At 70.4% G+C, this 229265-nt stretch carries 204 protein-coding genes, 1 other RNA gene and 8 pseudogenes (1 of these 213 running past the window's edge); 102 read left to right on the top strand and 111 right to left on the bottom strand.

Annotated elements, in window-relative coordinates; genetic code table 11:
- Both IEY89_RS08590 and IEY89_RS08585 read right to left on the bottom strand, forming a co-directional pair.
- Positions 1-163: the 5' portion of a hypothetical protein gene (locus IEY89_RS08590; RefSeq protein ID WP_189146689.1), read on the bottom strand. 233 nt of this gene lie to the left of the window's left edge; the window shows 163 of its 396 coding nt (coding positions 1-163); the start codon lies at positions 161-163; its stop codon lies off the left edge, out of view.
- 389 nt (positions 164-552) lie between these two features.
- Positions 553-1092, bottom strand: a complete 540-nt coding sequence (locus tag IEY89_RS08585) for a hypothetical protein (RefSeq protein ID WP_189146688.1) — start codon at positions 1090-1092, stop codon at positions 553-555.
- A gap of 296 nt (positions 1093-1388) precedes the next feature.
- On the opposite strand from IEY89_RS08585, the gene IEY89_RS08580 reads away from it, so the two are divergent.
- Positions 1389-3002, top strand: a complete 1614-nt coding sequence (locus tag IEY89_RS08580) for a serine/threonine-protein kinase (protein WP_373287208.1) — start codon at positions 1389-1391, stop codon at positions 3000-3002.
- A 74-nt stretch (positions 3003-3076) separates the two neighbouring features.
- Here the strand turns inward: IEY89_RS08580 and IEY89_RS08575 are convergent, their stop codons facing one another.
- Positions 3077-3415, bottom strand: coding sequence for a DUF8825 domain-containing protein (locus tag IEY89_RS08575; RefSeq protein ID WP_189146686.1), 339 nt, complete (start codon positions 3413-3415; stop codon positions 3077-3079).
- 107 nt (positions 3416-3522) lie between these two features.
- Complete coding sequence (locus IEY89_RS08570) at positions 3523-4467, bottom strand: ketopantoate reductase family protein (RefSeq protein WP_189146685.1); 945 nt, start codon at positions 4465-4467, stop codon at positions 3523-3525.
- 139 nt (positions 4468-4606) lie between these two features.
- On the opposite strand from IEY89_RS08570, the gene IEY89_RS08565 reads away from it, so the two are divergent.
- Entirely contained in the window at positions 4607-4852 is a 246-nt protein-coding gene (locus IEY89_RS08565) for a DUF2277 domain-containing protein (protein WP_189146684.1), read from the top strand.
- 82 nt (positions 4853-4934) lie between these two features.
- On the opposite strand, the gene IEY89_RS08560 is transcribed toward IEY89_RS08565, so the two are convergent.
- The 6 genes from IEY89_RS08560 to IEY89_RS08535 all read right to left on the bottom strand — a co-directional run bounded on the left by IEY89_RS08560 (position 4935) and on the right by IEY89_RS08535 (position 13232).
- Positions 4935-6920, bottom strand: coding sequence for a ricin-type beta-trefoil lectin domain protein (locus IEY89_RS08560; protein WP_189146683.1), 1986 nt, complete (start codon positions 6918-6920; stop codon positions 4935-4937).
- A gap of 316 nt (positions 6921-7236) precedes the next feature.
- Complete coding sequence (locus tag IEY89_RS08555) at positions 7237-7863, bottom strand: DedA family protein (protein ID WP_189146682.1); 627 nt, start codon at positions 7861-7863, stop codon at positions 7237-7239.
- Between the two features lie 226 nt (positions 7864-8089).
- On the bottom strand, positions 8090-8530 hold the full coding sequence (locus tag IEY89_RS08550; protein WP_189146681.1) for a DoxX family protein: 441 nt from the start codon (positions 8528-8530) through the stop codon (positions 8090-8092).
- Between the two features lie 107 nt (positions 8531-8637).
- Positions 8638-10653 carry an FAD/NAD(P)-binding protein gene (locus tag IEY89_RS08545; protein WP_189146680.1) on the bottom strand — a complete coding sequence of 672 codons (2016 nt, stop codon included), beginning with the start codon at positions 10651-10653 and terminating at the stop codon, positions 8638-8640.
- Between the two features lie 134 nt (positions 10654-10787).
- Complete coding sequence (locus tag IEY89_RS08540) at positions 10788-12443, bottom strand: alkaline phosphatase D family protein (protein ID WP_189146679.1); 1656 nt, start codon at positions 12441-12443, stop codon at positions 10788-10790.
- Between the two features lie 144 nt (positions 12444-12587).
- Positions 12588-13232 (bottom strand): HNH endonuclease family protein, encoded by a 645-nt coding sequence (locus IEY89_RS08535; protein ID WP_189146678.1) that lies wholly within the window; start codon positions 13230-13232, stop codon positions 12588-12590.
- A gap of 366 nt (positions 13233-13598) precedes the next feature.
- Between IEY89_RS08535 and IEY89_RS08530 the strand changes: the two genes are divergently transcribed.
- Both IEY89_RS08530 and IEY89_RS08525 read left to right on the top strand, forming a co-directional pair.
- A complete protein-coding gene (locus tag IEY89_RS08530; protein ID WP_189146677.1) occupies positions 13599-14180 on the top strand; it encodes a TMEM165/GDT1 family protein in 582 nt (193 codons plus the stop codon).
- Between the two features lie 180 nt (positions 14181-14360).
- The gene (locus IEY89_RS08525; protein WP_189146676.1) at positions 14361-15032 is read left to right on the top strand and encodes an HAD family hydrolase; all 672 of its coding nucleotides are present in this window, start codon (positions 14361-14363) and stop codon (positions 15030-15032) included.
- Positions 15033-15310: 278 nt separating this feature from the next.
- Here the strand turns inward: IEY89_RS08525 and IEY89_RS08520 are convergent, their stop codons facing one another.
- On the bottom strand, positions 15311-16315 hold the full coding sequence (locus IEY89_RS08520) for a peptidoglycan-binding protein (RefSeq protein ID WP_189146675.1): 1005 nt from the start codon (positions 16313-16315) through the stop codon (positions 15311-15313).
- A 187-nt stretch (positions 16316-16502) separates the two neighbouring features.
- On the opposite strand from IEY89_RS08520, the gene IEY89_RS08515 reads away from it, so the two are divergent.
- The gene (locus IEY89_RS08515; protein ID WP_229695105.1) at positions 16503-18560 is read left to right on the top strand and encodes an MDR family MFS transporter; all 2058 of its coding nucleotides are present in this window, start codon (positions 16503-16505) and stop codon (positions 18558-18560) included.
- Here IEY89_RS08515 and IEY89_RS08510 read toward each other — a convergent pair.
- The gene (locus IEY89_RS08510) at positions 18553-19104 is read right to left on the bottom strand and encodes a GNAT family N-acetyltransferase (protein WP_189146674.1); all 552 of its coding nucleotides are present in this window, start codon (positions 19102-19104) and stop codon (positions 18553-18555) included. The two genes, IEY89_RS08515 and IEY89_RS08510, sit on opposite strands and share 8 nt — an antisense overlap.
- Before the next feature lie 175 nt (positions 19105-19279).
- On the opposite strand from IEY89_RS08510, the gene IEY89_RS08505 reads away from it, so the two are divergent.
- Positions 19280-19879 (top strand): hypothetical protein, encoded by a 600-nt coding sequence (locus tag IEY89_RS08505; protein WP_189146673.1) that lies wholly within the window; start codon positions 19280-19282, stop codon positions 19877-19879.
- Positions 19880-19884: 5 nt separating this feature from the next.
- Positions 19885-20652 carry a hypothetical protein gene (locus tag IEY89_RS40480; RefSeq protein WP_229695104.1) on the top strand — a complete coding sequence of 256 codons (768 nt, stop codon included), beginning with the start codon at positions 19885-19887 and terminating at the stop codon, positions 20650-20652.
- A 41-nt stretch (positions 20653-20693) separates the two neighbouring features.
- Here IEY89_RS40480 and IEY89_RS08495 read toward each other — a convergent pair whose 3' ends face one another.
- On the bottom strand, positions 20694-21104 hold the full coding sequence (locus IEY89_RS08495) for a DnaJ family domain-containing protein (protein ID WP_189146672.1): 411 nt from the start codon (positions 21102-21104) through the stop codon (positions 20694-20696).
- A gap of 156 nt (positions 21105-21260) precedes the next feature.
- On the opposite strand from IEY89_RS08495, the gene IEY89_RS08490 reads away from it, so the two are divergent.
- Positions 21261-21653, top strand: coding sequence for an FHA domain-containing protein (locus IEY89_RS08490; protein ID WP_189146671.1), 393 nt, complete (start codon positions 21261-21263; stop codon positions 21651-21653).
- A 33-nt stretch (positions 21654-21686) separates the two neighbouring features.
- On the opposite strand, the gene IEY89_RS08485 is transcribed toward IEY89_RS08490, so the two are convergent.
- Together IEY89_RS08485 and IEY89_RS08480 are read right to left on the bottom strand one after the other, a co-directional pair.
- A complete protein-coding gene (locus IEY89_RS08485; protein ID WP_189146670.1) occupies positions 21687-22358 on the bottom strand; it encodes an O-methyltransferase in 672 nt (223 codons plus the stop codon).
- A gap of 75 nt (positions 22359-22433) precedes the next feature.
- The gene (locus IEY89_RS08480; RefSeq protein WP_189146669.1) at positions 22434-23315 is read right to left on the bottom strand and encodes a metallophosphoesterase; all 882 of its coding nucleotides are present in this window, start codon (positions 23313-23315) and stop codon (positions 22434-22436) included.
- A gap of 319 nt (positions 23316-23634) precedes the next feature.
- On the opposite strand from IEY89_RS08480, the gene IEY89_RS08475 reads away from it, so the two are divergent.
- Positions 23635-25686, top strand: coding sequence for a bifunctional glycosyltransferase 87/phosphatase PAP2 family protein (locus tag IEY89_RS08475; RefSeq protein ID WP_189146668.1), 2052 nt, complete (start codon positions 23635-23637; stop codon positions 25684-25686).
- Between the two features lie 189 nt (positions 25687-25875).
- Here the strand turns inward: IEY89_RS08475 and IEY89_RS08470 are convergent, their stop codons facing one another.
- The 3 genes from IEY89_RS08470 to IEY89_RS08460 all read right to left on the bottom strand — a co-directional run bounded on the left by IEY89_RS08470 (position 25876) and on the right by IEY89_RS08460 (position 29455).
- Entirely contained in the window at positions 25876-26937 is a 1062-nt protein-coding gene (locus IEY89_RS08470; RefSeq protein WP_189146925.1) for an AraC-like ligand-binding domain-containing protein, read from the bottom strand.
- A gap of 122 nt (positions 26938-27059) precedes the next feature.
- Positions 27060-27986 (bottom strand): phytoene/squalene synthase family protein, encoded by a 927-nt coding sequence (locus tag IEY89_RS08465; protein WP_189146667.1) that lies wholly within the window; start codon positions 27984-27986, stop codon positions 27060-27062.
- 248 nt (positions 27987-28234) lie between these two features.
- The gene (locus IEY89_RS08460; protein ID WP_308437423.1) at positions 28235-29455 is read right to left on the bottom strand and encodes a cytochrome P450; all 1221 of its coding nucleotides are present in this window, start codon (positions 29453-29455) and stop codon (positions 28235-28237) included.
- Positions 29456-29741: 286 nt separating this feature from the next.
- Between IEY89_RS08460 and IEY89_RS08455 the strand changes: the two genes are divergently transcribed.
- From IEY89_RS08455 to IEY89_RS08410, 10 genes are all read left to right on the top strand, one after another.
- On the top strand, positions 29742-30911 hold the full coding sequence (locus tag IEY89_RS08455; protein ID WP_189146665.1) for a steroid 3-ketoacyl-CoA thiolase: 1170 nt from the start codon (positions 29742-29744) through the stop codon (positions 30909-30911).
- A 130-nt stretch (positions 30912-31041) separates the two neighbouring features.
- Positions 31042-31893 carry a helix-turn-helix domain-containing protein gene (locus tag IEY89_RS08450; RefSeq protein ID WP_189146664.1) on the top strand — a complete coding sequence of 284 codons (852 nt, stop codon included), beginning with the start codon at positions 31042-31044 and terminating at the stop codon, positions 31891-31893.
- The gene (locus tag IEY89_RS08445; protein ID WP_189146663.1) at positions 31875-32144 is read left to right on the top strand and encodes a DUF397 domain-containing protein; all 270 of its coding nucleotides are present in this window, start codon (positions 31875-31877) and stop codon (positions 32142-32144) included. Before IEY89_RS08450 ends, IEY89_RS08445 begins: the two co-directional genes overlap by 19 nt.
- 90 nt (positions 32145-32234) lie before the next feature.
- Positions 32235-34064, top strand: a complete 1830-nt coding sequence (locus tag IEY89_RS08440) for a serine/threonine-protein kinase (RefSeq protein ID WP_189146662.1) — start codon at positions 32235-32237, stop codon at positions 34062-34064.
- Between the two features lie 190 nt (positions 34065-34254).
- Positions 34255-35601, top strand: a complete 1347-nt coding sequence (locus tag IEY89_RS08435; protein WP_229695103.1) for a glycoside hydrolase family 125 protein — start codon at positions 34255-34257, stop codon at positions 35599-35601.
- A 46-nt stretch (positions 35602-35647) separates the two neighbouring features.
- Complete coding sequence (locus tag IEY89_RS08430; RefSeq protein WP_189146661.1) at positions 35648-36418, top strand: response regulator transcription factor; 771 nt, start codon at positions 35648-35650, stop codon at positions 36416-36418.
- On the top strand, positions 36405-38477 hold the full coding sequence (locus tag IEY89_RS08425) for a sensor histidine kinase (RefSeq protein ID WP_189146660.1): 2073 nt from the start codon (positions 36405-36407) through the stop codon (positions 38475-38477). Before IEY89_RS08430 ends, IEY89_RS08425 begins: the two co-directional genes overlap by 14 nt.
- Positions 38478-38600: 123 nt before the next feature.
- Positions 38601-38987, top strand: coding sequence for a hypothetical protein (locus IEY89_RS08420; protein WP_189146659.1), 387 nt, complete (start codon positions 38601-38603; stop codon positions 38985-38987).
- A gap of 101 nt (positions 38988-39088) precedes the next feature.
- Positions 39089-39730 (top strand): class F sortase, encoded by a 642-nt coding sequence (locus IEY89_RS08415; protein WP_189146658.1) that lies wholly within the window; start codon positions 39089-39091, stop codon positions 39728-39730.
- A gap of 184 nt (positions 39731-39914) precedes the next feature.
- The gene (locus IEY89_RS08410) at positions 39915-42308 is read left to right on the top strand and encodes a protein kinase domain-containing protein (RefSeq protein WP_229695102.1); all 2394 of its coding nucleotides are present in this window, start codon (positions 39915-39917) and stop codon (positions 42306-42308) included.
- A gap of 275 nt (positions 42309-42583) precedes the next feature.
- On the opposite strand, the gene IEY89_RS08405 is transcribed toward IEY89_RS08410, so the two are convergent.
- The 9 genes from IEY89_RS08405 to IEY89_RS08365 all read right to left on the bottom strand — a co-directional run bounded on the left by IEY89_RS08405 (position 42584) and on the right by IEY89_RS08365 (position 51755).
- Positions 42584-42805: a hypothetical protein gene (locus IEY89_RS08405; RefSeq protein ID WP_044473203.1), complete on the bottom strand. Its 222-nt coding sequence runs from the start codon at positions 42803-42805 to the stop codon at positions 42584-42586.
- 274 nt (positions 42806-43079) lie between these two features.
- A complete protein-coding gene (locus IEY89_RS08400; protein WP_189146656.1) occupies positions 43080-43766 on the bottom strand; it encodes a YoaK family protein in 687 nt (228 codons plus the stop codon).
- Between the two features lie 111 nt (positions 43767-43877).
- On the bottom strand, positions 43878-44297 hold the full coding sequence (locus IEY89_RS08395) for an aggregation-promoting factor C-terminal-like domain-containing protein (protein WP_189146655.1): 420 nt from the start codon (positions 44295-44297) through the stop codon (positions 43878-43880).
- A 316-nt stretch (positions 44298-44613) separates the two neighbouring features.
- A complete protein-coding gene (locus IEY89_RS08390) occupies positions 44614-45438 on the bottom strand; it encodes an ECF transporter S component (RefSeq protein WP_189146654.1) in 825 nt (274 codons plus the stop codon).
- 176 nt (positions 45439-45614) lie between these two features.
- Positions 45615-47297 (bottom strand): ABC transporter ATP-binding protein, encoded by a 1683-nt coding sequence (locus IEY89_RS08385; RefSeq protein ID WP_189146653.1) that lies wholly within the window; start codon positions 47295-47297, stop codon positions 45615-45617.
- On the bottom strand, positions 47294-48382 hold the full coding sequence (locus tag IEY89_RS08380; RefSeq protein ID WP_229695101.1) for an energy-coupling factor transporter transmembrane component T: 1089 nt from the start codon (positions 48380-48382) through the stop codon (positions 47294-47296). The genes IEY89_RS08385 and IEY89_RS08380 overlap by 4 nt, the downstream gene beginning before the upstream one ends.
- Positions 48383-48516: 134 nt before the next feature.
- Positions 48517-49176 carry an SCO2322 family protein gene (locus IEY89_RS08375; RefSeq protein WP_189146651.1) on the bottom strand — a complete coding sequence of 220 codons (660 nt, stop codon included), beginning with the start codon at positions 49174-49176 and terminating at the stop codon, positions 48517-48519.
- Entirely contained in the window at positions 49173-50426 is a 1254-nt protein-coding gene (locus IEY89_RS08370) for an SCO2321 family membrane protein (protein ID WP_189146650.1), read from the bottom strand. The genes IEY89_RS08375 and IEY89_RS08370 overlap by 4 nt, the downstream gene beginning before the upstream one ends.
- Positions 50427-50717: 291 nt before the next feature.
- Positions 50718-51755: a Strvi_7410 family MBL fold metallo-hydrolase gene (locus IEY89_RS08365; RefSeq protein WP_189146649.1), complete on the bottom strand. Its 1038-nt coding sequence runs from the start codon at positions 51753-51755 to the stop codon at positions 50718-50720.
- Between the two features lie 188 nt (positions 51756-51943).
- Here IEY89_RS08365 and IEY89_RS08360 point away from each other — a divergent pair, with 188 nt between their 5' ends.
- Positions 51944-53401: an aldehyde dehydrogenase gene (locus IEY89_RS08360; protein ID WP_189146648.1), complete on the top strand. Its 1458-nt coding sequence runs from the start codon at positions 51944-51946 to the stop codon at positions 53399-53401.
- Between the two features lie 5 nt (positions 53402-53406).
- Complete coding sequence (locus IEY89_RS08355) at positions 53407-53640, top strand: ferredoxin (RefSeq protein ID WP_189146647.1); 234 nt, start codon at positions 53407-53409, stop codon at positions 53638-53640.
- A gap of 359 nt (positions 53641-53999) precedes the next feature.
- Here the strand turns inward: IEY89_RS08355 and IEY89_RS08350 are convergent, their stop codons facing one another.
- Complete coding sequence (locus tag IEY89_RS08350) at positions 54000-54623, bottom strand: TetR family transcriptional regulator (RefSeq protein ID WP_189146923.1); 624 nt, start codon at positions 54621-54623, stop codon at positions 54000-54002.
- Positions 54624-55075: 452 nt separating this feature from the next.
- On the opposite strand from IEY89_RS08350, the gene IEY89_RS08345 reads away from it, so the two are divergent.
- From IEY89_RS08345 to IEY89_RS08335, 3 genes are read left to right on the top strand one after another with little or no spacing between them, the layout of a single operon-like run.
- Positions 55076-56503 carry a glycosyltransferase family 4 protein gene (locus IEY89_RS08345; RefSeq protein WP_229695100.1) on the top strand — a complete coding sequence of 476 codons (1428 nt, stop codon included), beginning with the start codon at positions 55076-55078 and terminating at the stop codon, positions 56501-56503.
- Positions 56497-57294 (top strand): class I SAM-dependent methyltransferase, encoded by a 798-nt coding sequence (locus IEY89_RS08340; protein ID WP_189146646.1) that lies wholly within the window; start codon positions 56497-56499, stop codon positions 57292-57294. Before IEY89_RS08345 ends, IEY89_RS08340 begins: the two co-directional genes overlap by 7 nt.
- Positions 57291-58361, top strand: coding sequence for a prenyltransferase/squalene oxidase repeat-containing protein (locus IEY89_RS08335; RefSeq protein WP_189146645.1), 1071 nt, complete (start codon positions 57291-57293; stop codon positions 58359-58361). Before IEY89_RS08340 ends, IEY89_RS08335 begins: the two co-directional genes overlap by 4 nt.
- 25 nt (positions 58362-58386) lie before the next feature.
- Here the strand turns inward: IEY89_RS08335 and IEY89_RS08330 are convergent, their stop codons facing one another.
- From IEY89_RS08330 to IEY89_RS08300, 7 genes are all read right to left on the bottom strand, one after another.
- Complete coding sequence (locus IEY89_RS08330) at positions 58387-58680, bottom strand: hypothetical protein (protein WP_189146644.1); 294 nt, start codon at positions 58678-58680, stop codon at positions 58387-58389.
- 55 nt (positions 58681-58735) lie between these two features.
- Positions 58736-59746 carry an LLM class F420-dependent oxidoreductase gene (locus tag IEY89_RS08325; RefSeq protein ID WP_189146643.1) on the bottom strand — a complete coding sequence of 337 codons (1011 nt, stop codon included), beginning with the start codon at positions 59744-59746 and terminating at the stop codon, positions 58736-58738.
- A 110-nt stretch (positions 59747-59856) separates the two neighbouring features.
- Entirely contained in the window at positions 59857-60720 is an 864-nt protein-coding gene (locus IEY89_RS08320; protein ID WP_189146642.1) for a DUF5336 domain-containing protein, read from the bottom strand.
- Positions 60721-60870: 150 nt separating this feature from the next.
- Positions 60871-61797 carry an N-acetylmuramoyl-L-alanine amidase gene (locus IEY89_RS08315; protein ID WP_189146641.1) on the bottom strand — a complete coding sequence of 309 codons (927 nt, stop codon included), beginning with the start codon at positions 61795-61797 and terminating at the stop codon, positions 60871-60873.
- A gap of 22 nt (positions 61798-61819) precedes the next feature.
- Positions 61820-62473 (bottom strand): class I SAM-dependent methyltransferase, encoded by a 654-nt coding sequence (locus IEY89_RS08310; RefSeq protein WP_189146640.1) that lies wholly within the window; start codon positions 62471-62473, stop codon positions 61820-61822.
- A 164-nt stretch (positions 62474-62637) separates the two neighbouring features.
- The gene (locus IEY89_RS08305) at positions 62638-64368 is read right to left on the bottom strand and encodes an MFS transporter (RefSeq protein ID WP_189146639.1); all 1731 of its coding nucleotides are present in this window, start codon (positions 64366-64368) and stop codon (positions 62638-62640) included.
- 378 nt (positions 64369-64746) lie between these two features.
- Positions 64747-65379, bottom strand: coding sequence for a response regulator transcription factor (locus IEY89_RS08300; RefSeq protein ID WP_189146922.1), 633 nt, complete (start codon positions 65377-65379; stop codon positions 64747-64749).
- 653 nt (positions 65380-66032) lie between these two features.
- On the opposite strand from IEY89_RS08300, the gene chsH3 reads away from it, so the two are divergent.
- The 3 genes from chsH3 to IEY89_RS08285 all read left to right on the top strand — a co-directional run bounded on the left by chsH3 (position 66033) and on the right by IEY89_RS08285 (position 69004).
- Entirely contained in the window at positions 66033-66893 is an 861-nt protein-coding gene (gene chsH3, locus IEY89_RS08295) for an enoyl-CoA hydratase ChsH3 (protein WP_189146638.1), read from the top strand.
- A 71-nt stretch (positions 66894-66964) separates the two neighbouring features.
- A complete protein-coding gene (locus IEY89_RS08290) occupies positions 66965-68041 on the top strand; it encodes a Zn-dependent alcohol dehydrogenase (protein ID WP_189146637.1) in 1077 nt (358 codons plus the stop codon).
- Positions 68042-68050: 9 nt separating this feature from the next.
- On the top strand, positions 68051-69004 hold the full coding sequence (locus IEY89_RS08285; RefSeq protein ID WP_189146636.1) for a 3-oxoacyl-ACP reductase: 954 nt from the start codon (positions 68051-68053) through the stop codon (positions 69002-69004).
- A gap of 79 nt (positions 69005-69083) precedes the next feature.
- Here the strand turns inward: IEY89_RS08285 and IEY89_RS08280 are convergent, their stop codons facing one another.
- Complete coding sequence (locus IEY89_RS08280) at positions 69084-69251, bottom strand: hypothetical protein (RefSeq protein WP_189146635.1); 168 nt, start codon at positions 69249-69251, stop codon at positions 69084-69086.
- Positions 69252-69346: 95 nt separating this feature from the next.
- Positions 69347-70612 (bottom strand): hypothetical protein, encoded by a 1266-nt coding sequence (locus IEY89_RS08275; protein ID WP_189146634.1) that lies wholly within the window; start codon positions 70610-70612, stop codon positions 69347-69349.
- Positions 70613-70823: 211 nt separating this feature from the next.
- Between IEY89_RS08275 and IEY89_RS08270 the strand changes: the two genes are divergently transcribed.
- The 3 genes from IEY89_RS08270 to IEY89_RS08260 all read left to right on the top strand — a co-directional run bounded on the left by IEY89_RS08270 (position 70824) and on the right by IEY89_RS08260 (position 73686).
- Positions 70824-71723, top strand: coding sequence for a Nif3-like dinuclear metal center hexameric protein (locus IEY89_RS08270; RefSeq protein WP_189146633.1), 900 nt, complete (start codon positions 70824-70826; stop codon positions 71721-71723).
- Positions 71720-72463, top strand: coding sequence for a zinc ribbon domain-containing protein (locus IEY89_RS08265; RefSeq protein WP_189146921.1), 744 nt, complete (start codon positions 71720-71722; stop codon positions 72461-72463). The genes IEY89_RS08270 and IEY89_RS08265 overlap by 4 nt, the downstream gene beginning before the upstream one ends.
- Before the next feature lie 62 nt (positions 72464-72525).
- Entirely contained in the window at positions 72526-73686 is a 1161-nt protein-coding gene (locus IEY89_RS08260) for a bifunctional RNase H/acid phosphatase (protein ID WP_189146632.1), read from the top strand.
- On the opposite strand, the pseudogene eda reads toward IEY89_RS08260, so the two are convergent.
- Positions 73678-74335: pseudogene (eda, locus tag IEY89_RS08255) on the bottom strand (bifunctional 4-hydroxy-2-oxoglutarate aldolase/2-dehydro-3-deoxy-phosphogluconate aldolase). The gene IEY89_RS08260 and the pseudogene eda sit on opposite strands and share 9 nt — an antisense overlap.
- A gap of 151 nt (positions 74336-74486) precedes the next feature.
- Positions 74487-75269, bottom strand: coding sequence for a peroxide stress protein YaaA (yaaA, locus tag IEY89_RS08250; protein WP_189146631.1), 783 nt, complete (start codon positions 75267-75269; stop codon positions 74487-74489).
- Between the two features lie 108 nt (positions 75270-75377).
- On the opposite strand from yaaA, the gene IEY89_RS08245 reads away from it, so the two are divergent.
- Positions 75378-76880 (top strand): RNB domain-containing ribonuclease, encoded by a 1503-nt coding sequence (locus IEY89_RS08245; RefSeq protein ID WP_189146630.1) that lies wholly within the window; start codon positions 75378-75380, stop codon positions 76878-76880.
- Here the strand turns inward: IEY89_RS08245 and IEY89_RS08240 are convergent.
- Together IEY89_RS08240 and IEY89_RS08235 are read right to left on the bottom strand one after the other, a co-directional pair.
- A complete protein-coding gene (locus IEY89_RS08240) occupies positions 76831-77445 on the bottom strand; it encodes a hypothetical protein (protein WP_189146629.1) in 615 nt (204 codons plus the stop codon). The two genes, IEY89_RS08245 and IEY89_RS08240, sit on opposite strands and share 50 nt — an antisense overlap.
- A complete protein-coding gene (locus IEY89_RS08235; RefSeq protein WP_189146628.1) occupies positions 77442-78206 on the bottom strand; it encodes a MerR family transcriptional regulator in 765 nt (254 codons plus the stop codon). The genes IEY89_RS08240 and IEY89_RS08235 overlap by 4 nt, the downstream gene beginning before the upstream one ends.
- A gap of 174 nt (positions 78207-78380) precedes the next feature.
- Between IEY89_RS08235 and IEY89_RS08230 the strand changes: the two genes are divergently transcribed.
- From IEY89_RS08230 to rnpB, 4 genes and pseudogenes are all read left to right on the top strand, one after another.
- Positions 78381-78959 (top strand): Uma2 family endonuclease, encoded by a 579-nt coding sequence (locus IEY89_RS08230; RefSeq protein WP_189146627.1) that lies wholly within the window; start codon positions 78381-78383, stop codon positions 78957-78959.
- Positions 78960-78982: 23 nt separating this feature from the next.
- Positions 78983-79846 carry an AraC family transcriptional regulator gene (locus IEY89_RS08225; RefSeq protein ID WP_189146626.1) on the top strand — a complete coding sequence of 288 codons (864 nt, stop codon included), beginning with the start codon at positions 78983-78985 and terminating at the stop codon, positions 79844-79846.
- A pseudogene (locus IEY89_RS41880) lies at positions 79843-80625 on the top strand (DMT family transporter); the annotation flags it as partial. The gene IEY89_RS08225 and the pseudogene IEY89_RS41880, both read left to right, overlap by 4 nt.
- Positions 80626-80740: 115 nt before the next feature.
- Positions 80741-81150: RNase P RNA component class A (gene rnpB / locus IEY89_RS08215), an RNA gene on the top strand.
- Positions 81151-81769: 619 nt separating this feature from the next.
- Here the strand turns inward: rnpB and IEY89_RS08210 are convergent.
- The 3 genes and pseudogenes from IEY89_RS08210 to IEY89_RS08200 all read right to left on the bottom strand — a co-directional run.
- Positions 81770-82102 carry a hypothetical protein gene (locus IEY89_RS08210; protein ID WP_229695097.1) on the bottom strand — a complete coding sequence of 111 codons (333 nt, stop codon included), beginning with the start codon at positions 82100-82102 and terminating at the stop codon, positions 81770-81772.
- A gap of 7 nt (positions 82103-82109) precedes the next feature.
- Positions 82110-85856, bottom strand: coding sequence for a hypothetical protein (locus IEY89_RS40470; protein ID WP_229695096.1), 3747 nt, complete (start codon positions 85854-85856; stop codon positions 82110-82112).
- 648 nt (positions 85857-86504) lie between these two features.
- Positions 86505-87095, bottom strand: a pseudogene (locus IEY89_RS08200) (DNA/RNA helicase domain-containing protein); the annotation flags it as partial.
- 120 nt (positions 87096-87215) lie between these two features.
- On the opposite strand from IEY89_RS08200, the gene IEY89_RS08195 reads away from it, so the two are divergent.
- From IEY89_RS08195 to IEY89_RS08185, 3 genes are all read left to right on the top strand, one after another.
- Entirely contained in the window at positions 87216-87458 is a 243-nt protein-coding gene (locus tag IEY89_RS08195; RefSeq protein ID WP_189146625.1) for a hypothetical protein, read from the top strand.
- A 130-nt stretch (positions 87459-87588) separates the two neighbouring features.
- A complete protein-coding gene (locus IEY89_RS08190) occupies positions 87589-87828 on the top strand; it encodes a hypothetical protein (protein ID WP_229695095.1) in 240 nt (79 codons plus the stop codon).
- Positions 87825-88106: a hypothetical protein gene (locus tag IEY89_RS08185; protein WP_189146623.1), complete on the top strand. Its 282-nt coding sequence runs from the start codon at positions 87825-87827 to the stop codon at positions 88104-88106. Before IEY89_RS08190 ends, IEY89_RS08185 begins: the two co-directional genes overlap by 4 nt.
- A gap of 90 nt (positions 88107-88196) precedes the next feature.
- Here the strand turns inward: IEY89_RS08185 and IEY89_RS08180 are convergent, their stop codons facing one another.
- Entirely contained in the window at positions 88197-89720 is a 1524-nt protein-coding gene (locus IEY89_RS08180) for an MFS transporter (RefSeq protein WP_189146622.1), read from the bottom strand.
- A 196-nt stretch (positions 89721-89916) separates the two neighbouring features.
- On the opposite strand from IEY89_RS08180, the gene IEY89_RS08175 reads away from it, so the two are divergent.
- A complete protein-coding gene (locus IEY89_RS08175) occupies positions 89917-90585 on the top strand; it encodes a TetR/AcrR family transcriptional regulator (RefSeq protein WP_308437422.1) in 669 nt (222 codons plus the stop codon).
- Between the two features lie 35 nt (positions 90586-90620).
- Here the strand turns inward: IEY89_RS08175 and IEY89_RS08170 are convergent, their stop codons facing one another.
- The gene (locus IEY89_RS08170; RefSeq protein ID WP_189146621.1) at positions 90621-93611 is read right to left on the bottom strand and encodes a helix-turn-helix transcriptional regulator; all 2991 of its coding nucleotides are present in this window, start codon (positions 93609-93611) and stop codon (positions 90621-90623) included.
- Positions 93541-93696 carry a hypothetical protein gene (locus tag IEY89_RS08165; RefSeq protein ID WP_189146950.1) on the bottom strand — a complete coding sequence of 52 codons (156 nt, stop codon included), beginning with the start codon at positions 93694-93696 and terminating at the stop codon, positions 93541-93543. Before IEY89_RS08165 ends, IEY89_RS08170 begins: the two co-directional genes overlap by 71 nt.
- Positions 93697-93790: 94 nt before the next feature.
- Here IEY89_RS08165 and IEY89_RS08160 point away from each other — a divergent pair, with 94 nt between their 5' ends.
- On the top strand, positions 93791-94495 hold the full coding sequence (locus IEY89_RS08160) for a helix-turn-helix transcriptional regulator (protein ID WP_189146620.1): 705 nt from the start codon (positions 93791-93793) through the stop codon (positions 94493-94495).
- A gap of 89 nt (positions 94496-94584) precedes the next feature.
- On the opposite strand, the gene IEY89_RS08155 is transcribed toward IEY89_RS08160, so the two are convergent.
- Positions 94585-94914 carry a MazG-like family protein gene (locus IEY89_RS08155; RefSeq protein WP_189146619.1) on the bottom strand — a complete coding sequence of 110 codons (330 nt, stop codon included), beginning with the start codon at positions 94912-94914 and terminating at the stop codon, positions 94585-94587.
- 68 nt (positions 94915-94982) lie between these two features.
- Positions 94983-95537, bottom strand: coding sequence for a DoxX family membrane protein (locus IEY89_RS08150; protein ID WP_189146618.1), 555 nt, complete (start codon positions 95535-95537; stop codon positions 94983-94985).
- 101 nt (positions 95538-95638) lie between these two features.
- Here IEY89_RS08150 and IEY89_RS08145 point away from each other — a divergent pair, with 101 nt between their 5' ends.
- A complete protein-coding gene (locus IEY89_RS08145) occupies positions 95639-95962 on the top strand; it encodes a nuclear transport factor 2 family protein (RefSeq protein ID WP_189146617.1) in 324 nt (107 codons plus the stop codon).
- A gap of 76 nt (positions 95963-96038) precedes the next feature.
- Positions 96039-96662, top strand: a pseudogene (locus IEY89_RS08140) (aldo/keto reductase).
- Positions 96663-96713: 51 nt separating this feature from the next.
- Here IEY89_RS08140 and IEY89_RS08135 read toward each other — a convergent pair.
- From IEY89_RS08135 to IEY89_RS08120, 4 genes are all read right to left on the bottom strand, one after another.
- Positions 96714-97403 carry an ABC transporter ATP-binding protein gene (locus IEY89_RS08135; RefSeq protein ID WP_189146616.1) on the bottom strand — a complete coding sequence of 230 codons (690 nt, stop codon included), beginning with the start codon at positions 97401-97403 and terminating at the stop codon, positions 96714-96716.
- Between the two features lie 60 nt (positions 97404-97463).
- Positions 97464-98957: an ABC transporter permease gene (locus IEY89_RS08130; RefSeq protein WP_189146615.1), complete on the bottom strand. Its 1494-nt coding sequence runs from the start codon at positions 98955-98957 to the stop codon at positions 97464-97466.
- Between the two features lie 498 nt (positions 98958-99455).
- Entirely contained in the window at positions 99456-100256 is an 801-nt protein-coding gene (locus IEY89_RS08125) for an SDR family oxidoreductase (protein ID WP_189146614.1), read from the bottom strand.
- Positions 100256-101257 (bottom strand): Gfo/Idh/MocA family protein, encoded by a 1002-nt coding sequence (locus IEY89_RS08120; RefSeq protein WP_189146613.1) that lies wholly within the window; start codon positions 101255-101257, stop codon positions 100256-100258. Before IEY89_RS08120 ends, IEY89_RS08125 begins: the two co-directional genes overlap by 1 nt.
- Positions 101258-101373: 116 nt before the next feature.
- Here IEY89_RS08120 and IEY89_RS08115 point away from each other — a divergent pair, with 116 nt between their 5' ends.
- The 5 genes from IEY89_RS08115 to IEY89_RS08095 all read left to right on the top strand — a co-directional run bounded on the left by IEY89_RS08115 (position 101374) and on the right by IEY89_RS08095 (position 106014).
- Positions 101374-102744 carry a multidrug effflux MFS transporter gene (locus IEY89_RS08115; protein ID WP_189146612.1) on the top strand — a complete coding sequence of 457 codons (1371 nt, stop codon included), beginning with the start codon at positions 101374-101376 and terminating at the stop codon, positions 102742-102744.
- Positions 102696-103880, top strand: a complete 1185-nt coding sequence (locus IEY89_RS08110; protein ID WP_189146611.1) for a serine hydrolase domain-containing protein — start codon at positions 102696-102698, stop codon at positions 103878-103880. Before IEY89_RS08115 ends, IEY89_RS08110 begins: the two co-directional genes overlap by 49 nt.
- A gap of 142 nt (positions 103881-104022) precedes the next feature.
- Positions 104023-105033, top strand: a complete 1011-nt coding sequence (locus IEY89_RS08105) for a small ribosomal subunit Rsm22 family protein (protein WP_189146610.1) — start codon at positions 104023-104025, stop codon at positions 105031-105033.
- Positions 105034-105148: 115 nt separating this feature from the next.
- The gene (locus IEY89_RS08100) at positions 105149-105679 is read left to right on the top strand and encodes a GNAT family N-acetyltransferase (protein ID WP_189146609.1); all 531 of its coding nucleotides are present in this window, start codon (positions 105149-105151) and stop codon (positions 105677-105679) included.
- 68 nt (positions 105680-105747) lie between these two features.
- The gene (locus IEY89_RS08095; RefSeq protein ID WP_189146917.1) at positions 105748-106014 is read left to right on the top strand and encodes a DUF397 domain-containing protein; all 267 of its coding nucleotides are present in this window, start codon (positions 105748-105750) and stop codon (positions 106012-106014) included.
- A 230-nt stretch (positions 106015-106244) separates the two neighbouring features.
- On the opposite strand, the gene IEY89_RS08090 is transcribed toward IEY89_RS08095, so the two are convergent.
- Positions 106245-107204: a collagen-like domain-containing protein gene (locus IEY89_RS08090; protein WP_229695093.1), complete on the bottom strand. Its 960-nt coding sequence runs from the start codon at positions 107202-107204 to the stop codon at positions 106245-106247.
- Positions 107205-107720: 516 nt separating this feature from the next.
- On the opposite strand from IEY89_RS08090, the gene IEY89_RS08085 reads away from it, so the two are divergent.
- On the top strand, positions 107721-108839 hold the full coding sequence (locus IEY89_RS08085; RefSeq protein WP_229695092.1) for a glycosyltransferase: 1119 nt from the start codon (positions 107721-107723) through the stop codon (positions 108837-108839).
- A gap of 127 nt (positions 108840-108966) precedes the next feature.
- Here the strand turns inward: IEY89_RS08085 and IEY89_RS08080 are convergent, their stop codons facing one another.
- The gene (locus IEY89_RS08080; protein ID WP_189146607.1) at positions 108967-109380 is read right to left on the bottom strand and encodes a cytidine/deoxycytidylate deaminase family protein; all 414 of its coding nucleotides are present in this window, start codon (positions 109378-109380) and stop codon (positions 108967-108969) included.
- Positions 109381-109599: 219 nt separating this feature from the next.
- Here IEY89_RS08080 and IEY89_RS08075 point away from each other — a divergent pair.
- Positions 109600-109833: pseudogene (locus tag IEY89_RS08075) on the top strand (ArsR/SmtB family transcription factor); the annotation flags it as partial.
- 10 nt (positions 109834-109843) lie between these two features.
- Here the strand turns inward: IEY89_RS08075 and IEY89_RS08070 are convergent.
- Entirely contained in the window at positions 109844-110077 is a 234-nt protein-coding gene (locus IEY89_RS08070) for a DUF6243 family protein (protein WP_189146605.1), read from the bottom strand.
- 101 nt (positions 110078-110178) lie between these two features.
- On the opposite strand from IEY89_RS08070, the gene IEY89_RS08065 reads away from it, so the two are divergent.
- Both IEY89_RS08065 and IEY89_RS08060 read left to right on the top strand, forming a co-directional pair.
- On the top strand, positions 110179-110835 hold the full coding sequence (locus IEY89_RS08065; protein ID WP_189146604.1) for a TetR/AcrR family transcriptional regulator: 657 nt from the start codon (positions 110179-110181) through the stop codon (positions 110833-110835).
- 165 nt (positions 110836-111000) lie between these two features.
- On the top strand, positions 111001-111750 hold the full coding sequence (locus IEY89_RS08060; protein ID WP_189146603.1) for a bifunctional DNA primase/polymerase: 750 nt from the start codon (positions 111001-111003) through the stop codon (positions 111748-111750).
- A gap of 22 nt (positions 111751-111772) precedes the next feature.
- Here the strand turns inward: IEY89_RS08060 and IEY89_RS08055 are convergent, their stop codons facing one another.
- From IEY89_RS08055 to IEY89_RS08025, 7 genes are all read right to left on the bottom strand, one after another.
- Entirely contained in the window at positions 111773-112813 is a 1041-nt protein-coding gene (locus IEY89_RS08055) for an SCO2278 family lipoprotein (RefSeq protein ID WP_189146602.1), read from the bottom strand.
- Entirely contained in the window at positions 112734-113645 is a 912-nt protein-coding gene (gene efeU, locus IEY89_RS08050) for an iron uptake transporter permease EfeU (RefSeq protein ID WP_189146601.1), read from the bottom strand. The genes IEY89_RS08055 and efeU overlap by 80 nt, the downstream gene beginning before the upstream one ends.
- Positions 113646-113650: 5 nt before the next feature.
- On the bottom strand, positions 113651-114997 hold the full coding sequence (gene efeB, locus IEY89_RS08045) for an iron uptake transporter deferrochelatase/peroxidase subunit (protein ID WP_229695090.1): 1347 nt from the start codon (positions 114995-114997) through the stop codon (positions 113651-113653).
- Positions 114998-115011: 14 nt separating this feature from the next.
- A complete protein-coding gene (gene efeO / locus IEY89_RS08040; RefSeq protein WP_189146600.1) occupies positions 115012-116151 on the bottom strand; it encodes an iron uptake system protein EfeO in 1140 nt (379 codons plus the stop codon).
- A 219-nt stretch (positions 116152-116370) separates the two neighbouring features.
- Positions 116371-117195: a heme ABC transporter ATP-binding protein gene (locus tag IEY89_RS08035; RefSeq protein WP_189146599.1), complete on the bottom strand. Its 825-nt coding sequence runs from the start codon at positions 117193-117195 to the stop codon at positions 116371-116373.
- A 144-nt stretch (positions 117196-117339) separates the two neighbouring features.
- Entirely contained in the window at positions 117340-118422 is a 1083-nt protein-coding gene (locus IEY89_RS08030; protein ID WP_189146598.1) for a FecCD family ABC transporter permease, read from the bottom strand.
- The gene (locus IEY89_RS08025; protein ID WP_373287206.1) at positions 118419-119441 is read right to left on the bottom strand and encodes a heme/hemin ABC transporter substrate-binding protein; all 1023 of its coding nucleotides are present in this window, start codon (positions 119439-119441) and stop codon (positions 118419-118421) included. Before IEY89_RS08025 ends, IEY89_RS08030 begins: the two co-directional genes overlap by 4 nt.
- Positions 119442-119570: 129 nt before the next feature.
- Between IEY89_RS08025 and IEY89_RS08020 the strand changes: the two genes are divergently transcribed.
- The 3 genes from IEY89_RS08020 to IEY89_RS08010 are packed head-to-tail and all read left to right on the top strand — an operon-like array spanning position 119571 to position 123305.
- Positions 119571-121031 carry an HtaA domain-containing protein gene (locus tag IEY89_RS08020; protein WP_189146597.1) on the top strand — a complete coding sequence of 487 codons (1461 nt, stop codon included), beginning with the start codon at positions 119571-119573 and terminating at the stop codon, positions 121029-121031.
- Positions 121032-121087: 56 nt separating this feature from the next.
- A complete protein-coding gene (locus tag IEY89_RS08015; protein WP_189146596.1) occupies positions 121088-122623 on the top strand; it encodes an HtaA domain-containing protein in 1536 nt (511 codons plus the stop codon).
- 37 nt (positions 122624-122660) lie between these two features.
- On the top strand, positions 122661-123305 hold the full coding sequence (locus IEY89_RS08010) for a PhzF family phenazine biosynthesis protein (protein WP_189146595.1): 645 nt from the start codon (positions 122661-122663) through the stop codon (positions 123303-123305).
- 61 nt (positions 123306-123366) lie between these two features.
- Here the strand turns inward: IEY89_RS08010 and IEY89_RS08005 are convergent, their stop codons facing one another.
- Positions 123367-124020, bottom strand: a complete 654-nt coding sequence (locus tag IEY89_RS08005; protein WP_189146594.1) for a biliverdin-producing heme oxygenase — start codon at positions 124018-124020, stop codon at positions 123367-123369.
- 129 nt (positions 124021-124149) lie between these two features.
- Complete coding sequence (map, locus tag IEY89_RS08000) at positions 124150-125007, bottom strand: type I methionyl aminopeptidase (protein ID WP_189146593.1); 858 nt, start codon at positions 125005-125007, stop codon at positions 124150-124152.
- Positions 125008-125067: 60 nt separating this feature from the next.
- Here map and IEY89_RS07995 point away from each other — a divergent pair, with 60 nt between their 5' ends.
- Positions 125068-125298 (top strand): hypothetical protein, encoded by a 231-nt coding sequence (locus IEY89_RS07995; protein ID WP_189146592.1) that lies wholly within the window; start codon positions 125068-125070, stop codon positions 125296-125298.
- Between the two features lie 122 nt (positions 125299-125420).
- On the opposite strand, the pseudogene IEY89_RS40465 reads toward IEY89_RS07995, so the two are convergent.
- Together IEY89_RS40465 and IEY89_RS07990 are read right to left on the bottom strand one after the other, a co-directional pair.
- Positions 125421-125663, bottom strand: a pseudogene (locus tag IEY89_RS40465) (MFS transporter); the annotation flags it as partial.
- Positions 125664-125754: 91 nt separating this feature from the next.
- Positions 125755-126363: a hypothetical protein gene (locus IEY89_RS07990; protein WP_189146591.1), complete on the bottom strand. Its 609-nt coding sequence runs from the start codon at positions 126361-126363 to the stop codon at positions 125755-125757.
- Between the two features lie 147 nt (positions 126364-126510).
- Between IEY89_RS07990 and IEY89_RS07985 the strand changes: the two genes are divergently transcribed.
- The 3 genes from IEY89_RS07985 to IEY89_RS07975 are packed head-to-tail and all read left to right on the top strand — an operon-like array spanning position 126511 to position 128590.
- Positions 126511-127587 carry a sialidase family protein gene (locus IEY89_RS07985; protein ID WP_189146590.1) on the top strand — a complete coding sequence of 359 codons (1077 nt, stop codon included), beginning with the start codon at positions 126511-126513 and terminating at the stop codon, positions 127585-127587.
- Between the two features lie 37 nt (positions 127588-127624).
- Complete coding sequence (gene npdG / locus IEY89_RS07980; RefSeq protein ID WP_189146589.1) at positions 127625-128350, top strand: NADPH-dependent F420 reductase; 726 nt, start codon at positions 127625-127627, stop codon at positions 128348-128350.
- A 57-nt stretch (positions 128351-128407) separates the two neighbouring features.
- Complete coding sequence (locus IEY89_RS07975) at positions 128408-128590, top strand: hypothetical protein (RefSeq protein ID WP_189146588.1); 183 nt, start codon at positions 128408-128410, stop codon at positions 128588-128590.
- Here IEY89_RS07975 and IEY89_RS07970 read toward each other — a convergent pair.
- Positions 128583-129380, bottom strand: coding sequence for a site-2 protease family protein (locus IEY89_RS07970; RefSeq protein WP_189146587.1), 798 nt, complete (start codon positions 129378-129380; stop codon positions 128583-128585). The two genes, IEY89_RS07975 and IEY89_RS07970, sit on opposite strands and share 8 nt — an antisense overlap.
- Before the next feature lie 202 nt (positions 129381-129582).
- Between IEY89_RS07970 and IEY89_RS07965 the strand changes: the two genes are divergently transcribed.
- Positions 129583-132996, top strand: coding sequence for an AfsR/SARP family transcriptional regulator (locus IEY89_RS07965; protein WP_189146586.1), 3414 nt, complete (start codon positions 129583-129585; stop codon positions 132994-132996).
- Positions 132997-133054: 58 nt separating this feature from the next.
- On the opposite strand, the gene IEY89_RS07960 is transcribed toward IEY89_RS07965, so the two are convergent.
- The 3 genes from IEY89_RS07960 to panB form a co-directional block, all read right to left on the bottom strand.
- Positions 133055-133912: an ABC transporter permease gene (locus IEY89_RS07960; protein WP_229695089.1), complete on the bottom strand. Its 858-nt coding sequence runs from the start codon at positions 133910-133912 to the stop codon at positions 133055-133057.
- Entirely contained in the window at positions 133909-134943 is a 1035-nt protein-coding gene (locus IEY89_RS07955) for an ATP-binding cassette domain-containing protein (protein WP_189146585.1), read from the bottom strand. The genes IEY89_RS07960 and IEY89_RS07955 overlap by 4 nt, the downstream gene beginning before the upstream one ends.
- A 366-nt stretch (positions 134944-135309) precedes the next feature.
- Positions 135310-136185, bottom strand: coding sequence for a 3-methyl-2-oxobutanoate hydroxymethyltransferase (panB, locus tag IEY89_RS07950; protein ID WP_189146584.1), 876 nt, complete (start codon positions 136183-136185; stop codon positions 135310-135312).
- A 202-nt stretch (positions 136186-136387) separates the two neighbouring features.
- Between panB and IEY89_RS07945 the strand changes: the two genes are divergently transcribed.
- From IEY89_RS07945 to IEY89_RS07925, 5 genes are all read left to right on the top strand, one after another.
- Positions 136388-137986, top strand: a complete 1599-nt coding sequence (locus IEY89_RS07945; protein ID WP_189146583.1) for an MFS transporter — start codon at positions 136388-136390, stop codon at positions 137984-137986.
- A 168-nt stretch (positions 137987-138154) separates the two neighbouring features.
- Positions 138155-138781, top strand: coding sequence for a TetR/AcrR family transcriptional regulator (locus IEY89_RS07940; protein ID WP_189146582.1), 627 nt, complete (start codon positions 138155-138157; stop codon positions 138779-138781).
- Positions 138782-139079: 298 nt separating this feature from the next.
- Positions 139080-140060 carry an endonuclease/exonuclease/phosphatase family protein gene (locus IEY89_RS07935; RefSeq protein ID WP_373287215.1) on the top strand — a complete coding sequence of 327 codons (981 nt, stop codon included), beginning with the start codon at positions 139080-139082 and terminating at the stop codon, positions 140058-140060.
- A gap of 109 nt (positions 140061-140169) precedes the next feature.
- Positions 140170-141444: an MFS transporter gene (locus tag IEY89_RS07930; RefSeq protein WP_189146580.1), complete on the top strand. Its 1275-nt coding sequence runs from the start codon at positions 140170-140172 to the stop codon at positions 141442-141444.
- A gap of 156 nt (positions 141445-141600) precedes the next feature.
- Entirely contained in the window at positions 141601-142173 is a 573-nt protein-coding gene (locus IEY89_RS07925) for a dihydrofolate reductase family protein (RefSeq protein ID WP_189146579.1), read from the top strand.
- A gap of 49 nt (positions 142174-142222) precedes the next feature.
- On the opposite strand, the gene IEY89_RS07920 is transcribed toward IEY89_RS07925, so the two are convergent.
- The 5 genes from IEY89_RS07920 to IEY89_RS07900 all read right to left on the bottom strand — a co-directional run bounded on the left by IEY89_RS07920 (position 142223) and on the right by IEY89_RS07900 (position 147849).
- Positions 142223-142417, bottom strand: coding sequence for a hypothetical protein (locus tag IEY89_RS07920; protein WP_189146578.1), 195 nt, complete (start codon positions 142415-142417; stop codon positions 142223-142225).
- A gap of 125 nt (positions 142418-142542) precedes the next feature.
- Complete coding sequence (locus tag IEY89_RS07915; protein WP_189146577.1) at positions 142543-144297, bottom strand: NAD+ synthase; 1755 nt, start codon at positions 144295-144297, stop codon at positions 142543-142545.
- A gap of 116 nt (positions 144298-144413) precedes the next feature.
- Positions 144414-146369 carry a S53 family peptidase gene (locus IEY89_RS07910; RefSeq protein ID WP_189146576.1) on the bottom strand — a complete coding sequence of 652 codons (1956 nt, stop codon included), beginning with the start codon at positions 146367-146369 and terminating at the stop codon, positions 144414-144416.
- 182 nt (positions 146370-146551) lie between these two features.
- Positions 146552-147175, bottom strand: a complete 624-nt coding sequence (locus IEY89_RS07905; protein WP_189146575.1) for a DUF305 domain-containing protein — start codon at positions 147173-147175, stop codon at positions 146552-146554.
- A complete protein-coding gene (locus tag IEY89_RS07900; protein WP_189146574.1) occupies positions 147172-147849 on the bottom strand; it encodes a thioredoxin-like domain-containing protein in 678 nt (225 codons plus the stop codon). Before IEY89_RS07900 ends, IEY89_RS07905 begins: the two co-directional genes overlap by 4 nt.
- Positions 147850-148172: 323 nt before the next feature.
- Here IEY89_RS07900 and glnA2 point away from each other — a divergent pair, with 323 nt between their 5' ends.
- Together glnA2 and lepB are read left to right on the top strand one after the other, a co-directional pair.
- On the top strand, positions 148173-149534 hold the full coding sequence (gene glnA2 / locus IEY89_RS07895; protein WP_189146573.1) for a gamma-glutamylpolyamine synthetase GlnA2: 1362 nt from the start codon (positions 148173-148175) through the stop codon (positions 149532-149534).
- Positions 149535-149706: 172 nt separating this feature from the next.
- Positions 149707-150387 carry a signal peptidase I gene (gene lepB / locus IEY89_RS07890; RefSeq protein WP_189146572.1) on the top strand — a complete coding sequence of 227 codons (681 nt, stop codon included), beginning with the start codon at positions 149707-149709 and terminating at the stop codon, positions 150385-150387.
- 102 nt (positions 150388-150489) lie between these two features.
- On the opposite strand, the gene IEY89_RS07885 is transcribed toward lepB, so the two are convergent.
- Together IEY89_RS07885 and IEY89_RS07880 are read right to left on the bottom strand one after the other, a co-directional pair.
- Positions 150490-150936: a VOC family protein gene (locus IEY89_RS07885; protein WP_189146571.1), complete on the bottom strand. Its 447-nt coding sequence runs from the start codon at positions 150934-150936 to the stop codon at positions 150490-150492.
- 44 nt (positions 150937-150980) lie between these two features.
- Entirely contained in the window at positions 150981-151496 is a 516-nt protein-coding gene (locus IEY89_RS07880; RefSeq protein ID WP_189146570.1) for a pyridoxamine 5'-phosphate oxidase family protein, read from the bottom strand.
- Between the two features lie 176 nt (positions 151497-151672).
- Here IEY89_RS07880 and IEY89_RS07875 point away from each other — a divergent pair, with 176 nt between their 5' ends.
- Positions 151673-154684, top strand: coding sequence for a bifunctional [glutamine synthetase] adenylyltransferase/[glutamine synthetase]-adenylyl-L-tyrosine phosphorylase (locus IEY89_RS07875; protein WP_189146569.1), 3012 nt, complete (start codon positions 151673-151675; stop codon positions 154682-154684).
- 28 nt (positions 154685-154712) lie between these two features.
- On the opposite strand, the gene IEY89_RS07870 is transcribed toward IEY89_RS07875, so the two are convergent.
- Together IEY89_RS07870 and IEY89_RS07865 are read right to left on the bottom strand one after the other, a co-directional pair.
- Positions 154713-155594: a phosphatase PAP2 family protein gene (locus tag IEY89_RS07870; protein ID WP_189146568.1), complete on the bottom strand. Its 882-nt coding sequence runs from the start codon at positions 155592-155594 to the stop codon at positions 154713-154715.
- A gap of 152 nt (positions 155595-155746) precedes the next feature.
- Positions 155747-156784, bottom strand: coding sequence for a LacI family DNA-binding transcriptional regulator (locus IEY89_RS07865; protein ID WP_268240724.1), 1038 nt, complete (start codon positions 156782-156784; stop codon positions 155747-155749).
- A 452-nt stretch (positions 156785-157236) separates the two neighbouring features.
- Between IEY89_RS07865 and IEY89_RS07860 the strand changes: the two genes are divergently transcribed.
- The 4 genes from IEY89_RS07860 to IEY89_RS07845 all read left to right on the top strand — a co-directional run bounded on the left by IEY89_RS07860 (position 157237) and on the right by IEY89_RS07845 (position 162453).
- On the top strand, positions 157237-158511 hold the full coding sequence (locus IEY89_RS07860; protein ID WP_189146566.1) for an extracellular solute-binding protein: 1275 nt from the start codon (positions 157237-157239) through the stop codon (positions 158509-158511).
- Positions 158512-158623: 112 nt separating this feature from the next.
- Positions 158624-159628 (top strand): carbohydrate ABC transporter permease, encoded by a 1005-nt coding sequence (locus tag IEY89_RS07855; RefSeq protein ID WP_189146565.1) that lies wholly within the window; start codon positions 158624-158626, stop codon positions 159626-159628.
- 19 nt (positions 159629-159647) lie between these two features.
- Complete coding sequence (locus IEY89_RS07850; RefSeq protein WP_189146564.1) at positions 159648-160547, top strand: sugar ABC transporter permease; 900 nt, start codon at positions 159648-159650, stop codon at positions 160545-160547.
- Between the two features lie 229 nt (positions 160548-160776).
- A complete protein-coding gene (locus IEY89_RS07845) occupies positions 160777-162453 on the top strand; it encodes a glycoside hydrolase family 13 protein (protein WP_189146563.1) in 1677 nt (558 codons plus the stop codon).
- A 75-nt stretch (positions 162454-162528) separates the two neighbouring features.
- Here the strand turns inward: IEY89_RS07845 and IEY89_RS07840 are convergent, their stop codons facing one another.
- Positions 162529-162939 carry a hypothetical protein gene (locus IEY89_RS07840; protein ID WP_189146562.1) on the bottom strand — a complete coding sequence of 137 codons (411 nt, stop codon included), beginning with the start codon at positions 162937-162939 and terminating at the stop codon, positions 162529-162531.
- A gap of 593 nt (positions 162940-163532) precedes the next feature.
- On the opposite strand from IEY89_RS07840, the gene IEY89_RS07835 reads away from it, so the two are divergent.
- From IEY89_RS07835 to IEY89_RS07815, 5 genes are all read left to right on the top strand, one after another.
- Positions 163533-166595 carry an RICIN domain-containing protein gene (locus IEY89_RS07835; RefSeq protein WP_189146561.1) on the top strand — a complete coding sequence of 1021 codons (3063 nt, stop codon included), beginning with the start codon at positions 163533-163535 and terminating at the stop codon, positions 166593-166595.
- 228 nt (positions 166596-166823) lie between these two features.
- Positions 166824-168206 (top strand): alpha-amylase, encoded by a 1383-nt coding sequence (locus IEY89_RS07830; protein ID WP_189146560.1) that lies wholly within the window; start codon positions 166824-166826, stop codon positions 168204-168206.
- 103 nt (positions 168207-168309) lie between these two features.
- A complete protein-coding gene (gene pulA / locus IEY89_RS07825; RefSeq protein ID WP_373287205.1) occupies positions 168310-173805 on the top strand; it encodes a pullulanase-type alpha-1,6-glucosidase in 5496 nt (1831 codons plus the stop codon).
- A 298-nt stretch (positions 173806-174103) separates the two neighbouring features.
- Entirely contained in the window at positions 174104-175726 is a 1623-nt protein-coding gene (locus IEY89_RS07820) for a fused response regulator/phosphatase (protein WP_189146913.1), read from the top strand.
- A gap of 79 nt (positions 175727-175805) precedes the next feature.
- Positions 175806-176162, top strand: coding sequence for a 5-carboxymethyl-2-hydroxymuconate Delta-isomerase (locus IEY89_RS07815; RefSeq protein WP_189146558.1), 357 nt, complete (start codon positions 175806-175808; stop codon positions 176160-176162).
- A gap of 24 nt (positions 176163-176186) precedes the next feature.
- Here IEY89_RS07815 and IEY89_RS07810 read toward each other — a convergent pair whose 3' ends face one another.
- The 5 genes from IEY89_RS07810 to IEY89_RS07790 all read right to left on the bottom strand — a co-directional run bounded on the left by IEY89_RS07810 (position 176187) and on the right by IEY89_RS07790 (position 181622).
- On the bottom strand, positions 176187-176906 hold the full coding sequence (locus IEY89_RS07810) for a TetR/AcrR family transcriptional regulator (protein ID WP_189146557.1): 720 nt from the start codon (positions 176904-176906) through the stop codon (positions 176187-176189).
- 56 nt (positions 176907-176962) lie between these two features.
- Positions 176963-178036 carry a PDR/VanB family oxidoreductase gene (locus IEY89_RS07805; RefSeq protein WP_189146556.1) on the bottom strand — a complete coding sequence of 358 codons (1074 nt, stop codon included), beginning with the start codon at positions 178034-178036 and terminating at the stop codon, positions 176963-176965.
- Positions 178036-178944 (bottom strand): metal-dependent hydrolase, encoded by a 909-nt coding sequence (locus tag IEY89_RS07800; RefSeq protein ID WP_189146555.1) that lies wholly within the window; start codon positions 178942-178944, stop codon positions 178036-178038. Before IEY89_RS07800 ends, IEY89_RS07805 begins: the two co-directional genes overlap by 1 nt.
- A gap of 157 nt (positions 178945-179101) precedes the next feature.
- Positions 179102-181030, bottom strand: coding sequence for an amino acid adenylation domain-containing protein (locus IEY89_RS07795; RefSeq protein ID WP_189146554.1), 1929 nt, complete (start codon positions 181028-181030; stop codon positions 179102-179104).
- Positions 181031-181079: 49 nt separating this feature from the next.
- Complete coding sequence (locus IEY89_RS07790; protein ID WP_189146553.1) at positions 181080-181622, bottom strand: tetratricopeptide repeat protein; 543 nt, start codon at positions 181620-181622, stop codon at positions 181080-181082.
- A gap of 106 nt (positions 181623-181728) precedes the next feature.
- On the opposite strand from IEY89_RS07790, the gene IEY89_RS07785 reads away from it, so the two are divergent.
- On the top strand, positions 181729-182187 hold the full coding sequence (locus IEY89_RS07785) for a hypothetical protein (protein WP_189146552.1): 459 nt from the start codon (positions 181729-181731) through the stop codon (positions 182185-182187).
- 100 nt (positions 182188-182287) lie between these two features.
- On the opposite strand, the gene IEY89_RS07780 is transcribed toward IEY89_RS07785, so the two are convergent.
- From IEY89_RS07780 to IEY89_RS07755, 7 genes and pseudogenes are all read right to left on the bottom strand, one after another.
- On the bottom strand, positions 182288-183877 hold the full coding sequence (locus IEY89_RS07780) for a DUF1996 domain-containing protein (protein ID WP_189146551.1): 1590 nt from the start codon (positions 183875-183877) through the stop codon (positions 182288-182290).
- A gap of 222 nt (positions 183878-184099) precedes the next feature.
- Positions 184100-184793 (bottom strand): annotated as a pseudogene (locus tag IEY89_RS07775) (LuxR C-terminal-related transcriptional regulator).
- Positions 184781-185040, bottom strand: a pseudogene (locus tag IEY89_RS40460) (ATP-binding protein); the annotation flags it as partial. The pseudogenes IEY89_RS07775 and IEY89_RS40460, both read right to left, overlap by 13 nt.
- Before the next feature lie 238 nt (positions 185041-185278).
- Entirely contained in the window at positions 185279-185878 is a 600-nt protein-coding gene (locus IEY89_RS07770) for a winged helix-turn-helix domain-containing protein (RefSeq protein ID WP_189146550.1), read from the bottom strand.
- Between the two features lie 317 nt (positions 185879-186195).
- Positions 186196-187224: a glutamine synthetase gene (gene glnII / locus IEY89_RS07765; protein ID WP_189146549.1), complete on the bottom strand. Its 1029-nt coding sequence runs from the start codon at positions 187222-187224 to the stop codon at positions 186196-186198.
- A gap of 353 nt (positions 187225-187577) precedes the next feature.
- Positions 187578-188231: an SCO2207 family protein gene (locus tag IEY89_RS07760; protein WP_189146548.1), complete on the bottom strand. Its 654-nt coding sequence runs from the start codon at positions 188229-188231 to the stop codon at positions 187578-187580.
- A 97-nt stretch (positions 188232-188328) separates the two neighbouring features.
- On the bottom strand, positions 188329-188700 hold the full coding sequence (locus IEY89_RS07755; RefSeq protein ID WP_189146547.1) for an arsenate reductase family protein: 372 nt from the start codon (positions 188698-188700) through the stop codon (positions 188329-188331).
- Between the two features lie 129 nt (positions 188701-188829).
- Here IEY89_RS07755 and IEY89_RS07750 point away from each other — a divergent pair, with 129 nt between their 5' ends.
- Complete coding sequence (locus tag IEY89_RS07750) at positions 188830-189138, top strand: hypothetical protein (RefSeq protein ID WP_189146546.1); 309 nt, start codon at positions 188830-188832, stop codon at positions 189136-189138.
- Positions 189139-189329: 191 nt separating this feature from the next.
- On the opposite strand, the gene IEY89_RS07745 is transcribed toward IEY89_RS07750, so the two are convergent.
- Complete coding sequence (locus tag IEY89_RS07745; protein WP_189146545.1) at positions 189330-190082, bottom strand: alpha/beta hydrolase; 753 nt, start codon at positions 190080-190082, stop codon at positions 189330-189332.
- 259 nt (positions 190083-190341) lie between these two features.
- On the opposite strand from IEY89_RS07745, the gene IEY89_RS07740 reads away from it, so the two are divergent.
- Positions 190342-190629, top strand: a complete 288-nt coding sequence (locus IEY89_RS07740; RefSeq protein WP_189146544.1) for a hypothetical protein — start codon at positions 190342-190344, stop codon at positions 190627-190629.
- A gap of 334 nt (positions 190630-190963) precedes the next feature.
- On the opposite strand, the gene IEY89_RS07735 is transcribed toward IEY89_RS07740, so the two are convergent.
- Complete coding sequence (locus IEY89_RS07735; protein WP_189146543.1) at positions 190964-191230, bottom strand: SCO2583/SCO2584 N-terminal domain-containing protein; 267 nt, start codon at positions 191228-191230, stop codon at positions 190964-190966.
- Positions 191231-192573: 1343 nt separating this feature from the next.
- Complete coding sequence (locus IEY89_RS07730; protein WP_189146542.1) at positions 192574-193032, bottom strand: hypothetical protein; 459 nt, start codon at positions 193030-193032, stop codon at positions 192574-192576.
- A gap of 24 nt (positions 193033-193056) precedes the next feature.
- On the opposite strand from IEY89_RS07730, the gene IEY89_RS07725 reads away from it, so the two are divergent.
- Positions 193057-194115: a serine/threonine-protein kinase gene (locus IEY89_RS07725; RefSeq protein WP_189146541.1), complete on the top strand. Its 1059-nt coding sequence runs from the start codon at positions 193057-193059 to the stop codon at positions 194113-194115.
- A 3-nt stretch (positions 194116-194118) separates the two neighbouring features.
- Here the strand turns inward: IEY89_RS07725 and IEY89_RS07720 are convergent, their stop codons facing one another.
- Positions 194119-194790 carry an AAA family ATPase gene (locus IEY89_RS07720; protein WP_189146540.1) on the bottom strand — a complete coding sequence of 224 codons (672 nt, stop codon included), beginning with the start codon at positions 194788-194790 and terminating at the stop codon, positions 194119-194121.
- Complete coding sequence (locus tag IEY89_RS07715; protein ID WP_189146539.1) at positions 194787-195545, bottom strand: GntR family transcriptional regulator; 759 nt, start codon at positions 195543-195545, stop codon at positions 194787-194789. The genes IEY89_RS07720 and IEY89_RS07715 overlap by 4 nt, the downstream gene beginning before the upstream one ends.
- 868 nt (positions 195546-196413) lie before the next feature.
- Between IEY89_RS07715 and IEY89_RS07710 the strand changes: the two genes are divergently transcribed.
- The 17 genes from IEY89_RS07710 (at position 196414) to IEY89_RS07630 (ending at position 209336) form a co-directional block, all read left to right on the top strand.
- The gene (locus tag IEY89_RS07710; RefSeq protein ID WP_189146538.1) at positions 196414-197163 is read left to right on the top strand and encodes a transposase family protein; all 750 of its coding nucleotides are present in this window, start codon (positions 196414-196416) and stop codon (positions 197161-197163) included.
- An 11-nt stretch (positions 197164-197174) separates the two neighbouring features.
- On the top strand, positions 197175-197315 hold the full coding sequence (locus IEY89_RS07705; protein ID WP_189146537.1) for a hypothetical protein: 141 nt from the start codon (positions 197175-197177) through the stop codon (positions 197313-197315).
- A gap of 90 nt (positions 197316-197405) precedes the next feature.
- A complete protein-coding gene (locus IEY89_RS07700; RefSeq protein WP_189146536.1) occupies positions 197406-197669 on the top strand; it encodes a DUF6284 family protein in 264 nt (87 codons plus the stop codon).
- Positions 197666-198109: a Pycsar system effector family protein gene (locus IEY89_RS07695; RefSeq protein ID WP_189146535.1), complete on the top strand. Its 444-nt coding sequence runs from the start codon at positions 197666-197668 to the stop codon at positions 198107-198109. Before IEY89_RS07700 ends, IEY89_RS07695 begins: the two co-directional genes overlap by 4 nt.
- Positions 198109-198366, top strand: coding sequence for a hypothetical protein (locus IEY89_RS07690; protein ID WP_189146534.1), 258 nt, complete (start codon positions 198109-198111; stop codon positions 198364-198366). Before IEY89_RS07695 ends, IEY89_RS07690 begins: the two co-directional genes overlap by 1 nt.
- Positions 198363-199271 (top strand): DUF2637 domain-containing protein, encoded by a 909-nt coding sequence (locus tag IEY89_RS07685; protein ID WP_189146533.1) that lies wholly within the window; start codon positions 198363-198365, stop codon positions 199269-199271. The genes IEY89_RS07690 and IEY89_RS07685 overlap by 4 nt, the downstream gene beginning before the upstream one ends.
- Entirely contained in the window at positions 199271-199666 is a 396-nt protein-coding gene (locus tag IEY89_RS07680; RefSeq protein WP_189146532.1) for an RRQRL motif-containing zinc-binding protein, read from the top strand. The genes IEY89_RS07685 and IEY89_RS07680 overlap by 1 nt, the downstream gene beginning before the upstream one ends.
- A 2-nt stretch (positions 199667-199668) precedes the next feature.
- Positions 199669-199986: a hypothetical protein gene (locus IEY89_RS07675; RefSeq protein ID WP_189146531.1), complete on the top strand. Its 318-nt coding sequence runs from the start codon at positions 199669-199671 to the stop codon at positions 199984-199986.
- 75 nt (positions 199987-200061) lie between these two features.
- Positions 200062-202242 carry a cell division protein FtsK gene (locus tag IEY89_RS07670; protein WP_189146530.1) on the top strand — a complete coding sequence of 727 codons (2181 nt, stop codon included), beginning with the start codon at positions 200062-200064 and terminating at the stop codon, positions 202240-202242.
- Positions 202243-202500: 258 nt separating this feature from the next.
- Complete coding sequence (locus IEY89_RS07665; protein WP_189146529.1) at positions 202501-203004, top strand: hypothetical protein; 504 nt, start codon at positions 202501-202503, stop codon at positions 203002-203004.
- Positions 203005-203024: 20 nt separating this feature from the next.
- Positions 203025-203561: a hypothetical protein gene (locus IEY89_RS07660; RefSeq protein ID WP_189146528.1), complete on the top strand. Its 537-nt coding sequence runs from the start codon at positions 203025-203027 to the stop codon at positions 203559-203561.
- A gap of 87 nt (positions 203562-203648) precedes the next feature.
- Positions 203649-204341 (top strand): DNA cytosine methyltransferase, encoded by a 693-nt coding sequence (locus IEY89_RS07655; protein WP_189146527.1) that lies wholly within the window; start codon positions 203649-203651, stop codon positions 204339-204341.
- The gene (locus IEY89_RS07650) at positions 204338-204988 is read left to right on the top strand and encodes a DNA cytosine methyltransferase (protein WP_189146526.1); all 651 of its coding nucleotides are present in this window, start codon (positions 204338-204340) and stop codon (positions 204986-204988) included. Before IEY89_RS07655 ends, IEY89_RS07650 begins: the two co-directional genes overlap by 4 nt.
- Positions 204985-205824 (top strand): bifunctional DNA primase/polymerase, encoded by an 840-nt coding sequence (locus IEY89_RS07645; RefSeq protein WP_189146525.1) that lies wholly within the window; start codon positions 204985-204987, stop codon positions 205822-205824. The genes IEY89_RS07650 and IEY89_RS07645 overlap by 4 nt, the downstream gene beginning before the upstream one ends.
- A 2-nt stretch (positions 205825-205826) precedes the next feature.
- Positions 205827-207302, top strand: a complete 1476-nt coding sequence (locus tag IEY89_RS07640; protein ID WP_189146524.1) for an AICE element replication initiation protein — start codon at positions 205827-205829, stop codon at positions 207300-207302.
- Positions 207303-207772: 470 nt separating this feature from the next.
- Positions 207773-208015: a helix-turn-helix domain-containing protein gene (locus IEY89_RS07635; RefSeq protein ID WP_189146523.1), complete on the top strand. Its 243-nt coding sequence runs from the start codon at positions 207773-207775 to the stop codon at positions 208013-208015.
- A gap of 79 nt (positions 208016-208094) precedes the next feature.
- A complete protein-coding gene (locus IEY89_RS07630; protein ID WP_189146522.1) occupies positions 208095-209336 on the top strand; it encodes a tyrosine-type recombinase/integrase in 1242 nt (413 codons plus the stop codon).
- Positions 209337-209441: 105 nt separating this feature from the next.
- Here IEY89_RS07630 and glnA read toward each other — a convergent pair whose 3' ends face one another.
- Complete coding sequence (gene glnA, locus IEY89_RS07625; protein WP_189146521.1) at positions 209442-210851, bottom strand: type I glutamate--ammonia ligase; 1410 nt, start codon at positions 210849-210851, stop codon at positions 209442-209444.
- 197 nt (positions 210852-211048) lie between these two features.
- On the opposite strand from glnA, the gene IEY89_RS07620 reads away from it, so the two are divergent.
- Positions 211049-211516, top strand: a complete 468-nt coding sequence (locus IEY89_RS07620; protein ID WP_189146520.1) for an RDD family protein — start codon at positions 211049-211051, stop codon at positions 211514-211516.
- Positions 211517-211779: 263 nt separating this feature from the next.
- Here the strand turns inward: IEY89_RS07620 and IEY89_RS07615 are convergent, their stop codons facing one another.
- From IEY89_RS07615 to lipB, 4 genes are all read right to left on the bottom strand, one after another.
- Positions 211780-212478: a DUF4191 domain-containing protein gene (locus IEY89_RS07615; protein ID WP_189146519.1), complete on the bottom strand. Its 699-nt coding sequence runs from the start codon at positions 212476-212478 to the stop codon at positions 211780-211782.
- Between the two features lie 44 nt (positions 212479-212522).
- Positions 212523-212723, bottom strand: a complete 201-nt coding sequence (locus IEY89_RS07610; protein WP_189146518.1) for an SCO2195 family GlnR-regulated protein — start codon at positions 212721-212723, stop codon at positions 212523-212525.
- A 302-nt stretch (positions 212724-213025) separates the two neighbouring features.
- A complete protein-coding gene (gene lipA / locus IEY89_RS07605; protein WP_189146517.1) occupies positions 213026-213991 on the bottom strand; it encodes a lipoyl synthase in 966 nt (321 codons plus the stop codon).
- 225 nt (positions 213992-214216) lie between these two features.
- Positions 214217-215002 carry a lipoyl(octanoyl) transferase LipB gene (gene lipB / locus IEY89_RS07600; RefSeq protein WP_189146912.1) on the bottom strand — a complete coding sequence of 262 codons (786 nt, stop codon included), beginning with the start codon at positions 215000-215002 and terminating at the stop codon, positions 214217-214219.
- A gap of 284 nt (positions 215003-215286) precedes the next feature.
- On the opposite strand from lipB, the gene IEY89_RS07595 reads away from it, so the two are divergent.
- On the top strand, positions 215287-216726 hold the full coding sequence (locus tag IEY89_RS07595) for an NsdA family TPR-like regulatory protein (RefSeq protein WP_189146516.1): 1440 nt from the start codon (positions 215287-215289) through the stop codon (positions 216724-216726).
- Between the two features lies 1 nt (position 216727).
- Here IEY89_RS07595 and IEY89_RS07590 read toward each other — a convergent pair whose 3' ends face one another.
- The gene (locus tag IEY89_RS07590; protein WP_189146515.1) at positions 216728-218155 is read right to left on the bottom strand and encodes an NAD(P)/FAD-dependent oxidoreductase; all 1428 of its coding nucleotides are present in this window, start codon (positions 218153-218155) and stop codon (positions 216728-216730) included.
- Between the two features lie 198 nt (positions 218156-218353).
- Positions 218354-219253 (bottom strand): TIGR01777 family oxidoreductase, encoded by a 900-nt coding sequence (locus IEY89_RS07585; RefSeq protein WP_189146514.1) that lies wholly within the window; start codon positions 219251-219253, stop codon positions 218354-218356.
- A gap of 62 nt (positions 219254-219315) precedes the next feature.
- Between IEY89_RS07585 and IEY89_RS07580 the strand changes: the two genes are divergently transcribed.
- On the top strand, positions 219316-219873 hold the full coding sequence (locus tag IEY89_RS07580) for a GNAT family N-acetyltransferase (RefSeq protein ID WP_189146513.1): 558 nt from the start codon (positions 219316-219318) through the stop codon (positions 219871-219873).
- Between the two features lie 18 nt (positions 219874-219891).
- Here IEY89_RS07580 and IEY89_RS07575 read toward each other — a convergent pair whose 3' ends face one another.
- Positions 219892-221076 carry a MarP family serine protease gene (locus tag IEY89_RS07575; protein WP_189146512.1) on the bottom strand — a complete coding sequence of 395 codons (1185 nt, stop codon included), beginning with the start codon at positions 221074-221076 and terminating at the stop codon, positions 219892-219894.
- Between the two features lie 214 nt (positions 221077-221290).
- Here IEY89_RS07575 and IEY89_RS07570 point away from each other — a divergent pair, with 214 nt between their 5' ends.
- Together IEY89_RS07570 and IEY89_RS07565 are read left to right on the top strand one after the other, a co-directional pair.
- Complete coding sequence (locus tag IEY89_RS07570) at positions 221291-222085, top strand: peptidoglycan recognition protein family protein (RefSeq protein ID WP_229695088.1); 795 nt, start codon at positions 221291-221293, stop codon at positions 222083-222085.
- 117 nt (positions 222086-222202) lie between these two features.
- On the top strand, positions 222203-222460 hold the full coding sequence (locus tag IEY89_RS07565) for a hypothetical protein (RefSeq protein WP_189146511.1): 258 nt from the start codon (positions 222203-222205) through the stop codon (positions 222458-222460).
- A 59-nt stretch (positions 222461-222519) separates the two neighbouring features.
- Here IEY89_RS07565 and IEY89_RS07560 read toward each other — a convergent pair whose 3' ends face one another.
- From IEY89_RS07560 to sucB, 5 genes are all read right to left on the bottom strand, one after another.
- Positions 222520-223044, bottom strand: a complete 525-nt coding sequence (locus tag IEY89_RS07560; RefSeq protein ID WP_189146910.1) for a DUF4240 domain-containing protein — start codon at positions 223042-223044, stop codon at positions 222520-222522.
- A gap of 82 nt (positions 223045-223126) precedes the next feature.
- Positions 223127-224152, bottom strand: a complete 1026-nt coding sequence (locus IEY89_RS07555; protein WP_189146510.1) for a helix-turn-helix transcriptional regulator — start codon at positions 224150-224152, stop codon at positions 223127-223129.
- A gap of 286 nt (positions 224153-224438) precedes the next feature.
- Entirely contained in the window at positions 224439-227141 is a 2703-nt protein-coding gene (aceE, locus tag IEY89_RS07550) for a pyruvate dehydrogenase (acetyl-transferring), homodimeric type (protein WP_189146509.1), read from the bottom strand.
- A 284-nt stretch (positions 227142-227425) separates the two neighbouring features.
- Positions 227426-228049 carry a GntR family transcriptional regulator gene (locus tag IEY89_RS07545; RefSeq protein ID WP_189146508.1) on the bottom strand — a complete coding sequence of 208 codons (624 nt, stop codon included), beginning with the start codon at positions 228047-228049 and terminating at the stop codon, positions 227426-227428.
- 248 nt (positions 228050-228297) lie between these two features.
- On the bottom strand, positions 228298-229265 hold a 968-nt coding region (gene sucB / locus IEY89_RS07540), incomplete at its 5' end, for a 2-oxoglutarate dehydrogenase, E2 component, dihydrolipoamide succinyltransferase (RefSeq protein WP_189146507.1).

Raw genomic sequence — 229265 nt, 5'->3', positions numbered from 1 at the left:
GCCAGACGAGAGCCCTGCGGAAGGGGCGGCGGGCGAGGATCTGCTCCTCGTCCGCCAGGGCCCGTACGGCGGCCGTCTCGCGAGGTGTGACCGCTGCCTTCAGCAGCTGCTCTTCGAACGACGGGGCATCGACGTCCTCGGCCTCGGCGGGTGGCGTTGTCACAGATCGTATTGCTGGTGAAGCCGGCCGAGTTGCTCGCGGGGGTTGGCCCTGGATGTACGAAGGGCCCCCTCCCGCCCGAGGGCGGGAGAGGGCAAAGATTCTTCAGCGACCAGTGGCCTGCCACAGGGGCAAACCGAGCGCCACGAGTGACGAGACGACCGCGACGGCCATCGCCCGCGCTTCAACATCTCCACATCCGCCCGCAGTTCTGAGACATCCGCCTCGACTCCGGGGGCGTCAGTCGGATACCCGGGCCAGTGACGCCGAGTTCGTGACGTCGCCTGCGGCGTAATCCCGAGGCGGCCCATGCGCTGTGCGTGCAGCTCGGTGACGTGCTGACAGTTCTCGTGGTGACCGCACGGGTGCGGGCCGGGCTCGCCGGCGGTAGGTCAGTAGTTGCCGTTGGAGAGGATCTCGCCGTCCTTGTCGTACACGGTCACCAGGCCGTTCTTCGACTCGTAGCAGGAGGCGAAGGCGGACGCGATCAGCTTCCCGTCCGAGCCGTGCTCGCCGAGGAGGCCGCCGCTGTAGTCGGTGAACACCTCGGCCGCGTCCATGATGTCGTTGCTCTTGTCGACGCCGGTCACCTTGGTGACGTGCTTGACGGCAGTCTTCTCGGTGGCCGTGCCGGACTTGGCGACGCAGTCCTTGAACTGCGCGGCCTGGGACTTCTCCGCGACCGTTTCCTTCGTAGGCTTCTTGGCCTCAGCGGCGACGGCCTTGTCCTTGTTGCTGCTGTCGCTGGAGTCGCCGCCGCCGAGTGCCGCTGCGATGACGGTGACGATGACGAAGAGGGCCACGATGCCGAGGCATCCGAAGCCGAGGATCTTGCCGAACGAGGACTTCTTCTTCGGCGCTGGGGGTGCGTCCCAGCCTGGTCCCTGTGGTGGTGCGCCCCATCCGGGTTGTTGTGGATTTTGCTGGCTCATGTGTCCCCCTTGGTGTGATTTGCGTGGGGGGAATCTAGTCGATATGTGGGGTGTGGAAGGCGCTGGGAAGGTTCTGCCCTTCTGTGACCCGATGGGGTGGGGGCGAAATGACGAAGGCCCGCGCGGTGGCGGGCCTTCGCCGGAAGGTACGCGCCGCACTGACGGGCGAGGGAGTAAACGGACTCCCCGCGGTTGAGTGTCCGATCGGGCCGGAGTCCGCAAGGAGCCAACAAGGAATCCACAGGTTGATCGGGGCGATGTCTGGTGAACGCGACCTTCGGAGCAGCCTCGTACTCGTGCCGGATATCGTGAGTGGCAGTGACGGCGTGATCAGAGAGGTTGCCGTGTCGGACGTGTCGGACGAAGGACGGCTCATCGCCGGGCGGTACCGGCTGACCGAGCAGATCGGCCGAGGCGGCATGGGTACGGTCTGGCTGGCCGCCGACGAGATGCTCAACCGCCGGGTCGCGCTCAAGCGTCTGCACGAGGATTCGCGCTTCGCCGAGGACGAACTTGCCCTGATGTACGAGCGCACCCGCCGCGAGGCGCAGAGCGCGGCCCGGATCGCGCACCCGAACGTGGTCGTCGTCCATGACGTCGTCGAGGACGACGGGCTGCCGTGCATCGTCATGGAGTACGTGCCCTCCACGACGCTGGGCGCCCTGCTCAAGAGCGGCGGAACCGTTTCTCCCGAGGAGGCCGCCCGTGTCGGCCGGGGCATGGTCGGCGCGCTGCGGGCCGCCCACGAGGCCGGCGTACTGCACCGTGACGTCAAGCCGGGCAACGTCCTGCTCACCGAGGGCGGCCGGGTCGTCCTCACCGACTTCGGCATCGCCACGGCGACCGGCACCAGCACCCTCACCCGGACCGGCGAGATCGTCGGCTCCATCGACTTCATGGCACCGGAGCGCATCCAGGGCGACACCCCAGGGCCCGCCTCCGACCTCTGGGCGCTCGGCGCGACCCTCTACCAGGCGGTGGAGGGGCAGCCGCCGTTCCGCAGGCTCACGCCGGTCGAGACGGCGTACTCCATCGTCACCGCACCCCTGGAGCCGATGAAGCAGGCAGGCCGGCTGGAGCCGCTGATCACGGCCCTGCTGGCCAAGGACCCGGCCGAGCGCCCCTCGGCGGAGGAGACGGAACTGGCGCTGCGGTCGGTGACCGAGGACACGGAACCCCGCGCGTGGACGGCGTCCGTTCCGCTGTCGGCGCCGGGACGGGCCCCGGATCCCGACCGGACCGGCGGCACGCGGAGGAGGACCGGCACGGGGAAGGCGGCTCCCGTACCGTCCGGCGGCGGGCGTGGGCGCCGTACCGTCCTCTGGAGCGCGGTCGCGGTGATCCTGGTCGCCGGGGGCGCGGCGGGCGGCCTCTACTACCTGAACTCGCCCGACAAGGACACGCAGAGCGCGGGCCCGGGGGCGAGCCCCACCCCGACGACCTACGCGCCCTCGCCCGTCCCCGACGGCTACCACCTGGTCACGGAGGGGGCGCTCGGCATCGCCTTCCCGGTGCCGGACGGCTGGACGGTGAACAAGCGGAAGTCCGACGGGGTCGTCTACGTCGATGAGACCAAGCTGGTCGGTCTCAGCATCGGCATGGTGGACCCCGCGGGCGATCCCTTGGCGCACTTCAAGGAGATCGAGACGAACACGAAGATCAACTATCCCGGGGAGAAGTACCGCAAGCTCTACATGCAGCGCACGACGTACCGGGGCCAGAAGGCCGCCGTCTGGGAGTTCACCTTCCAGGGCCGGGCGCGCGTCTTCCACGCCATCAACCTCGGCTTCGGGCGGGAGGGCGGCCGGGAGTACGACATCTATGTCTCGGCGCCCGAGGAGAAGTGGGACACCTACCGGCCGGTCTTCGACCGGGTGCGGGAAGGTTTCCGCATCACGCCCGCGTCCTGAGGCCGGGCCGCGCAATCCGCAGGCATCAGGCATCAATCCGCAGGTCGCAGGTCGCAGGTCGCAGGTCGCAGGACTCAGGCTTCGTCCGTGCCTTCGTGCGCGTGCTTGAGTCGCGTACGTGCGTCGACCCGGTCCGGTCCCGTGACCTCGGCCCAGAAGCGGTGGCCGCTCACGAACACCGCGAGCTCGTGCTCCCGTCGCCGCAGGTCCTCCACCTCGGCCTGTTCGTCGGCCGTCCAGCCCGGTGACGCGGGGCGCTCCACCTTGCGCCAGCCGCCGGTGTCACTGAAACCGTCCAGCGGCTCGACCGACCAGGGGAGCCGCTTCAGTAGGGCGGACAGCTCGGCCCGGACCTGATGCAGCTCCTCCTGACCGGCCAGGAGGTCACTCGGGAAGTCATAGGTCGTCGCCACGCGGTAATGGTACGCCTGTTCGATTTTGAGATGCGAGTTCCTCCGGGGACTTCCTCCCTGTCTTCACGCGAACGAGTGACCGTGCCGGACTGTGCGGGGGAGAGCGGTCAGCGGCCCCCGGCCGCCAGCTCCCGCACCACCCGCGCGGCCACCGGTACGTCCACGCCGTGCCGTTCGGCCGCGCGCAGCAGGGCTCCGCCGATCGCGTCCAGCTCCAGCGGACGGCCCGCCTCGGCGTCGCGCTGCATCGACGAGCGGGTGGCCGGGGGGAAGGCGTCGTAGCGGGCCAGGGCCTGGGCGGGGTCCGCCGGGCCGCCGGAGGCCCGGCTCACCGCCGCCGTCTCCTCGACCAGGGCGGTCAGCTCGTCGCGGTGGCGGGTGCGGACGTCGCCCAGCGGGAGGCCGTACAGGGTGGTCAGCAGAGCGAAGGGGGCGAGGAACGACATCTTCGCCCACAGCACTGCCGCCTCGTCGGGCAGGACGCGGGTGGCCGGTCCGGCGGCCGTGAAGGCGGCGGACAGTACGTCGAGACGCTCGCGCGGTACCGGATCGCCGGCCAGGTCGATCTCCACGAAGGGGCTCGCGTGTTCGATCACGCCGGGTGCTGTACGGGTCGACTCGACGCGGATCACGGCCGGGGCGACGCGGTCGGTGCCGTAGCGGGCACGCAGTGCGGCCGGGTGTTCGACGCCGTTCAGGAACGGTACGACCAGGGCGTCGCCCAGCGCCTTCACCGGGACGCGTTCCAGGGCCGCGTCGAGGCCCGTGTGTTTGACGGCCACGAGGACGGCGTCGACGGCGCCTGCGGGGCTGGGTGCCTCCGGCAGCCCGGTCGCCGCGTCCACCTTCGCCGTGAAATCGCCGAACCGGCCGCTGCGGACGCGGATTCCGCCCTCGCGGAGCGTCCGCGCGGTGTCGTCCCCGGCCAGGCAGAGCACGCGGTGGCCGGCGCGGGAGAGCAGGGCGGCGAGGAGGCCGCCGACGCCGCCGGGGCCGAGTACGGCGAAGGTGAGCGTGTCCTGGCGTACGTCTGCGGCTGTGTCCGTCTGCATGGCTGATCGAACCTCTCCTCGGTCGGCCCCTGGCAGGTGGCCGCTTCGCCGAGCATGATCGCAGCCGGTACGGACGAAGGGCACTCCCCATTCGGCATGCGGACGGCGCGGATCGCCGGGTACGCGCGAGACTGGAGGCATGTGCCGCAGCATCAAGACCCTTCGTCCGCCCGTACTCCCCGAAGAGGCCACCGAGGAGGAGATCAGGGCCGCCGCCCTGCAGTACGTCCGCAAGGTCTCCGGCTTCCGGGCGCCGGCCGCCCACAACCGCGAGGTTTTCGAACACGCCGTCGACGTCATCGCGGCGGCCACCGCCGAACTGCTCGCCGGCATCGAGGTGCGCGGCGGGGGTGGCAGTACGGCGACAGCCCGGCACGCGTCCTGAGAACGCGCGCCGGGCTGTGAGGCTATTGGCTGAGCCACTGGGTCAGCGAGCCACCGGGTCGAGTCGGTGAGCCCCTGAACCTCTAACCGACCGTCCACTTCTGGTTGTCGCCCGTGCCGCAGGCCCACAGCACCATCTGCGTGCCGTTGGCCGTGGCCGCGCCGTACGCGTCCAGGCAGAGGCCCGCGTTGACGTTCGTGAGCGTGCCGTCGGGGTTGACGTTCCACTTCTGGTTGTTGCCGCCGTGGCAGTCCCAGATGACGACCTTGGTGCCGTTGGTCCTGCCGCTGTCGTAGGCGTCCAGGCACTTGTTGCCGTACACCACGAGTTCCTTGCGGGAGGTGTATGTCCACGCCTGGTTGGAGCCGCCGTTGCAGTCCCACAGGGCGGCCTGGGTGCCGTTGGTGATCGTGTTGTCGAAGATGTCCAGGCAACGGTTGGACTGCTTGCCGACGACCAGGTTGCCGTTCGTGCCGGGGACCGGCGCGACGGTCAGCGTGCCCAGGGTCGGGCCGTTGGTGACGGTGAGCGTGTTGGTGGTGCCCTTGGAGAGGGCGACCTGGACGGAGATCGTGCCCGGGGTCGAGCCGGTCGGCGGGAACGACACGGTGGTCGACGTCTGGCCGTTGACCTTGAGGGTCGCCGTCCGGGCGGTGCTCGTGTTGTTCGTGTACGTGAAGTCGGCGACCGCGACACCCGTGTTCGCCGCGCTCACGCCGGTGTAGACAGCGGCGGAGCTGGGCTCGTACGCGCTGCTCGCCGCCTCCGTGCCGCCGTTGATCGTGAGCATCACCGAGCCGCCGGCCGGGACGCTGGTGGTGTAGCCGGTGGTGTACGAGCCGATGTTCGTGCGGCTCCACAGGTCACGGACTGTCGCGGAGGCGTTCGTCAGGCCGAGGTCGGCCCAGCGGACGGTGATGTTCTGGGCGGAGGAGGTGCGGTTGAGGAGCAGGGCGGCACGCTTGCCGGTGCCGGACAGCACCTTGCCGTACACCTGTGCGCCCGTGGTGTCCTCGGCGACCTTGACGCCCTGGAGGCCGCGCGGGTCCTGGTCCACGGCGATGACCTCGGGGTTCTTGAGGATCGCGGCGGACTCGGCGGTCATCGTCGAGAGGTTGTTGCCAGCGAGCAGCGGGGCACCGGAGATGGCCCACAGGTTCATGTGGGTGCGGTTCTGGGCGGCGGTGAGGCCGTCCATGCCGACCATCAGCATGTCCGGGTCGTTGTAGTAGCCGGTGTGCTGGGCGGTGGGGTGCAGGCCCTGGTCGTAGTTGGACAGCATGTTCGTCATCGAGGGCTTGTTGCCCCAGAAGATGATGTCCGTGCTGGTCCGGTACATGGGGGCGAGGCCCGGGGCCCAGTTCCAGGTGTTCTGGTAGCCCCAGTTGCAGATGGAGAGGGTGAGCGGGCGTCCGGTGGTGGCGGACGCGGTGGCCACCGCGTCGCTGATCGCCTTGTACGTGGTCGCCGCGTCGAGGCCTTCGACGTCACCGCCGCACCAGTCGACCTTGACGAAGTCGAAGCCCCACTGGGAGAACTGGAGCATGTCCTGTTCGTAGTGGCCCTCGCTGCCGCTGCCCGGGGCGGCGGGGCGGCCCGTCGGGAAGTAGTAGCCGCAGCCGTCCTTGCCCGCGTCGGTGTAGATGCCGGCCTTGAGGCCCTTGCTGTGGATGTAGTCGGCGATGGCCTTCATACCGCCGGGCCACTCGGACTCGTCGACCGTGATGTTGCCGGCACTGTCCCGGGTGCCCTGCCACCAGCCCTCGTCGATGTTGATGTACTCGTAGCCGGCCTCGGGCAGGCCGGCCGCGACGAACGCGTCGACCTGGCCCTTGATCACGTTGTGGTCGACGACCGCCGCGAAGCTGTTCCACGAGGCCCAGCCCATGGGGGCGGTGGGGACCGGTATCTGGCGTGTGGAGGCGGCGACGGGGGTGGTGTTGTCCAGGGCGGTGGTGTCTTCGGCCTGCGGCTGGGCGAAGAGGAGGGCGGCGGTCGCCGCGGTGGCCAGAGCGAGGGCGCGGATTGCGGTGCGTCTGAGGAGGGATGGGCGCGGCGGGGGGTACATGCGGCTCCTTTCCGGGGCGCGGCGGTGCGACTCCCGGAGTTTGGTCGATATTTCGAACCGCGATCGGCGAACCGAACGAGGGGGCGCGCTGAAATTAGAGCGAGGGGAGGGTTAAGTCAACGGGTGTGGCAGGAGTGGGTTTCCCAACCGGGGGATTTCGGGCGGGACTTGAGGGGGTGCCTGTGAGCTCGGGGGGTTCTGTCGTGTGGCCGGTGCGACTGCGTCGTTGCTTGTCGCGCCCCGGCGGAGCCGCACAATGACGCAGCCCCGCGCCCCTGTCGGGCGCGTCTTCTCGGCGCCCGCCGAGCAGGCGTCCTTACCCGTGCGCGCCGCTCACCCGTGGGCGGCGCATCAGGAAGGCCGCTCCCGCGCCTGCGGCGAAGAGTGCTGCCACGGACACGCCCGTCGACAGCCAGCTCGCGCCCAGCCACTGGCCGCCGAAGTAGCCGAGGGCGACGCTGTACGCGGCCCAGGCCAGGCCGGCCACGATCGACCAGGGCAGGAACTCGCCGACCCGGCGGTGGGCGGCGCCCGCAGCGAGGGAGACGACCGAGCGGCCGGCCGGGGCGAAGCGGGCGACGACGACCAGGATGCCGCCGCTGTGCGCGAGGGCCTGGCCGAGACGTTCCTGCGCGCCGGTCAGGCGCCGGGAGCGGGCGATCGCGCGGTCCAGGCGGGCCCCGCCGTGCCAGGCCAGCCGGTACGCCACCAGGTCGCCGAGGACCGACGCCGTGGCCGCGCACAGGGTGAGCGCGAGGATGTCGGGGACCTCCTGCGGCACCTGCCCGGTGGCCGCGCCCGAACCGGCGGCGGCTGCCGTGGCGGCCGCGATGACCAGGACACCGCTCGGCAGCACCGGCACCAGGACGTCGAGCAGGACGGACACACCCACCAGGGCGTAGATCCACGGGGTCCCGGTCAGGGACCCCACACTCTCAAGCACCGCAGACTCCCCGAAACTCCCCCGTCAGCCCGGATCCGTGCCGCTACCTCGCGGGGGAGTGGCGGGCGGCCTGTGACAGCCATACAGCGTACGCGGGGGGTCCGGCGGGAGATCCACGGGGGGCGCATATGTTCGGCACACGATGTTCACCCTGACGTACGCCGGTGCCCATCCCCGGGATGCGGGAATGGGCACCGGCGTACGAACGAGCGACGGTTCAGCTGGGTCAGGCCGCTACCGGGGTCTTCTCCCGCGACTCCTTCGTCGCGCCCGACGAGCGCTTCGCCAGGAACCGGTCCAGGCCGAACGCGCCGGAGCCGGTGAAGATGAGCAGGAAGAACGCCCAGCAGAAGGCGGCGGCCAGTTCGCCCTGGTTCTGGATCGGCATGAGGGCGTTGGGCTGGTGGACGTCGAAGTACGCGTACGCCATCGCGCCCGAGGCGATGAACGAGGCGGCGCGGGTGCCGAGGCCCAGCAGGACCAGGGTGCCGCCGACCAGCTCGATCACTGCCGCGTACCAGCCGGGCCAGGTACCTGCCGCGACGGTCTCCTCGCCGCCGAGAACGCCGAAGAGCGAACGGGCGCCGTGGCAGGCGAAGAGCAGGCCGACCACGATCCGGAAAAGGCCGATGGCGTAGGGCTGAGCACTGTTGAGGCGAGCGGACATGTGGGGGGTGTCTCCTTCGGTCGGGATCGTTCCGTCCGAAAACTTTCGGGAACGGGGACGGATCGGTCGGGGGCGGAACCGAGCGGGTTACTCCACCGTAGGGGGGCTCAATCGACGCTTGCAAGTTCAACATTTGGCCACGGCTTTGCCTTCTGATGGGCTTCCGTCTGCCCTGTCGATTCGCTGATTTCCGCACGTGGGGAGGCCCTTGGAGTCATTCGCAGCACCGCCCGCGCCACCGCATCCGCGTCCGAAAGTGTGACCGAATCCACGCCAGGGCGAGCCCCGGCCGCTGTCACCCAGTGCACGCCCTCGGTTGGCACCCCGAACGCCAACCTCCTTGTGTGCGGCCGACCTTGACGATCCATCAGCAAATACGGGCGCGGTGTCACGTCCAGTCCGCCGGTTTCGTAGCCGTCGCTCACATGGGGCCTCGCCTGGCCCGTCCTCAGCAGTCGGGCGAGGAGCGGGTCGGCCGTGCGGCGGAGGTCCGCCTCCGGCAGCCGTGCCTCTATGAGTGAGGTCACGCGTACTGCCGAGCCCGGCACATCGGGGGAGTGCGCCACCCACGCCCCGTCCTCGGCCCGCACCGTGAGGCGGGGCCCGAGTATCTCCACCACGCCCGCCGTCATGAGCGCCGCCAGCTCCTCGACGCGCCGCCGGGGCGGCCCGATGGACAGGAAGGCGTTGAGCGGGGTGTACCAGCGGTCCAGGTGGTCCCGGCGCGAGCCGCCCGGCAGCCCGCCGTGATCGACGACCAGCCGCAACTCGTTGCGCAGGTCGCGCAGCACGTCCTGGGCCGCCTTCACGGGCCCGTCGACGTTGCCCAACGCGGCTTGGGCTACGTCCTCGTGGAGGTGGCCGAGCAGCCAGGCCCGCCAGGCGGCGGCATCGGGGAAGACCTGTCCGGCGTACGGCCGTGACATCCGCTCCCAGGACCAGCGGTCGGCCTCCGGTACGCCGAACTCGTCCAGCACGGCCGCCTCTTGGGGGTCGCGGTGCGGGGCGGCGAGGAAGCGCTCCCGGAAGCCGTGGAGCGGGCGGTCCGTCGACTCCCGTGTGCGCAGCAGGGTTTCGTAGTAGACCGTCTCGACCTCCTTCGCCACCAGCGGCCATACCTCCGTGCGGAAGTCGGGCGCCTCGCCGGAGTCGGCGCGCTTGCGGAAGCGGGCGATCTCCTCGTCGGTGAGGACGAGCGGGGTGTGCCTGCCGTACGGGCCCTTCGCGTTGTCGCCGCGTGCCTGGTACGGGATGCCGCGCCGCGAACCCGCGTAGAGCCGTGGCTCACGTCCGGAGGGCAGATAACGCAGCCCGCCCGCACCGGAGTCGGGCGCGTCGCGCACGAAACGGCCGCCGCGGCCCGTCGTCAGGAGGGTCAGATGGTCGAAGAAGTTGAGGCCGAGGCCACGCAGCAGCACCGGTTCGCCGGGGGCGAGCGGCGAGAGGTCGACGTCCGCCGGGTTGGCGGGCGGAATGTGGCACAGGCCGTGGTGACCGGCGTACGAGGCGAGGCGGCGCTGTTCGTCGTCCGGGACGAGGGGGAGGTGGCCCTGGGCCAGGACGACGGCGGTCAGGGCGGACAGGGTGCGGCCGTCCGCGAGGGTGAGGGTCTGGCTGCCGTCGGGGGCGTCGTCGAGGCGGGTCGCGCGGGCCCGGTGCGTCTCGACGCGTACGGCGGGCGGCGCCTCGCGCACGACCTTCGCGAACACCCACTCCAGGTAACGCCCGTAGTGGGCGCGGGTCGGGTAGTCGTCCGGCCCCAACCGGCCTTCCGCGTCAGGTGAGTCGCGCGCCCACTCGTACAGGCTCGGGCCCGGCCGGACCGGGCCGGAGCAGTCCACGCTGTCGTCGGTGAAGAGGGTCACCTGCGAGGCCACGGTGTTCATCAGCAGCCGGGGCGACTGAGAGGTGCGCCAGACCTGCCCGGCGCCCGGCGGTGCCGGGTCGACGACGTGGACGGTCAACCGGGCCCCGGGCGGGAGGAGTTCGGGAGCGGAGGCGCAGAGGCGTTCCAGCACGCTGGTGCCGCGCGGGCCGGCACCGACCAGGGCGACTGACACGGAGAGGGGTTCGGACGTGATCCCGGAGACGGTCCTGGACGGCTCGACGGGCGCTGGAGACATGGGGGAACTCCCGGGCGTGTGGGGCGCGTTGGCAGCGAACCGTCAACCGGAAGCAGACGGTCCGCCACATCATGCCGTCGGCGGCCACACGAACCGAGCACCGGGGACGAGGCTCGCCGCCGGTGTGGGATGCCTCACCCGCTCAGCTTCGACTCCATGACCGTCTCCAGCTGGGCACTGCCCCGCTGTCCCTGTGCCCGCTCCAGTCGCAGCCGCGCCGAACGGCCGTGCAGGGTCAGGGTCATCAGCATGTTGCCGAACCACGGGCCGTCCGTCTTGCGCCAGGTGACCGGCGGACGCGGGACCCGGCCGTGCCGGGCGAGGCGGCGGCCCAGGGCGCGGCCCAGGCCGCTCCAGCCCAGACGGAAGCCGACCTTGATGTAGAGGGGGATGGCGTTGTGGACGGGTGAGCAGGTCAGTTGGAGGACGCGGGCGTCCGGGCGGGCGGACTCGGGCCAGGTGGCCTCGGCCGCGTACGCGTGGTGGACGTCTCCCGACAGGACCAGCACCGTCGCCGGGGCCCCGGGGCCCGAACCGGCCTTCGCGATCAGGTCGGCCAGGGCGGTGAACGAGGTGGTGAAGGCCGCCCAGTGTTCGAGGTCGGCCCCGCGGCGCAGCGTCTCCCCGAACCGGGCCCAGCGCGTGCCCCGTTCGCCCCCGCACAGTGCCTCGTCCCACGCCTCGGCGTCGTGCACGAGGTGCGGCAGCAGCCAGGGGAGCGAGGTGCCGATGAGGAGGTGGTCGTACGAGCCGGGATCGGCCAGCGCCTGTTCCCGCACCCACGCCTCCTCACCCGGGTCCAGCATCGCGCGCTCGTCCTCGTCGAGGACGCGGGCCGCCCTGCTGTCCACCATGAGCAGACGTACGCGGCCGAAGTCGCGCCGGTAGCTCCAGCGGACCGAGGCGGGGTCGGCGTCCGCCCGGGAGGCGAAGGCGCGCACGGCGTCCGTACCGTCGGCACTCTCGCGTACGGCCGCGTAGAGCGGGTCGGTGGCGAGCTCGTCCGGGGCGAGGTTGCCCAGGTGCTGGTGCACCCAGTACGACATCAGACCGCTCAGCAGCCGCTCGCGCCACCACGGGGTCTCCCGCATGTCGGCCAGCCAGGCGGCGCTGGTGTTCCAGTCGTCGATGACGTCGTGGTCGTCGAAGATCATGCAGCTGGGGACGGTGGAGAGCAGCCAGCGGACCTCGGGGTCGAGCCAGGACTCGTAGTAGAGGTGGGTGTACTCCTCGTAGTCCGCGACCTCCGCGCCCGGCGGTTCGGACAGGTCGCGGCGGGAGGCCAGCCAGTCGCGGGTGGCGTCGGACACCTCGTCGGCGTACACCTGGTCGCCCAACAGGAGGAGGACGTCCGGGCGTTCGGCCTCGGGGTCGGCCGCGATGCGTGCCGCCAGGGTGTCCAGGGCGTCCGCCCCCACCGGGTCCTTCTCGCCGGCGGCCGGCGCCGCCCAGCGGCAGGACCCGAAGGCGACCCGCAGCGCGTCGCCCCTGCCCTCGCCCGCGTCCTCCTCGGGGGTGCGGATGACGGAGGGCGGGAAGGGCGAGTCGGGCAGCGGCCACACGCGGACACCGTCCAGCAGCACCTCGTACGGATTTGTCGTGCCCGGCGTGAGGCCGGTCACCGGGATCAGCGCGTAGTGGTGCCCCGCGACCTGGAAGGTGCGGGTCTCACCGCCGACGCCGTCCGCACAGCGCGCCTCGGCTAGGCAGGGACGGCTCGCCTCGACCCAGACGGTCGCGGACGAACTGTCGGCGTACCTCAATAGCGGTCCCAGACGAAGTGTCGCCACGTGATCACCCTCCTCCGTAGCACCGTACGGTACGGACGACGGAGGAGGGCGGGGAGGTTCCGTGCATGATGCAGGCGATTCTCGGGCGATTTGCCACCGATCGGCGGCCGGCGGGCGACCGGTCGGCGGTTGATCAGTGGTCGCTCAGCAGCCGGCGAGGTCGCTGGTGAGCGCGCTCTTCTCGGCCGAGTCGACGGAGAGGTCGTAGTAGTACTTCACCTGGACCCAGGCGCGGACGTACGTGCAGGTGTACGCGGTGCGCGAGGGCATCCACTCGGCCGGGTCCTGGTCGCTCTTCTGCTGGTTCACGTTGTCCGTGACGGCGATGAGCTGGGGCCGGGTGAGGTCGTTGGCGAACGCCTGACGCTGGGCGGAGGTCCAGCTGTCGGCGCCGGAGTCCCAGGCCTCGGCCAGCGGGACGAGGTGGTCGATGTCGAGGTCGGAGGCGGCCGTCCACGTGGCGCCGTCGTAGACGGAGTACCAGCTGCCGCTGGTGGCCGCGCAGGCGGAGCTGGTGACGACGTTCGTACCGTCGCGCTTCAGGACCGTCTCACGGGTGTTGCAGGTGCCGGAGATGGTGATCCAGTGGTTGAACAGGTCACGGTCGTAGCCGGTGCGGTCCTCGGTCGCCACGGTGAGCGAGGCGAGGTAGGTGCGGGCGGTGGCGGCGCTGACCGGGGTGGGGAGGGCGGCGGAGGCGGTCGGACCGTTGAAAAGTCCGACCGAGGCTATGAGGCCGGTGAGTGTCGCGAGTATGCTGAGCCGTCGACGCGCGTAGAACTTCGGCATGCGAACTCCCTCGGGGGATGGGGATGTTGAGCGCGAGCGAATGAATCGTCGCGTCGCCTGATTGCCGTGAGATGTGCGATCGGTAAGAAGTTAGTGACGTGGGCATGACATAACAACCCTCCGGGTTCGGTTATCGTGGACGGTGCAGAAGGGGAGTAGCTCTTCGCCGGACCGTCGACATACTGCTCAGCTCGTCTGAGCCGGCGCCCGGAGGCAGGTTCCGCACACGCTGTGCGGACCGGCCAGCGAGACCTTCGGCAGAGCAGCACATACGTGTTACGTGTGCTGCCGTGCCGAGGTGTCGCAGCGCGGGAAGCGTGCGGTCATCGCACTCTCGGTGGGGCAGCCCCGACCGATTGAGGAACCTTGATCAGCTTCAGTGTCACGGCGCTCGTCTTCGGCGTCGTCTTCCTTGCCGAACTCCCGGACAAGACCGCCCTCGCCGGGCTCGTCCTCGGCACCCGGTACCGCGCCTCGTACGTCTTCGCGGGCGTGGCCGCCGCCTTCGCCGTCCATGTCGCGCTGGCCGTCGCGGCGGGCAGTGTCCTCACGCTGCTGCCGCAGCAACTCGTCCACGCGCTGACCGGTGTGCTCTTCCTGGGCGGGGCCGCTGTGCTGCTGCTGAAGAAGGGTGAGGAGGAGGGGGAGGTGCGGCGGCCCGGGGACCAGTCCTTCTGGAAGGTGTCGGGGGCCGGCTTCATGCTCATCCTCGTCGCCGAGTTCGGCGATCTCACACAGATCATGACGGCCAACCTCGCCGCCCGTTACGACGATCCGCTCTCCGTCGGTCTCGGCGCGGTGCTCGCGCTGTGGGCGGTGGCCGGGCTCGGGATCGTGGGTGGCCGGGCGCTGATGAGGCGGGTGCCGCTGGAGCTGATCACCAAGGTCGCGGCGGTGCTGATGCTGGCACTCGGGGTGTGGAGTCTTTGGGAGGCGGTGGCCGGGTAGGTGTGACCGGGCGGGGAGTGGGGTGCCTCGGAGGTGACCGATCGGTGAACGATTGCCTCAGACGGTAGCGGGAGGCACGGTTTCTTTTGTACCGTGTAGAAACAAAGTGGCTCCCGCCCGTTTTCCCTGACCGGCGGGCGGGGCCGCCTTGGTCCCGTACCTGTGTCTTGGAGCCCGCCGATGACGGCCACCACCGTGCTCACCGCCCGTGCCCTTCTTCTCGACATGGACGGCACCCTCGTCAACTCGGACGCCGTCGTCGAGCGCATCTGGCGCCGCTGGGCGGACCGCCACGGGCTGAACGGCGACGAGGTCATGAAGGTGGTGCACGGTCGGCAGGGGTACGCCTCCATGGCGGTGCTGCTGCCCGACCGGCCCATGGAGCAGAACCACGCCGACAACGCGCGCATGCTCGCGGAGGAGACCGCCGATCTGGAGGGCGTCGTCGCGATACCGGGCGCCTTCGAGTTCCTGGCCTCCCTGCACGGGCTTCCGCATGCGCTGGTGACCTCCGCCGACGTCGCGCTGTCGACCGCGCGGATGCGTGCGGCGGGGCTGGGGCTGCCGGACGTTCGCGTCACCGCGGAGTCAGTCGGGGCGAGCAAGCCGGATCCCGAGGGGTTTCTGAAGGGCGCGGCCGAGTTGGGGGTCGATCCCGCTGACTGTGTCGTCTTCGAGGACTCCGGGGCCGGGATCGAGGCGGGGCGCTCCGCGGGGATGCGGGTGGTGGGGGTTGGGCCGCGGGCCCACTACCACCGGCCGGATGTGGTGGTGCCGGATCTGGTGGGGGTGCGGGTCACTTCCGTGGGGGGCGGGGAGCTGCGGGTGACCTTCGGGGCGGGCGGGGTGTGAGCTCGGGCCCTGTTTCCCACCCACCCGTCTCGGCGTGATTGCCAGGTGGCGTTGAACTTCTTGGTACCGGGCGGTAGTTGAGACACCAGCCCGCTCGCCTGCCCGTGCTGCTTCCGCGGTCCGGGCAGCACCACGTCAGCGCCGACCCGCATATCCAGCCCGTCCGGCGATTGGGGACGAGGCCCGTTCAGGGCCGATGCGGGGGTCTGGGGGCGGCAGCCCCAGGGACGGTCACGCCGACACCGCCGATGCCGATGCCCCGCCGAGCCTGCGCAGCCCTACGGTTCTGTTGTCTCCGACTCCAGCCGTTCGCGCGTAGGGCGGTCGTACACGCCGGGCTCGTCCGGGGCGATGCCCCGTGTCGTCTGGTACGTGGTCACCGCGTTCTCGACGTTGTCGTCGTAGACGCCGTCGGTGTCGTTGAGGTACATGGCCAACTGGCGTAGCCGCAGCTGGAGTTCGAGCACCTCCTCGCCTTGCTCACCGGGACGCAGGACAGGGGGGACGCCCTTGTCGTCCTCGCCGGGAGCCGGGGTGATCGTGCCGGTGGCCTGGGCGGTCGTCGGTGCCTGGGTCGGGGTGGCCGCCGGCCTGGACGGTGTCGCGGAGGGCGCTGTCGGGGTGGGCGACGGCGTCGGGCTCGCGCTGCGGGACGGGGTGGGGGTGGGTGACGGCGATGCCGACACCGTCGGACTGTCGGACGGTGTCGGGGACGCCGTGCTGGTCGTTGCCGCCGGCACGCTCTCCCGGACGTCCTGGGCGGCCGTGTTGTTCCGGTCCGGCTTGTCGTACGTGAACACCCCGCCCACGAGCCCGCCCGCCGCCAGGACGACGACGACCGCTCCGGCGGCGCCGAGAAGAACGGCCCGAGGGCGGCGGCCCGGAACGCTCGCCTGCTCGTCCTCGGCCGAGTGCGCGGAGTGCATGGGGTGGGCGGGGGTGTCCGGGGACTGCCCCACGGCCGGGATCGCTGTGGTCGCTGCCTCGTCCGCCCCCCAGCCGGTCTCCTGGACCGCCGGCATCGGCATCGTGGCCCCGGCCGCCGGGTCGGGGGGCAGGTGCTCGGACGGCGCGGGCGCCGCGGACGGCGCGGGTGTTTCCGGAGTCAGTTCCACGTACGGGCGTATGCGCAGGGGATCGAAGTCCTCCGCTGCCGCCGCCTCCGCCGTGCGGGCTTCGAGGTGGGCGTCGGCGGCGCGTTCGGTGCAGGTGCAGGAGGGTGTGTTGTCGGCTCCCCGGGGCGCGCCGCACTCCGGACACACGTGCCCCTTCGGATCGTTCACTTGCGCGTCGGTTCCTTCCACGTACGAACCCCCGTACGAATGTCAGAGAATATCCAAAGCGTCTTCACACCTTCTCCCGCGCGCCCCCGGAATCCGGGGTTCCATCGATTCTCGTGCGGATTCGACAGGCCATAACCGGTCACACCGACCACGATGGGGGTGTCACAAGAGTCACAGGAGGACTTTCATGGCCGGGGAAGCGCACGGCAGGACGGGGGATGTCGCGGACGGGCGACCGGTGAATCGTGGGCCCGAACACGTGCCCGGGAACGTGCTCGTCTCCATCGGCGCCCTGCTGCTCGGCATGTTGCTCGCGGCCCTCGACCAGACCATCGTGTCGACCGCGCTGCCGACCATCGTCAGTGATCTCGGCGGAATGGATCACCTGTCATGGGTGGTCACCGCCTATCTGCTGGCGTCGACCGCCGCGACCCCCCTCTGGGGCAAACTCGGCGACCAGTACGGCCGCAAGCGGTTGTTCCAGGCCGCCATCGTGATCTTCCTGATCGGTTCCGCGCTGTGCGGGATGGCGCAGAACATGCCCCAGCTGATCGGTTTCCGGGCCCTGCAGGGGCTCGGCGGCGGCGGGCTGATGGTGCTGTCGATGGCGATCGTGGGGGACCTGGTCCCGCCGCGTGAACGAGGCCGCTATCAGGGTTTGTTCGGTGCCGTGTTCGGGGCGACGAGCGTGCTCGGGCCGCTGCTCGGCGGTCTCTTCACCGAACACCTCAGCTGGCGCTGGGTGTTCTACGTCAACCTCCCCGTCGGTGTCGTCGCCCTCGCCGTGATCGCGACCGTGCTGCGCATCCCGCACCGGTCCGCACCGCACGTCATCGACTATCTGGGCACCCTGCTCATCGCCTCCGTCGCCACCTGTCTGATCCTCGTCACCTCCCTCGGCGCCTCCTGGGGCTGGGGCTCGGCACGGATCGTGAGCCTCGCGGTGCTCGGCGTCGTACTGGCCGTCGCCTTCGTCCACGTCGAGCGACGGGCGGCCGAACCCGTCCTCCCGCTCAAGCTGTTCCGGCTGCGCACCTTCACCCTCACCGCCGTCATCAGCTTCATCGTCGGCTTCGCCATGTTCGGCGCGATGACCTATCTGCCGACGTTCCTCCAGGTCGTCCAGGGAGTCTCGCCGACCATGTCGGGCGTGCACATGCTGCCCATGGTGTTCGGCCTGCTCCTCGCCTCCACCGTCTCCGGCCAGATCGTCAGCCGCACGGGCCGCTGGAAGGTGTTCCCCATCGCGGGCACCGGCGTCACCGCCCTCGGCCTCCTCCTGCTCCACCGTATGGACGAGCACAGCTCCACCGGCGAGATGAGCGCCTACTTCCTCGTCTTCGGCCTGGGCCTCGGCCTGGTCATGCAGGTCCTGGTGCTGATCGTGCAGAACGCGGTCTCGTACGAGGATCTGGGTGTCGCCACCTCCGGCGCCACCTTCTTCCGCTCCATCGGCGCCTCCTTCGGCGTGGCCGTCTTCGGTACGGTCTTCGCCGGCCGCCTGGGCGACAAACTCACGGACGCCTTCCGGGGCGTACAACTGCCCGCCGGGGTCTCGGTGGACGCGCTGGAGTCCGACCCGCGCGGCATCGCCGCCCTCCCCTCGGCCCTGCGCCCGCCCGCGCTGCACGCCTACGCGTCCGCCATCACCGACGTCTTCCTGTACGCCGCCCCGGTCGCCGTTCTCGGCTTCGTCCTTGCCTGGTTCCTGCGCGAGGACCGGCTGCGCGGCTCGGTGACCGCGCCCGACGTCACGGAGACGCTCGCCAGCAACCCGGTCCAGCGGTCGTCGTACGACGAGGTGTGCCGTGCGCTGTCCGTGCTCGGCACCCGGGAGGGGCGCCGCGAGATCTACCGGACGATCACCGCACGGGCAGGCCTCGACCTGTACCCGGCGGCGAGCTGGCTGCTGTTGCGCATCCGGCGGTACGGGTGGGCGGAGCCCGCGGTGCTGGCCGAGCGCAGCCTCGTACCGCCGGTCGTGATCATCAAGGCGGCCCGGCAGGTCGAGGAACGCCGGCTCGTCGTACGAGAGGGCCTCGACATGGTCCTCACCGACGAGGGCCGCGAGGCCGCCGAACGGCTGGCACAGGCCCGCGAGGAGTCCCTGGCCGAGCTGCTGGGCGACTGGTGGGGACCGGACCGGCCCACCGACCTGGTCCAGCTGGTGAAACTGCTGAACGAGGAGCTGTGCGGCTCGGACGCGGAGCAGCCGCACAACGGCTCGGCGGACAGGCTCAGTTGAGGCGTACCGGCTTCTCCTGACCGTCCCTCTCCTGATCGCCCCTCTCCTGATCCTCGTCCAGGCTCTTGCGGAACCAGTGCTCGGCGTAGGTGTCGTCGTTGTGGGGCTCGGTCTCCGTGTAGCCGAGGTGTGCGTACAGGGCGCGTGCCTCGACCAGGTCGGAGCGGGTGTCGAGGACCAGGTGCCGGGCGCCGAGAGTCCGTGCCGCGTCCTGAGCCGCCGCCACGAGGAGCCGGGCGCCGCCCCTGCCCCGCATCCCCTCGTACACGAAGACCCGGGTCAGCTCACCGGTCGTGGCGTCGAGGAGCCGTACGCCCGCGCTGCCGGCCGGCTCACCGTCGTACCGGGCGACGAGCAACTGCCCGTGCGGCGGGGCGAGTTCGGAACCCGAGTCGGTTGCGACCCCGCGCTCCAGCTCACCGGGTTCCGTACGCCGGCCCTGGTGCAGGAGGTACCAGCGGTCGCTGACCTCCGTGTAGTACGCCCGCCAAAGGGCGGCAGCGACAGGGGAGTCGAAGGGCTCCGGGGCGATGGTCCAGGTCATGACGGGCATTCTCGGCAGCCGCCCCCGAGGGTGCGCAACCGGATATGCGTGACCTGCGAGTCCTGCCCCGCGCCGTTTGGGGAGCGACTTCCGGGCAACTCGGGACTGTGACCGCCCTGTTCGGACCGTCGGTCGGGTCGGTCGAGAAGTCGGTCGAGAGATCCGGAAGGCGTTCATGTCCACAGGAGTGCTCATCGTTCTGATCGTGATCATTGTCGCGGCCCTCGTCATAGGCGCGGTCGCCCTGAACCGGCGGGCAGCCGGCCCGCACGGCCCACACCACCTGAAACGGCGCTTCGGACCCGAGTACGACCGGGTCGTCTCCCGCCACGACGGGGACACCAAGGCGGCCGACCGCGAGCTCGCCGAGCGTGTCCAGCGCCACGGTGACCTGCGGGAACGGCCGTTGGACCCCGCTGAGCGCGAACGGTTCACGGCCCGCTGGGCGGCCGCCCAGGAACAGTTCGTCGAGTCGCCGCACCAGGCGGTCGCCGATGCCGACCTGCTCCTCCGTGAGCTCGCCGGTGCCCGTGGCTTCCCCAGCGGCGGCGAGTACGAGGAGCAGTTCGCGGCGCTCTCGGTGCACCACGCCGAGCATGTGCACGGCTATCGGCGCGTGCACAGCGCGGCCCACGAGAAGCAGGCCGACACCGAGGAGATGCGCACGGCGATGATCGAGGCCCGCGCCTTCTTCGACGACCTGGTCGACGAGCGGGAGCGGCCCCGGCCGAAGTCGAAGTCGCGACTCAACAAGCTTCAGCTGAAGGGAAGTTGACGGACATGACGGACAACGGCAACCGGGACACGACGAAGCCGGACACCGCGAGGCCGGCCGCCGAGAGGTCGGCCGCGGAGCGGGCGACAGGTGAGAAGGCGACCGGCGACAGGTCGGGCGCCGACAGGCTGGGCACCGAGAACGCGACCGGCGACAGGCTGACCGGCGAGAGGCAGGCCGGCGACAGGTCGGGCGCCGACAGGTCGGGCACCGAGAGTGCGACCGGGGAAAGGCTGACCGGCGAGAGGTCCGCCACCGAGAAGTCGGGCGGTGGCAGGCTGACCGGCGAGAGGGCAGGCCGGGAGGGGTTGGCCGGCGAACGGCAGGTCGGCGAACGGTCGGCCACCGAGAGGACCGATGCCAGGAAGTCGGCCGGTGAGCGGCCGGCCGCCGAGAGGGCGGACGGCAGGAAGTCGGTCGACGGTGCAACCGTACGGCCGCCCGGCTCCGCGCCCGCGGCCACCCGTTCCCCCGACGGCCAGTCGTCCCACGGGGTCGCGCTGCTCGCGCAGGACGAGCGGGACAAGCTCTCACTGCGGCTCCAGCACGCCGTCACCGGCTTCGTGGACGGCCCCCAGGAGTCCGTCGAGGAGGCCGACCGCGTACTGGAGGAGATCACCGAGCGCTTCACGGAGGCGGTGGAGCGCAACCGCCGTACCGTGCGAGCCACCCTGCAGTCCACCGGTGCCAACGACACCGGTGGCGAAACCGAGCGGCTCCGTCTCGCCCTGCGGGACTACCGTGAACTGGCGGAGCGGCTGCTGCGCAGCTGAGGCCCCCGCACACCGCTGAGGCCGCCCGCACCGCAGTCCTGTCACGCCTGCTCCGCCCGCGCCTCCCGCCACTCCCCTACGACGTCGTCGACGTCGTAGGGCTTGAGACCCAGCGGGGGGCCGGGCGGCGGCCTGAGCATCATGTCGCGGATCTTGACGTTGATCTCCGTCACGATCCGGCGGACCGCCCCCTCGGAGGGGGCCTTGTACGCCGCCGCCAGCGCGTCCTCCGCCTCCTTGCGCAGGGCCAGCGTCGGCGGCAGGACCGACAGCCCCTCGCGGGCCATTTTCTGTTTGACCCACCACAGTTCGTCGTACGGCGTGTCAGCACCGTCGGACAGCGGCTTGCCCGCACCGGGAAGCCCGGCGAACTCCCCACGCGCCTCCGCCTCGCGGATCTGCCGGTCGACCCAGGACTCGAAACTCGCACCGGGTGGTTTGCGTTCGGTCATGTGTCCATTGTGCCGGACCTTGCCCAACCCGACGATCGGGCGATTTATCATGCGGCGTCGTACGGCAACATGGCTGCCGTACAGGGACTGTTCAGCAACGACTGTGCCGCGAGGACCGGTCGGGTCACCCTCGGTGACCGTTCAGAAGGAGCGCACGTGCTCGAACTCACCATGGCCACCGTCTCCGGGACGGACGCCGGCGCCACGGCCGGCATGCTCATGGCCGAGGCGCCCAGCGAACCGGGGGCCATCATGCGGGTGGGCCGGGACAAGGCGGTGTGCCGTCTCGTGACCCCCGACGACTGGCTGTTCGTCTCACGGGTCCACCTGGAGTTCCTGTGCGGCCCCGACAACACCTGGCACCTCTCCTGGCTGCAGGGCTCCCAGCCCGACCCGTCCTCCGAAGTCCGGCTGGTGGTGGGCGAGTACGCCCAGACCGTGCCGTACGGAGGGAGCGTGCCGCTGCCCCGGGGCGGCGCCGGTGAGGTCATCGTCCAGGACCGCACCGGGCCGCGCAGTGTCAACGTGGGCTTCTATCACGAGGGTTGAGACACGGGCCGAGGACGGCGGGAGCCGTTTCGGCTATGCCACGACCCTCGCCAGGGCGAAGCCGTCGTACCCCTTGCTGCCCACCGTCTGTACCGCCGTGCCGCTCAGCCTCGGGTGCTCGGCGATGAGCTGGAGGGCGGCGCGGGTGCCCCGGATGCCCGGGTCGGTGGACTCGGCGTCGGTCACCGCGCCCCCGCGCACCACGTTGTCGACGATGATCAGGCTGCCCGTGGTGGTCAGCCGCAGGGCCCACTCCACGTAGTGCGGGTTGTTGGCCTTGTCGGCGTCGATGAAGACCAGGTCGAACGGCCCGGGATTCTCGTCGGCCAGCTTGGGCAGCGTCTCCAGGGCGGGGCCCGTCCGCACCTCGGTGATGGCGTCGAGGCCGGCCCGGGCGAGGTTGCGGCGGGCGACGTCGGCGTGCTTCGCGTCGTACTCCAGGGTGATCAGCCGGCCGTCGGCCGGGAGCGCGCGGCCCAGCCAGATGGTGCTGTAGCCGCCGAGCGTGCCGATCTCCAGGATGCGGCGGGCGCCCTGGATCTGGGCGAGGAGCTGGAGCAGCTTGCCCTGGTTCGGGGCGACGCTGATGTGCGGCAGCCCCTCCGCGTCGCTGTCGCGCAGCGCCGCCTCCAGGGCCTCGTCGGCCGGGGCCAGGAGGTCGGTGAAGTAGTCGTCGACGTCTTCCCAGCGCTGGGACTCGCTCATGAGAGCCGTACCTTCCGTTCGTGACCGGGGTGTGAGGTGCGGGGGTGTGCCGAGTCGCTTGTAGCCCTCACGGGGTTATTTGTAGCCCTCACGGGCGACGAGGTCGGTGATCCTCGCCTCGTCGAGTTCGTAGACGGTCTCACCGGCGCGCGGGTCGCGGGCGTGCAGCGTGTGGAACAGCGGGCCGTGCGGCGAGCCCAGGTCGACGAGAGTGGCCGAGGCTCCGCGCACCGCTCGTTCCGTGTCCGCCGGGCCGGTCAGATCGATCCGGCTGACCACTCCCGGCGTCACCCACACCGGCACGGACTCCAGGTACCCCATGATCTGGAGGTGGAAGTGGCCGCACAGGATCAGCCGTACGTCGCTGCCACGGACCGCGTCGGCGAGGTCCGCCGGGTTGCCCAGCCCCATCGCCCGCTGGAGCGCGGTGCCCAGGGTGACCGGCGGATGGTGCAGCACGACCGTCGTGCCGTACGGCGCCGGGGTGCGCAACAGCTCGCGCAGCCATTCGAGTTGGGCGGCGCCCAGGTATCCGTACACCTTGCCCGGCACGAGCGAGTCGAGGGTGACGATCCGATGCCCCTCGACCACGCTCGACGCCGCCAACTCGCCTTCGGTGGAGGTGAGTCGTGAGTCGGCGCGGTCTTTGCCCGCCGGGTCCAGGTGTCCGCTGCCCAGTGCCTTCGCGAAGGCGCCGCGCTCGTCGTGGTTGCCGGTGGCGCAGAACACCGGGATGCCCCGCTCCCGGGCGAACGAGCCCACCAGGTCCCGTACGACCGCGTACTCCTCGGGCGCCCCGCTGTCCGCGAGGTCCCCGCTGACGACGACGGCCCCGAGGCCCGTGAGATGGCGGACGTCGGCGAGCATCCCGCGCAGCGACCCGGTCGGGTCGATGCCGTCGCGTTTGGGCGCTCCGGAGTGATCGATGTGGGTGTCGGAGAGATGGAGGATCCGCATCCCGGCGACGCTACTCCGGGCTCGGGCGAGCCATGCCCGTCTTCGGGCGGACCTTGTCCGATCCGGCCGGAAAGCGACCGGTTTCCTGCCTCCGTGCGGTCCGCGGGCGGCCGAGGGGCGGAACGGGAGCCCGGGCGGACTATCGTCGACCGGACAAAAGGCCGGACGAATGGCCGGAGTCCCTCAGGTGAAGCGGGGGTTGCTCGCGTCTCACTTCGAGGGGCGGTGCGATCCTCGGGGGATTCGTACAGGATGATACGTGTGGGGCAAATGGTGCCCTTGTTGCGTATGGGACAGACAGGGCGGAGGCCTGCGAGGCGTGGCGAACGCAGAGCACGGTGGTGGAGCGGGAGGTGCCTTCGGAGCGGGCGCCGCCGGGACGGCGCAGGCACGGCTGAAAGTGACCCGGGTGGCGCTCTGGCTCGTCGTCGCCGTCCTCGCGGTCAGACAGGTGGCCGCCGTCCTCAGTACCCCGAAAGCGGACCGCCTGACCGACCTGGAGACCTGGGTCGGACCCGACGGCGTCCTGCATGTGAACGGCTCGCTCTACGACTCGACCCGGTTCACCGGCACGCCCTTCGGCGGGCTCGTCCTCAAGCCGCTCACCCGGGCCGCCGAGCAGGCCCTCGGCTGGGGCTGGACCTTCGGCACCCTGCTGCTCGTCGTCGCGCTCGGCGTGGTCGCCGCCCGCGCCCTGCCCACGCCCGTGAGCCGTCGCACCTCGCTGCTCGCCGCGCCCGTCGCGATCAGCCTCCTGATGCTGTCGCTGCCCGTGCGCAACACCCTCCACCTCGGCCAGACCAGCATCATCCCCGTCCTGCTGGTCCTGCTCGGCTGCTTCGTCGCACGCGAGGAACGGGCCGCAGGCGCCCTGATCGGCCTCGCCGCGGCACTCCAGCCCACCGTGCTGCTGTTCGCGCCACTGCTCTGGTTCACCGGCCGCCGCCGGGCCGCCGTCTCCGCGGGGATCACCTTCGTCGCCTGCACCGCGCTCGCGTGGGCCGCGATGGCGGACGACTCGTACACCTACTGGGTCCACCACATGGGCGGGGCCGGGCTCGGCGGCGCCGCCGACGACCTCGCCAACCAGTCCCTGCACGGCGCCCTGCTGCGGCTGGGCGTCGAGGGCCCCCTCGAAATCACCCTGTTCCTGGTGCTCGGCGCGGTCGTAGCCGCCCTGGGCCTGCGCCGGGCGGTGCGCTACGCCCAGGACGGCCAGCTGCTGCTGGCCGTGGCGATCATCGGCTGCGCCGCCGTCGCGGTCTCGCCCACGGCCTGGCAGCACCAGCTGCTGTGGGTACTGCTCGCGGTCGTCGGCCGGGTCGGCAAGCGTGCCTCCGACCGCTACATGTGGCCGGTCGCCGTCATCATCGTGATGACGCTGCCCGCCAAGATGGTCATCCCGAACGTGGGCGCCCTCCACCCGGTCCGCGACAACATCGTGCTGCTGGCAGCCGTCGCCGCCGCCACCGTCGTCCCGTTCCTGTCCCGGACCTCGGAGTTCTACCGCTCCCCGGTCCCCACGGGCTACGCGCCGCCGGTCCCCGCCCGCTTCAGGCGCGTCCCGCTCCTGCCCTTCCTGCGCCGGGTGCTCACCCGCCCGAACCTGCTCCTCGAACTGCTGCTGATCCGCGTCACGTACGCCGTCTACCAGAAGGTCCGACTCGCCGCGACCGGCGGCACGATCTCGGGCGGCCGGTCCACCGCCGAGGCCCACGGCCACCAGATCCACGACATCGAGAAGTTCCTGCACATCGACATCGAGTACTGGGCCAACCACGCGGTCGTGAAGATCGGCTGGCTGCGGGACTTCTTCGACTTCTACTACACGTCGTTCCACTTCCTCGTGCCCCTGACCGTCCTCGGCGTCCTCTACTGGCGCCGCCCGGTCGACTACCGCTGGGCCCGCGCCTCCCTCGGCTTCACCACGTTGCTCGGCCTCGCCGGCTTCTGGCTCTATCCGCTGGCGCCGCCGCGGCTGATGCCGGATCTCGGGATCATCGACACCGTGTACGGCGTCCAGGACTTCTCCCAGCCGGACTACGGCACGCTCACGGCCCTGGTCAACCAGTACGCGGCGATGCCCTCGCTGCACTTCGGCTGGTCGCTGTGGTGCGGGCTCGTCATCGCGATCGTCGCCCCCAAGGGGTGGATGAAGGCGCTGGGACTGCTGCATCCGTTCTTCACCGTCTCCGCGATCGTCGCGACCGGCAACCACTGGGTGCTGGACGCGGTGGGCGGGGCGGCGGTGGTCCTGGCCGGGTTCGGACTGTCGTACGTCTTCATGGGCCCGCGCGCTCGTACGGTCGTGGCGGCGGCGGAGAACGACGCCGAGCCCCGGCCGACCCCGGCGGCGACAGGCCGCACCTGACCGGCCACCGGGCCCGTCGCCCGCAGCGGGTCGCGGCGGTGGGCGTCCTCCAGGAAGGCCATCAGGCGTACGGGGGTGCCCCGAGCGGCGCGCCGGTCCAGAAACCGTGCTGCCAGGTGGCGGCGGCCACGACGGGCAGGGCGACCGCGAGGCCGGCCGGCAGGCCGGGCCCACTCCGATGACGGGACCTCAGTTCCCGTTCGGCACCCGGACCACCCGTCCGTCGGCGGACCCCGTCGGGATGTCCTGCGGTGCTGTCGGTGCTGTCGGTGCTGTCGATGCCGTCGCCCGGAGCCGGTATTCGGTGGGCGGTACGCCATAGGCGGTGCGGAAGGCCCGGCTGAACTCGGCGGGACGGTTCAGGCCCCAGCGGGCGGCGATGGTGTGGACGGGCGTGGCGCGCAGGGCGGGGTCCGCCAGGTCGCGGCGGGCACCTTCCAGCCGCTGGGCGCGGATCCAGGCGGCGACCGTCTCGCCGTCGCTCTGCTGCTGGAAGAGGCGGTGCAGGTAGCTGACGGAGATGTGATGCGCGGCGGCGATCACCGGCGGGGCGAGGTCCGGGTCATGGAGGTTGCGCCGGATGAAGGCCCGTATGTGCGCGGTGAGGGTGTGCCGGCGGGTTTCCGGGGACAGGGCCGACTCGGTGTCGAGTTCCTGGGCGAACCAGGCCAGCAGCAGATCGAGCGCCACCGTGCCCAGGCGTGGCACGTCGGACGGCTGGAGGGAGTCGGCCTGCTGGGCCAGGCCGGTGAGGAAGCCGGCCAGCAGGGCGCCCACCCCCTCCTGCGCCGACAGCCGTCTGGCCAGCAGATCCCCGACCCGGTCCGGTGACACGGGTACCAGGGCCTTGGGGAGCTCCACGCCCACCCCCGTGACCCCGCAGTTGTCCTCCGGGGGCCCCACGTCGTACGGCCGTGAGGTGTCGACCACGTACAGGTCCTGCGGGCCGTGGGTGTCGGCCCGCCCGGCATGGTCGACGCCCAGCCCGCCGCCGAGCACCAGGGACACGTGGTAGAACTCCGGGTCCGACTGCCGCACCATGCGCGCGGTCCGCCTGAACCGCATCGGCCGGAACGCCCCCGGCCACACCGTCACCGGGCCCAGCTGCAACAGCCGCTGCTCCGCCCAGAAGTCGGCGGCGTAGTCGCTGCTCATGTCGCTGGGCGCGTGCGTCCGGCCGATCAACTCCCGCCAGTGGTCGAACCGGTGCTCCGCCGCCACGTCCTCACTCCGGAACACCGTCCCGATCATCGCGCCCGCACCTCTGTCCTCGTCCACCTCGGCCGTCCCCGTCACGGACGACCCCGACAGCGCCCCGGCAGGCTTCAACGTGCTCGTTCGGAAGCGTAGTTGAGAGCGTGCGTCGACAGGCGCTAGGAGCCTGCTCGCAGCGCGGGCAGGGTCAGGTCCGGGCGGTGTGAGCGGGCCAGCAGGCGCAGACAGACGGCCGGGTTGTCACGGACCGGACGGCGGGTGACCGCGGCGCCCATCGTCGTCGCCCGGCGCAGGCGCTGGTCGTGCAGGAGGATGACGAAGCGGGTCAACGTGCGCTGCTCCGCCGGGAGTTCGGCGACGATCCGGGTGGCCTCGCGGAGCGTGGCGTGGGCCGTCGCCGCCGTGGCGGAGAGCAGGGAACGGACGCCCGGGAGGTCCCGGCCCTGCTCCAGGTCGGACCGTACGACGCCGTGTTTCTCCAGGTCGTCGGTGGGGAGGTAGAGGCGTCCGTCGCGCAGGTCCTCGGCCAGGTCGGTGAGGAAGTCGGTGCGCTGGCAGGCGTCGGCGAGCAGTCGGCAGCTGTCGGCGTACGCCTGGCTGCCGCCGCCCGGCATCGACAGTCCCGAGGTGATCATGAGGAACGGCCAGGTGAGCTTGTCGATGTACCCCTGATAGTCGTCCTCGGTGGTGAACCCGCCGAAGTCCAGGTCGATTTCGGCCCCGACGAGATATGAGTCCACCCAGGAGCGCGGCAGTTCACGTGCCTCGGCGGTGTGCAGGAAGGCCCGCAGCAGGGGATGCCGGGCGGTTCCGGTGTCCAGTGCCGTGCGCACCTGCTCGGCCCAGCCGGCGTAGCGACGCGTCCGCTCCTCCACCGTGCCCCGGTCGCACAGGTCGTCCGTGAACGACGCGAACGCGTATCCGGCCAGGATGTGGGGCTGGAGACGGGCGGGCATCAGCAGCCGTACCGCGACATGACCGGCGGGTTCCCGGCTCAGCATGAACTGCTTGGCCTTCAGGTAGGCGGCGCGGTCGTCGCCGTCGGCCACTCCCGCCGCGTCCAGACAACGTTGCCAGGATCGCACCGGCACGCCTCACCGTCGTAGTTGCAGTTGCCATCGCAGTCTACGGGGGGTGCTGGACGGAGGCAGGGGCGGGGCGTGGGATGTGCCCCTGCCTCACGTCGGGACGGGCCGGCGACGCCGGGAGGCCGCCGGCCCGAGTCACGCGGCCCTCTCGGGCGGCTGTGCCTAGGGCCTGTCGTCTGGATCACGCTTGGGCCGCAGGACAACGGCGCCGCAACCTGAAGCCAGCGTGATCCAAACGACAGGCCCTAGCCCGTGCTGACCTGGAGTTCCTTGACGCCGTTGACCCAGGCCGAGCGCAGGCGGCGCGGGTCGCCGGCCAGGGTGAGGCCCGGCATGGCGTCGGCGAGGGCGTTGAAGATCAGGTTGATCTCCAGGACGGCCAGGGACTTGCCGAGGCAGAAGTGCGGGCCTCCGCCGCCGAAGCCGAGGTGCGGATTGGGATCGCGGGTGATGTCGAAGACGTCCGGGGAGTCGAAGACCTCGGGGTCGCGGTTGGCGGAGGAGTAGAACAGGCCGACGCGGTCGCCCTGTTTGATCTTCTGGCCGCCCAACTCCGTGTCCTGGGTGGCCGTTCGCTGGAAGGAGATGATGGGGGTCGCCCAGCGCACGATCTCCTCGGCGGTGGTTTCCGGGCGTTCGCGTTTGTACAGCTCCCACTGGTCGGGGTGGGTGAGGAAGGCGTGCATGCCGTGGGTGATGGCGTTGCGGGTCGTCTCGTTGCCCGCGACGGCCAGCACCAGCACGAAGAAGCCGAACTCGTCCGAGGCGAGGTTGCCCTCGTCCTCCGCCGCCACCAGCGTGGTGACGATGTCCTTCGCCGGGCACTGCTTGCGGTCGGCGGACATGTTCATGGCGTACGCGATGAGGTCCATGGCCGACTGCTGGCCGATCTCCTCGGTGATCGCGTACTCCGGATCGTCGTACGAGATCATCCTGTTGGACCACTCGAAGATCCTGAGGCGGTCCTCCTGGGGGATGCCGATCAGCTCGGCGATGGCCTGGAGGGGCAGTTCGCAGGCGACCTCCGTGACGAAGTCGAAGGGGCCGCTGCGGGCGGCGGCGTTCGCCGCGATGGCGAGCGCGCGGCTGCGCAGGTTGTCCTCCAGGGCACGGATCGCGCGCGGGGTGAAGCCGCGCTGCACGATCTGGCGGACCCGGGTGTGCTCGGGCGGGTCCATGTTGAGCAGGATCAGCCGCTGGGCGTCGATCGCGTCGCGCTCGATGTGCTCGTTGAAGCGGATGATCGCCGTGTTGGTGGTGGACGAGAACAGCTCCGGGTGCGTGGACACGTACTTGACGTCCGCGTGCCGGGTGACGGCCCAGTAGCCCTCGTCGGCGAAGCCCGCGATGCCAGGGTGCTGGGGCACCCAGTGGACCGGCTCGGTGGCGCGCAGCTCGGCGAACTCCGGGAGAGGTACGCGGTCTTGGAGCAGGTCGGGGTCGGTGAAGTCGAACCCTTCGGGCATCGCGGGACAGGACGCCATCGGAAACTCCCGTCATCTGACCAGTATCTGACGGTCCATCAGGAATGAGTGGGTGTCGCGAAGGTAGTAACGGGTTCTAGAAGAGGCAAGGGGTGCGACGCCCTCAATTCCGGGCACCACTTGTGGTATCGGGCGCTGCAAGGGGGTTGCGGTGCCGGACGGGCCGTCAGCAGACTGCAAGCAGAACTAGAACGCGTACTAGTTCTGCGTGGCGGGTGGCCGGGACGCCCGCGCCGCGCGGGTGACCTGAGGAGAGGAACTCCCCATCATGGCCGCGGAACCCGTGATCGTCGAAGCCGTACGCACCCCCATCGGCAGGCGCGGCGGCGCGCTCGCCAACCTGCACCCCGCCTACCTGCTGGGCGAGACCTACCGCGAACTTCTGGGCCGCACCGGCATCCCCGCCGACTGCGTCGAACAGATCGTCGGCGGCACGGTCACCCAGGCCGGCGAACAGTCCGCCAACCCCGCCCGCACCGCCTGGCTGACCATGGGCCTGCCGTACGAGACCGCGGCGACCACCGTCAACGCCCAGTGCGGCTCCTCCCAGCAGGCCTCGCACATGGTCGCCAACATGATCGCGGCGGGCGTCATCGACGTCGGCATCAGCTGCGGGGTCGAGGCCATGTCGCGGGTGCCGCTGGGATCGGCGTCCAAGCACGGCCCCGGAAAACCGTTCCCGGAGGAGTGGAACGTGGATCTGCCCAATCAGTTCGAGGCGGCGGAGCGGATCGCCCGTCGGCGCGGACTGACCCGGGAGAACGTGGACGCGCTGGGGCTTCTCTCCCAGGAACGGGCGGGGGTCGCCTGGGCGGAGGAACGGTTCAAGCGGGAGACGTTCGCCGTCCAGGTGCCCACCACGGAGGAGGAGCAGGGCGCGGGGCAGGGCATGTGGCGGCTCGTCGACCGGGACGAAGGCCTGCGGGACACCTCGATCGACGCGCTGGCCTCCCTGAAGCCGATCATGCCGACCGCTGTCCACACGGCGGGCAACTCGTCCCAGATCAGCGACGGTTCGGCGGCGCTGCTCTGGGCGTCGAAGCGGATGGCGCGGGCGCTGAAGCTGCGCCCGAGGGCGCGGATCGTGGCCCAGGCGCTGGTGGGTTCCGACCCGCACTTCCACCTGGACGGTCCGATCGACGCGACCCGGGCGGTGCTCGGCAAGGCGGGCATGACGCTGAAGGACATCGACCTGATCGAGATCAACGAGGCGTTCGCCTCTGTGGTGTTGAGCTGGGCACAGGTCTTCGAGCAGGACCTGGACAAGGTGAACGTGAACGGCGGCGCGATCGCCCTCGGGCACCCGGTGGGCGCGACCGGGGCGCGGCTGATCGCCACGGCGCTGCACGAACTGGAGCGCGTGGACAAGGAGTTCGCGCTGATCACGATGTGCGCGGGCGGTGCGCTGGCGACGGGGACGATCATCCAGCGGTTGTGAGGGCGGGGGTGAGCACGCTGGTGGCTGCGGCTCACTCCTCAAGGGGGTCGTCCGGCTTTTGCCTGTGCCCTGTGCACCCGGTGGATTACGGTGCGTGAGAATCCATGGGCGCTGCAAGGGGGAGGGCGCGATGCCGCTACGACCACAGCGACGTACGGTGACGAGCCGCAGCCAGGAGCCGCGCCAGCGGTTCGCCGAGGAACTGAAGGCGTTGCGCGAGGCGAGCGGGGAGAGCCTGCGGCAGCTGGCCGAGAAGGTGGGCTGGGACTTCTCCCTCTTCGGCAAGATGGAGAACGGCCACACGCTCGGCAGCGCCGACGTGGTCGTGGCGCTCGACCAGTACTACGACACGGGCACGTTGCTGGTGACGTTGTGGGAGATGGCGCTGGGGGAGAAGGCCGAGTTCAAGGAGCAGTACCGCGAGTACATGGAGCTGGAGTCCGAGGCGGTGAGCCTGTGGCACTTCGCGGTGAGCACTGTGCACGGCTTGCTTCAGACGGATGGGTACGTGCGTGAGGTGCTCGCCGTGGGAGGTATCGCGGGCGAGGAGCTGGACCAGCAGGTGGAAGCGCGGGTCGGCCGTCGCGCGTTGCTGTTGCGCGAGGGCGCGCCGATGTTCCGCAGCATCCTGTCCGAGGGTGTGCTGCGTACCCCGCTGCGGGACGCCAAGGCATGGCGAGAGCAACTCGTATACCTCGTGGAGATGGCCGACCGCTCGAACGTCGCCCTCCAGGTGCTGCCCTTGGGCGTCGGTATCCACAGCCTGGTCAGCACGGACGTGATGTTCCTTCGCCTGGGTGATGGCCGAACGAGGGCCTACACCGAGACCGCTTACCACGGTGAACTCATCGAGGAAAACGAGGGGGTTGAGCGCCTGCAACGTGCGTACGATTCGGTGCGTGACCTGGCCCTGTCCCGCACCGAGTCGCGGAAGTTCATCGGGCAAATGCTGGAGGAAGTACCGTGCGATCCATCGGCCTGACGGCTGCGACCTGGCGCAAGAGCAGCTACAGCAATCCGGACGGCGGCGAGTGCGTCGAGGTTTCCGACGACTTCCTGATGGCTGCCTCCTGGCGCAAGAGCAGCTACAGCAACCCTGATGGCGGCGCGTGCCTCGAAGTCGCCGACAACCTCCCCGTCATACCCGTCCGTGACTCCAAGAACCCCCACGGTCACGCCCTCGTCTTCCCCGCAGCCGCCTGGGCGGCCTTCGTGACTACCCTGCGGAACTGATCGAAACCCTGTGCGCACGCGCGAGCTGAGTTAGCCTCGTTCTGCCAGTGAGGCGAACTGGTGTGTGGAGAACATCACTTCGGGGGTTTTGTGAGGGACGAAGCTGCCGCGCTGCGGCAGGCCGGAGCTGCCCCCCTGCGTCCCGCCGACCCTGAACACATCGGCCCCTATGTGCCGTTGGCGTTGCTGGGCAGCGGAGGCATGGGGCGGGTCTTTCTGGCGCGCCCGTCGGACGACAGTCCCGGCCTGTTCGCGGTCAAGGTGATCCGCCCGGAGTACGCCGAGGACCCGACGTTCCGGCGCCGGTTCGAGCAGGAGGCGTTGGTGCACGGCCGGGTCCGTTCGCCGCGCGCGCCGAGGTTGTGCGGTACGGGGTTCCAGGACGAGTTGCTGTGGATGGCCACGGAGTACCTCGCCGCGCTCGACCTCACGGAAGCCGTACGGGAGGACGGTGCCCTGGAGCCGGGCGCCGTCTGGCGGTTGGTGGCGGAGTTGGGGCAGGCGCTCGCCGACCTCGCCGCCACGGGGATCGTGCACCGGGACCTGAAGCCGTCCAACGTGCTGCTGTCGCTCCGGGGCGCCCACGTCATCGACTTCGGCATCTCCAAGGCGGCCGACGCGAGCGCGATCACCGGCACCGGAAACCGGGTCGGAACGCCCGCCTACATGTCCCCGGAGTACCTGCGGACCGGCCACTGCGACGCGACGTCGGACGTGTTCTCGCTCGCCGGGACCCTGATCTACGCGGCGGCCGGCCGGGCGCCCTTCGGCGACGGGACCGGCGTCGACGTGATGCACCGGGTCGCCTTCGAGGAGCCCGACGCCGAGGTGATCGGCGAGATCACGGCCACCGACCCGGCGCTGGGCGAACTCCTGGCCGCCTGCCTCGCCAAGGAACCCGAGCGGCGACCGACGCCGACGGCGCTGATCGAGGCGGCTCGTGATCGTGCCGGCGCGTCCACGGAGGCGTCCGGGTGGCCGCAGCCGCTGCTCGGCAGGGTGCTGGAGCGGCAGCGGGCGTACGACGTCCTGTACCGCGTCCCCGTCGCACAGGCGGCGGAGCTGCGCTTCCCGGGCCACCGCCCGAACCCGGCGCGGGCGCTACCGGTTCCGGTTGCCGCGAAGGACGCGGCCCTGGTCCCGGCGGCGGACCCGGCCCTCCCGGCAGCGGCGTCCGCCGAGACGTCCCTGGGGCAGCGGCGCCCGACGGGAGCTCTCGCCCGGGTCCGCAGACGTCCCGTACCGGCCGCCGCGGTGGCCCTCGCCCTCTGTGCCCTGGCTGCCCTGGTCTTCGTGCTCACGCGCCCGGAAACCGAGGCGATCGCCTCGCCGCCCGGTGTCGGCCCGACGTCCTCCGCCGACACCGCCGCCGAGGCGGGGGGCGAACTGCCGAAGCCGGGCACCTCGGACGGGAAGTCGGTCCCGAGCACGTCAGGCAACGGCACCGAGACCGCCGACGGGCCCGCCGACCCCTCGCAGGTCGCCGACGACACCGACGACGACGGGGACAGCGACGCCGGGAACGACCCCACGAACCCCGACGCCCCTACCGACACGGCCACGAAGCCGGGCGCGAGCACCGACCCCGACCCGGGCACGGACGGCGGCACCGGCACCACTCCCACCGCCACTCCGTCCCCGGACAGCTCCACGACGGAGCCCGCCACGTCCCCCTGGGTCACCGACTGCACGTACTACACGGGCAAGGCCCGCACGGCCGTCGGCGACACCGGGAAGCGCGTCAAACAGGTCCAGTGCATCCTGTCGAAGCGCGGATACGACATCGGTGGCACCGGCGTGGACGGGGTGTTCGGCGAAGGACTGGAGGCCGCGATGATGAAATTCCAGACCGACAAGGGACTGGCCGTGAACGGCATCGTGAAGCGGGCGACCTGGGACAACCTGCGGGCGACGCAGTGACTTCGCCCGGGTGACAGGGCAGCGCCACCCTTGCATGGTGGACGCTCGCGTGTCCGGCTTGCCTCCGAAAGGGCCGCCTTTGCACCCCCTTGCGCGGTGCGGGGGTCGGTACGTACGCTCCGACAACGTTGTCCAAGGGGGTTGTCCCAGTGTCTGAGAAGTGCTGCGGGAAGTGCGCGAGAGGATGATCATGCGGTCGATCGACGAACCGGAAGGTGAGCTGCCGGAAGGCCTCCGGGCTCTGCGTGCCGACGTACACCGCGAGCTTCGCTCCCTGGACCCGCGCGCCGCCGACCGCTTCACCGGGCTGTTGACCGGCACCTGGGGCAGGGCCATGCGCCCGCTTCCCGACGGCGAGGTCTTCGTCCTCACCGGCGACATTCCCGCGATGTGGCTGCGCGACAGCACCGCCCAGGTCCGCCCGTACCTCCTCGCCGCCGACGATCCCGCCGTCGCCGCCGCGCTCACCGGCGTCCTGCGCCGCCAGCTGCGGTACGTCCTCGCCGACCCGTACGCCAACGCCTTCAACGCCGAACCCGACGGCTCCGGCGCCGGCTACCTCGACGAGCCGGCCCCCGCCCCGCTGGTCTGGGAGCAGAAGTACGAGGTCGACTCGCTCTGCGCCCCGCTCCAGCTGGCCTACGGCATCTGGCGGGCGACCGGCGGCCTCGGCCACCTCACCGCCGACGACCGCTTCGTCCGCGCCGCCCGCCGCATCATCGGCCTGTGGCGGGTCGAGCAGGACCACGAGAACCGCTCGCCGTACGAGTTCCGGCGCCTCGGTGACGACGCGTTCGACTCGCTGCCGCGCGGCGGCCGGGGCGCGCCGGTCGCGCCCACCGGCATGACCTGGTCCGGCTTCCGCCCCAGCGACGACCGCTGCCACCACGGCTACCTGGTCCCGTCCAACACCATGGCGGCCGTCGCGCTGAGCGGTCTCGCCGAGCTGGCGACGGCGATCGGTGACCCGGGCCTCGCCGCCGACGCCATGGCCCTCTCGGGCGAGATCGCCACCGGGGTGCGCACGCACGGGGTGACCGCAGGGGCAGACCCGACGGTGTACGCGTACGAAGTCGACGGTCTCGGGGGGCAGTTGATGATGGACGACGCCAACATCCCGAGCCTGCTCTCGCTGCCCTACCTCGGCTGGTGCGACCCGGGCGACCAACTCTACCTCCGCACCCGCGAGTTCGTCCTCAGTGACGCCAACCCCTTCTACTACGCGGGCGGTTCGGCCTCCGGCATCGGCAGCCCGCACACCCCGCCCGGTCACGTCTGGCCGCTCTCCCTCACCATGCAGGCGCTGACCAGCGACGACGAGGCCGAGCGGACCCGCCTCGCCGAGCTGCTGCTGCGCACCGACGGGGGCACCGGCTCCATGCACGAGAGCTTCCACGTCGACGACCCCGGGACCTTCACGCGCCCCTGGTTCGGCTGGGGCGACGCCCTCTTCGCCGAGCTGCTGCTCGACCTCACGGGCCGCTCGACGGCACGCCTGCATCCCCGGCTGTCCACCACCGAACCGCCCTCACGGTAAGGAGACTTCGGACCTCCCGGCACCGGCGGTCGCTACCATCTCCGGCGTGTGCGCAAACATTGTGGTCGCCGAAGACGACGCGAAGCAGGCCGAACTGGTGCGCCGCTATCTGGAGCACGAGGGCCACACCGTCACGGTCGTCGAGGACGGCCGGACCGCTCTCGAAACGGTCCGGCACCAGGAACCCGACCTGGTCGTCCTCGACGTGATGATGCCCAGAGCCGACGGCCTCGACGTCGTACGGATCCTGCGCGCCGAACGCCGGGAGGTGCCGGTGCTGATGCTGACGGCCCGCAGCACCGAGGACGATCTGCTGCTCGGCCTCGACCTCGGCGCCGACGACTACATGACCAAGCCGTTCAGCCCGCGCGAACTCACGGCCCGGGTACGGACGTTGCTGCGCCGCAACCGGCGAGGCACCGACCCGGCTCCCGGGACGGAACCCGCCCCCGCTCCCGCCCCGGAGCCCGGAGCGACCCCGGACGACGAGGTGTTGACGGTCGGCGCGCTCAGGATCGATCCCGCGCGGCACGAGGTGTCGGTCTCCGGGGCGCCCGTCGACTGCACGCCCGGCGAGTTCCGTATCCTCGCGGCGATGGCCGCCGAGCCCGGCCGGGTCTTCACCAGGGCGCGGCTCCTGGACGAGTTGCACGGCTTCGACAAGTACATCAGCGGCCGGACCGTCGACGTGCACGTCATGAACCTGCGCAAGAAGATCGAACGCGCCCCACGACGGCCGGCCCGTCTCATCACCGTCTTCGGCGTCGGCTACAAACTGACGGACCCCGCGAAGAACGTGCGCCATGCGTCGTCCTGACGCGGGGGGTGCGGCGAGGGCCCGGCTGCCGCTCCGCAAGAGCCTGGCGGGGCGGCTGCTGACCGTGTCGGCGCTGGTGGCCTCGTGCTCGGTCGCCGCGACCGCCTGGCTGGCCGTGCAGACGACCTCCGTCGCGATCCGCCAGGAGCAGGGGCAGACCCTCAAGTCCGACGCGAAGATCTACGACACCCTCCTCGGCTACGCGGCCACCCACTCCGACTGGGAGGGCGTCGACGCCACCGTGCGCGAACTGGCCCGGGAGTCCGGGCGCCGGATCGTACTCACCGACGAGGGCCGTCGCCCGTTCGTCGACTCGGCCGACTCCCGCTCCACGGGGGGCAGTTCGTCCGCCAACTCCCTCGCGTCGCAGCCCTCGGCAATCGTCGACCCGCTGTCCGTCGACACCGTGCTGGTGCCCGACGCGGCCAAGGCCGACGCGGACCGCGTCGATCCCCGGGCCGTGGGGCCCTTCCGGCTGCCCGCGAAGGAACGTGCCACGCTGCGGAAGGCGTCCGCCGGGAGGGTGGAGTGCCTCAGCCACATGGGTATCGCCGCCGACGTCGTCGACAGCCCGGGCGGACGGCCCCGCGTCCAGCTCGTGAGCGACGAGACCGCGAGCGGCACCGACAGCGAGATCGACCGCGACATGGAGGCGAAGTGCCTGGCCTCCTTCCCCGTCGACGCCACCCCGACCGAGCGCAAGGCCCTGAGTGCCCTCAACCAACTGGCCGACGCCTGCCTGAAACGACAGGGCCGTACGCCCGTCAAACTGAACCTGGACCTGTCCTGGGACCGGAGTTACCTGGCCGGGCAGGACGACGCGGTCCCCAGTACGGAGGAGGGCCTCAGCAAGCGGGAGGCGGCAGCCCTGGCCGCCAAGAAGCGGGAGGACGCCGAGACGGCCGAACGGAAGGCGGCTGCCGGTGGCGCACTCGACTACACCCCCTCCGAGATCCGCGACAGCGCGTACGACCGGGCCGTGGCCGCATGTGTCGTCAGCGCCCGCCGGGAACAGCTCACGGGCTATGTCGCCGAGCCCGCACTCCTGTTCATCGACGGGCCGGACGCCGCCGGTGTACCCGGCTTCGACCTCTCCCGCGCCAACACCGCACGCATCGCCGGGGTCACCGCCCTGGTCCTCGCCCTCACCGTCGGCGCCTCGGTGCTCGCCGGAGCCAGGCTCGTACGCCCGTTGCACGCGCTCACCGGAGCCGCCCAGCGCATGCGGGACGGCCTGGACGCGACGCCGGTGCCCGTGCGCGTCGTCTCGGACAACGAGATCGGGCGGCTGACGGCGGCCTTCAACGACATGGCGGTGCACCGGGCCCGGCTGGAGGAACAGCGCAAGGTGATGGTCAGCGACGTCGCCCATGAGCTGCGGACGCCGCTGAGCAACATCCGGGGCTGGCTGGAGGCGGCCCACGACGGACTGGCCGAACCGGACCCGGCGTTCGTCTCCTCGCTCCTGGAGGAGGCGGTGCAGCTCCAGCACCTCATCAACGACCTCCAGGACCTCGGCGCGGCCGACGCGGGCGCACTGCGGCTGCACCGGAAACCGGTACGCGTCGACGAACTGCTCGGCCAGGTCGCCTCCGCGCACCAGGGGATGGCCGAGACGGCGGGCGTCACCCTCACGGTCCTGACACCGCCGCCGGGCACCCCGCGCCCGCCGCTCCTCGACGCCGACCCCGTACGGCTGCGCCAGACCGTCAGCAACCTGCTCTCCAACGCGGTACGCCACACCCCGGCCGGCGGCACGGTGTCCCTGCGCTCCTACGTCACCGAAAGCGGGAAGCAGGTCGCCGTCGAGGTGTCCGACACCGGCAGTGGCATCCCGGCGGACGATCTCCCGTACGTGTTCGACCGCTTCTGGCGGGCGGAGAAGTCCCGCAACCGCAGCACCGGCGGCAGCGGCCTCGGTCTGGCGATCGTCCTCAAGCTCGCCGAGGCCCACGGCGGCACGGTGGACGTGACGAGCACGGAGGGGGAGGGCGCCACCTTCACCCTGCGGCTGCCGACTGCCGAGCCGAGGAAGACGGAGAGCCCCGGTCGGCCCTGATGGGATGACCACGACGATCTGACAGGTTCCTCACAAGTGGCCGCCAGAGTGGGGTCATGCCCGGAACCTGGTGCGGATCGGCAACCAGGAACGACCAAGCCGGGCTGGAACTGGAGCCCTCACATGTCCCGCCGTCTCACCCTGCGCCCGCTGCGTATCGCCCTCCTGACCGGCGTCGCGGCCGGCGCGCTGCTCGTCCCGGCCTCCGCTGCCCTCGCCGCCACCCCGACCCCGACGCCGGCCGCGACCGACTCGACCCCGGCCGACAAGGAGGCCCTGGAGAAGAAGAAGGCCGAGGACGCCAGGACGCGCAAGGCGGAGGAAGCCAGGAAGGCCGAGGCCGTGAAGGCCGGCAAGGACTACCCGCGTGGTGGTGTCGCCGCGGGCGAGGCCCCCGCCCAGGACGACAACTCCGCCACGCTCATCGGTTCGGCCACGGGCGCGCTGCTGCTCGCGGGCGCCGGCACCTACGTACTGCGCCGCCGCACCACCGCCCGCAACGACGGCTGACCCGCCGGCACGGCCTCTCGTACGAAACGGTGGCGCCGCCCTTCACCGGGCGGCGCCCTGTGCGTTCCGGCGAACCCCCGCATCCTGTTCTGGAGCCCGAGTTGCCCCCTGTACACCGTCCGGGCCTGTCCCGGGCCCGCCTCGCTGTCGCCCTCCTCGCGACCCTCGTCCAGCTCGTGCTGGTGACCGTGCTCACCGGCTGCTCGTCCAGCCCCGACCCGGTGGTCCGGGTCGCCCCCACCGCCGCGCCCGGCACCCCGGAGTCCGAGCAGTCCACCGCCTCCGGCACTCCGGCGGTTCCGGCCGCTCCGGCCGGGGTCGCCATCTCCTCCCTGGGGATCACCAGTTCGCTGATGGAGCTGGGCCTCAACAAGGACGGGACGGTCGAGGTCCCGCCGGCCGAGCAGGGGATGACCGCGGGCTGGTACACGGGCGGTGCCGTGCCCGGTGAGGTCGGCGCCGCCGTCATCATCGGCCACAACGACACCCACTTCGGCGAGGCCGTCTTCCACGACCTCAAGAAGATCGAGGAGGGTGCGGACATCACCGTCACCGACGCGACGGGAAAAGCCCTCCACTTCACCGTCACGGCCATGGAGAGCGTCAGCAAGAACGCCTTCCCGACGGAGAAGGTCTACGGGCCGACCCAGGAGCGTGCTCTACGGCTCATCACGTGCGACGGCGACTTCGACGCGCAGGGGCACCCGGTCGACAACCTCATCGTGTACGCGACAGCGAGCTGAGGGGCGGCGTGCGCGTGTCCGATTCGCCCTGTCGTCACGAGTAACGTCCGGACCATCCCTGCATGAAGTCTCAAGTAATGGCCATGAGTTGCCCGATTGTGTGCGCCACCTGCCCATCCAGCACCTACGCTCCCTCCCAAACCATTCGACGGGGAACAGACGGGGAACAGGCGAGCTGAGGACCATGGAGCCACTTCGTCCCACGGACCCGGAGCGGCTGGGGCCGTACCGTCCTGTAGCGCGGCTCGGCGCCGGAGGGATGGGCGAGGTCTTCCTCGCCAAGGACGACCGGCAACAGACCGTTGCCGTCAAGGTCATCCGTCCGGAGCTGGCCTCGGGCAAGGCGTTCCGCGACCGGTTCCGCCGCGAGGTGGACGCGGCGCGGGCGGTGAGCGGCACCTACACCGCGTCCGTCGTGGACGCCGACCCGGACGGCCCCGTCCCCTGGCTGGCCACCACGCACATCGTCGGCCCGACGCTGGCCGACGCTGTCGAGGAGTACGGGCCCCTGCCACCGAGATCGGTCCTGGCCCTCGGCGCCGGACTCGCGGAGGCGCTGATCGCCGTGCACTCCGCGGGGCTGGTGCACCGCGACCTCAAACCGTCCAACGTGCTGCTCGCCGCCGAGGGCCCCCGCGTCATCGACTTCGGCATCGTCCGCGCCACCGACGGCTACGAACTCACCCTGTCCGGTGTGCTGCTGGGCTCCCCGCGATACATGTGCCCCGAGCACGCCACCGGGGACCCGATGGGCCCGTCGGGCGACGTGTTCTGCCTCGGCTCGGTCCTGGCGTACGCGGCCACCGGGAAGGCGCCCTTCGACGGCGCGTCGGCGGCCACCCTGCTGTACCAGGTGGTGCACGGCACGCCCGACCTGACAGGCGTCCAGGAACCGCTGGACACGATCATCCGGTTGTGTCTCGAGAAGTCCCCGGCGGCCCGGCCCAGCCCGGACCGGGTGTCGGCGGCGTGCGCGCCCGTGGGCGTCGACGCGCTGGACTGGGACGGCTGGCTGCCGGAAGCCGTCCTCTGCGCGATAGGACGCCAGGGCGCCGGACTCATGGATCTGGACCTCGGCCTCGGCGCGAAGGCGGACGTCCTCCGGCGGAAGTCCGCCCCTGCCGCTGTGGCAGCCGCCCCCGGCTCCGGCACTCTCCGCGTCGACCCGCGCCTCGCAGCCCCTCGCCGACTGGTCACGGGACGCCCGGGCGGCCCGCACCACGTGGTCTTTCCGGAACTCCCCGATCTCCCCGATCGCCCTGGTCCTCCCGAACTCCCTGATCCTCCCGACCGACCGGGGTCCGGCCCGACGCGCGAGCAGTCCCCGCAGCAGCCGCCCGAGCCGTCGCCCGACCGGGGCACCCACCGAGCCCCGCGCTCGTCCCGGCCGGGCCCCTCCCGCCGCGGGGTGCTCACGGCCGCCGCGCTCGCCCTGGGCACCGGCGTCGCCGCACTGCTCCACGGATCGAAGGACGGGGCGAGCGGTGCGGCGACGCCCGCCGGTCCGGCGCCGGAACCCCTGTGGACGTACCGCAGCGACCCGCTCGTCCAGGCACCGGCGGTCTTCTACAAGGGCACGACCCTGCTGAAGACGCAGTCCGGCACCCTGTTCTGTCTCGGTCTCGCCGACGGTGCCAGTCCCCGGTGGACCTACCGGGGGATCAGCCAGTCACCGACCCCGCCCCTGATCGTCTCGGACGTCGTCGTCGCCCTCGGCACCGGCGCTACCGTGCTCGGCGTCGACCCGGTCACGGGCGCGGAGCGGTACTCGCTGGACTTCGGGGCGGACTTCCGGTTCGACACCCTGCTCGGCGGGGCCGCCGGTACGGTCACCATCGTCGGACTGCGGTTCGACCGTCAGGACAACGAGGACGGATCGCGGGGGTCGGCCACCTCGACGAACGTCGTCCTCGGTACGAATCTGCGGGCGCGCCTGGCCCAGGTCATCCCCATCAGCCCGGAGGACATCGGCCTCGACCTGAAACCGTTCATCGATTCCGCCCGCTTCGTCTACCTGGACGGGCTGCACCGGCTCACGGCCCGGGGCGGCGATGCCCGCGGGAGCGTGCTGTGGAGTCAGCGCATGGCGTCCGACTCGGAAGTCCGGTCGGCCCCGGTGGTACTGGACGGGACCGTGTTCGCCGTCGACAGCGAACTCGTCGCCGTGGACCTGGAGACCGGTGCGCTGCGCTGGCGCGTGAAGGAGGGGAGGGGCGGCTTCGCCTCCGTCGCGGTGGCGGACGGCACGGTGTACTGCACGACGAGCGACCCGCACGGCGTCGAGGCGTTCGACGCCACCGACGGCTCCCGGCGCTGGTTCTGCGAAACCCCCAGGCTGGACCTGGAGAATCCCCTCGTCGCGGGCGGCGACGCGGTGTTCGTCACGGCCGCGGCCAACAAGGACGGCTTCTACGCGATCGATGCCCGGCGGGGCGAGCTGCTGTGGAACTTCACCGACGGCCGGGACACGGGCATCAATGACTGGCAGCTCTCCTGCGACGCCGACGGCGGCACCGACCACCCGCTGATCGCCCAGCATTTCGACAGGGTGTACGCGCTTCCGATGCCTCGGTCCTGAAGGCACCCGGGAGCCCGTGACCCGTCACTGGGCGATACGGTCGGCGGTCACACGAACGTGGCGCCGCGGCTCAGAGCTGCTCCCAGCTGCCGGGGTCCTCGGCCAGGGTGGCGGAGGCGCCGGGAGTGCCCTCCCGGAAGGCCGGCGCCTGGAAGGGGTCGATCTCCGGGGTCGGTGTATCGGTCCTCGCGTGGAACGTTGTCGGTTCCGGCGCGGAGAACAGAGAATTCAGCTCGATGGAAGGTCTCCTGATCCTGGGGACGGCGCTGCGGAACTCACAGAACGGTCAGCTTGGCGTAGGGACTGATGATCCGTTCCTGACGCCCGCCGAAGTCGACGAGTACTGCGATGCCGTCCTCAACGGTGGTCACCCGGCCGAGGCCGAAGACGTCGTGAGTGACTCGGTCGCCTACCGCGAACAGCTTGGTAGGGGGTGCCACAGGGGCTTTGAAGGGGCTGGTGGCCAGATGGGCCCGCGTTACCGCTGTCTTTGTCATTGACTCCAGTATGCTCCGCGCGGGCCCGTCGTGGGCCCGATGGGTACCCCCGACTCTCGCGGGCCATGCGCGCGCCCTCCCCGCGTACGGGCGCGCGGGCACGGGTACGGGGTCACTCGCGGACACAGATCGTGCAGGTCACGCGGGGTGTGGAGACCCGGTTCGAGCCTCTGTGGCGGCCCGTCGGACGGTCCGGACCTACGCGCCATGATCGCGAAGAGTTATGAATCGGTAGCCACTTTCGCCCTGCCGAACAGCGTGCCGCGAGCCCGGATCACTCCCGCCCCGACGTACTCAACGCCAGCACGGCCACCACGACGGCCGCGACGAGGAGCGGAATTCCCAGGCCGTGACGGACCACGAGCCACGCCCCGAGCAGCGCGCCCAGCGCCATCGCCGCCACCGACGCCGAGCGGCGCGGAGAGCGTCCGCCCGTGCCGCCGGCCGCCCGGGAGTCGGCCGCGAGACCGGTGAGGGTCATCGTCAGGACGGTGGTCGTCAGGTCGGGGACGCCCAGCCTGCGGACGGTGGCGTTGCGCAGGCCCATGGCGAAGGCCGTGACCGCGATCAGCGTGTAGACGGTGGCCGTCGCGTCCGGTGCCGCGAAGGCGACCGCCGAGGACGCGCCCAGGAACACCGCCTCGGCGGCGAGGGTGACCCGGGCCCACCTCCGGCGTGAGCCATCGCCCAGGCGCCGTGCGACGCGCCCGCCGGCCATCGCGCCGACGACGAACGAACTCAGCGACACCAGGGTGTGCGGTACGGAGAAACCGGGCGCCCCTGCGGCTGCGAAGCCCAGCACGACGACGTTTCCGGTCATGTTCGCGGTGAACACATGGCCGAGCCCGAGATAGCTGACGGCGTCGATCAACCCGCTGACCACCGTCAGCACCAGCAGAACGGCCACCAGACGCAGACCGCGCGTTTCGGGATCGTACGGCTCGGTCGCCTCTGTGTTCATCGGGTCAGTCCACCACGGGGGGACAGGGAGGGACGGGGCGGGACCACGAAGGCGCCGGCCCCCGAAGTGATCGGGGGCCGGCGCCTTCGTGTCGGTTCCTGCCGGGCCGGCTCAGTACCAGTGGTGGGACTGCCAGAAGTTCCAGGCGCCGACCGGGCTGCCGTAGCGCTCGTTCATGTAGTCCAGGCCCCACTTGATCTGGGTGGCCGCGTTGGTCTTCCAGTCGGAGCCGGCCGAGGCCATCTTCGAGCCGGGGAGGGCCTGGACCAGGCCGTAAGCACCGGAGGAGCCGTTGGTGGCGTCGACGTCCCAGCCGCTCTCGTGCTCGACGATCTTGCTGAAGGCGTTGAACTGCGCGTCGTTCGGGATCAGCTTCTGCGCGATCGCCTTGGCGTCGGACGCGGAAGCGGTGGTCGCCGCCTCGGCGGGAGCCGCGGCCAGCACCATACCGGCGGTGGCGGCGGCCACGGCGGCGGTGGTGAGGGCCTTCTTCGGGGAGGCGATGGTGCGGGCGATACGGGAGACGAACACGGAGAACCTTTTCCTCGGGGTCAGGGCTGTCGCGGGCAAGTCGGTGCCACGTACTGCGTTCCTGCGTGGGTGGCGGTGACATGCGGTGGCGCCGCGACCCGTGAGGGTTCGTCGGCGCCGTGCGACTGCTCCAGAGAAACAAACCCGACAGCCGTCCGCAATCACCCCTTTTGCTAGTTGTGGTCGTATGTGGTTGATAAGTGGACTTTGTGACCTGGCTCTCAATGTGCAGGTCGGAGGCGGTTTCTGTGTGGGCATGACATGGATTTCGGTCTACTAATCCGCCTCGTAGGTGATCTGCGTCCTGTGGGCCGCTTCACGCGCCGGGCGCGTCGAAAGTGACCTGGCTCTCGAAAGCGGCCCGGCGGGTGGCCCGGCGCAGTGCCTTGAGGACGGTCGAGCCGAGGGTGATCGTCAGGACGACGGTGAGAACCGCGCGTCCCAGGTCCCAGCCGAGCGAGGTCGCCAGGCAGTACGTGACGAAGCGGGCCAGGTTTGTGGCGAGCGGCGCGTCGGGTACGAAGGCGATGTTCGAGGCCAGCTCGCCCATGAAGGGCCAGCCCGCCAGGTTCATGACCGTGCCGTAGGCGACGGCGGCCAGGAAGCCATAGGCGGACAGAAGGAGCAGTTCCGCCCGGCCGCGCAGGCGCTCCGCGCCCGGCAGCAGGCCCGCGCCCATCGTGAACCAGCCCATCGCGAGCATCTGGAACGGCATCCAGGGCCCCACCCCGCCCGTGAGCAGCGCGGACGCGAACATGGTCACCGAGCCGAGGACGAACCCGAAGCCGGGCCCCAGTACCCGTCCGCTCAGCACCATCAGGAAGAACATCGGCTCCAGGCCGGCCGTACCGGCACCCAGCGGGCGCAGGGCCGCCCCGGCCGCCGCCAGTACGCCGAGCATCGCCACCGCCTTAGGGCCGAGCCCCGACTCGGAGATCGTCGCCGCCACGACCGCGACGAGGAGGACGAGCAGCCCGGCGAAGAGCCAGGGCGCGTCCTGCGCGTGAGCGTTGACGGCGGAGGAGGGCGGCGCGAGGAACGGCCAGCCGAACCCCGCCACCCCCACGGCACCGACCAGGACGAGGACGGCGGTGGAGCGCGGCCCGAGGACGACGGGGCGGGGTTTTCCGGTGTCGTTCATCGGGGGGCCTCCCGTGCGTGGGCGGTCGTGGGGTGCGGCCGGGCGGGATGAGGGCCGGGTTTTCCGGGGCGGGTCGTCGGAGGGCTTTCCGGGGCCGGTCGTCGGAAGGCGTCCCGTGTCCGGGCGCGGGTGGAGTGCGGCCCGAGCTGGGCTGGAGCGGGGCTCCCTGGGTTCGATCACCGGAGGGCCTCCCTCACCTGGGTGACGGTGAGCCAGCGCTGCGGGGCCAGGATCTTGGTGACCTGCGGTGCGAAGGACGGCGACGCCACGACCACCTCCGCCGTCGGACCGTCGGCCACCACCTCCCCGTCGGCCAGGATCACGACCCGGTGGGCCAGCTCGGCGGCCAGTTCCACGTCGTGCGTGGCCAGCACGATCGCGTGCCCCTCGGCGGCCAGGGCACGCAGGACGGTGACCAGCCGGGCCTTCGCCGCGTAGTCGAGGCCCCGGGTCGGCTCGTCGAGGAGCAGCAGAGGCGGCCGGGCGGTCAGTACGACGGCCAGCGCGAGCGCCAGCCGCTGCCCCTCGGACAGGTCGCGCGGGTGCGTGTCGTCCGCGATGCCGGGCAGCAGCTCGGAGACCAGCGCCCGGCAGCTCCCCGGCCCGGCGCCCGCGTCGACGTCGGCCGCCGCGCACTCGGCGGCGACCGTGTCGGCGTACAGCAGGTCACGCGGCTCCTGCGGTACGAGACCCACACGGCGTACGAGGTCCCGGGGGGCCGTACGATGCGGCACCGCACCGCCGACGCGCACCGAACCGGCGGCCGGTTCGACGAGCCCGACCAGCGCCCCGAGCAACGTGGACTTCCCGGCGCCGTTACGGCCCATCAGGGCGACCGTCTCGCCGGGGGAGACGGTGAGACCGACCCGCCGCAGGGCCTCGACGCGGGCACGGCGGACGGTGAGGGTGTCGACTTCCGCCGCGTGGACGGGAGTTGAGGGTGCCGACGGTGGCGGGGTTCGGCGGAAGCGCCGGCGGGGGGTGGGGAGCGGTTCACGTGCGGGCGTCGGTACGGGAGTCGGCGTGTGTGCCGGGTACGGGCGGTCCGCGAGGCGCTCGCGCAGGTCACCGGCGCCGCGGCGGGCGTCGCGGACCGTCAGGGGCAGCGGGGACCAGCCCGCCAGGCGGCCCAGGGCGACCACGGGCGGGTACACCGGGGAGGACACCATCACCTCCGCCGGCGTGCCGACGACCGGGGCGGCGCCGGGGGAGGGGAGGAGGACGACGCGGTCGGCGTACTGGACCACCCGTTCCAGGCGGTGCTCGGCCATCAGGACCGTCGTACCGAGGTCGTGGACGAGGCGTTGCAGGACCGCGAGGACCTCTTCCGCCGCCGCCGGATCGAGCGCCGACGTCGGCTCGTCGAGGACCAGAACCCTGGGGTGCGGAGTGAGGACCGAACCGATCGCGACCCGCTGCCGCTGGCCCCCGGAGAGGGTGGCGATCGGCCGGTCGCGCAGGTCGGCCAGGCCCAGCAGGTCCAGCGTCTCCTCCACCCGGCGGCGCATCACGTCCGGGGCGAGGCCCAACGACTCCATTCCGTACGCGAGTTCGTCCTCGACGGTGTCCGTCACGAAGTGGGCGAGCGGGTCCTGGCCCACCGTGCCCACGACATCGGCGAGTTCGCGCGGCTTGTGGGTGCGGGTGTCACGGCCGGCCACGGTCACCCGGCCGCGCAGGGTGCCTCCGGTGAAGTGCGGGACGAGACCGCTCACGGCGCCCAGAACCGTCGACTTGCCGACACCCGACGGGCCGACCAGCAGGACGAGTTCACCCTCCGGTACCTCGAAGTCCACGTGCCGACAGGCGGGTTCGGCTGCCCCCTCGTAGGTCACGGAGACGTTCTCGAAGCGGATCACGACGACTCCTTGGCGGCAGTAGGCATACGGATAGGGGGCCTTGGGGCGACGAAGGCCGGGAGCAGGCCCAGCAGCACAGCGGCGGCCGGCCAGAGCGGCAGGGTCGGGGAAACCAGCGGTACGACACCGGGGTGCAGGGCCGCGGCCGAGCCGGCGGAGTGGACGGAGGCGAGGACCATCAGCGCCGCCACCAGCACCCCCGACCCCGCGACCAGCCACGCCCGTACACCCCACACGTCCGGCCGGTACCGGGTGCGCAGGGAACGCCGGCCCCCGAGCCACAGCCCGCCCAGCGCCGCCGCCAACCCGGCCAGCAGCACCGGCAGTCCGTACGTACCGCCCGCCGCCGTCAGCAGCCCGTACGTGCCCGCGCAGACGCCCAGCAGGCCGCCCAGGGTGAGCGCGCCGGTCGTACGGCGGACGCCGGACGGTACCTCGGCGGTGCGGCCGTATCCGCGCGCCTCCATCGCCGCCGCCAGCGCGACCGACCGTTCCAACGCGCCCTCCAGGACCGGGAGTCCGACCTGCAGCAGCCCCCGTACACCACGGTCCGGACGGCCGCGCAACCGGCGGGCGGCGCGCAGCCGCTGGACGTCCGCGATGAGGTTCGGCGCGAAGGTGAGGGCCACGACGACCGCGACCCCGATCTCGTACAGGGCGCCGGGCAGGGACTTGAGGAGGCGGGCCGGGTTCGCGAGGGCGTTCGCGGCGCCGACGCAGATCAGGAGCGTGGCCAGCCGCAGACCGTCGTACAGGGCGAAGACCAGCCCCTCGGCGGTCACCCGGCCACCCACGCGTACCCCCTGCGCCCAGTGGGGGAGGGGGAGTTCGGGGAGCGTGACGAGAACGTGCGAGCCGGGGATCGGGGAGCCGAGGACGACGGCGAAGACGAGGCGGATGACGAGAACGGCGAGGCCGAGCTTGACGAAGGCGGTGTAGGAGCGGGCCCAGGGGGCGTCGGTGCGGTGCGTGGCGACGACGTAGCCGGCCACGGCGATGAGGAGGCCCAGGAGGAGGGGATTGGTGGTACGGGTGGCGGCGGTGCCGAGCCCGAGGGACCAGACCCACCAGGCACCGGGGTGCATGGACTGCCAACGGCCAGGGCTGAGCGGTGCTGGTGAGTTCGGGTGCGCACTCGCGCCCCGACAGGGGCGCGGGGCTGTATCGCTCAGCGGCTCCGCCGCGGGGCGCGACCAGCCCCCACCAGCCCGCAGACTCATCACCGCTCTGCCGGCGGAGCGCTCCGCATGCGGCGCCGGGTCTGCCAGATCGCCGCCGCGCCGAGCGCCGCCACGGCCGCGATCCCCGCGAACAGGCCGACGGAGGGGCCACTGTCCGGATGCGCATCCGCGGCCTTGTCGGCGGGGGTGTCCGCCCCCACCACCTCCCCACAGCCCGTGCGCGGATACTCGGCGATCGCGCACAGCAGCGCGCCGGAGTTGTAGCGCAGGGGCCTCGCGACCGAGGCGAGGGCGTCGGCCGAGGTCGCGTCGGGGGCCACGCGGGCACAGGCCGTACGCGTCGCGGGCGGACGCTCGCCGGACGGCGCGTCGGCGGACGTACCGAAGTCGATGACGAGCGCCACCCGCTTCTGGCCGTCCCGCGCGGGCGTCCTGGCGCAGACGACCGCGAACACGGCGTCGGCGCGGGGCCGGGCGGCGTTCTTCGAGTCCGGGCTCACGGCGAACCGGAAACCCTGGACGTCACCGTCGGAGGGCCGGGCGGTCGACGGCCCCTGGGTGGCGTACGTCCACGCACCGCCGTCGCGCTCCCAGAAGGACCAGTAGCGGTAGCCGACGGCCTGAGCCTGACCGGCGCCCGCCCAGAGACAGAGGACGAGCGCGGCCGACAGGAGCGGTAGCGCGCGGCGCCGGATCACAGCTGCTGGCTCCTCATGCGCCCACGGAACAGGTAGCCGATCCCGGCACCGGCGACGAGGACGCCGACGACGACCCACAGGATCCAGAGGCTGTCGTCGTGGTCCTTGGTGAGCTTCTCGCCGTTCTTGGCAGCCGTGGGCGGGGCGGCGGCGGCCGGGACGGACGCGGGCGCCGGGCCGGTCGCGTTGAGGAGCGCCACCAGGTCCTGGCCGCCGAAGTCGCGCGGGTCGGCGGACTCGGCGTTCGCGGCGAGGATCAGCTGCGCGTACGCGGCCGGTCCCGCCTCCTTCGCCCACGGCCCCGAGTTGGCCTCCAGCCAGCGCAGCGCGCCGGCGGCCCGCTGACCCTGACCGGCGGTCGCGAGGGCGAGGACCGCGTCGGCGGTGTTCCCGTGGTCGGGCTGGTCCTCGGCCCCGGCCAGCGCCGACGTCAGGTGCCCGTCCTTGGCCAGCGCCTGTACGAGATACGCGGCCCCGTTGCGCGCGGCCCGCCCGGGATCGTTCGACCCGGGATCCTTCGATGCTTCGCAGGTCGGAGCGGCCGTACCACTCGGCTTCACGTTCTCCCCGGCGAGCCCCTTCCCCAGCAGGCCGACCACGGCAGCCGCCGTCGCGTCGTCGTTGACGGCGAGCTTCCCCTTCTTGTCCGGCTGGTAGGCGAAGCCGCCCCCGCCGCTCCCGCCGCAGGGCAGAGCAAGCTTCAGCAGCAGGTCGTACGGGGACCTGCCGCCCTTGGCGACCTCGCCGGGCTTCTCACCGGCGGCGGCGAGGGCGCCGACGACGACGGAGGTGGAGTTCGCGTCGCTGGCGCCGCCGGCCGTGTACCCCCAGCCGCCGTCCGTGTTCTGCACGGACTTCAGCCAGGTCACGGCCTTGCCGACCACCGCGTCCTGGCCGCCCAGCGCGGCGAGCGCCTGGACGGCGGCGCCGGTGCTGTTGGTGTCGACGAGGATCTTGGCATCGCACGGCGAGCCGGCATCGCTTCTGAAGGGCGCGAAGGCACCGTCGGCGCACTGCTGCCCGGCCAGCCAGTCCACGGCCGCGGCGGCGGGCTTCACCCCCACGGTGTCCTGGGCGAGCAGGGCGAGGGACTGGCGCCAGACGCCGTCGTAGGTGGGATCACCGGTGCCGTACAGCGCGGCGGGCAGGGCCGCCGCGGGGGACGGCGAGGCGGCGGACGCCTGACCACCGCCGGTCGTGGCGACGACGGCTATGACGGCCAGAGCCGTGGCGCTGCGGCGGACATTCATGATCGGCGGGTGCCTCTCCCTGCGGGGAGCCGGGCAGCACGGGACACCCCCGGGCGGCTCGGCTCCGTATGCCTCGACGGTGCCGTACACCGGCGGACCGCCGGTGACACGAGCCGGTCACGATCCGCACCGGGCAATCCGGCTCACAGCCCCCGGCGGATGCCAGGGCCGCTCACGGTTGCGGGTCAGCGCCGGAATTGCACCGGCTTTCCCCAGTACGGGTGTGATACGACCCGCCCACTGTACCGGCCGGTCGCGAGCGGCCGAGAGGCGCCTGTGGACGCGGGCACGTCACACCGCCACGTACGTCACCGGCTCGCTCCCGGTCACCGCCTCCGCCTGGCCCAGTTTGACCAGTCGGCGTACGTGGGCCTCGGCCTCCGAGACCGCGATGTTCCGTGATCCCGGGGGGATTTCGGACCAGGGGCGGTTCCACTCCATGCGTTCCGCCAGTTGCCAGGGCGTGAGGGGAGTGGCGAGGAGGGCGCGGAGGCCGGCGAGGCGTTCGTCGTGGTGGTCGAGGAGTTCCTGGACGCGGACGGTCGCGTCGGGGAATGCCTGGCGGTGGGCCGGGAGCACCTCCGCCGGGGCCAGGCGGCCGATGCGCTCCAGGGAGTCCAGGTAGTCACCTAGGGGGTCGGTGACCGTCGTGTCGTCCGGGTCCTCGTACAGGCCGATGTGCGGGGTGATCCCGGGCAGGAGGTGGTCGCCGGAGAACAGGCGGCCGTTGCCGGGGAGTTGGGCCGGGTGGGCCTCCTCCAGGTGGAGGCAGACGTGGCCCGGGGTGTGGCCCGGCGTCCAGATCGCGCGCAGGCGGCGGCCGGGGAGGTCGAGGAGTTCGCCGGGGACGATCTCGCGGTCGGGAAGCGCGGGCGAGAAGCTGGGCAGCATACCGGCGGGGGTCCTGGTCAGGGCCGCCACATGGTCGTCGGGCGCTCCGGCCGCCGCCAGCTTCGCGGTCATGTACGCGTACCAGCGCCCGGCACGGTTGTCACGGGTCCGCCGTACGAGGGAGATGTCGGCCTCGTGCATCGCGATCCATGCCCCGGACGCCTCGCGGACCTGGCCGGAGAGGCCGTGGTGGTCCGGGTGGTGGTGGGTGATCACCATGCCGTGGATCTCGCCCGCCGACGTGCCGCACGCCAGCAGGCCCTCGGTGAGCGCGTCCCAGGACAGCGGGTCGTCCCAGCCCGTGTCGACGAGCACCGGTCCGCTGTCGGTGTCGACGACGTACACCAGCGTGTATCCGAGGGGATTGTTCGGAATGGGGACCCGGAGGGACCGTACGCCCCCGCCGTGATCGGTCACCTGCGTCGACACCTGTGTCATGGGCTCCCCCGTGGCCGGTTGCCGCAACTATAACTAGAACCGGTTTCAATGGGAGCCCGAGTCACTTACCCCGTAGTGGTGCGCGAGCTGTGGACTCCTCGGAGGGGAACTGGTAACTGTCTCCGTATCTATCTGACGATCCGTCAGAGACGGTACCCGGAGAGGCAGTCGGCGAGAGGCAGTCGGCCATGACCGAGCTCGTGGAACACGGACAGCTGTTCATCGGCGGGGAGTTGACCGACCCCCTCGGCAAGGACGTCATCGAGGTCATCTCCCCGCACACCGAAGAGGTCTTCGGCCGCGTGCCGCACGCCTCGACGGCCGACGTCGACCGGGCCGTCGCCACCGCGCGCACCGCCTTCGACGAGGGGCCCTGGCCGCGGATGACCCTCGACGAGCGGATCGCCGTCGTCACCCGCATCAAGGACGGGATCGCCGCACGGTACGAGGAGATCGGCCGCGTCATCTCCTCCGAGAACGGCTCCCCGTACTCCTGGAGCGTCCTCGCCCAGGCCCTCGGCGCGATGATGGTGTGGGACGCGGCGATCACCGTCGCCCGCGACTTCACGTACGAGGAGACACGCGACGGAGTCCTCGGCCGCATCCTCGTCCGGCGCGAACCGGTGGGCGTCGTCGCCGCCGTGGCCCCGTGGAACGTCCCGCAGTTCGTCGCGGCGGCCAAGCTCGCGCCCGCGCTGCTCACCGGCTGCACGGCGGTCCTGAAGCCGTCGCCCGAGTCGCCCCTCGACGCGTACATCCTCGGGGAGATCACCAAGGAGGCCGGACTGCCGCCCGGCGTTCTCTCCATCCTCCCGGCCGACCGCGAGGTCAGCGAGTACCTCGTCGGGCATCCCGGCGTCGACAAGGTCTCCTTCACCGGCTCGGTCGCCGCGGGCAAGCGCGTGATGGAGGTCGCCGCTCGTCAACTCACCCGCGTGACACTGGAGTTGGGCGGCAAGTCGGCGGCTGTCATCCTCCCTGACGCCGACCTCGACACCGCCGTGCCCGGCATCGTCTCCGCCGCGTGGATGAACAACGGGCAGGCGTGCGTGGCCCAGACCCGCATCCTCCTCCCGCGCTCCCGCTACGACGAGTTCGCGGACGCCTTCACCCAGGCCGCGAGCGCGCTGGTGGTCGGCGACCCGCTCGACCCGGCGACCCAGGTCGGCCCGCTGGTCGCGAAGCGGCAGCAGCAGCGCAGCCTCGACTACATCCGTATCGGCCAGGAGGAGGGCGCGAAGATCCTCACCGGCGGCGGACGCCCGGCCGGCCTCGACCGCGGCTGGTACGTCGAACCGACCCTCTTCGGCGGCGTCGACAACTCGATGCGCATCGCCCGCGAGGAGATCTTCGGCCCGGTCATCTGCCTGATCCCGTACGGCGACGAGTCCGAGGCGGTGAAGATCGCGAACGACTCCGACTACGGGCTCTCCGGCAGCGTGTGGACGGCCGACGTCGCGCACGGCATCGACATCGCGCGCCAGGTCCGTACCGGCACGTACTCGGTGAACACCTTCAGCCTCGACATGCTCGGCCCGTTCGGCGGCTACAAGAACTCGGGGCTGGGCCGGGAGTTCGGGCCCGAGGGGTACGGCGAGTACCTGGAGCACAAGATGATCCATCTCCCGGCCGGCTGGGAGGGGTAGGAGCCATGGGCGACCGCTGGCACGTGGAGGTCGACCGCTCACTGTGCATCGGCTCGGCCCAGTGCGTCCACCGGGCCCCGGACGGGTTCCGCCTCGACACCGGGATGCAGTCCCACCCGGTCGAACCGGACACGGACGCGAACGAGAAGGTGCTGGCGGCGGCGGAGAGCTGTCCGGTGGAGGCGATCATGATCACGCTGCTGGGGGGAAGGGAGCCGGTGTTTCCGCCGGAGGACTGAGAGGGGTGGGGCGGGTCGTTCAGCTCGTCCGGGGTTGGAGGGGTGGGGGGTTGGTGCGGTCCGGGCTTTGTTTCCCACCCACCCGCCCGCCCGTTCGCCGTGTTTGTTCAGTGCCGGGCGGCACCTTCCGTTCGTTCGGCGTTTGGGGGTGAGGTCGGTTCGGTTCGGTCCGGGGCTGGGTTCCCGCCCGGCTGGCTGTTCGCGGTGTCTGTTCAGCGTCGGCCCGCGCTTTCAGCCCGTCCGGCGTTTGAGGACGAGGCCCGTTCAGGGCCGTAACGGGGGTCTGGGGGTGCAGCCCCCGGGTGCGGGATGGGGCGGGTAGGGGCGGCGGGGGGCGAAAACCCTCGCCCCCAAGCCGGTCAGCCCGCGGAGCGCCTCTCCCCGGAGGGGTCCGTCAGGTCGATCAACCGGCACACCGTCTCGATGTCGATCTTCACCTGCGCGATCGAGGCACGACCCGACAGCCAGGTGATCAACGCCGAGTGCCACGTGTGCTCGATGACGCGCACCGCCGAGAGCTGCTCGGGCGTCGGGTGCTCCTGACCCGGCTCGCCCAGCCCCATCGAGTCCAGGATGATCGCCGTCGTCTGACGGGACACCTGGTCGACCTCCGGCGAAACACTGCGGTCCGCGAACGTCAGCGCCCGCACCATCGCGTCCGCCAGATGCGGCTCACGCTGAAGGGCGCGGAAGGCGCGCATCAGGGTCTCCGCCACCCGCTCGGCGGCCGTCTCACCCGTCGGCGGCTTCTTCCGCAGCGTGCCGTGCATGTGCTCCAACTGGTCCTGCATGGTGGCGACCAGCAGATGGATCTTGGACGGGAAGTACCGGTAGAGCGTGCCGAGCGCGACCTGCGAGGACTCCGCGACCTCCCGCATCTGCACCGCGTCGAAACCGCCCCGGCTCGCCAAATGCGCGCTCGCGTGCAGGATCCGGCGCCGCCGGGCCTCCTGCCGCTCGGTGAGCGGAGCGGACGGCGGCAACGCGGCCGACGCCGAGCCGGACGGGCCCGACGTCGAGCCGGACGGGCCTGACGTCGAGCCGGACGGGCCCGACGTCGAGCCGGACGGACCCGACGCCGAACTGGACGGACCCGACGTCGAGCCGGACGTCTTGCCGGTCGGCGAACTCGGTCGCGCCGTATGTGCTTCCACCTTCGCGTCGGCAGGCATGGGTCCCGTTCCGTGACAGTCGGTGATCGCGTGACGATCGGGCGTCGATCGGGCGGCGACCTGGCAGTCATATGTCAGCAAACAGTCAGCATGGCACGGCAGTGTCGTGCGGCCGTCGTGGCGCGAATCACCTGATCCACCGCTCACAGCCGAGGTGCCTGCCGGTAGATTCGGAGCCTCCTGAACGATCAAGTCTGAAACTTGTTCTAGATTAGCGTCCCGTCGTAGTCTCGCGGGAAACCGTGGGGAGAAGGGGGCCAGAAGTGACGGCCGAGGCCAGCGAGGCAGGCCCTCCGGGGGATCCTGCAGCGGACGGCGAGCGACCGCTCAACATCGCACTTCTGACCTACAAGGGGAACCCGTTCTGCGGCGGCCAGGGCGTCTACGTACGCCATCTGTCGCGTGAACTCGCCCGGCTCGGTCACCGCGTCGAGGTCATCGGCTCCCAGCCGTACCCCGTGCTGGATGTGCTCGACGGCCGCGCCAGGTCCGAAGCCGGTTCCGGCCCCGACCCCGTCCTCACCGAGCTTCCCAGCCTCGACCTGTACCGCCACCCGGACCCCTTCCGCACTCCGGGGCGTGACGAGTACCGCGACTGGATCGACGCGCTCGAAGTCGCCACCATGTGGACCGGGGGCTTCCCCGAACCGCTCACCTTCTCCCTCCGCGCCCGCCGCCAACTGCGTGCCAGAAGCGGTGAGTTCGACGTCGTGCACGACAACCAGACGCTCGGTTACGGACTGTTGGGCGACATCGGCGCCCCGCTCGTCACCACCATCCACCACCCCATCACCGTGGACCGGCAGTTGGAGCTGGACGCGGCCGAGGGCATGCGCCGCCGGATGTCCGTACGCCGCTGGTACGGCTTCACGCGCATGCAGAAGCGCGTCGCGCGCCGCCTGCCGTCGGTGCTCACCGTCTCGGGTACGTCGCGCCAGGAGATCGTCGACCATCTCGGCGTACGCGACGACCGCATCCACGTCGTGCACATCGGCGCGGACACCGACCTCTTCTCACCCGACCCGGCGGTGCGTCAGGTGCCGGGCCGCATCGTCACCACGTCCAGCGCGGACGTCCCCCTCAAGGGGCTGGTGTTCCTCGTCGAGGCGCTGGCGAAGGTCCGTACGGAACACCCCGCCGCCCACCTCGTGGTCGTCGGCAGGCGTGCCGAGGACGGGCCCGTCGCCCAGGCCATCGAGCGGTACGGCCTCGAAGGCGCCGTCGAGTTCGTGAAGGGCATCTCGGACGCGGAGCTCGTCGACCTGGTGCGCTCGGCGGAGATCGCCTGCGTACCGTCCCTGTACGAGGGCTTCTCCCTCCCGGCGGCGGAGGCGATGGCCACCGGTACGCCCCTGGTCGCCACCACCGGCGGTGCGATCCCGGAGGTGGCAGGCCCCGACGGCGAAACCTGCCTGGCGGTCCCACCGGGCGACCCGGGAGCCCTGGCCACCGCCCTGGCCACCCTCCTCGCCGACCCGGAACTGAGGGCGCGCCTGGGCCGGGCCGGCCGCGAGCGCGTACTGACCCGCTTCACCTGGGCCCGAGCCGCGGAGGGCACGGCGGCCCACTACCGCGAGGCGATCGCCCGCTCCGCGTCCAGGCCGCCCGGCCGCTCCGCGCCCGCACCCAGGTCTGTGCCGACGCACACCCCCAACGTGACCCCCGACCGCGAAAGCAGGACTTCGTGCTGACCGTCGACTTCACCCGGTTCCCGCTCGCCCCGGGCGACCGCGTCCTGGACCTCGGCTGCGGAGCCGGCCGGCACGCGTTCGAGTGCTACCGGCGCGGCGCCCAGGTCGTCGCGCTGGACCAGAACGGTGAGGAGATCCGCGAGGTCGCCAAGTGGTTCGCCGCGATGAAGGAGGCGGGCGAGGCACCCGCCGGGGCCACCGCGACGGCCATGGAGGGCAACGCCCTGGCGCTGCCGTTCCCCGACGAGTCCTTCGACGTCGTGATCATCTCCGAGGTCATGGAGCACATCCCGGACGACAAGGGCGTACTCGCGGAGATGGTGCGGGTGTTGAAGCCCGGCGGCCGGATCGCGATCACCGTGCCGCGCTACGGGCCCGAGAAGGTCTGCTGGTCCCTCTCCGACGCCTATCACGAGGTCGAGGGCGGTCACATCCGCATCTACAAGGCGGACGAGCTGCTCGCGAAGATCAGGGAGGCGGGACTGAAGCCCTACGGCACCCACCACGCCCACGCCCTGCACTCCCCGTACTGGTGGCTGAAGTGCGCGTTCGGCGTGGACAACGACAAGGTGCTGCCGGTGCGCGCCTACCACAAGCTGCTGGTCTGGGACATCATGAAGAAGCCGCTGGTCACCAGGGTCGCGGAGCAGGCGCTGAACCCGCTGATCGGAAAGAGCTTCGTGGCCTACGCGACCAAGCCGCACCTCCCCGCGCTCGCCGGGACGGAAGCGGAAGCCGCCGCGACCGCCGCCGACGCCACCACTGACGCCACCGGGGCGGGCACCAAGTGACGACCCCCCGGACAGAACACCTCGTCCTGCCCGGGGTCCTCACCGCCGAGGAGGCCGCCGTCACCGTCCGCGGGATCCTCGCGGAACAGCGGGAGGACGGGGCCATTCCGTGGTTCCGGGGACACCATCTCGACCCGTGGGACCACACCGAGGCCGCGATGGCCCTGGACGCGGCGGGCGAGCACGAGGCCGCCGAGCGGGCGTACCTGTGGCTGGCCGCCCAGCAGCTCCAGGACGGCTCCTGGTACGCCGCGTACGCCGACGGGGACGCGGACGCCGTCACCGACCGGGGCCGGGAGACCAACTTCGTCGCCTACATAGCCGTCGGCGTCTGGCACCACTACCTCGCCACCGGCGACGACACCTTCCTGGACCGGATGTGGCCGACCGTCTTCGCGGCCGTCGAGTTCGTCCTCCAGCTGCAGCAGCCCGGCGGCGAGATCGGGTGGAAGCGCGAGGACGACGGCACGGAGGTCAAGGACGGTCTGCTGACGGGCAGTTCGTCCGTCCACCACGCGCTGCGCTGTGCGCTCGCCATCGCCGAGGAACGCGAAGAGCCGCAGCCCGACTGGGAGTTGGCAGTGGGCGCGCTGCGCCACGCGATCCGCCGGCACCCCGAGCGGTTCCTCGACAAGGGCCGCTACTCGATGGACTGGTACTACCCGGTCCTGGGCGGCGCGTTGACGGGCGCGGAAGCCAAGTCCCGTATCGAGGAGGGCTGGGAGCGCTTCGTCGTCCCCGGTCTCGGGGTGCGCTGCGTGGTGCCCAACCCGTGGGTGACCGGCGGCGAGTCGGCCGAACTCGCCCTGGCGCTCTGGGTAGTGGGCGAGTCCGACCGGGCCCTGGAGATCCTCCAGTCCATCCAGCATCTGCGCGACGCGGACAGCGGCCTCTACTGGACGGGGTACGTGTTCGACGCGAAGGCGGTCTGGCCGCGCGAACTCACCACGTGGACGGCGGGTTCACTGCTCCTCGCGGTCGCCGCCCTCGGCGGCCACGAGGCGACCTGCGCGGTGTTCAGCGGCGAACTGCTGCCGACGGGACTGGACCCCGACTGCTGCCAGTAGTCGGGGTCCGGTCGTCGGCCGGTGCTCAGTGACGGTTGACGCGGCTGGCGATCGCGTGGCCCACGAACAGGTAGACGACGGCGGCCAGTCCGTACCCGGCGACGACCCGCGCCCACTGCTCGTCGAACGTGAACAGGTCGTGCGACCAGCCCGCCAGCCAGGTGGCCGCGTCATGGACGAACTGCACGAAGTCGTTCGCGCGGTTCGCGTCCAGCAGGTACATCAGGATCCAGAGGCCCAGAATGAAGGCCATGATGTCGGCGACGATCGCGATGACCGACCCGGCCTTGTTGCTACCGCGGCGATATGCAGGGGACATGTCCTTCGGATTGCCCCGAATCCCCGGACGAAACCAATCGCCGTCGTTCTTGCCGTCAGGAGTTGAGTTCGGCGAGTACCCGCAGGGTGTGCGGATCGGGGGCGAGGACGAGCAAATCGGTCACCGGGCCCTTGCGCCACAACTCCAGCCGTTCCGCGATGCGTTCACGCGGCCCGACCAGGGAGATCTCGTCGGCGAAGGCGTCCGGCACGGCGAGCACGGCCTCCTCGCGCCGCCCGGCCAGGAAGAGTTCCTGGATCCGCCGGGCCTCCTCCTCGTACCCCATGCGTGCCATCAGATCGGCGTGGAAGTTACGGGCCGCGTGCCCCATCCCGCCGATGTAGAAGCCGAGCATCGTCTTGACGGGCAGCAGCCCTTCCGAGATGTCGGCGCAGACGCGGGCCTGCGCCATCGGCGCGACGACAAATCCTTCCGGAGCGCCGCTCAGCGGCTCCTCGTACAGCTCGGCCCGCAGCGGGGACCAGTACAGGGGCAGCCAGCCGTCGGCGATCCGGGCCGTCTGGGCGATGTTCTTCGGCCCCTCCGCACCGAGCAGGACGGGGAGTTCGGCGCGCAGGGGATGGGTGATCGACTTCAGCGGCTTGCCGATGCCGGTGCCGTCCGGGCCGTCGTACGGCAGGGAGTGGAAGCGCCCGGTCAGCTCGACCGGGGCCTCGCGTCTGAGGACCTGGCGTACGACATCCACGTACTCCCGGGTCGCGGTGAGCGGCGATCCGGGGAACGGGCGGCCGTACCAGCCCTCGACGACCTGCGGGCCGGAGAGGCCGAGCCCGAGGAGGACACGTCCGCCGGAGAGATGGTCGAGGGTGAGGGCGTGCATCGCGGTGGTCGTCGGCGAGCGGGCCGCCATCTGGGCAACCGCCGTACCCAGCTTGATCCTTGACGTCCGCGCCGCGATCCAGGTCAGCGGGGTGAACGCGTCCGAGCCCCAGGACTCGGCCGTCCACACCGAGTGGTAGCCGAGCCGCTCGGCCTCCTGGGCGAGCGGTACGTGGTCCGGGGAGGGGCCGCGACCCCAGTAGCCGAGCGTGAGACCGAGCCGCATGCCTGCCTCCTGACGATCCGTCAGACGTAGAGCGCCGGCCGCGACTGTACGACAACGGCCCCTCGCCCGGAAGGGCGAGGGGCCGCAGCTCGCGTATCCCGCAGACGGTGTTATCCGCGCTGGATGCCGGAGGTGTCCTGGAGGACACCCCGACGGCCGTCCTGCGTCTGGGCGATGAGGCCCTGGCCGCGCTGCTCGACGGCCAGGTACCAGGTACCGGGGGCCAGTTCGGCGATCGGCGTCGGGGAACCGTCCTCCGCGAACAGCGGACGCGGCACCGGCACGGCGAACCAGAACGGGGAGAAGTCCGGGGCCGGCGGCTGTGCCTGCTGCTGGGGCTGGGCCCCACCGGCACCGGCACCGGCACCGGCACCGGCGCCGAAGGGCTGACCGGTCTGCGGCTGGCCGCCGTACGGCTGCTGCTGAGCGTCGGCACCCGGGTAGCCGTAGCTGCCCTGGGGCTGACCGCCGGGGTAGGGCTGGCCGCCGTAGGGCTGCGGGGCGGGCGGCTTGGGGGCGCCGACCAGTGCGCCCTTCAGGGCCGGGACCAGCGGGGTGGCGACAGCCGCGGCGGCCATGACCACCGTGGCGATGAGGGAGAGGATCAGGCCGGTGCCGGCGTCCGGGCCCGAACCGGCGTTGCTGCCGACGTTGTCGATACCGCCCGCCGGGTCGAACACGTTGCCCAGCGCACTCCACGCGGCGAAGACGGTGAAGGCGACACCGAACTGGCCGAGCTCGATGCCCGCGACCTTGGGCACCTGCGGCAGACCGTGCGACACCACGACGAGCGCGGCACCGATGATGCCCGCGAGGACCACGCTCAGCAGGAGCGGTCCGCTGGCCCAGGCGCTCGGCATGTCGACGCCCGTGGCGCCGTCGACGGAGTAGATGTCGAGGAACGACGCGATGAACAGCAACACCGCTGCTCCGATCACCACGCCGTCGCCTCGAGTGAGGGAGCGGATATTCACTTCAGGTCCTCAGGTCCTTCGTAGGTCGTCTCGTCGTCGTCATTCGGCCGGTCGGCCATGTGTGTTGCGGTCGGCCGTCGATCGATCGTGCGTAGGGGCACGACATTATCGTCCGCCCGCGTGGACTGTCCGCCGGGATGCACACGTTGATCACGACCCGCGCAGGAAACTCACGATTCCTTCAGAGATCCCCTGGGCGGCCTCCTGCCGCCAGGTTCCGCTGGTCAGCAGGGCAGCGTCCTTGCTGTCGCGCATGTTGCCGCACTCGATGAACACCTTCGGAACCGTTGACAGATTGAGACCGCCGAGGTCCGTGCGGGTGTCCAGACCGGTACCGCCACCGATGTAGTTGGAGGGCGCGGAGCCCGTCTCACGGACGAACCCGGCCTTGACGCGCTCGCCGAGCAGCCGGGAGGAGGCGACGATCGGCCGGGTGTCCGCGGCCCCTTCGCGCACCGCGCCCGGCAGGATCACATGGAACCCGCGGTTGCCCTGCGCGCTCCCGTCGGCATGGATGGAGACGACGGCGTCGGCGTGCGCGGAGTTCCCGATCCGGGCGCGTTCGTCCACACAGGGCCCGAAGACGTGGTCGGACCGGTCGCCGTCCTGCGTGAACTTCACGGTGGCCCCCTCCCGTTCGAGGACCGTGCGCAGCCGCCGCGCGACATCGAGGGTGAACTCGGCCTCCGTATAACCGCTGTTGGTGGCGGTACCGGTGGTGTCGCACTCCTTCGAGTTCGTACCGATGTTCACCTTGCGGGCGATCTCGGCGGGGTGCTTGAAGTTGCCGGGGTTGTGGCCGGGGTCGACGACGACGACCTTGCCCGCCAGGGGAGTCGCCGGTCGGCTGGGGTCGGCGGCGAAGTCGGGCGGTCCGATCGGCGACAGGGACGGATAGACGCCGCCGGACCCGGCCAGGCTCTCGCCGTCCCTGTCGCCGTCGTCGGCGACGGCTCCCCAGACGAACCACCCGCCTGTCCCGCCCAGCACCAGCACGGCGAGGGCGACGGCCAGCGGACGGCGCACAGAGTGACGAGGGGGCTGGGGCGGCTCGAAGCCGGGGCCTGCGTAGGACACGACAGCGACTCTAACCGGGGCCTCAGATCCCGGCTCCCGTTCGCCGCAGGACGCGCAGCGAGTCGGTCGCCGAGACCTCGGTGAAGGCGCCGGAGGCGAGGGCGCGGAGGTACACGCGGTAGGGCGCCTGGCCGGTGAACTCGTCCTCGGGGTCCGGGTACACGTCGTGGATGAGGAGCAGGCCGCCCTCGGCGACGTGCGGGGCCCAGCCCTCGTAGTCGGCCGTGGCGTGCTCGTCGGTGTGCCCACCGTCGATGAAGACCAGGCCGAGGGGCGAGTTCCAGACCCGCGCCACCTGCGGCGAACGCCCGACGACCGCGATCACGTGGTCCTCCAGCCCGGCGGTGTTCAGGGTGCGCCGGAAGAGCGGAAGGGTGTCCATGACGCCGAGTTCCGGGTCGACGGTCTCCGGGTCGTGGTAGTCCCACCCCGGCTGCTGCTCCTCGCTGCCCCGGTGGTGATCGACGGTGACCGCGGTGACCCCGGCCGCGCGGGCCGCGTCGGCGAGCAGGATCGTGGAACGCCCGCAGTACGTCCCGACCTCCAGCAACGGCAGCCCGAGCGCCCCCGCCCCGACAGCGGCCTCGTACAGTGCGAGCCCCTCACCGGCGGGCATGAACCCCTTGGCAGCCTCGAAAGCGGCCAGAATCTCGGCCTTGGGCACTGCCGTCGTCATGGGGTTCCTCTCGATCGTACGGGCGTGCGGGCGCCCCATGCTGCCGTACAACCGGGGACATGTTGACGACGGGGGGTGCTCCTATAGGGGCGCGGGGATCTGCGCGACAAGCCACAGCGGGCCCGCGGTCAAAAACGCACCCCCGCACCCGGCGAGCGCAGCGCCTACGCGCTGACGGTCTCCCCGGGCAGGGACAGGTCGAGATCGACCGTCCCTGCCTCACCCGCATGGGTCGCGGACGACGCGAGCGGCCCATGGCCAAAGGCCCGCGCGGCCAGGACGTACGCACCCTGCGAGGGGACGGCGAGCGCATAGCTGCCGTCCTCTCCCGACAAGGTGGCACCGGCCTGGCGACCACGCTGGTCGATCAACGTGACCTTCGCACGGGCGACCGGGCTGCCATCGGCACCCAGGACCCGCCCACGGAACCCGGAGCCGAGCGCGGCGTCCTGCTCACTGCTCGCCAGCAGCTGCGGCTTGCCCGCCGGCCGCCGCCCCGGCAGGAACAGGGCCAGCAGCAGCCCGACCGCCACCGCACCCGTGGCGATCAGGAAGGAGACGCGGAACCCGTGCATCGTGGGGATCGCGACGCCGTCCACATGGTTCGCGGTGTTGGCGAGCACCATGCCGATGACGGCGCTGGACACGGACGTACCGATGGAGCGCATAAGGGTGTTCAGGCCGTTGGCCGCGCCGGTCTCGGAGGCCGGGACCGCGCCGACGATCAGGGCGGGGAGCGAGGAGTAGGCGAGCCCGATGCCCGCGCCCAGGACGACCGCGATGACCAGGGACTGCCAGGCGGCGCTCATCAGGCCGAGGCCGGCGCCGTAGCCGATCGCGATGATCAGCATGCCGAGGATCAGGGTGACCTTGGGCCCGTACTTGGCGGAGAGACGGGCGTAGACGGGGGCCGTGAACATCATCGTCAGGCCGAGCGGCGCCACGATCAGGCCCGCCATGACCATGGACTGGCCGAGGCCGTAGCCGGTGGAGGTGGGCAGCTGGAGGAGCTGGGGCAGGACGAGCGAGACGACGTAGAAGGAGACGCCGACCATGATCGAGGCGAGGTTGGTGAAGAGGACGGCGGGCCGGGCGGTGGTCCGCAGGTCCACCAGCGGGGCCTTCAGACGCAGCTCCAGCACGCCCCACAGAAGCAGTACGACGGCGGACGCGCCGAAGAGGCCGAGCGTGGTGGGGGAGGTCCAGCCCCAGTCGCTGCCCTTGGTGATCGGGAGGAGGAAGAGGACGAGCCCGGCGGAGAGGCCGATGGCGCCGAGCACGTCGAAGGTGCCCTCGGCGCGCATCCGGGACTCGGGTACGACGAGCAGCGTGAGGACGATGGCGAGGGCACCGAGGCCGGCCGCGCCGTAGAAGAGGGCGTGCCAGTCGGAGTGCTGGGCGATCAGTGCGGCGAGGGGGAGGGCGAGGCCGCCGCCGACGCCGATGGAGGAGCTCATCAGGGCCATCGCCGAGGGGAGCTTCTCGCGGGGCAGCATGTCGCGCATCAGACCGATGCCGAGCGGGATGGCGCCCATGGCGAAGCCCTGGAGCGCGCGTCCCGCGATCATGGTCAGCAGGTCGCTGGTGAGCGCGCTGACGAGGGCGCCGACCACCATCACGGAGAGGCTGGTGATCAGCATGCGCCGCTTGCCGTACAGGTCACCGAGCCGCCCCATGATCGGTGTGGCCACGGCTCCGGAGAGGAGCGTCGAGGTCAGCACCCAGGTGGCGTTGCTGGGCGAGGTGCTCAGCAGCTGGGGGAGGTCCTGGATGACGGGGACGAGCAGGGTCTGCATGACCGCGACAACGATGCCCGCGAAGGCGAGCACCGGGACGATGGCCCCGCCCGTTCTGCCGGTTCCACCGGCGGGCCGGTCGGTCGTCGTGTGCGTCATGGGGTGGGGCCTCCAGGCGGGTCCGGGCGGGGTACGTGGGAGATGAACCTGTGTGCCTGGGCAACTATTCCGATGTTTCGGCGTACTAACTAATCCTTGACCTGCTCATGGGAATCTGATCTGCCGTCACGGCTGCGGTCCTGCTCGGGTGCGGAAAATGTTCTGGGATCGGGGCAAGGTTTCGGGCGCTCATGGACTCCCCGCACATCCGAACGTCGGAGGACCGGCCCGCATCTCCAGCCCGTCCGGCGTCCGGGAGTGAACGCGTTCAACGCGAACGGGGGGTAGGGGGCGGAGCCCCGAGGGTGGGGCGGGTAGGGGCGGCGGGGGCAGAAACCGCACTGTCGGCCGCTGCGGTCCGCAGCCCGGTGACGCCGCCTAGAGCCACCCCTGCTGCCGAGCCTCCCGGACCGCCTCCATCCGGTTGCGGGTCCCGGTCTTCCCGATGGCCGCCGAGAGATGGTTGCGGACTGTCGACTCGGAGAGGTGAAGCCTGTCGGCGACATCGGCGACCGTCACCCCGTCCGCCGACGCCTGGAGAACCTCGCACTCGCGGGCTGTGAGCGGATTGGGCCCGGCGCTCAGCGAAGCCGCGGCAAGGGCCGGGTCGATGACCGTCTCCCCGGTCAGTACCCGGCGGATCGCCGCCGCCAACTCCTCCACGGGTCCGTCCTTGACGAGGAAACCGGCGGCCCCCGCCTCCATGGCCCGGTGCAGATAGCCGGGGCGGCCGATGGTGGTCAGGATCAGCACCCGGCAGTCCGGCGTCTCGTCGTGGAGTTGCGCGGCGGCGTCCAGGCCGCTGATGCCGGGCAGCTCGATATCGAGGAGTGCCACGTCCGGGCGGTGCAGCAGCGCCGCGTCGACGATCGCGTCGCCGGCCGCGACCTGGGCGACGACTGTGATGTCCGGCTCCATCCCGAGCAGCAGGGCGAGAGCGCCTCGCATCATCCGCTGGTCCTCGGCGAGGAGGACCCTGATGGACTTCGCGGGACGGTGATCCCGGGGCATCTCGTTCACGGGGTAAGGGTAGGGCGGATGTGGGCGTTGACCTGGGAAGAGGAGGAAGAGGAGGAAGAGGAAGGAGAGGAGGAAGAAGGCGGTCCGGCCCTGGAGGGGGTCGGAGAAGGAGCCCGTTCCCCCCGGCAGTCAGGGCGGCAGGGCCGAAACCCCTCCTCGGCGGGCCCGGGTTCTCCGGCTCCGGCATCCGGGCGCCCGACTTCCGCGTGGCGCGGCGGGCAGCCTTGAACCGTGCCATGTCCGCCCGCCGGCGTGCCCGCTCGGCCCGCCTCTCGCCCGCCTGGCAGGCGGCCTCTCGCATGCGGAACATGGACGCCGGCGTGCGAAGGGAGGGGCACGCCGGGCAGCCGCCGATGTACGGACTCGGGCAGGACGAATGTCCCGCCCGGTGTGTCACCCGGCCCTCGGACCGCACAGCTGACGCATCGTCAGGAGTCTTCACAAGTCAGGACCGCTCGGCTATACAACAGGGGGCGCCGGACTGGAACGCGTTCTAGATCGGCCCGTATCGACCTCGGTGCGGCCGACGGTGCGGACGGTCGTGCCGAGGTCTCGGTTCCGCGAACGGTGCGTCCTGCGAACGGCCCGTCCTGCGAGATGTCCGCCCTGTGAGATGTCCGTTCCGACAGTTGATCAGGAGTCACATGCCCATTGACGCCGCCAAGGCCGTCGCCGCCGAACCCCGGTCCGCAGAGATCGCCTGGGGTCGCAAGGACGTCCAGCTCTACCACCTCGGTATCGGCGCCGGCGTCCCCGCGACCGACCCCGGCGAGCTGCGGTACACCCTCGAATCCCGGCTGCACGTCCTGCCCAGCTTCGCCACCGTCGCCGGCAACGACTCCCCGGACGTGATCGGCGGCCTCTCCATGCCCGGCGTCGACGTCGACCTCGCCCACGTCCTGCACGGCGGCCAGAGCATCGAGGTGCACCGCCCGATCCCGGTCGAGGGCAGGGCACGCGCCACCGGGAGCATCGCCGCCGTCTACGACAAGGGCAGCGCGGTGATCCTCGTCATGCGCACCGAGGTCGCCGACGCCGAGGGGCCGTTGTGGACGAGCGACGCGCAGATCTTCGTACGGGGAGAGGGCGGCTGGGGAGGCGACCGGGGACCTTCGAACCGGCTCCCGGCGCCCGACACCGAGCCCGCCAAGGTCGTCGAGCGGACCGTCCGGGAGGACCAGGCGCTGCTCTACCGGCTCTCCGGCGACTGGAACCCGCTGCACGCCGACCCCGACTTCGCCGCCCGCGCCGGGTTCGAACGACCCATCCTGCACGGGCTGTGCACGTACGGCATGACGCTCAAGGCGGTCGTCGACACGGTGCTCGGCGGGGACGTCGGCCGGGTCCGCGCCTACCGCACCCGCTTCGCCGGGGTCGTGTTCCCCGGGGAGACCCTCCGCATCCGGATGTGGACGCACGAACCGGACCGCGTCCAGGTGTCGGTCACCGCCGTCGACCGTGACGACGCGCCCGTCCTGGCCGACACGGTCGTCGAACACGCCTGACCCACCCACGTATCCATGCATATCTGTACATACCTGTACATCGCTGTAGGTCCCCGAAGGGAGCCGCACCAATGCGCGCAGCCGTACTGCACGAGATCGGGCAGGACAAGCTCGACGTCCTGGACGACGTCGAGGCCGTGGGCTTCGGCCCTGGCAAGGTGAGGATCCGCATACGGGCCACCGGGCTGTGCCACTCGGACCTCTCCGCGATGAGCGGCGTACTGCCGCAGCCCGCGCCCTTCGTCCCCGGCCACGAAGGGGCCGGCGAGATCCTCGAAGTCGGGGAAGGCGTAAGCCATGTGAAGGCCGGTGACCGGGTCGTCGTCTGCTGGCTGCCCGCCTGCGGAGCCTGTCCCGCGTGCAAGCGCGGCCAGACCGAGCTGTGCCTGGCCGGGTTCATGAACGCGGGCACCCCCAACTTCCGTCGCCCCGGCGGCGACATCTTCGGCATGGCCGGCACCGGCACCTTCGCCGAGGAGGTCGTCCTCGACGCCAGCTGCGCCGTGCCCATCCCCGACGACGTGCCCTTCGACATCGCCGCCCTCATCGGCTGCGGGGTGACCACCGGACTCGGCGCCGCCATCAACACCGCTGATGTACAAGCCGGTTCATCGGTCGCCGTCATCGGCTGCGGAGGCGTCGGCATCTCCGCGATACAGGGCGCGCGGCTCCAGGGCGCCGCCGAGATCGTCGCCGTCGACCCGGTGCCCTCGCGCCGGGAGTCCGCGCTCAAGTTCGGTGCCACGAAGGCGGTTTCACCGGACGAGCTGGCCGGCGCCAAGCAACAGGTCACCGGCGGCGAGGGGTTCGACTACGTCTTCGAGGTCGTCGGCCGCTCAACCACCGCTCGCACCGCCTACGACACCACCCGGCGCGGCGGCACGATGGTCGTCGTCGGCGCGGGCGCCATGGACGACAACCTCCAACTCAACATGTTCGAGCTGTTCTTCGACGAGAAGCGCATCCTGCCGTCCATGTACGGCGGCGGCGACGTCCTGCGGTCCTACGAGCGCACGATCGGCCTCTGGCGCGCCGGACGCGTGGACCTCGCGGGCCTCATCACCCACCGCGTACCGCTCGCGGACATCAACGAGGCCATCGACCAGATGCGCACGGGAACCGCGCTGCGTACGTGCATCGAGATCTGAGAGACGCCGATGTCACCACTGTCACCGTCACTGCCGCTTGAGGGACTCGCCGCGATCGTCACGGGCGCCGGGCGCGGTCTCGGCCGGGCCGAGGCGCTGGAACTGGCCCGGCTCGGCGCGGCCGTCGTCGTCAACGACTACGGGCAGCCCGGCCGGGACGGCTCCGGCGAGGCGTCCGCCACCCCCGCCGAGGAGGTCGCCGCCGAGATCCGCGCGGCGGGCGGCACGGCAACCGCCCACACCGGAGACGTCGCCGACCACCAACAGGCGCGTGAACTGGTTGAGTTGGCGATCGCCGAGTTCGGCCAGCTGGACATCCTCGTCAACAACGCGGGCATCCTGCGGGACCGCATGGTCTTCTCCATGACGGAGGGGGAGTGGGACGCGGTCATACGGGTCCACCTCAAGGGACACTTCAACACGACCCACTTCGCCGCCGCGCACTGGCGGGAGCGGTCCAAGGCGACCGGCGCACCGGTGTACGGGCGGATCGTGAACACGTCCTCGGAGGCGTTTCTCGCCGGTTCGGCGGGACAGCCCAACTACGCCGCCGCGAAAGGCGGAATCGTCGGGCTGACCACCTCCACGGCCCTCGCCCTCGCCAAGTACGGCGTGACGGCGAACGCCATCTGCCCCCGTGCCCGGACCCGGATGACCGAGGACGTCTTCCAGGGCTTCGAGCAGCCAGAGGCGGGACTCGACCCCCTCGCCCCCGAGCATGTCGCCCCGCTCGTCGGCTACCTGGCCTCCCCGGCCGCCGAGCACGTCAACGGACAACTGCTCGTCGTCCACGGCGGGATGGTCGCCGTCGTCGAACGCCCGCGGGTGGCCGCCAAGTTCGACAGCAAGCAGGACACCTTCACCTACGACGAACTGGACGCGCTCCTCACCCCGCACTACGCGGAGCGACCCGCCGGGGAGACGTTCGCCGCGGCGGAGGTGCTCGGCCTCAAGCGCGGCTGACACAGCGCTGACACAGCGGAGAAAAGCAGCCCCGCCCGTAACCGACCGGGCGGGGCTGCGAGTTGTTCGACGTACCGCGTCAGGCCCTGTTCTCGGCCTGCTCGGACGGCTTGCGGTGACGGCCGTTCGGGGTCGTCTCGTCGTTGTGGACCGAGACCGGACCCCGGTGTCTGCCGTAGCCGTTGCGGTGGCTCGTGGCCTCGTGGGCATCGGCGGACAGCGGCTGCATGGTGCTTGCGTCGTTCATCGGAAAGTTCACCCCGTCAACATGATCCTTCTAACAGCCGGATGATCCTAACCAGTGCGACTCGGGGTGACACGAGCCGCACACGCCGACCGGAACTAGTTCGTTACAAGCTTCGTCACTTCGTTACCGGGCTTCCCGGCCTTCGGCACGAGCCGCCCCAGCGGAGCCTGTTGCAGCGGCACGGGTCGGGCCACCGCGACGGGCGCGGGAGCGACCGGTTCCGGGCCAACGGCAGCCCCCGCCCCGAACGGCGACGGCGACTGCGACTCCGTCGACGTCATGCACGCCGCGGACCCTGCTGCCCCTTCGGACCTCTCGGCCCGTACCCGAGCCACCCCGCACGGCACATCCCCGGTCACGTAAGGCAGTCGGAGCTCCCCGTCCCTGCTCCACAGCCCCGCGCCCGGCAACCACCCCTCCGGCGCCGGAAGATGCCGCACCTGTCGCTCCGAGGGCCGCCACACCCCCACCCAACTCCCCGCCGGACCGTCCACGCGCAACGCCACCCCACAGCTCTCCGGCGTCAGCACCTGCCCCGGCTGGATCGCGAACGGCGTGAGCGTGCACCCGTCGATCCGCAGGCACTCCGGGAAGCGCACCGGCAGGGTGCTGCCGAGCACTCCCCAGCCCAATCGTTCCTGCCCGCCGGGCGAGGGCGCGTCCGAGCCGATCAGCAGCAGTCCGCTGTCCGCGTCCGCGAGCAGCAGCCGGTCGTTGCTCTCCGCCGAGATCTGGAGCAACGGCGACACCTCACCGTCGCGCTCCAGATCCACCACGATCGCCTTGGTGCGCCCGGCGACCTCCCGGTCCAGGGCGAGCAGCCGCCCCGTGCGGTCCAGCCAGACCCCGCCCGAGCAACGGCCGGGCACCTCCGTGACGTACTCGGGCCCGAAGGCGCCGCCCGCCACCAGCCACACCGTCGTCGAACGCCGGCCCAGGGCGAGGGCGTACGCGCGGTCGCCGCCCGGAGCCGGGGGCAGCAGTCGCAGCGGGGTGTCGGCGTCGGGGCACTCGACAGCGCCCAGGGGAAGTTCGCCGGTGCCGGGTCCGGTCGGATAGAGGAGTGCGAAGGTGTGCCTGCCGGCGATCGGACGGTGGATGAGGACACGCCCGTCGCCCATCGGCAGCACCTGCGTGCCGGGCTCCTCGGGCTGGTTTCCGGGCAGCGGCACGGCGTACGGCTCGGGCCCGTCGAGCGTCCAGCGCTCCGGGAACCAGGAGTCGCCGTTTCGTGCGAGCCGGGCCGCGTAGGCACCGTCCGCCGTGATCGCCAACCCCGCCCCGGGGGAGAATCCGTCCTCCGCCATGGGTTCGATGGGTTCGATCATGGGCTCGATCGCTTCGATCGCACAGGCCGTCATCGATCGGTCACCTCCGGCGACGAAACTAGTTTTCGCACGCACAGGCGGGGGACCGCGCAGCAGTCATTTCACACATAAGGGTGGCCCAGTAACGATTCGCCTGAGGAAACGGTGGCGCGTGTGCTGACCGGGACCGCGGGCGGCGCCGGGGACGGCGGTGGGGCGGGCACACCGGTTCAGCCGTACGGAACAGCCAGGTAGCCTTGCGCTCGTGCCTCGTCTGTCTGAAATCATCGCCGCCCTCGACGCCCTCTGGCCCCCCGAGCGGGCCGAGAGCTGGGACGCGGTCGGCACGGTCGCGGGCGACCCCGATCAGGAGGTCTCCCGGGTCCTGTTCGCCGTGGACCCCGTCCAGGACATCGTCGACGAGGCCGTGAAGCTGGGCGCCGGCCTGCTGGTCACCCACCACCCGCTCTATCTGCGCGGTACGAGCACGGTCGCGGCGGACACCTTCAAGGGCCGGGTCGTGCACACCCTCATCAAGCACGACATCGCCCTCCACGTCGCCCACACCAACGCCGACGTCGCCGACCCGGGAGTCAGCGACGCCCTCGCCGGCGCCCTCGACCTGCGGGTCGTACGACCCCTCGTACCCGACCCCACCGACCCCGCCGGCCGGCGCGGCCTCGGCCGGGTCTGCGAGCTGGACCACCCGCTGACCGTCCGCGAGTTCGCCGCCCGAGCCGCCGAACGGCTGCCCGCGACCGCGCAGGGCATCCGGGTCGCCGGCGACCCCGAGGCCCTCGTCCGCACGGTCGCCGTCAGCGGCGGTTCCGGCGACAGCCTCTTCGACGACGTACGCGCGGCCGGTGTCGACGCCTTCCTCACCGCGGACCTGCGCCACCACCCGGCGTCGGAGTTCGTCGCGGACCGCGCCCACAGTGCCACCCATGGCACTGGAACTGGCGCCCACAACCCCCTCGCGCTGCTCGACGCGGCGCACTGGGCCACCGAGTGGCCCTGGTGCGAGCTGGCCGCCGCCCAGCTCGACGAGATCTCCGACCGGCACGGATGGGGCCTGCGGGTCCACGTCTCCGCCACGGTCACCGACCCCTGGACGGCCCACGCGGCGTCCACCACCACCTCTGAAGCACTGGGAGCCCCCAACTGAACGCCGAGCCCGCCGACCAGATCCGACTTCTCGACGTCCAGGCTCTCGACGTACGCCTCCAGCAGCTCGCGCACAAGCGCAAGTCGCTGCCCGAGCACGCCGAGATCGAGTCGCTGACCAAGGACCTCACCCAGCTGCGCGACCTGCTGGTGGCCGCGACGACCGAGGAGAGCGACTGCGCCCGCGAGCAGACCAAGGCCGAGCAGGACGTGGACCAGGTGCGTCAGCGCGCCACCCGTGACCAGCAGCGCCTGGACTCCGGTGCCGTCAGCTCGTCCAAGGACCTGGAGAACCTCCAGCGCGAGATCGTCTCCCTCGCCAAGCGGCAGGGCGACCTGGAGGACATCGTCCTGGAGGTCATGGAGCGCCGTGAGTCCGCGCAGGAGCGCGTCGCCGAGCTGACCGAGCGGGTCGGCGCCTTCCAGGGGAAGATCGACGACGCGACCGCGCGGCGCGAGGCGGCGTACGAGTCCCTCGCCGGCGAGGTCGGCACGGCGACGAAGGAGCGCGAGGTCATCGCGGGTTCGGTGCCCGACGACCTCCTCAAGCTGTACGACAAGCTGCGCCAGCAGCAGGGTGGAGTCGGCGCCGCCCGTCTCTTCCAGCGCCGCTGCGAGGGCTGCCGCCTGGAGCTGAACATCACCGAGGTCAACGAGGTGAAGGCCGCCCCCCGCGACGCCGTCCTGCGCTGCGAGAACTGCCGCCGCATCCTGGTGCGCACGTCGGAGTCGGGTCTGTAAACCGGTAGTGGTCCGGTCCTGTTCTGCTGGTTCGGCAAGTGGTTCGGCAAGGAGCTTGAGGCGTGCGGGAGTTCATCGTCGAGGCCGACGGCGGTTCCCGGGGCAACCCGGGGCCAGCTGGCTACGGTTCCGTTGTCATCGACGCGGCCACGGGCGAGACGCTGGCGGAGGCGGCCGAGTACATCGGCGTCGCCACGAACAACGTCGCCGAGTACCGGGGCCTGGTCGCCGGCCTGCGCGCGGCCCGTGAACTGGACCCGACCGCCACCGTCCACGTCCGGATGGACTCCAAGCTGGTCGTCGAGCAGATGTCCGGCCGCTGGAAGATCAAACACCCGGACATGAAGCCGCTGGCGGCGGAGGCGGCCCGGGTGTTCCCGGACGCGGGGCAGGTGACGTACGAGTGGATCCCGCGCGAGAAGAACAAGCACGCGGACCGCTTGGCGAACGAGGCGATGGACGCGGGCAAGCGCGGCGAACAGTGGTCGGCGTCCACATCGACGGCCGAACTGGACGCAGGCCTCACCTCCACGGCCGCCGACTCCGACACCGGTGCCGCCACGAAGGTCGCCGCCGGCTGGTCGGCACCCGCGGACCTCGGCCCGCCGGCGACGTTCGTACTCCTGCGTCACGGAGAGACCCCGCTCACCCCCCAGAAGCGCTTCTCGGGCAGCGGCGGCACCGACCCGTCCCTCTCGGACGTGGGCCGGGACCAGGCCGAGCGGGTGGCGGATTCCCTGGCCAGGCGCGGCACAATCGAGGCGATCGTCGCGTCCCCCCTGACCCGCACACGGCAGACAGCCGCCGCGGTGGCGACCCGCCTCGGCCTCGACGTGACCATCGACGACGGTCTGCGCGAGACGGACTTCGGCGCGTGGGAGGGCCTGACGTTCGGGGAAGTCCGCGAGCGCTACCCGGACGACATGAACGCCTGGCTGGCCTCCCCGAAGGCCGAACCGACGGGCGGCGGCGAGAGCTTCGCGGCGACCGCACGCCGGATGGCCGTCACCCGCGACAAGCTGATCGCGGCCCACGCGGGCCGTACGGTCCTGCTGGTCACCCACGTGACCCCCATCAAGACCCTCGTCCGCCTGGCCCTGGGAGCACCGCCCGAATCCCTGTTCCGCATGGAGTTGTCGGCGGCTTCCCTCTCGGCGGTGGCGTACTACGCGGACGGCAACGCGAGCGTGCGGCTCTTCAACGACACGTCCCACCTACGCTGAGAACCCGAGAGCTGCCGCCTCGCGGGCCAGCGTCTCGACCCGGTCCCAGTCGCGCGCGGCGACGGCATCCGGCGGAAGCATCCAACTCCCGCCCACGCAATCGACGTTGGGCAGCGCGAGATACTCGGGCGCGTTCGCGGGGCTGATCCCCCCCCGGTGGGACAGAACCGGGCCTGGGGGAGCGGCCCGGACAACGACTTCAGGTAGGCGGTTCCGCCCGCGGCCTCCGCCGGGAAGAACTTCATCTCCCGCACCTCTCGCTCCAGCAGTGCGACGACCTCGGACGCCGCCGACACCCCCGGCAGGAACGGCAGCCCGGACGCCCGCATGGCCTCCAGCAGTACGTCGGTCCAGCCCGGGCTGACAAGAAAACGGGCCCCGGCGGCGACCGCGTCGGACACCTGGGCCGGCGAGATGAGCGTGCCGACGCCGACCACCGCGCCCGGAACTCCGTCGGCGACGGTCCGGACGGCATCGAGCGCGACGGGCGTACGCAGGGTGACCTCGATGACCGGCAGCCCTCGGCGACGAGCGCCCGAGCAAGCGGCACGGCGTCGCCCAGCTCCTCGACAACGACCACGGGGACGACGGTTGCGAGGCCGAGAACGGAGGGGGAGGGGGAAGGGGAGGACGCGGGTGAGGCGGGCATGCACCTCATCCTGCCCGGTTGCAGTGCACGCAATGAACGTTGCACATAATGCAATAGGGCACGCTTCAGGGTCGCGAGGAACTGCGCGACAAGCCACAACGGCGCAGCAGCCGACAGGCAACACAACGCGCCCCAACCAGCGGAGCGTGCCTCAGTGAATCTCGTCCACCAGCACATCCAACGCCCACGCGGCCCCCGCCCCTCTCGGGGCCTCGACCTCCACCACATACCCAAGATCCCGCAACGCCTCCACCAGCTCCCCCGGCCCGGAGGGCACCACCCCCACACTCACAAGACTCCGCACGATCCGCCCCTTCGTCGCCTTGTTGAAATGGCTGACGACCTTCCGGGTCGGCGCATGCAACACCCTCACGGTCGCCGTCCGCCCGGCAACCTCCCCCCTCGGCCTCCACGCCGCCGCATAGGCGGACGAGCGCAGGTCAAGGACCAGCCCGCCGCCGGCCACCTCGGGCAGGACGGCGGCCATCGGAGCACGCCAGTGCGCACCCAGCGCACCGAGCCCGGGCAGCTTCACGCCCATCGAGCACCGGTACGAGGGGATACGGTCCGTGACCCGCACGGCGCCCCACAACCCGGAGAAGACGAGCAACGAACGCGCGGCCCGCTTCTTCGCGGCAGCGTCGAGAGAGGCGAGGTCGAGGGCGTCGTACAGCACCCCCGTGTACACCGACCCGGCAGGCCGCGCACCGGCCGTGAGCAGGTCGACGTTCTTGGCGACCTCGGCACGCAGCCCCTCGCTCAGCCCCAGCACCTCACGCGCCTTGTCCTCGTCCCCGACGCACAGCTCGACGAGCTCCCCGAGAACGGCCTCGCGGGCAGCGGTGAGCCCCGGCAGGGACAGCGACTCCAGCTTCAGCGGGGCACCGCGCCCCGAAGCGGCCTTGCCTTCGGAGGGAGGCAGCAGGACAAGCACGGTGAGTTCTCCAAACGGGTACGCGGGGTCGACCCGCGTCAGATTACGTGGTGAGGCGGGTTCGCCCGTGCTGAGGCGGGCCGTCCGGATTGTGCCTACGCTCGTTCCATGCCCCGCCGCCACATACGCGTGACCGGCGCCCCCGAAGCCCCCCTCCGGGCCGCCCTCACCGCCCTGCGCACCGAACTCGACGTCCCCGAAAGCTTCCCGCCCGCAGTGCTGGCGGAGGCGGAACGGGCGGCGAAGGCCCCCGCTCTCCCGCCGCTCGACGCCACGGACATCCCGTTCCTCACCATCGACCCGCCCACGTCCACGGACCTGGACCAGGCGATGCACCTGTCCCGCCGCCCGGGCGGCGGCTTCCGCGTCCGATACGCCATCGCGGACGTGGCGGCATTCGTCGTACCGGGCGGGACGCTGGACAAGGAGACGCACCGCCGGGTCACCACCCTCTACTTCCCGGACGAGAGGACCCCGCTCCACCCGCCGGTGCTCAGCGAGGACGCCGCCAGCCTCCTCCCCAACCGGACCCGCCCGGCCGCCCTCTGGACGATCGACCTCGACCCGGACGGCCGCACGGTCGCCGTGGACGTCCACCGGGCCCTGGTCCGCAGCAGGTCGAAACTCGACTACGAGGGCGTACAGCGCCAACTCGACTCCGGGACGGCGGAGGAGCCCCTGGCCCTCCTCAAGGACATAGGCGAGGCGAGGGAACGCCTGGAGGTCGAACGCGGCGGAATCTCCCTGAACGTCCCGGAGCAGGAGATAGTCGAGGACGGCGACGGCGACGGGGACCGGGACGGCGACGGGGACCGGGACCGGGACGGGGACGCTCGCACGTACTCGCTCACCTACCGCGCACAGCTCCCCGCCGAAGGCTGGAACGCCCAGATCTCCCTCCTCACGGGCATGGCGGCGGCCGAACTGATGCTGACGCACGGCACGGGAGTGCTCCGCACCCTCCCCGCGGCCCCCGACGGCGCCGTCGGCCGCCTGCGCCGCACCGCCCAGGCCCTGCACATCGACTGGCCGCACCACGTCTCGTACGCGGCCCTGATCCGCTCCCTGGACCCCCGCCGCCCCCACCACGCGGCGTTCCTCCAGGAGTGCACGACCCTGCTACGAGGCGCCGGCTACACGATCTTCCGCGACGGAAACCTCCCCCCACTCACCACCCACGCCGCCGTAGCCGCCCCCTACGCCCACTGCACGGCCCCCCTGCGCCGCCTGGTCGACCGGTACGCCTCCGAGATCTGCCTCGCCGCCGTCGCCGAACAACCCACGCCCGACTGGGTGTTGGCGTCCCTGGACGCCCTCCCCAAGGAGATGGCCGAGGGCGGCAGACGGGCGGGGGCGGTGGAACGAGGCTGCGTGGACATCGTCGAGGCGGCGCTGCTCAAGGACCGGGTGGGAGAGGTCTTCGACGGGTTCGTGGTGGACGTCGAGGAACGCAGACCCACGGTCGGCACAGTGCAGTTGGAGTCCCCGGCAGTGGTCGCGAGGATCGAGGCCGACGACGATGGCGCTCCGCTGCCACTGGGGGAGCGGTTGAGAGTTCGCCTCACGCGGGCCGAACTGGGGGTGGCGGGGGTGCGGTTCGCTCCCGCATGACGGCCCGTAGCGAGCGTACGAGGGTGTCGGCGTCGTCGGCGTGGAAGCGGACGAGACGGATGTCCCGTCGCCGGCCGAGGAAGGTGAAGTGGGCCACCGGCTCGGTGAGTTTGAGGGTGACGGTGGTCTGGGAGCCGATGGCGAGGTCGAGTTCACCCTCGGCACGTCGGTGCGTGGTCCGCAGCTCACGACGTACGGTCGCGATCTCCTCCAGCGGGATATCCAGATCGACGTGGGCGGCATAACGGACCCGCAGGGAGCGGGAGTTGAGGACGTGCGGGCGGACGACCGAGGCCGCGTGCAACCCGATGACGAACTCGATGGTGTAGACGTCCAGGACGAGCACCACCCAGTGCACGATCGGCCAGTCGCGCAGCAGCACGAACATCGCCAGCGTCTCGACCACGCACACGAAGGCGAACGCGAACATCGTCGCGCCCTGCCCCCGGGCGTACCCGAAGGCCTGCCCGCCGTCCGTTCCGTGGCGCCGCCGAGCCACCCACAGCCACAGACTCATGTGCAGCCGCACCTCGTGCCGCAGGAGGGCGCATGCCGTCGCCCTCATGACTGTTGCCGCCCGCTGAGGATGTGCAGCGCACCGCGGACGGCCGCCGCCTGGGCGGGCGCGAAGTCGGCGTAGAAGGCGCGCAGGAAACCGTCGTCGTGGTCGATGCCGACCGTCCCCGACGGGAGCAAGTCGCGGGGAAGACAGTCGGCGAGGGCACGGGCGGCCCCGGCCACGCGTGGGTCGTCCTCGGCCGCGTCGGCCAGGGCGTCGAGCAGCACGTACACCTCGTGCGCCCGCGCGGCGGCCTCCGGCGTCGCGAAGGCACTGCCAAGAGCGGCCGTCAACCGCTCCCGGTCCTCCGGGGTCGCCGTGGTCTCGATGAACGCGAGCATCTCGCGGTCCTTGGCGGCCATGGGGGAGTCGGAGACGTGCGCCAACTCAGCGAACACGGCGGCCAGTTCGGGCGAGACGGGCCCCTCGGCGGGCAACGCCTCCGCGTCCGCGTCCAGCAGCGCACGCAACCGCGCCCGCCGCTCGTGAATGGCCGCCTCCTGCCGCGCCAGATCCTCGTCCAGCTCGGCGAGCACCTCGATCAGATCCCGCCCGGCCTCGTCGGCGAGCACGTCCCGCACCTCGGCAAGCCCGAGGCCCAACTCGGTCAGCCGCCTGATCCGGGCGAGCACGACGGCATGTCGCAGTGTGTAGTCCCGGTAGCCGTTGGCGAGCCGCTCAGGCTCGGGCAGCAGCCCCAGGTGGTGATAGTGCCGCACGGTCCGCGTCGTGACACCGACGGCGCCGGCAAGCTCTCCGATCCGCATGGGACCAGTAGAAACGCTGACGTTGCGGCAGGGTCAAGCGAAGGGTTGGCGGTGCGGGGCTTCCCTGACGGCAGGCGTGTTCGTGTGCCACGATCGAGGGAACGGTTCCCGATCTCATGGACAGGTGATCAGCCGATGTCCCAGTCTGGCGAGCGACCGAAGGAGGGGCGTGACATGACTGCCGTGGCTCATGAGCCCACCACTGTGGCCGAGGGCCTGCTGGAGATCTTCCTGTCCCTCGACACCCCGGAAGGTTTCCGGGCAGAGCTGATCGAGGGGGAGATCGTCGTGACGCCGCCGCCGGACGGGGACCACGAGGACTACATCAACCAGATCACCAAGCAGGTGATCAGGCGGTCCCGGACCGACATGGACTTCTCGGGCAACAAGGGATTGAAACTGCAGAGCGGCGGCGGCTGCCCCAGGAACCATGTGATCCCGGACAGTACGTTTGCCCCCAGCGAGCTACGGCTCTTCCGTGGCGCCGACTCCTGGATGCCCTGCGAGGGCGTGGCCATGGTGCTCGAAGTGACCTCGTCGAAACCCCAGACCGACCGCGAGGCCAAACGTCGCTGCTACGCCCGTGGCGGCATCCCCCTCTACCTGCTCATCGACCTCGAGGCCTCCTCGATCACGCTGTTCAGTGACCCGGAGAGGGACGACTACCGCCAGCACTGCACCCTCCCGCTGGGCAAGCCGGTGGCTCTCCCCGAGCCTTTCGCCTTCGAACTGGACACGTCAGACTTCCTCTGACGCCCGCGAAGTACCGTAGAACCGTGAACGCAGGCGGGGGCACACGCGAACAGGCACTCTGGACCAGAGCGAGACTCGGCCACCGCGGCCCCGCCCTTGACCTGCTCACCGCCCGCTTCGACCGGCACGTCTACGCCCCGCACGCCCACGACGAGTTCACGGTCGGGCTGTGCGTCGCCGGCTCCGAGGTCATCGACTACCGCGGCGACCGCCTCCGCCCCGTCCCCGGCTCGATCGTCGTACTGGACCCCGGAGAGATGCACACAGGCGGTCCGGACACCGCCGACGGCTACGCCTACCGCGCCCTGTACGCCGGCACCTCCCTCCTCAAGGACGGCACCACCGGCGGCCTCCCGCACTTCCGCGAGCCGCTGCTCGACGACCCGGAACTGGCCGCCGCCTTCCGCACCGCACACACCGAACTGAGCGCCTGTCCCGACCCCCTGGAGGCCGAATCCCGCCTCCCCTGGCTGCTCACGGCACTGGCCCGCCGCCACTCCACGGCCCGCCCGGTAGACGATCGGATCCCCGGCGCGGACGGGATAGCCCACGCCGTACGCACCCGCCTGGCCGACGAACTGACCACCCCACCCTCCCTCGCCGACCTCGCCACCGACCTGGGCCTGTCCCGCTACCAACTCCTGCGCGCCTTCCGTACGACGGTCGGGATACCCCCGTACGCCTGGCTGGCCCAGTACCGAGTGACCCGGGCCAGGGGTCTGCTGGAGGCCGGACTGCGCCCCGCCGAGGTAGCCTCCCTCGTCGGCTTCTCCGATCAGGCGCACCTGACCCGCTGGTTCCGGCGGGTACTGGGCGTGACCCCGGCTGCGTACCGCAACAGCGTTCAAGACGGCGGACGGGGAGGCAGCCGACACTTGCCCGCATGACTGCACGCGGCTGGTTGTTGTTCTCCCTGATGGGAGTGGTCTGGGGCATCCCGTATCTGCTGATCAAGGTGGCGGTGGAGGCGGACCTGTCCCCGTCGACGGTGGTGTTCACGCGCTGCGTGCTCGGCGCGGCCATCCTCCTCCCCTTCGCGATCCGCCAGGGCGGCCTACCGCGCACGATCCGCACCCACTGGCGCCCGATGCTGGCCTTCGCGGTCATCGAGGTCATCGGCCCCTGGTGGACCCTGACGGACGCGGAACGCCACCTCTCCAGTTCCACGGCAGGCCTGCTGATCGCCGGGGTACCGATAGTCGGGGTCGCGCTGGCCCGCTTCTTCGGCAGCACGGAGAGGCTGGGGGCCCGGCGGCTCACGGGCCTGACCTTGGGCCTGGCGGGCGTCGCGGTCCTGACCGTCCCGCACCTGACAGGCGGCGACGCCCGCTCACTCGTGGAGGTCCTGCTGACGGTGATCGGCTACGCCACGGCCCCGCTCATAGCGGCACGCCATTTGAAGGACGTCCCGTCGCTCCACCTCACAGCGCCCTGCCTGGCGCTGGCGGCTCTCGTCTACGCCCCGGCGGCGGTGGTGACCCGCCCGGGGACACTTCCGTCCGGGGACGTACTGCTGGCCCTGGCCGTCCTGGGAGTGGTCTGCACGGCCCTCGCCTTCGTGGCGTTCCTGGAGCTGATCAAGGAGGTCGGCCCGACCCGGGCCACGGTGTTCACGTACGTCAATCCGGCGGTCGCGGTGGCGGCGGGTGCCGCGTTCCTGGACGAACCGCTGACGGCCGGCATCCTCGCCGCCTTCGCCCTGATCCTGGCGGGCTCTGTCCTGGCGACGGCCACTGGACCGCGTCGGGGCGGACGCCCGGTAGCATGGTCGACACGGCAGACGAGCCGGGCGGACGGCCGCGTGGACTCCCCTTCGGGGGCGCTCCCCGAGGAACGTCCGGGCTCCACAGGGCAGGGTGATGGCTAACGGCCACCCGGGGTGACCCGCGGGACAGTGCCACAGAAAACAAACCGCCGAGGGCTCCGGCCCCCGGTAAGGGTGAAACGGTGGTGTAAGAGACCACCAGTGCCCAGGGCGACCTGGGCAGCTAGGTAAACCCCACCCGGAGCAAGGTCAAAAGGAGCCGCCGTAAAACGCGACTCTGCGAGGACGTTCGAGGGCTGCCCGCCCGAGTCCCCGGGTAGACCGCACGAGGCCGGCGGCAACGCCGGCCCTAGATGGATGGCCGTCGCCGAGGGGATCGTGAGGTCCCCTCGGAAACAGAACCCGGCGTACGGCCCGGCTCGTCTGCCTTCTCGAGGCCCTTGACCGGTGAAATCACAGGGTCAAGGGCCTTGTTTCGTAGGTCGAAGCGTTTGCTGCCAGGAAGGACCTGGCAGGGCTTCGGCATCAGAGGCCCACGGGATCACCGGTCCTTCGGTGCGTCTCGCAGGCAGGCGATCAGGTCACCGGGCGACACCAAGACCCAGGTGGCCCCGGGAACACCGACACGCAGAACCACGTAGTGCTCCCCGTCTCCTCGGCCACCAGGACCTGTCGGCTGAATTCGTCCAGCGGGTCCGCCCGGAGGCGGACGGATCGGTGCGTCATCGTGGGGAGACAGCCCCGTGCCGTGACCCACGGGCGCGTGCCGGAACGGGACCTCGAGCTGCGGCTCAGCCTCGATCCGCCCGGCGAGATCGCCGTGCCGCAGGGTGTCGCCGACGGCGGGCGGGCTGTTCCTCGTGGAGGTGTTTGCCGACTGGGGGGCGGTGCTGGAAGCGCGGGCCGGTCGGCAAGACCGTACGGGCCGAGCTGGACCTGCCGCGCTGACGGACGCGTACGCCGTCCATGGGGTGACCGGAGGAGTTGCGGGGCCCCGGCGGGAGGGGTGCCTTCCGCCGGGGCCCCGGTGGGAGGGTGCCCGGGGTCAGTCGTCCACGTCGTCGGTGAGGCGCGGCAGAACGCTGGTGTCCATGCCGTACTCGCCGAAGAGGTCGACCAGGGCCCTGGTCATGGCGTCCAGGCCACCTTCACGGACGATCATGAGGTCGGGGATCTGGAGGTACAGGCCGTTGGCGCACTCGCCGGTGCTGGAGTGGCGGTCCATCACCTCGGCGATCTTCCGGGGAGTCATGAAGCTGGCGCTCCACCTCTTGCCGTCACTGGCACGGATGACCGCGTCGATGTCCTCGACGGTGTCGACGTCGTCGTCCAGACCCAGTATGTACGTGACGGAGAAGTCGGCCGTCTCCACAGTCACCAGGGGATTATGAACCATAGACACTCAGCAGCTCCTTGATGACGTTCGGCTCGTTGTCCTTGTCGGACTTCCCGATGATCTCGAATCCGTCCTTCACCTCACGGAAGAAGAGCCGTGCGCCCTTGTGGCCCCGAAGGTAGCGGATGCCGTGTGGCAGCGCCTTGGACCCCTTGCCCGGTTGGTCGTTGCCTTCCATCAACTTGTTGATCAGAGAGTTCATCTCACGCTGGACGTCCTGATTCTTGGTGGCTTCCTCGGCGAGCTTGGCGAGCCTGCTTTCCTTACCGAGCGCCGAGGTCACGCAGACCTTCGGCTTGTCGCCGGCGGCGGCAGCGGCTGCCATGCGGGCCGCGGCCCGCTGGGCGGCGGCGCCTTCCACGATCGGGGCGAGGCACGCGACGGCGCTCTGGCCCTTCTTGACCCGGTCCAGGACCGTACGGAGCCGGTCCAGGGTGTCCTTGGCCTTGTCCAGGCCCTCCCAGAAGGAGTGGATGCCGCTGCTGACCCGGTAGATCGCCTTGGTCACGCCCGGAATCTTGGCCACCCCGGCGCCGAGCATGATGACGTTGACCAGCGTCCACAGGCAGCTCTCGACATCGGGCTGGGTGAAGCACTTCTTGGCCTCGGTGTAGCCCAGCTCGTCGAGGAGGATCTGGCCGCCGTTGGCGATCACCCAGTCGATGACGTCCATGGCCAGGAGCTGCTTGGCCTTGCGGAACTCGTCCACGCAGGGCTGGCCGCAGTGGGCGAGGAGCAGGGCTTCGTCGTCCTGGGTGAGGTCCGGCCCGGTGTCGGGCCTGGGTGCGTCCAGAGCGGCCTTGCGTTCCTCCTCCTGCCTCTTGCGGAACTCCTCCTCGGCCCGGTCGGCCGCCTCGTCGGCTTCCTTCGCGTCCTGGTTGGCGTTGGCCGCGGACTTCTCGGCCGCGACGGCGTCCTCCTCGGCACCGGTGGCCGCCGAGTCCGCGGCGCCGGCGTCGAGAGTGGCGGCGTCGGCGGAGGCACGGGCGTTCGTGGCGCTCTTCTCGGCCTCGGTGGCCTCGTTGTTCGCCTCGGCGGCCTCGCTCGACGCGCCGCGGGCGGCGCTGTCGGCGTAGGCCCAGTCCGAGCCCGCCTGGGCGACGTACTCCTTGGTCCTGGCGTCGGCTTTCTTCGCCGCCTCGGCGGCCTTGGCCGCCTTCGTCGCCGAAGCCTGGGCCGCGGCCATGGACTTGAGCGCGGCCGCCGCGTCGGCGGCCGCGGCAGCTGCCGCCTGCGCGGCGAGCTTGGCGTCACCGGCGGCCTTGTCGGCCAGCGCCTTGGCATCGGCTGCGGCCTTGGCCGCTTCCTTGGCCTTGGCGGTGGCCGCGGCGGCCTGCTGCTCGGACAGTGACAGGGCGGTCTGGCCGATCAGGACCGCGAAAGCGGCCGAGGAGTCCGACTCCCGGTACGGGGTACCCCCCGCGATGGCGGTCCTGGCGGGCTTGATCACCTCGGCCGCCGAGTCGCGCGCCGCGGAGGCGGCCTGGCCGGCCGCGTACGCGTGTCCGGCGGTCACGGCCGCCCAGGCGCTGGTCCTGGCGGCCTCCGCGCGGGCCGCGTCGGCCTCCTGGCTCGCCTTGAGGGCGGCGGCCTGGGCCTTCTTGGCCTCCTGTTCGGCCTTGGCGGCGTTCGCCGACGCGGCGTCGGAGGCGTCGATGGCCTCGGCAGCCGCGGCGTGCGCGACCGCGCCCGCGGCGACGGCCGTCTGGTAGGCCGACCACGCCTTGTCGGCAGCCGCGCGGGAGCGCTGCGCGGCGGCGTCGGCACGGGTGGCGGCGGCACGGGCGTTCTGCGCCGCGGTGACCGCCTCTCCGGCGGCGGCGCGCTCCCGGGTGGCCGCCCCGGCCGCGTCGTTGGCGGCGGTACGGGCGGCGATGGCGGCCTCCCGGGTCTCGGCCGCGGCGCTGGTGCCGACGGCTGCGGCGGCAGCCGACTCCAAGGCGCCGGCGCGGGAGGCGGTGGCGTTCTTGTCGCGCTGCGCCTTCTCGGCCTTCTCGCGCGCCGCGGCCGCCCTGCCCTCGGCGAGGAGGGCCACGGTGAGCTGCTCGTCGGCAGTCTTGGCGGCGCCCTCCGCCTGGGTGCGGGCGTGCCCGGCCGTCTCGCGCTCGTTGGCCGCGCGCTGCTCCGCCGCCCTCGCCTTGGCGCGCTCGTCGGCCGCGGTCCGGCGCTCCTTCGCGGCGAGGTCCCTCTCCTGCTCGGCCTTGGCGCGCTGAGTCTTGGCGGTCTCCGCCGCGACCCGCGCCGTCTCCTGCGCCTTCTCGGCGGTGGCCTGCGCGGTCTGCGCCTTGGTGGCGTTTTCCGCGGCCTCCTTGGCCTGGGCTTCGGCCGACGCGGCGGCCGACTTGGCCTGGGCGGCGGCCTCCTGCGCGGCGACGCGGCGGAACTCGGTGTTGATCGCGTGGGCCTGCGTCTTGGACAGTGCGAACAGGGCCCTGCTGTCCGCGACCGTCGCCTTGGCCGCGTTCACCGCGGTCTGCGTGGCCTTCGCGGCGGCTTGGGCGGCGGCGTACGAGGCCTTGGCGACCTGCACCGACTGCTGGGCGTACAACAGGCCACGACCGCGCGGCGTCCTGGCGGCGTCCGCGATGGCGTACGCGCTGTTCTGGGCGGTGTTGGCCTTGTCCGAGGCCGTCTTGGCGGCGGCCACCGCCTTGTTGGCCAGGGTGAGCTGGTCGGCGGCCCGCTTCTGCGCGTTGGCCAGATCGGTCTTGGCCTGGGTGAAGACGGCGGCCTTCGGCCGGTGGATGCTTTCCTTGGGCTGCCCGGCCCAGTACTTCTGCCACAGCAGGATCTGCTCGGCGAGCCAGGCCTGTCCGATGGACTCGATCATCGCTTCGGTGGTCTTGCGCGCCTCGGCGGATGCGGCCACCTCGGCGGCCATGATGTCGGCGCGGGGCTTGGCCTGGGCCGCGTACTCCTGCTCCCACTCCGCGTAGGCGGTGGCCGTCACCGATCCCAGGAACCGACGCGGGTCAACGGGGTTCCAGCTGTCGCAGTCGGACCAGGAGACCTTGAGGGATTCCACCTCCATCCGGTACTCGGCCGAGCCTTCCACCGGTTCCTGGCTCGGGAAGCCCCCGTGGCGCAGATAACGGGCGATGTCGCTCGCCGTGGTGCCATTGTTGGGCGGCTTGACCGAGCTGTCCCGCAGCATCGTGGCGGCGATGGAATCGTCACCGAGGGGGGCCTTGCCGCTGAGGGACTCCGCGAGTTTCTTCGCGGCTGCGACGGACTCCGTGCCCGGAACGCTGCGGCCGTCCTGGCCGAACCTGTCGTACAGCTCCTCCTGCGCGCCCAGGGTGAAGGCCACGACGCCCGCGTCGAACTCCGGGGCGTGGTAGCTCGTGCCGGAGTCCCAGCCGGTCTCCGCGTAGACCTTGTTCGCGGCTTCCCAACGGCTCTTGCGGTCGCCGGAAGAGTGTACGTAGTCGATGCTGCTCTGCCGGTCCTCCCGCAGGGCGTCGTCCAGGGGGCTCGGATAGATGTTGGCCCTGCGGAACAAAGCGGCGGCCAGATCGGCGTCGGTGCCGTTCAACGCCGTCACCGTGGCGGCCTTCAGCGACGGACCGCCGAGGTGCAGGGCGAAGCCCACCTCGCACCGGTCCGCCCGGGCCTTCTCGCCGAAGGTGATGCGTGAGCCGGGATTGTCCGGCAGTGGGTCTGCCGCGCTTGCCGGCAGGGCGTACGCCAGACCGGTCAGGAGGGAAACCGATGTCAGGAGCGCGACACCGGCCACACCTCTGCGCGGACCCGGCCGTCTGAGACGGCTCCGTCGTAAGCCAGATCTTCTGTCCATGGTGCTTCCCCTCGTCTCGGTTGAGCGAACAGCCCGGGGGAAACACGAAAAACGGGCCCCTGTCGCAGAGCATCAGGACCGCTGGATGTGCCGGCAGCGTGACGGTCGGATGCGGGAGGGCTCCCGTGAGGCTCGTCGTGCGGTGGTCAGCCGCAGCGCCTCGACCTACTTCCCCCGTAGGCACGAAGATCCTTACATATCGAACGGCTGTGCGGAAGTGATTTGAAAAGAGGCTGTGGATGCCTTGTTGGGGCCGTTTCGGTGGCTCGGAGTGCGCCCCGCCGCGGCCCCGCCGAGCTGGACCTGCCGCGCTGACCCGACGCGACATCAGCCCCCTCCCGGCCCGAGGGCATCAAGATCGAGACACCGGCGGCCACCGTCGACAGCCGGTGCACATACGTCCGTACCGATCCCAGCGCGGAACGCGGGCGGAGCGGCACCCACAACGCGTCGACCAGCCGGGCCACCGGCACCTGGGCACCCTCCGCCAACAGCAGTACGGCCAGCACCGCCCGCTGCCGCGGCGGCCCGAGGTCCACCTCGACCGCGCCACGCCACGCGTTGACCGGTCCGAGCATTCACGTCGGCTCAAGCTTGACCAAGCGATCTCGGTGAGCACGGAATTTCGATGTGTGGTCCCGGTCGATTTCGCCTGCGCCCGACTACGCGACGGCGGGCGCCGCCCCCCCCGGACGCCGGAGACACAAGCGCCCGCAGTTTCTCGCGCGTCTCTGGATCCGTCGAGTAGATGATCGTGCCGACCATGCCCCGGGTCAGCAGGACCTTGTACGTGTTGCGGATCAGCCGGTCGATGCCGCTGTCCGGCGTCGCCTTCGTGAAGATCGGGTCCTTCGAGGCCGTGCGGTCCACGACCCAGCGGTCTGTACGCCACACCAGGTCGGGCCCGATGATCACGCCCGACCAGTCGTACTCGAAACCCTGCGCTGTGTAGACGCAGCTGACCTGGCCGAAGCCGGCAGGGTCGGTGGCCCACAAGGGAGCGGGCGGTGCGCCGAGGACGGACCGTTCGCCGAACACGTTCCACGGCCTTGCCCAGTCGCCGATGACGACGTCGGTGGGAAGCGCCGTCATGTCCGGGGTGACCTCGGTGGTCCACTTCCAGCAGTAGCCGGCAGACATGCGAGCGCCGAAGTCCTCCTTACGGCGCGCGACGAGGAAGTCGTGACCAACGCGCTGCGCGTGCCGTTCCGAGAGACCGGCAGCTGGGAGTGCGGATCGTGCGATCGCTGGCAAGGGGCTGTTGAGGCTGGAGGTCAGTGATGCGGGATCGGGAAGACGGTGTGGGCCGAGCTGAAGGCGCCCGCTCTCGTGGCCGAGCCCGTGGAGAGGGGGGTCGCGGCGGTTCTGGTGCGGTGTGGGCAGCGGGTGAGGGTGTGGGGTGAGTGGCGTGTGGCCGCCGGCGTACGGAGTGAGTGGCTGGGCGACGGCGACTCCGCCGTGGTGCTGGAACTGGACGAGGGCCCGGCGTTGCGTGTCCAGGCGGTCGAGCCGCTGGTCGTGCGGCAGCGAGGGGACGCGTGAGTGGGGTCGTCCGGCTCGTGATCGGCCTGTGAGCGCGACTTTGGTCGTAAGCGCATGCCAGGCTCGAGGAGGATCCATGAGTGTGCCGCACGCCGATACCACGCACACATCACCGTCTCAGCTCAGGACCGTGGCCGACATCCGTGCCGCCCTGCGGGACGGGCGGGGGTTCCCGGGGGACGCCGAGAGTTTCGAGGCCGGTCTTGCTCGCGCCCTGGACACCGCCACGGCTACCGACCTCCACCGGGTTGCCGACGTCATCAAGACGTATGCCGGGAGTATCCGTGCCTTCAGCGACCCCGAGTTCGACGATGCGCTTCAGGAGGGGCTCGACCTCATCGCGGAGGTCAAGAAAGGCAAGCAGGAGTGAGTCGAGCCATCGCCGTGATCACGTCCGCGGCGGCGAAACGCCTCCAGACGCTCGGACCGGTCGCCCAGCAGGCTGTCGAAGAACTACGACGGGAGCTGGAGGACAATCCCAAACTCGGAATTCGGCGCGGTTCGGTGCGCGGTAACGGCAACACGGCCGTCTATCGGACCCGGCTCGAACCGCGCGAGGACGTGACGGGCCTGACCATCGTGTACGCCTACGCGCCACAGCCGCATCCGCCGGCGGTCGCGGCATCACGGTCACCCCTGATGACGTGAACAACGAGTCGCAGACCTGACTAACGGCATCGGGTTGTCCGGCATTCGTGAAATGCCGGACAACCCGACCCCGTTCAGGCCTCCCACGTCTCACATGTGCACTACCGGTGCCACATTCGGATCCGTCACCGGCACCCCCCGCCGATAAAGCACAGCGCTGACCACCAGCCCCACCGCGAAGAACGCCGCCGACCACCAGTAAGCCGTGGAGTACCCCTCCAGGCCCGCCTGGGCAAGCACCGCCGGGTCCTTGGGATTCCGGCCGTCGATGTAGTTCGTCACCGCGCTGGTGGAGAGGGTGTTCAGCAGTGCCGTGCCCAGTGACCCACCGATCTGCTGCATCGTGTTCACGGCCGCCGAGGCCACCCCCGCGTCCTCCGCGCGCACCCCCTCCGTGGCCAGAGCCATCGCCGGGGCCATGACCAGCCCGAGGCCCAGCCCCGCCACAACCAACGGCGGCATGATGTCGCCGGCGTAGCCGCTGTTCAGGCCCAGGCCCGTCAGCCAGGCCATCCCGGCGGCGGAGATGCCCATGCCCAGCGGGACGATCGGCTTCGGGCCGAACCGGGGGACGAGCACCGTGGTGGCCAGCGTCGAGGTGATCATGAGGCCGGCGATCATCGGGAGGAAGGCCAGGCCCGTTTCGATGGGCGTGTAGGCCAGGGACTGCTGGAGGTAGTACGTCAGGAAGAGGAAGACGCCGAACATTCCCGCGCCCAGCAGCAGGACCGAGATGAACGACGCGCCGCGGTTGCGGTCGAGCAGGACGCGCAGGGGGAGCAGGGGGTACTTGGCGCGGGTCTGCCACCAGGTGAACGCGGCCAGCAGAGCGGCGCCGGCGGCCAGCCAGCCCCAGGTCTGTGGCGAACTCCAGTCGTGGCTTTCGGCGTTGGAGAAGCCGTAGACCAGGCCGAACAGACCGGACGAGACCAGGACCGCGCCGGGGATGTCGATCCGCGCCGTCTTGTCTCGCGTGGCGCGCTTCAGCAGGATCGCGCCGCCGATGAAGGCGACCGCGGCGAAGACGATGTTGACGTACAGGGTCCAGCGCCAGTCCAGGTGCTCGGTCAGGACGCCGCCCAGGAGCAGGCCGAAGGCGCCGCCCGCGCCGGCGATCGCGCCGTACACGCCGAAGGCCCTGGCGCGCTCCTTGGCATCGGTGAACGTGGTGGTGAGGAGGGAGAGGGCCGCGGGGGCCAGTAGCGCGCCGAACAGGCCCTGTACCGCGCGGGCGCCGACGAGCATCTCGAAGCTGCCTGCCGCCCCGCCGACGGCGGAAGCGGCGGCGAAGCCGACCAGGCCGACCAGGAAGGTCACCTTGCGGCCGCACAGGTCGGCTATTCGGCCGCCGAGGAGGAGCAGGCTGCCGAAGGCCAAAGCGTAGGCGGTGACTATCCACTGCCGGTCGCCGTCCGAGAAGCCCAGGTCCTGCTGGGCGGACGGCAGCGCGATGTTCACGATGGTCGCGTCCAGGACCACCATGAGCTGGGCCACACCGATGACGGCCAGAATCCACCAGCGATGGCGGGGAGGTGCCTCCGCCGGTGGTTGGACAGTCGGTGCGGTGGCCCCGTCGGGCTTGTCTGCGGCGGAAACCGCGGAAGTTTTCGACATGGCAACTCCAAGGGAGGCGACAACGAAGGAGGGCAGCTGTGCCGCTGCGGAAGGCGGCCGGCTGTAGCGGGCAAGCCCGTCTGACAACTGTCAGATTACCTTTAATCTGACAGTCGTCAAGTATGGTGTTCTTGGGTTCGATCACTCAGGCAGTCAGCGCAGCCAGACGCAGTCAGGAAGCAAGGGAGGCAATGACGTGGGAGCTACAGCCGAATCCGCTCGGCGGCCGGGGCGGCCCGGTGCCGACACCCGGGCCGTGCCCGACGAGGAGAACGTCCTGAAGCGTGGGCTTGAGGCCTTCGCCGAGTTGGGGTACGACCGGGCCTCCGCCCGTGAGCTGGCCCGGCGGCTGGGCGTCAGTCATAACTTCATCAACGACCGGTACGGGTCCAAGGCCGCGTTCTGGCGCGCGGTGGTCGACTTCGCGCTGGGGGCTCAGTTGGCCCAGCTGCCGTTGGAGGAGCCCGTGACCGACGACGCCGAACGGCTGCGTCGGATCGTCACCGCCCTCTATCTGACCTCCGTCGACACCCCGCAGCTCAGTCGGCTCTTCGTCGACGAGCTCTCCCGGGACACCGAGCGTCTCGACTACCTCTACGAGCACTACATCGGGCCCACCCTGGAGACCCTGTTGCCCAGCATCGACCGGCTGGTGGCCGCCGGGCGCATGGCACCCATCCCGAAGGACGTCCTGTTCTTCGCGATGATCCCGCCCATCTCCGGGATGATCGACGTTCCATTGGCCCGGCGTCTGGGCAGGGCCCACCCCGCCACGCCGGAACAACTCGTCGCCACCGCAGAGACGTTGGCGACGCTGGTGATCAACGGGCTTCTCGCGACGACGACTTCCGACAGTCGCCGCTGACGTCCGCGCGCGGTAGCGGTATTCGTCCTCGCCGATTACGAGGCACGGCCCAGCGCCGCCGTCAGCTCGCCCCGTCGCCGGATACCCAACTTCCGGTAGGCGCTGGTCAGATGGGTCTCCACCGTGCGGCGGGCCACGTGCAGGAGTTCCGCGATCTCGGTGTTCGTGCGGCCCTCCGCCGCGAGTTCCGCTATCCGGCGCTCGCTCGCCGTCAGTGTTGTCGTCGCCGTGCGGCGGGCGCCGCCCTCGCGGAGGACCTCGTCGGCGGCGGCTCGTAGGCGTACGGCGCCCAGGTGTTCGGCGCGTTCGGCCGCCTCGCGCAGCGACTTGCGGGCTCGGGCGCGTTCGCCGGCGGCGGTCAGCTGGCGGCCCCGGGCGATCAGGGCCGGGATCAGTTCCGTTTCGACGGAGGCTTCGCGCAGGATGCGTACCGCCTCGTCGGACAGGTCGAGGCCGTGGCGGCCCCCCGTCGCCGTGCCGAGTATGCGCAGTGAACGGCCCACCAGGCGTGGGGTGTTCCACACCCGGGCCAGCCGTAGTTCCTCCTCGGCCAGTGCGAGCGCCTCCCGGGGGTGGCCGAGCGCCAGTTGGCACTGTGCGGCGGCGGCCCGCCAGGGGGTGACGACCGGGCTCAGTACGTCGCGGGCGGACTGGCGGCGTCCGCACTCCAGGAAGTCCCCGAGGGCGCCGGCCGGATCGCCGGAGGCGCCGCGCACCGCACCGCGGGCGTACAGGAAACGGTTCAACTCCCAGGAGTCGTGCGCCTCCCGCAGGTCGAAGGCGTCGGCGAGCTGCCACGCCTCCTCGACGCGGCCGGTCTCGACGAGCGCGAGCAGTACGTGCGCCTCCAGGTTCGTCGGCCCGCTCCCGCCCCCCGTTCCGCTACCGGTTCCGCCCCCCGTTCCGCCGCCGGTTCCGAGGTCGGCCACAGCCCTGTTCGCACTGCCTGCCTCGCTCCACGGGGTCTCACCGGCCTCGGTCGCCCACTCCCACCCGAACCTGAAGCCCGGTCCTGGCCGTTCACCGGGCCTCTCGCCGGACCCCGTCCCGTCCCTCCGCCACGACTCCGGCTCGCTCAGCAACTGCTCGTAGTCACCGCGGGCGGCGGCTATGTCGGCGCGTACGTTCAGCAGTGCCTCGTGCATCGGGTGGAGCAGCGTCGGGCGTTGGCCGGTCAGGCCTCGGTCCGTCAGGCGTTCGGCCTCGTCGAGTTCGTCGGCCCACTGGGCCACCGCCGCCGCCGTACCCAGGAGGAAGGGTTCCGCCAGGGGGCCGGCCGGCTCCGCCAGCAGGGCCCTTACGCGCTTCATGGCGGCGTCCGCCGAGATCAGGCCCGCTGTCGCCTCGTACCGCACGAGGAGGGCGCGGCCGGCGGGGCCGAGTGCCTGCGGGGAGTGTTCGGCGGTCTCGTGCAGTCGGCGGTACATCTCCTCGCGGATCGTCTGGTCGTGGTCGGAGAGGAGCGCCGAGGCCGTCTGGACCGTACGGAGCAGGTCCGGGTGGTCCGTCAACTGGCCGTCCAGAGCGTGGAGCAGAGTCACCGCCGCGCGGGCCTCACCGCGTCTGGCCAGTGCCGTGCCCAGGGCCACCGCCGCCTGTACGCGGTACTGCGGCAGGCCCGGCAGCCGCATCGCCTCGGTCAGACGGGGGATGGCCGCCGAGGAACGTACGGCCGCGAACTCCAGCGAGCCCAGTTCGGTCAGCACCTCGGCCCGGCGGCCGTCCGGCATCGGCTCGTCCAGCGCCCGGCGCAGCAGGACCACCGCGTCGTCGGTACGGTCGTCGCGGACGGCGCCGCCCGCCGCGTCCAGCAGGACCTCCGTGGCCCACACCTCGCCCATCGTGCCCGAGCGCAGCAGCAGTTCGGCCACCGTCGCCGTCGGGACGCCGCGCCGCAGCATCGCCTCGGCCGCCGCCCCGTGCACCGCCTGCCGGTCGGCGGCGCACCAGCCGGTGAGTACCGCGTCCCGCAGCAGCGGGTGGGCATAGCGGGGCCGCCCGTCGTCGCCGAAGCGCAGCATGCCGAGCCGGGGCATGGCGGTGAGCCAGCCCCGTACCCGGGCCGGGTCGGCACCGAGGGTGTCCACGGTCTCGGTGAACAGGCCGACGTCGGCGCCCTCCGGCAGCTCGTCCAGCGCGGCGAGCACACGCGCCGCCTCGGACGTCGCCGCCCCGGCACACTCCAGCCACCACGAGACCGCCGCCGGATACGCCCCCGGATACAGCGCCGCGCACGTCTCCGGCAGCGCGGCCGGCGCCGCGGTGGTGGCGTTCAGGTCCTCCAGCAGCGCGCGCAGGAGCAGCGGGTTGCCCGCGCCCGCCCGCACGTAGTCCGTCACCCACTTCTCCGGTACGTCGCCGACGGCCGAACGCACCAGATCCGCCGCCGCGTCATGGCTCAGCGGGGCGAGGGTGTGGGTGCGTACGAGGGCGGGGGAGAGGGTGTGGACCAGGCCGGTGGACGGCGGGTCCACGTCGTACTGGCTGCGCTCCGTCACCAGCAGCAGTACCGGTAATCGGTCCACCCTGCGCGCCGCCTCGATGAGCCAGCAGCGCGAGTCCTCGTCCGCGAGGTGTACGTCGTCCACGGCGACCAGGACCGGCCCCTCGGCCGCGTACGCGCGCAGCGACCGCCAGAGCAGTGCGGCGGGCGTCAGCGACCCGTCCGCAGTGCCGGTGGCTTCGGCAGCGGAGCCGGGCGGGGTCGAGGCGGTCAACTCCTGGAGAGGAGACAGCAGTTGCTCTACGGCGGCCAGGGGGACGTCGTTCGCGCCGCCCCGGGTGGAGCAGCGGACGCGCAGGACGCGCATGCCGTGCGCCTCCGCGTGCTCGGTGGCGGCCTCCAGGAGTGCGGTGCGGCCGGTGCCGGTGGCGCCGCGCAGCAGGACCAGACGGCCCGTACCCTCGCGGGCGCGGGCTGCCTCGTCGGCCACCAGTGCCAGGGCCTCCCGGCGCTCATACAGCGATGAGGACGCAGATGGCCCTGACGATGACGATGGGGATGACGTGGGGGATGAGGGTGGCATGCCTGCCTCCTGTCTCGGGTAGGTGCCGGCCGGTCTCGTGGTCGAACTGGTGGCCGATCTCGTGGTGTGTCTCGTGGTGGTCCACGATTGTGCGTGCCCCAGGTGTCACAGAAGTGTGGACTGTGCACGTCTGCCACCGACCCCTCGAAGGTGGCGGCACCTGACCCTGGGGGCAGTTCTTGCGCACCACACCTCGCACCACAGGTCCCGGCAGGGGGGTCGCGGCCGGCACGAGAGCCAGTAACGGGCCGTCCGAAGCCGGGCGCCGCGTACCCGTGGCCGTGCACGCGGCCGACCCGATCTCCCGCGCCGGCGCGGTCAGCCAGTTGCGGCAGCACCCGGTGGTCGAACTCAGGGAGGAATCCGACAGCGGGCCCGGCGTCGTCGCCCTGCTGGTCAGCGAGATCCTCGACGAGGCGACGCTGTCCCGGCTGCGCCGGCTCGTCCGCAGCGAGGGCGCCAAGGCCGTGCTCGTGGTGGGCGTACTGCGGGAGAACGAACTCCTGGACGTCATCGAGTGCGGCGTCGGAGCCATCGTCTGGCGCCACGAGGCCACCGGGCACCGGCTGGCGCAGGCCGTGCTGGCCGCCGCCCGGGGCGACGGCGACCTGCCCTCCGACCTGCTCGGCAGGCTCATCAGCCAGGTGGGCACACTGCACCGCACGGCGGCCGGCCAGCCCGGTGCCCCCACCTCGGGCCTCGCGCCGCGCGAGGTCGATGTCCTGCGCCTCGTCGCCGAGGGGCTCGACACGGGGGAGATCGCGGGCAAGCTGTCCTACTCCGAGCGCACGGTCAAGAACGTGATGCATGGGCTCACCACCCGGCTGCATCTGCGCAACCGGGCGCATGCCGTGGCCTATGCCCTGCGCGAAGGCTACATCTGACCGAACGGGTAATCGAACACGGCGCGCGGGCACCAACTCGTGCCCGTCAAGCGGCCCTTGCGTGCCTGTGCGGGCGCGCGGCCCGGGACTTATGTGATCCGGGGGCCCAGCGAGCGTTCCCTGACCCGTTCCAGGTGGGTCGTGAAGACCTCCCGGGCGTCCGGGGTCAGGGTGCGCAGGGCCACCAGCGCCGTCAGGGCGACGTCGCACAGCTCCGACTGGACGTCGTCCCACGTGTGGGTGGTCCCCTTGCGCGGGTTCTGGCCGGTCGCGCCGATCACCGCCTGCGCGACCTCGCCGACCTCCTCGGTCAGCTTGAGCATGCGCAGGAGGAGGCCCTCGCGGCCCGGGTGCGCCTGGTTGGCCTCGAGCCAGGTCCAGAGGTCGTCGATCGCTGCCCAGACGTTGTCATCGGCCATGGGGGAAGCCTCCCACGTGATGACTTTTCCCCATCTCTCTGTCTCTATTTCCCTACATCTGCATTTCTCTACTCCTCGAACAGCGGTTCCTGCGTGCCCTGTTGGCGCTCCCGCACCCGCCGGTTCCGTGCCCCCACGACCACCGCCGTGACCGCTGCCGTGCCGGCGAGGGCCGCCGGGACCATCCAGCCCCGGTCGAGTACGTGGCCCAGCGCGTGGTCCAGGGAGAGCCGGCCCGGGCCTGTCACCGCGAGACCCGCCGCGGCGAGGCCCAGGGTCGCCGCGTACTCGTAGCCGCCGCCCGTGTTGAAGAACCCGTTGGGCGCGTGCACGGCGCTGGCGCCCGCCATCGCGCCCGCCGCCGCCGCGCCGGCCGCCGGAGTCGCCAGGCCCAGTGCGAGCAGCGCACCGCCGCCTGTCTCCGCGAGGCCCGACGCCGTGGCGCTGGCCTTCCCGGGCGTGAAGCCGACGGACTCCATGAAGGCGCCGGTGCCTTCGAGGCCGTGCCCGCCGAACCACCCGAACAGCTTCTGCGCGCCGTGCGCCGCCAGGACCCCGCCCGTCCCCAGACGAAGCAGCAGCAGTCCCAGATCACGCCGGTCGTATCGGTCGTCACAGGTCATGTCTCCACCGTCGCACCGATCACGTCCACCGCACCCGCGAGGGCCGTTCATGCCTGCCGTTCGGGTGGCGGGTGCCCGGGGGCGGTGCCAGTGTGACCGGCATGACGATTCAGACCGCCAAGCTCAGCGACCCGGCCGTCCGGGCCTTCGTCAACGCCGTGAACGCGCACGACCGCGAGGCCTTCCAGGCCGTTCTGGCACCCGGCGCGACCATGTCCGACGACGGCTCCGACCGTGACCTCGCCGACTGGACCGAGCGCGAGATCTTCACCTCCCACGGGCACATGGAGGTCGACAACGAGTCGCGGGGAGGCCATGTCCTCGTCGCCAACTACAGCAACGACACCTGGGGCGAGATGCGCACCAAGTGGAGTTTCACCGTCGACGACGGCCGCATCCTGCGCTTCGAGACGGGCCAGGCCTGACCGTCGCGGGAGTCGCGGGGGTCGCCGGTACGTCCCCTTGCGCTGACGTGGGCTCCAACTCCTGCTGTCCTGACCCATGGAGACCACGGACAGCACAGGCATCACCCGTGCCTGCGTGAACCGGCCCCTGGGCCGCAGCGGCATCGAGGTAAGCCCCCTCGGCTTCGGCCGCGGGGCCATCGGCGGAGAGTGGGGCGCCCCGGACGGACAGCCCCTCGGCCGGGCAGGGTCGACGACGTCGAGCCCGTACGGGCGGTCCGGCGCGCCCTCGACCTGGGCGTCACCTTCTTCGACGCGGCCGACGCGGCCGACGTGTACGGCACCGGGACATCTGCGAGGAGTTGGTCGCCGAGGGCTCATCCGCGCCTACGCCTGGAGCACCGACGACCCGGCCCGCGCCGCCCTGGTTGGCCCAGGGGCCGCACCGCGCGGCCGTACAGCACTGCCTCGACGTCGTCCAGGACGCACCCGAAACGCTCGCCCTCTGCGAGGAGTCGGGGCCGCCGGGCAGGCAGTCACCAGCGACGGCCCTACGCTCGCCCAGGGCACCCTCGGCCGGCTGTGGGCGCGCAGCCTCCGTACCGCCCCCATCCCCGGCTTCCGGTCCGTCGCGCAGGCCGAGGAGAACGCCGGCGCGATCGCGAAAGGGCCGCTCACCGCAGAGCAGTTGGCCGAGATCGACCAACTGCCCGGGCGGTGAGCGGCCCCCGGGCCGACGTGAATCAGGTGCAGGGTGCCAGGTGCCAGGCGATCAACTGACGTACTGGTCCTGGTCCGTGACCGTCAGTTGACCCGCCTTGATGGTCGCCACGCGGGGTGCGCGCCGGGCGATCGACGAGTCGTGCGTGACCAGGACGAAGGTCAGCCCGTGCTCGCGCCACAGCCCTTCGAGCAGCGCCATGATGTCGTCCCGCGTGCCCTCGTCGAGGTTGCCGGTGGGCTCGTCCGCGAGCAGCACCCTCGGCTTCTTCACCAGGGCGCGGGCGATGGCCACCCGCTGCTGCTGACCGCCGGACAGCTCGGTCGGGACGTGCGACAGCCGCTCGCCGAGGCCCACCGAGCGCAGCGCCTCGGCTGCCCGCTCGCGCCGCTCGGCGGGCTTCACCCCGAGCGGTACGAGGGCTGTCTCGACGTTCTCCTGCGCGGTCAGCGTCGGGATGAGGTTGAACGCCTGGAAGATGATGCCGATCTTCTCGGCGCGCAGCCGGGTCAGCCTGGCCTCGCTGATGGAGGCGAGATCGACACCGTCCAGCTGGACACTGCCCTCGGTCGGCCGGTCCAGGCCGCCGATCATCTGCAGGAGGGTGGACTTGCCGCCGCCGGTGGGACCCTGGATGACGAGCTGGTCGCCGTCCTCGATGACGAGGTCGATGCCGCGCAGCGCCTCCACCGTCTCCTTGCCCCGCGTGTATCGCTTGCTGACACCGGTGAGCTTGTACATGAACGACTCCGTGACGTACGGGAATTGGGGCAGGGGGCAGGTGGGGGAACCAGGCAGGGGCTACGACACGCTCCGCAGCGCGTCCGCGGGCCGCATCCGGGAGGCCCGCCAGCCGCCCATCGCCCCGGCGATCAGACCGCCGGTGATGGCGAGGCCCGCCGCGAGCGCGATGGTGGTGAGGGAGACGGGCGCCGACAGCGCGATCTCCATCGTGTTGGCCGCCGACTGCTGACCCGGGCCGCCGCCACCGCCGGGGCCGCCACCCATGCCGCTGCCACCGCCACCGGTGTTGCCGAGCTGCGCGGTCAGCTTGGGGCTGTACGTGGTCACCGCGTACGCCGCCACCAGGCCGAGGCCGATGCCGAGCGCGCCGCCGAGCAGACCGTTCACGACGGACTCGCCGACGACCTGCCGGGTCACCCTGCGCGAGGGCCAGCCCAGCGCCTTCAGGGTGCCGAACTCCCGCACCCGGCGGGACACGGCCGAGGAGGTGAGCAGCGCGGCCACCAGGAACGCCGCCGCGAGCACCGCGATGGACAGCCACTTGCCGACGCTGGTCGCGAGGTTCGAGGCAGTGGAGAGGGAACCGGAGACGGTCTCCGCGAGGTCGGCGGAGGTCGTGACGGTCGTACCCGGGATGTTCTTCTGGATCGTCGACTTGACGGTGTCGATCTGCTTCGAGTCGGTCGCCTGGACGTAGATCGTGGAGACCAGGTTCGCGGAGTCGCCGAGCGTCTGCGCCTGCTTGAGCGGCAGGTAGACGTCGGTCGTGGCCTCGCTGCTCTCGGGCGTCGCGATGCCGATGACCTTGTACTTCGTGCCGGAGATCGTGACGGTCTCGCCGACCGTGTACTTGTTCTCCTTGGCGTACGACGTGCTGAGCACCGCGACCTTCGCGTCGGTCTGCGCCGTCGTGAACGTCTTGCCGCTGGTGATCGTCGTGGTGGCGAGCGGGCCGAGCTCCTGGTTCGTCACGTCGACGCCCGTGACGGAGTAGGAGTTGACGTCGAACGAGGCGCCGCCACCCTGGATCTCGGGCGGGGCGGTGCTGCCGGTGTCGCCGCCCTGGCCGCCGCCGGGACCGCCCTGGCCGGAGGACGGGGACGACGAGGGCGACGAGGTGTCGGTCTTCGCCTTGCCCTGGGTGAAGGAGCCGTCGACCTTGGTGACGTTGAGGCTCAGGGCGCCCACCGCCGTGGCCACGCCCTTCTGGGCGGCGACCTCGGTGACCAGCGCCGACTTCAGGGTCTGGCCGCCCTGGGTCGTCACGCGGTCGCTGCTCTGCGTCTCCGTCGAGTCGTTCGCGCTGGCGTCGAAGTCGAAGCTCGGCCGGCCCGACTGGTTGCCGGTGGGCGCGGATCTGGCCTTGGTGACGGTCATGTCGGTGCCGAGGCCGTACAGCGACTGCAGGACCTTCTCCTGTGCCTGCTGCATGCCGGCCGACACCGAGCTGACGGTGATGACCAGCGCGATACCGAGCGCCAGACCCATGGCGATGACCAGAGCCGCCTTCTTGCGCCGGCTCAGCTCACGCTTGAGATAGATGCCAAACATCCCGTTCCTCAAAGGTTCATGGGCGCCCAGCTGCGGACGGCGCCCACTGTGGGCGCTGCCACAAGCTAGGGAGGAACCTTTGTGGGGGACTGGGCAAACGATGTGCGGGAACTGAGAATGCGGGGCCGAACAATCACGAACAATTAAGGCGCGTCGCGCGGCTCTTGGTGCGGCCCGTCCGTCGCGCTGCTGTCGCGCTGCGGCTCCGCATACTGCCCGCGGTACGTGTGCCGGAGCACACGACAGCCGCTCCATGACCCGGTGCGTACCTCGCGGTCCCACGCGAGGTCCACCCCCACCCGGATGCGCCATGGAGCGGCTGTCGCCTTCCCCCCCCTCGGCGTGGTCCGTTGTGTGGTACCGGAACCTCGGAGCATCACATGTGAAGCCCTGATGGAGAAGGCGTGTTGAGCATATGCCTGCGACCGGGCCGAACGCTACGGAGCAATCAATTCCGGTTGTGCAGGTTGAGTCTTCGAATGCGTGCGCGAAGCGTGCTCAACCGCGTCCCACGTAGGGCATCGCGGTCGCCAGAACTGTCGCGAACTGCACATTCGCCTCCAGTGGCAGCTCCGCCATGTGCCGCACGGTGCGTGCCACGTCCGCCACGTCCATGACGGGCTCCGGCGCCATCTCCCCGTTCGCCTGCAGGGCGCCCGTTTGCATTCGCGCGGTCATGTCCGTCGCCGCGTTCCCGATGTCGATCTGGGAGACCGCGATGCGGTACGGCCGCCCGTCCAGCGCCAGCGACTTGGTCAGCCCCGTCAACGCGTGCTTGGTCGCCGTGTACGGTGCCGAGTGCGGCCGGGGAGTGTGCGCGGAGATCGACCCGTTGTTGATGATCCGGCCGCCCTGCGGATCCTGCTCCTTCATCTGCCGGTACGCCGCCTGCGCGCACAGGAACGCCCCGTTGAGGTTGGTGTCCACGACGTGCCGCCACGCCTCGTACGCCAGATCCTCCACAGCCACCCCGCCGGGACCGAACGTCCCCGCGTTGTTGAACAGCAGGTCGAGCCGCCCGAACCGCTCGCGCACGGCCGCGAACAGGGCGGCCACGTCGTCGGGTCGGGCCACATCGGCGCCTACGACGAGACAGGCGCGCCCGGGGGTGCCCTCGTTCGTGCCCTCGGGTGCGAGCGCCGCCGTCTCCTCCAGGCGTTCCGTACGGCGGCCCGTGAGCGCCACCGACCAGCCCGCGCCGAGCAGTTCGAGGGCGACCGCGCGCCCGATCCCGGAACCGGCACCGGTCACGACCGCGACCTTCGCCGGCTCGGCGGTCAACGGGTGCTCGTCGCCCATCAGTTGGCCTCGCCGGGGTAGCGGACGCCGATCTGCTCCCGGATGGTGTCCATCGTCCGCATCACGGCGAGGGTGCCGTCGAGCGGGACGAGGGGGGACTCGGTCTCGCCGGCCCGCAGCGCGCGCATCACCTCGGTCGCCTCGTGCCGGAAGCTGTTGCGGGCGCCGTGGTCCGGGGCGGCGACGAACTCCTCAGGGTCACGGCCGTCGCGGTGCAGCACGAACCGGTCCGCGAAGAAGAACCCGTCGGGTACGTCGATCCGGCCCTTGGAACCGGTCACCGACGCGCTGACGGACGTACCGCCGACGATGGAGCAGTGCACCGAAGCGAGAGCGCCGCTCTCCCAGGAGAGCAGTGCTCCCGTCTGGAGATCGACGTTCTCCTCGGAGAGCACCGCTCTCGCTGAGATGCCGTCGGGCTCCCCGAGCAGCAGATGCGCGAACGACACCGGGTAGACCCCCAGGTCGAGCAGCGCGCCACCGCCCTGTGCCGGGTCACGCAGCCGGTGCGAGGGAGGGAAGGGCCCCTCCAGCCCGAAGTCGGCCTGAACGGTCCGCACCTCACCGATCGCACCATCCTCGACCAGCGCCTTCAGCCGCCGGACGACCGGGTTGCAGTACGTCCACATGCCCTCCATCAGGAAGGCGCCGCGCTCCTTCGCCAGCGCGACCAGTTCCTCCGCCTCCCGCACGTTCAGCGTGAACGCCTTCTCGCACAGCACGTTCCGCCCGGCCTCCAGACACAGGCCCGCGGCGGCCCGGTGCGCCGCGTGCGGAGTGGCGACGTACACCACGTCCACGTCGGTGTCCTCGGCCAGCGACGCCCAGTCGCCGTAGGCCCGGGGGATGCCGAACCGTTCCGCGAACGCCTTCGCGGAGGCCTCGGTCCGCGAGGCGACCGCCACGAGTTCCGCGTCCGGCAGATCCACCAGATCCGCCGCGAACGCCGCCGCGATCCCTCCCGTCGCCAGAATTCCCCAGCGCACGCGCTCAGCCGACATGCCAGCCCCTAGTCCCGTGACCTTTGTTATCTCGAACACGCTGTCCGAACGGAATGTACGAACCGCCTGTACGAGCTGAGAGCATAGGTGGCGGATTGCTCGAAAAGGGAGGGCGTATGCCCGAGCGTGGCCGAACCACGCGGGACGGGAAGCGTCCCCAGGCGGAGGCAGAGCCGAAGACAGGCACAGAGGTAGAGACAGGGGCAGGGACAGGGACAGCGGTAGAAGCAGCGATACCGAAGGACATACCCGGCTCCGCCCGCTCCCTCCGCCGCACCGGCCTCCTCGTCACCTTCATGCTCGGCGGGCTGACGGCGACGCCCCCGCTGGCGATGGACATGTACCTCCCGTCCCTCCCGGAGGTCACGACCTCCCTCCACGCGTCCGCCGCGAGTGTCCAACTCACCCTGACCGCCTGTCTGGCGGGCATGGCCCTCGGACAGCTCCTGATCGGCCCGATGAGCGACCGATGGGGCCGCCGGCGCCCGTTGCTGGCAGGCCTGGCGGTGTACGTCGTGGCCACCGTCCTGTGCGCCCTCGCGCCCAGCCTGGAGTTCCTGGTCGCCTTCCGGCTGCTCCAGGGACTGGCGGGCTCGGCCGGAATAGTCATCGCCCGGGCGGTCGTACGGGACCTGTACGACGGCGTGGCCATGGCCCGCTTCTTCTCCACCCTCATGCTGATCTCGGGGGTCGCCCCGGTCGTCGCGCCGCTCATCGGCGGCCAGGTCCTGCGGGTGACGGACTGGCGGGGCGTGTTCGCCGTCCTCACGGTGGTCGGGATCGCGCTCGCGGTGCTGGTCTGGTTCCGTCTCCCCGAGACTCTCGACCCCGCCGACCGCCATGCCGGCGGAGTCGGCGAGGCGCTCCGCTCCATGCGCACCCTGCTCGCGGACCGGGTCTTCACCGGGTACGTCCTCGCGGGCGGCTTCGCCTTCGCGGCCCTGTTCGCGTACATCGCCGCGTCCCCCTTCGTGATCCAGGAGATCTACGGCGCCTCCCCGCAGACGTTCAGCCTGCTGTTCGGCGTCAACTCGGTCGGGCTGGTGATCGTCGGTCAGATCAACGGCAAGGTGCTGGTCGGCCGGGTGTCGATGGACAAGGTGCTGGCGGTGGGGCTGGCGGTCACCACCCTGGCGGCGACGGCGCTGCTGCTGATGGCGACGGGTGTGTTCGGCGAGGCGGGCCTGTTCCCGGTGTCGGCCGCGCTCTTCGTGCTGATGTCGGCGATGGGCCTGGCGATGCCCAACACCCAGACCCTCGCCCTGATGCGCACGCGCCACTCGGCGGGCGCCGCATCCGCCCTCCTGGGCACCACCTCCTTCCTGATCGGCGCGATCGCCTCCCCGCTGGTGGGCATCGCCGGTGAGGACACCGCCGTGCCGATGGCGGTCGTCCAACTGGTGGCAGCACTGGTGGCGGTCGGCTGCTTCGTGGGACTGTGCCGTCCTTGGAACAGACGTACGACCCTGGAGGGGGCGGAGAGCTGAGCGCCGTACCGAAACTGCGCGTCGGCACCCCGGAACGGGCCGGCCTGGACGCCGGGGAGATGCGTCACCTCGTACGAGAGGTACGCGCTCTCACGACCGGTGAGCGCCCCTGGGCCCCGGCCGCGGTCGTGATCGTCGGGCGCGGCCCGGTGATCGCGGTGGAGGCGGCGGCGGGCTGGGCGGTGCGGTACGCGTCGTACGACGAGCGCACGGACACGGGAGTGGAACTCCCGGCGGAGGCACGGATCCCGGCAACGATGTCGACGCCCTTCGACCTCGCCTCCCTGACGAAGCTCTTCACGGCGGTGGCGGCGGTGCAGCAACTGGAGCGCGGCACACTGGGCATGGACGCCCGGGTGGCCGCGTACCTGCCGGACTTCACGGCGGTGGCCCAACACGACATCACCGTACGGCAGTTGCTCACCCACACCTCGGGTCTGCGTCCCGAACTCCCGCTGTACGACTGCCCGGACGACGCGGCTCGCCGAGCGCTGTTACGGGCGGAGGCGCCGTTGTCCGCGCCGGGCCACCACGCCTACTCCGACCTGAACATGCTGCTCCTCCAGTACGTCCTGGAGCGCATCACCGGCCGCACCCTGGACGCCCTGATCCACGACGGCATCACCCGCCCCCTCGGCATGACGGCGACCGGCTTCGGCCCCTGTCCGGACGCGGCGGCGACCGAGGACCAGCGCAGACCGTGGGCCAAGGTGGAGCGGGGGATGGTCCGGGGTGAGGTCCACGACGAGAACGCGTGGGCGCTGGGCGGGGTGGCGGGTCACGCGGGCCTGTTCTCCACGGTCCACGACCTTGCCGTCCTCTGTCGCTGCCTGCTGGCGGGCGGCGCCTACGGCCCGGCCCGCATTCTGGGCCCGGACTACGTGGAACTGCTGCTGACCCCGCCGGGCCTGGGCTTCGCCATCGACCAGCCGTGGTTCATGGGGGAGTTGGCGGGGCGAGGAGCTGCCGGGCACACCGGCTTCACCGGCACCTCCCTCGTCCTGGACCGGGCCACGGACACTTTCGTGGTGCTGCTGACGAACGCGGTGCATCCGAAACGGAGTTGGGGGCGTGTGGGGAACGGGCCCCGGGCGCGGGTGGGGGACCGGGTGGCTCGGGGGGTGCGGGGGAGATGAGGACGTGTCACTGTGCCCACGCCGGCCGCCGGTCCAGGCCGACGAACATCCGGCCGGGGCGGTCGGACGCCTGGCCGCCGCCGGGTTCCGCCCCTCTCGCGGGCGAGATCGGCCTCCCTCGGGGAATCACTAGAATCACCCCGTGAACACCCCCGCCTCCCCCTCCGACGCTCTCCGCGCCGCCCTCGCCGGTCTGCTCGACGGGCTGCCGCCGAAGGTGGCCACGCAGGCGGTCGAGCGGCTGATCGCCAACTATCGGGGGCGGACGCCCACCGATGCGCCCGTGTTGCGGGACCGTTCCGACGTGGCCGCGTACGCCGCGTACCGGATGCCCGCCACCTTCGAGGCGGTGTGCTCGGCGCTGGATGCCTTCGCCGGGGCGGCGCCCGGATGGGTGCCAGGCAGTCATGTCGACGTCGGGGGTGGGACAGGGGCCGCTACCTGGGCTGTCAACGCCGTGTGGGAGGGCGTACGGCCCGTCACCGTGCTCGACTGGGCCGAGCCCGCGCTCGCTCTCGGGCGGGAGATCGCCGCTGCCAACCCGGAGTTGAAGGGCGTGGAGTGGCAGCGCTCTCGTATCGGAGCGGCGCTCAAAATCGAGAGCGCTGATCTCGTCACCATCTCCTACGTGCTCGGCGAACTGACCGACGCCGACCGCACCTCCGTGGTCGACGCCGCGGCCGGCGCCGCCCAGGCCGTCGTCGTCATCGAACCCGGCACCCCCGACGGCTATCTCCGCGTGATCGAGGTCCGCGAGCGGCTGCTGAGCGCCGGTTTCCACATCGCCGCACCCTGCCCCCACAGCGCGGCCTGTCCGATCGTCCCCGGCGAGGACTGGTGCCACTTCTCCGCCCGGGTCAGCCGCTCCTCCCTCCACCGCCGGGTGAAGGGCGGCTCCCTCCCGTACGAGGACGAGAAGTTCAGCTACGTCGCCGCCACCCGCTTCCCGGTGACCCCGGCGCCCGCCCGCGTCGTACGCAAGCCGCAGATCCGCAAGGGGCAGGTGCTCCTGGACCTGTGTGAGACGGTCCCTTCACTCCGCCGGGAAACGGTCACGAAGCGGCACGGTGTTCTCTACCGGGCCGCCCGGGACGCGGACTGGGGGGATGTCTGGCCGCCGGTGGCGGAGGACGGGAACCAGGACCCGCGGTGAAGGTAGATCTTGGCCGGACGGCCATACGTGACGCGTGACGCGTGAAACAGGCGTGGGCCCGGGCTCGCGAAAAATGCCTGATCACAGGGGATGGACGGGTGTTACCGTCGTCCGCATGCCCGAACTGATCGCACCCACAGGCCGACTCCAGTCCTCATGGCTCGCGGCGTGTGACGAGTGGCCTCCAGGCGCCCACCAGGACGGAACCGGTCTGCGTCTCGCACCTGACACCGGCCTCGACAGCCCCGAGGTTTTCGCGGCGTGGGTCGAGCGACTGCGGCAGCAGTCGGACAGGTCGGTTGCCGTGAGCGAGGGACACGTCCACGCCACCTACTGGTGGATCGTCGAGGACGGCGCCTATCTCGGAGCCATCGACCTGCGCCACTATCTGAACGCCGTTCTGCTCGATATCGCCGGGCACATCGGCTACAGCATCCGGCCCTCCGCCCGGAGACGTGGCCTGGCCACATGGGCCCTCGGGGCGTCTCTGCACGAAGCCCGTACGCTCGGCCTGGACAGGGTCCTGGTCACCTGCGACGACGACAACGTCGGATCGGCGCGCACCATCGAGCTCAACGGTGGCGTCCTGGAGGACGTACGTACCACCGACGTGGGCACCAAGCGCCGCTACTGGATCACCCTGTAGACAGTGGCGCAGCCGCAGCCGTGCTGGTTCCAGCCACTCGTGCAGGCCGAAGCGCTCTCTCAGGCGGCATCTGTGGCCATGATCGAGCAGTTACGACAGGGCACCTCGCGACGACCGAATCCCCGCGTTGGTTCACGTCTTCGTACAGCGACAACGGCGGCGCTTGCAGAGCGGTCGCCGCGAACCTCGTCGCCTCGCGCGGCCTGGTCCCCGTCCGCGACTCCAAGAACCCGAGCGGCCCGGTTCTGGGCTTCCCCGTCGACGCGTTCTCGTCCTTCGTGGACGGCGTCAACGGCGTCAACGGCGTCAACGGCAGAGAGTTCGGCGCCGTCTGACCGCCTGGCTCCGCCTGTGCCGCGCAGGGCGGGCGAGGCGTACAGGCTGACGGCGGAGATCGGCCGGCTGTCGGGTCAAAAAACGCAGGTGCGAGCTGGACAGGCGGACGGAATATCGAAGGCGACTCTTCCGCCGCACCGAGCCAAGGTGGAACCTCGGCGTGCATGAGTCCCCGCCGGAGAAGGCCGACGGGGACTCATATGTGCGAAAGCGTTCGTGAGGTGTGCGGTCAGCTGCAGACCACGTAGACCGTAATGGTGGTGAGAGCACCCGCCGTCGCGGTCACGGTCCAGTGGTCTCCGTTCGGGTAGGTCTGCCCGAGGACGGTGGCGAGGCCAGTGGCAGACAGTCCGCCGGAGATGGGAGTGGTGCCGGCCGGACATGACGGGGAGTCGTAGGACGCGTTGACACCCAACAGGACGTTGTAGTCCTGGGAGAGGATCTGCGCGTCCACCGGTCCGGCGGGGCCGGTGGGGCCCGTGGCGCCGACAGGGCCGGTGGCACCCGGGGTACCGTCGACGCCCGCGGGGCCGGTGGCACCGGTGGCGCCGGTCGGACCCGTGGCGCCCGTGGCGCCGGTCGGACCCGTGGCACCGTCGACGCCCGCGGGGCCGGTGGCACCGGTGGCGCCGGTCGGACCCGTGGCGCCCGTGGCGCCGGTCGGACCCGTGGCACCGTCGACGCCCGCAGCGCCCGTGGCACCGGTGGCGCCCGTAGCACCCGTGGCGCCGGTTGCACCCGTGGCACCCGTGGCACCGTCGACGCCCGCGGGGCCGGTGGCACCGGTGGCGCCGGTAGCACCCGTGGCGCCCGTGGCGCCGGTCGGACCCGTGGCACCGTCGACGCCCGCAGGGCCCGTGGCACCCGTGGCACCGGTGGCGCCCGTCGCGCCGGTTGCACCTGTGGCACCCGTGGCGCCGGTCTCACCGTCGGCACCCGCAGGGCCGGTCGGGCCGGTCGGGCCGGTCTCACCGTCGGCACCCGCAGGGCCGGTCGCGCCCGTCGCGCCCGTCGGTCCCTTCGGCCCCGTCGGCCCTGTGGGGCCGGGCTCGCCGGGTTCGCCGTGGTCGCCGTAGTCACCGTGGTCGTCGCAGTGGCCCTCTGGGCATTCGTCGCCACCAGGCTTGGAGGCAGAGGCTATGTTGGCGACCGTCTTCGTGGGCTCCATCGCGAGAGCCGGGCTGGCCATGCCCGTGAGCACGATAGCGAGGGATGCAAGGCTGCTGCCCGCGATCCAAGTGCTCCGCCTGGGCAGCGGGCCGAGTGAGGAACTTGTCCTGGAGTCAGGACTCATGCGGTCTCCTGATTTCGCGAAGTCGAAGATTCACGCCACCCCGGGAGGGGCGACATCCCCATCATTACCATGTGCGATGGATCGCGCACTTTGTGTGACGTCGCCGCCCTGTCCAAGCCGCCCGTATCCCTGTCGATGCGTCATGTGCACGACATCCCCTGGTCGGCTCTGGCGCGAACGGCCAACTCCGTGACGCCTGCCAGGTGTATTCCTCCGTGAGGCAAGTGGCAGCCGGCCCACCGACACCCGCCCGCTTCCTGTCGCCCGGCCCAGCTCGCTCATAACAAGAATCGGCGTTGCGTCGACAATCCTTGAGTCGAAGTGTCTACAGTGATTGCGGCGACTTCCTCCTGCGTGATTCAAGCTTTTATCGTCATGCCCGATGGGAAACTCGAAAGTAGGGTCAGGACCATGAAACCGACCATCTGCCTCTGCATGATCGTAAAGAACGAATCGGCTGTAATTGAGCGGTGCATCGCCTCGGTGCGCGACATCGTCGACACCTGGATCATCTCTGACACGGGCTCGACGGATGGCACTCAGGATCTGATTCGAAAAGCCTTTGATGGGGTCCCTGGCGAGCTGCACGAAGACGTCTGGGTTGACTTCGGGGTCAATCGCACACTCAACATCGAACGTGCCCGCGGGAAAGCTGACTACTTGCTTCTGATGGACGCCGACATGACCATTCGGCAACAAGGGCCATTGCCTTCGCTGTCCTGTGCGTCCTACATGATCCCGCACGCCGGAAGTCTCGCCTACCGGATCAAGCGTCTCGTCCGCGGCGATTTGCACTGGCGCTACGAAGGCGTGACACACGAGTACCTGACCGCCGACGAGGAGCACGAACAGGAGAACCTCGACGCCCTTGTGATCGAGCACTTCGCCGACGGCGGCTCCAGGCACGACAAGTTCGAACGAGACATGGCCCTGCTGAGCTCGGAGCTCGAGCGTGATCCCACAAACGCGCGCAGCACGTTCTACCTGGCCCAGACCATGCGTGACATGGGTCGCGCCGAAGAGGCGATCGCCCTTTACGAACGTCGCGCGGAGATGGGTGGCTGGGGAGAGGAGATCTATTACGCACTCCTGCAGGCCGGAATCCTCAAGGATGAGTCCGGTGACTGGCCGGGCGCCATGGATACCCTCTCGCGGGCATGGGAGCAGCGACCGCAGCGCCTAGAAGCATGCTTCGAATTGGTCTCACGGCTGCGGAAGCGTGGAAACTATCGTGCCGGGCATGCCTTCGCGTGTGCGGGGATCAATCGCACGGAGCCCGACGATATTCTCTTCACCCACCCATGGGTCTACAAGTGGGGGATGCTCTTCGAGTATTCCATCGTTTCTTACTGGGTAGGAGACATGCAGGGTTCCATCGAAGCGTGTGACCGCCTCCTGGCCATTCCTGATCTGCCGGAGGCGCATCGTCTGCAAACACTGCGGAATCGTGATTTCGCCGTCGCCCGTCAAATCGAAGAGTCGAACAGTGTCGAGAAGGGAACGTCCCGGCAGTCCGGGGCCAAAATTTAGACGCGACCACTGGTGTAAGGCGTTCTTGGCCACGTTGGACTTGACCCTTGAGGACAAGGGGTCGCAGGTTCAATTTCCGTTGTCCACTCGGTCATTGAACCGCTGTGGATCTCGGATGCGACACGGTTTACTCGGCATCGAGTTGGTGGTCGGCCCAGACGTAGGTTTCGGGGAGCAACTCGGTGATGCGGACAGATCGGAGGCGGTCGCCTTCGCCGACGATGACATTGAGGGTGGGGAAGTAGTCGAGCAGAACCTGACGGCATCGGCCGCACGGTGGAACAACCCCGCGGTCCCGGTCGCCCACCGCGACGATCGTGTCCAGGTCGTAGGCGCCCTGGGCTGCCGCCGTGCCGATGACGACCAGCTCGGCGCAGGGGCCTCCGGTGAAGTGGTAGGCGTTCACCGCCGTGACGATCCGGCCGTCCTGAGTGCGGGCCGCGGCTGCCATGGTGTGGTTGTCACCCCGGCAGCGAGTGTGCGCGATGTGCGCCGCGGCCTGGATGAGTTCATGGTCGACGGGGTGGGGCCGCGTGCTCATCTTCCCTGCCTTCGTCAGGTGTCGGACACCCCATGTCGTTGACCCACGGCGGACGTGGAGAGAAGCCTCGCAGCGCTGGGGCCGCCCCACAGGGCTGTCGAGCCGTCGGGCCGGTTGGGGGTGGGGGCGTAGATGATCTCACCGATCGCGCAGACCACGGACACCACGGGCATCACGGGCACTGCGGCGACGGCCGGAGCGGCCCAGCCGTGTCCCGGCGCCCATCCGGTACGGCTGCGGCTGCTGCGTACCCTGGCCCGCGGTCCCCGCACCACCCGTGAGGCGGCCCATGTGTGGGACCTCTCACCTTCGGAGGTTTCCCGCCATCTCGCCGCCCTGTGTCGCGCGGACCTGCTCACGGCCCGGCGGCACGGTCGTCATGTTCGCTACACCCTGAATCTGCCCGATCTGGCGACAGTGGATACCGACCTGCCGGCGGCTGTACCGCGCTGAGCGGCTTCGCTCACTCGGCCGTCGGGGCGGCCTCGTCCGGTGTACGTCCGTCCGGTGCGTTCTCTTGTGCGCCCTGCTCCTTGGCGCGCTTCTCCTGCAGCTTGCGCACCAGCTCCTGCTTCTGGGCCTGCGGGTCGGCCCCGCCGCCCGTCTGCTTGCCTCGGCCGCCGCCGCGCAGGGCGTTCTTGCCCAGGTTGCTGCGGGTGCCGCCCACTCCGAGCATGTTTCCGCCACCTCGTGCCATGACCCATCTCCTTCAGCTCTGACGATACGTATCGTCTCGTTCGGCGCGTACCCCACCCTGCGGCGAGACGCTCCGTCTTGTCAACCTGATAAATTGCCGACATGGTCCAGAAGTCCACCCCAGCCAAACCCGCCCCCGACTCCACCCGCCGCAGTGAGAAGTCCCGCCGCGCCATCTATGGCGCCGCTCTCGCGCTCGTCGGTGAAGTCGGGTACCAGAAGACGACCATCGAGGGGATCGCCGCCCGGGCGGGCGTCGGGAAGCAGACCATCTACCGGTGGTGGGCCTCCAAAGGGGACGTGCTCATGGAGGCCTTCGTCGATCTGAGCGAGCAGGCCGCCGAAGCCGCTCAGCCCGGGCGACAGTACGCCATCCCGGACACCGGTGATCTCGCCGCCGACCTCAAGGCCGTACTGCGCGCCACCGTCGACGAATTGCTCGACCCCGCGTTCGAGGTCCCCTCCCGTGCCCTCGCCGCCGAAGGCGTCGTCAACGAGGAGATCGGCCGCAGGTTCGTCGCCCGGCTGCTCGAACCGTCCCTCCAGCTCTACGTCCAGCGGCTGCGCGCGGCCCAGGGCGCGGGGGAGGTGCGGCCCGGTGTCGATCCCCGTATCGCCCTCGAACTCTTCGTCTCCCCGCTCGCCCAGCGCTGGCTCCAGCGCACCGGGCCGATCTCGTACGAGTACACGGACACCCTCGTCGACTACGCCCTCAACGGGATCGCCGCGCCCGGTGACGGCAAGAGCCGAATTGGCTGAAAACAGCGGGTGATAAATCCTGCTAATCAACCGAAAAACGCTCAATTCTACTCCCCGTACGCCTCGTCCCCCCTACCCCGGATGTCGGCTCCGGCCCCTCACACCGCAGGATGGTGGGAGCATGGAGCAGGCTGTCCGCACAACAGCAGCGAGGCGAGGCGATACATGAGCGCGGAGTTCGGCGGTAGTACGACGGGCCGGCAGGGCCGGATCTCCACGTGGCTGCGTGGACGCCGGACGAACGCCCGGGAGGACGCGGCCACCGCCGCCGAGAGCGGGCGCCGTGAGGAACTGCTGCTCGCCGTCGCCCGTGCCGGACTGCCCCTCGCGCCCGCCGCGCACCCCTCCGCCTACCGGTGTTCCTGCGACCGCGTCGGGTGTCCCACGCCCGCCCGGCACCCGATCTCCTTCGCCTGGCACACGCAGTCCACCACCGACCGCGCCCAGATCGAGCGCTGGGCGAGACATCAGCCACAGGCCAACTTCATCACCGCGACCGGCATAGTCCACGACGTCCTCGACGTGCCCCTCGAAGCGGGCCGCGAGGCGCTGGAGCGGCTGCTCGGGGCCGGGATCGAGGTCGGGCCCGTCGCCGAGAGCGACGACGGACGGCTGCTGTTCTTCACCCTCACGCGCGGCACCCCCGACGACGAGGACGAGTGGTGGCCCTGCGAACTGGACTGCCACCCCGAGACCATGGACGAGCATCCGGGCCTGCGTTGGCACTGCCGGGGGTCCTACGTCCTCGTACCGCCCGCCCGGTTGCCCGGTGACCAGGGTGTGTACTGGGTGCGCGGGCCGGAGTTCGCCCTCCCCGACCCGCTGAGCCTGCTCGAAGTCCTCACCGACGCCTGCGCCCGGTACGCCGGCGAGGAGCCCGACCACGCCACCGCGGCCTGGCCGCACCGCAACTGAACTGCCGCCCGGCAAACCTGAGTTACTCGCCCTGCGCCGCCGTCAGCCCCTGGATGCGGCTCAGGAACTCCACACTCCGGTTCGCGGCACCCTTCCCCGGGTCCAGCACCACCTGGTTCGACACGAACTCCAGGGTCAGCGACTGCTTGATCTCGCCCGTCGTCAGCGCCCGCACACTGTCGCTCGGCGTCGGGATCGACGTGCCCAGCGCGGCCGTCTGCTTCTCGTAGTGGTGCGTGGCGAAGAAGACCAGCGCGCCGCCGTCCGCCGTACGCAGGCCCAGCGGGGCGAAGTCGTCCTTGGCGAGCGGCTCGTCGATGTACTGGGTGACGAGCCCGGGCTTGATGGCGTTCTTCTTGCGCTGCGCCACCCAGCCGCTCGTGTGCACACCCGGCGCGAAGACGTCGCCGCCCCCCTTCAGGTAGGTCGCGTAGGCCGCGCTCAAGTCCTTGGGCGCGACGGCCAGTTCGGCCGAGTTCACCGTCACCGGCTCCGCGAGACCGTCCTTGTCCGTCTTGAACGCCGGTACGTCGTCCGGGTCCAGCAGCGTCAGATACGCCACCGCCCAGGGCTCGGCCACGTTGCTGCGCGTGAACACCAGCAGCCAGCGCGCCTCGTCGCCCTTGTTGGCGTCGGCGTTCGCGACGAACCAGCGCGGCCAGCCCGCCTTCTTCGGGATCGTGAACCTGGTGTCCGTGAACTCCAGCGGTACGTACGAGGGGTTGCCGGCCGGGCTGACCTCGCGACCGGCGTCCAGCCGGGCCGCGTCGATCGCGCCGAGGGCGCCGGTGACGTAGTCGGCGTCCAGGGCGCGGTCGTACGCCTTGTCCGCCTTGTTGTACGCGGCCGTGAAGTCCTTCAGCGCCTCGGCCGCCTCCGTCGGGGTCGCCGCCGGGAGCACCTCGCGCTCACCGTGCACCACGACACAGCCGCTCGCGGCCAGGGACAACACGGTCACCGAGGCCGCTGCGAGAGCGCTCCGGTCAAGAAGACCTCGTGGCGTTCGAAGAGTCCGCGGGCTTCGTGGACTTCGAGGGCTGCGACCCCTGCTCACCGTGCTCATCAGCTGGCTTCACCTTCCCCTTCCCGGAGGCGAACCCTACCGGGGCCAGGAAGAGCGCGAGCGTCGGGACCAGGTACAGCGCCCACACCGTGACCTGGAGGACGGTCGGGTCCGGCTGGAAGTTGAGGACGCCCTTGAGGAGCGTGCCGTACCAGCTGTCCGGGGGGATCGTCCCGCTGATGTCGAAGGCCTTGTCGGTCAGGCCGGGCACGAGGTCGGCCTCCTGGAGGTCGTGGAAGCCGTAGGCGAGGACGCCCGCCGCGACCACGACCAGCATGCCGCCGGTCCAGGTGAAGAACGTGGACAGGTTGATGCGCAGGGCGCCCCGGTAGAAGAGGTAGCCGAGCAGGACCGCCGTCGCGATGCCCAACAGCACGCCGATCAGGGGCCCTTCGGTGCCGTCGCTGGACGCCCGGACCGACGCCCACACGAACAGCGCGGTCTCCAGGCCCTCCCGGCCCACCGCCAGGAACGCGGTCGCCACCAGCGCGCCCGTGCCCATCTGGAGAGCCGCGTCCAGCTTGCCGTGCAGCTCCGCCTTCAGATGCCGGGCCGTACGCCGCATCCAGAAGACCATCCACGTCACCAGGCCCACGGCGACGATCGACAGCGAGCCGCCGAGCGCCTCCTGCGCCTCGAACGTCAGCTCCTGCGAGCCGAATTCGAGCGCGCAGCCGAAGCCCAGCGCCAGCGCGACGGCGACCCCGATGCCGATCCAGATCGGCTTCAGGGCTTCCCGGCGGTCCGTCTTCACCAGGTAGGCGATGAGGATGCAGACGACGAGACTGGCTTCCAGGCCCTCGCGCAGACCGATCAGATAGTTCGCGAACACGGCGCCTACGCCCCCTTGGAGGACTGGGAGGACTGGGAGGACTTGGAGGGCTCGGAGGACTGGGAGGACTTGGAGGGCTCGGAGGACTGGGAAGGTTCCGAGAACAGTGCTCGGCCCCACCAGTCGTCCTTGTCCCGGACGCCCGGAGGGACCGCGAAGACGGCCGAACCCACGTGCTGGATGTACTCGTTGAGCGCGTCGGTGGCGAGGTTGCGCTGCACGGGGATGAAACCCTTGCGGACGTCCCGCTGGTAGGCCAGGAAGAACAGGCCCGCCTCCAGCCGGCCGAGGCCGTCCGTGCCGTCCGTGAAGGAGTAGCCGCGGCGCAGCAGGGTCGCCCCGTGGTTGGAGTCGGGGTGCGCGAGACGGACGTGCGCGTCGGGCAGCATCGCCTTCAGGAACGGCTCGTCGCGCTCCTTCGCCTTGCCGACCGGGGCGCCCTCCCCCTTGTCGCGCCCGAAGATGTCCTCCTGCTCCTGCAAAGAGGTCCGGTCCCAGGGCTCGATGTGCATCCGGATGCGCCGCGCGACCAGATACGAACCCCCTTCCATCCAGGCCGAGTTGTCGTCGAGGTCCGTGCCGTCCACCCACACGAACTTCTTCAGCCGGGCGGTCTCGGTGCCCGCGATGTTGCGGGTGCCGTCCTTGAAGCCCAGCAGGTTGCGAGGGGTCTGCGCCTCGGGGGTCGTCGACGACGTCTTGCCGAAGCCCAGCTGCGACCAGCGCACCGAGACCTTGCCGAAGCCGATCCGGGCCAGATTGCGGACGGCGTGCACCGCGACCTGCGGATCGTCCGAGCACGCCTGCACGCACACATCGCCGCCGCTGCGGTTCCTGTCGAGGTTGTCACCGGAGAACTGCGGCAGATCGACCAGTGCGTCGGGCCGCCGGTCCGCCATCCCCAGCTTCTCGAACAGGCCGGGCCCGAACCCGATCGTCAGTGTCAGCCGCGACGGCTTCAGCCCCAGCGCCTCACCGGTGTCGTCCGGCGGCGCCTCGGCGAGACCGCCGTACGCGCCCTCGCCGACCGCCTGTCCGGCGGTCATCCGCCGGGCCGCCGCCGTCCAGTCCTTCAGCATCTGTACAAACTCGGCGCGGTCGTCCGTCGCCAGGTCGAACGCGGCGAAGTGCAGCCTGTCCTGCACCGGCGTCGCGATACCCGCCTGGTTGGCGCCGTGGAAGGCGATCGCGCCGCCCGCCTCGGCGGCGACCGTCTGCACGTCTTCGCTGCCGCGGGTCATCGCCACGGCGCCACCGGCCGCGGCGGCCCCGAGCGCGAGTCCGGCCCCGCCCCAGGCGATCAGCGCCCGTCGCGAGGTACCGCCCTCGGTCTTCTCCGGTATCTCCGTCATGACAGTCCGTCCCCTTACTTCACGACGGCGGCGGCGAGCTTGGACAGCGGCTCGGCGAGCGCGTTCACCGCGTCCGAGAGCTGCTTGCGGTCGGCCTCGCCGACCTTGTCGTACGAGGTGAAGTCGTACGAGTTCTTGTCCGCGCGGTACTTGTCGAGCAGCGTGTTCAGGGCGGCGAACCGCTTGTCCAGCTCGGTGACCAGCGCCGCGTCGTTCTCCTTCGCGACCGGCTCCAGCAGCTCGTACGACTGCTCGGCGCCCTCGACGTTGGCCTTGAAGTCGACCAGGTCGGTGTGCGAGTAGCGCTCCTCCTCGCCGGTGACCTTGCCGGTGGCGACCTCGTCGAGCAGCTCCTTGGCGCCGTTGGCCATCGAGGTCGGGGTGATCTCGGCCTTGCCGACCCGCTTCTGCCAGTCGGTCAGGTCGGTGATCAGCTGGTCGGCGAGGGTCTTGTCCTCGGCGGTGATCTTCTTGTCCTCCCAGAGGGACTTCTCCAATCGGTGCCAGCCGGTGAACTCCTGGCCGGCCTCAAGACCGTCCGCGCGGACGTCGACCTTCGGGTCGATGTCACCGAAGGACTCGGCGACCGGCTCGGTGCGCTCCCAGCCGATACGGGAGGGCGCGTACGCCTTCTTCGCGGCTTCGAGGTCGCCGCTCTTGACCGCCTCGGCGAAGGTCTTGGCGAGCGGCAGCGTCGTGTCGGCCTGCTCCTGCGCGTACTTGCGGTAGGCGGCGACGGCCGCGTCCAGGCGCGGGTCGCGCTTGGCGGTCTTGCCGCCGGTGGCCTTGACGGCCTGGCGGATGCCGTCGCCCTTCATACCGGGCTTGCAGGCGATCGTGTAGTCGCCGGCCTTCACCTCGGCGGTGACCTTCTGCTTGGTGCCGGGGCCGATGTTCTCGCGCTCGGTGACGATCCGGTCGTCCGGGAAGAGGACGTAGACCTCGGTGACCTTGGAGCCCTTGTTCTCGATGTCCAGCTCGATGTGCCCGGCAGGGAACTCCTTCTTCGAGACCTCGCACCTGTCGTCCGTCGCGGTGACGCTGATGGCGCCGTCGCCGCTCCCGGAGCCGCCCTTCTCCGTGCACCCCGTGACGGCTGCCAGGGCCGCCGCCGCGGCGGCGGCGGTGACGACGGAGAGTCTGACGGCTCGCATGCGGGCTCCTGAGAATCACGGGTGGCGAAAAAGCGACGTGTCCGGGCTCACACAGGTTTGGTGAGGCGGCCCTAACTTACCTAAGGCTTGCCTCAGCGATACCCGGACAATCAGTGATTCACCTCTCATGAACGGTGCATGGGAACGTCCCGGTCACGGCTGCTCAATGACGATCTAAAGGTGAATTAAAGCGCGTCCCACGCACGGGTAATCCATAGGTCAAAAGTCCCGGACCGGCGAGATCAGGACAGCCCCGGTGCGTGGATGCGGGAACACCTCGATGGGCTGCCGGTAGACCTCCGACAACAGTCGCCCGTCGAAGATCCCCGCGGGCGGCCCGTCCGCCACCACCCGCCCGGAGCTCAGGATCGCGACCCGGTGCGCGTACGCAGCCGCCAGCCCCAGATCGTGCAGGACGACCACCACGGCGTCCCCGGCCCGCGCCCGCTCCCGGCAGACCCGCAGCACCAGCTCCTGGTGACGCAGGTCCAGCGCGGCGGTCGGCTCGTCGAGCAGCAGCAGCGGCACCCGCTGGGCGAGCACCCGGGCAAGCGCCACCCGGGCCCGCTCACCGCCGCTGAGCGCCGAGAACGGCCGTACGGCGAACCCGGCCACCTCCGCGGCCCCCATCGCCGCGGCCACCGCCACGTCGTCCTCGTCCTCGCGCTCCGTACCGGCCCAGGGGGCCCGGCCCATCCGGACGGCCTCCTCGACGGTGAACGGGAAGGACAGCGAGGCCGCCTGCGGCAACACGGCCCGGCGCAGCGCGAGTTCGGCCACCGGCCACTCGTCGGCGGCCCGGCCGTGAATCCGTACGCCCCCCGCCGCGACCGGAAGATCGGCGGCGAGCGCGCCCAACAGGGTCGACTTCCCGGCCCCGTTGGGCCCGACCAGCGCGAGCACCTCACCGGCCCGGACGGTCATGTCGACGCCGGCCAGTACCTCCCGCGCCCCGAGCCGTACGTGCAGTCCGGCGGCCTCGGCGAGAACGTCTCCTGGTTCGGCGGCGGGCGGAGGGGTTGGACGGGAACGCAGGAATCTCATGGGAGGGCTCCTAGGGGCGCAGCGGGCCGAAGCGGAAACCGAGGACGCCGAGGCCCACCCAAGGGGCGCGGGGCTGTGTCGATCTGCGGCTCCGCCGCGTGGGCGCGACCAGCCCCCACGGACCCGCAGCCGACACACGACCCCTCACGCCCACCCTCCTTGCCCGCGCCGCGCCTTCCGCAGCAACCAGAAGAAGAACGGGCTCCCGAGCAGGGCGGTGAGAACACCCAGCGGCAACTCCGCGGGGGCGGCAACCGTCCGCGCCGCCAGGTCCGCGCCGAGCAACACCACCGCCCCGGCGAGCGCACTGCCCGGGACGAGGAACCGGTGTCCCGGGCCCGCCGCCATCCGCAGCAGATGGGGGATCACCAGGCCGACGAAGCCGATGATCCCCGAGACGCCGACCGCCGCCGCCGTCAGCAGCGCGATGACCAGCACCAGCACCATCCGCAGCCGCTCCACGTCCACGCCCAGGTGCCGGGCGGGTCGTTCGCCGAGGGAGAGGAGGTCGAGTCGGCGGGTGTACAGGGGTGCGACCACCAGGCCCACGGCCGCGAAGGGCAGGACGGCCAGGACCTTGGACCAGGTGGCCTGGGCGAGGGAGCCGAGCTGCCAGAAGGTGATCTGGTTGACGGCGGCCGTGTCCGCGAAGAACAGGAACAGACCGATCAGCGCGCCCGCGAAGGCGTTCACGGCGATGCCGGTGAGGATCAGTGTCACGACCTCCGTACGGCCGCCGGAGCGCGACATCGAGTACACCAGCAGCACCGTGGCGAGGCCGGTCACGAAGGCGACGGTCGGAATCGTCACCGTGCCGAGGAAGTTGAGGCCCAGCGAGATCGCGCCCACCGCGCCGACCGCCGCGCCCGAGGAGACGCCGATGATGCTCGGCTCGGCGAGCGGATTGCTGAACATGCCCTGCATCAGCGCCCCCGCGCAGCCCAGCGAGGCCCCGACGAGCAGCGCGAGCACGATGCGCGGGAAGCGGACGTTCCACAGGACGGACTCGGGGACGCGGTCGAGTGCGGCGCCGCCCAGGCCGGTCCGGTGGAGCACCGAGCCGAGCACGTCACCGGTGGGGATCGGATACGCCCCGAGCCCGGCGGCGACCGGGACGAGGACGAGCAGGGCGACGACCAGCCCCGCGGTCAGCAGCCAGGTGCCGCCGCGCACCCGGCGTACGGGCTTCTCCGCCGTGGCCTCAACCGCCTTGTCCAGCAGGGTCATCGGGCCTCTCCGCTGCCGTCGGCGTACAACTGCGCCACGATCGACGTCAGCACCTGGTCCGTACGCGGCCCGTAGTTGAGGAGCACGCCGTCCTCGACCGAGACGACCCGGCGCTCCATCCCGGCCGGGGTCTGTGCGACGCCGGGGATCCCGGCCATGCCGTCGATACCGCCGACGGATTGGAGTCCCTTGGTCATGACGAGAATCGCGTCCGGTGCGGCCTGGGCGAGCGCTTCGGTGGTGATGGCGGTGAAGTCCTTCTCCAGCCCCGAGTCGGCGCCCGCGTCGACGGCCCCGGCGGCCTCCAGCAGAGAGGTCGCGCCTGAGCCCCTGCCACCGATGAGATAGACGGAGGCCGAGCCGCGCAGATAGAGGAAGGCGACGCGGGGCCTTTCGGCGCGGTCGGGAATCTTCTCGCGTACGGCGGCGATCCGGTCCTCGGAGCGCTTCGTCAGCCCCTTGCCGGCGGCCGGTACGCCGAGTGCGTCGGCGACCGCCTGGATACGGGGGCCGACGTCGCCGAGGTCCTTCGCCGGGTCGATCACGAGGACCGGGACGCCGGCGTCCCGGATCTGGCCTATGGCCTCCTCCGGCCCGGTCGTCGTCTCGGCGATGACCAGGTCGGGCCGGAGGGAGAGCACGCTCTCGGCGGAGACATCGTGGTTGCGGGTGACCACGGGCAACTTCTCCGCCTGCGCGAACGTGGCGGTGATGTCCCGGGCGACGACCCGGTCGCCGAGCCCGAGGGTGAACACGATCTCGCTGAGGCTGCCGGAGAGGGGGACGATCCGGTCGGCGGCCTCGACGGTCACCTCGACCCCGTCGGACGACCGTACGGTGACGGGAAGTCGAGGCTCGGAGGGGTTCGCGAGCGGTTCGACCCGGTCCGCCGCGACGGCACCGGCGACGGCCTTGGCCGTGCCCTGGTGGGTGTCCTGCGGTGTGCCTTGGGTCCCGGCGCAGCCGGTCGCCGTGAGGGCGAGCGCGGAAAGCAGTGCTCCCGCCATGCGCGTGCGCAAGCGTCCCACGATCCTGTCCGTTCTGTCGGTCTCTTGGATTCTCTCGGCCTTCTTACACTTCAACCCCGGCAGAGCTTAGGTTAGCCTTACCTTTGTTCGCTACAGGTGGTCGGATCCGGAGGACATCTCATGCCCGCGCGCCTTCGCGCCCTGGTGACCGTGGTGTGCGCGGTCGTCCTGGGAGCCCTCCTCCCGGTCGGGGCAGCGCATGCCGCGAGCCGTACCGTGCAGGGTGGACGGCTCGACTGGGGCATCAAAACCTCCTTCCAGAGCTATGTCACCGGCCCGATCGCGAAGGGGAGTTACTCCCTCACGGGCGGCGCGGCCACGGTCGGCGGAAGCCGGTTCCGCTTCCATTCGGCGACCGGCACGTACGACGGCGACACAGGCGCCTTCCGGGCCGGCTTCCTGGGCGGGGTCCACTTCGTCGGGCACGGGAAGGCCGACGGGACGCATCAGCTCGACCTCACGATCAGCCGCCCCACCATCCGTATCTCGGGGGGCACCGGCACTCTCCATGTCGACGTCAGCAGCAAGGCGAAGGACACCGGGGCGGTCACGACGTCCACGCAGGTGCCCTTCGCCACCCTCGCGCTGGGTGGGATCGACATGAGGGGCGGCGGCAACGCCGTCGCCCTCAACAACCTCCCCGCCACGCTCACCGCCGAGGGCGCCAAGTCCTTCGCCGGGTACTACGAGGCGGGCACCGAGCTCGATCCGGTGAGCCTCTCGACGGACGTGCGGGCGGCAACGGCCGAGCAGCCGAGGGCGACACCGACAGGGCCGGCGAAGGCGAAGGAACCCACGGTGTCGGCTGCCAAGTCCCCTTCCCCGAAGGCGACATCGGGTGCGATCAGGGACGGAGCCGTCGACTGGGGCGTGCGCCGCACCTTCCGCGAGTACGTCACCGGTGACATCGCCAAGGGAAAGTGGACGCTGTCCTCCGGCGCCCAGGACGGCGGTGCGCTGTTCCGCTTCCCGAGCGGGCAAGGAACCTACAGCGACGGGAAGTTGACCGCCTCCTTCGCCGGAGCGGTGCGTTTCACCGGTGAGAACGGGCTCGATCTGGCGCTGAGCGGGCTACGGGCCACCGTCGGCACCGACGGCACCGGCACGCTCTACGCCGACGCGGCGAGCGCGGACTTCACGGGCACCGGCGTCCCGCTGATCACCTTCACCGCCGGACAACCGGCCCCGAGGGACGGCCTGGTCGCGCTGACCGAGGCGCCGGCGAAACTCACCGCGCGCGGAGCGCGGGCCTTCGGCGGGATGTACAAGGCGGGCACGGAGATGGACCCCGTCTCGCTCGCCGTCACCCTCACCGACGCCGCCGAACTCCCCGCCCTGCCCGACCTGGGCAGCGCGGCAACCGGGGCGGAGCCGTCCGCGACACCAGAGCCCTCGGCGACCGACGCCGCACCGGTCGCCGACACCGAGAACACCGCGAGCGCCTCCGGCTCCGGCGGCCCACTGCTGCCCGTGGGCCTGGCGGCCGGCTCCCTGCTGCTGGTGGCCGCGGCCTTCGCGTACGCCGTACACAGGCGCCGCACCCGACCGGCCGTCGACGCACCGGACCGGCCGCAGGCCTGAACTTCCGTACTCCGTCCGCCGGTTGGGCGGACCATCCACTTAGGAGAACCACGATCATGCCAGCCGCCAGACGACCCCTCGCCCTCGCCGCCGCCGTGGCCACGGCCGTCGCCCTCGGCGCCACCGCGCTCGCCACGGCGGTCGCCTCCACCGCGTCGGCCGCCGAAATCCCGCTCAGCGGCTACGAGTTGACCTGGGGCATCAAGCAGTCCTACCGCAGCTACGTGACCGGTATGGCGGCCGGCACCTTCACCCCGACGGACGGCGCCACGCAGGCCGCGAACAACGGCGCGTTCACCTTCACCGAGGGCACGGGGACCTATGACTCCACGTCCCACACCCTCGCCCTCGGCTTCAAGGGCGGCCTGAAGATCGCCTCCACGCTCCACGGCTTCGAACTCACCCTGTCCGACGTCAGGTTCGACAGCAGGACGGCGAAGATCACCGCCGACGTGACGAAGAGCGGCGCCATCCAGGACGACGTACCCTTCGCCGATGTCACCGTCACCCGCGGGATGACGGACATGGCGACCAAGCTGACCGCGGAGGCGGCGACCGTCCTCGGCAGCTCCAGCTACAGCGGGGCGGCCGGGGACCCGCTGACGGTGGTGGAGAAGAAGACGGAGTCCCCGAGCCCGTCGGCGACCCCGAGCACCAGTACCAGCCCGAGTGCGAGCGCGTCGGCATCACCGACCCCGTCGGCGTCGGCGTCGGCCTCGGCGTCCCCCACCCCGACGCAGGGCACCTCCGAGTCCCCCTCCGCTTCGGCCTCCCCCTCGGACACCGCCACGGCCGCCCCGGTGAGCGGGGACATCACCGACGGCACGCTCGGCTGGGGCGTGAAGCAGTCCTTCCGTACGTACGTCGTGGACGGTGTCGCCAAGGGCGCGATCACGACGACCGGGGGCGCGACCCAGGCCGCCGGCAACGGGGCGTTCACCTTCCCCGACGGCTCGGGCACCTACGACACCGTCGCCGAGACCCTCTCCGCCGCCTTCACGGGTGCCGTGAACTTCAAGGGCCATGAGGAAAACGGCGCTTACGGTCTCGACCTCACCCTCAGCGACCTCAGGGCCACGATCGACAACGGCGCCGGCGAACTCACCGCCGACGTCGTGAGCCTCGGTGAGAAGTCCGACGACGTGGTCCTGGCCGACCTGACGACGGACGCGGCCGACCTCACCGCCGTGAACGACGTCATCACCCTCTCCGACGTCACCGCCGAGCTCACCGCGGCCGGCGCGAAGGCCTTCGGCGACTTCTACGAGGCGGGCGCGGAACTCGACCCGGTCGACCTGTCCGTCGCCGTCGCCGAGGGCGCCGAACTCCCGGGCGGTGACGGCGGATCGGCCTCCACGGGCGGCTCGTCCGGTTCGTCGGGCTCCTCCGGCTCCACGGGCGGTTCCTCCGGTACGACGGGTGGTACGACGGGCTCCACGACCGGCGGTACGGGCTCGACCGGCGGTGTGACAGGCGGTCTCGCATCCACCGGTGCGGGCGTTCCGGTGGGTGCGCTGGGTACGGCCGCGGCCATGACGGCGGCGGGCGCGGCTGTGGTCGTGGCGGTACGGCGTCGGCGTACGGACGGGTAGTTGGTGGCCGCTGCCACCTGGGTGTTTGAATGCGCGCGTGACTGAATACGACGTGGTCCGGGTCTTCTGCGCGCCCAACGGGGGATATGGCAACGAGCTGGGCGTGGTCCGTGAGGGCTCCGTCATGCCGGAGCGGAGCGAGCGGCAGGCGTTCGCGGCGAAACTCGGCTTCAGCGAGACCGTGTTCGTCGACGACCCCGAGCGCGGGATCATCGACATCTACACGCCCACCCTGCGCCTGCCCTTCGCTGGTCACCCCTGCGTCGGTACGGCCTGGCTGCTCGACGTGCCCGAACTGGTCACGCAGGCCGGGCTGGTGGGGGCGCGGCTGGACGGGGAGTTCAGCTGGATCGAGGCGCGGGCGGAGTGGGTGCCGGAGCGGACGTTGCGCCGGTACGGGTCGGCCGCGGAGGTCGACGCGCTGGAGGTGCCGCCGCCGGGGGAGTGGATCTACGCGTGGGCGTGGGAGGACGAGGCGGCGGGGCGGGTACGGGCCCGCGCGTTTCCCGGGCGCGACGACGGGATCGCGGAGGACGAGGCGACGGGGGCGGCGGCGTTGTTGCTCACGGACCAGCTGGGCCGGGCGCTCAACATCACGCAGGGCAAGGGGTCGCAGATACTCACGGCGCCGCAGCCGATGGGGTGGGTGGAGGTCGGGGGTCGGGTGTTCCTGGAACGCTGAGTTTCAGCGCCGTAAGGGGGCCGGGGGCGGCGGCCCCCAGAGGCGGGTCACGCCGGGCGGGTCACGCCGACAGGGGGAACTCTTCGCCCAGAGCGCGGAAGACATCCGTGTTCAACGCGAACGCCCGCTTGCATTCCGCGACCACCCGCTGTCTCTCCAGCTCGTCCACCGCCGTGCCCGCCCGGTCCAGCAGCTCGCGGTAGCCGCGCTTGAATGCGGCCGGGTTCGCGATCTCCTCGAACACGTAGAAGCGGACGCCGTCACCCTTGCGGGCGAAGCCCCATGTCTTCTCGGCCCTGTCGCGGATGATCTGGCCGCCCGAGAGGTCCCCGAGGTAGCGCGTGTAGTGGTGGGCGATGTAGCCGGTCGGCCATTCCCTGGCGCACTCCGCGACCCGGTCCGCGTACGCCCGCGTCGCGGGCAGCGCGGTGAGCGTCGTACGCCAGTCGGGGCCGCGCAGATGGGCGAGGTCCGTCTCCAGTGCCGCCAGTCGCATCAGCTCGGGCTGGACGAAGGGGCCTGCCACCGGGTCGGACGCCAGCCGGTGTGCCTCTGCCTCCAGGGCCTCGTACACGAACCACAGCTGCTCGGTGTAGCGCGCGTACGCCTCCACGCCGAGCCTGCCGCCGAGCAGGTCGCTCATGAACGTCGAGGTCTCCGCCTCCACGTGCTGCTCGTGGGACGCGGTGCGGATGACTGTCGAGAAGGAGTCCATGAGCCATATCCTCTAAGGTAAGGGTACCCTAAGTCAATGCTTTACCGACGGACTGTCGGCAAAAGAGTACCCAGAAACGCGGCGAGCCCGCCCTCGGAATGAGGACGGGCTGGGCGCGTGGGGTGTGAGCTACGGCAGCGTCAGGATCTCCGCGCCCGCATCCGTCACCACGAGGGTGTGCTCGAACTGGGCGGTGCGCTTGCGGTCCTTGGTGACGACCGTCCACCCGTCGTCCCACATGTCGTAGTCGTACGAACCCAGTGTCAGCATCGGCTCGATGGTGAAGGTCATACCGGGCTGGATGACCGTCGTGGCGTGCGGACTGTCGTAGTGCGGGACGATCAGCCCGGAGTGGAACGACGAGTTGATCCCGTGCCCGGTGAAGTCCCGGACGACGCCGTATCCGAAGCGCTTGGCGTACGACTCGATGACCCGGCCGATGATGTTGATCTGCCGGCCCGGCCGGACGGCCTTGATCGCCCGGTCCAGGGACTCCCGGGTCCGCTCGACGAGCAGCCGGCTCTCCTCGTCGACGTCCCCGACCAGGTACGTCGCGTTGTTGTCGCCGTGCACCCCACCGATGTACGCCGTCACGTCGAGGTTGACGATGTCGCCGTCCCGCAGCACGGTCGAGTCCGGGATGCCGTGACAGATGACCTCGTTGACGGACGTGCACAGCGACTTGGGGAAGCCGCGGTAGCCGAGGGTGGACGGATAGGCGCCGTGGTCGCACATGTAGTCGTGCGCCACCCGGTCCAGCTCGTTGGTGGTCACACCGGGCGCGATGAGCTTCGCGGCCTCCGCCATCGCCCGCGCGGCGATCCGCCCGGCGATCCGCATCGCCTCGATCGTCTCGGGCGTCTGCACCTCCGCCCCGGTGTACGGGGTCGGCGCGGGCTTGCCGACGTACTCGGGGCGACGGATGTTTCCGGGCACGGAACGGATGGGAGAGAGCTCCCCTGGTACGAGCAGTGACTGGCCAGACATGCCAGCGAGTTTAACGAGCCCTGGTGGGGGACGATGACCGTGGTGAAAGGAGTCCGAACCATGGCCCTGTTCAAGAAGCGCACGGTCGGCAAACCGGGCGAGTGGTACTACTGCCTGGAGCACAAGAAGGTCGAGGAGGGCCCGGACTGCCCGGGCAAGGACCGCTTCGGGCCGTACGCCACCCGCGCGGAGGCCGAACACGCGATGGAGACGGCCCGCGAACGCAACCTCCAGTGGGAGAACGACCCCAAGTGGCACGACGCCCACGCGCGCGGCGAGGGCGAGGACTGAGGGGGCCGCCGACCGGCCGGGCCTCTCGGGCGCCCGGCCGGGACTGCCGGTCCGCCCGTCCCGGCCGGTCCGGCGTGCCGCCTGTCCGGCGGTCCCGGCGGTCCCGGCCGTGCGGGGCGCCTCGCCGGCCCGGTCGTCTCGTCCTCGCCGACCGTCCTGCGCAGGTGGGTCGGCGAGGCGCCGGCCGGCGGACGCTCATGGGCGACGACCCGCGGCATCGGGGAATCGAGCGCCGGCCGCTGCACCGCACCACGGGCGGCGGTGAGCGCGGCGACCACGTACAGCGGCTCGGGCGGGACCGCGTTCACGAGCGGTACGGCGTACAGCGCCCCCTGGCCCGCCTCCGTCCCCAGGATCGGCTTCCGCGGCGACTGCTCTCGCCGGGAGGGAAGAAGGGTTCTCCGGCGTTCCGCCGACGTCGGGTGAGGTGCCGGGACGGGCGGGTGGGAAACGTGGTCACCAGCGGGACGGCGGCGGCGCCGTCAGGATGTCCGCCAGCCGGGCCAGCCGGTCACGGAAGCCCCGCCGCCCCCGGACGACAGGCACCGCGTTCTCCCCGGCCGCCGCGCTCACCAGGTGCTGCACGGTGTCCAGGTCCAGCTCCAGCTCCAGTCCATCGGGCACCGCCAGCGACTCGTGCGCCATCGACACCAACTCCCCCTCACCCGCCCCCAGCACCAGCACCTTCGCCCCACCCCGCCGAGCGTCATGAACCCGCTCCAGCAGAGCCCCGCCCACCCCCTCCGGCGCCACCACCAGCAACGTCTCACCCCGCCGCGCCGCCTCGATCCGCCCGAGCCCGACCGACAGCTGCCCGGGACCGGACGTCCGCGGATCGTGCCGTACGAGCGTCGGGGCCAGCTCGGGCGTCCCCGACCACGTCGCCTCGTCCACCAGATGCGCCGCCAGGTGCCACGGCTCGTACGCAGGCGTCCCCACCAGCAGCAAGCCGCCCCCGTACGACACCACGGACCCCCGTAACGCCCCCGCGAACCTCCGCGTGGCCCCCAACCACTCCGTTCCAGCGAGCACTTCGCGCAACAACGCGACCCGTACGGCGTCCATGCCCGCGCATCCTGCCGCAACAGGCAACTCAGGGCGCTCCCTTCACCATGATTTCGCCCAACATGGGTAAGAACCCGAACCACTACCCGTACGTACAGTCACTGTCATCGTCACCGTCGACGTCACCACCTACGCAAGGAGCCGCACATGACAGTGGAGACAAGCGTCCCCTTCTGGTCCGGCCAGGAGGGCTACGCCAGCTACCGCATCCCGGCCGTCGTCGTCACCCACGCCGGCACCGTGCTCGCCTTCTGCGAGGGCCGGGTCGACTCCGCCTCGGACCACGGGAACATCGACATCGTCCTGAAGCGGTCCACGGACGGTGGCCACACCTGGGGCCCGCTCACCGTCGCCGCCACCAACGGCGGCAACATCGCCGGAAACCCCGCCCCCGTCGTCCTCGACACCGGCCGCATCCTCCTCGTCTACGTCCGCGCTTCGGGCGCGGTCACCGAGAAGGACATCCTGCTCGGCAACGTGTCCGCGGCCGACGGACGCCGTGTCTGGGTCCGCCACAGCGACGACGACGGCCTCACCTGGTCCTCCTCCGTGGAGATCACCGCCCAGGTGAAGAACCCGGAGTGGCGCTGGTACGCCACCACGCCCGGCCACGCCATCCAGCTGAGCACCGGCCGGGTCGTCGTCGCCGCCAACCACACGATCCCGCCCACCGGGTCGGACCTGGGCAACGAGGCCCGCTACAACAGCGGCCACTGCCTGCTCAGCGACGACCGCGGCGAGACCTGGCGCATCGGCTACCTCGACGAGAACACCAACGGCTACATCAACGTCAACGAGACCACCGCCGCCGAACTCCCGGACGGGCGCGTCTACTTCAACACCCGCAACGACTCCTCGTCCCCCGGCAACCGCGCCGACGCCCACTCCGCGGACGGCGGCCAGACCCTCGTCAAACCCTTCCGCCCGCAGGCCGGCCTGTCCGCCCCGATCTGCCAGGCCAGTGTGCTCCAGCTCCGCGACCCCGACCTGCTCCTCTTCTCCGGCCCCGCCGACGCCGCCGCCCGCGCCCTGATGACCATCCGTGCCTCCACCGACGGCGGCATCACCTGGCGCCCGGTACACACGGTGAACGGCCTGCCCGCCGCCTACTCCGACCTCGTCCGCGTCGACGCCCACACCGTCGGACTCCTCTTCGAGACCGGCGACTTCGGCCCGTACGAGAGGATCCCCTTCCGCCGGGTCCCCGTGACCCACCTCACCTGAGCCCATGGGCCCCCGGACACAGACGTAAAGTCGGCCCATGACCTCTACCGACAGTGCACAGACCCCGGCCGGGACCCCCGTGAAGGCTCCCGCGAAGGACCCCTGGGACCTTCCCGACGTCTCCGGGCTCGTCGTCGGCGTGCTCGGCGGGACCGGGCCGCAGGGCAAGGGCCTCGCCTACCGGCTCGCCAGGGCCGGACAGAAGGTGATCATCGGGTCGCGCGCCGCCGACCGCGCCCAGGCCGCCGCCGACGAACTCGGCCACGGTGTCGAGGGCGCCGACAACGCCGAGACCGCGCGCCGCAGCGACATCGTGATCGTCGCCGTGCCCTGGGACGGACACGGCAAGACCCTCGAATCCCTGCGCGAGGAACTGGCCGGCAAGCTCGTCGTCGACTGCGTGAACCCGCTCGGCTTCGACAAGAAGGGCGCCTACGCGCTGAAGCCGGAGGAGGGCAGCGCCGCCGAGCAGGCCGCCGCCCTGCTGCCGGACTCCCGGGTCACGGCCGCCTTCCACCACCTGTCGGCCGTCCTGCTCCAGGACCCGGCGATCGAGGAGATCGACACGGACGTGATGGTCCTCGGCGAGGAGCGGGCGGACGTGGAGATCGTGCAGGCCCTCGCCGGCCGCATCCCCGGCATGCGCGGAGTCTTCGCGGGCCGGCTCCGCAACGCCCACCAGGTCGAGTCGCTGGTCGCCAACCTGATCTCCGTCAACCGCCGCTACAAGGCCCACGCGGGCCTGCGCGTCACCGACATCTGAGCGGATGGGGGACACTGGACGGGTTTCCGGCAGTGTCCCCCGACAGGAGCTCACCCCATGCCCCGGCTCGCCCTCTACGCCCTCATCGTCTGCGTGCTCGCCGTGGCTGCCGCCGTCGTGTCCTTCGTCCAGGGCAACCTGCTGGGGATCGTGTGGGTACTGCTGGCCGGGCTGGCGTCCAACATGTGCTGGTACTACGCCCGGCGCGCCCGGTCCGCCGAGCGCCGCTCCGTCAGGTGACCGAGCAGAACTCGTTCGTCCCCTGCCAGAAGCGGTACAGCGCCTGACCGCAGTACGTCTCGACCTCGGCGATCCCCAGACCACGCAGCACCGTGTCGATCACGTCGAAGAACGCGCCGTTCACGGACGGGATCCACAGCACCGCGAACACGAACAGCAGCCCGAACGGCGCGAACGGCTCCACCTGGCGCTTGATCCTGTACGACAGCCAGGGCTCGATGACCCCGTAGCCGTCGAGACCGGGCACCGGCAGGGAGTTCAGGATCGCCGCCGTGGCCTGGAGCAGGGCCAGGAAGGCGAGCGCGAACCGGAATTCGGTGGGTACGCCGTCCAGCGCGCCCAGCCAGAACGGCGCCGCGCACACCGCCGCGAACAGGACGTTCGTCAGCGGACCGGCGGCCGAGATCAGACTGTGCTTCCAGCGGCCGTGGATGCGGTTCCGCTCGATGAAGACGGCGCCGCCCGGCAGCCCGATCCCGCCCATGATCACGAAGATCACCGGCAGCACGATGCTGAGCAGCGCGTGCGTGTACTTGAGCGGATTGAGGGTGAGGTACCCCTTGGCCCCCACCGTGATGTCGCCCCCGTGCAGCGCGGTGCGCGCGTGCGCGTACTCGTGCAGACACAGCGACACGATCCACGCGGCCGTCACGAACAGGAACACGGCGACGCCGGGCTGTTCGGCGAACCCGGTCCAGGTGGCCCAGCCCGTGACCGCCGTGACGGCCAGGATCCCGACGAAGACCGGGCTGATCCGCCGGTCGCTGTTGCGGGTGGTGGCGGTGGTCATGGGGCGGGACTCCTGAGGGGACTCGGCGGGGAAACGCCGTACGCGGCTGGTGCGGGCGGGTCGACGGTACCCGTGCCCTGTGAGGAACGCCCCACCCAGGGTCGGAGGTTCCTGGAGGTACCCGGAGATCCTGGACCTCTCCCCGTTCACGCGCGCGTAAACCCACGCGCGCCACGCGACCGCCCCCGGAGAGAATGGACCCGTGCGCTATCGCATCCTCGGCACCACCCAGGCTCTCCGTCCCGACGGCACCCTCGTCCCGGTCGGCGGTGCGCGGCTGCGCGCCCTGCTGACCGTGTTCGCCCTACGGCCCGGCCGGACCGTGCCCGCGGGCGTCCTGGTGGCGGAGGTGTGGAACGGGCAAGCGCCCGCCGACGCGACGGCCGCGCTACAGGCCCTGGTCGGCCGGCTGCGCCGGGCGCTAGGCCCGGACACCATCGCCTCGGCCGAGGGCGGCTACCGGCTGTGCGCCGCGCCGGACGACGTCGACCTGCACCGGTTCGGGCGGCTCGCGGACGAGGGCACGCGCGCACTGGCCGACCGCGACCCCGCCAAGGCAGCCGTCGTCCTCGACGACGCCCTCGCCCTGTGGCACGGTCCGGCCCTCGCGGACCTTCCCGACCGCACCGCCGAGGCGGCCCGCTGGGAGACCCGCCGCCTGGACACCCGCCGCGCCCGCCTCACCGCCGCCCTGGCCCTGGGCGGCGCGGAACAGTCACTGCCCGAGCTGACCGCCCTGTGCGACAGCCACCCCCTGGACGAGTCCCTCCAGGCCCTCCGCCTGCGCGCACTGCGCGACGCGGGCCGCCCGGCCCAGGCACTGGCCGCCTACGAGGACGTACGCCGGCTGCTCGCGGACCGGCTCGGCGTGGACCCCGGCCCCGAACTCCGGGCGCTGCACGCGGAGTTGCTGAATCCGGACGAAGCACCCCAAGACGCGTGGGGCGCGACCGCCCCTGCCTCCGGCGGCGGGGCCGCGAACCCCGTGGGCGCGGCTCCCGCACGGGGCGGCCCGGTCCAGGCCCGGTCTCCCGTCCCGCCCGGCACCCCACCCCCGCCCGCATCGCCGCCCCCGGGCAACCTGCGCGCCCGCCTCACCTCGTTCGTCGGCCGGGAGTCGGACATCGAGGCCATCCGGGGGGATCTGGCCGCCGCCCGGCTCGTGACGTTGCTCGGGCCCGGCGGGGCCGGGAAGACACGGTTGTCGCAGGAGGCCGCCGAAGCCCTGCGGGACGGTCCGGGAGACCGGCCGTGGGGCGGGACACGGGACGCCGCACCGGACGGGGTGTGGCTGGCCGAACTCGCGCCCGTCGTCGACCCGGACGCGGTCCCCGAAGCCGTACTCACCGCCGTCGGGGCCCGCGAGACCGTGCTGCGCGGTGCCGGCGCCGAGGAACTGCGCGCCGCCTCCGCCGAACGCCACGACGACCCCCTCGTACGCCTCACCGAGCACTGCGCGAACCGGCGGATGCTGATCCTCCTCGACAACTGCGAGCATGTCATCGCCGCCGCCGCGCACCTCGTCGCGGAGCTGCTGGCGCGTTGCCCGGGAGTCACCGTGCTCGCCACCAGCCGTGAACCCCTGGGCGTACCGGGGGAGTTGGTGCGTCCAGTCGAACCGCTGCCCGAGCCCGTCGCGCTCCGGCTGCTCGCCGACCGCGGGGCAGCCGCCCGGCCCGGGTTCCGGGTCGAGGACGATCCGGAGGCCGCCGCCGAGATCTGCCGGCGGCTCGACGGGCTGCCCCTCGCCATCGAACTGGCCGCCGCCCGGCTGCGGATGCTGTCGCTGCGGCAGATCGCCGGCCGCCTCGACGACCGTTTCCGGCTGCTCACCTCCGGCAGCCGTACCGTCCTGCCCCGCCAGCAGACCCTGCGTGCCGTCGTCGACTGGTCCTGGGACCTGCTCGACACCGACGAACGGGACGTCCTGCGGCGGCTGTCCGTCTTCGCGGGCGGCTGCGACCTCCCCGCCGCCGAAGCGGTGTGCGGGCCCGTCGCGCTCGAAGCGCTCGGCTCGCTCGTCGACAAGTCCCTTGTCGTGGCCGCCCCTTCGGACGACAACGGCACGATGCGCTACCGGCTCCTGGAGACCGTCGCCGAGTACTCCGGTGAGCGCCTCGACGAGTCGGGCGCCCGCTCCGAAGCGGAGCGCGCGCACCTCACGTACTTCCGTGAACTCGCCCGCACCACCGACCCGTTGCTGCGCGGACCAGGCCAACTGGCCGCGCTCGACGTGTTCCAGGGGGAGAGTGAGAACCTCCGCGCCGCCCTCCGTCACGCCGTCACCGCGCGCGACGAACAGGAGGCGCTCTGCCTCGTCCTGTCGATCTCCTGGTACTGGCAGATGCGCGATCTCCGCCTCGCCGGCCGCAACTGGTCCCGCGAGGTCATGAACCTCGGCCCCGACCCCTTCGCCCTCCCGATCCGCCCGGCCCGGCCCGTGTGGGAGCGCTGCACGGACACCCCGCCCCCCTGGAACGGCGAGCTCCTCGAAGAGGCCCGGCGCGGTGTCCACCTCATCCATCTCGCCTCCATGGACCTGGAGTTGGAGGCCTGGCAGACGCCGGAGGCCAGGCAGAAGCTGCGCGCCATCACCCAGGTCTACGAACCCGGCGCCCCGCAGACCTGCCGCTACCCAGGCATCCTCTGGTTCTACGCCGTCATGCTCACCCGCGACATGGAGCGGCTCAGCGTCATCGTCGGCGAATCCGTGCGCACCTGCCGCGACGCGGCACCCGGCTACGAGTGGGAACTCGCCGCCTGTCTGCAGATGCGCGCCAACGTCCTCGCCAACCGCAGCGACTGGGCCGGTGACGCGACCCGTGACGCCGACGAGTCGCTGGAGATCTTCCGGCGCCTCGGGGACGCCTGGGGCGCCGCCGAGGCGCTCTCCGCACGCGGCGAGGCCCATGAACGCAAGGCCGAGTACGACGCCGCCGCCACCGACTTCCGGGACGCCATAGAACTGGCCGAACAGCTCGGCGCCCGCGCCCAGAAAACCGTGCTCGCCGCCCGCCTCGGCAACGTGTTCCTGGAGGCGGGCCGGAACGAGGAGGGGGAAAGGCTGCTGCGCGAAGTGATCGAGAACGCGGAGGGGATGGTCAACGAGGCCATGCCCGCCGCCCGGCTCTTCCTCGCGGCCTGGCTCGGCATCACCGACCGGGTACCCGAGGCACGCGAGCAACTCCGGCTGCTGCGCTCGGAGTTCAGGGCCGCCTCGTTCGTCGTCTTCGACGCGTTCATCCTCGGCGCGGAGTCCTGGCTGGACATCGTGGAAGGACACTACGAGGAGGCACTCGCCAAGGCACGGCAGGCGGTGTCCCGCGCCGACGACGAGCTGTCCCGCGCCATCGCCCCCCATCTGCGCTCCACCTTCCTGACCACCGGCGCCGCCGCCCTCGTCGGCTTCGACCCCGGCCGCGCCCACGACGCCGCCCGCTGCCTGGGCGCCGCCGACGCCCTGCTGCCGCCCGGCCATGTCTCCGGACACATGGAGCGCGAGGTCCGCGCCCGCTCCGTGCGCGCGGTCCGCGAGGTGCTCAGTGACGAGGCGTACGAGGCCGCGTACGCGGAGGGCGGCCGGCTCTCCCCGGAGGAGGCGACCGTCCTCATCTGACATCCGACGCGTACAGCACCGACGTACCGCGGTAGTCGGCTCCTCCAGCCCTTCTTCTTCAGCTCTTCGTACGGAACTTGTGGATGGCGACCGGCGCCATCACCGCCGTGATGGCCGCCGACCAGCCGATGGTCACCCACAGGTCGTGCGCGACCGGGCCGCCCACCATCAGTCCGCGCGCCGCGTCCGCGAGCGTGGACAGCGGGTTGTAGTCGGTGAACGCCTGAAGCCAGCCCGGCATCGACTGCGTCGGGGCGAAGATCGACGAACCGAACTGGAGCGGGAACAGCACCAGGAAGCCCATCGCCTGCACGGACTGCGCGCTCTTCATCATCACGCCCAGGGTGAGGAACACCCACATGATCGACGAGGCGAAGAGCGTGGCCAGGCCCACGGCCGCGAACAGCCCGGGCCAGTGGTTGATGTCGAAACCGACCAGGACGGCGACGATCATCAGCACGGTGGTCGCGAACAGCATCCGGATCAGCTCGACCGAGATCTTGGCGAACAGCACCGAGCCGCGCCCGATCGGCAGCGACCGGAAGCGGTCCATGACACCGGAGTTGAAGTCCTGGCAGAACCCGGTGCCGACGCCCTGGGACAGCGTCATGCTCATCATCGCGATCATGCCGGGGATCACGTACTGCACATAACCGTCCTGCCCGCCGCCCAGGGCCTGCCCGATCGAGCCGCCGAAGACGAACACGAACAGCAGGGTGAAGATGACCGGCATCAGCAGCGCGTCGGCCATCGACTCGGGGTCCTGCCGGATCCACAGCAGGTTGCGGCGGACGAGGGCACCGGTGTGCCGCAGATGGCCGCGCAGCGGAATCCGTCCGTCCGCCTGGACGCGGTCCCGGCCGGCCTTGTCGCCGTCGTGGTGGATGTCGTTGACGGTCGCGGTCGCGGTGCTCATACGGCGACCTCCTCTCGGGTGTCGGCGGGGGTGGTGGCGTCGTCCTGCGGGGCACCGGCGCGATGGCCGGTGAGGGACAGGAACACCTCGTCCAGGCTGGGCAGTTCGGTGGAGATCGAGGAGATCGTGATACCGCGTGCGACGACCGCGCCGGTCACGGCGGTGAGCTGCTCGTCGCTCAGGACCGGCACCAGGACACTGCCGTTCTCGGTGTCCACGGTCGTGGTGGCGAGTCCGGTGATGCCGAGGTCGTCGAGGTCACGGGCGAGCGGGCGCAGTTGCAGGGGATCGGCCGGCCGGATCCGCAGGGTACGGCCGCCGACCTTCGCCTTCAGCGCGTCGATGGCACCGCCGGCGACGACCTTCCCCCGGTCGATGACGGCCAGCTCGGAGGCGAGCTGTTCGGCCTCCTCCATGTACTGGGTGGTGAGCAGCACGGTCACCCCGTCGCCGACCATCCGCTTGACCTCGGTCCAGACCTCGTTGCGGGTGCGGGGGTCGAGGCCGGTGGTGGGCTCGTCGAGGAAGAGGACCTGTGGCCGGCCGATCATCGAGGCGGCCAGGTCCAGCCGCCGCCGCATACCGCCGGAGTACGTGCTCGCGGGCCGCTTGGCGGCATCGGTGAGCGAGAACCGCTCCAGGAGTTCGTCGGCCCGGGTGCGGGCGTCCTTGCGGGGCAGGTCGAGGAGCCGCCCGATCATGTACAGGTTCTCCCAGCCGGGGAGCTTCTCGTCCACGGAGGCGTACTGCCCGGTGAGACCGATCACCCGGCGCAGCTGCCGGGGCTGTCGCAGGACGTCGTACCCGGCGACGGTCGCATGCCCGGAGTCGGGCTGCAGCAGGGTGGAGAGGATGCGTACAAGGGTGGTCTTGCCGGCGCCGTTGGGTCCGAGCACCCCGAGTACGGTGCCTTCCCGGACGTCCAGGTCGACGCCGTCCAGCGCCTTCGTCTCGCCGTAGTGCTTGACCAGCCCCCGCACGGAAACGGCACGTGTGACCCCGTCGGTGGGGCGGTTGTCGATTCGCGTCATGGGACGAACCTGTCACCCCCCACCGACAAACCGCCTACAGACCACCGACACCCGCGATCGCGCCCGCCCGGGCCTTGTTTCCCACCCACCCACCCACCCGTTCACCGCCTGTATCCGGCGCGGGCCTGGGGCGCCTCGCCTCGCCCGGTGGTCAGGGATGAGGCCTGTTCAGCCCGGCCGGTGTTTCCCGCCCACCCGTTTCTCCAGCCCAGGCCCGGGCACATCCAGCCCGTCTGGGGGCGCAGCCCCCAGGAACGGGATGGGACGGGTCAAAGCCGCAGCCCGCCGATGGGGGAGTCGGCGGGCTGCTCTCGTACCGCAGTGGCTCTGTTGGATCCGTGAACCCGGTGGACGGGCAGCGGACGGTCAGTGCACGGAGTGCTCCTCCGCCGGGAACGTCCCGCCGGTCACATCCTCCGCGAACGCCTTCGCCGCGCTCCCCATGACCTCACGCAGATTCGCGTACTGCTTGACGAACTTCGGCATCCGCCCCCCGGTCAGCCCCAGCATGTCCGTCCACACCAGCACCTGCGCGTCCGTCTCCACACCCGCCCCGATCCCCACCGTGGGGATGTGCAGCGTCCGCGTGACCTCCGCGGCCAGCTCCGCCGGCACCAGCTCCAGGACCACCGCGAACGCCCCCGCGTCCTGCACGGCCTTCGCGTCCCGCAGCAACTGCTGGGCGGCCTCCTCGCCGCGCCCCTGGACCCGGTACCCCATGGAGTTCACGGACTGGGGTGTCAGGCCGATGTGGGCCATCACCGGGATGCCGGATTCGACCAGCAACTCGATCTGGCGGTGCGAGCGCTCGCCGCCCTCCAGCTTGACGGCACCGACCCCCGCCTCCTTCACCAGCCGGGTGGCCGAGCGCAGCGCCTGCACCGGGCCCTCCTGGTAGGAACCGAAGGGCAGGTCGCCGACGATCAGCGCCCGGCTCGTACCGCGGACGACGGCCGCCGACAGCATGGTCATCTCGTCGAGGGTCACGGGAACCGTCGACTCGTACCCCAGGTGACAGTTGCCCGCCGAGTCGCCGACCAGCATGACCGGGATACCGGCCTCGTCGAAGACGGACGCGGTCATCGCGTCGTACGCGGTGAGCATGGGCCACTTCTCGCCGCGTTCCTTGGCGGCGGTGATGTCCCGGACCGTGATGCGGCGGGTGCCCTTGCCTCCGTACAGCGCGTTCGTCGCGTTGGTGCTGCCGGCGGAGGCCTGGTGGGCAGGCTGAAGCTGCGTCATGGCAACGGCTCCTTCAATCATCTCGAGGCACCCTGACGGCGTCCCCGGATCACCACCATGGTGGCACCTCCCGTCCCGGGACGGCTAGTGGTCGCCCGGGGAGGACGCCCTCTGTGCGAAACATCTCGCGCCGCGGTAAGTTCTCGGTAAAGGATTCCGATACGAGACGGTATCGTATCGGAACGGCTCTAGGCTTGCCGTCATGACTACTCCCGCCGGTTCACCCACCCTCGGCCCCCGGATCCCCGAGGCCGTGCACCGGCGACGCTGGGTGATCCTCGGCGTGCTCATGCTCAGCCTGCTGATCGTGGTGCTCGACAACTCCATCCTCAACGTCGCCATCAGAACGATCTCCACTCCCGCCCCGACCGGCCTGGGCGCCACCCAGAGCGAGCTGGAGTGGGCGATCAACGCCTACACCCTCGTCTTCGCCGGGCTGCTGTTCACCGCCGGGATCCTCGGCGACCGGCTCGGCCGCAAGAAGGTGCTGCTCGGCGGTCTCGCCGTGTTCGGCCTCGGCTCCGCCTTCGCCGCCTTCGCCGGCTCGCCCACCGAGCTCATCCTCTTCCGGGCCGTGATGGGCCTGGGTGCCGCCTTCGTGATGCCCGCCACCCTCGCCGTCCTGATGAACGTCTTCGAGCGCGAGGAGCAGCCCAAGGCGATCGGTATCTGGGCCGGCGGTGTCGGGCTCGCCATCGCCATCGGGCCGATCACCGGAGGCATCCTCCTCGACCACTTCTGGTGGGGTTCCGTCTTCCTGATCAACGTGCCGATCGTGATCATCGCGCTCGTCCTGATGACGGTCCTGGTGCCCGACTCCCGCGACCCGAAGCCAGGCCGTGTCGACCCCGTCGGGGTCGTGCTGTCCGTCGTCGGGCTCGTGCTGCTCGTCTACGGCGTCATCAAGGGCGGCCAGCTCGCAGACTTCACCGACCCGCAGGTGCTGGCGACCATCGGCGCCGGTCTCGCCGTACTCGTCGGCTTCGTGCTGTTCGAGAAGCGCAGCGACCACCCGTCCATAGACGTGACGTACTTCCGCGACAAGACCTTCGCGACCGCGATGTCGGTCATCGCGCTCGTCTTCTTCGCGCTGATGGGTGTGACCTTCTTCTCGGTCTTCTACACCCAGAGCGTGCGCGGCTACTCGCCCCTCCAGACCGGTCTGCTGATGCTGCCACTGGCCGCCGCCCAGCTGATCTTCGCGCCGCGCGCCCGGCTGGCCGTCGACCGTTTCGGCAACCGGGCCACGACCACCGCCGCCATGCTCCTGATCGCCGCGACCCTTGCCGCGTTCGCCACGTTCGGGACCGACACCCCGATCTGGGTGCTGGAAGTCGTCTTCTTCCTCATGGGCACCGCCATGGCGCACATCATGACGCCGACCAGCGTCGTCATCATGCAGGCCCTGCCCCGCGAGAAGGCCGGCTCCGCCTCCGCGCTCAGCAACACCTTCCGCCAGGTCGGCGGCGCGCTGGGCATCGCCGTACTCGGCTCCGTCCTCTCGGCGGCCTACCGCGGCGGCATCGAGGACAAGCTCGGCGCGCTGCCCGCCGACGTACGGCACACAGCGGGCGAGTCCATCGAGGCCACCCTCGGTGTCGCCGCGAAGCTCGGCCCCCGGGGCGACTCTCTGGTGGCCCCCGCCAACGACGCGTTCCTGCACGCGATGCACCTCACCGCGCTGTGCGGTGCGGGCGTTGCCCTCCTGGGCGCCCTGGTGGTCGCCCTGTGCCTGCCGGGCCGCCCGGAAGCACCCCAAGAGGCCGAGGAGAAGCCGCAGTTGACGTCAGCGGACCACTGAGCAGCGGGGAGAATCGACGCGGGACTCAGAACCGCAGAACCGCAGGGCGCCGGAGGACCGGAAGACAAGACAGCAGAACGACAAGACAGGCAGAAACGAACAAGACAACAGAACGACAAGACAGGCAGAAACGAACAAGACAACAGAACGAGGAAAGGAGCAGGTCGCGTGAACCTCGCGGATGGCCCGGACGGCCCGGCCGGTCGGAGCGGCACCCGTGGCCGCCCCCGGAGCGAAGCCGTGGAGCGCTCCATCATCGAGGGCGTGATGCAGCTCCTGGAGGAGGGGGTACCGCTCGCGGACATCTCCATCGAGCGGGTGGCCCGTACCGCCGGTGTCGGCAAGGCGACCATCTACCGCCGCTGGCCGGGCAAGGAGGAGCTCTTCGTCGACGTCATGCGGGTCATGGAGCCCGCCGACCCGGAGCTGCCCGGCACGTCGATGCGCGACGACCTGGTCGTCCTCCTGGAGGCGCTGCGCCGGCGCGGACTCGCGGGCCGGTCCTCGGCCCTCCTGCACAACGTCCAGGCCCAGATGAAGAGCAGCCCCAAACTCTGGGCCGCCTACCACGCCACCGTCGTCGAACCGCGCCGACAACTCGGTGCCGAACTCCTGCGCCGCGGCCAGCGGAGCGGCGAGGTACGCGCGGACATCGACGTCACGATGATGTACGACCTCTTCCTCGGCCCCATGCTTCTGCGCGTCGTGCTGCGCCCAGAAGGGGACCTGCCGGAGGGCCTCGCCGAGCAGATCGTCGACACGCTGCTGGAAGGTCTGCGGCCGGCGGCCCCGTAACCAGCAATTCGTACGCCTGTCGGGCCGGTCGACGCCCGACTGTGCGTGTTTCGTCACAGAGGACCGTCTGCGGGCGGCAACCGGAACTGGTCGTGCCGACTTGTTCGTCATCGTCCCCGTACGGCCGTCATGAGACGGCGAGATCGGAACCGATCATCCCCTAGGGTCTTAGGCGCGGGGGACGGACGGTGTGCACGGCAGGTTGTGAGGCGACGGTATGGCCCAGCAGGCGTACATGGCGGAGACGGACAACGGAGGCTCGGGACCCGAGCGCCGGGGGCCCCGGCTTCGGCGCCTGATGAGCCGTCTGACGGCCGGCTGGCGAGGTGATCCGAGAATCTGGCGCCGGGGCCTGATCACGGCGGCGCTGGCGGTCCTGCTCGCCCTGGTGATGGTGCTGCACGCGCAGATCCCCAACCGGATCGGCAACCTCGGCAGCCTCAGCGAGACGTTCCTGCCCTGGTTCGGCATCATCTCCGTACCGCTGCTGCTCCTCATCGCGCTGATCCGGCGCTCCGCGACCGCACTGATCGCGGTGGTGCTGCCCACGGCGGTCTGGTTCAACCTCTTCGGCGGGCTGCTCGGCAGCAACGCGGGCACCGGCGGCAACCTGACGGTGGCCACCCACAACGTCAACGCGGAGAACCCGGACCCGTCCGGCACCGCCCGCGAGGTGGCGGGCTCCGGCGCCGACCTCCTCGCCCTGGAGGAGCTGACGGAGACGGCGGTCCCGACGTACGAGAAGGCCCTCGCGTCGACCTTCAAGTACCACTCGGTGCAGGGCACGGTCGGGCTGTGGAGCAAGTACCCCATCAGCGCCTCCCGGCCGGTGGACATCAGGCTGGGCTGGACCCGCGCGATGCGCGCCACCGTGGCGACGCCGGAGGGACCGGTCGCGGTGTACGTCGCCCACCTCCCCTCGGTACGCGTGAAGCTGGAGGCCGGGTTCACGGCCCGCCAGCGCGACCGGAGCGCGGACGCGCTGGGCGAGGCGCTCTACGACGACAAGCTGACGCGCAAGATCCTGCTCGGCGACCTGAACGGCACGATGAACGACCGCGCGCTCAACGCCGTCACCGCCCAGATGCGCTCCACACAGGGCGCGTCGGGCAGCGGGTTCGGATTCAGCTGGCCGGCGTCGTTCCCGCTGGCGCGGATCGACCAGATCATGGTGCAGGGCGTGGAACCGGTCAGCTCGTGGTCACTGCCGCGCACGGCGAGCGACCATCTGCCGATCGCGGCGAGGGTGAAGGTTCCGGCATCGGCAACGGGCTCGTAACCCGGGGGATCGCCGCGGGAATACTGGGCCTGGCAGTCTTTGTTCCGTACGTGAACATAAGCTGTACGGACGTACGCCCGCCGCACCCTTCGAAAGGCCCCGCGCTCTGATGTCCCGGCCCACGCCGACCACGCCGCCGACCACCCTGTCCACCCGCAGGACCACGCCCCTGGCCCTGCTCGCCCTGGCCGTGGGTGCTTTCGGCATCGGCACGACCGAGTTCGTGATGATGGGCCTGCTGCCCGACGTCGCCGACGACCTGGGCGTCTCGATCCCGTCCGCCGGGCACCTGGTGTCGGCGTACGCGATCGGCGTCGTCATCGGAGCCCCGCTGCTCGCGGCGGTCACGGCCCGGTTGGCGCGCCGCAAGGTCCTCATCGGCCTGATGGCCCTGTTCGTGGCGGGCAACGCCCTGTCGGCGTTCGCACCGACCTACGACTACCTGCTGGCCGCCCGCTTCCTGAGCGGGCTGCCGCACGGCGCCTTCTTCGGCGTGGGCGCGGTGGTGGCCACGAGCATGGTCGCCCCGGAGCGCAAGGCCCGCTCGGTCTCCCTGATGTTCCTGGGCCTGACGGTCGCGAACGTGGTCGGCGTCCCGGTGGCGACGGCCATGGGCCAGCAGCTGGGCTGGCGGACCACCTTCCTCGGCGTGAGCGTGATCGGCGTCGCGGCGATAGCGGCCCTGGCGCTGCTGATCCCGCACGGCCGGGCGGAAACCCCGGTGGCGGGGCTGCGCGGCGAACTGGCCGCCCTGAGGTCGCTGCCGGTCTGGCTGGCCCTCGGTACGACGGTCGCGGGCTTCGGCGCCCTGTTCTCGGCGTACAGCTACATCACCCCGATGCTCACGGACTCCGCCGGGTACGCCGACTCCAGCGTGACGCTGCTGCTGGCCCTGTTCGGCGTGGGCGCCACCATCGGCAACCTGGTGGGTGGCCGGCTCGCGGACCACTCGATGCGGGGCACGCTGTTCGGCGGTCTGGTGTCGCTGGTCGTGGTCCTGGGCGCGTTCCCGCTGCTGATGAGTACGGCGTGGAGCGCGGCGCTGGCGGTCACGCTGCTCGGCGTGGCGGCGTTCGTCACGGGCTCGCCGCTCAACCTGATGGTGATGGAGCGGGCGTCGGCGGCCCCGTCCCTGGCATCCTCCGCCAACCAGGCGGCCTTCAACCTGGCGAACGCCGGGGGAGCGTGGATCGGCGGCCTCGCCCTGGCGGCGGGCTTCGGCGTGACGTCTCCGGCGCTGGTCGGCGCGGCTTTGGCGCTGCTGGGCCTGGGGGTTGCGGGGGTGGCGTACGTGGTGGACCGACGCGCGGTGACTCCGTCGGCTGGGCGGGAGCGTGTGGTGGCGTCGCATGTGCCTGTGCGGGCGGAGAAGGTGCACCACTGAGGGGTTGATTTCCCACCCACCCGCCCGTTTACGGCTTGATTCCAGGGTGCCCTCGAAGGCCTCTGCCCGATCGCCGATGAGTTTTGCCGCGCCCCGGAGTCAGTCAGGGTAGAAACGGCTGAGAACCAGCCACCAGACGCAGCCAGGAGACCCGAGATGCGCACCCTGATCAGCACCGCCTTTGTCTCGCTCGACGGAGTCGTGGAGGCCCCGGGCGGCGAGCCCGGCTACCGGAACTCCGGCTGGACCTTCAAGGACGTCGAGTTCCTCCCGGAGGCCTTCGAGATCAAGGGCCGGGAACAGAAGGAAGCCGCCGCGATGATGATGGGCCGTGTCAGCTACGAGGCGTTCAGCCCGGTCTGGCCGAACATGGAGGACTTCGCCGATTACAAGGTGATGCCCAAGTACGTCGTCTCCACCACCCTCACCGAGGACGACCTGGTCCCGAACTGGGGCGAGACCACGATCCTGCGCTCGCTCGACGACGTCGCCGCACTGAAGGAGACCGAGGGCGGCCCGATCATCATCCACGGCAGCGCCACCCTCACCCGCGACCTTTCCGACGCCGGCCTGATCGACCGCTACCACCTGCTGGTCTTCCCGCTGCTGCTCGGCGCGGGCAAGCGCCTGTTCAGCGCCACGGACAAGGACACCCAGAAGCTGAAGCTCGTCGAGTCCGAGACGTACGCCAACGGCCTCCAGAAGAACGTCTTCGACGTGGTCCGCTGAGGTCTCCGACTCGTCGCCCGGTGAGAGCGCCGTACGCGCGTACCTGTCCTCAGCTCTGACTTGCTTCGTTCACCGGGACCGGACTCACACGGTGGCAGCAGCACGTGCACACCAGGTAGCGCAGTTCCGGAATGCCGCTCTCCCGGGACTTCGCGTCCCGGCACTGGTCGTGGGTGCCGATGGTGCAGAGGCTGGACACGTACGGGGGATCGGGCGTCCAGGCCGGCCGCAGGGCGTGAGTCACTCTCTGTCCCCCTGTGGTAGAGCGGGATCACGTTCCACGTGCCGCCCCACGGGTCCCGGTGATCCCCGCTGTGCCCGCTGGGGAGGATGCACGCGCCCACTTCGCCACCCGGCATGTCCCACCCCTCAAACCGACTCCCGCCACCCATTCGTAATAGGCAGCCGCCGGTCCTTCCCGAAGCCCTTCGGCGAGATCTTCGTGCCCGGCGGATACTGCCGCCGCTTGTACTCCGCCGTGTCCACCATCCGCAGCACCCGGGTCACCAGTTCCGCGTCGTACCCGGCCGCCACGATCGCGTCGGCACCCGAGTCCCGGTCCACGTACAGCTCCAGAATCGCGTCCAGTACCGGATAGTCGGGGAGGGAGTCCGTGTCGATCTGGCCCGGACGCAACTCCGCGCTCGGCGGCTTGGTGATCGAGTTCTCCGGGATCGGCGGCGTCTGGCCCCGCTCAACCGCAGCCCTGTTGCGCCACTTGGCGAGCCGGAAGACCGACGTCTTGTACACGTCCTTGATCGGGCCGTACGCGCCCACCGAGTCGCCGTACAGCGTCGAGTAACCCACCGCCAGTTCCGACTTGTTGCCGGGCGCCAGCACGATGTGCCCCTCCTGGTTGGAGATCGCCATCAGCATCGTGCCGCGCAGGCGGGACTGGAGGTTCTCCTCCGCCAGGCCCGTGAGGTCCAGCGAGCCCATGTACGCGTCGAACATCGGCGAGATCGGCACCGTACGGAGGTTGAGGCCCGTACGCTCCGCCAGATCCGCCGCGTCGCCGATCGAGTGGTCCGACGAGTACTTCGACGGCATCGCCACGCCGTACACGTTCTCCGCGCCCACCGCGTCGCACGCCAGCGCCGCGACCAGGGCCGAGTCGATACCGCCGGACAGGCCGATCAGGACCGACCTGAAGCCGTTCTTCGTCACGTACGCGCGCAGGCCGACCACCAGCGCCGAGTACATCTCCTCGTCGTCGTCCAGGCGCTCCGCGTACGCACCCGTCTGCTCGGCCTCGTACGCCGGCAACGGTTCCTCGGACAGCACCACGCGGTCGATGCGCAGGCCGTCGTCCACCACGCCTGTCGGGGCGTCGGCCAGGGCCGCCGGCAGGTCCAGGTCCAGGACCACGCAGCCCTCCGTGAACTGGGGGGCCCGTGCGATCACCTCGCCGTTCCTGTCCACCACGATCGAGTCGCCGTCGAAGACCAGTTCGTCCTGCCCGCCGACCATCGCGAGGTAGGCGGTCGTGCAGCCCGCCTCCTGGGCGCGCTTGCGGACCAGCTCCAGGCGGGTGTCGTCCTTGTCGCGCTCGAACGGGGAGGCGTTGACCGAGAGCAGGAGGCCCGCCTTCGCGGAGCGCGCCGCCGGGACCCGGCCGCCGTCCTGCCAGAGGTCCTCGCAGATCGCCAGGGCCACGTCGACACCGTGCACGCGCAGTACGGGCATGGTGTCGCCCGGCACGAAGTAGCGGAACTCGTCGAAGACGCCGTAGTTGGGGAGGTGGTGCTTGGCGTAGGTGAGGATCACTTCGCCACCGTGCAGTACCGCGCCCGCGTTGCGCGGGGAGCCGGCCGGGCGGCCGAACTTCGGCAGGTCGCTCTCGGACCGGTCGAGGTAGCCGAGGACCACCGGCAGCTCACCGAAGCCCTCGTCGGCGAGGCGCGTGGCGAGGGAGCGCAGGGCCGCGCGGGACGCCTCCACGAAGGAGGAGCGCAGGGCGAGATCCTCGACGGGGTACCCGGTCAGCACCATCTCCGGGAACGCCACGAGGTGCGCTCCCTGCTCGGCGGAGTGCCGGGTCCAGCGGAGGACCGAGTCCGCGTTTCCGGCGATGTCGCCGACGCGCGAGTCGATCTGGTTCAGGGCGAGGCGTAGTTGAGGCACGCCGCCAAGTGTAATCGTCAATGCGACGCGATGGGGTGGCGGAGGGGTGTGGGTCGCCCCACGTCCCCCTCCGCCACCCCATCACCACAGGTGCCGTCTCAGCCCTCTCAGCCGCCTCAGCGGCGGTACGACTCCACGTAGCCCTTCGCGGGCGTGCCCACGCCGGTCACGTCGTCGTAGCCGCGTACGGCCTTCAGCGAGCTGTCCCTGCCGAGGCTGCGGACGGAGGTGAGGATGCCGTCCGTGGCGTCGTAGCCGTTGGCGAAGTCCAGGCGTGCCACGGCGAGTCCGTACCCCGTGGGGTTGTCGGTCACGTCGTGGTAGACCTTCGCGTGCGAAGTGGACTGCGCCGCGTACCTCGCGTAGATCGCCGGGTTGGCGAAGCCGATCGGGGCGCCGCCGCGGGCCTCCTGCGCGAGGGCCTGTACGGCCGCGATCACCGGTGCCGCCAGGGATGTACCGCCGATGCGGTACTCGTCGTACGCGGTGCCGCCCCCGGGCAGGGTCTGGGTCTGGCCGACCTTGAAGCCGGTGTTCGGGTCGGCGATCGCCGCGATGTCCGGGACGACCCGGTTGCCCTTCTCGCTGTTGGCCTTGGCCAGCGAGCTGGGCACCAGGCCCTTCTGGTAGAAGGGCTCCGCGACGGTCGCGCTGGTGCCGCCGCCCGCGCCCGACGTGTAGGCGCCCGGGAAGTCGGTCCAGCTCTTGCCGTCGGCCGACAGCGTGGCCTTCTCGGTGCCCCAGCCGGTCTCCCACAGGTACTTGTCGTTCTTGCCGACAGCCAGCGAGGTACCGCCGACCGCCGTCACCCACGCCGAGTTGGCCGGGGTGTCGACCTGCTTCGTGCCGGTGTTGAGGACCTCGTCGCCGTTGTCGCCGGAGGAGAAGTAGAAGCCGATGCCCTGGACCGCGCCCAGCTTGAACACCTGGTCGTAGGCCGCGGCCAGATCCGGTGTCTCGTCGGCCTCGGCGCCGCCCCACGAGTTGGAGACGATGTCGGCGAGGTGCTGGTCGACGACCTTGCTGAGCGCGTCGATCAGGTCGTCGTCCATGCAGGACGCGGAGCCGACGTAGGTGATGTCGGCGGCCGGCGCGACCGCGTGCACGGCCTCGACGTCGAGGGTCTCCTCGCCGTACCAGCCGGCCGCGGAGCAGTCCTCGGTGTGCGTGTAGTCCGCCGGTGTGACCTGCTTGAGCTGGCCGCTCCGGTAGGCGGCGTCGCCGTGCCTGGCCGCGTAGGTGGCGGCGTCGGCGGCGATGTACGGCGAGGCGTAGGCGTCGGTGATGGCGACGCGCACCTTCCTGCCGGTCCGGCTGCCCGCGCCGTACGCGGCCCGCAACTGCTTGCCCGTGTAGCCCTCGACGGCATACGGGATCTGCTTGCCGTATGCCGTGGGAAGCGTGGAGGCGGTGTTCGAGCCGTAGTGCGTGGAGAACGGCCCCGCGTTGCGGAACACTGTCTCCGGCGCCGGCAGCGTGTCGTCGTGGGTCGCCGTGTGCGGGGCGTTGTCCAGGCCCGTGACGGTCAGGACGGCACCGTTCAGGCTCTCCGGCGCGGAGGCGGCCTTCGCGGGCGCCCGGTAGGTCTTCCTGCCCTTGGCGTAGTTGTGCAGCTGGGTGCTGAAGGCCTTCTCGGCGGCGGCCACGTCACCGGTGACCGTGACGTAGTGCGCCGTGACGCCGGTGACCGTGAGGCCCGCCGACCTCAGCCACGCCTTGACCGCGGCGACCTGGGCCGGAGAGGCCCCGAAGCGCTGCTGGACCTGCGCGGCGGTGAGGTACCTGCCGTACACGGCGGACGTCGGGTCGGAGACGGCCTTCGCGTACGCGGTCAGACCGGTGGCGTCCCGGCCGGCGAGGTAGACCCGGGCGGTGACCCTGGAGCCGTCGGACGTGGCTCCCTTGTCCGCCTGGGCGGTGGCCCACGCGGGCCTGGTGCCGGCGAGCGTGTCCCGGCCCGGGGCGTCCGCGGCATGGGCCGCGGGAATGCCGAGCGCCAGCGCGCCGGCGAGCAGAGGCACTGTCGCTGCCAGGCTCACACCGGCGCGCCTGACGGCGCGAGTGGATCTCATGGAACCCCCTGATGCGGTTCAACGCGAGCAAGACGAGTGATCACTCGCCGCTGGCCACTCTCGCGATGAACCATTCATGCCAGGGAAATCCAGGGGGAATGGCTGGGCCAAGAAGCCCCCAAGAGACCGTATAAGCGGGTGATTTGAGGCGTTCGACCCAATCGTCCCGCTGAACAGCTCCCCTAGGAAAGGGCCTTGGCGCCGCGCTCCTTCAACATCCCCGCCATCAGGGAGATCTCCGACTGCTGCGCGTTGACCATGCCCTGCGCCAGCCGTTTCTCCACCCCCACCTCGCACCGCTGCACACACCCGTTGGCCATGTGGACACCGCCCTGGTGGTGCTTGGTCATCAGCTGGAGATAGAAGACCTCCGCCTGCTTGCCGTTGAGCTTGCCCAACTTGGTCATCTGGGTGTTGGTCGCCATGCCCGGCATCAGCGCGCCGTCCTTGCCGTCGGCCATGCCCGCCATGTCCATCCAGCTCATCGGCGCGGCCGAGGACACCTTCGGCAGCTCCCACAGGTCGAGCCAGCCGATCAGCATGCCGCGCTGGTTGGCCTGCGTCTGCGCGATGTCGTACGCGAGCCGCCGGATCTCCTCGTCGGTCGTCCGGTCGCGCACCACGTAGGACATCTCGACGGCCTGCTGATGGTGGACGGCCATGTCACGGGCGAAGCCCGCGTCCGCCGAGTCGGCGGCGGGTGCCTTCGTCCCGGAGTCGTCGCCGTCGGCGACCGCGTAGGTGATCGCGCCGGCCGCGACGAGCGCCGTCGCGGCGGCACCGGCGATCCAGGCCGACCGGCTCACTGGGCCAGTCCGTTCGTGCAGGCGGCACCCGGCTCAGGGGTCTGCTTGCCCTGGACGAACTCCTCGAAGAACTTGTCCACGTTCGGGTCCTTGGCGCTGGTCACCGTGCGCTGCTTGCCCCAGGCGGACAGCATGATCGGGTCCGCCTGCTTGTCGTCCGGACTCATCAGCGTGTACGGCGTCTTCTTCACCTTGGCCGCGAGCGCGTCGATGTCGGTCTTCGACGCCTTGCTGTTGTACGTCACCCACACGGCCCCGTGCTCCAGCGAGTGCACGGCGTTCATGTTGTTGATCGCCTTGGCGTAGACGTCGCCGTTGCAGTTCATCCAGACCGCGTTGTGGTCACCGCCGACCGGGGGCTCCATCGGGTAGTTCACGGTCTTGGTGACGTGGTTCTGGGTGAGCTTCGTGTCCCAGGTCTTCACGCCGTCCGCGCCGGTGACGAACTTGCCCGTGCCCTTGGAGTCGGTCGCCGCGGTGTCACTGTCGTCGGACTGCTTCTGCACGAGGACCGTCACACCGACGACCAGGCCGGCCACTATGAGAACACTCACGCCGATCGTGAGGATCCGGGTCCGGCGCTCACGCGAGCGCTCGGCGCGCCGCATCTCCTCTATACGCGCCTTGCGCGCCGCGCTTCCACTGTCTTTGGCGCTCTTCTTGGCGGAACCCATGGGATCGGTCCTTCTGGGGAAAGGGGCGGTCGGTCGGCCGGTTGACCGGTCTGATCGTAATCCGTGGCCGCTGATCGTAATCCGCGCCCGCCCGCAACGCTTCCCGTCGGGGATCACCCATTACGGATGTCGCCGCGAACAGGCAAGATGAGGGGAAAGAGCGGTGCACCTGCCGTACGCGAGTCGTTCACCCCTGGGTCGGCTGGACGATCAAGGTGCGCAACGCGCATGAAATGCTGTTGTGGTGGGATGCTCAGGTGCCCCACCGCCTTCCGTGGTGCGGGAGACAGGCGGCCTGACCAGCAAGGATGGGGAAGCGGAAGATGGACAAGCAGCAGGAGTTCGTGCTCCGGACGTTGGAGGAGCGTGACATCCGGTTCGTCCGGCTGTGGTTCACGGACGTCCTGGGCTTCCTCAAGTCCGTGGCCGTGGCCCCGGCCGAGCTGGAGCAGGCCTTCGACGAGGGCATCGGTTTCGACGGCTCCGCGATCGAGGGATTCGCTCGTGTATACGAGTCCGACATGATCGCCAAGCCGGACCCGTCGACGTTCCAGATCCTCCCGTGGCGCGCGGAGGCCCCCGGCACCGCCCGTATGTTCTGCGACATCCTCATGCCGGACGGCTCGCCGTCCTTCGCGGACCCGCGCTACGTCCTCAAGCGGGCCCTCACCCGCGGCTCCGACCTGGGCTTCACGTTCTACACGCACCCGGAGATCGAGTTCTTCCTCCTGAAGGACAAGCCGCTGGACGGCACCCGCCCGACCCCGGCCGACAACTCCGGCTACTTCGACCACACCCCGACCCACGTCGGCCAGGACTTCCGCCGCCAGGCGATCACCATGCTGGAGTCCATGGGTATCTCGGTCGAGTTCTCCCACCACGAGGGCGCTCCCGGCCAGCAGGAGATCGACCTGCGGTACGCGGACGCGCTCTCCACGGCGGACAACATCATGACCTTCCGCCTGGTCATGAAGCAGGTGGCGCTGGAGCAGGGCGTCAACGCGACGTTCATGCCGAAGCCGTTCTCCGAGCACCCCGGCAGCGGTATGCACACCCACCTCTCCCTCTTCGAGGGTGACCGCAACGCGTTCTACGAGTCCGGCTCGGAGTACCAGCTCTCCAAGGTCGGCCGCTCCTTCATCGCGGGGCTGCTGAAGCACGCGGCGGAGATCGCGGCGGTCACCAACCAGTGGGTGAACTCGTACAAGCGCATCTGGGGCGGCTCGGAGCGCACCGCGGGCGCCGGCGGCGAGGCCCCCTCGTACATCTGCTGGGGCCACAACAACCGCTCGGCCCTGGTCCGCGTCCCGATGTACAAGCCCGGCAAGACGGGCTCGGCGCGCGTCGAGGTCCGCTCCCTGGACTCGGGCGCGAACCCGTACCTGGCCTACGCCGTCCTGCTGGCCGCCGGCCTCAAGGGCATCGAGGAGGGCTACGAGCTCCCGCCGGGCGCCGACGACGACGTCTGGGCCCTCTCGGACGCGGAGCGCCGCGCGATGGGCATCGAGCCGCTCCCGCAGAACCTGGGCGAGGCGCTCACGCTCATGGAGCGCAGCGAACTGGTCGCCGAGACGCTCGGCGAGCACGTGTTCGACTTCTTCCTGCGCAACAAGCGCCAGGAGTGGGAGGAGTACCGCAGCGAGGTCACGGCCTTCGAGCTGCGGAAGAACCTGCCTGTGCTGTAGGCACAGTTCAGAGGGGTTTTCCCCACAGGGCAACACGTAGGGCCGACGGTTGCGGACCGTCGGCCCTACGGCGTTTCAGTGGCCCTGGGCCGTCTCCGGGCGGCCCGCACAGTCCGTTCACGGACACCGGTTACCGTCACCCCTGCGGAAGTGCCGCACGGGGAGGGGAACGATGTCGGTCAAGGGGCGGGGACTGTGGGTCACGGCTGCCGTGGTGGGGCTCGTGGGGGTGGTGCTGGCGCTCGGCTCCCTCGGGTACGCGCGGACTTGGTACGCGGCTTTCAGCGTCAGCAGCGAGAGCATGGCGCCGACGTACGAGCCGGGCGACCGGATCTTCGCCGAGCGGGTCGACGGCAGCGAGGTGCGGCGCGGTGACGTCGTGCTGTTCTCGTCGCCGGAGCGCTACCCGTCCATCGGGAGCGTGATGCAGCGGGTGATCGGTGTCGCCGGCGACCGGGTGGTGTGCTGCACGGGCGAGGGCCCGGACGCGCGGCTCAGCGTGAACGGGAAGCCGCTCCCGGAGCCGTATGTGAACGGCGGCGACGCGGACGGCATGCACAAGCCGTACGACGTGACGGTCCCGAAGGGGCGGCTGTTCCTGCTCGGTGACAACCGGAACGACTCCGTCGACTCGCGTTTCTTCGAGAGCGACCACGACGGGACGGTCGCCTTGTCCGCCGTACGGAGCCGGGTGACCGACGACTACACGATCCCCGTCGTCATCGGTACGGCCGTCATCGCCGGGACCGTCCTGGCCCTGGCCGGCCTCGGGCTGGGGATCGCCGCGTTCGTCGCACGGCGACGGCAGGGGGCGGTGCCGGTGGCGCCCGAGCCGGTGCCACAGGTCACGTGACGGGTCGAGCGGCGTCCTGACCGGTGCTCCCGCGCTCGGTGACGCGGGAGGCGGGAGGCGGGACAGTCCCGGGGCCGTGGCCGCGGCCCCGGGGACAGCCTCCTATCGGGCGTCGGCCGCCATGTCGCTCAGCAGCACGTGCAACGGCTTCCCCGCGCGCTGGCGGTACTCCTGGATCGCCCAGCCGTTGCCGTCGGGGTCCTTGAAGTACATGAAGGTGGCGCCGTCGTCCGGCGAGTACTGCGTCGGCTCCGACACCTCCAGGCCGCGTTCGACCAGCTCGGCGTGGGCCGCCTTGATGTCGGCGACGCACAGCTGGAGGCCCTGGTACGAGCCCGGCGCGGGCGTCGGGCCGTCCATCGTCTCCCAGAGGGTGTCGCCGAGGGCGATGGAACAGCCCGAGCCCGGTGGCGTGAGCTGGACGATGCGCATCCCCGGCATGACCTCCTGATCGATGTCGACGTGGAAACCGGCCTTGTCGCGGTAGAAGTCACGGGCCCGGTCGATATCGCTCACGGGCAGCGGGATCACTTCGAGCGTGTACTGCATCGCTGGTCCTCCAGATCGCGTTCACGTCGTCCTTGACGGGAGCGTCAGCCGAACCGCCAGCGGGTCTGGCTGAACGGCTCCCCCTTACCGAAGCCGAAAACCGTGCGGGGCGCCACCGAAAAGACCAAGGCGTGCCCGGGACCGTGGTGGAAGTACCCGTTCCGCACCTCGAAGTGCCAGAAGCTGCCGTACTTGGCCTCCCAGGCCGCGGCCAGCTCCCGCAGCCGGCCGTCGTCCGAGACCCGTACGGCCGCGCCCTCCACCACCAGGTCGTAGCCCCGGTTCCAGGTGTTGGCGCCGGTCGTCAGCACGACGTGCGGGTTGTCGGCGAGGTTGAGGGCCTTGCGTTCCCCGGGACCGGTGCAGAAGTGCAGTGCGCCGTCCGACCAGACCGCGGGGAGCGGGGTGACGTGGGGGCGGCCGTCGGGCCGCACCGTCGAGATCCAGAAGAGCTCGGCCCCGGCGAGCATCCCTTCCGCGTCGGCCCAGGCGGTCGCGGTGGCTGCGCTCTCGCTGTAGCGGGGGTCGAGCCGGGTCCGCGGGGCGGGGGAGTCGGACATGGGGCGGCCTCCTCGATGCGGGCGAACGGTGTCGTGGTGCAGACCCCGTACGGCGGTGGAAATCATCGGTCCGACCAGTGGACATCGCTCCGGTCCGTCCGGCGCTTCCCGCGGCCTCTCCGGTTACGCTCGTGGGCGTACGACCTTGATCCGATGGTCCGACGGAAAGGCCCAGGATGATGGCGCCGGGGCGCAGGAGCAGTACCTTCACGCGGCTGCTGCGGCACGGTTTCACCGATCCCTCCGCCGCCGAACGGCTTCTCGACAGTGTCGAGCTGGCCCCGATGCGGGACGACCCGGTGCTGCTCGACGCGCTGGGCGCGACCGCCGACCCGGATCTCGCGCTGCTCGGGCTCGTCCGGCTCGCCGAGGCGCAGGACGGGCGGAGCGCCCGGCACGAGCTGCTGGACACGGTGATAGCGGCGAAACCGCTGCGCGACCGGCTGCTCGGGGTGCTCGGCGCCTCCGCCGCCCTCGGCGACCACCTGGTCCGGCATCCCCGCGACTGGCAGGCCCTCGCCAGGTACGAGCCCAGGGATCTCCACCCCGGGGTGGAGGAGTTCGAGCGGGGGCTCGCCGAGGCCACCGACCCCGTGTCGCTGCGCGTCGCCTACCGGCGCTGCCTGCTGTCCATCGCCGCCCGCGACGTGTGCGGCACCACCGACCTCGCCGAGACCGCCGCCGAGCTGGCCGACCTCGCCACCGCGACCCTCCGCGCCGCCCTCACCATCGCCAGGACCGCCGCGCCCGACGACGCCGCACAGTGCCGGCTCGCCGTCGTCGCCATGGGCAAGTGCGGTGGCCATGAGCTCAACTACGTCTCCGACGTCGATGTCATCTTTGTCGGCGAGGCTGTCGACGGGGCCGACGAGGGGAAGGCGCTGCAGGCCGCCACCCGGCTTGCCTCGCACCTCATGCGAATCTGCTCCGAGACCACCATCGAGGGGAGCATCTGGCCCGTCGACGCCAATCTGCGCCCCGAAGGCCGCAACGGGCCGCTGGTGCGCCCCCTCAGCAGTCACCTCGCCTACTACCAGCGCTGGGCCAAGACCTGGGAGTTCCAGGCGCTGTTGAAGGCCCGCCCGGTCGCCGGTGACATCGAACTGGGGGAGGCGTACGTCGCCGCGCTGGCCCCGCTCGTCTGGCATGCCGCCGAGCGGGAGAACTTCGTCGCCGACGTCCAGCGGATGCGCCGCCGCGTAGTCGAGAACATCCCCCTCGCCGAGGTGGACAGGGAGCTGAAGCTCGGGCCGGGCGGTCTGCGCGACGTCGAATTCGCCGTCCAGCTGCTCCAGTTGGTGCACGGGCGCGCCGACACCTCCCTGCGCAGCGGGACCACCCTGGATGCGCTGGGCGCGCTCGCCGCAGGCGGGTACGTCGGACGCGCCGATGCCGTGCAGCTCGACGACGCCTACCGGTTCCTGCGGTCCATGGAACACCGGATCCAGCTGTTCCGGCTGCGGCGCACCCACCTCGTGCCCGAGGACCAGGCCGATCTGCGGCGCATCGGGCGCTCGCTGGGGCTGCGCACCGATCCGGTGGCCGAGCTGAACCGGGAGTGGAAGCGGCACGCGTCCGTCGTACGGCGGCTGCACGAGAAGCTCTTCTACCGGCCGCTGCTCGACGCCGTGGCCCAACTCGCCCCCGGCGAGACCAGGTTGAGCACCGTTGCGGCTCGGGAGCGGCTGGTGGCGCTCGGGTACGCCGATCCGGCCGCCGCGCTCAGGCACCTGGAGGCGCTGGCCAGCGGGGTGAGCCGGAAGGCGGCCATCCAACGGACCCTACTGCCAGTCCTGTTGGGCTGGTTCGCCGACTCCGCCGATCCGGACGCCGGGCTGCTCAACTTCCGCAAGGTGTCGGACGCGCTGGGCCGAACCCCTTGGTATCTGCGGCTGTTGAGGGACGAAGGGGCCGCCGCCGAGAACCTGGCCCGGGTCCTGTCGGCCGGGCGCCTCGCCCCCGACCTGCTGATGCGGGCCCCGGAGGCCGTCGCGCTGCTCGGCGACGGTGACGGGGCAGGCGGTCTTGAGCCACGTCAGCGGGACCACCTGGAGCAGGAGATACTGGCCGCCGTCGGCCGCGCCGACACCGGCGAGCAGGGCGTGTACGCCGCGCGTGGTGTCCGGCGGCGCGAGCTGTTCCGTACGGCCGCCGCCGACATCGTCGGCTCCTACGGCACCGAGCAGTCGCCCGCCGAGGCCGACCAGGGCGCCCTGGTGGACCGGGTCGGCGCCGCGATCTCCGACCTCACCGCCGCGACCCTCGCCGGGACCCTGCGGGCTGTCGTGCGGGACGGCTGGGGGGACACGCTGCCCACGCGGTTCGCGGTGATCGGCATGGGCCGCTTCGGCGGGCACGAGATGGGGTACGGCTCCGACGCCGACGTCCTGTTCGTGCACGAACCCCGGGAAGGCGTCGACGAGCACGAGGCGGCCAAGGCGGCGAACACCGTCGTCTCCGAGATGCGGCGGCTCCTCCAGGCGCCCAGCGCCGACCCGCCGTTGCTCATCGACGCGGATCTGCGCCCGGAGGGCAAGTCGGGGCCGCTGGTCCGGACCCTGACGTCGTACGAGGCGTATTACCGTCGCTGGTCCCTCGGTTGGGAGTCCCAGGCGCTGCTGCGGGCCGAAGTCGTCGCCGGGGACCAGGAGTTGGGGCGCCGCTTCCTCGACCTGATCGACCCGCTGCGCTACCCGGCGGAGGGGCTCGGCGACGACGCGGCGCGCGAGATCCGACGTCTGAAGGCGCGTATGGAGTCGGAGCGGATGCCGCGCGGCGCCGATCCGACCCTGCACACCAAGCTCGGGCGGGGCGGCCTCTCCGACGTGGAGTGGACCGTCCAGTTGCTCCAGCTCCAGCACGGGTGGGCCGAACCGGGGCTGCGGACGACCCGTACCCGCGAGGCCCTCGCCGCCGCCTGCGCCGCCGGACTGATCTCCGGGGAGGACGCGGCGATACTGGACGAGGCGTGGGTCCTGGCCACCCGGGTGCGCAACGCCGTGATGCTGGTGCGCGGGCGGGCCGGGGACACCTTCCCCTCGGACGGACGTGAACTGGGCGCGGTCGGACGCTACCTGGGGTACGGGCCGGGTCATGTCGGCGACATGATCGACGCGTACCGGCGGACCACCCGGCGGGCCCGAGGTGTCGTGGACACGCTGTTCTACGGGGCGGCGGCCCAGGCGTAGGAACCCCGGCCCGGCACTCCCGTCGGGCCTATGGCTTGACCGGGAGCAGCAGGCCGCCCCGCCCCCGCACCGGGACCAGGCGCGGGAGGGCGTAGGGGAACGTGCCGTACCAGAGGCGGGCCACCGCGAAGCCGAAGGCCAGGCACATGAGGCCGCCCACCGCGTCCAGCCAGAAGTGGTTGGCGGTGGCGACGATCACCACCAGGGTGCCCACCGGGTAGAGCAGCCCGAGCACGCGTACCCAGGGGACGGAGGCCAGGGCGAAGATCGTCAGGCCGCACCACGTGGACCAGCCGATGTGCATCGACGGCATCGCCGCGTACTGGTTCGACATGTGCTTGAGGTCGCCGGAGGCCATCGAACCCCAGGTGTGGTGGACCAGCACCGTGTCGATGAAGTCGTTGCCGTTCATCAGACGGGGCGGGGCCAGCGGATACAGGTAGTAACCGACCAGGGCCACCGCCGTGGTCGCGAAGAGGGTCGTGCGCGTCGCCGCGTACCGGCCGGGGTGACTGCGGTACAGCCACACCAGGACACCGAGAGTGACGGCGAAGTGCAGTGTGGCGTAGTAGTAGTTCATGCCCACGATCAGCCATGTCACCGAGTTGACCGCATGGTTGACCGACTCCTCGACGGCGATGCCCAGACTGCGCTCGGTCTTCCAGAGCCAGTCCGCGTTGCGCAGAGCCTCGGCCTTCTGCTCCGGCACGGCGTTGCGGATCAGTGAGTACGTCCAGTAACTGATCGCGATCAGAAGGATTTCGAACCACAGCCGTGGCCTGCGCGGAGCGCGCATTCGGCGCAGCAGTCCCTTGACCACGCGGCCGTTCCCCTCCGCCATCTCATCCGCGACGGAGTGCGGTGCGGCCCGGTCGTGGCCTTCCCTGGTCGTCACGGTCGTCTCACCCATGGGCACAGAGTCTGCCAGATGCGGTCCCCTCCCAGATCATCCCCTGGTCCTGTCCGACCCGCACGTCCTACGAGGCGAGAGGCAGCCCGGACTGCTACCAGGGAACTGGCCGGAGCGGGGCTTTCTCCACCCTGAGAACGAGCCCGGAGGTGCTATGGGGAACGCGTGCGGTCCCCGGGGGCCGAGGCCGTCGAACCCCGGACCACCAGCTCCGGCATGAACACGAACTCGCTGTGCGGGGCGGGCGTACCGCCGATCTCCTCAAGGAGTGTGCGCACCGCGGCCTGGCCCATGGCCGGGACCGGCTTGCGGACCGTGGTGAGGGGCGGGTCGGTGAAGGCGATCAGGGGAGAGTCGTCGAAGCCCACGACCGAGACGTCCCGGGGGACCTCAAGACCGCGCTGCCGGGCCGCCCGTATCGCGCCCAGCGCCATCATGTCGCTCGCGCACACCACCGCCGTGCAGTCACGGTCGATGAGCGCCGTGGCCGCCGCCTGGCCACCTTCCAGGGTGTACAGCGAGTGCTGGACGAACCGTTTCTCGACGTCCTGCGCCGTCAGGCCCAGCAGATCCCGCATCGTCCTGACGAAGCCCTCGATCTTGCGCTGCACCGGCACGAAACGCTTCGGGCCGAGGGCCAGTCCGATACGGGTGTGGCCGAGCGACACGAGGTGGGTGACCGCCAGAGCCATCGCCGCGCGGTCGTCGGGGGAGATGAACGGCGCCTGCACCTTGGGGGAGAAGCCGTCCACCAGGACGAACGGCACGCCCTGGGCGCGCAGTTGCTCGTAGCGCTGCATGTCGGCGGAGGTGTCCGCGTGCAGACCGGAGACGAAGATGATGCCGGCCACGCCCCGGTCGACGAGCATCTCCGTCAGCTCGTCCTCCGTCGAACCGCCGGGCGTCTGGGTGGCCAGGACCGGCGTGTAACCCTGCCGGGTCAGGGCCTGCCCGATGACCTGCGCCAGGGCGGGGAAGATCGGGTTCTCCAGCTCCGGGGTGATGAGGCCCACCAGGCCCTCGCTGCGCTGCCGCAGCCGGACCGGGCGCTCGTAGCCCAGTACGTCGAGGGCGGCGAGCACGGTCTGGCGGGTGGTGGCGGCGACGCCCGGCTTCCCGTTCAGGACCCGGCTGACCGTCGCTTCGCTCACCCCCGCCTGGGCGGCGATATCGGCAAGCCGTGTGGTCACAGGGCTGGACTGTACCGGCCGGCCCTCGCCTTGCCCACCGAACGGCCGCCGGGCACGGGCTGTCGCTCGGCCCGCCGGACGGCCGGGACGGCCGCTCGCCGCCGCGGGTTGCTGCGTCATCGCGCTCCCTCGTGTGTCTGGCGTGTGTCTGGCGTCTGTCTGATGGGGCGTACATGGCAAGAGCTTGCAGAGTCTTGCACAAGTGTCCCGGATCCCGCTGGACAGCGGCAGAACAGGGGATCGAGTGGTTCCAGGGGAGTGCTCCGATGGGTCACGGCGCGGTAACTGTCGTCAGTTCTTGCATTTTTTTGCTGCAAGGTCTTTCGTCGCGCTTACCTGGCTGTTACGTTCACGTCGCCCGGCGGCGGCAACGGCGCGGCCGGCAAGTCGGCGGAAACGGCGGACGGGCCCGTTTCCGCCAGTACACGGGCTTTCACCCTCAAGGAGAACTCATGCGGCGTGGCATAGCGGCCACCGCGCTGGTGGCGTCCATCGCCCTCGCGGCGACGGCCTGCGGCGGAGACGACAGCGGCAGTGACAAGGCCGACGGTCCGGTCACCATCACCTGGTGGGACACCTCCAACGCCACCAACGAGGCGCCGACGTACCAGGCCCTCGTCAAGGAGTTCGAGGCCGCCAACAAGGACGTCAAGGTCAAGTACGTCAACGTCCCCTTCGACCAGGCGCAGAACAAGTTCGACACCGCCGCCGGTGCCTCCGGCGCCCCGGACGTGCTGCGTTCCGAGGTCGGCTGGACCCCCGCCTTCGCCAAGAAGGGCTTCCTGCTGCCGCTCGACGGCACCGAGGCCCTCACCGACGAGGCCAAGTTCCAGCCCAGCCTGATCGAACAGGCAAAGTACGAGGGCAAGACGTACGGCGTCCCGATCGTCACCGACACCCTCGCGCTGGTCTACAACAAGGAACTCTTCGCGAAGGCCGGCCTCACCGAGGCCCCGAAGACCTGGGCCGACCTGAAGACGGCCGCCGCCACCATCAAGGCCAAGACCGGCGTCGACGGCTACTGGGGCTCCACCCAGGCCTACTACGCCCAGTCGTTCCTCTACGGCGAGGGCACCGACACCGTCGACGCCGCCGCCAAGAAGATCACCGTCAACTCGGCCGCCGCCCAGAAGGCCTACGGCACCTGGCTCGGCCTCTTCGACGGCAAGGGCCTGCACAAGGCGGACACCACCGCCGACGCCTACGCCCACATCCAGGACGCGTTCGTCACCGGCAAGGTCGCCGCGATCATCCAGGGCCCGTGGGAGATCACCAACTTCTACAAGGGCGCCGCGTTCAAGGACAAGGCCAACCTCGGTATCGCCACCGTCCCGGCGGGCTCCAGCGGCAAGGCGGGCGCCCCGACCGGCGGCCACAACCTCTCCGTGTACGCGGGCTCGGACGCCGCGCACCAGAAGGCCGCGCTGAAGTTCGTCAACTTCATGACCTCCGCGAAGTCCCAGTCGCAGATCGCCCTGAAGAACTCCACGCTGCCCACCCGCGACGACGCCTACACCGCCGAGGTCAAGGCCGACCCGGGCCTCGCCGGCTACCAGGGCGTCCTCGCCGCCGCCCAGCCCCGCCCGGCGCTGCCCGAGTACAGCTCCCTGTGGGGTCCGCTCGACACCGAGCTGCCGCAGATCGCGGGCGGCAAGGAGTCCCTCGACAAGGGCCTCGGCAACGCGGAGACCGCGATCGCCAAGCTGGTCCCGGACTTCAGCAAGTGACCCCGCATGGCCGTCGGAACCGCCCGGTCGAACCCGGGGGACGGTTCCGACGGTCATCGGCCTGTCGGCCGTACCCCCTCGGTCTTCTTGATCTTCCAGAAGGTGTCGAACCATGACAGTCGCCATCGACCGCGCGACCGGCAAGCGCCGCGGTGAGCCCGGGCAGCGTCCCGGACGGCTCGATCGTCTCAAGCACGCGTACCAGAAGTACTGGTACGCGTACGCGATGATCGCGCCCGTGGTCGTCGTGCTCGGCGGACTCGTGCTCTACCCGCTCGTGCGCGGCCTCTACCTGACGCTCACGGACGCCAACAGCCTCAACTCCGCCCGCACGATCGGCGTCAACCACATCGACGCCACCTACAAGTTCATCGGCTTCGACAACTACGCCGACATCCTGTGGGGCGACACCGCGTACGACCGCTTCTGGTCGCACTTCATCTGGACGATCGTCTGGACCGCGCTCTGTGTGGCCCTGCACTACTGCATCGGCCTGGGCCTGGCCCTGCTCCTCAACCAGAAGCTGCGCGGGCGCACCTTCTACCGGCTGATCCTGGTCCTGCCGTGGGCCGTGCCCACCTTCGTCACCGTGTTCGGCTGGCGGTTCATGCTCGCCGACGGCGGCATCATCAACACGATGCTCGACGCGGTGCACCTGCCGTCACCGCTGTGGCTGGAGGACACCTTCTGGCAGCGGTTCGCCGCGATCATGGTCAACACGTGGTGCGGTGTGCCGTTCATGATGGTCTCGCTGCTCGGCGGCCTCCAGTCCATCGACTCCACGCTGTACGAGGCCGCGGACATGGACGGGGCGAACGCCTGGCAGCGGTTCCGGTACGTCACTCTGCCGGGCCTGCGCTCCGTCAGCTCGACCGTCGTACTCCTCGGCATCATCTGGACGTTCAACCAGTTCGCCGTGATCTTCCTGCTGTTCGGCAACACCGCCCCGGACGCGCAGATCCTCGTCACCTGGGCCTACTACCTCGGCTTCGGCCAACAGCCGCGCGACTTCGCGCAGTCGGCGGCCTACGGCATGCTGCTGCTGGCCATCCTCGTCGTCTTCACCTCCTTCTACCGCCGCTGGCTGAACCGCGATGAGCAGCAGCTCGCGATCTGAGGCAGGAGCCCAAGTCCCCATGAGTGCAACGACCGTTCAGAAGCCCACACCGTCGAAGCCGGCCGACGGCGCCGCCGCCCCGAGGCCCCGCGGGCGCCGTGGCCTCGCGGCCACCCTCGCCTCCCACGGACTCCTCACCGTCGCGAGCCTGGTCGCTCTCTTCCCCATCGCCTGGCTGCTCTACCTGTCCCTCGGCCCGGACAAGGACGACTACCTCCACCCCGGGGGCATCTGGGACAAGATGACGTTCGACAACTACTCGTTCGTCCTCCAGCACACCAACTTCTTCGACTGGATGAAGAGTTCGCTGATCGTCTCGCTCGGTACGACGGTCATCGGGGTGATGGTCGCGGCGACCACCGGATACGCGGTCTCGCGGATGCGCTTCCCCGGCTACCGCAAGTTCATGTGGGTACTGCTGGTCACCCAGATGTTCCCGATCGCCGTACTCATCGTGCCGATGTACCAGATCCTCTCGGACCTCCAGCTCATCGACAACTACCTCGGTCTGATCCTCGTCTACTGCTCGACGGCCGTGCCGTACTGCGCCTGGCTGCTCAAGGGATACTTCGACACGATCCCCTTCGAGATCGACGAGGCGGGACGCGTCGACGGGCTGACCCCCTTCGGCACCTTCGCGCGGCTGATCCTGCCGCTGGCCAAACCGGGCCTGGCGGTCGCCGCGTTCTACAGCTTCATCACCGCGTTCGGCGAGGTCGCGTTCGCCTCGACGTTCATGCTGTCGGACATGAAGTACACCTTCGCGGTCGGCCTGCAGAGCTTCGTCAGCGAGCACGACGCCCAGCGCAACCTGATGGCCGCCACCGCGGTACTGGTCGCGATACCCGTCTCGGCCTTCTTCTACCTGGTCCAGAAGAACCTGGTGACGGGCCTGACGGCGGGCGGCACCAAGGGCTGACACCGGCCCAGCCAACTCCCGCGCGTCATCTGCCGCGCGGGTGGCGGACGCGGTGGCCATCCGACCCCGCTGCCACCGCGTCCGCCAATGTCCGACGGTTCGGCCCGCGCCCCGTGCTTTTAGCCTTTAGGGGCGCGGGGAACTGCGCGACAAGCCCCCACCGGCCCGCAGCCTCAAAGCAGCCAGAAACCACCCCGTGACCCGAACTCCGTTACATATCAAGGACGTTATGAGCCAGCACTCCGCCGCTCCGGCCCCGACCTCCGCCGCCCCCGCCGCCGCCCACCGAGACTGGTGGCGCGACGCGGTCATCTACCAGGTCTACCCCCGAAGCTTCGCCGACAGTAACGGCGACGGCATGGGCGACCTGGAGGGCGTACGCACCCGGCTGCCGTATCTGCGCGACCTGGGCGTCGACGCCGTGTGGCTCAGCCCCTTCTACGCCTCCCCGCAGGCCGACGCCGGCTACGACGTCGCCGACTACCGGGCCGTGGACCCGATGTTCGGCAACCTCCTGGACGCCGACGCCCTGATCCGCGACGCCCACGAACTGTACCTGCGGATCATCGTCGACCTGGTCCCCAACCACTCCTCCGACCAGCACGAGTGGTTCAAGCGGGCGGTCACGGAAGGCCCCGGCTCACCTCTGCGGGACCGCTACCACTTCCGCCCCGGCAAGGGCGAGAACGGCGAACTCCCGCCCAACGACTGGGAGTCCATCTTCGGCGGCCCGGCCTGGACGAGGATCACCGAGCCGGACGGCACCCCGGGGGAGTGGTACCTGCACCTCTTCGCGCCCGAGCAGCCCGACTTCAACTGGGAACACCCGGCGGTCGGGGACGAGTTCCGGTCGGTCCTGCGGTTCTGGCTCGACATGGGCGTCGACGGCTTCCGTATCGATGTCGCCCATGGGCTGGTGAAGGCGGCGGGCCTCCCGGACCTGGGATCCCACGACCAGCTCAAGCTGCTGGGCAACGATGTCATGCCGTTCTTCGACCAGGACGGCGTACACGCCATCTACCGCGAATGGCGCCTGGTCCTCGACGAGTACGCGGGCGAGCGGATCTTCGTTGCCGAAGCCTGGACCCCGACCGTCGAACGCACGGCGAACTACGTCCGCCCGGACGAACTCCACCAGGCCTTCAACTTCCAGTACCTGGCCACCTATTGGGACGCGGCCGAACTGAAGGTCGTCATCGACCGCACCCTGGACGCCATGCGCCCGGTCGGCGCCCCCGCCACCTGGGTGCTGTCCAACCACGACGTCACCCGCCACGCGACGCGCTTCGCCAACGACCCCGGCCTGGGCACCCAGATCCGCCTCGCCGGAGACCGCGCGCTGGGCCTGCGCAGGGCCCGCGCGGCAACCCTGTTGATGCTGGCGCTGCCCGGCTCGGCGTACGTCTACCAGGGTGAGGAACTGGGCCTGCCGGACGTCGTCGACCTCTCGGACGAGGTCCGCCAGGACCCCGCGTACTTCCGGGGCGAGGGCCAGGACGGCTTCCGCGACGGCTGCCGGGTGCCGATCCCGTGGACCCGTGAGGGCTCGTCGTACGGCTTCGGTGCGGGCGGCTCCTGGCTTCCGCAGCCCGTCGAGTGGGGCGAGTTGAGCGTCGAGGCGCAGACGGGGGAGTCCGGCTCCACCCTTGAGCTGTACCGCGCCGCCCTCGCCGCCCGCCGCGAACACCCCGGCCTCGGCGCGGGCGACTCCGTCGAGTGGCTGCGGGCTCCGCAGGGCGTCCTCGCCTTCCGGCGCGGTGAGTTCGTGTGCGTGGCGAACACCAGCGGTGAGGCGGTCACGATCCCGGCGTACGGCGAGATCCTGGTCGCGAGCGGCGACGTGACGGTGGCGCAGGACGAGGCGAAGCTGTCGGCGGACACGACTGTGTGGTGGACGACGGTCTGACATTCCCGCAGGTGCCCGCACAGGCGCCTGCGGTCGAACTCGCAGGGTCCGCCGCCCGGTTCGGGGTGGCGGGCCCTACTGCGTTGCGACGGTCGAGGGGCCTTCTCGCTTCAGGGCGACGGTCACAGCGGAAACGGCGGCGGTCGCGCCGAGGCTTCCCATCATGATCATTACCACCCCCACCATGAAGAGTCCGCTGGCGTCGTCCGACCAGTCGTAGAAGGCGGCGACCGTCAGTCCGGCCGTGGTGCCGAGCACAGCGCCCGGGAAGTGGCGCCGGGACGCCGCCCAGTACACGGGCGCCAGCAGGGTCAGCACCAGCCCGATCACCTGCCACGCCTCGTACGGGCCGGTCGTCGAGCCGTCAGCGTGCACGTCGTGCCGCTGGTCCCAGCCCAACCAGGCGGCCCATGCCGCCAGTGCCATGCCGGCCAGCACCAGGACGGGCAACAACTGGCGAACGGGCTTCGGTAGTTGTCTTTCCATGACCCCAGCGTTCCGGCTCACCTCGTGGCCGGCCAGAGCGTACGTACTCAGTTCAACCTGAGTACCTCGCGTGGGTACGGATCAGGGTTTCGATGTCCTCCTCGTCGCCCATGTGGGCGCTCACATGGCGGCAGCAGGGTAGCAATACGTCCTATGACTCGGGAAGACGTTGGGTGACTGTGCCGTCACGGATTCACATTGAATTCACTGTAACCGCAGGTAAGCCCTCTTTGTGATCATCTTTTCTGTGTGAAGTATGGACAACACTTCCGATGCGTCCTATACATACCTCCCATGTTCCGGTTGCTGTCATGGGGAGCCGGGCCGTCTCCTCGACGCATCAGACAGGGGCCCGCATGTTCTTGAGTGATGGCGGTAGCCGCCCGTTTGCTGACGTCCAGTCATATTGCTTCGCGATGGCGCCAGTTGCCCTCGTGCCCGCGTCCGGCACGGACCCCCACCCACCGCGACGGGCTTGAGCGAGAGCCAGTCGTCGATCGCGTTCGCCATCCCGGGAGTGACAACCGGAGCAGTCCGTGGGTGGCGGATGTTAGCGCTCACATTCTTTCGGATCCGCACACCGAGGAGTACTCATGCATCAGCACGGTCCGCCGCCACGCCGTAGACGTTTCGCCCAGTTGTTCGTGGCCGTCACGGCGCTGCTTGCCGGGGTGCTGGCGGTGCCGGTGTCGGCAGCCGCCGCGCCGGTGTCGGCAGCCGCCACGACGGTGACCGACATCAACGGGTTCACCGCGGGCAACGGCGCGATCAGGTCGGTCGACCTGGCCGGAACCTGGGGCTTCACGCCGAAGGGCCGCGCGGCGACGTCGATCAACGTGCCCGGCGGCGGCTGGTACAAGCAGGGCTTCACCGACGTGAACGAGGCGACCTACTCGCGCACCGTGACCGTGCCGAACTCGGGTCAGCCGCAGTCGGTGTGGATCGAGTTCGGCGCGGTGAACCACGAGGCGACGCTGTCGGTGGACGGACAGGTGGTCGGCACCCAGACCACCTCCTTCACGCCGTCGAACTTCGACATATCCGCCTTCGCCGCCCCCGGCACCACCCACACGATCACCGTGAACGTCAAGGGCCGCTACGGCCTGAAGAACGCGAGTGGGAACCAGACCCTGGTTCCCGACGCCGCCAACTGGTCCGAGGCGATCCCCCAGGGCATCTACCGCTCGGCGTTCCTGCGCGTCTACCCGGCGGTACACGTCAGCGACGCGTTCGTCCGCACCTCCGTGGCCGACAAGACCCTCACCTACGACGTCTCCGTGACGAACACCTCCGGCAACTCGCGGTCGGTGACGCTGACCGGCTCGCTCGCCTCGGACGGCGGTGGGTCGTTCACCTACCCGTCGCTGCCCAGCCGCACGGTCACCGTGGCCGCCCACTCGACCGCCAAGGTGACGGTCGGCCCGGTGGCGTGGAACCTCGGCTCCTCCTCGTACTGGTGGCCGAACGTGCCCTACCGTTCCGGGTACCGCGCCCAGCTGCACCAGCTGTCGGTGCACGCGTCCACCGACGACGGCCGTACCAGCGACGCCACCTACCGGTTCGGGTTCCGGGACACCACCCAGAACGGCGAGTACTACTACGTCAACGGCGTCCGCGTGAACTTCCGCGGTGACAGCCTCCAGGGCGCGAACTACGACCGGATCGACAACGGCGGCAAGGGTGACGCCTTCGACACGCTGCCCGGCTTCCTCCCGCCGTCCGCGGGCAACGGCGGCTGGCCGCAGGCGGTCGACAACTACCAGCGGCTCAACTACAACGTGGTCCGCATCCACCAGGAGCCGGGCAGCCCGTACATGCTCGACGTGGCCGACGAGATGGGCCTGATGATCATCGACGAGACCGCCATCCGCGGCACCTGCAGCTGTCAGGACTTCGTCGCCGGGCACGACAACATGGTCAACCACGCCAAGGCACTGACCCTGCGCGACCGCAACCACCCCTCGATCATCCGCTGGAGCCAGAGCAACGAGAACGACATCAGCAGCTTCGACTCCGAGTCCTTCGAGAGGGACCTGTACAACGCGATGAACGGCAACGACGGCACCCGGCCGGTCAGCGTCGACACCGCCTGGAACACCAACCCGTACCCGAACCTGCTGAACGGCAACTTCGCCGTCTTCTCGCACTACATCGACGGCATCGGCAAGTACGGCGAGGCGCGCGCCGACCTGGCCGGCCGGCCCGACGGCGAGGGCGAGTACGTCTGGAACAAGGCCAACACCAAGCAGGGCTTCGAGTGGTTCGCCACCACGACGATCGCCAAGCGCGCCAAGGACGCCAGCGACCTGCGCCCCTACACCCTGCTGTCCGGCTGGGCCAGCTTCGTACCCGGCGTGAAGAGCACCGACTTCATCCTCGAAGAGGGCGGTAACCCCGTCTACGGTGAGAACAACCTGTCCGCCCCGTGGAGCAACCCGCAGATCCAGCGGATCCAGGCCGCGTTCAACCCGATCGCCGCTGTCGACCTGCCCTACTGGTCGGCCTCCGGCGAGTCGGACGAGAACGGCACCTTCCCGCTCCCGGAGAAGGTGGACTCCTACGCCCACAACAGCACCGTCAACCGGAACATCACCGTCTTCAACGACGACCTGAGCGGTACGTCCGTCGGCTTCAACTGGACGGCGCGCCTGGACAGGCCCGACGGCACGGTCGTCGCGTCCGGAAACGAGTCCCTCACCATCCCGCTCGGCTCCCGGGTCACCCGGCCGATCTCGTTCACAGCGCCGGCCAGTGGCTCCCGCGTGTACCTGGTGCTGTCGACCACGAAGTCGGGCAGCACCACGTTCACCGACTCGGTCCAGTACCTCAACCTGGGCGCCGCCGGCAGCGCGGCGACCACGGTGGACGACGCGGCCGGCACGGTCACCTACAACGGCGGTTGGGGCCACGCGACCGGCGAGTCCGGCACGTACTCCGGTACGAACTCCTACAGTGACACCGCGGGCGACGCGGCGACGCTGAGCTTCACCGGTACCGGCGTCACCCTGCGCTCCGTAACGGCGCCGAGCCACGGCATCGTGGGTGTCTCCATCGACGGCGGGACCGAGGCGCAGGTCGACCTGTACTCGGCGTCGCGCGCCGGCGACGTCGCGGTGTGGACCAGTCCCCGGCTGACCTCCGGCACGCACACGATCAAGGTGCGCGTCACCGGCACCAAGCGGGCCGCCGCGACGAACGACTATGGCACCATCGACCGTTTCGTGATCGCCAACGAACCGGTGGCGGGCACGAACTACCGCATCGTCAACCGCAACAGCGGCAAGGCGCTCGCCGTGGCCGGTGATTCGACCGCGGACCGCGCGTTGGTCGTCCAGAAGGCGGACGGCGGCGCCTGGACCGTCAACACCGCCCCCGGCGGCGCGTACACGCTGACCTACGTCAGAAGCGGCAAGGCGCTCGACGTCGACGGCTACTCCTCGACCGTCGGGCTCCAGCTCCAGCAGTGGACGCCTTCCGGCGGCACCAACCAGCGGTGGTACCTCCGCCCCAACGGCGACGGGTACTTCACCGTCACCAGCCACGACAGCGGCCTGGCGATGGACGTGTACGGCTGGGAAACCGGCGACAACGCCAGGGTCGTCCAGTGGACCGCCGGCGGCGGCGCCAACCAGCAGTGGCAGCTGGTACCTGCGTGACCTGCTCCCGACCGTCACCCCCGTGCTGACCAGGCGGTAGGAGTAAATCTCCTGGTTTTGGAGGGCCTGCGACCCGTACAGGGGCGCAGGCCCTCCGTCGCTGTGTCCCAAGGGTTGACCGTTGGACAAGTGGGCTCGTACCTTGCGGTCGGTTGAAAGTTTTCAGCCATCTTGCAGCAAGAACCGGTAAGAGATCTTGCTTGGACCTTCAACGGAGAAGGACCCCACATGGCCAGTAGAACCCTCTCCGGCGCGCTCGCCCTCGTGGCGGGCGCGTCGATCGCGCTCGGCGTCCCGACGGGCGCCGCCAACGCCTCCCCGCCCGGCACCAGGGACGTCACCGCCGTCCTCTTCGAGTGGAAGTTCGCCTCGGTCGCCAAGGAGTGCACCAACACCCTCGGGCCCGCCGGCTACGGCTTCGTCCAGGTCTCCCCGCCCGCCGAGCACATACAGGGCTCGCAGTGGTGGACCTCGTACCAGCCGGTGAGCTACAGGATCGCGGGCCGACTCGGTGACGCCACCGCCTTCAAGAGCATGATCGACACGTGCCACGCGGCCGGTGTGAAGGTCGTCGTCGACGCCGTCGTCAACCACATGTCGGCGGGATCGGGGACCGGTACGGGCGGTTCGTCGTACACGAAGTACAACTACCCAGGTCTGTACTCCTCCTACGATTTCGACAACTGCACGGCCACCATCAGTGACTACACCAACCGCGCCAACGTCCAGAACTGCGAGCTCGTGCAGCTCGCCGACCTCGACACCGGTGAGGAGTACGTCCGTTCGGCCATCGCCGGGTACATGAACTCCCTGCTCGGGTACGGCGTCGACGGCTTCCGCATCGACGCGGCCAAGCACATCCCGGCGGCCGACCTGGCCAACATCAAGTCCCGGCTGAGCAACCCGTCGGTGTACTGGAAGCAGGAGGCCATCTTCGGCAGCGGCGAGGCCGTCCAGCCCACCGAGTACACGGGCAACGGAGACGTCCAGGAGTTCCGTTACGCGTACGACCTCAAGCGGGTCTTCAACAACGAGAACCTCGCCTACCTGAAGAACTACGGCGAGGGCTGGGGCTATATGAGCGGCTCGGTCGCCGGTGTCTTCGTCGACAACCACGACACCGAGCGCAACGGCAGCACGCTCAGCTACAAGGACAACGCCAACTACACCCTCGCCAACGTCTTCATGCTGGCGTACCCGTACGGCGCCCCGGACATCAACTCCGGGTACGAGTTCTCCGACACGGACGCGGGCCCGCCCAACGGCGGTACCGTCAACGCCTGTTGGCAGGACGGCTGGAAGTGCCAGCACGCCTGGCCGGAGATCCTGCGCATGGTCGCCTTCCGCAACGCCGTGCGCGGCGAGTCCGTCACCAACTGGTGGGACAACGGAGGCGACGCGATCGCCTTCGGGCGGGGCGGTAAGGGGTACGTCGCCATCAACCACGAGTCGAGCAGCCTGAGTCGGACCTACCAGACCTCGCTGCCCGCCGGGACGTACTGCAACGTGCAGAGCAACACGACGGTGAGCGTGAACAGTTCGGGTCAGTTCACCGCGACCCTCGGCTCCAACGCCGCCCTCGCGATCTACGCGGGCAAGTCCACCTGCTGAAAGTTCTTTCTGTTACTTTCACGACCCTTGCTGTAAACCTTTCGGCGGCGGTACGGTCGCGCGGGGTCGGACCCGAAGAGCCGTGATCGCAAGGAGTCCATCCGTGATACCGAGATGGCCGTCGCCGACAGGGCGCCGTACAGCCCGTACAGCCGGCGTTGCCCGTACCACCCGTACATCCCCTACATCCCGTACCGCCCGCGCCGGACGAGTCGCCGCGCTCACCGTGACCGCGCTGACCGCGGCCCTCGTCCAGCCCCTGGCCGCCGGGGCCGCGGGGGCCGCCACACCGCCCGCGCCCCCTTCCGACGCGAAGCTGGCGAAGACGCCCGCCCGCAACGACCTCACCCGCGAGCAGTTCTACTTCGTGCTGCCGGACCGATTCGCCAACGGGGACAAGGCCAACGACAAGGGCGGCCTGACCGGTTCACGCCTCGCCACCGGCTACGACCCCACCGACAAGGGCTTCTACCAGGGCGGCGACCTCAAGGGCCTCACGCACAGGCTCGACTACATCAAGGGCCTCGGCACCACCGCCATCTGGCTGGCCCCGATCTTCAAGAACGAGCCCGTGCAGGGGACCGGGGCGGACGCCTCGGCCGGGTACCACGGGTACTGGATCACGGACTTCACCCAGGTCGACCCGCACTTCGGCACCAACCAGGACCTGGAAACCCTCATCTCCAAGGCACACGCCAAGGGCCTGAAGGTCTTCTTCGACGTCATCACCAACCACACCGCCGACGTCGTCGACCACGAGCAGAAGTCCTACGACTACCTCTCCAAGGGCGCCTTCCCGTATCTCACCAAGGACGGCGAGCCGTTCGACGACGCGGACCACGCGGACGGGAAGGCCGAGTTCCCGTCCGTCGACACCGACTCCTTCCCGCGCACGCCCGTCGTCCCCGCCGCGAAGAAGAACGCCAAGGTCCCGTCCTGGCTCAACGACCCGACGATGTACCACAACCGGGGCGACTCCACCTGGGCCGGTGAGTCGGCCACGTACGGCGACTTCGTCGGGCTCGACGACCTGTGGACCGAGCGTCCCGAGGTCGTCAGCGGGATGGAGAAGATCTACGAGCGCTGGGTGCGGGACTTCGACATCGACGGCTTCCGGATCGACACCGTGAAGCACGTCAACATGGAGTTCTGGACCCAGTGGGCCACCGCGCTGGACGCGTACGCGGCCAGGAAGGGCCGTGACGACTTCTTCATGTTCGGCGAGGTCTACTCCGCCGACACGTCCGTGACCTCGCCGTACGTCACCCAGGGCCGTCTGGACTCCACGCTCGACTTCCCCTTCCAGGACGCGGCCCGCTCGTACGCCTCCCAGGGTGGCAGTGCGCGGAAGCTCGCCTCGGTCTTCGGCGACGACCACAAGTACACGACCGACAAGGCCAACGCGTACGAGCAGGTCACCTTCCTCGGCAATCACGACATGGGCCGGATCGGGTCCTTCCTGCGACAGGACAACCCGAAGGCCACCGACGCCGAACTGCTCGCCAAGGACAGGCTCGCCAACGAGCTGATGTTCCTCAGCCGTGGCAACCCGGTCGTCTACTACGGCGACGAGCAGGGCTTCACCGGCGCGGGCGGTGACAAGGACGCCCGCCAGACGATGTTCGCCTCGAAGGTCACCGACTACCTCGACGACGACGAGCTCGGCACCGACCGCACGCACGCCAGCGACGCCTACGACACGAGAGCACCGCTCTACCAGCAGATCAGTGCTCTCGCCAAGCTCCGCAAGGCCAACCCGGCCCTCGCCGACGGCGTCCAGACCGAGCGCCACGCGGCCGACGGCGCCGGCGTCTACGCCTTCTCCCGCACCGAGGCCCGGTCCGGCACCGAGTACGTCGTGGCCTTCAACAACGCGCCCGAGGCGAAGACGGCGACGTTCCCCACCGGCTCGGCGGACATGGCCTTCAAGGGGATCTACGGGACCCACGCCAAGGTGACGAGCGGCACCGACAGGAAGCTCACCGTCACCGTCCCGCCCGGCACGGCGATCGTCCTCAAGGCCGCCGGCCGGCTCGCCACCCCCGCCACCAAGCCCTCCCTCACCCTCACCGCCCCGCCCACCGGCGCCACCGGCACCGTGAACATCACCGCCGACGTCGACGGCGGGCAGCTCAACCGCGTCGTCTTCGCCGCCCAGACCGGCAACGGCAGGTGGCAGACCCTCGGCTCCGCCGACCACGCGCCCTACCGGGTCACCCAGACCATCGCCAAGGACGTTGCCCCCGGAACACCCTTGCGCTACAAGGCTGTTGTGATCGACCGCGCCGGACGCACGGCAAGCGCCATGGCGACCTCCACCACGGGCACCCTGCCCGCCCCCGAGGTCCCCACGGCCTCCTCGCGCGACCACGCGGTCGTCCACTACAAGCGCGCGGACGGCGACTACACCGACTGGCGCCTGTACGCCTGGGGCGACATCGCCGACGGCGAGGGCACGACCTGGCCCGCCGGCCACGACTTCGTCGGGCGGGACGCGTACGGCGCCTTCGCCTACGTCAAGCTCAAGCCCGGTGCCTCCAGCGTGAGTTACCTCGTCATCGACAAGGACGGCAACAAGGACGTCTCCACCGACCGCTCGATCGACGTCACGAAGACCGGCGAGATCTGGGTCGAGCAGGGCAAAGAAGTCGTCCTGACCCAGAAGCCCACCGCCGACTATCCCGCCCAGGACACGTCCAAGGCGGTCCTCCACTACCACCGGGCCGACGGCAACTACGACGGCTGGGGTCTGCACGTCTGGTCCGGAGCCGCGCATCCCACGGACTGGTCGAAGCCCCTGGAGCCGGTGCGGACCGACGCGTACGGCGCGGTCTACGAGGTACCGCTCAACGCCGGTGCCACCAGCCTCAGTTACCTCATCCACAAGGGTGACGAGAAGGACCTCTCCACCGACCAGGCCCTCGACCTCAAGACCAACGGACACGAGGTCTGGCTTCTGAACGGCCAGGAGAAGTACCTGCTCCCGCAGCCCGTGGGCAGCTCGGCCGCCCTCGACCTGACCACCTCCAAGGCGGTCTGGATCGACCGGAACACCGTCGCCTGGAACGGCGACGACACCGCCGCCTCCACCCAGTTGCTGTACTCCCGCACCGGCTCGATCGCGGCCAAGGACGGCGCGCTGACCAGCACGGACGAGCGATGGCTCCGCCTCACCAAGGCGGCCCTCACCGACGCCCAGAAGGCGAGGTTCCCGCATCTGAAGGCGTACACCGCCTGGACGGTCGACCCACGTGACCGCGACCGGGTCCGCGAGGCCCTGCGCGGCCAGGCCGTCGCTTCCCAACGGGCCGCGAACGGCGCGGTGCTCGCGGCGACGGGCGTTCAACTCGCCGGTGTACTCGACGATCTCTACGACGGATCGGGCGCCGACCTCGGGCCGACATTCGGCAAGGGCCGTCCGACGCTCGCCGTCTGGGCGCCGACAGCCCAGTCGGTGCAGCTCGACCTCGCCGGCACCCGCATAGCCATGAAGCGCAACGACACCACCGGCGTCTGGTCCGTCACCGGCGGCAAGTCCTGGAAGAACAAGCCCTACCGGTACGTCGTGAAGGTCTGGGCCCCGAGCGTCGCCAAGATCGTCACCAACGAGGTCACCGACCCCTACTCGGTCGCCCTGACCGCGGACTCCGAGCGCAGCCTCGTCGTCGACCTTGACGACAGGTCCCTGGCGCCGGGCGGCTGGACGTCGTACACCAAGCCCGAGGCCGTACCGCTCACCGACGCCCAGATCCAGGAACTGCACGTCCGGGACTTCTCGGTCGCCGACGACACCGTGCCCGCGAAGGACCAGGGCACCTACCTCGCCTTCACCGACAGGGACAGCGACGGCTCCAGGCACCTCCGCGCACTGGCGAAGGCCGGCACCTCGTACGTGCACCTCCTGCCCGCCTTCGACATCGCCACCATCCCCGAGAAGAAGGCGGACCAGGCGACCGTCGACTGCGACCTGTCCTCCTACGCCGCCGACTCCGACCAGCAGCAGGCATGCGTCGGGAGGATCGCCGCGAAGGACGCGTACAACTGGGGCTACGACCCGTACCACTACACCGTTCCGGAGGGCTCGTACGCGAGCGACCCGGACGGGACGCGGCGCACGGTCGAGTTCCGGCAGATGGTGAAGTCGCTCAACAGCGACGGGCTGCGGGTCGTCATGGACGTGGTCTACAACCACACCCCGGCCAGTGGCCAGGCGAAGACGAGTGTCCTCGACAAGGTGGTCCCCGGCTACTACCAGCGACTCCTCGCCGACGGGTCGGTCGCCAACTCCACCTGCTGCGCCAACACGGCGCCCGAGAACACCATGATGGGCAAGCTCGTCGTCGACTCGATCGTCACCTGGGCCAGGGAGTACAAGGTCGACGGCTTCCGCTTCGACCTGATGGGTCACCACCCGAAGGCCAACATCCTGGCGGTCAGGAAGGCCCTCGACGCGCTCACCCTCAAGAAGGACGGCGTCGACGGCAGGAAGATCATCCTGTACGGGGAGGGCTGGAACTTCGGCGAGGTCGCCGACGACGCCCGCTTCGTGCAGGCCACGCAGAAGAACATGGCGGGGACGGGTGTCGCGACCTTCTCCGACCGGGCGCGTGACGCCGTGCGCGGCGGCGGCCCCTTCGACGAGGACCCGGGCGTCCAGGGCTTCGCGTCCGGGCTGTACACCGACCCCAACTCGTCCACCGGTAACGGCACTTCGGCCGAACAGAAGGCCCGCCTTCTGCACTACCAGGACCTGATCAAGGTGGGCCTGTCCGGCAACCTCGCCGCCTACCGGTTCACCGGCACCGACGGCGAGGAGGTCACCGGCGCCCAGGTCGACTACAACGGACAGCCCGCCGGTTACGCACATGCGCCCGGCGACGCCCTCGCCTACGCCGACGCGCACGACAACGAGTCACTGTTCGACGCGCTCGCCTTCAAACTGCCCGCCACGACGAGCGCCGCCGACCGGGCCCGTATGCAGGTCCTCGCCATGGCCACGGCCGCCCTCTCGCAGGGGCCGTCCCTCTCCCAGGCAGGCAGCGACCTGCTGCGCTCCAAGTCCCTCGACCGCAACTCCTACGACAGCGGTGACTGGTTCAACGCCATCCACTGGAACTGCGCGGACGGCAACGGCAACGGCAACAGCAACGGCTTCGGACGCGGGCTGCCCATGGCGGCCGACAACGCCTCCAAGTGGCCATACGCCAAGCCCCTGTTGTCCACCATCACGGTCGGCTGCCCACAGATCGAGGGGGCCTCGGCCGCGTACCGAGATCTGCTGAGAATCCGTACGACGGAGAGCGACTTCTCCCTCGACACGGCCGGACAGGTGCAGTCGAAGCTCTCCTTCCCACTGTCCGGCAAGGACGAGACGCCCGGCGTGATCACCATGCAACTCGGCGATCTCGTCATCGTGTTCAACGCGACCCCCGAGCGCAGTGAGCAGCGGGTCGGCCCGCTCGCCGGGACCTCGTACGCGCTGCATCCCGTGCTGCGGGCGGGAGCGGACCCCGTCGTCAAGTCAGCCACGTACGACCGGGACTCGGGCACGTTCGCCGTTCCGGGAAGATCCGTCGCGGTGTTCTTCCGCACCCCCTGACAAGGGCATTACCCTGGTGGGGCAGACCTAGGGCCTGTCGTCACATCCCTGCGTGCCTGGCGGCGCCATGCACGCTCCCCCAGCCTCCGGCAGGGGGGACCCCCACTCGCCGCACCGGGCACAGTCCCACGTACAACCAGTACGAGGGCCTGCGCCCGGCACGCCGAGAGCACGCACCTACTCAGACACGAGCCGCTGCCGCGGCGGGCGCCAGGCCCGCCCTCCGGGCGGACGACGGGAATGTGACGACAGGCCCTAGACCCTGGTCTGCCCCACCGGTGTGTCCAAGGGCGGCCAGATGGACGGCAACGGCAAGCGGACCGACACCACCGTGCTCGTCGTGGACGGCACCGCGGCCGGCCGCTACGCGATGAGTGCCCTGCTCCGTCGCGCCGGTTACCAGGTCGTCCCGGTCGCCGGCGGACACGAGGCGCTCGCCGAACTCGACGTACGGCTGCGCAAGGGCGTCCTGCCCGACGTGTGCCTCATCGACATGAATCTGCCCGGTGTGAGCGGGGTCGAACTGTGCCGCCGGATCAAGACCCGGCCGCACATGGCAGGACTGCCCGTCGTCCACTTCTCGGCCTCCTGGGTGTCCCCGGGCGACCGGTCCGACGGGCTGGAGGCGGGTGGGGAGGCGTATCTGACGATGCCCGCCGAGCCCGGGGAGATCGACGCGGTGCTGCGGGCCGCGGTGCGCGCCTCGCGGCTGAGAGCCGACGACCAGGCACTGGCACGACGGCTGACCCGGCTGTCGGAGACGATCTTCACCATCCAGGCGGCGCGCTCCCTTCAGGAACTCGCCGACGCCGCCGCCGAGGGCACCGCGCGGCTCACCGGCTCGCCCGCCGCCGTGTTCTTCCTCGGCCCGGACGACGAGCTGTACCGCGCCACCTCCCGCGACCGCACCACACTGGCCATGCCGGACGAGAGTGCCCACCGCGTCGTGGCGGGCCTGCTCCGGCGGCTCACCCGTGGGCAGAGCGGGGTGCAGATCACCACCGTGCCCTCGCCGTTGTGGCCCGCGGGGTTCTTCCGGCCGGGCATGGAGCACGACGCCCGCCTGGTACTGATCCCCACCGAGGACGGCAGGGCCTCGGTGTGCCTGGCCACGCCCACCCGCGGGACGCGCAGGGTGAGCCCCGAGAACGAGTCCCTGGTGGCCCGCCTCGCACAGGCCACCGTGCTCGCCGCCGAGCCACTGCTCATGTACCAGGTCGAGCGGCATGTCGCCCTCACCCTCCAGCACAGCTTCCTGCCCCGCCCCGACCGGCTGCCCGACCTCCCGGGCATCGATGTCGTGGTCCGGTACGTGCCCGCGTCCCGGGACGCCGAGATCGGCGGCGACTTCTACGCCGCCCTGCGCACCGACGACGGCGTCCTCGCCGCGGTCGGTGACGTCGTCGGGCACTCGCTGGACGCGGCCACCGTCATGGTCGAGATCCGGCACGCGCTGCGCGCCTACTGCGTCGACGAGAGCGACCCGGCCGTGCTCACCGAGCGCCTCGACCGGATGCTCCAGCGCTACCACCCCGAGGTCACGGCCACCGTGTGCCTGGTCCACGTCGACCCGGGCACCGGACGCACCCGTATCGCCAACGCCGGCCATATCCCGCCGCTCATCATCCGCGACAACAGCGGCGCCGACTACGCCAAGGCCGCGGGTCCGTTGCTCGGCGTGGGCCTCGCGCATCCGCCGCCCACCGAACTGTTCCTCGAAGCCACCGACCGGCTCCTCCTGATCACCGACGGCCTGATCGAGACCCGGGGCACCGACCTCGCGGACTCCATGGAACACCTGCGCGCGGCGGCCTCGGGCGCGCTGCCCGGCCTGGACGCCCTCTGCGACACACTGCTGGTCTCCTTCGGCCACGACCGGGAGGACGACATCGCGATGCTGGCGCTGCGGCTCGCTGACTAGGGCGAACGGCCAGGACCAACGGCCGGCACCAACGGCTAGGGTGTGGTGGCCGTGCCGTCGTAGAACAGGGGTTTGACCCATGCCGCAGATCACCGTCGACTACTCGGGTCCGCTGACCGAGGCCTTCGACCGGCGCGCGTTCGCGCTCGCGCTGCACGAGGAGGTCGTCGCCACGGCGAAGGCGAAGCCCGAGGCGTGCAAGACGCAGTTCCGCCGTACCGAGGACGCCACGGTCGGCGCGGAGAGCGACGGCCACGCGATCGTGCATGTCTGGATCGGCATGCTCACCGGGCGCACCGTCGAGACCAAGGCCCAACTGACCGAAGCCGTACTGGAGTTGGTGCGCAAGTATGTGAAGCCTGTCGAGGGCCTCGCTCTGCATGCCTCGGTCGAGGTCCGCGAACTCGACGACTCCTACCGCAAGTTCGACAGCTGACCCGTCCGGCCGACCGTCAGTGGGTTACGAGGCGAGCGAGATGAGCCGTGTGACCAGGTCGCTGAACGGGCCGTCGGCAGGCTCCTGTTTGAGCATCCGGCGCAGCAGTGCGGCCATCTCCTCGTCATAGGCGGCGCTCACGGCGGCCAGCGCCGCGAAGTCGTGCACGAGCTGCGCCTCCAGCTCACCGCGCGGCACGCGCCGCCCGTCCAGCCAGATCAGCGCGGTCGACTCGACGAGTGATATCCACGTCCGGATGACCAACTCCAGCCGGGCGGGCGCCTCTTCGGCGGTCAGGTCCAGATGCGACAGGATCTGGACATACGCGGCCTGTCGTACGGCGTCGATGAGCGCGTTCGTCGCCGAGGCGCTGCTCGAACGCACCTCGTCCGCGGACACCGCAGGACCACCGCGCATCAACGCCGCGAAGCCGGGCCCGTGGTCGTCGACGAAGTCGAAGAACCGGCGCATCACGCGCAGCAGCCGCGCGCCCAGCGGACCCTCGTGCGGCTCCACGAACCGGCCCGCCAGATCGTCCGACGCACGCTTCAACGCGGCCTCGTACAAGCTGAGTTTGCCGGGAAAGTAGTGGTAGACCAATGGGCGCGAGATGCCCGCGGCCGACGCGATCTCATCGATGGAGACCTCATCGGGCGAGCGGCGGCTGAACAGTTCGAGGGCGACGCCGATCAACTGCTGCCGGCGTTCCTCGACTCCCATTCTGCGGCGAACCCCGGTTGTCATGCGAACACCTTACCGATCGAATACGGCCCGCAACGGACGGGTCCGACCGAGGATGTTCACAAATCCAGCACAAGTGGACTCCTTCGTGCCCGCGACACACAGATCAGCATCGACTCCGCACGCTCGGCATCGGTCAGCAGCTCGTCGCGATGGTCGACCTCCCCCGCGAGCACGCGCTGTTGGCAGGTTCCGCAGAACCCCTGCTCGCACGAGTACGCGGTGTCCGGCAGCTCCGCCCGTACGGCGGCCAGCACGGTCGAGTCGGCAGCCACCGTCAACGTCCGCCCGCTGCGCCGGAGTTCGACCTCGAAAGGCCGGTCGCCCCCGGTCGACGCACCCGGGGCGAAGCGCTCCAGACGTAGCACGGCACCCTCGGGAACCCGGGCCTCGACCGCCGCCGTCAGCGCCTCGGGGCCGCAGCAGTGGACGGCGGTGCCCTCGGGCAGGTCCGCCGCCACGCCCGCGAACAGCGCGTCGAGGTCGGGCAGCCCGTCCTCGTCCTCCGCGACTACTGTCACCCGGCCGTCGCCCGCGCCCAGCTTCTCGATCTCGGCGAGGTACGGCATCGAGGCCCGGCTGCGGCCCCCGTACAACAGCCGCCATTCCAGGCCGGGTTGGGCGCTCACCGCCCGGAGCATCGGCAGGATCGGGGTGATGCCGATACCCCCGGCCACGAAGACGTACGCCGGAGCCGGGGCGAGCGGGAAACGGTTGCGCGGGCCGCGCACCTCGACCGCCATGCCCGCCCGCAGTTCCTCGTGCACCTCGCGCGAGCCTCCACGCCCGTCCGGCACCAGCCGCGTGGCCACGGTGTACGACGAGGTGTCCGCCGGATCCCCGCACAGCGAGTACTGCCGCACGAGCCCCGAAGGCAGCACCAGGTCGAGATGCGCCCCCGGCGCCCAGCTCGGCAACTCCCGCCCCTCCAGCTGAAGTTGGACAACCCCGTCGGCGACCGTCTGGTGCGCGGCGACCGTCAGTCGCAGGGCCCGTGAGCGCGGCCGGCCGGAGACCGGCTCCGCCAGCGCGGGCAGCGGCCACAGCGGCGAGCCCTCGATCCGGCGGCGCACGGCCCGCCGGGCGAGCAGCGCGGCCCCGGCGGTGAGCGCGAGAGTCAGCGGCCGGGGCATCAGGCGGCGCCCCTGTCGGCGGCGACGGCGGCGGGGGAGGAGGCCAGATAGGCGACGGCCTGCTCGGTGGAGCCCTCCTGGGAGGGGTGGTAGTCCCGGGCGAGATAACGCGGCACCGATCTGGCCATGGCCCGGGTCGACGGCAGCAGGCCCCGTTTCCCGCGCACGTAGAAGCCCCGGAAGGTCGGCTTGCGGAGATTCGGGGCCGGGTCGTTCGCCATGAAGAACCGCACCCCGCGCTGCCACAGGAAGAACATCGCCAGCAACCCCGTCAGCCAGGTCCGCACGCGTCGCCGGTAGCCGCCGTCGACATGCCTGAACAGGTCGAAGGCCACCGACCGGTGCTCGACCTCCTCGGCGCCGTGCCAGCGCAGCAGATCCAGCATGGTCGGATCCGCGCCGCGCCGGTCCAGCTCCGAGGCGTTGAGTATCCAGTCACCGAGGAACGCCGTGTAGTGCTCGATGGCCGCGATGACGGCGACCCGTTCCATGAGCCACCACCTGCGCGCCCGGCGGCCCGGCAGGAGGAACCTGTCGCCGAGCAGCTTCTCGAAGAGCCAGTCGACCTGGGCGGTGTACGGCGTCGGATCGAGCCCCGACTCCCGTAGATGCGGGAGGACTTCGTCGTGGGCCTGGGAGTGCATGGCCTCCTGCCCGATGAACCCGACGACGTCCGCCCGCAGCCGTTCGTCACGGATGTACGGCAGCACCTGCTTGTACACGTGCACGAACCACCGCTCACCGGCGGGCAGCAGCAGATGCAGCACGTTGATGGTGTGCGAGGTGAACGGATCCCCCGGCACCCAGTGCAGCGGGGTGCCCTCCCAGGAGAAGGACACCTTGCGCGCCTTGAGCGGTTTGTGCGGCGGTACCTGTTCGGAGGGTGCGGGATCGGGGCTGTTGGACATGGCGTCAATGTACTGACGGGTAGGAGGGCGGGGGAAGCCTTGCGCGCAGACTTGTTGACGCATGTGTCAGCAGGAGCCGCGTCCTACAGGGGCGCGGGGCTGTGTCGTATGCGCGGCTCCGCCGCGCGGGCGCGACAAGCCCCCGCAGGGCCCGCGCCTAACGCAACCCTCCGATGGCCCGCCCGTCCTTGAGCGTCCCCTTCAACCCGGCCTGAGCCCCTTGCTGGGTCCTGGCCGCCAGCAGGGCACCCCGCGCCGACGAGGTGACCCCGCCCGTCGCCGTGATCGACGCGGTGTTCTCCGCTCCGGCGGCCAGCATGTACCACTCACCCGCCCCCGACTTCCACAGCACACCGGCGAGCACGTTCGGGTCACGGGGACCGCACGCGGGGCTGCTCCCGGACTTCGCCGCGACCGCCCCGTACACCCCGCCCGGCGTGTGGAACTGGGCCAGGACCTGGGCGCCCTCACCCCGCCAGGTCTCGGCGCGGGTGCACACCCAGTCGGCGGCGCCGCTCGCGTCGGGCAGCGGCTGCTCGGCGTACTGCCAGGCGTTCACGGAGCGCACGCCCTGGGAGTGCATCGTGGCGAGGGAGCAGGCGAAGGGCGACCACGTGGCCAGCGCCGTGGGGGTGGACGACTCGCGGGGTGCGGCCGGACGGCCCGTGGTGAGGTGGGCCGGGACGAGTTCGGCGAGGTCGCTCAGCAGACGGGCGCCACCGGCGTCGGTCACCTGGAGCGTGTTCCAGGACCGGCAGGTGCCCTTCTGCGCGACGGGGCTGGCCAGCGGCCCGGTCACTCCCTCGGCCAGCCCCAGGTCGATCGGCGTCGCCGCCGGCCTGCGCAGGTCCCGCATTTCCGCCTTGAGCACCCAGGGTGCCGTCAGATAGCGGACGTTGCCGTCGGCCCGGCCGAGCACCACCGCGTCGGCCTCGGCGCCGGTCGCGCCGTCGACACGGGCGAAGTCGAGCGCGGCCCCGCTCGTGCCGTCCTTCGGTTCGGCGTACCGGGCGATACGCAGACCGTCGTAGAGGATCACCACGTGGGCCGCGTCGACAGTGCCCGCGTACAGGAGCTGGGGCGGGCCGGCCGGGCCGCCGGACGGGGTGCCGGGAGTGGCCGAGACCTGGACCGTCTCGCCGGGGCGGGCCCAGACGGCGAGGGCGCGGCGCAGCAGGGCGCTGTCGCCGACGAGGTCACCGCGCGCGGGCCAGACGGAGAAGTCGGTGCGCGCGGAGGACTTCCAGGTGGCGGGGGCCACCCGGGTCAACCGGGCCGGGTCCAGGGCGGCCTCGGCGGCCGGGTTCTGCGCGTACGCGGGGGCGGCTGCCCCGTCCGGGCCCCAGCCGTCGCCGGGCAGGCCGAGCAGCGCGCCGCACACCGCGACGGCCGCGGCGGCGACGAGCGCGGCCTTCAGATGCTGTCTGCGTCGCATCAGGTCGGTCGGACGGGCCTGGAGCGAACAGGGGTCGAACTCGGCGGAGTCGAGCAGCGCGTACCGCGCCGGGACCTCGTCCGCCTCCCGGAGCGCCTCGACCGGCCGGTCGACCCCGGCGGCCTCCAGGGCGGCGCGTACGTCGGAGTCCGGGAGCTTCTCCAGACCGCGCAGGACGTACGCGGCCCGCGCGGGGCCGGAAAGGGCCGACAGCCGCTGGTCCAGGGCGAGTTCCTCGGCGCCGCCCGAACGCGGGAAGAGCCGCAGGCCCCACACCTGGGGGAGCAGCGGCGGCAGTTGCGACCGTCTCGGCAGCGTGCGGCCCCGCCACGGCTGTCCCGCCGCGAGTGCCGTACGCAGCACCTGGAGGCGGACGAGCGCGTAACCGGGGTCGCCCGCGCGGCCCTTCGGCTGGGCCGGGATCGCGGCCGTGGCCGTGCGTCCCCTGGGCAGCGCGCGCTGGGTGAGGGCGTGGGCGGTCAGGACTCGTCGGCCCCGGCCGAGGCTCGGCGGCAGCACCAGATAGGCGAGCCGGACGAGCCGGGGGTAGTGCTCGACGAGCGCGGCCTCGGCCTGCTCCACGTCGACGACGGGGCGGCCCTTGGCGCTGTTACCGGTGCTGGGGCTGAAGGCGACATCCTGTGACTGCACGTTCAGCAGAACGAGCGAATGGTCGGATGGTCACCTGGCCGCCCGGGAGTCAGCTGTCGGGGTCGGTCAGCAGACGGGCGTAGTTCGCCATCGACCGCTGGTAGCGCGGCAGATGGGGAGCGAGGGCGCCGAGGACCAGCGCGAGGCCCTCACGGTCGCGGCCGAGGCTGGACAGGCACAGCGCCAGACACGCTCGTACGGCGTCGTCCAACTCGTCGGAGGGGGCGTCCAGTTCGGGGGTGAGCAGCTTGACGCCCTCCTCGGGCTGCCCGATGTTCCGCAGCGAACTCGCCAGCTGGATCCTGGCACGTCGGCCCTTGTACCCACTGAGCCCGTGCGCGAGCGCCTCCCGGTAGAGCGGCACCGCCCGGTCCGAGTGGCCCGTCGAGTCCCAGGCGCACGCCTGCTCGAAGGGGGCCAGGGGACTGTCGGCGGGCAGTTCCGCGACGAGGGTGTCGATCACGGCGCGGAAGTCGGCCGCGTGGTCCTCGTCGTAGTCGTCGATGGTGGCCCAGGCGGCCGTCGTACGCTGCTCCCAGTCTTCGTTCACCGGCTCACTCTCGCACGGGTGTGCAGCGGGAGGCGAGCCCATTGAGCGTTGGGCGCGTGGGAGCCGTATCGAAGAGGAGGCCCCTTGCCGGGGCTGTCCGCGGCATGGGCCGATCGGGCTCGGCGTCGGAACGACCGGAGGACGACAGATGAGGTTGACGCGACCGAAACGTGCGGCGGCCGGAGCCGCGGCGGTGCTGGGGCTGGCACTCACGGGCTGTGGGGGCGGTGGCGAGCACGCTTCCGGGCACGATGCCACCGACGCGGTGCCGGTCGCCGCGACCGGCAGCCTCGAACACCTGGCGAGCGAGGCGGGCTGCAAGCCGAACATGCAGACGGACGCGGACACGATCCGCCAGGCCGTCTGCAAGAACTCCGACGGCAAGTTCGTCCTCGCGACGTTCGCCACCGACCGCGGTCAGGCCGAATGGCTCAGCGGGGCGAAGGACTACGGCGGCTACTACCTCGTCGGCCGCAAGTGGGTCGCCGTCGGCCCGGAGAAGACGGTCGCGGCACTGCAGGACTCGCTCGGCGGTGCCTTGGAGGAGGGATCCGCTCACATGAATCCCGGTGGCAGCCACAACAACGGTGGCGGTCACAGCAGCTGACCGCGTGCCTTCGAAGCGGGTCCGGGGAGACAGACGAAAGCCGGCGGTGGGAGATCCCACCGCCGGCTTCCTCGTTGGTCAGTGCCGGATTCCTAGCTGGTCACTGGCAGTTCTGACCGCTGTTGATGCAGTTGACCATCTCGTTCATCGTGTTCTGGTCGAAGAAGTTGATGAAGTCGTTGTGGTCGGTGATCGGCTTGTGCAGCTGGTCCGGGAAGGAGTCCACCGCGAACGGGTTGACGACCTGTCCGTTGTTGATCTGCGGGGCCGCGACGTCGTAGACCAGACGGACCTGGAGCTGGGGGATGGCCTGGAAGCCGTTCGAGCAGCTGCCGTCCGCCTCGACGAAGTCCACGTGGGTGCGGTGGTTGGCGCTGTCGATGTTCTGGCCGTCCCAGCAGCTCTGGAAGAAGGACGTCCGTACCACCGAGCTGCCCGCGGGGCAGATCGGGTACTTGTCCGTCAGCTGCCGGTCCTCGAAGCCGGTGCAGCTCCAGTTCGTGTTGGCGTTGTTGAGGCCGTTCACGAAGGACTTGGCGTCACCGGTGATGATGCGCAGGGCCGTCGGCATCGCGACGACGTCGCTCGTCTTGTTGCCGACGAACTTCAGCTCTGCCTGGCTGGCCTGGAGGATCGTGCCGATGTTGCCGTCCTGGCCGCCACCGGGGGCGTTGGCGTCAATGTCGTTCTGACCGTCCTGCACACGCAGCACCGGCCAGAAGTACGACGACTTGTCGCCCTGGTTCTGGCAGGTCGTGTTGCCGTTGGCCAGGTCCTGGTCGCTCGCGAACGCGTTGTTGGCCTGGTTGCCGACGTAGTCGTGCTGGTGCTGCGCGCCGTTGCTGACACCGGGAGCCACGATCACGTTGTCCGAGTTGCGGTTCTCGTTCGCGTTGGTGCCACAGGCGGTGGTGAACGTACCGGTCGAACCGGAGTCCCCGTTCGCGGGGAGCCCGTTGCCGTTCACGCCCTGCGGGCCGCCGTTCGGCTGAACCTGGGTGATGTCCTGGAAGTCGGCAGCCACCGGGCCGTTGCCGGCCTGACCGCCGTCGCCCTGGTCCTGGCCGTCCCCGTTGCCCTGGCCGCCGTTCCCCTGGTCCTGGCCACCGTTGCCGTCCTGGCCGCCGTTGCCCTGGTCCTGACCGCCGCCGTTCTGGTTGCCGCCGTTGTTACCGCCGTTGTTGTTGCCACCGTTGCCGCCGTCGACGACCTCCGGCTGCTCGGCCGGCACACCCGTGCACCCGGCAAGCTGGTCGACTCCCTGAGGAGCCTGACCGCCCGCGTTCCGGATGTTGATGTTGATCCGGTCGAGGGTGGCCACCCGCTTGGACTTAAGCGGGCCGAGGATGGCGTTGTTGACGAAGCCACCGTCCCCCGCCTGGGCCTGGCGCGTGTCAGCGAGACGCTTGTAGGCCTCCGTGACCTGCTGGTCGAGCTTCGACAGCTCCAGGGCCACGGCCTTCCGGGCCTTGCGCGGCACCTTGGTGAGCTTCTGGCCGACATCAGGGCAGTCGATCGTCGCGATCTGTGCGGCAGCCGCCTTGGTCTGGTTCTGGGCGCCGTTCTCCTCGTGTGCGGAGGCGTAGAAATTCGCCCAGACAAGTCCACCACCACCGATCGCGAGGGCCGCGGATGCGGCCACGGCGCGAACGGCCAGTGGTGAGCGTCGTTTACGTGCATTGCGTCCCATGGAACTCCTCTGACTTCCTTGCGGGGCTATCGAGGCGCCCGACAGGAGTGAAGCGGCGTCATCCCATACGAGGGGGACCCCAGGAGTGTTCAGCCGCCTCAGAAATTGATGAGAGATTCGTAGGACAATTCCACCCCAACTCCATCGGCTATACCGGGAGTTGCGGATCTCTTACGGCAAGTGTTCGGCGGGAGAGCGAATATCGTCGACTTTGGCGTGCTTTCAGCGCCCCTGGTCGAGATAGGTGAGTACCGCCAGGGCGCGGCGGTTGTCATCGTCCGACACATCGAGTCCGCGTTTGGCGAAGATGCTGGACGTGTGCTTGGCGATCGCCCGCTCCGTGACAACGAGATTCCCCGCGATCGCCGCGTTCGAACGTCCCTTGGCCATGAGTTCCAGCACCTCCAGCTCCCGGGGCGTCAGCCGCCCCAGCGGCCGGCCGTCCCCGGCGCGGCCCGCCAGCAGCTGCCGGATCACCTGCGGGTCCATGGCGCTGGCGCCCGCCGCCCCCGTCGTACGGCGCCCACGAACTGCTCCGCGTCGAACACCCGGTCCTTGAGCAGATAGCCGACCCCGCCGTCCCCGTCGGCCAGTAACTCCCGTGCGTACAGCCGCTCCACGTGCTGCGACAGCACCAGCAAACCGGCAGCCCCGGCCGAGCCCGGCGGGCCCGCAGCGCGCACTGCAGCCCCTCGTCGGTGTGCGTCGGCGGCAGACGTACGTCGTCCCCCGGTTCTCGGCTTCGCTCGAACCGGGAGGTGCCCCCATCGGCGACGTCCGGTGCCGACTCGGAGAGCGCCCGGTCCAGCTCGGGGCCGCTCTCCACCGCCGCGGCGATCTCGAAGTCGTACGCCTCCAGCAGCCGGACCAGTCCGTCGCGCAGCAGGAACAGGTCTTCGGCCAGGACAACTCGCAAGGAATCTCCATGGTCACCGTGGTGGGACCGCCCACCGGACTGCTGACGGCCAGGACGCCGTCGAATGTACCGATTCGCCGCTCCACCCCGGCCAGCCCCGCCCCGCCACCGACCCGTGCCCCACCCCGCCCGTCGTCGGTGACGGCGATCCGCAACAAGCCTTCCGCGTAACGCAGTTCGACCCGAACCCGCTCGGCGCCGGAGTGCTTGACGGCGTTGGCAGCACCTCGCTCACCGCGAGGTACGCCGGCGCGAGGGAGGCGAGGGAGAGCACGAGCAGCAGGGCCGACCCGCAGGTCGAGGCGACGGCCAGCAGCAAACCCCGAGCCCCGGCGAGCACGACCGTGCGCACTCCACTCGCACTCGCACTCGTGCGGTGTCGGCGTCGTCCTTGCGGTCAGTCTCGCCGAGCGCACCCCGCCGGGTCACGGGCCCGAGCACCCGTACTGGGGGGCCAGGGACATCCCGTGGGCAGGGTCGACGGGTCAGCGCGCGGTCGGGGGCGTGTACTTGTACCCCACCCGCCGAACCGTCTGGATCGCGTTGCGGTGCTCGGCGCCGAGCTTGCGGCGCAGCCGGGCGACATGGACGTCGACGGTCCGGCCGTCGCCCACGTGCCCGTAGCCCCACACCGTGGTGACCAACTGGTCGCGGGTGTGCACCCGGCCCGGGTGGGCGACGAGATGGGCGAGCAGCTCGAACTCGAGGTAGGTGAGGTCCAGCGGCTGCCCGTCGACCTCGGCGGTGCGCTGCACGTTGTCGACGCGTACGAGGTGACGTCCGCCGTCGGCCTGGGGCCGCTCAGGGGCCGCGGCCGGCAGTTCGGGGTCCGGGAGCGCGAACGGCAGTACGGGCGGCTGCTGGTCGGCCGGTACGAGCACCAGGTAGCCGATCATCGGCGGCTGGCCCGGCAGCGTGGGCAGGGTGTGCGGGGGAGCGGGCAGCCAGGTGGCACCCGGCGGCAGGAAGTCCCTGACGTCGACCACCTCGTCCCGGTCGACGGCCCGCAGCCGGTGCCGTGCGGAGCCGCTGGGGGAGGCGGGGGAGAAGGGGGCCAGGGGAGGGAGAGTACGAGTGGTCGCCATGAGAGGTCAGCTCTTTCGCGCGAGGAGTTCGTCGGGGGACGTACGTCGTGCGCGTCGGCGGAAGACCGAGAGGTACGGCGTCAGAGGGGCCGTACGGCTGGTGTTAGAGGGCCGACGCGTTCATCGCGCGACAACACACCCGGTCGAAGTCGTGGTGCTGGCGGGAAGGCCAGAAGGGCTCGAGGTCGTGGCGACCTGTCGCGATGCACTTCTGGAAGCTGGCCATGGGCCCATTGAAGCAGAGAAGGGGCGAAGCAGAGAAGAGGTGTCCACCGACCGGTGGACACCTCTTCCCACTGTCTGGGATCAGGCGGGGCTCAGACCTGGCCGGCCTTCTCCAGGGCCGAGCAGCAGGTGTCGACGATCAGCCGCGTCACGAGGTACGGGTCGACGTTGGCGTTCGGGCGGCGGTCCTCGATGTAACCCTTGCCGTCCTGCTCGACCTGCCACGGGATACGGACCGAGGCGCCACGGTTGGAGACGCCGTACGAGTACTCGTTCCACGGGGCGGTCTCGTGCAGACCGGTGAGGCGGTCGTCGATGCCGGCGCCGTAGTGCTTGACGTGGTCGAGCGGCTTCGAGCCCTCACCGAGGGACTCGCACGCGGTGATGATCGCGTCGTAGCCCTCGCGCATCGCCTTCGTGGAGAAGTTGGTGTGCGCACCGGCGCCGTTCCAGTCGCCCTTCACCGGCTTCGGGTCCAGCGTCGCGGAGATACCGAAGTCCTCGGCGGTGCGGTAGAGCAGCCAGCGGGCGATCCACAGCTGGTCGGAGACCTCCAGCGGGGAGACCGGGCCGACCTGGAACTCCCACTGACCGGGCATGACCTCGGCGTTGATGCCGGAGATGGCGAGACCGGCCTTGAGACAGTTCTCCAGGTGGGCCTCGACGATCTCGCGCCCGAAGATCTCGTCGGCGCCGACACCGCAGTAGTAGCCGCCCTGGGGGGCCGGGAAGCCCCCCTCGGGGAAGCCCAGCGGACGGGCGCCGTCGAAGAAGGTGTACTCCTGCTCGATGCCGAAGATCGGCTCCTGAGCGGCGAACTTCGTGGCGACCTCGACCAGCGCGGCACGCGTGTTGGACGAGTGCGGCGTCATGTCGATGTCGAGGACCTCGCACATGACGAGGATGTCGTCACCGCCACGGATCGGGTCCGGGTAGGAGGAGACCGGCTTGAGCACGCGGTCCGAGGAGTGCCCCTCGGCCTGGTTCGTGGAAGACCCGTCGAAGCCCCAGATCGGCAGCTCGGCGCCCTTGGCGTCGTCGGCCAGAATCTTGGTCTTGGAGCGGAGCTTGGCCGTCGGCTCGGTGCCGTCGATCCAGATGTACTCAGCCTTGAAGGTCACGGGACACATCCTTCTGGGTGGGTCTCTAGGCGCACTTGCGGGTGCTGCGGCGCTGCGGCACTGGGGCGCCGCTCTTGTTGCCCGCGAGCCTGTCAACAGGCGATTTCCCGGTCATTGCTCAAATGTGAACCCCGTGTTACCTGGTGTTCTTGTGGTGCGTTTCACGTGGGGAGGGTGGCACGGAGTCGCGGAGGGGAAACGAGGGGGAGCGCCCCGGGACTCGTATGCGAAGGGGTTGAGGTGGTGGAGGGGATTGATGGGAACAAGACGGACTTCGGAGAAACGGGAGGGCCCTGCCGCCCCTGGCCGGGAGCGACAGGACCCTTGTCCGAGCGGGTGTCAGCGCCGGAACGTCACCCCACCTTCTCGATCAGCGCCCGGCGGATCAGGAACTTGCCGGGCTCGCGAACCTGCTCGAAAGCCGCGTTGTTGAGCAGCGCGCAACTGCCGGAGAACGAGGTGACCTCCACCGTCGTGGACTTGTTGTTGTCCAGGTTGGTGACGCGCAACGTGGTCCCGGCGGGGAACTGGTTGCTGGAGGCGGCGGGTGCCCCGCCCTCCCCGGAGAGGGTGACGGTGGACCCGTCGCAGACCTGCTGCCCGTCCGCGGGCGCCGCCGGGTCGGCCGGCGTGGCGGGCGTGGCGGTCTGAGCAGGCGATCCGGGCGGCGCGGGCTGGGTGGCGGGCTGCGTGACCTGGGAGTCCTGAGCCGACTCCCCAACCACGCACCCGGACGCTTCCTGCTGCACCTTGATCTGCGCGACGACCGCGTCACGGTTCGCGATCCGGGCCGCCGACTGGGCGTCGGGAGCGGCCCGTTGGTCCGCGATGAACTTCTGGTTGTTGCCGAGGGCGGTGGCGAGCCCCTGGCAGACGGTCGAGTCCGCGGCGGTCTGCGCCGCGTTGGAGGTGGCCGCCATGGCGAAAGCGCCACCGCCCGCCACCACCCCGGCACCGACCAGCAGCGCCAGCTTCTTCTTCGTACTGACAGTTCTCCTGCGCGACATGCGCGCCTCCTGAAGGGATAGGGGAGCGTACGCCGCTATGTACGAGATATCGAACGAGGTCACTCACCGGCCACAAGGGTCGTCGAAGTGACGTACGTCACGCAGATGGACGCCGGCCCAGAGCATCCCGCACGGCCTCGTCCGTGCGGGCCACCACAGCACTGCCGTCATCGGCGGTGATGATGGGCCGCTGGATGAGCTTGGGATGCGAGGCGAGAGCGGCGACCCACTGCTCCCGGTCTTTCGCTTCCCGTCCCCACTCCCGCACCCCCAACTCCTTGGCGACGGCTTCCTGGGTCCGGGTTATGTCCCAGGGTTCGAGGCCGAGCCGGTCGAGTACGTCGCGGATCTCGTCCTCGGTGGGCTGGTCCTCCAGGTAGCGGCGGACGGTGTATTCGGCGGCCTCGGCGTCGAGCAGGGACAGGGCTCCGCGGCACTTGGAGCAGGCCGGGTTGATCCAGATTTCCATGGGGCTCACGGTACGTCAGAGGCCTTGTGGCCAGGGGCTTTTGTCAGTGCCGGGCAGTAGAATAGAAGCAGTGTTCGAGGGTGTCGCCGGGGGGTCCGGTGCCACCCTGACCGCGACAGGAGGATGCCTGTGCCCGCTGCCGCTCTCAAGCCGTCGCCCACCCAGTCCACCGCCAAGAGGGGGGTCCTGCTCGAACTGCCGTGCACCCCCGTGGAGAAGCGCCCGCTGCCGCCGGGGCGCCCCCGCGAGTGGTACGTCACGCACAACCGCCGACTCAAGGCGATGCGGCTCGCGATCGCCCTGCTCGACTCCGGCGTCTACATGCCGAACCAGGCCCGCAACGAAAGGATCCGCAGCGCGGCGGACCTGATCGGCGTCCACCCCCCGTCGGAAACGACGTGCCACATGGTCCGAGCCCTGATGCGCTACTCCCGCTGAACGGACGCCGGGTGCCTCGTCCATACCAGGGCACCCGGCCCTCCGGCCCTCCGGCGTCACTGGGCCGGCACCGTTCCAGCCCGTCCGGCGTTTGGGGACGAGGCCCGTTCAGGGCCGATGCGGGGGTCTTGGGGCGCAGCCCCCAGGAACAGGATGGGACGGGTAGGGGCGGCGGGGGCGAAACCCCCTGCTCACCCAACCCCCTTCAACACCGCATCCACCAACCCCCGCCGCTCCTCCGGATGCTCACGCAACCAGAGCCCCAAGAAGTGATCCGCGTCCGCCAGTTCGAGCCGCGTGAACTCCGCCCGCGCCGCCAACGCCTCCGCCACCGCCTCCGTCACCTCGCCCGGAATGACGTGATCGGTCCCCGGCACCACCAGCACCGCCCGCCCCGCGAACGCCCGCAGCACACCCAGCGCCGGCGCCCCGCGCCAACTGCCCGGCGTCCGGATCAACTCGCTGAAGCGGCCACTCCCCTCACCGAACGGCACATCCCACGCCTCGGCCCCGTACACGGCAGGCGCGCACAACCCGACACCGGCGACCCGCTCGCCGTAGTGGCCGACAAGATCGGCCACCGTCTGCCCACTCATGCTGAACCCCACCAGCACGAGCGGCCTGCCCACCGGAACCCGTGCCCCGATGACACCGACGGCCTGCTCGAACCGCCGCCGCAGGCTCAACTCCCGCAGCTCACCCGTACTTTCACCGTGCCCGGAGAAGTCGAAGGCGAGCCCCTGGCAGCCACGTGCGACGAACTCGGCGAGCAACGGCATCAACCGCTCCTTGCTCCCGTGGCCGGCACCGTGCAGGAGAACGACGGCGGGCCCGCCCGAGCCCCCGCCCGAGCCACCATCCGAGTCCCGGTCCCGATCACCCCCGTACACCCCGCTGAGTCGTTCACCGTCGACATCGCACACGAACGGAAGCAGCTCACTCATACGCCCATTCACTCACGCCACTCCCGTCGCACACACCGCGAAATCCGGATGCGCGGACTCCTCTGCCGTCCCTACGCTGGACAGGCACAGCGAAGCCGTCCATACCGCTTTCCGCCGGACAGGCATGACTTGCAGGACTCGGGGCTACTCTCTACGCACCGACGGACGGACGCCCACCCCCAGAGCCTCGCCCGACGCACACCGTCACGCACCGCACCTCACCGCTCAGCCGTCCACACCACCCACAAGGAGTCCCGTCATGGGCACCTTGATCATTTCCGCGATCGTCGTTCTGATCATCATGGGCTTCAAGAACAGCGTCCTGTGGCTCGCCGCCGCCGGTCTGCTCTACGTCTATTACCGCTATGGCCGCACGGGGAGCGGTACGGCAACCTCCTCGTCCGGAGGTGGCGGCCCGGCCACGGGCTCCGCGCCCGCCAGCTACCGCGCCTACCGCCAGCGCCGGGACCAGCAGGCCAGGTGGGAGCGCCGCTACCGGCGCGAGCGCCCTGCCCAGACACGTCGCCAGAACCGCCGGGGCCGATAAGGGAAAGGGAAGCAGGGAGTAGAGAAAGGGGGCGTGCCTCCGGTCGGTCCGTCTCACAGACCGGGGCACCCCCACGGGGAACCAGCGGGTCAGGTCCTGCTCGATCCGCGGACCGTCGGTGAGCGCGTCCTCACCTGCAACGCGATCGAGCGGGCTGCCCCGCCGTCGACCGTCATCACGATGGCCGCCGCACGGCCGCGTTACCACCGGTCAGGCGAGAGAAGGGACAAAAGGTCCCGCGCTTGTACAGATGGACCAGCCCGAGCCGCCGAGCACCCGCCTCCGAACCCTGGGTGGGGCAAAGGGGACCCGAGGCGCAGGCGCGCCTCGGGGGCTAGTAAGGGGCCTGGAACCGGGTGTACCCGAGCAGCAGGATGATCGCGGCGACGCAGCCGAGGACCAGGGCCGTCGATATCCACGACGACCTGCGTGGCCCCGACGCCTCGGGTTCGCCCCGGAACGGCACCGGCTCCGGCGGGTTCTCCTTCCAGCGGGCCGCGAGCATGCGGGCCCGGGCGGAAGGCTCCTTGTGCGGGGCGTCGCGCGCCCACCGGTAGTCGAACTCCCGCTCGCTGTCGTCGTGTTCGGACTTCCCCGTCATCCCCGTTGCCTTCCGTGTCCCGTCTGTTCCCATGACCGTGCGCGGTCTGTGCAGCATAGGGCGCCCCTCTGACAACGCCCCTCTGAGGGTGTCCCCGCCACCCCAGGCGACCGGCCCCGAAACGACAACGCCGGACGTGAGACGCCGAACGCCCCCGCCACCGGAACCGGGGCGAGGGCGCTGACGTACACGGTTACCGGGCGCCTGGTGGCGCCGGCCGACTCACACGTCGAAGAAGTGACGCCCCAGGTCGCCCACCTCGGCGGATTCCGGGCATTGTTTGCCTGACCAGTGGGTATGCCGTCGTTGCAGGTCGTCGTTGGTCGTCGTTGGTTCCCCTTGGACGGCCCATGGACGGCCCCGCACCAGCAGTGTCGTTGGCGGGACGGCGTCATGGGCCGAAGCGAGCAAGGCACGGCCGGCAGATTTACAGCGGGCCGTGTCTGCCCTAGTTGACCTGGGACTACGGGGGGGGCGACCAGTTCGGGGGACGTCTGGGGGAACTGGTGCGCGGTAGTCCCCTCGGATGCGGCCGACCGACGGATTACCGATCTCGGTATCGCACCTCTACCTGGTGCCCGCAGGCAGGCCCAGCGACCGCCCGACCGAACGCTCCGCAATCTCCAGCTCTCACGGCGAGGCGTAGCACGCGGTGACTCACCCGGCCCTGGACGCTGAAGTCACCGACAGCTCGACCACCCTATGGGACGTTCTGACACTTGAATCGCTCGGGAAGTACGATGCTTTCCTTCGCCGATGTGACCGAAGCACACCACTGAAGCGACCAGTTTTCGTCCATTGCGCGGCTTCGGTAACGGCTTGCGCAACGGTGTTGGCAACTCCTCGTTGAACGGGCGAGACTGAGGCAAGGCAGCGGGCCGAAAGCATGAGGGGTGACGTGCATGAGCGACTTGCTAGCGGCTGTCGGAACGGCGCAGACCAACATTGATCGACTTGCGCAGCCTGACCAGTTGCGTGCCGCTGTGGAGCAGGTCACGGAAGTTGCGCATGCCTTCGGAGCGCAAACGGTGATCGCGGCTAGTCCAGTAGCAGAGCGTCTAGTAAGTGCCGTACTCCTTGCGTCGGGTGGCCTAATGCGTCTCATCGGTGACGGAAGCACGGGATCCAAAGTGTTGATCATCGACGTAAACCTCGCTAGCGGCACCTCTGTCGCGAAAGCTGCCCGAACAGCACGTCACGCCGGCGCTGACCACATTCGGGCGGCCGTGCTGCACCAGGTAACAGACGTCGCTGCCGCTGCCGCTGATTGCGGCGTAGACGAACTCGTTGTACTGAACGAAACTCGCCCCACTTCCTGGCAAGCTTGCGGCCGCACTACCGACTCAGGACTCTGACGGCAAGGCAACAATTCCCGCCGAGGCAGCCTCAGGGTGCTTCGCATCAAGGCGCTCACCACAAGCCTGAGCGTCGGCCTTGCTCATCCCAAGTTCAATTCCTACTTCCCTGCCAGTACACAGCGCGACATTCTGTACTTTCTGTTCGTTGCACACATAGGCCAGTGCGCCCTCAATCATGAGGCGATGCCGCGGACCAGCCGCCCTACTGGCCCTCGTCGGAATATCAGCAATACGTAGCACTACCGCCTCTGGTTTAAGCCCAGAGAGTTTGCTATGGAACTTGCGGCCAAGATCGATGATTTGCTCAAAGACCTCCTTCTCAGCCGTCTTGATCTCGCAGGACTCCACGAACACCGGGTCACCTCGTCCTCCCTCTAGGACGACGAGACTGACCACAGGCTTGCCCGACGTTGGAAACCCAACGCTCACTCCCACCACCAACATGGCAAGCACTATAGGGTGTTGGTCATGTCTGCACTCCCGGCCGCCCAAACTGGCGACCGTATCGATGGCCGATACCGGGTACTCGGGCACCTCGGCAACGGCTCAAACGGCCAGGTCTTCCGCGTCGCAGATGATCACCTGGGAAACGAGGTGGCGCTCAAGCTGTTGACCCCGAAGCAGAACGAACCTGCCACATGGGATGAGGCGCAGGTTCTGGAACTCTTGCGTAGCCCGTATCTCCTTCCAGTACTCAACGCCGACCTCGTCGATGACACAGACATTCGATATATCACTACGCCCGTGATCACCGGTGGCGATCTTGAGGATGTCGCAGATGGCTTCGGCGTAGACGCCCTGTCTGCGGTTCGCTGGGGAGAGCACCTGGGCTACGGGCTGGATCGCATGCATCGGGAAGGCTTGCTGCACCGTGATGTGAAGCCCGGCAACGCGTACTTGGATGATAACGGGCACGTATTGCTAGGCGACCTAGGCATGGCAGCGGCGATGGACGCCGACGGCAAGACTTCGGCGACCGGCTCGTACGCTACCGTTGCGCCCGAAGTGGTATCTCCGGAGGATCCTGGGTGCTCGATCGCCACGGACATCTATTCTCTGGCGGCAACCGTCTTCTACCTGCTTACCGGTCACTACCCGACCGGCCCACGCAGCATGAAGAACGAAGAGAGAAGACAGAAGATCCTTTCTGAGGAATTCTTGGATCTGCGCTCCATTGCCCCACACGTTTCGCTGAGCGTGGTCCGCACAATTGGGCAGGCACTGTCTCTCGATCCAGCCCAACGACCCAAGAGCGCACAGGACTTCGCCAATCAACTTGCTTCATGTTCCCACTACCCTCGCCCTTGGCGGCGCATCGATCCCCATCAGGGACATGAAGCATGCTTCCTCGGCAGCGCCACAAAAACCGCATTGGGTGTAGAAGTGTGCGCCGTACGCGAGAAGTCTGGAAAGTTTGCAGTCCAGGTTCAGCTCTCAACGGGGCGTCGGGGAAGGCAGCACGAGAAGTCAGATCTGACGCCATCGCAACTTCTAACCGAACTTCGGAAGACGATGAAGAAACTATAGGGATCAGGAAAAACCGAGGGCCGAAACCACGGCCACAGGATCGCCGTGGTACGTGAGATGCAGTTCGTCTGCCCCGGGAGGAACGAAGCGGGTGCGGTAGCGCTGAAGATCGCTCTCGGAAAAGTAGATCGAGTTCGGATCATCGGCGTGGAACTCGTTGCGCTTGTTGATTCTCGACCAGAGTTCGTCATGGCTCGCGTCGAGATAGACCAGTAGCGGAGTGGCGCCGGCGTCGGTCGCGATGGTTCGCCACCGGGCTCGATCGTCCGGAGTCCAGAAGCCATGGTCGACCACGACATCACGCCCCATCTGAAGCAGTTCGCGCAGTTCAACCGCGACATCTTCAAGGACCGGCCGTTCAAGGGTGGGGAAGGTGCCTCGCGGGAAGTCCACCCCATACACGCCGTGTCGGCGGTACATCTCCTCATCCGGGCACAGGCGCACGAAGCCGCGATCGGTGAGGACTCGGGACAGCGTGGTCTTGCCGGAACCGGGGAGCCCGGCCATGAGGACGCAGAACGGCGAACGTGAGGTCATCGGTCTCGTAAGGGTCTGGGAGATCGCGGAGATTTCCACTTCGGCTCCGGGTGCGAGCGTGCCGGTACGGCGGGCGGCGAATAGAGCGCCCATCCGATCTTCAAGCACGCTCAACAGCGTGTCATCCAAGGTCGTCACGGGGAAACCTCCGATTCCGTCCGCCAGGTGCGGCCTGGGCCACCGAGGTCAACGCCGTATTCCACGACGTTGTTTTCACTGTCGATGAACTTCGCGGTCATCACGACAACGGGTTCCGCAGGCGGGTTCTCCGGGTCCAACTCCAAGAGCTGGGTGTCTTCCGTCGTCAGCAGGCGCGCTGAGGCGGTGTCGATCCGATGGCTGATTGGCAGGCCGGTCGCCTCAGCAATGAGCTGGAGTGAGGTGCCCCCAGTCAATCGCTCACTCTTCGCCAGCTGCGGGATCAGCTTCCCGTAACGAGCGGGGATCCAAGACGTACTGTGCGCCACGATGCCGTGTCGGTCCCGGTAGACACGGCTCCGACGAATCACGTCGGAGCGAGGCTCGATACCAAGCGCCTGCGCCACATCCAGAGGAGCAGGGACCACGTCAGCCTTGTGCGAGTCGGATCGTTCGCCGGATCCCCAACTTGATCCGGTACGACGGCCCCGGTCCTGGCGCTGAGACCCCGACGACATGGGGCCCGGCTGATCCAGGACTTCCGTTCCGATCCCGTGGATACCCCGGACCATGCCTTCGTTGCGCAGCTTGCGCAACGCCTTCTCAGCCGTGGCCGTGCTCACGCTCCACTGTTCCGACAGGTTCTTGATGCTCGGCAGGAGCGTTCCCGGCGGTAGTTGGCCGGACGCGATCAGCTCCGCGTAGTGGGCGGCAATCTTTGCGTACGGCGCCCGATTGTCGGCCTGACCGGCCATTTCGCCTGCTCCCTCGTCTCGGTTCCCTGAGGTTCCCTACCCTACCGCTTGACACCACAGGGAACCCTAGGGAACCTTAGGGATGTGCCCGCCGGTTGGAACGTCGATCGGGAGCCGCTGCACCTTGATGCGCCCGTGCTCATGGCGGGTGCATCGCCCCTGGACGACTTCGACGCCCGGAGGAAAGCCCGCAGGGGTGAGTACGAAGGCAGTGTCCGTTCGTTGAGAATTCAATAGAGATTCAACTCTGACGGGCTATGCGTCCCGTCCCCCGAACGGCCGGGGTGATGGCCGTTGGCAGCCACTTCGTGGCAGGTGAACCTGTCCTGTCCCGCGCGTCGGCTCTGGAGAACACCGGCCGGGATCATCCCTTCCGCACGGGAGGTCAACCCGCCGCGTGCCACCCGGCGCGCGCTGCCCTGCTGAGCGTCAGAGCAGTGACGATGACGCGCCCGATTCACCGGCTCGGGACCGGTCCGCCCCGCAAGGGTGCACCGGTGAAGCCGCTTGCCCTTCTCGCTGAGGGAGGTCGGTGTGAACCGACGACATACCCAGGCGCCGCAGTCAGGACCGACCACCGGCGCCGTACATCTCCGGTCCACCCCTGGTTCCGCAGCGCGAGCGCGCTGCGGGCCGGCTGCCTCTCCCACCCGTCCGGACCCGCTTCAGTGCGGGGGCCGTACGGATGGGAGCGCGGGGAGCCGGCCGGTTCGTCCGGCCTGGTCCACCACCTACGACACATCAGGAGTCCATGAGGGTTTTCAGAGTGGCCCCCGGACGGGTGACGGCGGGACCATAAGCAACGGACAGGGTCCCCGTGCCGTTGAGAGAGGTGTCTAGGTCTCAACTCTCCAGCTCAGGAACCCTGTTGGTCCCGTATCCTGCCGCACTCGACCTGCCGCACGCACTCGTGGAGTGGGTGACGATGCTGATCGTCACCCGTGAGGGTGACCGGCGCTGCAAACTCCGGCCGTCCGAGCGTGCGGTGATCGCTCTGGCATACCTGCGCCGGCACGACCCCCTGGCTCAGCTCGCCGCAGGTTTCCGTATCTCCGTCGGCACCGCCCACGCGTACGTCACCACCGTCGTCGAGCACCTGGCCGACATGGCGCCGGGCCTGCTGAAGGTCCTGCGCGAGACAGACCCCGACTACGTTCTCGTGGACGGCACGCTCGCCGAGTGCGACCGGGTCGGCGACGGGCGCGCAGACTATTCGACGAAGCACAAGCGGCACGGTGTGAACGTGCAGGTCATCACGGACCCGGCCGGTCGCACACTGTGGCTCTCACCTGCCCTGCCCGGCCGCACACACGACCTGACCGCCGCCCGCACCCACAAGATCATCAGGATCTGCGAGCGCCAAGGCGTCCCCATTCTCGCCGACATGGCCTACATCGGCGCGGGCGAGTGGGTCACCACCCCCAAACGCCGACCGCCCCAAGGTGAACTCACCACGACCGAGCGGACGGTCAACCGGGCGCTGTCCGCCGCTCGCGTACCCGTCGAACGAGGAATCGCCCGCCTCAAATCCTGGCGAATCTTCCGCAGAGCCCGATGCAGCCCGAACCGCATGACGTCAATCGCCAAGGCCGTCCTCACCCTGGAGCGGCACCGCTGAAAACCCTCCATGTGCAGTCGCAGGAGTCCACCACCGACCTGACCTCGCCGGAGTCTGCACAGCGCGGTCAGGAGGTCTACGACCGCATCACGTCCGGCGAGTGCAAGGACGCGGTGGCGGAGCTGAACGAGGCCTACGGCCGCAACGGCTGACCTCACCTACTTCATCAACGGCGCGCGGCGCCCGGGTTGCCCCCCGGACGCCGCTTCGGGCCGTAACACCTGCTAGGGAGACCACGACCCATGAAGCACATCGTCACTGTTCAGGACACTGTTACCGCGTTCGCCGAATGGATGGAGCCGACGGCCGCTGAGCTGGACGGCATCGAGCGTGAAATGCCTCTGATCCTCGCGCAGGTCGACCTGCTGGACGCGCAGATCATCACCATGGACCGCACCCCCACCGAGCTGGACGTCCGGCGTATCCGCCGGGCCCGACGCCGGGTGCTCGCCGCCGGCCGCGAGCTGGCGAACACGGCCGCGCCCCTGCCGGGGGTGGGCGCGTGAGGACCGCCGAGGAGAGCCTGACGGCCGCGCACGCCGAGGTGAAAGCGGAGATCGCACGGACCGACACCAAGACCGGGCTGTTGCTGGCGTTCGTCGGTGCGGTCCTGGCCGGCACCTGGACTGTCGCCCGCGACCTGCCGCTCAACACCGCCGCCCTCACCGTGGGCGGTACCGGCATCCTCGGTCTGGTCGCGGCGGCTGGTCTGCTGCTGCGCTCGGTCCGCCCGAACCTCGGTGGTGGGCGGGGGTTCCCGCTGTGGGCCACGCTCACCCCCGAGCAGATCACCGCCGCCCTCACCGAGGACATGGGCGCGGACATCGCGGGTCTGTCCCGGATCGCGGTGGTGAAGTTCACCGGCCTCAAGCGCGCGGTCGATCTGACCTGCGCCGGCGGCGCCCTGCTCATCGTTGCCGCTGTGCTCACGGTAGGGGGTGCGTGATGGGTCGCCGGTTCAAGGACATGCAGACGGCCGAGCAGCAGTACGCGGCTCAGCAGGCCGCCCGCTCCGCTGACACTCCCGCGCCCTCGCGTCCGGTCGCTGCTGCCACGCATCGTGAGTGGGTGGCGATGTCGCCGCGTCAGCAGGCCGCGCACCTGGCCCGGCTGGACGGCCGTGAGGACGAGGCCCGCCGCTGGGAGCAGCAGGAAGCACAGGCCACCGCCCCGGCACCTCGGAAGCGGGGGTGGTTTCGGTGAGCCTCAACCGCAAGGGTCGGGCCGCCCTCGTGCTGGCCCTGGTCGCGGTCGTCGCCATGGCGTTCCGCGTCTCGTGGAACGCGTTGCGGGACATCGCCAACGCGGTCGGCGCGGATGACACCGCCGCGACCCTCTACCCGTTCGTGGTCGACGGTCTGATGGCTCTGGCCCTGGTCGCCACCCTCGTCCTCGCCGACGACGATCGGAAGTTCGCGCTGCGGGTGCTGGGCACCTACACGCTCGCCTCACTGGTCCTCAACTACGTCCACGGTCTCGTTCCCGAGCTGCACGGCGCCACGGTCGACTGGGGACGGCTCGCCGACTGGGACCCCGCCAACTGGGCACTGGTCCTGCTCGCCACGTCGCTTCCGGTCGGGTCGATCTACTTCGGATCCGATCTGGTCGCCAAGGTGCTGCACCACCGCCCTGCCCCGGTCCCCGACCCGATTCCGAACCCGATCAGAAATGCGGAGAAATCGACCGAGACTATCGGTTATCGGTCTACCCCTGACCTGCCGGAATCGACCCCCGCAACGATCACCGCATCGGTGGTGCGGATACCCGATCCGGTGGCCGAGTCGCATGTGAAGTCGGTTCTTCCCCTCAAGCCTGTACCGACCGTCCCCGCCCCGATTCCCGTCCCGGTGATCGAGGGGTGCGTGACGGCGGCTGAGTCGACTCGCCCGCGTCGGGCGACCGGCAGGGTTGCCGACGTCGCCCGGTCACCCCGCCCGAAGCGGAGCGCCACCCAACTGCTCGATGAGGCACGCATGGAGACGGCCGGTTGGTCGGACAAGGCGCTGACCGCAGAGGGCATCCGCCGAGTGGTCCGCACGTCCCCGGCCAACGCCCGGATGCTGCGCGACACGCTGAAAGCCGAGCGTGCCGCTACGGCGGTCGCCTGATGAGCGGCGCCTACGGCAAGTGTTTCGACCCGACCGGCGCCCGTCACGGCATCCCCACGTTCCCGTGGCGGTGCGCCCCGGACGGCTACGCCACGTTCCGGCAGCTGAGGGCGCGCGGTCTGCGTCCCGGCGGTCAGCCCGTCGCCGGTCAGGTGCTGCGTCCGCGCTACCGGCGCGGCCCGCTGGTCGCCTACCTCTACCGCCTCGACTGCGCCAAGCCGGTCCGGCCGATGACGCCGGCCAAGTGGGCCGCGCTGGCGAAGGCCAACACCGCGCGCCGCACGTGTCCGCAGTGCCGCACGGATGCCGGATACGTCATCCCTGCATCCCTCGGCACGTGCGTGACCTGCGCCTACCCCGATCCTTCCCCCTGTGATTCCCCGAGGAGTTCCTGACCATGGGCAAGCCCAACACCCGCCACCTAGACCGTGAGATCCAGTTGGCGAACCGGAAGCTGGATGCGGTCCGTGAGTTCGAGATGTGGCCGCTGAACGGCCCGGAACGGCGCGCGATCATCCGTGCCACGGTCGGCGGGTCCGTCCGCGTCGTGCGCGGACGGAGCACCACCCGCGCCGAACGGAAGCTCGAAACGGCGTGGAACAGCGCTGAGACGCGGCTGATGGCGGAGATCGTCGCGTTCGAGAAGGAGCGGCAGCGGATCGTCAACGAGGCCGCCGCCGCCAAGGCCGCCAAGAAGTCCTCCGGCTGGTGGTGACCACGCCCACCACGCCCCCTCCCTCTTTCCTTTCCAACTCCCGCCCTGATCAGGGCAGTCAGGAGTCATCCCCTCATGTCTGAACCCGCCACGGACGACGCCCCTGTGGGGACCGTCCACCGCCTGGACGACCACCGCACTTCCCGTACGGCGCTGGTCGTCGACCTGGCCAAGACGCCTTCCGCACCCGCCGGCATCACGGACATCGACGACACCCCGGCAGGGGAAGCGGTTGACCGCCCCGACAACCCGCTGGTCGACTGGCTCGCCCTGCCCGACGCGGACGTTCTGCCGGCGTGGGCGCGTTCGCGTGCCTCGGTGGTCGCGAACGTCCAGGCGTTCGGCCGGCTCACCTGGTGGCACACCCGTTACCACGGCTTCCGTACCCCGAAGTACCTGGTCAAGACGATTCTGCTGGCCGCGCGTGGCTTCTTCCGGGCTGCGGCCGGTCTGTGGCCGACGCTGTCGGCGCAGGACCACACCGCGACCGTCAAGGCTCTGCGTGCGCAGGTCAAGGTCAAGCCCGAAGACGTCGACCTGGCCGTGCGGCTGCAAGTCGCGCACTACACCCGTACCCAGACCCGGCGTTGGCGTTTCGGTGCCGCAGCGGCGGCGGTCACCGCCGCCGCTGTCGGTATCGCGCTGGCGCCCCCACTCCTCCAGGCCGGCATAGCGGCGGCCGTCACCACCCCGCTCGCCTACCTCGGCCGGGGCAAGGAAACCCGTCTGCTGGACCAGGCGGCGCCGCCGCTGCGGGTGGACATGTCCGCGCAGCAGCTCAACGAGTCGCTGCGGGCCGCCGGCCTCCTCAAAAGCGGCAGCGGCAAGGACGACGACAAGGACCTTCCGAGGGTGTCGTGCACGATGGGCCCGGTCCGCGACGGCCGTGGCTGGGCCGTGATCTTCGACATGCCGAGGGGCGGCGGCAAAACCGCTTCCGATGTCCTCGCGAAGCGGGAGGTGATCGCGCAGGAACTCGGGGTCGACGAGATCCAGGTCATCATGTCCCGGGTGCGCGCGGCCAAGGGCGGCAACGCCGGCCGGGTGTCGATGTGGGTGGCCGACGACGACCCCTACCTGGGCCCCCTCAACCCGTCGCCGCTGGAGAAGGCGGAGAAGTTCTCCATCTGGGACGCGGTCCCGTTCGGGCAGGACGCCCGCGGCAACCGCGTCGCGCTGCCGGTCATGTGGCAGTCGATGTTCTTCGGTGGTCTGCCTCGCCGGGGCAAGACGTTCTCGCAGCGGCTGCTGACGGCGGCCGGTCTGCTGGACGCCTACGTGCGCCACTACATCGCCGACGGCAAGGGCGGCGCCGACTGGATGCCCGCGAAGGCGATCGCCCACCGGCTCATCATGGGCGCCGAGGACGACGCGATCGAAGCGCTCAAGGCCATGCTGCAAGAGCTGCTGGTGGAGATGGAACGCCGGTTCGCGCTGCTGCGGGACCTGCCGACGTCGGTGTGCCCGGAAGGCAAACTGACCCCGGACATCATGGTCAAGTACAACCTGCCGGTCATCTTCGTGACCATCGACGAACTGCAGGAGTACTTCACCGCGATGGAACGCGAGGACCGGGAGCAGGTCATCAACGACCTGTGCCGCGTCGCCCGCCGGGGACCGGCGGCCGGGTTCATCTCCAACTTCGCCTCACAGCGCCCCGACGCGGAATCGGTGCCGCCCAAGCTGCGGGAGATCATCACCATCCGCTACTCGACACAGGTGGTCGACCGCACCAGTTCCGACATGGTGCTGGGCAAGGGCAAGGCCGCTCAGGGCGCCGACGCGTCGGTGCTGTCGGAGGACCACAAGGGTGTGGGTGTGCTGGTCACCGGTCCGGCCTCGTTCGTGACCGTGCGGGCCGACTACCTGGACGGCCCCGGGTTCGCCGCACTGTGCCGCAAGGGCCGCGCCCTGCGCGAGGCCGCCGGACAGCTCACCGGGGACGCGGCAGGCGACGTCACCGCCGCCGCCGACGCGGCCGGCCTGACCGTGCCCGCCATCGTCTCCGACGTGCTGGACGTCATGCGGCACTCGCCGCGCATGTTCACCACCGACCTGCTCGCCGGTCTCGTCAACCTCGACGAGGACACCTACGGCGACCTTAACGCCGAACGCCTCGCCTCGGAGCTGGAGAGCGCCGGAGTGAAGCGGACGAGCAAGCAGGTCAAGATCAGCGGCGCCAACGGGGCGGGCTACCAGCGACGCGACATCGAGGCCGCCGTGCCCGCCGAGATCCTGCTGAGCACCGGCAGGTAAAGCCCTCCCCCTCTACCCCACCCCCACACCGCACCCCCTCCACCGCGCCGCGCACCGGCTCGCGGGAGCGCTGCGGAGTAGAGGGGGCTCTTTACCCCGGTAGAGGGGGCGGTAAAGGGCTGTGACCTGCGAGGTAAGGCAGGTAGAGGGGGTCTGACCGCCCCCTGCCCAACCCCTCCCAACCCCTCCCAACCCCACCCCCGGCGGGGTGTGCCTGCCTGCCCCGCCACCCACCAAGCACCGGAAGGAACCGCCGCGATGTTCCCCGAGACCACCCCCGGCCCGCCCGCATCCGACACGAGGATGAGCGACGCGGAAGCGGCCACCGAGGCGAGCCGGCTGATCGCCGACGCCTACCGGCCCGCACCCCACACGCCCACCGCCTACCGCGACACCAGCCCCCTGCCCGCCTACGGCGACACCCCGCCCGTCACCCAGCCCGGCACTCCGCCCATGTCGCAGCGGGCCGTGGACGCGAGCCGCCTCATGCTCACCGCCGGGCTGGCCACCGTGCCGCCCGGACTCATCGCCATCGGGGTCCTCATCGCGTCCCGGCAAGCGGACCCCACCGTGATCGGCATGATCTGCGCGGCCCCCGCCGCCGTCGCCGTGCCGATCCTCGCCATCGCCCGCCTGTTCAGCCGCGTCGCCGAAGCCACCCCGGACACGCACCACCACCACTACGCCGGGCCCGTGCGGCAGGAGAACACCACCACCCACGTCCGCAAGGCGGTCGTCAAGCGCAACCGCATCCACGGCTGAACACCCCCCGAAGGAGAACCGTGTTCGAGATCCGCGTCATCTGTGAATCCGCCGACACCGACCGCGTCGTCGCCGCGCTGGACAAGACCTTCGCCACCGGCACCGTGACCGTCTACCCCACCGACAACGGCAAGAGCCACCGCTTCTACGTCCGGGCCGACCACCTCACCGACCTCACCCGCGAGGAGACGGACCGGCCCGAGGCGGGGCCGACAGCATGGCCCACACCGGAAGACGCCTACGCCACCGCCCCCGCCATCCCCTACGAGATCGCGTGGACCGCTTCCACCACAAGGACGCTCGCCAAGAACCCGCCCGGTGGCGACGTGGACCGGGAGTACTGGCTGCGCAAAGCCGCCCTGCTCGACCGCATCGCGCTGGACTACGAGGCCGAAGGCATCCCCAACGGCACCGACGACATCGCGGCCAACGCCGCCCGCCAGCTCATCGAGATCGACCACGGCAGCGACCCGAACGGGCCACAGCACCCGGCCACGCTCGCCCACCCGCGCGGCTACGTCCGCCACGAATACGCCCACTGGGCCAACAACCAGTAGCTACGCCAAGGGCGGCCCCCATTCCGCCAAGAACCCGGGGCCGCCCTTGTCCACCTGCCCTCAACAGACCTGTGGAGGTCTCCCAGCATGACCCAACCCACTGACATCCGGCGAGTACGCGGCCATAAGCCGCGTCTGCTGGACCTGTTCTGCTGCCAAGGCGGCGCCGCCAAGGGCTACGACGACGCCGGCTTCGACGTCACCGGCGTCGACATCGTCCCGCAGCCCCGCTACCCGTTCGCGTTCGTCCAGGCCGACGCGATCGCGTTCGTCCTCGCCCACGGGAGCGGGTTCGACTTCATCCACGCGTCCCCGCCGTGCCAGCACGACACCGCCTGCCAGCGCATCCAGGGCAACCCCCACCCCGACCTCATCGCCCCCACCCGCGCCGCCCTCGAAACGACCGGGCGCCCGTGGGTCATGGAGAACGTGGGAGGGGCGGCGCCCAAGCTCCGTGATCCCGTGATGCTGTGCGGGCCCATGTTCCACCTGGCCACCTACCGGCACCGGTTTTTCGAGACCGGCGGCTGGACGCTTACGCAGCCGGACCACCCCGCCCACCTGGTCCCGCAGGCGAAGATGGGGCGCCCCGTCCCGCCCGGCCACTACGGCCAGTTCGTGGGCAACTTCTCCGGCGTCGACCTGGCCCGGCGCGTCATGCGGGTGCCGTGGATGAACCGGGACGGCATCCGCGAGTGCATCCCGCCCGCCTACGCCCACCACATCGGTGCCGCCGCGCTCACCCACCTCGCCACCGCCCGGATGGGGGTGGCCGCGTGAACGCGCGTGTGCTGCCGTTGCGGCGTCCGAACGGCCTGCGGGTGCTGGACCTGTGCTGCGGTGCCGGGGGCCTGTCCATGGGCTACTACCTCGCCGGGTTCGACGTGGTGGGGGTCGACACCGCGCCCATGCCGAACTACCCCTTCCCGTTCATCCAGGCCGACGGCATCGACTACGCCGCCGAACACGGACACGCCTTCGACCTCATCCACGGCTCCTGGCCGTGCGAGCGATGGGCCACCGTCACCAAATGGCGCGGCAACCCCGGCGACCACCCCGACCTGATCGGCCCCGGACGCGCAGCGATGCAGGCGAGCGGCCGGCCGTGGGTCATCGAGAACGTCCCCGAGACCGCGACCGCGGGCATCCTGCGCCCCGACTACCTGCTGTGCGGAACCCAGTTCGGCCTCAACCTGCGCCGCCACCGCGTCTTCGAGACCTCGTGGGGCGGCGGCGGGGACCTGGTCGCCCCGTGCTGGCACCGCAAAGACCTCCTCGCCTTCGTCCACAAGGGCGAGCGCGCCTACGCGGACGCCATGGGCTGCACCTGGATGACCAACCTCGAAGCCCGCAAAGCCGTACCCCCCGCCTACACCCAGTGGATCGCCGCACAGTTCCTCGCCCTCGAAGGGAGGGCCGCCGCATGAACGAACATCTGCGCACCGCGCTCAGTCTGGCGGCGGCCGGTGTGCCACCGCTGCCGCTGCGGGCGGGGAAGGTGCCGTTCGGCAACTGCCGTACCTGCGCGAAGAACGCGTGCGGCGGACGGCCCAACATGAAAACCCCCGGCCCCTGCCACTGCCCCCGCGTCTGCCACGCGTGGGCCGCCGCCACCACCAACCCGGACGTCATCAACTCGCCTGCGTGGGCCACCGCCTGGCGGCAGGCGGCGGCGGTCGCCTACCACCCCGGCGGCGCCGGAGTGACCGTGGTCGACCTCGACAACGCGGAAGCCCTCGCCTGGGCCCGCGATACCCTGCCCACCACCCGGACCGTGCGCACCACCCGGGGTGAGCACTGGCTCTACCAGGGCGTCATGCGCTCCGCCAACGGCGTGCGGCCCGGTGTGGACATCAAGTCCCTCGTGGGATATGCCCGTTGGCTCGGATGGGGCAACGGCAGCATGGCCGCCCTCCCGGGCACTGTGCGCGCTCTGGCACTAACGGACCCCCCTCCCGCACGTAGGACGCCACAGCCCCTCTCAGCACCCTTGGGAGGCCAGGGCGGACAGTGCCGCCACCGCTCGCCCGTGTTACTGGACCGTGGGATCGCCATGGCAGAGCAGCACATCACCGGCGCCCGTGAGGCGGTACACGCGACCGTCTACCGAACGTTCCTCGCCGTGCTGTCCACCCACGGCCGGTGCGGCTGCCTCACCCACACGCACGTCGCCCGGCTGTTCACCGCCGCGCAGGCCAAGGGCGAGACACCCCGGCACTGCACGGACGCATGGACCAATGCCCTCACCACGTTGGGACTGTGACCATGGCTGACGACGAGAAGAACCCCGCCCGCCAGATCATCACCGACTACGCGCAATCCCACTTCCGGTACTTCCGCACCCCGGACGGAACCGTCTACGCGCAGAAGAACGGCCAGCCCGTCGCCCGCCCGATCCGCTCCCAAGGCACCACCGGCAGCCACCGCCAGGAACTCATGGTCGGCCTCTACCGCGACGGACGCGGCTCCTTCAACGGCAGCGCACTGAAAGAGGCACTGGACCTGATCGAAGCACTCGCAATGTCCGAGAACGTGCAACCCGTGCACATCCGCGTCGCCCCCGGATTCGACGGAGCAACCTGGCTCGACCTGGGACGCGACGACGGTCAGTCCGTCCGCATCCACCCCACCGGCTGGGACATCCTCACCCCCGACCCCCGCGAAGTGTGCTGGCGGCGCACCCAGCTCACCGGCGAACTCCCGCTGCCCGTCAAGGACACCAACGGCAAGGGCATCGACCTGCTGATGCGGCTGTGCAACTTCGCCGGCGCGGAGAACGAGTGCCTGGCCATCGCGTGGCTGATCGGCTGCCTCGGACCGTCCGTCCCCGTCCCCGCCCCGTTCCTCACCGGCCCGCAGGGCGCGGGCAAGTCGACCGGCGGACGCATGCTCGTGCGGATCATCGAGGGCATGAGCGGAGACCTGCGCCGGGCCCCGAAGGACGAGGAGAACCTGATCGCGGCCGTGGCGGCGGGATGGGTCACCGCACTGGACAACCTCTCCCACATGTCGCCGGACCTGTCCGATGCGATGTGCTGCATCGTCACCGGAGCCGAGAGCGTCAAGCGCGCCCTGTTCACCGACGGGGACGTCTTCCGCGTCGGCTACCGCCGCCCCCTGCTCCTGACCGGCATCGACGTCGGAGTCATCCGCCCCGACCTCGCCGAACGCCTGCTCCCGCTCCGCCTGGAACGCCCCCGCGTACGGCGGACCGAGGCCGAACTGTGGACGGAATACGCGGAAGCGCTACCCGTCGTGCTCGGGTCCCTGCTCGACCTCACCGCCAGGGTGCGCGCGGCGCAGGCGGAGACCCCCACCGACCTGCGCATGGCCGACTTCGCCCACCTCTGCGCACAGCTCGACGCAGCGACCGGGCTCGGAGCGCTGGCCGCGTACCGGGCCCGGCTGGACGACCTCAACGACGACGTCATCGAAGGCGACCTGTTGGCACAGACCGTCCTCCGCCACGCCGACACCATCGAGCCCGGCGGTGAGCAGCGGATGACGTCCACGGAATGGCTGGCCTGCCTCGGTCGCCTCTACAGCGGCGACGACTGCCGTGCGCTGCCCAAGGGGTGGCCGACGACCGGCAAGGTGCTCTCCGACCGCCTCAAGCGCCTCCAACCCACCCTCGCCGCGCGGGGCGTGCTCATCGACTCCGGCCGCACCAGCCAGGGCCGATACCTGGAAATGACCCGCCCCGCCCCGGCGACCCCGTTCGACCAGCCCCGGATGCACTGACCGCGCTCCCCACCCTCACGCGGACAAGCAAGAAGAGCACCGGGCGCCCCGGCGCGGCGTGCTCTTCTTGCTGTTTGGGGCGCAGCCCCGCCCCAAGGACGTGCCGCGTAGCGGCTCCTTCTTCACGCTCGAAGGCGCACCGCACTACACCAGAACACCCCCTCTCTTTGTCCTAAGAGGGAAGACGCTGCGTCATCTGCGTCAGGCAAGCCGGAAAACGGCACCTGACCTGCGAATACAGGCATGACGCAGACCGCCGTGCCTGCGTCATCCCGCGTCATCCGCGTCATGGACCACGTCACCGATGACGCTGCCCATGACGCATCCATGACGCAGGACCAACCCCGAGCGTCACCTAAAACCGCAGGTCAGAAGCCTAAATGACGCTCACGACGCAATGACGCAGAAATCCACACCTCGGACAGACACGACGCCCCCAGCCCGCTCGGCCCGCGCACGGAGGACACGCCATGAGCACCGCACGTGAACAGCCGGACCCGCGCGCCATGCTCCGCGCCGGGCTGCCGGACCGGTACCTCACTCCCGACGACATCGCCGAGATCTTCGAAGTGCCCAAAGAGACCGTCTACCAGTGGCGCAAGAAGCGACTTGGTCCGCCCGGATTCCGTATCGGCAAGCACCTCCGCTACGACCCCGCCGACGTCCGCACCTACGTCACCCAGCGCAAGACCGCCGACCACGACGCTGCCTAACCCCACACCCACCGCAGACAGCAGGGAGAGCCGCTAACTAGCGGCTCTCCCTGCTGCGTGTTGAGAGGACCGCCACCGAATGGCAGGCCACATCCAAGACCGCTGGTACAGGACCGAAACCGACACCAACGGCAAGACCCACCGCGTCAAGAGCGACCGTTACGGCACCGGACTCCGCTACCGTGCCCGGTACATCGGGCCGGACGGCACCGAGAGGTCCAAGAGCTTCCCAGATGGTAAGAAGCGACTGGCCGAGCAGTGGCTGAGCGCCATCGAGACGGACATGACGCGCGGGCAGTACGTCGACCCGTCGGCAGGCAAGGTGACGTTCAAAGCCTTCGCCACGGCGTGGCTGGCGTCTCAGACCACGGACCCTTCCACCATCGTGAACATGGAGTTGCGGTTTCGGCTGCACGCCTTTCCGTACATCGGTTCGCGCTCCATGACTGCATTCCAGCCCACCCACATCCGCACGTGGGCAAGGGCCCTCATGGACTCCGGAATGGCAGCGTCGTATCAGCGGACCGTTTTTGCGAACGTCTCTGCTGTGTTCGGTGCGGCCGTGGATGACGGCATCATCTCCCGCAATCCCTGCCGTGCGGGTTCCGTTCGAGCGCCCAAGCTTGATCCTCGGAAGATCAAGCCGTGGACGCGTGATCGAGTGGTGGCTGTTCGCGGCGGACTCCCGGAGCAGTACGCAACAACAGTGGACCTCGGTGCCGGGTGCGGTTTGCGACAAGGCGAGATCTTCGGGCTGGCCGTCGATGAAGTCGACTTCGACGGGGGAACACTGCATATCGCACGGCAGGTCAAGCTGATCGGCCCGCAGATGGTGTTCGCCCCGCCCAAGGGCGGCAAGCTGCGAGAAGTGCCGCTGCCCGACGTGGTGTCGGGTGCGCTTGCCGCGCACATCACTCGCCGGCCCCCTATCGACGTCACTCTGCCGTGGAAGACCCCGGACGGCCCGCCGGTCACAGTGAAATTGCTGTTCTACTCGCGGGAGCGTAAGGCACTGAACAGGAACTACTTCAACATGTACCTGTGGAAGCCCGCGCTGATTGTTGGCGGCGTCATCCCGGAACGGATGCCGGGGGAGCGGTTCAAACCGTCGCGTGAGCACGGCATGCACGCCTTGCGGCACTACTACGCCTCGGTGCTGCTGGACTCGGGAGAGAACGTCAAGGCCCTGGCCGAGTATCTCGGTCACTCAGACCCGGGGTTCACGTTGCGGACGTACACGCACTTGATGCCGAACAGCCAGGACCGGGCGCGCCGGGCCATCGACTCAGCCTTCGGCAAGGACGTACCCCCCGGTCCGTGACCGCAAAAAGGCCGACGGCCGTGCTCTTCCCGGAGTGGGAAGTGCACGGCCGACGGCCCACAGACGGCCCAGGGGAGCCAACAGGGGCTCTGACCTGGGGCGATATCACACGTCGAAGTAGAGCTCGAACTCGTGCGGGTGCGGACGCAGCTGCAGCGGCGCGATCTCGTTGGTGCGCTTGAAGTCGATCCACGTCTCGATCAGGTCAGGCGTGAAGACGTCGCCCTGGAGGAGGAACTCGTGGTCGCGCTCGAGGGAGTCGAGGACGGCCGGGAGGGAGGTCGGGACCTGCGCCACGCTCGCGTGCTCCTCGGGAGCCAGCTCGTACAGGTCCTTGTCGATCGGCTCGGCGGGCTCGATCTTGTTCTTGATGCCGTCCAGGCCCGCCAGCAGCAGAGCCGAGAAGGCGAGGTACGGGTTGCCGGAGGAGTCGGGCGCGCGGAACTCGACGCGCTTGGCCTTCGGGTTGGAGCCCGTGATCGGGATACGCATGGCCGCGGAGCGGTTGCGCTGCGAGTACACCAGGTTGATCGGCGCCTCGAAGCCCGGGACCAGGCGGTGGTACGAGTTCACCGTCGGGTTGGTGAAGGCGAGCAGCGACGGGGCGTGCTTGAGGATGCCGCCGATGTAGTAGCGGGCGATGTCCGACAGACCCGCGTAGCCGGCCTCGTCGTAGAAGAGCGGCGAGCCGCCCGTCCACAGCGACTGGTGGACGTGCATGCCCGAGCCGTTGTCACCGAAGATCGGCTTCGGCATGAAGGTCGCGGTCTTGCCGTTGCGCCACGCCACGTTCTTCACGATGTACTTGAAGAGCTGGAGGTCGTCGGCCGCGGCGAGCAGCGTGTTGAACTTGTAGTTGATCTCGGCCTGGCCGGCGGTGCCCACCTCGTGGTGCTGACGCTCGACCTGGAGGCCGGAGTTGGCCAGCTCCAGGGAGATCTCGGCACGCAGGTCGGCGAAGTGGTCGACCGGCGGGGTCGGGAAGTAACCGCCCTTGTAACGGACCTTGTAGCCACGGTTGTTCTCGACCGCACCGGTGTTCCAGGCGCCGGCCTCGGAGTCGATGTGGTAGAAGGACTCGTTCGCGCCGGTCGCGAAGCGCACGCTGTCGAACACGTAGAACTCGGCCTCGGGACCGAAGTACGCGGTGTCCGCGATACCGGTCGACGCCAGGTACGCCTCCGCCTTCTTGGCCACGTTGCGCGGGTCACGGGAGTACTGCTCGCCCGTGATCGGGTCGTGGATGAAGAAGTTGATGTTGACCGTCTTGTCACGGCGGAACGGGTCGACCCGCGCCGTGGACAGGTCGGCGCGGAGCGCCATGTCGGACTCGTGGATGGCCTGGAAGCCGCGGATCGAGGAGCCGTCGAAGGCGAGTTCCTCGTCCGGGTCGAAGGCCGTCGCCGGCAGCGTGAAGTGCTGCATCACACCCGGCAGGTCGCAGAAGCGGACGTCGATGAACTTGACGTCCTCGTCCGCGATGTACTTCTTGGCCTCGTCGGCGTTCTGGAACATCCAGCTCCTCCTACTCCCGGCCGTCCGTGCCGGGGTGGTAGTTCGGTCGTGCGGCCAGTGCGGTGGCACACGTTGGATCCGACCTTAGGGACAGGTGGTTTCTCAGGCGTGACCCATTTGTTTCGACCAAGTTAACCGGAACCCGGCCGGGCGACCCACCTGTACGAATCGAAAATCGCGCGCAGTACGGTGGTCGGGTGGACAACAGGCAAGCAATCGGATCGTGGCTCTCCGGACCGCGCGCAGCCGCGGAGGAAGCCGGTGTCGACTTCGGATACCGGGGGGAACAGCTCGGTCTGCCGGAGGAGGGCCCCGGCTCGATCGCCCGCCCCGGACGCCGGCTCGGCGCCCTGGCCGTCGACTGGGGTCTGTGCCTCTTGATCGCATACGGCCTCGTCACGGACAGCTACAACGAGGCGGCGCAGGTCTGGGCGCCGCTCATCCTCCTCGCGCTGCTCCTGCTCACGCTGAGCACGCTCGGTTTCACCCCGGGCAAGCGACTTTTCGGCCTACGTGTCGTCGCCGTGGACACCGGCCGCGTCCAGCCCCTGCGCGCCGTACTGCGAACGGTCCTGTTCTTCCTCGCCCTCCCGCCCCTGATCTGGGACCGCGACGGCCGAGGCCTCCATGACCGGCTGGCCCGCACCGTGGAAGTACGGATCTAGGGCCTCTCGTCTGGATCACGCCCGGGCCGCGGGGCGTGGCACGCACATCTGCAGACTCGGCACCGCAACCTGAAGTCAGCGTGATCCAAACGGCAGGCCTCAGCCCTCCACCACGACGTACGACCCACCACGACGTACGACCCACCACGACGTACGACGATGGGGGCGCCCGGATTCAGTCCGGGCGCCCCCATCGTCGTACGAGCCGCAGTACGAGCCGCAGTACGAGCCGCAGTACGAGTCGTCGTACGAGCTCGCTCGGGTCAGCGCATCTTGCCGCCGCGCGGCATGCGCGTCCCCTTGGGCATCGGGCCCTTCGGCACCGGCATGTTGCTCATCAGGTCGCCCATCGCCCGCAACCGGTCGTTGGTGGCGGTCACCTGGGGGCCGGCGAGAACACGGGGCAGCTTCAGCATGGTCGTGCGGAGCTTCTTCAGCTCGATCTGGCCCTCACCCGTGCCGACGAGCAGGTCGTGCACCGGCACGTCCGCGACGATGCGGGCCATCTTCCTCTTCTCGGCGGCCAGCAGGCTCTTCACCCGGTTCGGGTTGCCCTCGGCGACCAGCACGATGCCGGCCTTGCCGACCGCGCGGTGCACCACGTCCTGGCTGCGGTTCATCGCCACCGCCGGAGTCGTCGTCCAGCCTCGGCCGACGTTGTCCAGCACGGCCGCAGCGGCACCCGGCTGGCCCTCCATCTGCCCGAAGGCGGCCCGCTCGGCCCGACGCCCGAACACGATCGCCGTCGCGAGGAAGGCGAGCAGGAGGCCGAGAATGCCGAGATAGATCGGGTGACCGATCAAGAAGCCGATCGCAAGGAAGACACCGAAGGTGAGAATTCCGACAGCCGCGAGTACAAGACCGATCTTCTTGTCGGCCTTGCGGGTCATCTTGTACGTCAGGGCGATCTGCTTGAGTCGCCCGGGGTTCGCGGCGTCCGCCGCGGTTTCCTTCCTCGCCATGCCGTGAAGTCTACGTGGCCCGAGGAGCGCCGACGACGGCGGTGTCAGGAGTAGGTGGCCAGAGCCTGTTCGAGGACGCGCTGCGCCTCGCCCCGGTCCTTGGCACGACGGCGGTCCTCCTGGACGGAGGTCCAGGCGTTCTGGCGGGCGGTGCGCTGGCCGCCGCTCATGAGCAACGACTCGACCGCGCGCAGTGCCTCGGTCAACGACGGAATGGGTGTGGCGCGGACGGGTGCGGTCTGCATGGTGGAGGTCCCCCCTCGGAACGGCTCTGGGTAAGGGTGCACATCGTGTAAAGCCAGGGTCACTGATTGGTGTTACCAGGGCGTGACTTGCCGGTCAAACACCGATGAAGCCTTGCTACAGAAGGCGAGAACACCGATGCGGCCCTGACATATGCCCTCAACTGGGAGGACGGTCAGGACCGCACGGAATCAGCCGTTACTGGCGGGTAGTCACTTGTGCGCGAATTCACACGTCTGCCGCGCCCCTGCTGGGCAGGGGGAGTGACGGTGTGTCAGGGGCCGTACCCGGTCCCGGACCTCGCTCAGACCGCCTGCGAGGCGATGTAGGAACCACGCTTCTCGATGGCCATCTGGTACAGGCGGCCGGCGCGGTACGAGGAACGCACCAGCGGGCCGGACATGACGCCGGAGAAGCCGATCTGCTCGGCCTCCTCCTTCAGTTCGACGAACTCGTGCGGCTTCACCCAGCGCTCGACGGGGTGGTGCCGGACGGTCGGACGCAGGTACTGCGTGATGGTGATCAGCTCACACCCGGCCTCGTGCAGCTGCCGGAGCGCCTCGCTGACCTCCTCGCGGGTCTCGCCCATGCCGAGGATCAGGTTCGACTTCGTGACCAGACCGTGGTCGCGGGCGTCGGTGATGACCTTGAGCGAGCGGTCGTAGCGGAAGCCGGGGCGGATGCGCTTGAAGATACGGGGGACCGTCTCGACGTTGTGCGCGAAGACCTCGGGCCGGGAGGAGAAGACCTCGGCCAGCAGCTCCGGTACGGCGTTGAAGTCGGGCGCGAGCAGCTCGACCTTGGTGCGCCCCTCTTCCCGCCCCTCGGTCTGCTGGTGGATCTGGCGCACGGTCTCGGCGTACAGCCAGGCGCCGCCGTCCTCCAGGTCGTCGCGGGCGACGCCGGTGATCGTGGCGTAGTTGAGGTCCATGGTGACCACGGACTCCCCGACGCGGCGGGGCTCGTCGCGGTCGAGTGCCTCGGGCTTGCCGGTGTCGATCTGGCAGAAGTCGCAACGCCGGGTGCACTGGTCGCCGCCGATGAGGAAGGTGGCCTCGCGGTCCTCCCAGCACTCGTAGATGTTCGGGCAGCCGGCTTCCTGGCAGACGGTGTGCAGGCCCTCGCTCTTCACGAGGTTCTGCATCTTCGTGTACTCGGGACCCATTTTCGCCCGGGTCTTGATCCACTCGGGCTTGCGCTCGATGGGGGTCTGGGCGTTCCGGACCTCCAGGCGCAGCATCTTGCGTCCGTCGGGTGCGACTGCGGACACGATGGCTCCCTGTAGCTTCGATTCTTCGGCGTACACCAGGGTACGCCCGTACGCTCCCCGCCCTACGAGACGGGCAACCTTTGAGACCGGGGGTGCATTCCCGGGGCCGGGTTTCCCCGGCCCCGGGAATGGATACTCAGCCCGTCCGGCGTTTGAGGACGAGCGCCTTCAGCGTGAAGGGGGGTCTGGGGGCGCAGCCCCCAGACGCGGTAGGGGGCGTCCCCGTTACGCCGAAGCCCCCTCCACCACCCGCGCCCGCAGCTCCGCGTGCTCCAGCACATCCCGCAGGTGCCGCTCCACCACCGGCAGCACCTCCGGCACCGTCACATCCCGCCCCAGCTCGTTCGCGAGCGACGTGACCCCCGCATCCCGGATCCCGCACGGGATGATCCGGTCGAACCAGACGTTGTCCGGGTTCACGTTCAGCGAGAAGCCGTGCATCGTGACCCCCTTGGCCACCCGGATCCCGATCGCCGCCAGCTTTCGGTCCTCCCGCCGCTGCCCGGCGTTCGACGGCGCGTACTCGGGACCGTTCAGCCGGGGATCGAACTCGTCGTCCGTCAGCCGCGGGTCCAGGTCCAGCGAGAGGCCGCCGAGCGCGGCGGGCCGCTGCTCGACCGGGTCGCCCAGCACCCACACCCCGCTGCGCCCCTCCACCCGCGACGTCTCCACCCCGAACTCCGCACAGGTACGGATCAGCGCGTCCTCCAGCCGCCGTACGTGCGCCACGACGTCCACCGGACGCGGCAGCTTCTGGATGGGGTAGCCGACCAGCTGGCCCGGACCGTGCCAGGTGATCTTGCCGCCGCGGTCCACGTCGATGACCGGGGTGCCGTCGAGGGGGCGCTCGCTCGGGTCGGTGCGCCGGCCGGCCGTGTAGACCGGGTGGTGTTCGAGGAGCAGGCAGGTGTCGGGGATCTCGTCGGCGAACCGGGCCGCGTGCACCCGGCGCTGCTCGTCCCAGGCCACCTGGTAGTCGACGTACTCGACGCCGTCGGCACCGAATCCCATCCGGACGAACCGCAACTCACCACTCACGGGGGCGCCTCCCTGGCTGTTTCCGCAGCTTCTCAGCAGCTGTGCGTCAGGCACGTAACGCGCCCAAGCCACTGTACGTCCGGTCGATCCCCGTCAGTCCGGCGCCCGATTCTCACACGATCGGATGAATGTACGGCGGAATGTGCGATCTGCTGCTTACGCTCCGCTACATTCGCGCCGTTCACGAGGCCAAATAGGGCTGCTCACCAGCAATCCGGGCACATCAGAGGGCCCGAAGGCAGGAGACCGCACCGCAGATGACGGAACGACCCGCGCAGCGCACGCCCAATCGACAGCTCGCCGCGCTCATCGCAGAAGCGGGATTCTCCAACGCAGGTCTGGCCCGTCGGGTGGACCAGCTGGGCCTCGAACACGGCCTTGATCTGAGATACGACAAGACATCGGTGACCCGCTGGCTGCGCGGACAGCAGCCGCGCGGCACCACCCCCGCCCTCATCGCCGAGGTGTTCACCCGGCGCCTCGGCCGACGGCTCACCGCCCAGGACCTCGGACTCGACGCCTGCGCGCCCGTCTACGCGGGGCTGGAGTTCGCGGCCACCCCCGAGGAGGCCGTCGACATCGTCAGCGGGCTGTGGCGCAAGGACTCCGGCAGCCACGCCGAGCTGCGCAAGATCGCCTTCACCCCGGCCGGGCTCGTCGTGCCCAGCCGGGACTGGCTGATCGGGCGGCCCGACGACCGGGTCGGGCGCGGTGACCAGCCCGTCGTCCGGGTGCCCGTCCAGGGAAGGCCCGGCGTGCCCCGGCAGCTCGGGCAGGCCGAACGCGGGCCCGGGCAGAAGGTCACCGGAGGTGACATCTCCGCGCTCCGCTCGGTCGGTGAGCTGTTCCGGACCCTCGACGACGCCTACGGGGGCGGTCACGCCCGGCAGGCCCTCGTCCGCTACCTCGAACACGAGGCCGAGCCCATGCTGCGCGGCACCTACGGCGAGCAGACGGGCCGCCGCCTGTTCGCGGCGGCCTCCGACCTCACCCGGCTCGCGGGCTGGACGTCGTACGACATCGCCGCGCACGGACTCGCCCAGCGCTACTTCGTCCAGGCTCTGCGGCTCGCGCAGGCCGCGGCGGACCGGGCGTACGGCTCGTACGTGCTGGCCACCATGAGCCGGCAGGCCGTCTACCTCGGGCACGGCCGGGAGGCCGTGCAGCTCGCGCGGGTGGCCCAGCAGGGCGTCGGAACCACCGCACCGCCCGTCGTCCAGTCGCTGCTGCACGCCTGTGAGGCGCGTGCCCACGGCGTGCTGGGCGAGGTCCGGGCCTGCACCGCCTCCCTCGTACGGGCAGAACGCGCCCTCGAGGCGGCCCGGCCCGGCGACGAGGTCCCGCACTGGGCGCGGTTCTTCGACGAGGCGCAGCTCGCCGACGAGTTCGGGCACTGCCACCGCGATCTCCAGCAGTTCCGCGCCGCCGCCCAGCACGCGGAGCGCTCGCTCCAGCTGCGCGCCCCCGCCTTCGCCCGCAGCCGCCTCTTCTGCCGCGTCGTGCTCGCCTCGGCCCGGCTGGGCCTCGGCGAGCTCGACCAGGCCTGCCAGCTGGGCGCCGAGGCGGCCGGCGCGGCGACGGAGATGCGCTCGGTGCGGGCGATCGAGTACGTACGGGACTTCGAGCGGCGCCTGGAGCCCTACAAGGACGCGGCACCCGTCAGGGGGTACCGCGACAAGGTCGCCGCGCTCGGCTAGCTCACGCAGCTGCCGCCTCCGGGGCTGCCGTGGTCGCCCCCGTTGCTGTCGGTGTCGTCAGCAGGGGCTCCGCCACGTGCATCGGGCCCGCGCCCAGGTCCGTCAGGATCGCGGACGCGGCCCGGTGCCCGGAGTGCAGGGCGCCCTGGACGGTGCTGGTGTCCCGGTGGTCGCCGCACACGTACAGGCCCGCCAGCAGCCGTACCGGGCGACGCGGATCGTGCGGCGGGCGCATCGCGGGCACCGCCTCGGCGGTGTGGTGCACGGCGAGCGTCTCCCAGCGCGCGGTCGACATCCCGTAGAGCCGGGACAGATGGGCCCGTACGGCCGTGTCCACGTCCGGGGGAGGGGTGCCCAGTACGGTCGACGAGATCAGCGGGCGGCCGGCGGGGGAGCGGGACGGGTCCACGAGGCTGACCACCGCCGTGTGCGCGACCGGGCCCCCGCGGTCCGCGTCCAGGAGCAGGAACGCGCCGGTCGCGGGCGCCTCGTCGGCCGTGTGGTGGACGACGGTCACCGGGTGGAAACCGGGTACGCGCAGGCCGGGCAGCAGACCGGCGGCGGCGCGCGCGTCGGTCGCCACCAGGACGGCCCGGCAGCGCAGTTCGCCGTGGTCGGCGGTGGTCACGAGGTTCGTGGCGATCGACGTGACCCGGACCCCGGTGCGCACCGTGCCGGGCGGCAGCGCCCGCGCGAGCAGCTCCGGCAGCGTCTCCGCGCCGCCCTCCGGCACACACAGCCGGCCGCTCGCGAACGCCCGCAGCGCGAGGTCCGCGCACCGGCTCGACGTGGTCAGCTCGGGGTCGCAGAGCAGCGCGGCGAGCAGCGGGCGCAGGAAGCCCTCGATGGTGCGGGCGGGCAGGCCGCGGTTGGCCAGGGCGTGGGCGGCCGGCAGCTCGGGGCGGGCCAGCAGCCGTTGCACGGGGATCCCGGCGAGCCGGGTGAGCGCGGCGCCGAGACGGGCCTGGTCGATCGCGCCGCCGACTGCCCCACCGAGCGGTGCGCCGGTGCGCGCCCCCGCCGATGCCGTCAGCCGAGGGGACCTGGCCGTCCTCGCCGGCCTCGGGGCGCTCGCGAGGGCGCGCACAGCACCGAGTGCGCCCCGTGCGCCCCCGCCGCCCAGCGGGGCGCCCGCACGGTGCCGGCGTCCGTCGCTGTGCACCAGGACACCCGGTGCGAAGGGCCGCAGGACGAGCGCGTCGAGGCCCGGGGTCAGCCGCAGTTCGGGATACGACGTGGACAGCAGCTGCCCGATCCGGTCGAGCCGGAAGCCGTCGACCTTCTCGGTCGCCATCCGGCCCCCGACGTAAGGGGCGGCCTCCAGGACCGCGGTCGTTACTCCTGCGCTGGTCAGCCGATGGGCCGCCGCGAGTCCGGCGACCCCGGCCCCCACGATGACGACGTCCGCCTGGTACGCGGGCTCAAGCACGTGCCCTCCCTCGATCGCGGTGACGCGGCCGGCCGGAGCGCCGACGCCCCAACAGGCTTACGGGATAAGCGAGTTCGGATCGAGAGTAGGGCGGCTCGCGGCAGGCGGAAGTCGCGCATGAACAGGGCACGGTCGCACACCGGTCGCATGCGGTCGCACCCTGTCACCCGGGGTGTGGGCCAGGGGCGCTGAACAGGGTCAGGCCTGCGCCGCCCGGATCGCGTCGTCGATCTCCGGGAACGCGAACGTGAACCCGGACTCCAGCAGCCGCTTAGGCAGCACGCGCGCGCTGCCGAGCACGTCCCCGGACATCTCGCCCAGCACCAGCCGCAACACGGGCGCGGGCACCGTGAAGAGCGTCGGCCGGTGCAGCACACGTCCCATCGCCGCCGTGATCTCCCGGTTGGTGAGCGGCTGCGGCGCCGTCAGGTTGAACGCCCCGGACAGCCCGTCGGTATCGATCAGATGCCGGATCGCCGCCACCTCGTCGTGCAGCGCGATGAACGACCAGTACTGGGAGCCGTCGCCCATCCGTCCGCCCAGGCCCGCCTTGAACAGCGGAAACAGCTTTCCCCAGGCCCCGCCGCCGCGCGCCACCACCAGCCCGGTCCGCACGAAGACCGTCCGTACGCCCGCCGCCTCGGCGGCGCCCGCGGCTCCCTCCCACTCCACGCACACCGACGGCAGGAAGCCGTCACCCGCGGGGGAGTCCTCGTCCACGGCCCGCTCGCCGGTCTCCCCGTAGTAGCCCATCGCGCTGCCGTTCACGAAGACCCGCGGCGGCTCGTCCAGCGAGGCGACGGCCTCGGCGAGTGTCGTCGTGCCCAGCACACGGCTGTCGCGGATCGTCCGCCTGTACGCGTCCGTCCAGCGCCGGTTCCCGACCCCCGCCCCGGCCAGGTTCACCACAGCGGTGCAGCCCGCGAGACCGGCCGCGTCGATCGTCCGCCGCTCGGGATCCCAGCGGACCTCGTCCTTCGTCCGGGGCGCACGCCGTACCAGGCGGGCGACTTCGTGCCCGTCGGCGGTCAGGGACCGCACCAGGGCCGTACCGATGAGACCGGACGCACCGGCCACCGCGATTCGCGAGCGTTCCATGCCCCCATCCTGCGCCACCGGCCCAGGACCCGTTGTCGTACCCCCGCCCTAGAGTGATCCCCATGCCGCCCGAGCCGCTTCCACCGCACCAGCCGCACGACGGACACGGGACCGATGAGGGCCGTGAGGGCCGCGAGCCGTTCGTGCGCCTCGCCCGGCCCGAGGACGGCGACGCCCTCGGCAGACTCGACCGTGCCACCTGGTCCACCCTGCACGCCGTCACCCCCCGGGCCCGACCGCCGTACACGCCGTTCTTCCACGAGCACTCCGAACCGGGCGACCACCTGGTGGCCGTCGCCGGTGACGGTCGGGTCGTGGGCTACGTCAAGCTCGGCCGGCCCACTCCGCTCGCGTCGAACGCGCACGTCCGGCAGATCCAGGGGCTCGCCGTCTCCGACGAGGCGCGCGGCACGGGCGTCGGGCGGCTGCTGATCCGCGCCGCCGTGGCCGAGGCCCGCCGCCGGGGCGCCCTGCGCCTCTCGCTGCGCGTCCTCGGGCCCAACACCCCGGCCCGCAGGCTGTACGAGTCGGAGGGCTTCGTCATCGAGGGCGTACAGCCCGGGGAGTTCCTGCTCGGCGGGAAGTTCGTGGACGACGTCCTCATGGGCCGGTCCCTGTAGCCACCCAGGTGCGGGCGGCTAGGACGTGACCAGGTCGCCCGTGTCCACCGCCGCCGTCGCGGTCGCCGCGCGTTCGGCGTCGCCGGAGACCTCGTCCACCGTCAGGACGTAACCCGTCTCGGCGTCGGACGTGGAGCGGGCGAAGACCACGCCGAACACCTTGCCGTCGGTGGTGAGGAGCGGGCCGCCGGAGTTGCCAGGGCGGACGGTCGAGCGGATCGAGTAGATCTCGCGGGTCACGGTCTCGCTGTTGTAGATGTTCTGGCCCCTCGCCCGCACCTTGTCGGCGACCGTGGCGGCCTGCAGATTCAGGTCACCGTCCTGCGGATAGCCCGCGACCACCGCCGAGTCGCCCCGCTTCGCACTGTCGTCGAAGCGTAGGACGGGTGCGCGCAGATCGGGGACGTACAGCACGGCCACGTCCTTCTCGGGGTCGAAGAGCACCACCCGGGCCTCGTGCGCCGTCCCGACTCCGCCGACCCGGACGGTCGGGTTGTCGATGCCCGCCACCACATGGGCGTTGGTCATCACATGCCGGGCCGCGTACACGAAACCACTGCCCTCGCGGCCCTGGTCGCCGGCGACGCCCTCGACCTTGACCGTGCTCAGCTTGGCCGCGTTCGTCGCGCTCGCCGTGACACTGTCCCCGGTGGGCTTGGCGACGCTCGTCGCCGGTTCGTTCTCGAAAGGGTTGAAGACCTGCGGGAAGCCCGCCTGGGTGAGCGCGGACGTGGCCCGCGAGAACCAGGTCGGGGTGGTCTCCGGCATCGCGTCCTGCACAGCGCCCAGCAGCGCCGAGTCCCGGATCGCCGTCGTGACCACCGGCGAGGAGGAGGCGCCCAGCACGCTCGCGGCCACCCAGGCCACGATCAGCACGGCGACCGCGTTGGCCACGGCCCCGCCGGCGCCGTCGGCGACCCGCAGCGGCCCCCGGTCCAGCTCGCGGCGCAGCCTCAGCGCGAACCTGCCCATCAGTTCGTGGCCCACCACGGCCGGCACCAGCACCGTGAGCACGGCCGTCATCGTCGCCCCGGGCGTCCCCGCCTCCACCAGCTCCATGATCCAGGGCAGCACCCACACCCCGATGACGGCGCCGCCCACGAACCCGGCCAGAGAGACACAGCCCGCCACCAGGCCACGCCGGTATCCGGACGCCGCGTAGCCGACGATCACCAGCAACAGCAGGATGTCGAGCAGGTCCACTCCGGCCGCCTTTCTTCTGGACCCCTTGGTCCCCCGTACACACACTTCGCATGCGGTAGTACGCGCGGGACGGGCCCGGTGATCAGTCGCCGATCAGTCACATGCGCGCATCCGGCGCCTGGACCCCTAAAAACGTCCCGCACCGGGACGTTGGTTCCACCAAGTGGCACACCACACATCGCGGACGGAACCGAACCGGCCCACAGTGGGGCCCATGGGGTCCAAGGGGTCCATGGGCAACCCGCGTGTCCGCCGCGTGCCGGGCGCCGCCCGCGTCGTGCTCGCCTGCCTGCCCGGAATCGCCGCCGCCGCCGGACTGGTCCTGTGCGCGACCGGCGTCGACCGTACGACCTCTCGCGGGGCACATCCCGTCGCGGCCCGCCCGGCCGTCACCCACTCCGCCGCCAAGCCGCGCATCGTGCCCCGTACCGCCTGGATCGCGGACGCCGAACGCGAGCAGCCGCCGCCGCGCTACGACGACCGGGTCGTCGCCGTGTTCGTCCACCACACCGACTCGCCCAACGGCTACGACTGCGCCGACGCACCCCGCATCATCCGCTACCTGTACGCGGGCCAGACCGGCAGCCGCGACTGGGACGACATCGGCTACAACTTCGTCGTCGACCGCTGCGGCACCGTCTACGAAGGCCGCGCGGGCGGCGTCGACCGTCCCGTCACCGGCGCCCACACCCAGGGCTTCAACCACCGCACCGCCGGCATCGCCGCCCTCGGCACCTTCACCGCCGGCGTGCCCGTGCCGCAGGCCATGGCCGACGCGATCGCCGCCCTCGCCGCCTGGAAACTCGGCCTCTCGGGCACCGACCCGCGCGCCGGCGCACGCCTGGTCTCCAGCAACGACCTCAGCCGCTACGCGTCCGGCTCCGCCGTCACCCTGCCCGCCCTGGCGGGCCACAACGCCGGCTACATGACGAGCTGCCCCGGCGCCGCCCTCACCGCCCGCCTCCCGGCGATCAGACAGACGGCGGCGCGTCTGCAGGGCCGACGCTGAGCCGACAGAGCCGCACACGGCCTCCCACCGGCTCACAGGGACACCACAGCGCATTCAACGAGGCGCCCCAACTCCCCGTCCTACCTTCGTCGTACGCACTGACCGGAGGTGGGGATCATGAACAGCAGCAGTCGTACGAACCCCGTGGAGCGGGCCGGCGGCACGAGGTCTTCCGGCGGCTGGGCCGGGGCCGCGCGGAACCCGTGGACCGTGCTTTGCGCGGTGGCGACGGTCGTCCTGGGCCCGGCGGCGGTCACGGCGTCAGCCCTCGACCAGGCCAACGCGGCCCCCATGCACCACCACGCCGTACGGGCCGACCCCGCGCAGCAGGCGTACATCCCGTCGGACCCGACCCGCCGCCGCACGGCAGCCTGAGAAACAGGGCGGGGCGGGATGAGGAACAGGTCGAGGAGGAAGAGGGGCCTACGGGGCTCTCAGGCGCCCTTGAACCGCTGCCACAGCTTGGGAAACCGGTCGGCGAGCGCCCCTTCGTCCTCCAGGTCGAGCGGCGTGCCCTCGGGTTCCGTGGGCGCGGGCGGGATGCCCAGGTCCGGGGCGACGGTGCCGGTGAGCTGCTCGTACGCCTCGTCGGCCGCGTAGCCCAACTCCTCGCCGTCCCCGTCGATCTCCGCGTCGAAGTCGTCCAGGAGATCGGCGAGCGAGTCCGGGTCGCCGTGCAGGGCGCCCTCGAAGACCTCGCGGCCCTGGCCGATCAGCCAGCACCGGAAGAAGTCGAAGACGTCGTCGTCGGCCCCGTCGAGCAGCACCCGGGCGGCGCCCCACAGGTCCCAGCGGTAGGCCCGGTTGTAGCGGGCCTCGAAATGCCGCGCGAAGTCGAGCACCGAGTCGGGGTCGAGCTGGAGCAACTGCTCGACCAGCAGATCGGCCTGGTCCTCGGGGTCACCCTCGGCGGCCTCACGGGTCGCGTCCACCAGCTTCCAGAACTCCGTCTCGTCCATCACGGGTCCAGCATCGGGCCTGGAGGGGAGGGACGCACGTGGAGGCACGCGAAATGTGATGGGGTGTACAGGCCCGCGGGCCTCACGCCGAGGAGGAGTACAGCGCCGCCAGCCGCTGCGCGTCCCGCGCGAACCGTGCCCGCAGTTCCGGCGGCGCCAGTACCTCCGCCTCCGGCCCGAGCGCCGCCAGCTGTGTATGGGCGACCTCCGCCGACTCCACGCCGAGTGTCACGGTGACCCGGCCCTGCCCGTCGGGCTCGCCACCGGCCGACAGTGCGTCCCGGGCGGACACGGGGTCGACGGTGTACGGCAGTCTGCGCGCCCCCTCCGCCGAGAGCCGTACGACGACCTCGGCGCGCAGGATCGACCGCGCGAACTGCTCCGCCCGCTCCTCCCAAAACGCCGGCAGGTCGAAGCCGGCGTCGCGCGTGAAGCGTGCGTGGGGGCCGGGGGCCTGGCCGGTGACCTGGACGGAGGTGAAGCGGTCGACGCGGTACACCCGGAAGGGCCCGGGTCCGGGCTCGGGACCGGCGTGTTCGGGCACCCGGGCGCACAGATACCAGACGCCCGCCTTGAGGACGAGCCCGTACGGCTCCAACGTGCGCTCCACGTCGGTGTCACCGGGGCCGCGCCGGTAGCGGGCCAGGACCGGACGGTCGTCCCACACCGCGTCCGCCACAGCGGGCAGCAACTCGGGGACGGTGGGCTCGCTGAACCAGGCGGGCGCGTCCAGATGGAAGCGTTGGGCGGCTGTGCGGGGGGCGTCGCGGAGGGAGGGCAGCAGAGCGGCGGCCACCTTGAGGCGGGCCGCCGAGGCGGTGTCCTCCAGCCCCATCTCGCGCAGGGCGCCCGGTACCCCGCTCAGGAACAGTGCCTCCGCCTCGCCGCGGGCCAGTCCGGTGAGGCGGGTCCGGTATCCGCCGATCAGCCGGTATCCGCCGGCCCGCCCCCGGTCGGCGTACACGGGCACGCCCGCCTCGGACAGGGCCTGTGCGTCCCGGGTGACGGTGCGCTCGGACACCTCCAGTTCCCGGGCCAGCTCGGCGGCGGTCATGGAGGGCGTGGACTGGAGCAGCAGCACCATTTTGATGAGACGGGCAGCGCGCATGGGTTCATGATGCCTGGGGGTGCGCGAGGGGTTCTTCGCCCCCGCCGCCCCTACCCGTCCCATCCCGTACCTGGGGACTGCGCCCCCAGGCCCCCTTCGCGCCGAAGGCGCTCGTCCTCAAACTCCCCCCAGAGGGGAGGACCCCCGGACGGGCTGAAAGCGCGGGCCGGGCCTGAGGGGTGCTGCCTGGGCTGTACGGGCCCTGCCGTCGGTCGCCGGGCGCGCTCAAGTGGTTCGAGGGCGCCCGGCGAACGGACTGGAAACGGGCGGGTGGGAAAACAACCCCCTACAACCCGTACCGCTCCCGCGCCTCCTTCACCGCCGTGGCCTTGACTTCGCCCCGCCGAGCCAACTGCGCCAGCGCCGCCACGACGATCGACTCCGCGTCGACCCCGAAGTGCCGGCGTGCCGCGGCACGCGTGTCCGACAGGCCGAATCCGTCCGCGCCCAGCGACGAGTAGTCCTGCTCGACCCACTGGGCGATCTGGTCGGGGACCTGACGCATGTAGTCCGACACCGCCAGCACCGGCCCCTCGGCCCCCTGGAGGGCCTGACGGACGTACGGCATCCGCTCCTCGCCCCGCAGCAGCGCCGCATCCGCGTCCAGCGCGTCCCGCCGCAGCTCGGTCCAGGACGTCGCCGACCACACGTCCGCCGCCACGCCCCACTCCTCGGCGAGCAGCCGCTGCGCGTCCAGGGCCCAGTGGATCGCCGTACCGGAGCCGAGCAGCTGGATGCGCGGCGCGTTGGCGACCGGTGAGAGCCCCGCCGACTCCGCCGTGTTGAAGCGGTACAGGCCCTTGACGATGGCCTCGTCGAGTCCCGGGGCCGACGGCTTCGCGGGCTGCGGGATCGGCTCGTTGTAGACGGTCAGGTAGTAGAAGACGTTCGGGTCCTCGCCGGGCGCCGTCTCGCCGTACATACGGCGCAGACCGTCACGCACGATCACCGCGACCTCGTACGCGAAGGCCGGGTCGTACGACAACGCGGCCGGGTTCGTCGCGGCGATCACCGGGGAGTGGCCGTCCGCGTGCTGGAGGCCCTCGCCCGTCAGCGTCGTACGGCCGGCCGTCGCGCCGACCAGGAAGCCGCGGCCGAGCTGGTCGCCGAGCTGCCACATCTGGTCGGCCGTGCGCTGCCAGCCGAACATCGAGTAGAAGATGTAGAAGGGGATCATCGGCTCGCCGTGCGTCGAGTACGACGTCGACGCGGCGATGAAGTCCGCCATGGAACCGGCCTCGGTGATCCCCTCGTTGAGGATCTGGCCGTCCTTGGCCTCCTTGTAGTACATCAGCTGGTCGCGGTCGACCGGCTCGTACGTCTGGCCCTTGGGGGAGTAGATCCCGAGGGACGGGAACAGCGACTCCATGCCGAAGGTGCGTGCCTCGTCCGGCACGATCGGCACCCAGCGCCGGCCCGTCTCCTTGTCGCGGACCAGGTCCTTCACCAGGCGCACGAAGGCCATCGTGGTCGCCACGTTCTGCGAGCCGGAGCCCTTGTCGAACGACGTGAACGCCTTCTCCGAAGGAGCGGGGAGAGGGGCGAGTGCGTGCGTACGGCGGGCGGGGGCCGGGCCGCCGAGGGCCGCGCGGCGCTCCTGGAGGTAACGGACCTCGGGAGAGTCGGCGCCGGGGTGGCCGTAGGGAACGACTCCGTCGACGAACTGCGCGTCGGAGACGGGGAGTTCGAGCAGGTCACGCATCTGCTTGAACTCGTCCACCGACAGCTTCTTCATCTGGTGGTTGGCGTTCTTCGACGCGAAGCCCTCGCCCAGGGTGAAGCCCTTGACCGTCTGGGCCAGGATGACCGTCGGCGCGCCCTTGAACTCGACCGCCGCCTTGTAGGCCGCGTACACCTTGCGGGACTCGTGACCACCGCGCGAGAGGTGGAAACACTCCAGGATCCTGTCGTCGCTCAGCAGCTTCGCCATCTCGGCGAGCGCCGGGTCCTTGCCGAAGAAGTCGGCGCGGATGTAGGCGGCGTCGCGCGTCTGGTACGTCTGCACCTGGGCGTCCGGAACCTCGCGGAGCCTCCGTACGAGCGCGCCCGTGGTGTCGAGCTGGAACAGCTCGTCCCACGCCGTACCCCAGAGGGTCTTGACGACGTTCCAGCCCGCGCCGCGGAACTGTGCCTCCAGCTCCTGCACGATCTTGAAGTTCGCGCGGACCGGCCCGTCGAGCCGCTGGAGGTTGCAGTTGATGACGAACGTGAGGTTGTCCAGGCCCTCGCGGGAGGCGAGCGCGAGGGCGGCCGTCGACTCCGGCTCGTCCATTTCGCCGTCGCCGAGGAACGCCCAGACGTGGGACGCGGAGACGTCCTTGATGTTGCGGTTGGTGAGGTAACGGTTGAAGCGCGCCTGGTAGATCGCCGACAGCGGGCCGAGGCCCATCGACACCGTCGGGAACTCCCACAGCCAGGGCAGCCGGCGCGGGTGCGGGTAGGACGGCAGGCCGTTGCCGCCCGCCTCCTGCCGGAACCTGTCGAGGTGGCCCTCGGTCAGCCGGCCGTCGAGGAATGCGCGGGCGTAGATACCGGGGGAGGCGTGGCCCTGGATGTACAGCTGGTCGCCGGAGCCGTCCCCCTCCTTGCCTCGGAAGAAGTGGTTGAAGCCGGTCTCGTACAGCCAGGCGGCCGAGGCGAAGGTGGCGATGTGGCCGCCCACGCCGTGTTTGCTGCCCCGGGTCACCATGGCCGCCGCGTTCCAGCGGTTCCAGGCGGCGATCCGGTGCTCCATCGCCTCGTCGCCGTCCACCGAGGGCTCGGCGGCGGTGGGGATGGTGTTGACGTAGTCCGTCTCCAGGAGCTTGGGCAGCGCGATGCCGTTGCCCTCGGCGCGCTCCAGTGTGCGGCGCATCAGATACGCGGCACGGTGCGGCCCAGCCGCCTTGGTGACCGCGTCCAGGGAGGCCTGCCATTCGGCGGTCTCTTCGGGGTCGCGGTCAGGGAGCTGGTCGAGCTCGCTCGGCTGGATGGCCTTGGGGTCGGTCATGTCGCCGCCTTCCTCAGTCGAAGGGGGTTCCCTCGTAGGTAAGGGTTCGGGGGTGCCCTTGGTCTTTGGCAGGACAGGGCTGAGGGCTCTGGGCGGGGTCGGTTTTGTGACTCCGTCATTGAGCCCTGTCGGCGACTCTAACTCGCTGATCGATGATCGATCAAAGGGTTGAGAGGCAAAACCTCTTGATCACGAGAAAGTAGGCACGGGGTGCCTTTCGGGCGGGCACCGGGTGCCGCAATTTTGGCTGTTTCCGCAGGTGAGCGGCTAAAGGCTCGCTTGCGTCAGGCTTGCGGCGCGCACCCCAGAACATGGGCCTTCACCAGCTCGGCGATCCGTGGATCCCGGCGGCGGAACGCGGCGACCAGCTCCTCGTGCTCCTCCGCGTACGACTGCTGGACCGTCCCCAGCCAGCGGATCGACAGGGCCGTGAACACCTCGATGCCCAGCCCCTCCCAGGTGTGCAGCAGTACCGAGTTCCCGGCCGCGCGCACCATCTCGCGGTGGAACGCCACCGTGTGCCTGACCTGGCCGGTTCCGTCCGACGCGCGGTCGGCCTCGTACAGGGCGGCGACATGCGGTTCGAGGGCCGAGCAGTCGTCCGCCAGCTTCCCGGCCGCCAGCTCCGCCGCGATGGCCTCCAGGCCGGCCCGGACGGGGTAGCTCTCCTCCAGGTCGGCGGCGGTCAGATTCCGTACGCGCACGCCCTTGTTGGGGGCCGACTCGATCAGCCGCAGCGACTCCAGCTCGCGCAGCGCCTCCCGTACGGGGGTCTGGCTGACCTCCAGCTCGGTCGCGATCCGGCGCTCGACGATCCGCTCGCCCGGCTTCCAGCGCCCGCTGACGATCCCCTCCACGATGTGCTCGCGGATCTGCTCGCGCAGCGAGTGGACGACGGGCGCGGTCATGAGGGCTCCTTGAGGGAGGGGCTTCGGCCCCAGGGGCGTTGACCTATAGACAATACGGCCGCGTCCCTGCCCAGCGGGGTTCCGGGCGCCGGTGCGGCCGAACGTGAGACGAGCGTTACAGGCCGGACAGGGCCCACGCCACAGCGGGTACGGAGGCCCGCTGGGAAGAGGCCGAAGGGAAGCGACGGTGCCCCGTCCGGAAGACTCCGGACGGGGCACCGTCGTACTCGTTGATCCCAGGCGGCTGGTTACAGGCCGAGCTCGACCTCGAACTCGCCCGCCTCCAGGATCGCCTTGACGGCCGTCAGGTAACGGGCCGCGTCGGCGCCGTCGACCAGGCGGTGGTCGTAGGACAGGGTCAGGTACGTCATGTCGCGTACGCCGATGACCGTGCCCTCCTCCGTCTCGATGACCGCCGGGCGCTTGACCGTCGCGCCGATGCCCAGGATGGCGACCTGGTTCGGCGGCACGATGATCGTGTCGAAGAGCGCGCCGCGCGAGCCGGTGTTGGAGATGGTGAAGGTCGCGCCGGACAGCTCGTCCGGGGTGATCTTGTTGGCCCGGACCTTGCCCGCGAGCTCGGCCGTGGCCTTGGAGATACCGGCGATGTTGAGGTCGCCCGCGTGCTTGATGACCGGGGTCATCAGGCCCTTCTCGGAGTCCACCGCGATACCGATGCTCTCGGTGTCGAAGTAGGTGATCGTGCCCTCGGCCTCGTTGATCCGGGCGTTGATGACCGGGTAGGCCTTCAGCGCCTGGGCCGCCGCCTTCACGAAGAACGGCATCGGGGAGAGCTTGACGCCCTCACGGGCCGCGAAGGAGTCCTTCGCCTGCGCGCGGAGCTTCATCAGGCGGGTGATGTCCACCTCGACGACCGAGGACAGCTGCGCCTGCTCGCGCAGCGCCTTGACCATGTTGTCGCCGATGACCTTGCGGATGCGGGTCATCTTGACCGTCTGGCCACGCAGCGGCGAGACCTCAAGAACGGGGGCCTTGCGCGCCGTGGACGCGGCCGGGGCGGCAGCGGCGGGCGCCGGAGCAGCCGCGGCGGCCTTCGCGGCCTCGGCGGCGGCCAGGACGTCCTGCTTGCGGATGCGACCGCCGACGCCGGTGCCCTTGACGGAGCCCAGGTCGACGCCGTTCTCGGCGGCGAGCTTGCGCACCAGCGGGGTGACGTAGGCGCCGTCGTCACCGGAGGTGGCGGCGGGCGCCGGGG

Source organism: Streptomyces lacrimifluminis (assembly GCF_014646095.1).
Lineage (GTDB): Bacteria > Actinomycetota > Actinomycetes > Streptomycetales > Streptomycetaceae > Streptomyces > Streptomyces lacrimifluminis.
The sequence above is the reverse complement of the archived record's forward strand: the minus strand, read 5'-3'. Positions and strand labels throughout refer to the sequence as shown.

Excerpts from the sequence above, each read along its gene's own strand:
- IEY89_RS08585 (WP_189146688.1), bottom strand. The coding sequence starts at position 1,092 with ATGAGCCAGCAAAATCCACAACAACCCGGATGGGGCGCACCACCACAG.
- IEY89_RS08570 (WP_189146685.1), bottom strand. The coding sequence starts at position 4,467 with ATGCAGACGGACACAGCCGCAGACGTACGCCAGGACACGCTCACCTTC.
- IEY89_RS08565 (WP_189146684.1), top strand. The coding sequence starts at position 4,607 with ATGTGCCGCAGCATCAAGACCCTTCGTCCGCCCGTACTCCCCGAAGAG.
- IEY89_RS08560 (WP_189146683.1), bottom strand. The coding sequence starts at position 6,920 with ATGTACCCCCCGCCGCGCCCATCCCTCCTCAGACGCACCGCAATCCGC.
- IEY89_RS08550 (WP_189146681.1), bottom strand. The coding sequence starts at position 8,530 with ATGTCCGCTCGCCTCAACAGTGCTCAGCCCTACGCCATCGGCCTTTTC.
- IEY89_RS08545 (WP_189146680.1), bottom strand. The coding sequence starts at position 10,653 with ATGTCTCCAGCGCCCGTCGAGCCGTCCAGGACCGTCTCCGGGATCACG.
- IEY89_RS08535 (WP_189146678.1), bottom strand. The coding sequence starts at position 13,232 with ATGCCGAAGTTCTACGCGCGTCGACGGCTCAGCATACTCGCGACACTC.
- IEY89_RS08525 (WP_189146676.1), top strand. The coding sequence starts at position 14,361 with ATGACGGCCACCACCGTGCTCACCGCCCGTGCCCTTCTTCTCGACATG.
- IEY89_RS08515 (WP_229695105.1), top strand. The coding sequence starts at position 16,503 with ATGGCCGGGGAAGCGCACGGCAGGACGGGGGATGTCGCGGACGGGCGA.
- IEY89_RS08510 (WP_189146674.1), bottom strand. The coding sequence starts at position 19,104 with ATGACCTGGACCATCGCCCCGGAGCCCTTCGACTCCCCTGTCGCTGCC.
- IEY89_RS08505 (WP_189146673.1), top strand. The coding sequence starts at position 19,280 with ATGTCCACAGGAGTGCTCATCGTTCTGATCGTGATCATTGTCGCGGCC.
- IEY89_RS40480 (WP_229695104.1), top strand. The coding sequence starts at position 19,885 with ATGACGGACAACGGCAACCGGGACACGACGAAGCCGGACACCGCGAGG.
- IEY89_RS08495 (WP_189146672.1), bottom strand. The coding sequence starts at position 21,104 with ATGACCGAACGCAAACCACCCGGTGCGAGTTTCGAGTCCTGGGTCGAC.
- IEY89_RS08485 (WP_189146670.1), bottom strand. The coding sequence starts at position 22,358 with ATGAGCGAGTCCCAGCGCTGGGAAGACGTCGACGACTACTTCACCGAC.
- IEY89_RS08480 (WP_189146669.1), bottom strand. The coding sequence starts at position 23,315 with ATGCGGATCCTCCATCTCTCCGACACCCACATCGATCACTCCGGAGCG.
- IEY89_RS08470 (WP_189146925.1), bottom strand. The coding sequence starts at position 26,937 with ATGATCGGGACGGTGTTCCGGAGTGAGGACGTGGCGGCGGAGCACCGG.
- IEY89_RS08460 (WP_308437423.1), bottom strand. The coding sequence starts at position 29,455 with ATGCCCGAAGGGTTCGACTTCACCGACCCCGACCTGCTCCAAGACCGC.
- IEY89_RS08455 (WP_189146665.1), top strand. The coding sequence starts at position 29,742 with ATGGCCGCGGAACCCGTGATCGTCGAAGCCGTACGCACCCCCATCGGC.
- IEY89_RS08450 (WP_189146664.1), top strand. The coding sequence starts at position 31,042 with ATGCCGCTACGACCACAGCGACGTACGGTGACGAGCCGCAGCCAGGAG.
- IEY89_RS08435 (WP_229695103.1), top strand. The coding sequence starts at position 34,255 with ATGCGGTCGATCGACGAACCGGAAGGTGAGCTGCCGGAAGGCCTCCGG.
- IEY89_RS08425 (WP_189146660.1), top strand. The coding sequence starts at position 36,405 with ATGCGTCGTCCTGACGCGGGGGGTGCGGCGAGGGCCCGGCTGCCGCTC.
- IEY89_RS08420 (WP_189146659.1), top strand. The coding sequence starts at position 38,601 with ATGTCCCGCCGTCTCACCCTGCGCCCGCTGCGTATCGCCCTCCTGACC.
- IEY89_RS08410 (WP_229695102.1), top strand. The coding sequence starts at position 39,915 with ATGGAGCCACTTCGTCCCACGGACCCGGAGCGGCTGGGGCCGTACCGT.
- IEY89_RS08405 (WP_044473203.1), bottom strand. The coding sequence starts at position 42,805 with ATGACAAAGACAGCGGTAACGCGGGCCCATCTGGCCACCAGCCCCTTC.
- IEY89_RS08400 (WP_189146656.1), bottom strand. The coding sequence starts at position 43,766 with ATGAACACAGAGGCGACCGAGCCGTACGATCCCGAAACGCGCGGTCTG.
- IEY89_RS08390 (WP_189146654.1), bottom strand. The coding sequence starts at position 45,438 with ATGAACGACACCGGAAAACCCCGCCCCGTCGTCCTCGGGCCGCGCTCC.
- IEY89_RS08380 (WP_229695101.1), bottom strand. The coding sequence starts at position 48,382 with ATGCACCCCGGTGCCTGGTGGGTCTGGTCCCTCGGGCTCGGCACCGCC.
- IEY89_RS08370 (WP_189146650.1), bottom strand. The coding sequence starts at position 50,426 with ATGAATGTCCGCCGCAGCGCCACGGCTCTGGCCGTCATAGCCGTCGTC.
- IEY89_RS08365 (WP_189146649.1), bottom strand. The coding sequence starts at position 51,755 with ATGACACAGGTGTCGACGCAGGTGACCGATCACGGCGGGGGCGTACGG.
- IEY89_RS08360 (WP_189146648.1), top strand. The coding sequence starts at position 51,944 with ATGACCGAGCTCGTGGAACACGGACAGCTGTTCATCGGCGGGGAGTTG.
- IEY89_RS08355 (WP_189146647.1), top strand. The coding sequence starts at position 53,407 with ATGGGCGACCGCTGGCACGTGGAGGTCGACCGCTCACTGTGCATCGGC.
- IEY89_RS08330 (WP_189146644.1), bottom strand. The coding sequence starts at position 58,680 with ATGTCCCCTGCATATCGCCGCGGTAGCAACAAGGCCGGGTCGGTCATC.
- IEY89_RS08325 (WP_189146643.1), bottom strand. The coding sequence starts at position 59,746 with ATGCGGCTCGGTCTCACGCTCGGCTACTGGGGTCGCGGCCCCTCCCCG.
- IEY89_RS08310 (WP_189146640.1), bottom strand. The coding sequence starts at position 62,473 with ATGACGACGGCAGTGCCCAAGGCCGAGATTCTGGCCGCTTTCGAGGCT.
- IEY89_RS08305 (WP_189146639.1), bottom strand. The coding sequence starts at position 64,368 with ATGACGCACACGACGACCGACCGGCCCGCCGGTGGAACCGGCAGAACG.
- IEY89_RS08300 (WP_189146922.1), bottom strand. The coding sequence starts at position 65,379 with ATGCCCCGGGATCACCGTCCCGCGAAGTCCATCAGGGTCCTCCTCGCC.
- chsH3 (WP_189146638.1), top strand. The coding sequence starts at position 66,033 with ATGCCCATTGACGCCGCCAAGGCCGTCGCCGCCGAACCCCGGTCCGCA.
- IEY89_RS08290 (WP_189146637.1), top strand. The coding sequence starts at position 66,965 with ATGCGCGCAGCCGTACTGCACGAGATCGGGCAGGACAAGCTCGACGTC.
- IEY89_RS08285 (WP_189146636.1), top strand. The coding sequence starts at position 68,051 with ATGTCACCACTGTCACCGTCACTGCCGCTTGAGGGACTCGCCGCGATC.
- IEY89_RS08280 (WP_189146635.1), bottom strand. The coding sequence starts at position 69,251 with ATGAACGACGCAAGCACCATGCAGCCGCTGTCCGCCGATGCCCACGAG.
- IEY89_RS08275 (WP_189146634.1), bottom strand. The coding sequence starts at position 70,612 with ATGACGGCCTGTGCGATCGAAGCGATCGAGCCCATGATCGAACCCATC.
- IEY89_RS08245 (WP_189146630.1), top strand. The coding sequence starts at position 75,378 with ATGCCCCGCCGCCACATACGCGTGACCGGCGCCCCCGAAGCCCCCCTC.
- IEY89_RS08240 (WP_189146629.1), bottom strand. The coding sequence starts at position 77,445 with ATGAGGGCGACGGCATGCGCCCTCCTGCGGCACGAGGTGCGGCTGCAC.
- IEY89_RS08235 (WP_189146628.1), bottom strand. The coding sequence starts at position 78,206 with ATGCGGATCGGAGAGCTTGCCGGCGCCGTCGGTGTCACGACGCGGACC.
- IEY89_RS08230 (WP_189146627.1), top strand. The coding sequence starts at position 78,381 with ATGACTGCCGTGGCTCATGAGCCCACCACTGTGGCCGAGGGCCTGCTG.
- IEY89_RS08180 (WP_189146622.1), bottom strand. The coding sequence starts at position 89,720 with ATGTCGAAAACTTCCGCGGTTTCCGCCGCAGACAAGCCCGACGGGGCC.
- IEY89_RS08170 (WP_189146621.1), bottom strand. The coding sequence starts at position 93,611 with ATGCCACCCTCATCCCCCACGTCATCCCCATCGTCATCGTCAGGGCCA.
- IEY89_RS08155 (WP_189146619.1), bottom strand. The coding sequence starts at position 94,914 with ATGGCCGATGACAACGTCTGGGCAGCGATCGACGACCTCTGGACCTGG.
- IEY89_RS08150 (WP_189146618.1), bottom strand. The coding sequence starts at position 95,537 with ATGACCTGTGACGACCGATACGACCGGCGTGATCTGGGACTGCTGCTG.
- IEY89_RS08145 (WP_189146617.1), top strand. The coding sequence starts at position 95,639 with ATGACGATTCAGACCGCCAAGCTCAGCGACCCGGCCGTCCGGGCCTTC.
- IEY89_RS08135 (WP_189146616.1), bottom strand. The coding sequence starts at position 97,403 with ATGTACAAGCTCACCGGTGTCAGCAAGCGATACACGCGGGGCAAGGAG.
- IEY89_RS08130 (WP_189146615.1), bottom strand. The coding sequence starts at position 98,957 with ATGTTTGGCATCTATCTCAAGCGTGAGCTGAGCCGGCGCAAGAAGGCG.
- IEY89_RS08125 (WP_189146614.1), bottom strand. The coding sequence starts at position 100,256 with ATGGGCGACGAGCACCCGTTGACCGCCGAGCCGGCGAAGGTCGCGGTC.
- IEY89_RS08120 (WP_189146613.1), bottom strand. The coding sequence starts at position 101,257 with ATGTCGGCTGAGCGCGTGCGCTGGGGAATTCTGGCGACGGGAGGGATC.
- IEY89_RS08115 (WP_189146612.1), top strand. The coding sequence starts at position 101,374 with ATGCCCGAGCGTGGCCGAACCACGCGGGACGGGAAGCGTCCCCAGGCG.
- IEY89_RS08100 (WP_189146609.1), top strand. The coding sequence starts at position 105,149 with ATGCCCGAACTGATCGCACCCACAGGCCGACTCCAGTCCTCATGGCTC.
- IEY89_RS08090 (WP_229695093.1), bottom strand. The coding sequence starts at position 107,204 with ATGGCCAGCCCGGCTCTCGCGATGGAGCCCACGAAGACGGTCGCCAAC.
- IEY89_RS08085 (WP_229695092.1), top strand. The coding sequence starts at position 107,721 with ATGAAACCGACCATCTGCCTCTGCATGATCGTAAAGAACGAATCGGCT.
- IEY89_RS08080 (WP_189146607.1), bottom strand. The coding sequence starts at position 109,380 with ATGAGCACGCGGCCCCACCCCGTCGACCATGAACTCATCCAGGCCGCG.
- IEY89_RS08070 (WP_189146605.1), bottom strand. The coding sequence starts at position 110,077 with ATGGCACGAGGTGGCGGAAACATGCTCGGAGTGGGCGGCACCCGCAGC.
- IEY89_RS08065 (WP_189146604.1), top strand. The coding sequence starts at position 110,179 with ATGGTCCAGAAGTCCACCCCAGCCAAACCCGCCCCCGACTCCACCCGC.
- IEY89_RS08060 (WP_189146603.1), top strand. The coding sequence starts at position 111,001 with ATGAGCGCGGAGTTCGGCGGTAGTACGACGGGCCGGCAGGGCCGGATC.
- IEY89_RS08055 (WP_189146602.1), bottom strand. The coding sequence starts at position 112,813 with ATGAGCACGGTGAGCAGGGGTCGCAGCCCTCGAAGTCCACGAAGCCCG.
- efeB (WP_229695090.1), bottom strand. The coding sequence starts at position 114,997 with ATGACGGAGATACCGGAGAAGACCGAGGGCGGTACCTCGCGACGGGCG.
- efeO (WP_189146600.1), bottom strand. The coding sequence starts at position 116,151 with ATGCGAGCCGTCAGACTCTCCGTCGTCACCGCCGCCGCCGCGGCGGCG.
- IEY89_RS08035 (WP_189146599.1), bottom strand. The coding sequence starts at position 117,195 with ATGAGATTCCTGCGTTCCCGTCCAACCCCTCCGCCCGCCGCCGAACCA.
- IEY89_RS08030 (WP_189146598.1), bottom strand. The coding sequence starts at position 118,422 with ATGACCCTGCTGGACAAGGCGGTTGAGGCCACGGCGGAGAAGCCCGTA.
- IEY89_RS08020 (WP_189146597.1), top strand. The coding sequence starts at position 119,571 with ATGCCCGCGCGCCTTCGCGCCCTGGTGACCGTGGTGTGCGCGGTCGTC.
- IEY89_RS08015 (WP_189146596.1), top strand. The coding sequence starts at position 121,088 with ATGCCAGCCGCCAGACGACCCCTCGCCCTCGCCGCCGCCGTGGCCACG.
- IEY89_RS08005 (WP_189146594.1), bottom strand. The coding sequence starts at position 124,020 with ATGGACTCCTTCTCGACAGTCATCCGCACCGCGTCCCACGAGCAGCAC.
- map (WP_189146593.1), bottom strand. The coding sequence starts at position 125,007 with ATGTCTGGCCAGTCACTGCTCGTACCAGGGGAGCTCTCTCCCATCCGT.
- IEY89_RS07995 (WP_189146592.1), top strand. The coding sequence starts at position 125,068 with ATGGCCCTGTTCAAGAAGCGCACGGTCGGCAAACCGGGCGAGTGGTAC.
- IEY89_RS07990 (WP_189146591.1), bottom strand. The coding sequence starts at position 126,363 with ATGGACGCCGTACGGGTCGCGTTGTTGCGCGAAGTGCTCGCTGGAACG.
- IEY89_RS07985 (WP_189146590.1), top strand. The coding sequence starts at position 126,511 with ATGACAGTGGAGACAAGCGTCCCCTTCTGGTCCGGCCAGGAGGGCTAC.
- npdG (WP_189146589.1), top strand. The coding sequence starts at position 127,625 with ATGACCTCTACCGACAGTGCACAGACCCCGGCCGGGACCCCCGTGAAG.
- IEY89_RS07975 (WP_189146588.1), top strand. The coding sequence starts at position 128,408 with ATGCCCCGGCTCGCCCTCTACGCCCTCATCGTCTGCGTGCTCGCCGTG.
- IEY89_RS07970 (WP_189146587.1), bottom strand. The coding sequence starts at position 129,380 with ATGACCACCGCCACCACCCGCAACAGCGACCGGCGGATCAGCCCGGTC.
- IEY89_RS07960 (WP_229695089.1), bottom strand. The coding sequence starts at position 133,912 with ATGAGCACCGCGACCGCGACCGTCAACGACATCCACCACGACGGCGAC.
- IEY89_RS07955 (WP_189146585.1), bottom strand. The coding sequence starts at position 134,943 with ATGACGCGAATCGACAACCGCCCCACCGACGGGGTCACACGTGCCGTT.
- panB (WP_189146584.1), bottom strand. The coding sequence starts at position 136,185 with ATGACGCAGCTTCAGCCTGCCCACCAGGCCTCCGCCGGCAGCACCAAC.
- IEY89_RS07945 (WP_189146583.1), top strand. The coding sequence starts at position 136,388 with ATGACTACTCCCGCCGGTTCACCCACCCTCGGCCCCCGGATCCCCGAG.
- IEY89_RS07935 (WP_373287215.1), top strand. The coding sequence starts at position 139,080 with ATGAGCCGTCTGACGGCCGGCTGGCGAGGTGATCCGAGAATCTGGCGC.
- IEY89_RS07930 (WP_189146580.1), top strand. The coding sequence starts at position 140,170 with ATGTCCCGGCCCACGCCGACCACGCCGCCGACCACCCTGTCCACCCGC.
- IEY89_RS07925 (WP_189146579.1), top strand. The coding sequence starts at position 141,601 with ATGCGCACCCTGATCAGCACCGCCTTTGTCTCGCTCGACGGAGTCGTG.
- IEY89_RS07910 (WP_189146576.1), bottom strand. The coding sequence starts at position 146,369 with ATGAGATCCACTCGCGCCGTCAGGCGCGCCGGTGTGAGCCTGGCAGCG.
- IEY89_RS07900 (WP_189146574.1), bottom strand. The coding sequence starts at position 147,849 with ATGGGTTCCGCCAAGAAGAGCGCCAAAGACAGTGGAAGCGCGGCGCGC.
- glnA2 (WP_189146573.1), top strand. The coding sequence starts at position 148,173 with ATGGACAAGCAGCAGGAGTTCGTGCTCCGGACGTTGGAGGAGCGTGAC.
- lepB (WP_189146572.1), top strand. The coding sequence starts at position 149,707 with ATGTCGGTCAAGGGGCGGGGACTGTGGGTCACGGCTGCCGTGGTGGGG.
- IEY89_RS07885 (WP_189146571.1), bottom strand. The coding sequence starts at position 150,936 with ATGCAGTACACGCTCGAAGTGATCCCGCTGCCCGTGAGCGATATCGAC.
- IEY89_RS07880 (WP_189146570.1), bottom strand. The coding sequence starts at position 151,496 with ATGTCCGACTCCCCCGCCCCGCGGACCCGGCTCGACCCCCGCTACAGC.
- IEY89_RS07875 (WP_189146569.1), top strand. The coding sequence starts at position 151,673 with ATGATGGCGCCGGGGCGCAGGAGCAGTACCTTCACGCGGCTGCTGCGG.
- IEY89_RS07870 (WP_189146568.1), bottom strand. The coding sequence starts at position 155,594 with ATGGGTGAGACGACCGTGACGACCAGGGAAGGCCACGACCGGGCCGCA.
- IEY89_RS07860 (WP_189146566.1), top strand. The coding sequence starts at position 157,237 with ATGCGGCGTGGCATAGCGGCCACCGCGCTGGTGGCGTCCATCGCCCTC.
- IEY89_RS07855 (WP_189146565.1), top strand. The coding sequence starts at position 158,624 with ATGACAGTCGCCATCGACCGCGCGACCGGCAAGCGCCGCGGTGAGCCC.
- IEY89_RS07850 (WP_189146564.1), top strand. The coding sequence starts at position 159,648 with ATGAGTGCAACGACCGTTCAGAAGCCCACACCGTCGAAGCCGGCCGAC.
- IEY89_RS07845 (WP_189146563.1), top strand. The coding sequence starts at position 160,777 with ATGAGCCAGCACTCCGCCGCTCCGGCCCCGACCTCCGCCGCCCCCGCC.
- IEY89_RS07840 (WP_189146562.1), bottom strand. The coding sequence starts at position 162,939 with ATGGAAAGACAACTACCGAAGCCCGTTCGCCAGTTGTTGCCCGTCCTG.
- IEY89_RS07835 (WP_189146561.1), top strand. The coding sequence starts at position 163,533 with ATGCATCAGCACGGTCCGCCGCCACGCCGTAGACGTTTCGCCCAGTTG.
- IEY89_RS07830 (WP_189146560.1), top strand. The coding sequence starts at position 166,824 with ATGGCCAGTAGAACCCTCTCCGGCGCGCTCGCCCTCGTGGCGGGCGCG.
- IEY89_RS07820 (WP_189146913.1), top strand. The coding sequence starts at position 174,104 with ATGGACGGCAACGGCAAGCGGACCGACACCACCGTGCTCGTCGTGGAC.
- IEY89_RS07815 (WP_189146558.1), top strand. The coding sequence starts at position 175,806 with ATGCCGCAGATCACCGTCGACTACTCGGGTCCGCTGACCGAGGCCTTC.
- IEY89_RS07810 (WP_189146557.1), bottom strand. The coding sequence starts at position 176,906 with ATGACAACCGGGGTTCGCCGCAGAATGGGAGTCGAGGAACGCCGGCAG.
- IEY89_RS07805 (WP_189146556.1), bottom strand. The coding sequence starts at position 178,036 with ATGCCCCGGCCGCTGACTCTCGCGCTCACCGCCGGGGCCGCGCTGCTC.
- IEY89_RS07800 (WP_189146555.1), bottom strand. The coding sequence starts at position 178,944 with ATGTCCAACAGCCCCGATCCCGCACCCTCCGAACAGGTACCGCCGCAC.
- IEY89_RS07790 (WP_189146553.1), bottom strand. The coding sequence starts at position 181,622 with ATGGGCTCGCCTCCCGCTGCACACCCGTGCGAGAGTGAGCCGGTGAAC.
- IEY89_RS07785 (WP_189146552.1), top strand. The coding sequence starts at position 181,729 with ATGAGGTTGACGCGACCGAAACGTGCGGCGGCCGGAGCCGCGGCGGTG.
- IEY89_RS07780 (WP_189146551.1), bottom strand. The coding sequence starts at position 183,877 with ATGGGACGCAATGCACGTAAACGACGCTCACCACTGGCCGTTCGCGCC.
- IEY89_RS07770 (WP_189146550.1), bottom strand. The coding sequence starts at position 185,878 with ATGGCGACCACTCGTACTCTCCCTCCCCTGGCCCCCTTCTCCCCCGCC.
- IEY89_RS07760 (WP_189146548.1), bottom strand. The coding sequence starts at position 188,231 with ATGTCGCGCAGGAGAACTGTCAGTACGAAGAAGAAGCTGGCGCTGCTG.
- IEY89_RS07755 (WP_189146547.1), bottom strand. The coding sequence starts at position 188,700 with ATGGAAATCTGGATCAACCCGGCCTGCTCCAAGTGCCGCGGAGCCCTG.
- IEY89_RS07745 (WP_189146545.1), bottom strand. The coding sequence starts at position 190,082 with ATGAGTGAGCTGCTTCCGTTCGTGTGCGATGTCGACGGTGAACGACTC.
- IEY89_RS07740 (WP_189146544.1), top strand. The coding sequence starts at position 190,342 with ATGGGCACCTTGATCATTTCCGCGATCGTCGTTCTGATCATCATGGGC.
- IEY89_RS07735 (WP_189146543.1), bottom strand. The coding sequence starts at position 191,230 with ATGACGGGGAAGTCCGAACACGACGACAGCGAGCGGGAGTTCGACTAC.
- IEY89_RS07730 (WP_189146542.1), bottom strand. The coding sequence starts at position 193,032 with ATGTTGGTGGTGGGAGTGAGCGTTGGGTTTCCAACGTCGGGCAAGCCT.
- IEY89_RS07725 (WP_189146541.1), top strand. The coding sequence starts at position 193,057 with ATGTCTGCACTCCCGGCCGCCCAAACTGGCGACCGTATCGATGGCCGA.
- IEY89_RS07715 (WP_189146539.1), bottom strand. The coding sequence starts at position 195,545 with ATGGCCGGTCAGGCCGACAATCGGGCGCCGTACGCAAAGATTGCCGCC.
- IEY89_RS07700 (WP_189146536.1), top strand. The coding sequence starts at position 197,406 with ATGAAGCACATCGTCACTGTTCAGGACACTGTTACCGCGTTCGCCGAA.
- IEY89_RS07690 (WP_189146534.1), top strand. The coding sequence starts at position 198,109 with ATGGGTCGCCGGTTCAAGGACATGCAGACGGCCGAGCAGCAGTACGCG.
- IEY89_RS07680 (WP_189146532.1), top strand. The coding sequence starts at position 199,271 with ATGAGCGGCGCCTACGGCAAGTGTTTCGACCCGACCGGCGCCCGTCAC.
- IEY89_RS07675 (WP_189146531.1), top strand. The coding sequence starts at position 199,669 with ATGGGCAAGCCCAACACCCGCCACCTAGACCGTGAGATCCAGTTGGCG.
- IEY89_RS07670 (WP_189146530.1), top strand. The coding sequence starts at position 200,062 with ATGTCTGAACCCGCCACGGACGACGCCCCTGTGGGGACCGTCCACCGC.
- IEY89_RS07665 (WP_189146529.1), top strand. The coding sequence starts at position 202,501 with ATGTTCCCCGAGACCACCCCCGGCCCGCCCGCATCCGACACGAGGATG.
- IEY89_RS07655 (WP_189146527.1), top strand. The coding sequence starts at position 203,649 with ATGACCCAACCCACTGACATCCGGCGAGTACGCGGCCATAAGCCGCGT.
- IEY89_RS07645 (WP_189146525.1), top strand. The coding sequence starts at position 204,985 with ATGAACGAACATCTGCGCACCGCGCTCAGTCTGGCGGCGGCCGGTGTG.
- IEY89_RS07640 (WP_189146524.1), top strand. The coding sequence starts at position 205,827 with ATGGCTGACGACGAGAAGAACCCCGCCCGCCAGATCATCACCGACTAC.
- IEY89_RS07635 (WP_189146523.1), top strand. The coding sequence starts at position 207,773 with ATGAGCACCGCACGTGAACAGCCGGACCCGCGCGCCATGCTCCGCGCC.
- IEY89_RS07630 (WP_189146522.1), top strand. The coding sequence starts at position 208,095 with ATGGCAGGCCACATCCAAGACCGCTGGTACAGGACCGAAACCGACACC.
- glnA (WP_189146521.1), bottom strand. The coding sequence starts at position 210,851 with ATGTTCCAGAACGCCGACGAGGCCAAGAAGTACATCGCGGACGAGGAC.
- IEY89_RS07615 (WP_189146519.1), bottom strand. The coding sequence starts at position 212,478 with ATGGCGAGGAAGGAAACCGCGGCGGACGCCGCGAACCCCGGGCGACTC.
- IEY89_RS07610 (WP_189146518.1), bottom strand. The coding sequence starts at position 212,723 with ATGCAGACCGCACCCGTCCGCGCCACACCCATTCCGTCGTTGACCGAG.
- lipB (WP_189146912.1), bottom strand. The coding sequence starts at position 215,002 with ATGGGATTCGGTGCCGACGGCGTCGAGTACGTCGACTACCAGGTGGCC.
- IEY89_RS07595 (WP_189146516.1), top strand. The coding sequence starts at position 215,287 with ATGACGGAACGACCCGCGCAGCGCACGCCCAATCGACAGCTCGCCGCG.
- IEY89_RS07585 (WP_189146514.1), bottom strand. The coding sequence starts at position 219,253 with ATGGAACGCTCGCGAATCGCGGTGGCCGGTGCGTCCGGTCTCATCGGT.
- IEY89_RS07580 (WP_189146513.1), top strand. The coding sequence starts at position 219,316 with ATGCCGCCCGAGCCGCTTCCACCGCACCAGCCGCACGACGGACACGGG.
- IEY89_RS07570 (WP_229695088.1), top strand. The coding sequence starts at position 221,291 with ATGGGGTCCAAGGGGTCCATGGGCAACCCGCGTGTCCGCCGCGTGCCG.
- IEY89_RS07565 (WP_189146511.1), top strand. The coding sequence starts at position 222,203 with ATGAACAGCAGCAGTCGTACGAACCCCGTGGAGCGGGCCGGCGGCACG.
- IEY89_RS07560 (WP_189146910.1), bottom strand. The coding sequence starts at position 223,044 with ATGGACGAGACGGAGTTCTGGAAGCTGGTGGACGCGACCCGTGAGGCC.
- IEY89_RS07555 (WP_189146510.1), bottom strand. The coding sequence starts at position 224,152 with ATGCGCGCTGCCCGTCTCATCAAAATGGTGCTGCTGCTCCAGTCCACG.
- aceE (WP_189146509.1), bottom strand. The coding sequence starts at position 227,141 with ATGACCGACCCCAAGGCCATCCAGCCGAGCGAGCTCGACCAGCTCCCT.
- IEY89_RS07545 (WP_189146508.1), bottom strand. The coding sequence starts at position 228,049 with ATGACCGCGCCCGTCGTCCACTCGCTGCGCGAGCAGATCCGCGAGCAC.